The sequence below is a fragment of the Derxia gummosa DSM 723 genome (genome assembly GCF_000482785.1).
Taxonomy (GTDB): Bacteria; Pseudomonadota; Gammaproteobacteria; order Burkholderiales; family Burkholderiaceae_E; genus Derxia; species Derxia gummosa.
The window spans coordinates 288,358-518,268 of sequence record NZ_KI519499.1; the positions used below are offsets into that span (position 1 = coordinate 288,358).

The window sequence follows — 229,911 nt, forward strand, 5'->3', positions numbered from 1 at the left end:
CGAGTCGGCCACCTCGCGCGCCAGCGACTTGCAATAGCTGATGACCGCCGCCTTGGCCGCGCCGTAGGCCACGCGCATCGGCTGGCCGACCAGCCCCGTCACCGAGGACACGACCACGATCGCGCCGCCGCCGGCCTCGCCGCGCAGCGCGCGGAAGGCTTCGGCCGCGTTCACCACCGGCGCGAGGTTGTCGCGCATGCATTCGGCCATGTCGTCGTCATCGACGAGGGCGAGCGGGCCGTCCTTGGCGCTGCCCACGGCGAGCACCAGCACGTCGAGCCCGCCGAGCGCGGCGGCGGCCTCGCTCAGGCAGCGCCCGGCGGCCTCGGCGTCGCGCAGATCGGCGCCGACCAGCGCCGGCGCCGCGCAACCCTCGGCCACGAGGCCGGCCGCGAGCCGCTCGGCGGCCGAGCGCGAGCGGTTGAAATGCAGCGCCACCTTCGCGCCGTCACGCGCGAAGCGCTCGGCGATCGCCTGGCCGAGTCCGCCGCTCGCGCCGCACACCAGCACGCGCGCATTCGCGGGCGTGAGGCTCGCGGTCGGCTCCTGCGACCGCGCGCGGCGGCGCGTCAGCGGGCCCCAGTCGCCGAGGCGGGCCAGAAGGCTGCCGACGCCGCTCATTTCGTGTCCTCGACGATCTTCTGCGCGCGCTTCGCCTTCTCGCGCGCGTCGTCCACCAATTCCTTCGGGCAGGTTTGCGCGGCGCAGAGCGCGACATAGCGGTTGAAGTCCTCGACCGCGAACCGGGTGCGCTTGAGGAAAGGCGGCAGCTCGAGGCTGTTGTTGCCCCGGATGAGCCGCAGGATCGGCAGCTCGGGCGCCTGGTCGATCGCCTTGTCCATCTGGCGCGTGCCGAGCTTGACCCAGAAGGTCTGCTTGCCCGGATCGGTCTCGAACAGCGCCTTCATCGTGGTGACGCTGCCGAGCCAGCCGGCGATCTCGCGGTCGTCGGGCGCGAGGCCGGCGGCCTGCTTGAGATAGCGCTCGGCCTGCTCGACGCGCTCGCGCTCGGGTTCGGTGCGGCTGATCTGGTGCAGCAGGATGCCGGCCGAGCGCAGCGCGTCGAGATCGTCGGGCGACTTGCGCAGCGTGGCCAGATAGCCTTCGAGCGCGGCCTTGGACTGGGCCTGGCCGAGGTTGGCGATGTCGCGGGCGGCGGTGGTGGCGGCCGCGCCGACGGGGGCGGCGGGCGCGGCCAGCGCGGCGAGCGGCAGGCCGCAGCTCAGCGCGAACAGCGCAACGCGGCCGTGGCGGCGGAGGGCGAGGGAAAGATTCATGGTCGGTTCCGGTTAAGGCGGGTGTGCGGTCAGGCCAGCAGCGCGGCGGTCTCGGCCTCGGCTTCCATGCCGGTCCAGACCGCCGAGTACAGGCCGGTCAGGCCGAAGGAATCGCTGTGGGCGAAGACGACGCGGCCGAAGCTCTCCTTGGCCGCGTCGAGGGTCGAATCCATGCCGGGGCCGAGGGTGAGCATCGGATGGCCCCAGCGGTGCAGCGTCATGTCGGCGATGCGGCCGCGCGTTTCGGGCAGCACGGCGGCAAGGTCAGCGGCGATGCGCTCGGCCAGGTCGCGCGCCGCGGCGACATAGAGCGCCGAGCGGCCGGCCACGCGCGGGAACGGGCTGTACACGGTGAGCACGCCGCCGCCGTCATGGCGCGCATTGCCGGGCAGGTTGTCGGGCGCGACGATGTAGCGCGCGAGCCGGCCCGGCGCGGTGGTCTCGAAGGGCGCGTCGATGCGCCGGGTCAGGCTCACCTGGGTCACGAGATAGGCGTTGTAGGCGAAGCCGCCGTACACGCCGGGGCGCGCCGCATCCAGGCCATCGACGATGCGGCGCGCGTACAGCTTGGGCACGCCGAGCACGACGGCGTCGGCGGCGATGCTGCGGCGCCGGCCGTCGGCGCCGATGCCGGTCACCCACACCGCCTCGCCACGCTGCGCGACGCGGGTGACGGTAAAGCCGCAGCGCAGGCTGGCGCCGGGCTGGCGGCCGAGCCGGTCGAGCAGCGCCTCGGTCACGGCGGCGTGGCCACCGGCCATCGTGTATGCGGGTGCAAGCGTTTGCGAGAGCAGGTAGTTGCCGATCCAGGCCGAGAGCTTCTCGCCGCTGTCGGCGACGCGCGCGGCCACCACGTCATCGAGCAGGGCGCGCGTGGCGGGCGCATAGCCCTGGGTGGCGTAGTCGTCCCAGAGCGTGACGCGGTCGAGCGCGAGCATCGCCGGGCCGTTCTCGGCACGCACGATGCGCAGGCCGCGCTCGGGGTCGAGCATGCCGCGCAGCCGGTCGGTGGCGCGGGCGAGGTCGCGCGCGGCGTCGGCGGGCAGACCGAGCCGGCCGAGCCCGGCGCCGAACGGGTCGCGCACCAGCCGGCCGGCCGCATGCGTCGCATGGTCGGCCGGCGCGAGCGCATGGAAGCGCACGCCCAGATCGGCGAAGAACTCGCCGAAGGGCGCGACCGGCCCCTGGTTGAGGAAGGCGCCGAGCGCGACGCGGCAGCCCGCGATCTCGCCGGCGCGCGAATTGCCGCCGGCCACCGGCTCCTTCTCCAGCACCAGCACGTCGCGCGGCGCGAGCCGCGTGGCGGCGGTGAGCGCCGAGATGCCGCCGCCCACCACCACGACCTCATGCTTCTCGTCGGGTTCGGGCTGCTCGCCGGGGCCTTCGTCGCGCACGCGGTGCGTGACGTCGAAACGGTCAGTCGCGGCAAACCGGGCCGGGGGCAGCACGCCGAGCGCGCGGCCGCTGGCCGACATCGGCAGCCAGCAACCGGCGGCGCCCGCCATGAGGCCCGCGACGAAGCGGCGGCGGTCCATCAGCGCGCCTCCGCCACGATCAGGTCGCCGCGCGCCAGCGCCGCGCCGTCGGCGCCGAACCACTTGCAGCGCAGGCGCAGGCGGTCGTCGCCGTCGGGCTTCGCATCGAACTCGACGCGCACTTCGGCCGGCGGCAGCACCGGTGCGCTGAAGCGCAGGCGGCGGATTGCTACCAGCACGAGCGGACGGCCGGCGGCCCCGGCGGCGGCATCGACCGCGAAGCGCAGCAGCAGCACGCCGGGCAGGATGGGCTGGCCCGGAAAATGGCCGGCGAACACCGGCTCGTCGGCCGCGACGGCGCGCAGAGCAGGCGCGACCGGCGGGTGGATTGCAAGCGTTGTCATCGCCTCACCCGTTGAAGACCTGGAGCTGGCCGCGGGCAACCTGCGCCCCGCCCTGCTCGGCGCTGAAGCGCGCCACATGCACCGGACCGGAGGTCTGCTCCAGCGCCACTTCCAGCTCGAAGGGCGCGCCGCCGTCGAGCGCGGCCGGGCCGAACTCGACCTCGTCGAAGCCGAGCAGCAGATGGCGCCCTTCGGCGCCGGCCGCCGCGCCGCCCTCGGGTGGGCAGGCGCCGATCACAATGCCGAAGGTCTGGGCGGCGGCTTCGAGCAGCAGTTCATGCGCGAGCGCCGGCTGGGCCAGCGCGCCGAAGATGCGCGCGTTGGCGTCGAGCCGGATCAGCGCGCGACCCGAGCGCGTGGCCGGATCGGCCTCGACCTCGGTCGGCAGCAGGATGGGCGCGCGATGCGGCAGCAGCGCCTCGATCGCGGTGCGGTCGAGCTTCATGCCGGCGCTCCGACCACGATCGACACCGCGCTCGCGCCGATGCCCGCGCCCTGATGCAGCACGCGGCGCGCCGGACGGCTGCCGGCGCGCGCCAGCAGCGGCGCGACTTCGGGCAGCGCGTCGGCGGCATCGCGCGCCGGCAGGCGGCCGCGTTCCATGCAGCGCAGCGCGAGACCCAGGCGCAGCACGCCCGACGAGGCGAATTCGCCGAGATGGCCCTTGAGCGCCACGAGTTCATGACGCTCGGCGTCGAGCAGGCCGGCCCAGGCCGAGGCTTCGCCCTGGTCGAGCGAAGGCGTGCCACTCGCGGCGCTCGACACCCAGTCGATGTCGCCGATGGCGATGCCGGCGCGGTCGAGCGCGGCCGACACGCTGCGGCGCACCGCCGGGCCAAGCTCGCCGTGGCCGAACACGCTGTCGGCACCGGCGTACTGGCCGATGCCTTCGATGCGGCCGAGCACGCGGGCGCCGCGCGCGGCGGCGGCAGCGGCGGTTTCGAGTACCAGCGCGCCCGCGCCTTCCGACGGCAGGCAGCCGGCGGCGCCGCGCGAGAACGGCAGCGCGCCGTCATCGTCGCGGCGGCCAAGGCCCATCTCGGCAAAGCCGCGCAGCAGCGGCGCCGGCAGGTCGTCGGCGCCGATCACCACCACGCGCTCGCACATGCCCTGGCGCAGCAGCATCCAGCCGTACATCAGCGCGTATTCGCCCGACTGGTCCACGCCCACGAGCGTGGAATTGGGGCCGTCGAGCGCCAGCTCGATCGCCACCATGCCGGCGGTCGCGTTGTAGACGGTGTTGGGAAAGTGGATCGGCGTGAGGCCGGTGATGCCCTCGGCCAGATAGGCCTTGTGATGCTCGACCACGCTCGCGAAGCCCGAGAAGCCCGTGCCCACGATGACGCCGCAGTTGCGCTTGTGGGCCTCGTCGGCCACGCCGGCATCGGCCAGCGCCATCTGCGCGGCGGCGATCGCATAGGTGTTGACCGCGTCCATGCGGCGCACCTTCTTGCGGTTGATGTAGTCGGTGGCTGCAAACCCTTGCACGGCGGCGGCCGGCACGTTGCTGCCTTCGCGCGGCACGGCCGTGGCGGCCTGGCCGGCGTCCATCGCGGCGAGCGCGGCGGCGCTGTCGCTGCCGAGCGCGCCCACCATGCCGAAGCCGGTGATGACGATGCTGTCATCCATGGAGAAGTCCTTCCGTTGTCTCGATGAGTCGGGCCGAGCGCGGCTCGAACCAGGGGCCGTGACCGGGCACGACGCAGTCATGGCCGGCGAGCGATTCGCGCGCGGCCAGCAGCAGGTCGTGGCGCCAGTACACGAGGTGATGGGCGACGTCGGCGGCGAGCGCGTCGTCGAGCGACAGCAGCGCATCGCCGGCGATGGCGGTGCGGCCGTGGGCGGTGAGGCAGTCGAGGCCGATCTGGCCCGGCGCATGGCCTTCGAGGTCGATGACGCGCAGGTTCGGCGTCAGCGCCTCGCCGGGCACGACGGTGCGCAGCCGGCCGGCGAAGCTGGCGTTGGCGAAGTCGTAGCGGCGGTCATGCGCGAGCCGCACGAACTGGCGCCGGAACACCGGCGCCAGATGCTCGTACTCGCGCGCCAGGAAGGCCTCGACGCCCTCGCCGTCATCGCGCGCGGCGATGAAGCGGGCAAAGAACTCCAGCTCGCGCGCCGACACCGCCACCGTGGTGCGCGGGCCGTAGCCCAGATCGTCGTAATGATCGAAATGCAGGTGGGTGAAGAAGACGATGTCGATGTCGTCCAGCCCGATCCCGGCCGTGGCACGCAGGGCGGCGTCGAGCGCCGCGCGGTGGCCGCTGAAATGGCCCGGATCGACGAGCACCGTGGTGCCCGCGTCGTCGAGCAGCACGCAGCCGCAGCGCAGCGTGAGCCGCGTGCCGATGCCGACCGGCCGGATGCGGACCTCAGACACCGAGGCCCCCGTCGATCGCGAGCGTCTGGCCGGTCATGTAGCCGTTGTCGGCCGAGGCGAGAAAGCGCACCAGCGCCGCCACCTCGTCCACCTTGCCGACGCGGCCGAGCGGGATGGCCTTGGTCATCTCGGCCAGCTGCTTCGGGTTCATCTCGGTCAGCATCTCGGTCTCGATGAAGCCCGGCGCGACCGCGTTGACCTGCACCTTGTAGCGGCCCAGTTCCTTGGCCAGCGCGCGGGTCATCGCGATCACGCCGCCCTTCGAGGCCGCGTAGTTGGCCTGGCCCGGCGTGCCGATGAGGCCGCTGATCGAGACCATGTTGATGACCTTGCCGCGACGGCCGCGGATCATGCCCTTCACGAAGGCGCGGGTGGTCAGGAACACGCCGCGCAGGTTGGTGTCGAGCACCTCGTCCCATTGCGCGTCGGACATCATCGCCAGCAGGCCGTCGCGCAGCACGCCGGCGTTGTTGACGAGCACGTCCACCTGCTCGAAGCGCGCCTCGACTTCCTGCGCCATGCGATCGACATCGGCGCCGCTGGCCACGTCGCCCTGGAGCAGCTCGGCGCTGCCGCCGGCGGCGCGGATTTCGGCCACGACCTCCTCGGCCTTGCCCATGCTGGACTTGAAGTTGACCAGCACGTGATGGCCCGCCGCGCCGAGCGCGAGAGCCACGCCGCGGCCGATGCCGCGCGACGCGCCGGTGACGAGGGCGACGGAATCAGGCCGCGACATCGAAAGCCTCCGGACGGGCAAGGATGAGAGAGGTGTTGTTGCCGCCGAAGGCGAGCGAGTTCTTCATGGCGACATCGAGCCGCGCGTTGCGCGCGACGTTGGGCACCACGTCGAGGTCGCAGTCGGGATCGGCTTCCTCGAAGTTGAGCGTGGGCGGCAGGAACTGGCCCATGAGGCCGAGCACCGTGGCGACCGCCTCGATCGCGCCGGCCGCCGACAGCGTGTGGCCGATCATCGGCTTGATGGAGCTGACCGCGAGCCGGTCGGCCGCCGCGCCGAACACGCGGCGGATGGCGGCGGTTTCCGACTTGTCATTCAGCGAGGTGCCGGTGCCGTGGGCATTGATGTAGCCGATGCGCTCGGCGGCGAGGCCGCTCTTGCGCAGCGCGAGCTGCATCGCGCGGGCCATGCCGTCGCCTTCGGGATGGGGCGCGGTGATGTGGCTCGCGTCGGAGGTGATGCCGTAGCCGGCGAGCACCGCCAGCGGCTTGACGCCGCGCGCCAGCGCATGGCCGGCGCGTTCGAGGATGAGCACGCCCGCGCCCTCGCCCAGCACGATGCCGTCGCGACGGCGGTCGAAGGGGCGGTTGCGGCCGGTGGCCAGCGCGCCGAGCGCGTTGAAGCCGGTGAAGGTCACATGCGACAGCGACTCGGTGCCGCCCGCGACCATCACGTCGGCGAAGCCGCATTCGATGAAGTCGGCGGCCAGGCCCACGGCGGTCGCGCCCGAGGAGCAGGCGGTCATGATGCTGGTGCGCGGGCCGTGCAGGCCCCAGTGCCGGGCGACGGCGGTGCCGGCGCTGTCCGGGTTCATCGGCAGCAGCGACGACGGGCGACCGACGCGGCCCTGCATCGCGGCATCGACATAGCACTCGGTCACGTTCACGCCGCCGCCGCTGCCGAACACCACGCCGACGCGGTCGCGGTCGATGCCGTCGAGCGCGGCCTGCTGCCAGGCCTCGACGGTGGCCGTGAGCGCGTACTGGTCGGCCCGCGACAGCCGGCGGCGCTCGAAGTCGGTCAGCTCTGCCGCGGGCTCGAAGGGATCGACGATGCCCACGAGCTGCGAGCGCGCGCCCTCGGTGTGATGCCAGGTGTTGTGGCGGATGCCCGAGCTGCCCGACCGCAGCGACAGCTCGAAGCGGGTGATGTCCTGCCCGGCCGGGCTGACCACGCCCAGACCGGTGATGACGACGGCGTTGCGATTCACTGCCCGCTCCCGCCTCAGGCCGCGACCGGCTTGGCGACGGTCAGCAGATAGGCCGCCAGCGTCTCGATCGACTTGAAGTGGCGCTTGACCTCCTCGTCCTGGTTCAGGCGCACGCCGAAGGCCTTTTCGAGGCCGAGCACGAGGTCGAGCACGTCGACCGAGTCGATGCCCCAGCCGTCCTCGGCGAACAGGTCGGCGGTGTCGGGATCGGCGATGTCGGCCGGGTCGATCTCCAGGCGGTCCTGGATGATTTCCTTGATCTTGGTCTTGATGGTGTCGAGGTCCATGGTGGCTCCGTGGTGGTGGTGATGAAGGACTTGCGGGGATGAGCGGGCGCGGTTCAGCGCTGCTCGCGTTCGAGGCGGTCGGCGAGGCGTGCGAGCCCCGGCCGCGCCCGGATGAAGCGGATGACGCGCGACCATTCGACGCGCGCCAGGACGGCATCGAGCCAGTCCCAGCCGGTGCGCGTGGTCATGGGCGCGATCGCCCGTTCGGGACAGGTCTGGCTGCACATGCCGCAGCCGACGCATTCGTTGCTGATGCTCATGACCGGGCGACCGTCGGCCGCGCTGGCGCGCACGAGGCTCGGGCAGTCGGTGCGGGCGACGCACTGGTTGCAGCCGGTGCAAGCGCTTTCAATGACCGTGTAGCGGAAGTTGGTCGGCCCCTTGCGCGGGCGGGCCTGCACGCATTCGCCCTTGAGCACGAGCACGTGGAAGCCGTCGCTGGCGAAGGCGTGGTCGAGCGCGGCGTCGATCGCCTCGGGATCGAGCGCGGGCACGACCACGGCATTGGCCACGCCGAGCGCATGCAGCAGGTCGAGCCAGGCTTCGCCGGTCAGGCGCGGGCTGGTCTGCTGGAAGCCGGTCATGGCCGTGCCCGAGTTGTCGAGCACCATCAGCACGCCGCGATGGCCGTTCTGCACCGCCGTGATGACACCCGGGATGCCCGAGTGGAAGAAGGTCGAGTCGCCGATGACGGCCACCACCTCGCGCCCCTTGTCGGGCTGGGCCAGCAGATAGCCCTGGAGGATGCCGACGCTCGCGCCCATGCAGAGGTTGCTGTGCAGCGCGCGGAAGGGCTCGGTGGCGCCGAGGGTGTAGCAGCCGATGTCGCCCACCACATGCACGCCGCGACGGTGCAGCACGTCGAAGGGACCGACATGCGAGCAGCCGGCGCAGAAGCCGGGCGGACGCGCCGGCGCGGTGACGACGGGCACGTTGATCGGCACGAGATGACGCGGCCGGTCGCGCTCGACGACGGCGCGCGCCGGGCCGAGGCCGGGCAGGCCGAGGCCGCGCAGCCGCTCGATGCGGAACTCGCCCACCAGCGCCTCGGGGCCGAGGTCGATCACGTCGAGGCCGAGCGCGCGCACCGCGTCCGCCAGCATCGACGAGCCTTCCTCCGTCACCACGAGCCGGTCGCAGCGGCGCGCGAACGCGCGCACGCGGTCGGCATTGAGCGGATGCGGGCAGCCGACCGCCAGCAGCGGCACCGAGCCGTCGAGGTTTTCCTGCACGGCGGCGAAGGTGGTGCCGGCGCAGATGATGCCGAGCGGATGCCGGCCGGTATCGGGCTCGGGCCAGAACTCCTCCATCAGCCCGCCGGTATCGGCCGAGGTCGCGAGCTTGCTCAGTTTGGCCACGAGCGCGCGGCGCCGCGCCGGCACATGGCTCGGCAGCAGCAGGAACTTGCTGACCGGGCCGGCGAATCCGCCCGTCATGGGCACGTCGCGCCGCGCCGAGGTCACGACCAGCTGGCTGCCGTAGCAGAGCTGGGTCGTCAGGCGCACCAGCACCGGCGTGTCGTGGCGCTGGCTGATCTCGAAGGCCAGCCGCGTGAAGGCGAGCACCTGCTGGGTATCGGCCGGCTCGAGGATGGGCAGGCTGGCGGCGCGGGCGACGAGGCGCGTGTCCTGCTCGTTCTGCGAGCAGGACGAGCCGGGGTCATCGCCCACCACCACGACCAGCCCGCCGCGCACGCCGGTGTAGGCCAGGTTGTAGAGCGCGTCGGCCGCGACATTGAGGCCGACATGCTTCATCACCACGAGGGCGCGCGCGCCGGAGTAGGCGACGCCGGCCGCGACTTCGAGCGCGACCTTCTCGTTGGTGGCCCAGCGGCAATCGACTTCGCCGAGGCGCTTCATCTCGTCCATGACCGAGGTGACGGGCGAGCCGGGATAGGAGGTGGCGACATGCACGCCGGCTTCCCAGGCGCCGCGCGCGGCGGCCTCGCAACCGGACATGAGGCGGGTGGTGCTCATGCGCGCTCCTTGCGGCGAAGGTGGTCGGTGAACTCGATGTCGAGCTGGGGGCAGATCCAGCGCGTGAGCTGGGTCAGCACGCGGTTGGGGCCGACCTCGACCAGCTCGTAGCCGCCGGCCTGGATGAGCCGCTCGACCATGTCGAGCCAGCGCACCTGCTGCCAGGGCTGGGTCTCGACCAGGGCGAGCGCGGCGGCGCCATTCGCCACCGGCCGCGCGTCGATGTGCGACCAGAGCTGGCGCCGCATCGGCGCGGGACGGATGCCCAGACGCGCGGCCAGACCGTCGAGCTGCGGGCGCAGCACGTCGAGCCGGCGCGAATGGAAGGGGATGTGCGTCGGCAGCTTCATGAGGCCGAGCAGCGCGGCGCCGAGTTCGCACTCCACCGCCGCGAGCTGCTCGGGGCTGCCGTGCAGCACATGCTGGACCGCGTTGTTGGCGCAGAGGATCTCGACGCCGGTGGCCGCCGCGACGCGGGCGAAGTCGGCCGGCTCGCGCAGCGTGACGATCGCGACCTCGCCGTCGTCCTGCGCGAAGGCGGCATGGCCGATGAGGAAGACATGGGCGATCAGGTCGAGCGAGGCGGCTTCGTCGATGACGCCGGCCGCGACCAGCGCCGCGTACCAGCCGAGGCTGTGGCCGCAGCAGGCGGCGGGGTCGAGCGCCGCGCCGGCCACCCGCCACCAGGCGAGGTTGAGCGCGTGGATATCGACCTGGAGGTCGAGTTCGGCGCGCGCCTCGGCGGGCAGCGCGGCCACGCCGGGGATGGCGGCGACGCGCGCCTGCGCGGCGGCGAGGGCGGCGGCCTGATCGGGATGGGCGGCGACGAAGCGCTCGACCATCCGGCCGTACTGGGCACCGAGGCCCGGGAACATGACGACGACAGCGGCTTGCACGGATGACCTCAGGCGGCGGCGAGGTGGGCGAAATCGGGCGCCTCGGCAGGGCGGGCGCGGCAGAAGGCGGGCAGCGCGGCGCCGTCGATGGCGGCATAGCCGTGCTCGAAGGCGGCGTGGTTCATCGCGCGGCTCGCGGCGGGCACCTGGCTGTCGAGCAGCGCGAGGCAGTCGGCGCGGCCGAAGCCGAGGCGGCGGACGAAGGCGCCGAAGGCCACGGTGGCCGAGGCGTGGGCCGGATGGCCGTGCTCGGCCAGCCAGTCGGCCATGCGCAGCTCGGTCACCTCGGCGCCGGCCTCGCGCAGCACGCGGGCCACTTCATCGGGCGAGACGAGGGGTGCCTGCTCGGCTTGGCCCGAGGGGCGGATGACGAGGTCGGACACGACGCAGCGCGTGCCCGGGCCGATGTCCTGGCGCCAGCGCAGCGCCTCGCCCGATTCGAGCACCAGCATCAGGTCGAGCGGCGCGCCACCGAGCAGCGGCGAGCGCACGCGGTGGCCGGCGCGCAGCGTGGCGCGCACCGGCGCGCGGCGCTGGGCGATGCCGCGCGTCTCGGTGCTGACCACGCGGGGGTAGCGACGCTGGAGCGTGGTGGCGATCAGCCGGGTGAGGCCGACCACTCCGAGGCCACCCAGCCCGGCGACGCCCAGGCTGAGCGGAATTGCTGAAGACGACTGCGCGACGGCGGAATTGACTGACATGGGAACACCCGATTCGATTTGCGCCAGTGCCGGATCGAATTCGTTTCCGTATTCGTATCCAGCGAATGAGCAAATTGAACCACGGTGTTAAAGCCGTTTCCAATACGGCTAAAAGCGTCAGATTATTTTTGTGCAACCTTGGAATTGGTGAGTCATCCGTTGGATGCCCCGAGGCTGGAAATGAAGCACCGAATCCATTCGCATCGCCCCATGCAGAAACCGGCTAACCGATAGGTCACCGTTTGCAATTTCCGATCATTTCGCCGTCGATCGACGCAGGTGATCTTGATACCAGATACCGGCGATCCAATTCATGCGACCAATGCGGGATTGACGAAGTTTTGTGTGTCGAAATTCGATCCGCCGACAAATGGCGGGATTTGGCGGCCGAATAACCCGATCGATGACCGGACACCCGAAATCGCGGCAACAGCGAATAGGACCGTCTTTTTCGTAGCCTTGAGGCCATTGCCCGCATTTCCACCGTGCGAATCGTCACGAAGCGGCACCGCCGCCGTTCTTCACGACGTGCGCCGAATTGGGCCAATGCGCACGCGAGCTTCCCGGTCCTGCCGGCCACGACTGCCGGCGGCGAATGCGGCGCGCCATGACGAAAAAAAGCCCGGCCGTCTCTCGACGGGCCGGGCCTCGCGGGCGCGGTGCGCCGGGCTCAGTCGCCCTTGGCGCCCGCGAGATACCAGCGGCCGAGCAGCGCCCGCTCCTCGTCGGTGATGCCGGTGGCGTTGTTCATCGGCATGAGCTTCTGCACCACGGCCATCTGATAGACCTGCTGGGCGTGCGCGAGCAGGTTGTCGCGGGTGTTGAGCATCACGCCCTTGCTCGCGAGCTGGGGGTTGTGACAGAGCACGCAGCGCTCGCCGACGATCTTCGTCACCTCGGCGAACGTGGGTGGCGGCAGCTCGGCGACGACCTGGGCCCGGGGCGCGGGCGCGAGCCAGACGATCACGCCCGCGATCAGCGCGCAGCCCGCCGCTGCCCACCGCCACGCGCCCGGCTGCGCCGTGTGCCGCTTCACGAAGTAGATGCGGATGAGCGCGCCCGCCGCCATCAGCACGTCGAGCACCAGCCAGTTGAGCGGATGCGCCCAGACCATCGAGTAATGGTTGGACAGCATCGCGAACAGCACCGGCAGCGTGAAGAAGGTGTTGTGCACGCTGCGCTGCTTGCCGCGCTTGCCGAACTTGGGGTCGGGCTTCTGCCCGGCCTGGAGCGCCGCGACCGACTTGCGCTGGCCCGGGATGATCACGTGCGCGACGTTGGCGCTCATGATCGTCGCGAGCATCGCGCCCGTGAGCACGAAGGCCGCGCGCCCGGCAAACCAGTGCGCCGCGAGCCAGGACGCGGCCACGACGTAGAGCGCGACCAGCGCACCGACGATCGCGTCGCCATGCTTCATCTCGCCGAAGAGCTTGCAGATGAGGTCGTACACGACCCAGCCCGCGACCAGATAGCCGAGCGCCATGCCCACGGCCTGCGCGGGCGTCCAGTCGGCCACCGACTTGTCGACGAGGAAGCTCGTCGCGTTCAACAGGTAGAGCACCGTCAGCAGGCCGAAACCGGTCAGCCAGGTGCTGTAGCTCTCCCAGTAGAACCAGTGCAGCGGGCCGGGAATGTGGGCCGGCGGCGTGAGGAACTTGCGCGCCTGGTAGAAGCCGCCGCCGTGCACCGACCACAGCTCGCCATCGACGTTGTCGGGCAGGTCGTTGCGGGCGGGGCGGCGTTCGAGGCTGTCGTCGAGCCAGACGAAGTAGAACGACGAGCCGATCCAGGCGATGGCGGTGATGACATGGGCCCAGCGCAGCAGCAGGTTGGCCCAGTCGAGCAGGTAGGAGGTGTCCATGGAGATCGCTTCAGGAGCCGCGGTAGGTGGAGTAGCTCCACGGCGTGACGAGCAGCGGCACGTGGTAGTGCGCGTTGACATTGGCAATGCCGAAGTCGAGCGGGATCTTGTCGAGGAAGGGCGGTTCGGGCAGATCGAGGCCCAGGGCGCGGAAGTAGTCGCCGGCCGCGAACACCAGCCGGTAGCGGCCCGCGACCAGCTCGGCGCCGGTCAGCAACGGTGCATCGACGCGGCCATCCGAATTTGTATGCACCTTTTTGATGATCGACCAGCCGGATGGCCCAAAAAAGTGCAGCTCGATCGCCAGATCGGGCGCAGGCTTGCCGTGCATGGTGTCGAGAACATGGGTCGTGAGGCGGCCATGCCCTTGGGAAACTGACTTTTCTGCGGGATCGGAAGGCATCTTGGCGACTGGGTTGGAGTGGACGGCGAATGGCGCGGAAATTGCGTTCGATTGTATACACTTTGATCGTAACAACCCGCCGACCGGAAGCGGCTGAACCGCCGCCGAGACGCGAATTCCGTACCACCGAAAACCGCTCCCACCTCGCCCATGACCACATCGTCGCCCCTCGTCCGCAACGTCAGCACGCTGGCTGGCGAACCCGACTATCCGCGCGACCTGATCGGCTACGGACGCAATCCGCCCCACGCCAACTGGCCCGGCAAGGCGCGCATCGCCGTGCAGTTCGTCCTCAACTACGAGGAGGGCGGCGAGAACTGCGTGCTGCACGGCGACCCGGGCAGCGAGCAGTTCCTGTCCGACATCATCGGCGCGGCCGCCTATCCCGACCGCCATCTGAGCATGGAGTCGATCTATGAATACGGCTCGCGCGTGGGCGTGTGGCGGCTGCTGAAGGAATTCGAGAAGCGCGGCCTGCCGCTCACGGTGTTCGGCGTGGGCATGGCGCTGGCGCGCCATCCCGAGCTGACGCAGGCCTTCTGCGAGGCCGGCCACGAGATCGCCTCGCACGGCTGGCGCTGGATCCACTACCAGAACATGGCGCCCGAGATCGAGTTCGAGCACATGAAGCTCGCGACCGAGAGCATCCGCGCGATGTGCGCCCCGCACGCGAAGGAAGCCTGGCCGCTCGGCTGGTACACCGGCCGCGACTCGCCCAACACCCGCCGCCTGCTGTGCGACCTCGGCGGCTACGAGTACGACAGCGACTACTACGGCGACGACCTGCCGTTCTGGACCACCGTCACCCGCAGCGACGGCACGGCCGTCAAGCACCTCGTCGTGCCCTACACGCTCGAAGCCAACGACATGCGCTTCGCCACGCCCCAGGGCTTCAACACGTCGGAGCACTTCTTCCAGTACCTGAAGGACAGCTTCGACGTGCTCTACGCCGAGGGCGACGAGAGCCCGAAGATGCTGTCGGTCGGCATGCACTGCCGGCTGCTCGGGCGACCGGGCCGCATCCGCGCGCTGCAACGCTTTCTCGACCACATCGAGGCGCATGACCGCGTGTGGGTCTGCCGGCGCATCGACATCGCTCGCCACTGGCGCGAGCATCACCCGGCGGCCTGAGCGGTGCGCGCCTCCCTGCCTCGCCGCGTCCGGCCGTCGCGCGACCGCGCCGCCGCGTCGCGCCCGACCGCCTCGACCTCGCGCCACCGCGCCCCGACCGGAGACCGCCCATGGACGGCCTGACCCTCGCCACGCTCAACACCCTGCCGGCCGACGAGGCCATCGCGCGCCTGACCGGCCTCTACGAGCATTCACCCTGGGTGGTCGAGCGCGCGCTGAAGGACCGGCCCTTCCAGTCGGTCGCCCAGTTCAAGGCGGCGCTCGCGCGCGCGGTGCGCAGCGCGCCGCGCGCCGACCAGGTCGCGCTGGTGCGCGCGCATCCGGAGCTGGCCGGCCGCGCCGCCATCGACGGCAAGCTCACCGCCGAGTCCACCGGCGAGCAGCACCGCGCCGGCCTCACGCGCTGCACGCCGGAGGAATTCGCGCGGCTGCATGAGCTGAATGCCGCCTACAACGCGCGCTTCGGCTGGCCCTTCATCCTCGCGGTGCGCGGCGCCCACGGTCGCGGCCTGACGCCGCCGCAGATCATCGGCGAGTTCGAATCGCGGCTCGACCAGCCGGCCGACATCGAGCTGGGCGAATGCCTGCGCCAGATCGACCGCATCGCCGAACTGCGCCTGAACGACCTGCTCGACAGCCATCCCGCGCGCGGCCTCGCCGTGCTCGACCTCGCCGACGAACTCGCGCGGCACAGCGATTCGCCCGACGACCTCACCGTCATGTGGCTGACCGAGGCCCACCGCGCCGCCGGCCGCCTCGTCGCGCAATGGATGCGCGACTTCGGCTTCGACGAGGTGCGCGAGGACGCGGTCGGCAACATCATCGGCCGCTACCGGGCGAGCCTCGACGGCGCGCCGGTGCTGCTGACGGGTTCGCATTTCGACACCGTGCGCAACGCGGGCCGCTATGACGGCCGGCTCGGCTTTCTCGCGCCGATGGTCGCGGTGCGCGAGCTGGCAGCCGCCGGCAAGCGCCTGCCCTTCGACCTCGACGTGATCGCCTTCGCCGACGAGGAAGGCGTGCGCTTCGGCTCGACCTTTCTCGGCTCGTCGGCGGTGGCCGGGCAGTTCGATGCGCGGGTGCTCGATGCACGCGACGCCCAGGGCATGACGGGCCGCGAGGCGATGCTCGGCGCCGGCCTCGATCCCGAGCGCATCGCCGAGGCGGCCTACTCGGCCCACAGCGCCGGCAAGCCGATCAAGGGCTTCGTCGAGATCCACATCGAGCAGGGGCCGGTGCTGCTCGACCACGACTTGCCCGTCGGCGTGGTCACGTCCATCAACGGCAGCGTGCGCTACCGGCTGTCGTTCAAGGGCCTCGCGAGCCACGCCGGCACCACGCCAATGGGCACGCGCCGCGACGCCGCGCTCGCCGCCGCCGAATTCGCGCTCGCGGTGGAAAAGCGCTGCGCGCGCGAGCTGCATCTGGTCGGCACCGTCGGCATCCTCGAAGTGCCGGGCGGATCGATCAACGTGGTGCCCGGCAATTGCGACTGCACGCTCGACGTGCGCGCGCCCGGCGACGCCCAGCGCGACGCCGCCGTCGCCGACCTGCTCGCCATCGCCGACGAGATCGCCGCGCGCCGCAACGTCACGCTCTGCAAGCAACTGCTGCTGCGCGCCGCCGCAGCCCCCTGCGACCAGGCCTGGCAGGACCGCTGGGCCGCCGGCATCGATCGGCTCGGCCTGCCCGTGTTCCGCCTGCCGAGCGGCGCCGGCCATGACGCGATGCGCATGGCCGACCTCTGCCCGCAGGCGATGCTGTTCGTGCGCTGCGGCCACAACGGCATCAGCCACCACCCGCTCGAAATGCTCACCGCCGACGACGCCGAACTCGCGGTCACGCTCTTCCTCGACCTGCTCGATCACTGCTGAACCGCAGCACCCCACACGCCATGCAAGACACCCTCAAGCAATTCATCGACGCCGAATTCGAAGCCTCGGTCGCCTTTCTCGCAGAACTGGTCAAGCAGCCGTCCGACAACCCGCCCGGCGACTGCCAGCCGCATGCCGCGCGCGCCAAAGCGCTGCTCGAAGCGCTCGGCTTCACGGTCGAGGCGCATGTCGTGCCCGACGCCGACGTGAAGGCCGTCGGCATGATCAGCGCCACCAACCTCATCGTGCGCGAGCGCTTCGGCGACGGCGGCCCGACCATCGCGCTCAACGCCCACGGCGACGTGGTGCCGCCCGGCCTCGGCTGGAGCCACGGCCCCTACGACGCCGACATCGTCGACGACCCGGTGCACGGCCGCGTGATGATCGGCCGCGGCGTCGCGGTGTCGAAGAGCGATTTCGCCACCTACACCTGGGCGCTGCTCGCGCTGCGCGCCGCCGCCAAGGCCGGCCTGCCGCTCAAGGGCAGCGTCGAGCTGCACTTCACCTACGACGAGGAAACCGGCGGCGAGATCGGCCCCGGCTGGCTGCTCGCCCAAGGCCTGAGCAAGCCCGACTTCGCGATGTCGGCCGGCTTCACCTACAACATCGTCCAGGCCCACAACGGCTGCCTGCACACCGAGGTGACGGTGACGGGCAAGCAGGCCCACGCCGCGATGCCGCATACCGGCGTCGATGCGCTCGAAGCCGCGACGCATGTGCTGCAGGCGCTCTACGCCCACCGCGCGACGCTCGCGCAACGGCCGTCGAGCGTCGCCGGCATCGCCCATCCGACGCTCAACATCGGCCTCATCTCGGGCGGCATCAACACCAACGTGGTGCCCGATCAGGTGAGCTTCCGCATCGACCGCCGCATCACGCCCGACGAGAACCCGGCCGAAGCCGAGGCCGAACTCGGCGCCGTCATCGACGCGGCCGCGCGCTCGCTGCCCGTGCCCGCCAGCGTGAGCCACCGCCGCATCCTGCTCGCGCGTCCGCTCGCGCCCCAGCCCGGCATCGAGAAGCTCACCGGCGCGATCCGCAGGCACGCCGCCGAAGTGCTCGGCTGCGAGGTGACCGTGGGCGGCGTGCCCATCTACACCGACGCGCGCCACTACGCCGAGCGCGGCATCCCGACCGTGCTCTACGGCGCCGGCCCGCGCACGCTGCTGGAGGCCAACGGCCACAACGCCGACGAGAACCTGCGCCTGTCCGACCTGCGCAAGGCCACCGAGATCGTCGCGCGCGCCTGCGCCGACCTGCTCGGCTGACCGAGCGCGGCCCTGACGTGCAAGCGCTTTCAGGGCCGACCGATCCCGCTGCCTGCCTGATTCCCGGCGCCGCCACGCGCGACCGGGCACGACCTGTGCAACCCCACGAAACGCTTTCGTCCCGCCGGCCGCCGCACGCCGGCCCTTCCTCATCCACAGAGACATCATGACCACGCCCCGCCGCAGCTTCCTCAGCCGTCTCACCCATCTCGCCGCCGCCTGCGCGCTCGCCGCCGGCCTCGCGCCCGCCGCGCATGCCGAGACGCCGGTCAAGTTCCAGCTCGACTGGCGCTTCGAGGGGCCGAGCGCCCTCTTCCTCGTGCCGGCCGCCAAGGGCTACTTCAAGGCCGAGGGCCTGGACGTTACGGTGGACGCCGGCAACGGCTCGGGCAATGCCGTGAACCGCGTGGCCTCGGGCGCCTACGACATGGGCTTTGCCGACCTCGCGGCGCTGATGGAATTCGTCGCCAACAACCCGACCGCGCCGAGCAAGCCGGTCGCGGTGATGATGGTCTACAACAACACGCCGGCCGCCGTGCTCGCGCTGAAGAAGTCGGGCATCAAGACGCCCGCCGACCTCACCGGCAAGAAGCTCGGCGCGCCGGTGTTCGACGCCGGCCGCCGCGCCTTCCCGATCTTCAGCAAGGCCAACAAGGTCGGCGCGGTCGAGTGGGTGGGCGTCGATCCGGCGCTGCGCGAGACCATGCTCGCCAAGGGCGATCTCGACGCGATCACCGGCTTCAGCTTCACCTCGCTGCTCAATCTCAACCAGCGCGGCATCAAGGACGAGGACATCGTCGTGATGCCCTATCCGCAGTACGGCGTGAAGCTCTACGGCAACGCGATCATCGTGTCGGACAAGTTCCTCAAGGAGCATCCGGAGGCGGTCAAGGGCTTCCTCAAGGCCTTCACCAAGGGCATCAAGGACGTCATCGCCAACCCCGAGGCGGCGATCGCCACCGTCAAGCAGCGCGACGGAATCATCGACAGCAAGCTCGAAACCAAGCGCCTGCAACTCGCGCTGAACGCCACGGTACTCACGCCCGACGCGAAGGCCGAAGGCTTCGGCGACGTGAACCCGGCCCGGCTCTCGCTCATGGGCAGCCAGGTGTCGGACGCCTTCTCGACCAAGTCGCGCGTCGAGGCCGCGAGCGTGTGGAACGGCAGCTTCCTGCCGCCCGCCGCCGAGCGAAACATCTTCCCCGCCAAGTGAGGCCCGCATGAGCGCCGTCACCTCCCCCGCCGCGCCCGTGGCCGCCGCCGGCAGGCCCTTCGTCGAGTTCGACCATGTCTGGCTCGCCTACAACGACGAGCTGCTGGCCCAGAACCAGTTCGCCGTGGAAGACATCGACCTGAAGATCGGCGAGGGCGAGTTCGTCGCCATCGTCGGTCCGTCGGGCTGCGGCAAGTCCACCTTCATGAAGCTCGCGACGGGGCTGCGCATGCCGTCGAAGGGCAACATCGTGATCGCGGACCGGGAGGTGAGCGGGCCGCTCAAGTTCGTCGGCATGGCCTTCCAGGCGCCGACGCTGCTGCCCTGGCGAACCACGCTCGAAAACGTGCTGCTGCCGCTGGAGATCGTCGAGCCGCACCGCTCGCAATTCCGCGCCAGGCGCAAGGAATACGAGGCCAAGGCGATCGACCTGCTGAAGCGCGTCGGCCTCGGCGGCTACGAGCACAAGATGCCGTGGCAGCTCTCGGGCGGCATGCAGCAGCGCGCGTCGATCTGCCGCGCGCTCATCCACGATCCGAAGATGCTGCTGCTCGACGAGCCCTTCGGCGCCCTCGACGCCTTCACGCGCGAGGAGCTGTGGTGCCTGCTGCGCGACCTGTGGACCGAGCGCAAGTTCAACGTGCTGCTGGTGACGCACGACCTGACCGAAGCCGCCTTCCTCGCCGACACGGTGTACGTGATGAGCAAGAGCCCGGGCCGCATCGTCGTGCGCCGCGAGATCGACCTGCCCCGCCCGCGCGACCTCGAAATCACCTACACGCCCGAGTTCATCGGCATCGTCCACGAACTGCGCAGCCACATCGGCGCGATCCGCAAAAGCTGAATCGGGAGCACCTCTTCATGCTGAAACAGAAAACCCTCGAAAAGCTCGCGCCCTGGGCGCTGCTGGTCGCCACCATCCTGCTGTGGCAGATCCTCTGCGTCGCCTTCGACGTGTCGGAGTTCGTATTCCCGAGCCCGCTGCAGATCTGGGATTCGCTGGTCGAGTTCGGTGGCGAGATCGCGCGCCATGCCTGGCGCACCTTCTGGGTGACGATGGCCGGCTTCGCGCTCGCCATCGTGGTGGGCGTGGTGCTCGGCTTTCTCATCGGCACCTGGCGCGTGGCCTATGCGGCGCTCTATCCGCTCATGACCGCGTTCAACGCGCTGCCCAAGGCGGCCTTCGTGCCGATCCTCGTGGTGTGGTTCGGCATCGGCATCGGGCCGGCCATCCTCACGGCCTTCCTGATCTCGTTCTTCCCGATCATGGTCAACATCGCGACCGGCCTCGCCACGCTCGAACCCGAGATGCAGGACGTGCTGCGCGTGCTCGGCGCGCGGCGCAGCGACATCCTGTTCAAGGTGGGGCTGCCGCGCGCGCTGCCCTATTTCTTCGCCTCGCTCAAGGTGGCGATCACGCTGGCCTTCGTCGGCACCACGGTGTCGGAAATGAACGCCGCCAACGAGGGCATCGGCTATCTGCTGGTGTCGGCCGGCTCGGCCATGCGCATGCCGCTCGCGTTCGCGGGGCTGGTGGTGGTGGGCGCGATGGCGATGGTGATGTACGAGCTGTTCGCGGTGGTGGAGCGCAGCACGACGGGCTGGGCGCATCGGGGCGGCTGACATGCGACGGGCGAGCAGCCTCTGTGCGGCGTGCAAGACAGCGGCGACTGCAGGGCTTGTTGCCGTTCCACTTCTTTCCGGCCGCTGGAAATGACAAGGCCCGCTCCGGCGGGCCTTGTCATGCGAAGAGGCTGGGACGGCTCAGTGCCGCTCGGTCACGGCCGGCAGCGGCTTGGGCCGCGCGAAGGCCGTGGGCGTCATCGCCATCACGAAGCACACCGCGAACGAGACCAGCGAGGCAAAGCACAGCAACCGTGCCGGCGTCGCGGCCTCGGCAGCCACGGTGCCAAAGCCGAAGACGCCACTTGCCAGCGCCAGCGCCGCGAACATCACCGCCAGTTTCAGCATGGGTTTCTCCTTGTGTTCGACCGGGAGGCCCGGTCCGGGAAACTGAACCCTAACCGGCCAGCCCGCCGCGCCCTGTAGGAGATCGGCGCCCCGTCTTGTGGGACAGGCCGGGAGCGCTTCACCGGCGGCCCGACGACGCCGTGAACCGCGCGGGCCGGTTGCGGACCGCGCGCCGTCCGCTCAGACGTAGGCCCGCTCGCGGATCCACTTGGTCGCGATCCACTTCTCGCCCTTGCCCACCGGCGCGCCGCCGTGCAGCGTGCGCGGATCGACGTTCTCGGCGTCGTCCAGGCTTTCGAAGTACAGCGCACAGCCCTTGCGCGGCTTCACTTCCAGCCCGATCGACGGGAACACGGTCGCGCCGCCGGCCTCGACTTCGTTGAGATACATGATCAGCGTCGCGACGCGCTGGCCGCCGCGCTCCAGCTGGCGCCGGCCGCCGGCCTCGTTGACGTTGAAGTAGTCGAAATGCGGCGAGTACTCGGCGCCGACGCCGTAGCGCAGGATCTGCATCGGCTCCTGCTGTCGGGGCTCGAAGCCGAACATCTGCTCGATGCGCGCCTCGATGCTCGATACCAGCGGGTTCTCGGCGTGGTTGAAGTAGGTGCCTTCGGAAGTGCGTGCCGCGTCGGGCACGAAGTCGCCGGTGCCCGGATCGACCACCAGCGAGGGCTTGATCTTGCTGCGCGACAGCTCGACCAGCCGGTCGCATTCGTCGGCGGTGAGGAAGTCTCCGAACATGACCGTGCGCGGCGCGGCGAGGGCGAACATCACCTGCACCTCGCGCTCCCCGACGACGAGCGTGTTGGGCGCCTGGGCCGCGCCCTCGCCCATCATCGAGAAGGCGCCGTCGTCGGCGGTGCTGCCTTCATCGACGACGGCCTCACCGCCGGCCGCGCCGCGCACGACGCGCTCGGCATAGGGGCGCGGATGGCCCGACTTGACCATCGCGTCGATCAGCGACGCGGCGGTGCAGCCGCGCGCGATCTGGCTGTCGAGCCAGCTCTTGAGTTCATGGGATACGGCGAGTGTCTGGGCCGACATTCAGGGTCTCCTCTGGTCGGTGGATTCGGGTGGCGCCTCAGTCCGTCATGCCACGGGCGAGGTCACGGCAAAGGTCTTCCGGGCTCTCCAGGCCCACCGCGAGGCGGATCATGCCTTCGGTGATGCCGGCGGCCGCGCGCACTTCGGGCGCGACGCGGCCATGCGTGGTGGTGGCCGGATGGGTGATCGTGGTGCGCGTGTCGCCGAGGTTGGCGGTGATCGACACGAGCCGCGTGTTGTCGATGACGCGCCAGGCGTTGGTGCGCTGCTGCTCGGGCGTCTCGCCGCGCAGCTCGAAGCTCAGCACCGCGCCGCCGGTCTTCTGCTGGCGCTTGGCGAGCTCGTGTTGCGGATGCGATTCGAGGCCGGGATAGATCACGCGCTTGACCTGCGGCTGGGCTTCGAGCCAGCGCGCGACGGCCAGCGCGTTCTCGCTCTGGCGCTCCATGCGGATGGCGAGCGTCTCCAGTCCCTTGAGCAGCACCCAGGCGTTGAACGGCGACAGCGTCGGGCCGGCCGTGCGCAGGAAGGGCAGCATCTGATCCTTGATGAAAGCCTTGCTGCCGACGATCGCGCCGCCGAGCACGCGGCCCTGGCCGTCGATGTACTTGGTGGCCGAATGGATGACGACGTCGGCGCCCAGCTTGAGCGGCTGTTGCAGCGCCGGCGTGCAGAAGCAGTTGTCCACCACGAGCAGCGCGCCGGCGTCCTTCGCCACCGAGGCGAGCGCGGGGATGTCGGCCAGTTCCATCATCGGGTTGGACGGCGTCTCGACGTAGAACAGCTTGGTCTCGGGCCTGACGGCGGCGCGCCAGGCGGCCGGATCGGCGGGCGACACGTAGCTGGTCGTGATGCCGAACTTCGACAGGATGTTGTTGAACAACTGGACCGTGGAGCCGAACAGGCCCGTGGACGCGACCACATGGTCGCCCGCCTTCAGCACGCCCATGCAGCAGGTGAGGATGGCGCTCATGCCCGAGGCGGTGGCGAGCGCGGCCTCGGCGCCTTCGAGCGCGGCGAGGCGCTGCTCGAACATCGTCACCGTGGGGTTGGTGAAGCGCGAATAGACGTTGCCCTCGACCTTGTTGGAGAAGCGGTCGGCGGCCTCGGCGGCGCTGCCGAACACATAGGACGAGGTGAGGAACATGGCCTCGGCATGCTCGCCGAAGCCGCTGCGGGCGGTGCCGGCACGCACCGCGAGGGTTTCGATGGCCCAGTCGTCCTGCGACGGGAAATCCTGGTCTTGCATTGTCGTTGTCCTGAAAAAACGAAACCCCGCCGGGGCTTCGCGCCAGAGCGGGGTCGGACCGGATTCGGTGTCGCCGCGCTTTAGCTGGATTTGTTGGTGGGCCGATCGGCCCGCCCGCGCCCGCAAGCTGACAGTTCAAATCGGCGCTCGGGCCGGATTAGACCCGCCGCGTTCCGGCAGCGTCAAGTCGCGCGGGAATGGCAAGCGGGGCTTGCCCTCGAAGCGGCGGCGGCGGCCCGGCGCTCCGCCTGCGGCGCACTGCGGAGGGTCGGTGGGCTGCCCGCCGCCCGGTCGGGCAAGGCCGATCGGCAGGCCCGCCGGCATGAGCGGGAGCCGAGCATTCAGCCGCCCGCGCGCCCCGGCTCGGCGACCGGCGCCGACGGCGCGCCATAGCCCCGGCTCGCAATCCACGCCAGCAGCGCGAAACCCGCCATCGCGCCGCCCATCGAGCCCGGATGCTCGGGCAGCAGCCCGACCAGCGCGCCGGCGACCACCGCGCCGAGCGATTGCGTCACGCCCAGCACCGATGACGCCGCGCCAGCCTGGGCGCCGAAGGGCGCCATCGCGATCACCGTGATGTTGGGCATGACCATGCCGACCACCGCGATCACGCAGAACAGCGGGATGGCCGTCGCCAGCAGATGCTGCCGGAGCAGCGTCGTGCCCGCGAACAGCGCCAGCCCGGCCAGCGCCTGGACGCTCACGGCCGCGCGCATCACGCGCATCGGGCCGTGGCGCCCGACGAGCCGCGCGTTCAGCCGCGCGCCCGCGACGAAGCCGATCGAGTTGAGCGCGAACATCCACGAGTAGTGCTGCGGACTCAGCCCGAAATGGTCGATGAACACGAAGGGCGACGAGGACAGATAGCTGAACACCGAGCCGAACTCGACCGCGACCGCGAAGGCCGACAGGGCCAGCACCGGATGCGGCAGCACGCGCACGAGGCCGAGCAGCGAATGCCCGATCGACTCGGCGCGACGGTTCTCGGCATGCGTCTCGGCGAGGCCGAGGTGCACCGCGATCGCGGCCGCGAGTCCGAAGGCCGCCATCAGCCCGAACATCGCGCGCCAGCTCGCGAGCGCCAGCAGTCCGCCGCCGACGATGGGTCCGAGGATGGGCGCGAGGCCGGTGGTGAGCATCATCAGCGCCATGAAATGCGCCGCCTCGGCGCCGGTATAACGGTCGCGCACGACGGCGCGCGCCACCACCATGCCGGCCGCGCCGCCCGCCGCCTGGAGCGCGCGCAGCACGATCAGCGCATCGACCGCGCCCGCAAGCGCGCAGCCGAGCGAGGCGAGCGCATAGAGCAGCAGGCCGAACATCAGCGGCCGACGCCGGCCGTAGCGGTCGGACAGCGGCCCGTAGATGAGCTGACCCGCCGCCATCCCCGCGAAGAAGGCGACCAGCGTGTGCTGCACGGCCGCATTGCTCGCGCCCAGTTCGGTCGCGATGCCCGGCAGCGCGGGCAGGTACATGTCGGTGGACAGCGGCGCGACGGCCGAGATGCCGCCGAGCAACATGGCCAGCTTGGCGCGGGCCTTGGGGGTGAGTGCGGCAGACATGCCGATGCGTCCTCTCGCGCGGACCTCGACGGCCGGCGCTGCAAAAAAGCCTCGATCATCGCACCGCCGCAAACCTCGGCCGCAGGCACGACAACAGCGGTCACAATGCGGCGCAGATCCACTCCTCTTTCCGGGAAGACAGACATGGCAGTCGCATCCGATGCCTACAAGGCAGGCATGCGCCGGCTCGCAGCCGGCGTCACCCTCATCACCACGCCCGGCGCGGCCGGCCCGTCGGGACTCACGGCAACGGCCGTGTGCTCGGTCTCGGCCGATCCGCCGATCCTGCTGTGCTGCATCAACCGCGCGAACGCGAGCTATGCGGCCGTGCTCGAAGCCGGTGTGTTCGCGGTCAACGTGCTGAGCACGGCCGACCGGGCGCTGTCCGACCGCTTCGCCGGCCGGCTCACGCCCGAGGAAAAGTTCGCCGAGGGCCGCTGGGCCGCGCTGGAAACCGGCGCTCCGGTGCTCGCGAGCGCCCTCGCCGCCTTCGACTGCCGCGTGGTGCAAGCGGTGGACGCCGGCACGCATGCGGTCATCTTCGGCGAGGTGCAGGCGGTGACGGTCGCCGACAACCCCGAGATCCACGGCCTGCTGTACGCGGATGGCGGCTACGGCCGTTTCGCGACGCCAGCGGACGACATCGATCAGGGGTTCTGATCGATCACGGCGCGCCGTGACCGGCGCTGCTGGCTGATCCGCGCGTGACAGGGCGCGGGATCGGTGCGGTGGGGCAACGAAAAACGGCGCGGGCCGGTGGCACCGCGCCGTTTTCGCTTTTGCCGGGCTTGCGCCGGGCCGGTGCCTCGCGGGACCGGCACGGCCGCCGCGGGCGGCAACCTTCTTGCGGGTCGCCCCGCGTCAGTCCGGCGACGCCAGGCTCAGGTTGAGCTGCGACTTGCCCGGGATGTCGTGCGTGGCCGACTTGCCGGCGACGCGCGCGGCTTCGAGCGCGTCGAGGTAGGCGGGCGAAACGTCGCCGGTGATGTAGTGGCCGTCGAAGCAGCTCGCCTCGAAGTTCTGGATGTGGGAACCCAGGTCGCGCACCGACTGCTTCATCGCCGCGATGTCCTGATAGACGAGGCCGTCGGCCTCGATCATGCGCATGATTTCCTCGTCCGAACGGCCGTGGGCGATCAGCTCGCCGCGCGTGGGCATGTCGATGCCGTACACGTTCGGGAAGCGCACCGGCGGTGCGGCCGAGGCGAAGATCACCTTCTTCGCGCCAGCATCGCGGGCCATGTTGACGATCTCGCGGCTGGTCGTGCCGCGCACGATCGAGTCATCGACCAGCAGCACGTTCTTGCCCTTGAACTCGGTCGGCAGCGCCGAAAGCTTCTGACGCACGCTCTTCTTGCGCACCGCCTGACCCGGCATGATGAAGGTGCGTCCGACATACCGGTTCTTGAAGAACCCCTCGCGGAAATCGATGCCGAGCTTCATCGCGAGCTGCATCGCGGCCGGGCGCGAAGTGTCGGGGATGGGCATCACCACATCGATGTCGCCGGTCGAGAACTCGCGCTTCACCTTCTCGGCGAGGTATTCGCCCATGCGCAGGCGCGCGCCGTACACGCTCACGCCGTCGATGATCGAGTCGGGGCGCGCGAAGTACACGTACTCGAAGATGCAGGGATTGAGCGACGGCTTGTCGGCGCACTGGTAGCTGTGGAAGCTCCCGTCGGCGCCGATGAAGATCGCCTCACCCGGCGCCACGTCCCGCACGAACCTGAAGCCCATGCCCTCCAGCACCACCGACTCGCTCGCGACGAGGAATTCGGGGCCATCGGGCGTTTCGTTCACGCCATAGCACAGCGGACGGATGCCGTAGGGATCGCGGAACGCGAGGATGCCGGTGTTCGCGATGTGCGCCACGCAGGCATAGGCGCCGCGCACCCGGCGATGCAGGCCGGCCACCGCCTTGAAGATCGTGGCCGGATCAAGCGTGAAGGAGCTAGTCGCTTCCTGCAGCTCGTGCGCCAGCACGTTGAGCAGCACTTCGCTGTCGCTGCTCGTGTTGATGTGGCGCCGGTCGCGCTTGAACATGTCCTCCATCAGCTCGGCGGCATTCGTGAGATTGCCGTTGTGGCCGAGCGTGATGCCGAAGGGCGCGTTCACGTAGAACGGCTGAGCCTCCTCTGGATCGGCGGACGAACCCGCCGTCGGATAGCGCACATGGCCGATGCCGATGTTGCCGACGAGGTTGCGCATGTTGCGCGTGCGGAAGATCTCGCGGACAAGTCCGTTGCCCTTCCACATGTTGAAGCTGTTGGTCGAGCCCGTCGCGATGCCGGCGGCATCCTGACCGCGATGCTGGAGCAGCATCAGCGAGTCATAGAGCATCTGGTTGACAGGCGTGCGGGCAACGAGGCCGACGATTCCACACATGGCTATTCCCCGGAAAACTAGACCTGCCAGATCGGCGCCGCATCGTCGGGAACGACGTCGCGGAACCAGCCCAGCACGGTCATCACATATGGCAGAAGCACTGACCCGGTCCACGCCGCCGACCCGGAGACAGGCGTGTGACCGAGCACGAAAATCATGACTGCAACCACGAGCAGGCCGCGCAGAAGGCCGAACCCGAAGCCGAGCAGGCGATCGACCGGCCCCAGCCCGGCCGCCTTGAGCGCGCCGGCGAGCAGACGGCCGAGCAGTGAGGTCGCGATCATCACGCCGACGAAGATCACCAGTCCGCCGATCAGCAGGCGAACTCCGGGATTCCAGTCGGCGGGCAGCCAGCCGGCGATGCTGGTCCCGGCGATCAGCACGGCCACGATGGCGGCGATCCAGCCGAGCAGCGCGAACAGCTCGCGCACCAGTCCACGCCACACACCGATCACCGCCGACAGGCAGAGCGCGCCGGCGATGAGCCAGTCGATCGAGGTCATGCCGGCAGCCGGCGCGGGCCGATCATCACTGCGAGAGGACGGCCGCTTCGCCGATGCCGGCGCCGGCTGCCTTCTGACGCACGGAATCGGCGGCATCGCGCGAGGTGAACGGGCCTGCGCGCAGGCGGATGCGCGGCCCGCTCGCGGTATTGATAGTCTCGGTATAGGTGCTGACGCCGGCTGCGCGCAGGCGCGCCTGGAGTTCCTGCACCTTGCCCTCGGTGGCAAAGGCACCCATCTGCACGAGGAAGCGACCCGGTGTCTCATGAGCGGCGGCCGGCGCGGCGGCGACCGGCTTGCCTTCGAGCAGCGCGAGCGCGCGGGCACCGTCGGTCTTGGTGTCGGCGGGCTTCGTATCGGCGGGCTTGGAGTCCGGCTTGGGCTCGGGGCGGGGTTCGGACTTGATCTCCGGCTTTGGCTCGGGCTTGACCTCGGGCTTTGGTTCCGGCTTGACCTCGGGCTTGGGCGCCGGCTTCGGCGGCTCGGCGCTACGCACGGGTTCAATGGTGCGGACCGACTCGGCCGCCGGACGGACCGGATCGACGCGCGGCGCGACCGGTTTGGATGATTCGACGGGATGGGCTTCCGGCGGATGCTGCGCGGTCTGGGTCGAGATCACCGCCTCACGACTCGCGGGCGGCACGACGACCGTCGGCGCGGGCGTGACGGCAACGGACGGCGTCGTACTGACGGGCGCGGGCTGGGTTGCGTTGGCCGGAGTCTCGACCGTTGGCTGGGACGTGCCGGCGACGCCGGGTTCGGGCTGCGCCGCAGGCGTTGCGGCGGTCAGCGTCGGCATGGCCTGGGGATCGCGTACGACCTCGATCGGCATGTCCGGCGCGACCGGACGCTTGCCCGACTGCACGAGCATCGGCAGCCCGATGAAGGCGATCACGACGAGGACGATCGCGCCGATGAGCCTGCGCCGCGCCTTGCGCCGCAGGTCGAGCAAGGCATCGGCACTGCTGGCGCGGCCCGAGGCGCGACGAGGTGCAGGCCGTGAAGGGCGGGAATCGGAACGACCGAAGCTGAACAATCCCATGCGGTGGAGCGCGGAGGAGACGGGGAGAAGGCGACGCCAGCGCGCCGATCCGGCCAACCGCTGTCGATCTGGAAGAACCCGAGGCTGCGTGCGGTACCGGGAAGGTCAGCGCGAACGCGACGCCAGATCCATCACGCCGCCGACAGTCAGGAAGGAACCAAAGACCAAAATTCTATCACCCTCACCTGCGCCACCCCGGGCGGCGACCCAGGCGGCGGCCGGCGTGGCATGGACGGTGATCGAATGCTCCTTGTCTTCCGGGAAGCCCTCGGCGCGCAGCAAGGCCGCAATGTCCTCCGCCGCGGCGCTGCGCTCGGACGGCAGTGTCGCCAGATGCCAGTGATCGACGCGGTCCTTCAGCCGGCGCAACACGCCCGGGATGTCCTTGTCGCGCATGCAGCCGAACACCGCGTGGGTGTAGGGATGAAAGGCCATGTGGTCGAGGTTGTCGGCCAGCGCGGCGGCGGCGTGCGGGTTGTGCGCGACATCAAGCACAACCGTCGGCTTGCCCGGCAGTACCTGGAAGCGCCCGGGCAGCTCGACCGTCGCAAAGCCGGTACGGATGTCCTGGTTGCTGACCGGCAGCACGGGACGCAAGGCTTCGAGCGCCGCAAGCGCGCCCGAAGCATTGAGCAGCTGGTTGGCGCCGCGCAGCGCCGGATAGGCCAGCCCCGCCACCTTGCCCGAGCGTCCGCCCCAAGACCATTGCTGCCAGTCGGTCGCGCCGCGCTGGCCCGCATAGTTGAAGTCGCGCGCGAACAGGCGCAGGTCGGCGTCGATCTCGCGCGCGTAGTCGATGAGGCTTTCCGGCGGCACCGGGTCGGAGCAGATCGCCGGTCGGCCGGTGCGGAAGATGTGGGCCTTCTCCAGGCCGATCTTCTCGCGCGTGTCGCCGAGCCAGTCGGCGTGGTCGATGTCGATGCTCGTGACGATCGAGCAGTCGGCGTCGAGCACGTTCATCGCATCAAGACGGCCGCCGAGGCCGATCTCGAAAATCGCCGCGTCCAGCTTCGCGTGCTGGAACAGACGCATGATGGCCAGCCCCGTGAACTCGAAATAGGTGAGCGCCGCTGCCGCCTCGCCGTCGCGCGCCGCGACCCGCTCGCGCGCCGCCTCCACCGCCTCGAAATGCTCCACCAGCGCCTCGTCGGCTGCCTGCTCGCCGTTCACGCGCGCGCGCTCGTTGAAGCGCACTAGATGCGGCGAGGTGTGCAGGCCGACGCGGTAGCCGGCCTGCAGCAGGATGCTTTCGAGGAAGGCGCAGGTGCTGCCCTTGCCGTTGGTGCCGCCGACGAGAATGACCGGGCATGCGAAGGCAATGCCCAGTTCATCCTTCACGCGGCGGATGCGGTCGAGGCCGAGTTCGATCTGCTGTTGCGGACGCTGGGCTTCGAGCCAGTCCAGCCAGTCGGCCAGGAGGCGGGAGGTGGGTGCTGCGGACATCGGGACTTCTTTACGCGACGGCTTCGATCGGCTGGTTCTGCAGCAGCGCCAGCAGCTTGGCGATTTCCTCTCGCATTTCGCGACGGTCGACGATCATGTCGATCGCTCCCTTCTCGAGCAGGAACTCGGCGCGCTGGAAGCCTTCGGGCAGCTTCTCGCGCACGGTCTGCTCGATCACGCGCGGGCCGGCAAAGCCGATCAGCGCCTTGGGCTCGGCGATGACCACATCCCCCATGAACGCGAAGCTCGCCGAGACGCCACCCATGGTCGGGTCGGTCAGCACGCTGATGAAGGGCAGCTTCTTGTGCGCGAGCATGTTGATGCCGGTGGTCGTCTTGGCCATCTGCATGAGCGACAGCAGGCCTTCCTGCATGCGCGCGCCGCCGGTGGCGGTGATGCAGATGAAGGGCAGCTTCTGTTCCAGCGCGGTCTGCACGCCACGCGCGAAACGCTCGCCCACGACCGAACCCATCGAACCGCCCATGAACTCGAACTCAAAGGCGGCCACGACGACCGGGATGGTCATGATCGCGCCGCCCATCACCACCAGCGCGTCGGTCTCGCCGGTATCTGTCATCGCCTCCTGCAGTCGCTGCGGATACTTCTTGCTGTCGACGAACTTGAGGCTGTCGACCGGCAGCACTTCCTGGCCAATCTCGTAGCGGCCCTCGGCGTCGAGCAGCGCGTCGAGGCGCGCGCGCGAGCGGATGCGCATGTGGTGGTCGCACTTCGGACAGACCTGGAGGTTCTGGTCGAGGTCGGTGCGGTACAGCACAGCCTCGCAGCTCGGACACTTCAGCCAGAGCCCTTCCGGCATCCGCGTGCGGATCGTGGTGTCGGTGGAGCGCTGAATGCGCGGCGGGAGAAGCTTGTCGATCCAGCTCATGCGGCAGCCTTCGTGAAAGGTTGGTCGATGGCGACGCGAATCTCGGTCAGGAGGCGTTCGACCGCCTCCACCGCCTGCTCCGCCGGGGTGTTTTCGAGTTCCTGGATGATGCGGCTGCCGATGACGACCGCATCCGCCACTTCAGCCACGGCGCGCGCGGTGGCGGCGTTGCTGATGCCGAAGCCCACGCCGACCGGAATGTCGGCATGCGCCTTGATCTGCGGCAGCCGCGCCGCGACGCTCGACACGTCGAGATGGCCGGCGCCCGTGATGCCCTTGAGGCTCACGTAGTAGATGTAGCCCGAGGCATGGCTCGCGACCGTCGCGATGCGCGCGTCGGTGGACGTGGGCGCGAGCAGGAAGATCGGATCGATACCGGCCTCGCGCATCACGAGCGCGAAGTCCTCGCATTCCTCGGGCGGGTAGTCGACGACGAGCACGCCGTCCACGCCCGCGTCCTTCGCGGCGGCGGCGAACTCGGCCTTGCCCATGCATTCGATCGGGTTCGCGTAGCCCATGAGCACCACGGGCGTGACCTGGTCCTGCACGCGGAAGGCCTTGGCCATGTGCAGCACCTGACGCAGGCCGACGCCGTTGGCGATCGCGCGCTCGGTCGCGCGCTGGATCGTCGGGCCGTCGGCCATCGGATCGCTGAAGGGCACGCCCAACTCGATCACGTCGGCGCCGGCGCGCGCAAGCGCGTGCATGAGCGGCACCGTGATGCCCGGCGTCGGATCACCGGCGCAGATGTAGGGGATGAGGCCCTTGCGGCCCTGCTCCGCGAGTTGCGCGAAGCGTTGCTTGATGCGCGACATCAGTCAGGCGTCCTTGTTGAAAGCGGCTGTCGCCTCGCGGCAGCTCGCGCGGCAGAAGAATTCCATGCCGCTGCGTTCGGCGACGGTGTGAATGTCCTTGTCGCCGCGGCCCGAGAGATTAACGAGGAGCACCTTGTCCTTGGACAGCGTCGGCGCGAGCTTGGCCGCGTAGGCGATCGCATGGCTCGATTCGAGCGCCGGGATGATGCCCTCGATGCGGCACAGGTCATGGAAAGCCTTGAGCGCTTCGTCATCGGTGGCGCCCACGTACTCGGCGCGGCCGCTGTCCTTGAGCCAGGCGTGTTCCGGGCCGACGCCCGGATAGTCGAGGCCGGCGCTGACCGAATGCGTCTCGGTGATCTGACCGTTCTCGTCCTGAAGCAGATAGGTGCGGTTGCCATGCAGCACGCCCGGCTTGCCGAGTTGCAGCGACGCTGCATGGCGCATCGTCGTGAGGCCGTCGCCGGCCGCTTCCACGCCCACGAGCTTCACGTTCTCGCGCGGGATGTAGTCGTAGAAGATGCCCATGGCGTTGCTGCCGCCGCCGACGCAGGCGATCACGTAGTCCGGATCGCGACCGATCATCTCGGGCATCTGCACCAGGCATTCCTTGCCGACGACCGAGTTGAAGTCGCGGACCATCATCGGGTACGGGTGCGGGCCGGCCACCGTGCCGATGATGTAGAAGGTGTTCTCGATGTTCGTGACCCAGTCGCGCATCGCCTCGTTGAGCGCGTCCTTCAGCGTCTTGCTGCCGCTTTCCACCGGCACGACCTTCGCGCCGAGCAGCTTCATGCGGTACACGTTGGCCGACTGGCGACCGACGTCCTCGCTGCCCATGTACACCACGCATTCCATGCCGTAGCGCGCCGCGACCGTCGCGCTCGCCACGCCATGCTGGCCGGCGCCGGTCTCGGCGATGACGCGCGGCTTGCCCATGCGCTTGGCCAGCAGCGCCTGGCCGATGGTGTTGTTGACCTTGTGCGCGCCGGTGTGGTTGAGGTCTTCGCGCTTGAGATAGATCTGCGCGCCGCCGAGCAGCTCACTCAGGCGCTTCGCGTGATAGATCGGACTCGGCCGGCCGACGAAATGCTTCAGTTCGTTCTTGAACTCGGCGATGAACTCGGGATCGTTCTGGTAGCGCGCGTACGCCTGCTTGAGCTCGTCGAGCGCATGCATGAGCGTCTCGGCGACGAAGGTGCCGCCGTAGGGGCCGAAGTGGCCGCGCTCGTCGGGATAGTTGTAGGCCATCGTGGGAAGACTCGGTTGGGGTGACTGCAAATGCCGGCGCACGGGTGGCCGGTGTCGGCTTCGACCATCGTTGGGCCGGCGAGTGCCGGTTCGCGTCAGGCTGCCGCCGGGCTGATCGGTGACCGCGATCGCGCCGCCGCGCCGGTGATGGTGCCCGCCGGCGCGGCGCCGGTCGCGCGTTCAGGCGCGGTGCCGGGCATCGTCGGCCGCGCGGACCGCCGCAGCGAAACTGCGCATTTTATCCGCGTCCTTGATGCCCCGACTGCGCTCGATGCCGGACGACACGTCAACCGCCAGCGGCGTGACCGCCGCCATGCCCGCGCCCACGTTGGACGCGTCAAGTCCGCCCGACAGCACGACCGGCAGCGCGAGCGGTCCGGAAGCGAGGCGCCAGTCGAAGGTCTTGCCGGCGCCGCCGAAGCCGTCACTGTGCGCGTCGAGCAGGATCGCGCGGGCACCGACGTAGCGCGCGGCGTAGCTCGCAAGGTCGCAATCGGCGCCAGCTACTCGCCCGTCGGCGGCGACGCGCGCGGCCTTGATCCAGGGATTGCCGAACTGCCCGCACTCGGCCGGCGTCTCGTCGCCGTGAAACTGGAGTGTCGCGCCCGGGATAAGGTCGAGATAGGCGGCCACCTCGTCGCGCGTCGGGTTCACGAACAGCACGACCGGCGTCACGAAAGGGGGTAGCAGCTCGGCCAGCTCGGCCGCGCGAGCGGCGCCGACGAAGCGCGGGCTCCTCGCATAGGCCACGAAGCCGATCGCGTCGACGCCGCAATCGATGGCGACGGCGAGGTCGTCCTCGCGGGTCAGGCCGCAATACTTGATGCGGGTTCGAATCATGTGGACTCCATCGGTGTCGGGCGGCGACCGGCTCAGGCGAGCGGCGCGCGCGAGGCGCGATCGGCGGCCATGATGCCGGCCAGCCCGGCCTCGGGCGGGTAATCGACCGACTCGAAATACAGCCCTTGCGCAGCGTAAGTGGGGGCGGCGAGCCGGCGATCCCGACCGGCAAGAAGTTCGGCGATCCAGTCGCCGGGCATCCGCCCGGTTCCGACATAGACAAGGCTGCCGACGACATTGCGCACCATGTGGTGCAGGAAGGCATTCGCGGCGATGTGCAATTCGACGATCGGGCCACGCCGCTTCACCTCGATCTCGTACAGCGTCTTGACCGGCGACTTCGCCTGGCATTCCGACGATCGGAAGCATGAAAAATCGTGCTCACCGACGAGAGGCCGGGCTGCTGCGTGCATGGCGTCTGCATCCAGTGGACGAAAGCACCAGGCCGCCCGGTTGCGCAGCAGCGGCGCGCGCTGCGGCTGGTTCCAGATGAGATAGCGGTAGTCGCGCCGCATCGCGTCGAAGCGGGCATGAAAGCCTTCGGCGACCGGCGCCATCCAGCGCACGGCGACGTCGGCTGGCAAGAGGGCGTTGAGACCGCGCACCCAGGAGGCCGGGCTGCGTTCGGCCATCACGTCGAGATGGACGACCTGACCGCGCGCATGCACGCCAGTATCGGTGCGCCCCGCGACGACCACCTCGACCCGCTCGCGCGCGCCGAGGAAACGACCGATCGCATTCTCGAGCGTTGCCTGTACCGAGGGCAGATCGCGCTGGATCTGCCAGCCGTGATAACCGCTGCCGTCGTACTCGATGCCGAGCGCGATGCGCGTCATCAGATCCGCCCCGCGCCACGAGCGCTCGTGGCGCCCTCGCCGGCCGAGATCAGGCCAGCGCCTCGAGCATCTTGCGGGCGCGCGCCCTCTGGTCGTCGTCGCCAGCCTGGATCACTTCGTCGAGCAACTCCTGCGCGCCTTCGCGGTCGCCGATTTCCTGATAGGCGGCGGCGAGGTCGAGCTTGGTCGCCATTTCCTGCTGGAGCGGGGTGAGCGACTCATCCGGCGTGCCGCTCGCGGCGGGCGCGGCACCGAAATCGAGCAGCGAGGGGAAGTCCTCCTGCGCAGCCACGACCGAACCACCGGTCGAAGTCGGCGGCAGATCGAGCTGGAGGTCGAGGCCGCCGAGGTCGAGGTTGCGGTCGAGCGGCATCGTCGGCGACGAATCAGCGAAGTCGCCGACCGGACCGGTGTCGGGCAACGTCAGTTCGAAGTCGATCGGGCCGGTCGAACTGCTCGCCACCGGCTCGGGCCGCGCGGCCGCGACATCGAAGGCCGGCGACGGCGCGTCGAGATCGAAGTCGATCGTCGGAGAAAGCTGCGGCGGCGCGGCGGCCTCCACAACCTCGGGAGTGTTCACCGCCGGGCTGAAGTCGAGATCGGTCGAGGTCTTGCCGAAATCGGAGTCGTCGGTCGCGCCGAGATCGAAATCGATCGGGGGAATGTCAGCCGAACCGGCTGCCGCCATCTCCTCCGGACTCGGCAGCAACGGCTCGGTCGGCTGGTCGAGATCGAGATCGAAATCGACGGCAACCGGCGCGGGACGCGAGATTTCGTCGTGATCCGGCATGGTCGCGGCCGGAATCGTGACCGGCGGCACGACTGGCTCGGGCACCGCCGCCACGATCGGCGCGGCATCGGCGGCACCGCCGTAAAGCGGATTGTTCGGGTCGAGCGACCGGCCGAGGGCGGCCACCTTGTCCCAGTCCTCGCCGCGCCCGCCGGTAAGCGAATAGAGCTCTCCGGCCGCCGCCTCGAAGGTCGGCAGGTCGCGGCGCGAGGCGTAGATCTCGAGCAGCTTGCCGCGGATCGCATGGCGATCCGGAGCGCTGCGCAGCGCCTCCTTGAGGATTTCCTCAGCCTGGGCGTCACGCCCGTAAGCAATGTAGACGTCGGCCTCCGCGATCGGATCGACCTCGTTGGAATCGATCTGGCCGACCGGGGGAACGAAATTGGAATTGAAGGTCGAGTCGGTGGTATCGATGGACTGGCCACCGGTCACGCCGAAGATCGAGTTGGTCTTGAGGTCGCCACCGGTGAGGATGCTGTCCTGGAACTCGGCGAACTTCTTCTTGCGGCTGCGCTGGAACCAGGCATAGCCGCCAAGCGCGGCGAGGATCGCGGCGATACCGGCCAGCGCGACCGGATTGCCCACGGCGTCGAGCAGCGACTCCTCGGGAACCTCGGGTTCGGCCGGCGCCACGGGTGTCGGCTTGGGCTTGGGCGCGTCCTCGGGCTTCGGCGCGGGCTTGGCCACCTCGGCAGTGCTGCGCGCCTCGGCGGCCTTCTGTTCTTCCGCCGCCTTGCGAGCTTCGGCAGCCTTCTGTTCGTCGGCGGCAGCGGCCTTGGCGGCGGCGTCGGCGTCGGCCTTGGCCTCGTCGGCGGCTTTCTGTGCGGCAACGGCCCTCGCTGCTTCCGCGGCCTTGGCGGCTTCTGCGGCCTTGGCTTCGTCAGCTGCCTTCTGTGCGGCCGCAGCCTTGGCGGCTTCGGCGGCCTTGGTTTCCTCGGCCGCCTTCTGGGCGGCAGCGGTCTTCGCGGCGTCAGCGGCCTTCTGCGCTTCGGCGGCCTTTTGAGCTTCCGCCGCCTTCTGAGCCTCGGCAGCCTTCTGGGCCTCGGCTGCCTTGGCCGACTTGGCCTGTTCGGCAGCCTTCGCCTGCTCCGCTGCCCTGGCTGCTTCAGCCTCACGCACCGCGCGGTTCGCGTCGGCAAGCTTCTGCGTGTCGGCCAGCGTCTTGTCCTTGCGGTCGAGCAGCCCCTTCAGGTCGGCGACGTTGCGCTCGAGTTCCTTGACGCGCTGCTCGGCATCGCGCAGCGCCTTGTCACGCGCCGCGATTTCGTCGGCCTTGGCCGCGGCGGCTTCCTTGCCCGTCTGGCCGCCACTGCCGCCCCCGGCCTTGTCGCCCTTGGCAACCTTGACCTTGTCGCCCGCGTCGGCCGCCGGCGCCGACTTGTCCTGCACCAGCGGCGCGACTGCGCCGCTGACCGCACGTCCTGCGTCCTGCGCGGGCGCCGCCGCTACCGCGCCAGACGCGAGCCGGGAGCGATAGCCCGCGAAATCGGAGGTCTGTGCCAGCACTTCGCGACGGGCATCGGTCGGACTCAACGCGCCGGCCTCCGCACCCGACGGCAGCTTGAGCACCGCACCGGTCCGCAGGCGATTCATGTTCGCGCGGAACGCATCGGGGTTGGTGCGATAGAGCGCCACGAGCATCTGGTCGAGCGTGACCCCACTTGGCAGATTGCCGCGCGCGATTTGTCCGAGCGTCTCGCCCGGGCGCACGGTATGCGAGCCGCCGGAGGCATCGCCGGCGGGCTCCGCTGCCGCCGGGACGCGGGCAGGCGCCTTGGCCGGGGCTTGGGCACGCGGCGCTGCCTCGGGCGCGGGCGCAACCGGCGCGGGGGCGGCCTGGACTGGCGCCGGCGCGGAATCCGGCACGCCTCCCACCACGGCGGGCGGCACGGCATCAGGCGCTCGGCCGGCACGCAGCTCAGGCGGATCGAGCAGGAAGGTGTACTCGCGGGTGATGCGGCCGGTCGGCCACGCCATTTCGAGCAGCAGGTCGACGAAGGGCTCGTTGATCGGTCGCGCCGAGCTAACGCGCACGAGCGCGCGGTTGCCGCCTCGCCGCTCGATCGTGAACCGGATCGACGCCAGTGCCGGCGTCATCTCGATGCCGGCCTGACGGAACTGCTCGTTCGACGCCATCTTGACCGTGAGGCCCTGGATGTCCTCCGGCGACAGCGAGGTGACCTCGATCTCCGCGCGCAACGGCTGACCAAGCGCGGACTGCACCGTCAAGCGTCCCAGCGAGGTGGCCTCGGCATCGAGCGCAATCCCGCCGCCGACCCCGAGGGCGAGCGCCAGGACGACGAGTCTTGCGATGCGACGGGGCTTGCTGGGCAACGATCCTGCGACCGACCGACGCTGGATCAAGGTCGCTCCCGAGCTGTCATCCGATTGACTGCCGGGAAACGAAGATGCACGGATCGAACCCACGACCACCCCTATGCTTGTTACGAATTTTTTGACGTTAGCACCTGGCCCCGGACCGGGCAACTGCGGTGGTCAAGCCGCCGCGTTGCCGGTCTACAGGTACCAGACAGCGTTTTCATGTCCGGGCTGGTGGCCTCGGACCCGGACACGACACCCCATCAGCCTTCGATCAGGATGCGCAGCATGCGGCGCAGCGGTTCGGCAGCGCCCCAGAGCAGCTGGTCACCCACGGTGAATGCCCCGAGATACTGAGGGCCAAGCGCCATCTTGCGCAGACGGCCGACCGGAATCGTCAGAGTGCCCGTGGTCGCGGCCGGCGTCAGGTCGCGGATGCTCGCTTCCTTCGTGTTCGGCACCACCTTCACCCAGGCATTGTCGTTACGAATCATGTCCTCGATTTCGGCAAGGGGGACGTCCTTCTTGAGCTTGATCGTCAGCGCCTGCGAATGGCAGCGCATTGCGCCGATGCGCACGCAGATGCTGTCGATCGGCGTGGCTTCGGAGCCGAAGCCCGCGCCACGACCGAGAATCTTGTTGGTTTCGGCGCCGCCCTTCCACTCTTCGCGGCTGGTGCCGTCGCCAAGATCGCTGTCGATCCAGGGAATCAGGTTGCCGGCCAGCGGCACGAGGAAGTTCTTGGTTTCCTCGGCCGTGAGCGCGTGCTGCTTCGCGAGGATCTTGCGGTCGATTTCGAGGATCGCGCCGGCCGGGTCGTCGAGCAGGCTCTTCACCTCGGCGTTGAGCGTGCCGAACTGCGTCAGCAGCTCGCGCATGTGCTGGGCGCCGCCGCCCGAGGCCGCCTGGTAGGTCGTGCTCGTCATCCATTCGACGAGGTCGGCCTTGAACAGCGCGCCCACACCCATGAGCATGCAGCTCACCGTGCAGTTGCCGCCGATCCAGTTCTTGATGCCGCGCGCCATCGCATCCTTGATGACCGGCTTGTTGACCGGGTCGAGCACGATGATCGCGTCGTCGGCCATGCGCAGCGACGAAGCGGCGTCGATCCAGTCGCCCTTCCAGCCGGCTTCGCGCAGCTTGGGGAAGACTTCCTTCGTGTAGTCGCCGCCCTGGGCCGTCAGGATGATGTCGCAGCGCTTGAGCGCCTCGATGTCGAAGGCGTTCTGGAGCGTCGTCTCGTTCTTCGCCTGCGCCGGCGCCTTGCCGCCCGCGTTGCTCGTGCTGAAGAACAGTGGCTCGATGTGGTCGAAATCCTTTTCTTCGGTCATGCGCTGCATCAGCACCGAACCGACCATCCCACGCCAACCGACCAGCCCAACCAGCTTCGTCGCCATCTCTTTTCCCCTCGGATTCGTGTTGATTACTGCGCCAGCGCCGCGACCACCGCGTCGCCCATGGCTTCGGTCCCGACCTTGGTCGTGCCTTCGCTCCAGATGTCGGGCGTGCGCAGGCCGCTCGCGAGCACCTTCTTGACCGCCGCCTCGATGCGGTCGGCCTGCTCGGCCTTGTCGAGCGAGAAGCGCAGCATCATCGCGGCCGACAGGATCGTGGCCAGCGGATTGGCGACGCCCTTGCCCGCGATGTCGGGCGCCGAGCCGTGGCTCGGCTCGTACAGGCCCTGCTTGCGGTCGTTGAGCGAGGCCGACGGCAGCATGCCGATCGAGCCGGTCAGCATCGAGGCCTCGTCGCTCAGGATGTCGCCGAACATGTTGCCGGTGACCACCACGTCGAAGTTCTTGGGCGCCTTGACGAGCTGCATCGCGGCGTTGTCCACGTACATGTGTTCGAGCTTCACGTCGACGTAGTGCGCCTCGTGCACCTCGGTCACGACGTCCTTCCAGAACTGGAAGGTCTCCAGCACGTTGGCCTTGTCGACGCTCGCGACCTTGTTGCCGCGCTTGCGCGCGGCCTGGAAGGCGACGTGGGCGATGCGCTCGATCTCGGGACGCGAGTAGCGCATCGTGTCGAAGGCCTCGTCGGCGCCGGCGAAGGCGCCGTCCGGACTCGCGCGACGGCCGCGCGGCTGACCGAAATAGATGTCGCCCGTCAGCTCGCGGACGATGAGGATGTCGAGGCCCGCGATGATCTCGGGCTTGAGGCTCGACGCGCCCACCAGCTCCTCGTAGCAGATGGCGGGGCGGAAGTTGGCGAACAGGCCCATGTTCTTGCGCAGGCCGAGGATGGCCTGCTCCGGGCGCAGCGCGCGTTCGAGCTTGTCGTACTTCCAGTCGCCGACCGCGCCGAACAGCACCGCGTCGGATTCCATCGCGAGCTTGAGCGTGGCTTCGGGCAGCGGATGGCCGGCCGATTCATAGGCCGCGCCGCCGACATCGGCCCATTCGTATTCGAAGCTCTCGCCGAGGGCCTGGAGCACTCGCACTGCCTGGGCGACGATTTCCTTGCCGATGCCGTCGCCGGGCAAGACTGCGATCTTCATTGCGTTTTTCCTGTGAGATGCGCGGGCGTTGCTTTCGGCCCGCGCTGTCCTCCCGCCAGGAAGCTTGGGCGCCCGGTGTCAGGCCTTGATGATCGTGGTGGCGGCCGCCGATTTGGCGAGCCACGGGAATTGCGCGAGGCGACGCTGCTCGAACTCGGCGATCTTGTCCTTGTGGCGCAGCGTGAGGCCGATGTCGTCCCAGCCGTTGATGAGGCACTGCTTGCGGAACGGATCGATCGCGAACTCGTGGCCCGTGCCGTTCGGCTCGATCACGAGCTGGCGCGGCAGGTCGACCGTGAGCTGATAGCCCCCGAAGGCCGCGACCTCGTTGAACAGCCGGTCGATGACGATCTCGGGCAGCACGATCGGCAGCAGACCGTTCTTGAAGCAGTTGCCGAAGAAGATGTCGGCATAGCTCGGCGCGATGATGGCCTTGAAGCCGTACTGCTGGAGCGCCCACGGCGCATGCTCGCGCGACGAGCCGCAGCCGAAGTTCTTGCGCGTGAGCAGCACGCTCGCACCCGCATAGCGCGGCTGGTTCAGCACGAAGTCCGGATTGAGCGGACGGTTGCTGCAATCCTGGCCGGGCTCGCCGCGGTCGAGATAGCGCCATTCGTCGAACAGGTTCGGGCCGAAGCCCGTGCGCTTGATCGACTTGAGGAACTGCTTGGGGATGATCGCGTCGGTATCGACATTCGAGCGGTCGAGCGGCACGACCAGGCCGGTGTGAACTTCGAACTTGTCCATGGCGATTACATCTTTTCCTTGGTCTTCTCGGCGGCCTTCTCGACCGCCTTGCCGCCTGCCTGCACATCCTTGCCGATGCCGGAGATGGTGTTGCAAGCCGACAGCGCGGCCATCACGGCCAGCAGCAGCGCAATCCGGCCGATGCGTTGGGTGGTCTTCATCGCCCGCTCCTCAGCCCAGCCGACGCACGTCGGCGAAATGGCCTTCGATCGCCGCCGCCGCAGCCATCGCGGGCGACACGAGATGGGTGCGGCCACCCGCGCCCTGACGGCCTTCGAAGTTGCGGTTGCTCGTGCTCGCGCAGCGCTCGCCCGGCTCCAGCTTGTCGGCGTTCATCGCGAGGCACATCGAGCAGCCCGGTTCGCGCCATTCGAAGCCGGCGGCCTTGAAAATGCGGTCGAGCCCTTCGGCCTCGGCCTGGGCCTTGACCAGCCCCGAACCTGGCACCACGAGCGCGGCCTTGACGCTGCCGGCCACCTTCTTGCCGAGCTTCTGCACCACCCAGGCGGCGGCGCGCAGATCCTCGATGCGCGAGTTGGTGCACGAACCGATGAACACCTTGTCGACCTTGATGTCGGCGATCGGCGTGTTGGGCGTGAGCGCCATGTACTTGAGCGCGCGCTCATAGCCTTCACGCTTGACCGGGTCCTTCTCGGCGTCCGGATCGGGCACGCGGCCATCGACCGTCGTGACCATCTCGGGCGAGGTGCCCCAGGTGACCTGCGGAATGATCTCTTCGGCGCGGAGCTCGACCACGGTGTCGAAGTGCGCGCCCGGATCGGTGCGCAGCGTCTTCCAGGCGGCGACGGCGGCGTCCCATTGCTCTTCGGTCGGCGCGAAGGGGCGGCCCTTGACGTAGTCGATCGTGCGCTGGTCGACGGCAACCATGCCGGCGCGGGCGCCCGCCTCGATCGCCATGTTGCACAGCGACATGCGGCCCTCGACCGACAACCCCTCGATGGCGCTGCCCGCGAACTCGATCGCATGGCCCGTGCCGCCGGCGGTGCCGATGCGGCCGATGACCGCGAGCGCCACATCCTTGCCCGACACGCCGAAAGGCAGCTTGCCCTCGACCTTGACGAGCATGTTCTTCGCCTTCTTGAGCACGAGCGTCTGCGTGGCCATGACGTGCTCGACCTCGCTGGTGCCGATGCCGAAGGCCAGCGCGCCGAGCGCGCCGTGGGTGCTGGTGTGCGAGTCACCGCAGACCACCGTCATGCCCGGCAGCACCGCGCCCTCTTCGGGGCCCATCACGTGGACGATGCCCTGGCGCGGATTGAGGAAGGGGAAGTAGGCCGCCGAACCGAACTCCTTGATGTTGGAGTCGAGCGTGGTGATCTGTTCCTTCGAGACCGGGTCGGCGATGCCGTCGTAGCCCTGTTCCCAGCCGGTGGTGGGCGTGTTGTGGTCGGCCGTGGCGACCACGCTGCTCACGCGCCAGAGCTTGCGCCCCGCGATGCGCAGGCCCTCGAAGGCCTGCGGCGACGTCACTTCATGAACCAGATGGCGGTCGATGTAGAGCACCGCCGTGCCGTCGTCCTCGGTGTGGACAACGTGGGAATCCCAGAGCTTGTCGTAAAGGGTCTGCGCCATCGAAGGTCTGCCGGGCCGGAAAGCCTTGAAAATCAGAGCCTTCCATTATGCCACGCGATACAGGGCTTTCCCGGTCGCGCCGATACCGTCGCGCACGGTCAGCGGCGCGCCTGTTCGTACAGCGGCTCGACCTGCTTGGCGACCACCGTCAGGTCGGCGATGCGGCTGCTGCTCGACGGGTGGGTGGACAGGATTTCGGCCGGCTCCTTGCCCTCGTTGGCGCGCTGCATCTTGTGCCAGACGTTGACCGCCGCCTGCGGGTCGTAGCCCGCGCGCGCCATGAGTTCGGTGCCGATGCGGTCGGCCTCGGTCTCCATTTCACGGCTGTTGGGCAGGCCGACGAGCAGCTGGAAGGCCTGACCGCCGAGCTGCTGCACACCGCCGCCGTACACCGCGCCCACCACCTGGAGCAGCACCTGGGCCGGCATCTGGCGGCTCATGTTCTCGCGCGAATGCTCGCGCAGCGCGTGCGCGATCTCGTGGCCCATCACGGCGGCCAGCTCGTCGTCGGTGAGCTGGAGCTTGTTGATGAGGCCGGTGTACACGGCGATCTTCCCGCCCGGCATGCACCAGGCGTTCACCTCGTTCGAGGTGATGACGTTGATCTCCCACTTCCAGCCCACCGCGTCGGGCCGGAAGGCGCGCGTCTCGGGAATCAGGCGCTGGGCGATCGCGCGCACGCGCTGGGTCTGGGCCGGGTTTTCGTTGAGATCATTCTTCTGCTGCGCGGCCTTGAGCGTCTGGGCGTACTGCTGCTGCGCCATCTTGTTGACGTCGGCAGGGCTGACGAAATCGCTCATCGTCTGGCTGCGGTTGACACCGACCACGCCAGGCGCCGTGGTGTTGACGGTCGCGCAGGCCGCGACCAGCGCGCAGGCCGCCGCGATCAGGGGCTTGCGCAGGCGAGCGAGCAGGCCGGTGGTTCGCATGCCGGCCTCCTCAGCGCCCGACGTTCACGTCGCCGCACTGGGCGCGATGGCGCAGCGCATGGTCGATCAGCACCAGCGCCAGCATCGCCTCGGCGATCGGCGTCGCGCGGATGCCGACGCAGGGGTCGTGGCGACCATGCGTCTCGACCACCGTCGGCTCGCCGTGGATGTCGATGGACTTGCGCGGCACGCGGATCGAGCTGGTCGGCTTGATCGCGAGGCTCACGCGGAGGTCCTGGCCCGTGCTGATGCCGCCGAGCACGCCGCCCGCGTGATTGCTCAGGAAGCCCTCCGGCGTGATCTCGTCGCCGTGCTCGCTGCCCTTTTGGCTCACGCAGGCGAAGCCGTCGCCGATCTCGACGCCCTTGACGGCGTTGATGCCCATCATCGCGAAGGCGATGTCAGCATCGAGCTTGTCGAACAGCGGCTCGCCCCAGCCGGCCGGCAGGCCGCGCGCGACCACCTCGATACGCGCGCCGCAGGAATCGCCTGCCTTGCGCAGCGCGTCCATGTAAGCCTCAAGCTCGGGCACGACCGCCGCGTTCGGCGCGAAGAAGGCGTTGTTGGGAATCTCGGTCGCGTCCACGAAGGGAATCGCGATCTCGCCGAGCTGGCTCATCCAGCCCGAAAAGCTCACGCCGTGGCGCTCGGCCAGCCACTTCTTGGCCACCGCGCCAGCCGCCACGACGGGCGCCGTGAGCCGCGCCGACGAGCGACCGCCGCCACGCGGATCGCGGATGCCGTACTTGTTCCAGTAGGCGAAGTCGGCATGACCGGGGCGGAAGGTGGCGGCGATGTTGCCGTAGTCCTTGCTGCGCTGGTCTTCATTGCGGATCAGCAGCGCGATCGGGGTGCCGGTCGTCTTGCCCTCGTACACGCCGGACAGGATCTCGACGCGGTCGGGTTCCTGGCGCTGGGTGACGTGGCGCGAGGTGCCGGGGCGGCGGCGGTCGAGTTCGGGCTGGATGTCGGCCTCGCTCAGCGCCATTCCGGGCGGGCAGCCGTCGATCACGCAGCCGATCGCGGGGCCGTGGCTTTCGCCGAAGGTGGTGACGCTGAAGGTATGGCCGAAGGTATTGCCCGACATGGCGATCCGGCCGCGCTGACGGCCGCAGGAGTGTTACGGGCCGGCGATTCTAGCGAAGCGACCCGTGACCGGATGCCTGCGCGGACATCCCGTCACGGGTCGCGGATGGGAGGCGGCCCGGGCCTCCCGGCGGCGGCGACCCTCGCGGATCGCCGCCGGAAGCATCACAGCGTCGGCTGCGACGATTCGGCCTCGTCCTCGACCGGCCAGTCGCGGATATAGGCCTTGAGCATCTTGTTCTCGAAGCTCTGGGCGTCGAGCACGGCCTTGGCGACGTCGTAGAACGAGATCACGCCGATTAGCGTCTTGCCGTCGAGCACCGGCAGGTAGCGCGTGTGCTTCTCCAGCATCATGCGGCGCACTTCATTCACCTCGGTATTGGGCGTGCAAGTAAGCGGATGGTCGTCCATCACGCTGCGCACGCGGGCCGGGCCGAGCGCGCCCTCGTTGCCGCTGATGCGCTTGATGACTTCACGGAAGGTGAGCATGCCCACCAGGTCGCCGTGTTCCATCACCACCAGCGAGCCGATGTCGTGATCGGCCATCGTCTGCACCGCGGCCGCGATCGCGGATTCGGGGTGCACGGTGAAAAGCGCCGTCCCTTTGACGCGCAAGATGTCGCTGACCTTCATGGCTGATTCCTTCCTCGATGGACTTCACGGGTTGCCCGGACGCGAAAGCTTGAACGCGCCCCCTGCCGACGGCAAGTCGTAATCATGCGAAGCATTGATCTGTCGGCATCCATGAACGAGCAGCAACCATGCCCGCCCGAGGGGCATCGGACCTGTGTCAGGGCGCGACGGTATGACGCCAGCCCAGCCCCGCGGTCGTGCCGCCGTGCACGTCGCGCAGCGGCCGGTATTCGCAGCCGATGTAATCGTCATAGCCCGACACCGCGACGGCGCTGAGCACGTAGCGATAGTTGACCTCGCCGGTATCGGGCTCGTGACGCTCGGGCACGCTGGCGATCTGCACATGCCCGATGCGCTCGCGGAAGCGCTCGAAGCGGCGCACCAGATCGCCCTGCATGATCTGCACGTGATAGCAGTCGAACAGGATCTTCAGGTTGGCCTGCCCGACCGCGTCCTGGATGTCGGCCGCCTGCTCGATGGTGTTGAGGAAGTAGCCGGGCATGTCGCGCGTGTTGATCGGTTCGATCAGGATCGTGAGACCGCGCTTTGCGGCTTCGGTCGCGGCCAGCGCGAGATTGCGCAGATAGGTCGCACGCGCAGCGCTGCTGCCGTTGTCGGCCACGCCAGCGAGCACGTGGATGAGCCTGTTGCCGAGCTGACTCGAATACACGAAGGCCTCGTGCAGATGCTTCTCGAAATCGGCCTCGCGGCCCGGCACGGCGGCCAGCCCGCGCTCGCCAGCGGCGAAGTCGCCGAAGGCCGTGTTGTGAAGCACGGTCTGCACATGGGCCTGGAGTGCGGCATTGCGCAGTTCGGCGGCCAAACGCGAATAGGGCTCGTGCAACTCGACGTAGCGGAAGCCGTCGGCGGCGGCGGCCGCGAAACGATCGACCAGCGGCAGCTCGGTATAGAGATAGGACAGGTTGGCGGCGTACTTGAGCATCGGCGTGAGGGGCACGGAGGGCGGACGCCCGCTGAGGAAGCCGGCCGCCGCGATGGCGACCGCGCAATGAAGACAAGGGAAACTAGCAAGGATTCCGCCGATGACCGGCGAAATGGCGCAACGCCGCCCGCCGGTCGCGCAGCTGCGGCGGCCGGGCGGACGCCGAACTCACCCGCCGCGAATCGACCGCCGGGCCGCTCAACCGCTCAACCCGTCACGAGCTTGCGCTTCATCCGCTCGCAGGCGGCAACCAGCTCGGCGCAGGTGCCCGGCTCCCAGGCCGAATGGCCGGCGTCGGGCACGACGATGTATTCGGCGCCGGGCCAGCGGCGTTGCAGGTCGTCGGCACTGACGATCGGGCAGACCATGTCGTAGCGGCCCTGGATGATCGTGCAGGGCAGATGGCCGATGCGCGGCACGCCCGCGAGCAGGGCGCCCTCGGGCATGAAGATGCCGTTGAGCATGTAGTGGCACTCCAGCCGCGCGAGGCCAAGCGCGACCGCATCGGTTTCCATCTGCGCGGCGGTGCCCGCCGCGAGCGCCGGCATCAGGTTGGAGCAGCTGCCCTCGTAATGGCCCCAGGCGCGCGCAAACGGCAGGTGCATGGCCGGATCGGGATCGAACAGCCGGCGCGCGTAGGCATGCAGCAGATCGCCGCGCTCGCGCTCCGGCACCATGCCCGCGAACTGCCGCCACGCCTCGGGAAACACATAGCCCATCCCGTTGACGAACCACTCCACCTCGCGCTTGCGGCCGAGAAAGATGCCGCGCAGCACGAAGCCGAGCGCCCGTTCCGGATGCGCCTGCCCGTAGGCCAGCGCCAGCGTGCTGCCCCAGGAACCGCCGAACACAAGCCAGCGGTCGATGCCGAGGTGCTCGCGCAGCTTCTCGATGTCGCGCACGAGGATGGGCGTGGTGTTCTCGCGCACCTCGCCGAGCGGCGTCGAGCGCCCTGCCCCGCGCTGGTCGAACAGCACGATCCGGTAGAAGGCCGGATCGAAGAACTGCCGGTGCCTCGGGCTGCAACCGCCGCCCGGCCCGCCGTGCAGGAAGAGCACCGGGATGCCGCGCGGATTGCCCGACTGCTCCCAGTACAGCGTGTGCAGGTCCGACACGATCAGCGCACCGCGCTCATAGGGTTCGATCGGCGGATAGAGCTCGGTTCTCGGTTTCATGGTCGTTGGATGTGCGGCAGCGGTCCGTCCGGTTGTACCGGAATCGCGACGGCTGTCGCAGAAGGTTGCGGCCCGTATTGCGCCGCGCCGCTGCCTGCGCGTGCAAACCAGGTGTCGAGATCGGTGGCAAGCGCCGTGTCGATCGCCTCGGCCGCGTGGCGGATGGCGGCGGGCGCGCCGGCACGGCCGGCGGCCATGAGCGTGAAGGCGCGGAACACGTCGGCGACGCGGATGTCGCGCGCATCCACCACGAGCGCCCAGCGCTCCTCCTCGCGCGGGCGACGGCGCAGGCCGAGCAGCACGCCCACCGGCGCGCGCGCGGCCGGCGCGTCGAGCCGCGCGACCCAGCCCGTCGCGACGAGACGGCAGAGCACCTCCTCCAGTTCGTCGAGCGCGAGGCGGGTGCCGAGGCGCAGTTCGTCGAGACTGGCGCCGGCCGGCTGGCCGACCGGCGGACGGCCGGCGCGCCAGAAATGTTCGAGCACCGCCATCGCGTCGAGGAAGGCGTCGCCCGATTCCGGCACTCGGCGCCATTGCCCGTGGCGCAGCGACGGCAGCGTCGCGGTGATGGCCGCGCCCGCGAGCGTGATGACCCAGCACAGATAGACCCACAGCAGGAACAGCGGCACCGCCGCGAAGGTGCCGTACACCGCCGTGTAGGTGTTGAACTTGCCGATGAACAGCGCGAACAGCTTCTTCGCCACCTCGAAGGCCACGCCCGCCAGCGCGCCACCCGCCACCGCGTCGGGCAGCCTCACCTTCTTGTTGGGCAGCACACGGTAGGCAAAGGTGAAGGCCGCCACCGAGAAGGCCATCGGCAGCAGCTCGATCAGATCGGCCAGCAGGCCGTCATCGCCGCGATGCGGCTTGCCCACCAGCAGCGAGGTGAGCGTGAGCGAGGCGCCGAGCAGCAGCGGCCCGATCGTGATGACGGCCCAGAACATCAGCAGCCGTTGCAGCAGCGGACGCGGTTCGCGCACCCGCCAGATCTTGTTGAACGCGCCCTCGATGGTGGACAGCAGCGCCATCGACGTCAGCACGAGAAAGAAGCCGCCCACCGCCGAGATCCGCGCCGCCTTGGCCGCGAACTGGTTGAGGTTGGTCATCACGCCCTTGGAGATCGCCTCGGGCAGCAGGTTATGCACGAGCCAGTCCTGCAAGGCGACGCGGAACTGCTCGAACAGCGGGAAGGCGGTGAACAGCGCGAGCGCGACGGTGAACATCGGCACCAGCGACAGCACCGTCGTGTAGGTGAGGCTGCCGGCAACGTCGGCGATGCGTTCCTCGCGCAGACGGCGGCCCGCAAAGCGCAGCGCGGCGCCGAGCGTGGCGGCATCGAGCCGTCGCAGGCGTGCCAGCAGGCGAAGCGGCGCAGACGGGGCGGGGGAAGAGGTCATCCGGCCGATCATAAATAATGGCCGGTTCCGATCCGACCGCCGCGCCAAGCGCGTCCGCCCCATGAACCGTCCGTCCGCCCCCTCCGCCGCCGATCCGTCCGCCTCCGTGCCGGACGCCACACCGGCGGCCGCCAGCCTCGCCACGCCCGCCGACGCGCCCACGCCCGGCGATCCGGTCATCGCGCGCCGTGCCTGGCTTGTCGCCTGCGCGAGCCTGAGCCTGCTGATCCTGCTGCTCACCGCCTGGGAGCTGAAGCTCGCGCCGCTGCGTCCGGGCGGCTCGTGGATGGTGCTGAAGGTGCTGCCGCTGCTCGCGGCGCTGCCGGGCGTGCTCAAGCGCCGGCTCTACACCTTCCAGTGGGCGTCGCTGCTGCTGGTCGTGTATCTCGGCGAAGGCGCGCTGCGGGTGGCGAGCGATCCGGGCGCGATGTCGCGCGCGATGGCGGGGGCGGAGCTGGTGCTGAGCCTTGTGCTGTTCGTGGCGCTGCTGGTGTATGCGCGGCCGTACAAGAAGGCCTACAAGGCGCGCAAGAAGGCGCTCGAAGCGGCGGAACGCGCGGCGCGCTGAGGCTGGTCATGACCTTGCCGCCACCGCCCGCCATGCCGGCCTCGCCGGCTTCGGCCGCCATGCCCGCGGCCGAAGCCGATGCCGACGCCCGCGCGACCGCCGACGCCCTGCTCGCCCGCCTGCGCGACATCGTCGGCGCCAGCCACGTCATCACCGACGCCGCCGACCAGGCGCCCTTCCTCACCGACTGGCGCCGTCGCTACACCGGCCGCGCGCTCGCCGTCGTGCGCCCCGGCAGCACGCAGGAAGTCGCCGCCGTGGTGCGCGCCTGCGCCGACACGCGCACCGCCGTCGTGCCCCAGGGCGGCAATACCGGCCTCGTCGGCGGCGCGACGCCCGACGCGTCGGGCCGCGCCATTGTGCTGAGCTTGCGCCGCATGAACGCGATCCGCGAGGTCGATGCGGCCAACGCGACGCTCGTGGCCGAGGCCGGCTGCACGCTCGCCGAGGCACAGGCGGCGGCCGAGTCGGCCGGGCTCATGCTCGCGCTCACGCTTGCCTCGCAGGGCAGTTGCACCGTCGGCGGCAATCTCTCGACCAACGCCGGCGGCGTGCAGGTGCTGCGCTACGGCAACGCGCGCGAGCAATGCCTCGGCCTCGAAGTCGTGACCGCCAGCGGCGACGTGTGGAACGGCCTGAGCGGCCTGCGCAAGGACAACACCGGCTACGACCTGCGCGACCTGTTCATCGGCGCCGAGGGCACGCTCGGCGTCATCACCGCCGCCTGCCTCAGGCTGCATCCGAAGCCGCGCGCCCGCGTCATCTGCCTGTTCGCGCTCGACGACCTGCATGCCGCCACGCGACTGCTCATGCGCGCCCAGGCCATGGCCGGCCCGGCGCTCACCGCCTTCGAGGTGTTCAACGCGCTCTGCCTCGATCTCGTGCTGAAGCATGTGGACGGCGCCCGCGCGCCCTTCGCCGAACGCGCGCCGCAATACGCGCTGCTCGAACTGAGCGATCACGAATCCGAAGTCCACGGCATCGCGCTGGCCGAGGCCATCGCCGCCGCCGCGATCGACGCGGGTGAGGCGCGCGACGCCGTCATCGCGCAGAACGGCGCCCAGGCGAAGGCGCTGTGGGCGCTGCGCGAGAACCTGTCCGAAGCCCAGGCGCGCGAGGGCAAGAACCTCAAGCTCGACATCTCGGTGCCGGTGTCGCGCGTCGCGGCCTTCGTCGATGCGGCGCGCGAAGCGCTCGGAAGCGAGCAGCCAGGCATCCGTCTGGTGACTTTCGGTCACCTCGGTGACGGGAATCTGCACTTCAACCTCAGCCCGCCGCTCGATACCGACGGCCGCCCGGAGCCCGAAGCGAGCTTCCTCGCGCGCCAGAACGCCGTGTACCGGCTGGTGCACGACCTCGTGCTCGAACACGCCGGGTCGATCTCGGCCGAGCATGGAATCGGGCAACTGCGCCGTGATGAACTGTTGCGGACCAAGCCTGAGCCGGCGCTAGCCTTGATGCGCGCCATCAAGCAGGCGCTCGACCCGGACGACCTCATGAATCCGGGCAAGCTGATTCCGCGGAGACCTTCATGAACACCCCCGTCAGCCATCCGTCCGCCAGCCCGACCTCGCGCGCGGCGCGCGTCGGCCTCGCCCTCCTGGCGCGCGGCATGGCCGCCGCCGCGCTCTGCCTCGCGGCAGGCTTGCCGGCCGCCGCCCAGCAGCTCTACCGCTGCGACGTGGACGGCCGCACCACCTATACCGACAAGCCCTGCGCCGCCGGCAGCCGGCAGACCGCGGTGGCGCCCGCGCCCGACATCGACCCCGCCGACCAGGCCGCCGCCCAGGCGCGCAGCGAACGCCTCGTGCGCCAGGCCGAAGCCGCCGACGCCCGCCGTGCCGCCGAGGCCCGCGCCGAAGCCGCTGCCAACACCGCACGCGCCCAGCAGCTACGCACCGACGAAGCCCGCAGCCTCGCCGCCGATACCGCACCCGACCTCGAAGCGCCGATCGTGCGGCGCCGGGTGATCGTGATCGACCCGCACAACCGCTATCGCGTGCCCGCCGTGCCGCAGCAACCCGCGCAGCCGCCGAGCCAGCCGACGCATCGGCGCATCCAGCTCGGACCGGTCAGGAGTTCGTCCGCGCAGTAGCGCGACGACTCAATCGTCGGTGAGCGCCCAGCCCGGCCGGCCGATGCCGCTGTCGGCCAGGCCCTCGGCCACTTCCATCGCGCGCAGCAACAGTTCGGGGCCGGCGCCGCGCAGTTCGTTCGCATCGCTCAGCAGCTGGCGGAAGCGCCGCGCGCGCCGCATGCCGTTGTAGAGCCCGAGCACATGGCGCGCGACATTGCGCAGCGGCGTGCCGTGCTCGCGCGCCTCGCGGCCGGCGTAATCGGCCAGGGCGCGCATCACGTCGGCGCGCGTGGGCGGGCGCCAGTCCTCGGCCGTGTCGCGCAAGAACTCGCCTTCCCAGAGCGCGAGCGCATAAGGGTTGTGATAGGCCTCGCGGCCGATCATCACGCCGTCGAGCGCGATGCCGTCCGCGCCCGGCGCGAGCCGCGCGCCAATCGCGCCGGCATCGGCGATGCCGCCGTTCACGATGATTTCCACCGCCGGAAAGTCGCGCTTGAGCCGCTCGGCGAAGTCGTAGCGCAGCGGCGGTACCTCGCGGTTTTCCTTCGGGCTCAGGCCCTTGAGCCAGGCATTGCGCGCATGGACGATGAACAGCCCGCAGCCCGCCTCGGCCACCGTGCCGACGAAGTCGCGCACGAAGTCGTAGCTCTCGACGCGGTCGAGGCCGATGCGGTGCTTGACCGTCACCGGCAGCGGCGTGGCGTCGGCCATGGCCTTGACGCAATCGGCCACGAGCTGCGGCTCGGCCATCAGGCAGGCACCGAAGCTGCCGCGCTGCACGCGCTCGCTCGGGCAGCCGCAGTTGAGGTTGATTTCGTCGTAACCGTATTTCTCGGCCAGACGGGCGCATTGGGCGAGATCGGCCGGCTCGCTGCCGCCGAGTTGCAGCGCCACCGGATGCTCAGCCGCGTCGAAACGCAGATGGCGATCGACGTCGCCGTGCAGCAGCGCGCCCGACGTCACCATCTCGGTGTAGAGGAAAGCCCGCGGCGACAGCAGGCGATGCAGCTGGCGGCAATGGCGATCCGACCAGTCGAGCATCGGCGCGACGCAGATGCGATGCGCGCCAAGCGACGGAACGGCCCTGCCGGTTGAACTTGATTCAATTGTCATGGTCGGCGGGATTGTAGGATGCACCTCGTCTGCAGCTCCCCGCCTCGCCGCCCTTCATGGCCCAGTCCCACGCTACTGCCCAGCTCGGTCGCTATCTCCTGTCGAAGGCGCGCTGGCCCGCCCTGGACGCGGGGTCGCTTTCCATCGTCATCGACGAACTCGAAACCCTCGCGGCCGCCGCCGTGCCCGGTGCCGCGAGCATGCGGCTGTGGCGCCTGCGCAATGCGGCCGTGGGCTGCTACCTCGCCGCCGGCGGCGAACCCTTCGACTCGCTGCTCGACGCTCGGCTGCATCGCTTTGCTCCGCTCGGCCCGCGCGCGCGCAGCCGCGCCGCCGAACGTCGCCGTCCGCTGCCGCATGCCGCCGCGCATGACGACTGCGGCCATCCCGATCACGCCTGCCACTGCCATTGAGCGCCCGGGATGCGCCACGTGCACCGCGACACCCCTGACCGCTGGATCCGCGTCGGCCTGCGCGTGGCGATCGCCGCCGCGCTCGCGCTGCTGCTGTTCTTCCTTGCGACCGACCGCCGCGACGACGCGTCGCGCGATGCCGACGGCAATCCCGTCGCCGCCGCGCTGCCGGCCGCGCCCGCCCAGCCCGCGAGCGGCCCCGGCGGCGCGGCGCTGCCGCACGCGGCCGTGCTGCGCAACCGCTACGGCCAGGGTGACGGCGAGGTATGGGTGTACGAACCAAGCCAGCCGCGACCGGGCAGCGCGCCGGTCGTGGTCTTCCTGCACGGCTGGGGCGGCACCAACCCGCGCGTGTACGGCGCCTGGATCGATCACATCGCGCGGCGCGGCGCGATCGTCGTGTTCCCGCGCTATCAGGCCGACCTCGGCACCGAGCCGGTGCGCTTCGCGCCGCTCGCGGCAGCGGCGGTGCGCACCGCGCTGGCCCAGCTCGTGAACGAGCCAGGCCATGTCCAGCCCCGGCTCGATCGCGTCGCCTACGTCGGTCATTCGGTCGGCGCGCTGATCGCGGCAACGCTCGCCGCACGCGCCGACGCCGAAAACCTGCCCGCGCCGCGCGCCGTCATGGCCGTCGCGCCCGGCCTGAGCGACAAGGCCCGCGCCGATGCCGGCTACGCCCTGCCCGACCTCGGCGCCATCCCGCCCGGCACCCTCCTGCTCGCCGTGGCGGGCGACGCCGACCGCTTCGCCGGCGAGGCCGACGCGCGCCGCCTCGTGGCCGAAAGCACGCGCGTCGCCGCCGCCGACAAGAACCTCGTCGTGCTGCGTTCCGACGACCACGGCCGCCCCGGCCTGCGCGCCGACCATTTCATGGCCCTCGCGCCCGATGACGGCTACGACAACGGCGAGCCGCGCGGCGCCGGTCTGCCGAGCGTGCGCGAGCGCATGCGCGACCGCGTGCGAGAACGCCTCGCCGACGGTGTCGAGGCCGACATCGCCGCGAGCGTCGAGCATGCCGCCGCCCCGCGCGCCGCCGTCGATGCGCTCGACTGGTTCGGGCTGTGGAAGCTGTTCGACGCCCTCACCGACGCCGCCTTCTACGGCACCGGCCGCGACACCGCCCTCGGCGACACCGCGCGCCAGCGCTTCATGGGCCAGTGGAGCGACGGCGTCGCCGTGCGCGAGGCCGAGATCAGGCCGGTCGCCACTCGCTGAACCGGCGGCGCGCGCCGCCGGCCGCGCCCTCAGCCCGAGACGATCCCTCGCTCGCCCAGCCAGCCGCCGAGGTCGCGGCGGTCGATCGCGGCCGCCATCAGCTCCGGAAACAGATCGGGCGTGCAGGCGAAGGCCGGCGAGCCGAGCGCGGCGAAGTTGGCCGCCGTCTCGTGGTCATAGGCCGGCTTGCCCTCGTCGGACAGCGCCAGCAGCGTGATCACCTGCACCCCGGCCGACACCAGCTCGTGCATCACGCGCAGCAGCGGCCCGCGGTTGCCGCCCTCGATCAGGTCGCTGATGAGCACGAGGATGGTGTCGGTCGGGTCCTCGATGCCGTCGCGGCAGTAGCGCAGCGCCTGGGCGATGTCGGTGCCACCGCCGAGCTGGATGCCGAACAGCACGTCCACCGGATCGGCCAGCTTGTGCGTCAGATCGACTACCGCCGTGTCGAACACGACCATGCGCGTGTCCACCGCCGGCAGCGAGGCCATCACCGCCGCGAACACGCTCGAATACACGACCGACGCCGCCATCGAGCCGCTCTGGTCGATGCACAGCACGATGCGCCGCAACGCGCGCCTGCGCCGGCCGTGACCGATGCGCTCGGCCGGAATGACGGTGCGGTACTCGGGCTGCCAGTGGCGCAGGTTGGCGCGAATGGTGCGCGGCCAGTCGATCTCGGCCGGGCGCGGCCGGCGCGTTCGTGTCGAACGGTCGAGGCTGCCGGCGATGGCCTGGCGCAGCGGCTGGGCCAGGCGGCGCTCCAGCTCATCGACGATGCGGCGCACCACCAACCGCGCCGTCTCCTTGGTGCGCTCCGGAATCACGCCCGCGAGCGAAACCAGGGTGGCGGCCAGATGCACGTCGGGCTCGACGCTGTCGAGCATCTCGGGTTCGAGCAGCAGGCGGCGCAGGTCGAGCCGCTCGATCGCGTCCTGCTGCATCAGCCGCACGACCGAGGCCGGGAAGTAGTTGCGGATGTCGCCGAGCCAGCGCGCGACGCCCGGTGCCGAGGCGCCGAGGCCGCCGCGCCGGCCGCGGTCGGACGGCGGTTCGTAGAGGGCGCCGAGCGCGCGGTCGATCGCCGCGTCGTCGCCGGCGAGCGGACGACCGCCCAAGCAGGCGTCGGCCTCGCTGCCGAGGATGAGGCGCCAGCGCAGCGCGGCGTCGGTGGGCGGAGCGTCGTTCATGGCAGCGTGACCGGAGCGTCGGGGGAAAGGGAGGCGTCGGCGGGCGACGCCGACGGCGCGGTGCTGGCGGGCATGGCACCGGTACTCGCGGCCACACCGGCCGGCGTGGCACCGGGGCTGGCGGCCACGCCGGCGGACATGGCGCCCGCGCCCGTCCCAGCCGGCGCGGCGATGCCCGCCAGCGCGGCCGGCAGCGGCGCGCCGAGCAGCAGCGCCAGCACCGGCGCTGCGACGGCGGCGCGCGCCGGGTCGAGCCCGGCCTCGGGCGCGCCGGCCGCGATGGCCGTGCCGCCGCGCGCGGCGCGCTGGCCGAGCTGGCGCCGCTCGCCCGGCTCGATGGCCGAGAAGGCGCGCCGCAGCAGCGGCAGCACGGCGGTGAAATGCTCGGCGCTCAGGCCGCGCACCCAGCCGTCGAGCACGTCGAACAGCCGGTCGTCATGCACCAGCAGCAGACCGCTGCCGCCGAGGAAGCCCTCGACCCAGGCGGCAGCGTCGGCGGGCGCGGCGGCGCGCGACAGCGCCCGGCCCATGTGCAGCGCCGTGTCGTCGGCGCTCCAGTCGTGGCGGTCGTAGGCGATGCGGGCGCAGCCGCCGCGCAGCCGGCCGTGCACCTGCTCGCCCTCGGCCAGCTTGCGCAGCGCGCCGAACCACAGCGCGTCGAGCCCGGCGTCGCCGAGCAGCGGCACGGCCTCGCTCGCGGGCGCGAGCCGCTGCCAGCGCGCGAGCGCGGCCTCGTCCGACAGCGACTGGCAGGCCGGCACCAGCCCGGCCGCCGCGCGCAGCGCGAGACCGACCGCCGCCGGCCGCGACAGCGCGCTGTCGGTGTTGCGCACGTCGCCGTAGCGCACCAGCCGCGCGAGGCCGGGCAGCGCCGCGAGCAGCAGATCAACGTCATGCGTGGCGGCGCCGGCATCGGCCACGGCGGCGACCAGACGCGGCAGCAGCTCGCGCAGATCGGCCAGCAGCGCGAGATGCAGCGTCTCGACCAGCGCGGCGAGATCGGGCGGCTGGCTCGCGGCGGCCGCGCGGGCGCGGTCGGCGAGCCGGGCGGCGGCGGCGCTCTCGACAGTCGCGCCCCAGATCGCGGCCTCGACCACGTCCACCGCGAGTTCGGGCTTCCAGGTGAGCGTCCAGCGCTCGCGGAAGGAGCCGCGTCCGTCGTCGCGGCCGAGCCGCGCCCAGCGGATGTCGAGCGCGCCAAGCCGGTGCAGCAGCCGGCTGCGGTCGAGGTCGCCGGGCTTGCGCAGGTCGAGTTCGAGCGGCTTGGGCTCGGTGGTGATCGGCAGGCGCAGCCGCTTCTGGCGCTGTTGCAGGTCGAGCAGCAGCGGCACGGTGGAGGCGTCGTCGGGCACCTCGCCGATGAGGTCGCCGACGAACAGGTCGCGCTCCAGCAGCGCGAGCCGGGCCGATTCGCCCTCGCCGAGCACGGTGGTGATGGCGTCGCGCAGGTCGGCGAGATCGGGCAGCTCGCGGCCGCGCAGACCGGCGAGGCCCTCGGCGAGCCGCACCGCCTCGATCACATGGCCCGACGAGATGCCGATGTCGCGCTCGCGCAGCGTGGCGGCGCAGCGCGCGAGCCAGCCGGTGGTGACACGGCGCGCGGGCTGGCCGTGGCTGCCCCAGAGGTGGGCGTACCAGCCGGGCGCCTCGACGCCCGCGCCGTAGCCGCTGCGCCGCGCGAGGCGGGCATGGGTCCAGGGAATCCAGCAGGCCGCGATCTTGGCCTTGGGCAGGCCCTTGAGCAGCGCGGCGTCGGGCGCGGCGGGGCCGGGATTGGCGAGCGCGGGCGCATGCCAAGCGCCGCAGACGACGGCGAGGTTGGTGAACTTCTCGCGCCGCGCGGCGCGGATGGACTGGCGCATGAAGGCTTCGCGCAGCGCCTCGCGGCCGACGGGCGGCGGCTCGTGCTCGCGCAGGCTGGCCATGGCGCCGGCCACGGCGTCGAAGATGTCGAAGCCGGCCGGATGGGTCTCGACGAGGTGGTCCCACCAGCGCTCGGCGTCGTCGTAGCCGGCAAGGCGCGCGAGGGCGTCGAGGCGGTCGGGCTCGGGCGGAACCGGGTCGGCGCCGGCGGGCGCGTCGGCCGGCGCCGGAGCGACGGCCGAAGGCACGGCGGGGACGGAGGCGGGCGGCGCGGCGCTGGCGTCGGCCTCGCCCGCGACGGCGTCCGGCGCGACGGCGGCCGGGTCGCCGGCGGCGGTCGCGCCATCGCCGTCAACCGGCGCCGCGCCCTCCTCCTCCGGCGCATCGGCGAGCTGGAGCGCCATCGGCAGGTCCATCAGCCGCACCGGCACGCCGTTGGCGGCGGCCCAGCGCAGCGCCTGCCATTCGGGCGAGAAGTTCGCAAACGGCAGATAGACGCAGCGCTGGGGCGCGTCGGCGCGGTAGAGCAGCAGCGCGACCGGCGGCGCGAAGCCCTCGCGCGCCAGCGTGGCGAGCGCGGCCTGGGCTTCGGCGTCGGCCGGCATCTCCAGCAGCAGCACGTCGGGCCGCTGGCGGTCGAGGGCGCCGAGCAGGCTGCGCGCGCTGCCCGGGCCGTGGTGGCGGATGCCGTAGATCTGGCAGGCGGTCATGCGCGCGTCAGGCCAGTTCGCGGCAGGCGCGGTAGAGGTCGCGCCAGTCCTCGCGCTCGCGCACCACGGTGTCGAGGTATTCGCGCCAGATGGCCGGGTCCTGGGCCGGGTCCTTGATGACCGCGCCGAGCACGCCGGCCGCGAGGTCGTGGGCGCCCGGCAGGCCGTCGCCGAAATGCGCCGCGAGCGACCAGCCATGGCTCAGCACCGAGATGGCCTCGGCCGGGCTGAGCGTGCCCGACGGCGACTTCACCTTGGTCTTGCCGTCCTCGGTGATGCCGTTGCGCAGCTCGCGGAACAGCGTGACCACGCGCGCGATCTGCTCGGCCGCCGGCGGCGTGCCCGGCAGGCGCAGCGCGCGGCCCTGGGCGGCGACGCGCTGCTCGACGATGGCCACCTCCTCGGCCAGCGTCGCGGGCGTGGGCAGCACCACGGTGTTGAAGCGCCGCTTGAGCGCCGACGACAGCTCGTTCACGCCGCGGTCGCGGTTGTTGGCGGTGGCGATGAGGTTGAAGCCCTCGGCCGCCTGGCGCTCGATGCCGAGTTCGGGCACGGGCAGCGTCTTTTCGGACAGCGGGCTGATGAGCGTGTCCTGCACGTCGGACGGGATGCGCGTGAGTTCCTCGATGCGCACGAGGCTGCCGGCTTCCATCGCGCGCATGACCGGGCTCGGCACGATGGCCTCGGGCGTCGGCCCGCGCGACAGCAGCAGCGCGTAGTTCCAGCCGTAGCGCAGCGACTCCTCGCTGGTGCCGGCCGTGCCCTGCACGGTGAGCGTCGAGTCGCCCGAGATGGCGGCCGCCAGATGCTCGCTGACCCAGCTCTTGGCCGTGCCGGGCACGCCGATGAGCAGCAGCGCGCGATCGGTGGCGAGCGTGGCCACGGCGATCTCCATCAGCCGGCGGCTGCCGATGTACTTGGGCGAGATGACCGTGCCGTCGGCCAGCGTGCCGCCGACGAGATAGGTGACGACGGCCCACGGCGAGAGGCGCCAGCGCGGCGGGCGCGGACGGTCGTCGGCGGCGGCGAGCGCGGCGAGTTCGGCGGCGTACTGCTGTTCGGCGTGCTGGCGCAGGACGGTGGCGGTCATGAGTTGGCTTTCGTGGACGGGGTCAGGCTGTCGTGCAGCGCGATGCGCTCGGCGACGAGGGCGGGAAGGATGACGAAGTCGGTGGTGGGCGGCGGCGCCGGCATCGCGGCGACGATCTCCTCGGGCGGCTTGAGTTCGATGACCGCGTCGGGATCGGTGAGGGCCGCGATGGCGCGTGCCTCGGCGAGGCGCTTTTCGAGTGCCTCGGCCTCGATGAGCGCGTCATGCCGGCGCAGCCAGTCGCGCAGGCCGGCGGCCGAGCCGCGCGCGGCGAGCAGGCGTTCGAGGTCGATGCGGGCATGGAGGCGCGGGTCGTCCAGCTCGATGCGGCGGGTGGCGAGCAGGTGCTCGGTCAGTGCCGCGCAGGTCGCGTCGTCCCAGGGGCGCGGCAGGCTGGTCAGCAGCGTCAGCGCCCAGTCGAGGTTGCCGGCAGCGAGCGCCGCGCGCGCCACCGCGAGGCGCAGGCCGACGGGCAGCAAGGCCAGCGCGTCGGCCGGGCAGTCGTTGCGCCAGGCCGCCACCACGCGCCGCTTGCCGGCCGGGAACAGCGCCGCGAGCGCCTCGGCATCGGCATGCGCGAGCGCGGCGGCGCGCCAGGCCGACGGCAGCCAGTCGGCATGGTCGGCATCGGCGGCGGCGAGCCACTGGTCGGACGGCAGCCCGAGCCGTTCGCGCCACAGCTTCGGCGGCACGCGCGCGACGAGCTGGCGTGCCCACCAGGCCCGCTCGCCGATCGCCATGCCCTTGGGCGGCTTGACCTCGATGGCGAGCGCCGCCGCGACGGGCGCGGGCAGCTCGGCCGGCAGCGCGACGCGGATGACCGCGCGCTCGACCGACAGCAGCGGCAGCGCATGCGCTTGCACCCGCGCCAGCCAGGCCGCGCCGCCGCCGAGCGCGACGAGCCGGCCGAGCAGGCCGACGGCGGTCTGGCGCACCTCGGCGGAACGGTCGGCCAGCGCGTCGAGCAGGAAGGGCTCGTCGGCATCGGACAGCGCGTCTAGCAGCCCGCCGAGCAGGCGCGCGCGTTGCTCGGCCGCGTCGCCCTTCCAGGTCGAGCGCAGGCAGGCGAGCGCGCCAGCCGGATCGCGGGCGCGCAAGGCGCCGAAGCCGGCCGCGCGCTCGTCGAAGGGCGTGACCGACCAGCGCGCCGCGAGCGCGTCGGGATCGGGGAAGAAGGCTTCGCGCGCCGCGCCCGGCTGCTCGCGCAGCCACCAGCGCAGCCGCCCCGGCGCGAGCCGGGCCAGCGGCGCGCGCCAGCGGGGCTGGTCGCGCAGGCGGTCGAGCAGCGGCGCGAGCGCGGCCGGCGGCAGGCCCCAGCCGTGGTCGAGCGCGATGTCGAGCCATTCATCCGCCAGCGCCCAGGCGCCACGGTCGATCAGCGCGGCGAGCACCAGCCCGGCCTGCGCCGGGCAGGCCGGCTCGGCGGAAAGATCGGCCGGCGCGTCGGGCACGTCGAGCCGGCGGGGCGGCAGCGCGGCGCGGCGCAGGGCGGCGGCGGCGCTCAGTTCGCGCAGCAGCGCGGCCTCGGGCGCGAGGCCGTCGGGCGCGGGCCAGGGCTGGCGCGCGGTACCGAGCAGCGCGGCGGCGAGCAGGGGTTCCCAGCTTGGGGTCATGCGGGCTTCCGGTCAGACGTGATGGCGCTCGCCGGCCACCCAGGCCGACAGCGGAGTGAAGGTGGCGCCGTTCCATTCGCCGGCGACCTGCATGCGGCTGCCGGCGGCAACCAGCGCGAGCCGGTCGCGCCGCGCCGCGCCGAGCGCGACCGGCAGCGCGTCGCCGGCCGCATCGACCATCCAGGACTGGCCGTCGGCCTCGGCCAGCAGCACGTCGGCGAGACGCATCGGCGCCTGCTCGATCCACGGGCTGGCGCCGAGCCGCGCGGCAAAGCGCGCGAGCGCCGCCGCCACCGGCTCGGCCGGCAGCGCGGCCAGCGGCGCGGGCGCCGCCGCTGCCTGCGAACGTGGCACCGCGCGCAGGCCCGCCGTGCCCGGATAGAAGGCCAGCTCGCCCTCGAAGCACTGGCCGGCCACGAAGTCCTGCCCCTCGCGCGGCGCGCGCGGCACGATGAAGCTCAGCAGCAGCGCCTCGCGGCCGGTGGCGCGGCCGAGCAGCCAGGCGCGGCAGACGGTCAGTTCCTCATCCGGCTCCTGAGTGCTCGCGATCACGTCCCAGACGTCGGCCACGATCTCGCCCTGGGCCCTCACCTCGTCCTGCGCGAGCGCGAGGCCGAGCGTGGCGCGCACCTCGTGGGCGAGCGCCTCGGGCAGCTCGTCGAGCCGGGCGGTGGCGCGCGCGAGCAGATGCAGCCGCGCGAGCCGGTCGGCCACGCGCGCCTGCCAGTCGGGCGCGTCGAAGGCATCGCGCAGCCGGCGCAGCAGCGTGGCCGCGCCGCCGGCCTGGGCGTCGATCAGGCGCTTGATCGCTTCCTGCCAGTGGCGCGCGGGCTGGCCGCGCAGCCCCGCCAGACCTTCGCGCAGGCGGTCGTGCAGCCAGAGGTCGGTCAGCGCCATGCCGTCGCGCATGCGGTCGATGCGCTGGCGCGCGCGGGCCTGGCTCGCGGCCGAGGGCGGCGCGGCGGCGGTCTCGGCCTTCTGGGCCTCGCGTTCGCGCTGGCGGTCGGCGCGCGCGGCGCGGGCGTCGGTCCAGGCCACCACCCACTCGGGCGGCGCGGCCGGCGTGAAATGCCCGGCCTGCTCGGCCGCGCACAACAGCAGGCCGATCACGTGCTTGCAGGGCTGCTTGCGGCTCGGGCAGGTGCAGCGCCAGGTGCCGGCGGCCGGATCGGCCACGGTCTGGTAGGGCTTGCTGCCGCTGCCCTGCATCTCGCCCCAGAGGGCGCCGCCCTCGACGCGGCCGGGCGCGAGCCACAGCCGGGGCGCGGCCAGACCGCGTCCGGCCTTGAACGAGGCCTCGTCGGGCGCGAGCGCCCGGATCTGTTCCGGAGTCATGCGCGCCGCCGGCTCAGACGCGGGCGCGCCGGTCGGGCAGCAGGCCCTTCTCGATGATGAAACCGATCACCTCGTCCAGCCCCTCGCCGGTCTTGAGGTTGGTCATCACGTAAGGACGCGCGCCGCGCATGCGCTCGGTGTCGCCGCGCATCACTGGCAGCGAGGCGCCCACATGCGGCGCGAGGTCGATCTTGTTGATGACGAGCAGGTCGCTCTTGGTGATGCCGGGGCCGCCCTTGCGCGGGATCTTCTCGCCGCCGGCCACGTCGATCACGTAGATCGTGAGGTCGCTCAGCTCGGGGCTGAAGGTGGCCGCGAGGTTGTCGCCGCCCGATTCGATGAACACCAGTTCCAGCGACGGAAAGCGCTTGCTCATGCGGTCGACCGCTTCGAGGTTGATGGAGGCGTCCTCGCGGATGGCGGTGTGCGGGCAGCCGCCCGTCTCCACGCCCATGATGCGTTCGGCCGGCAGCGCCTCGGCCGCGACCAGCAGGCGCTCGTCTTCCTTGGTGTAGATGTCGTTGGTCACCACCGCGAGGTCGTACAGCTCGCGCATGCGCTTGCAAAGCACCTCGACGAGCGTCGTCTTGCCGGAGCCGACCGGGCCGCCGACGCCGACACGCAGCGGGTTGGACTGAGGAGTGGGAGGGGTGATCGCAGTCATGGGCTTCCATCGGTAAAAGGCGCGCCATTCTCGCCGCGCAACGTGGCTCGTGCGCAAGGATCGAGCACGGCTGGCAAGGGCAAGCGCTCGCGGTCGGGAAATACGCCCCCGACCGGGCGTGGCCCGATGCCCGCCCCGGAAACCCGAACCTATACTGGCCCGAACCTGCTGGCGCCTGCCGGTCGCGCCCGCGCCAACAAGACAACCGTCCGCGCCCATGCCCCGACCCTCCCATCCGTCGGCCGACCGTGTCGCCACCGCGCCGCCTGCCGCTTCCGGGACAGGCGAATGAACGCAGGTCGCCCCCTCGCCCTGCCCGAAAGTGCCGCTGCCGCCGAGGCCGTGCCGCCCGACGCCGATCCGGCGCCCCGGCGCGCCCGGGGCCTGATCTGGGCCGTGATCGTGCTGTCGGCGCTCATCTGCGTGCTGTTCGTCAGCCTGCACTTCGGGCAGCGCCGCGCCATCGACCGCCTCGCCCACGCGATCGACGACATCCACCGCGCGCGCATCGAACTGGCGCATGCGCTCGATACCGTCGAGCACGACAGCAGCACCGGCCTCGAGCGCGAACTCGTGCTCGGCGAGGCGCGGCGCGCGGCAACCGCGCTGGCCGGCGCGCTCGCCCATGTGCCCGACGCCGACACCGGCCCCGAGCGCGAGCTGCCCGCCGCGCTCGACCGCCTGGCCATCCAGCTCGACGCCTTCCAGTCGGCGCCCGATCCGGCCAGCGCCAACCGGCTGCGCCAGCGCTTCCTGTCGGTCGAGCAGCATGCCGAGCGCGTCGATGCCGAACTGCGCGCCCAGGTCAACCGGCTCGACGACGAACAGGCCGGCCAGTTCCGCGCCGCCGCCTGTCTTTCGGTGCTGCTGCTCGCGGGCATCGGCGCGGTCGCCTTCGCCACCGCGCGCGCCCAGCGCGAATCGGAGCGCGCGCTGGTCAGCAGCCGGCGCCTGTTCGAGACGCTGGCGCGCATCTCGCCGGTCGGCATCTACCGCACCGACGCCTTCGGCAACGAGGTCTATTCCAACGCGCGCTGCCGCGACATCCGCGGCCTCGTGGCCGGCGAATCGGGCCGCGATCTCGATGAGCATGTGCATCCGGCCGACCGCGACCGCGTGCGCGCGCGCTGGTGCAACGCGGTCGAGGACATGCGCGCCTTCCATGACGAGTACCGGCTGCTGCATGCCGACGGCCGCGAGGTCTGGGTGCTCAACCAGGCCGTGCCCGAGGTCAGTCCCGAAGGGTTCGCGCTCGGCTATGTCGGCACCCTCACCGACATCACCGGCCGCAAGCGCGCCGAGCTGCTCGCCCACGGCCAGCGTGCGGTGCTCGAACTCATCGCCAGCGGCCGGCCGGTCGAGGTCGCGCTCGATGCGCTCATCGCCAGCGTCGAGGAGCTGGACCCGGAACTGGTCTGCCTCGTCACGCGTGCCGGCCCCGAACGCGACGCGCCGCCCATCGCGCATGCGCGCGGCCCGGTCGACCGCCTGCTCGTGCTGCAGGACGCGGCGCTGTCCTGCCACCCCCAGCTCGCCGAGCTGCGCGAGGCGCGCGGGCGCTGCGCGCCGGCCTTCGTGCGGCTGGCCGGCCTGCCCTGCCTGCCGGCGTCGGCGGCCGGGCCCTGCGGCTTCGGCGCCGGCTCGATGTGGTTCCTGCCGCTCACGCATGACGAGCGCCGGCTCGGCAATTTCGCGGTGTTCCGACGCAGCCCCGCCGCGCCCGACGCCGAGCAGCTCAACGTGATCGAGACCGCCGCCCACACGGCCGCCATCTGCCTGCAACGCCATCGCGACGAGGCCGCGCTGCGCAGCAGCGAGCAGCGCTTCCGCCAGCTCGCGCAGACGCTGCCGCAGCTCGTGTGGGCCGGCCGCGCCGACGGCCGCTGCGAGTTCGCCGGTCCGCAATGGACCGAATTCACCGGCTGCCCCGCCGACGAGCTGCTCGGCTTCGCCTGGCTCGACCATGTGCATCCCGACGATCGCGCCGCGCTGCAATCGGCCTGGGACGAGGCCCGGTCCACCGGTGGCCTGCGCACCGAGCTGCGCCTGCGTCGCCGCGACGGCAGCTATCGCTGGCTCGACGTGCGCGCGGTGCCGCTGCTGGGCGACGACGGCCGCGTGCTGCGCTGGTTCGGCACCGGCACCGACGTCACCGAATCGCGCGCGCTGCGCGACGCCCTGCACCGCGCCAACACCGAACTCGAACTCAAGGTGGCCGAGCGCACCGCCGAACTCAGCCTCGCCAAGGACGCGGCCGAAGCCAGCAACCGGCTCAAGTCCGAATTCCTGGCCAGCATGAGCCACGAACTGCGCACGCCGCTGCACGCCATCCTCGGCTTCACCGACATGCTGCTGCGCGGCCTGCCCGGCCCGCTCAACCCGGCCCAGACGCGCCAGCTCGGCAATGTGCACACGAGCGCGCGCCACCTGCTTTCGCTCATCAACGACCTGCTCGACGTGGCGCGGGTCGAGTCCGGCAAGACCCGGCTCAACATCGCGCCGCTCGATGCCGGCGTCGTCGTGAGCGACGCGGTCGAGGTGCTGCGCTCGACCGCCGCCGGCAAGCATCTCGACCTGGAACTGAAGCTGCCCGCCGAGCCGGCCATGGCGCTGGCCGACCAGCGCGCGCTCACGCAGATCGTCATCAACCTGGTCGGCAACGCGATCAAGTTCACCGATGCCGGCTGGGTGCGCGTGGAAGTCGGGGGCGACGGCAAGCACGTGCGCCTGAGCGTGACCGACAGCGGCTGCGGCATCTCGCACGACGACCAGAGCCGGCTGTTCCAGGCCTTCATCCAGGCCGACAAGGGGCGCCATCACCTCCGGGGCGGCACCGGCCTAGGGCTCTACCTCTGCCGCCGGCTGTCCGACGAACAGGGCGGCCACATCACGCTCGAAAGCGAACCCGGCCGTGGCAGCCGCTTCACGCTGCTGCTGCCCGCGGCGACGGCTGAGCTACAGGACTGAGGGAGATCGTGCCGGCACCGGCAGCATCGGGCGGGCCGGCGCCACCGGCGGCACCGGGGTGCAGCAGCGCCTCGCCCCGGACGTCCGCCGCGCATCAAGAGACCGGAACAGCCGCGAGCATTGCGATCTCAGGACCGGAACAGCCGCGAGTACTGCGACTCGTGGCGCGCCGACTCGATCGCGAGGCCGAGCGCCGCGCTGCCGAGGTCGTCATCGCCGAGCGCGGCGGCCGTCGCCACCGCAGCCTCCACCTCCGGATGCAGCGCGACCAGCATGCGCTGGCCCGCCATCTGCCCGAGCGGCACCAGCTTGACCGCCGCGAGCACCTGGTTCTCGGCCCAGGCCCAGAGATAGGCCGCCAGCCCCTCGCGCGCCGGCAGGCCGAGCCGGGCACAGGTCCAGGCGAAGCCGGCGCAGAACGCGAGCGGATCGCAGGCCGGCGCCGCGACGCCCAGCGCCGGCAGCGCCCGTGCCAGCGAGGCGCCGGTCTGCACCGCCTCGGCGCGCAGCTCGGCTGTCTCGCGCAGCGCGATGAAGCGCGCGTTCAGCTCCGCGAAGCCGGCGTCATCGCCCGCGAGCGCCGCCGCATGCAGCCGCAGCCACAGCGGCGCCTCGACTCGCGCCACCACGAGACGAAGGTGATCGCGGATCCATGCAAGCGCTTGCGGCTCGCCGGCCGCAATGCCGTGCTCGACCGCCGCCTCCAGCGCCTGCGAATAGGCGAAGGCACCGACCGGCAGCGCCGGGCTGGCCAGATGCAGCAGCCCGAGCAGCGGACGCAGCGAGCCGGACGGCGCGGCGGCGGCCCCCGGCGCGACGGCCGGTGCCCCGGCAGCCTCGGCGGCCGGCAGTGGCGCGCCGGGAGCGGCGGGCGCCGCGCTCACGCCTCGCCCCGCGCGCGACGCGCATGCGCCTCGATCGACAGCTGCTCGCCCACCGAGGCCGAGACCGGATCGAACTCGTCGGCGTGATGGTGATGGCCATGGGCATCGGCGCCGTGCGAATGCGCATAGGCGCCGGTCTCGGGATCGAAGGGCGCCTCGTCGGCCACCACCTCCGCGCCGAGACCGGCGAGCATGCGCGCGAGCACCGGGTCGCGCTCGATGAGCAGATGGTCCTCGGCGATCTGCACCGCCACATGACGGTTGGCGAGGTGGTAGAGCGCGCGCATCAGCAGATAGGGCGACAGCGCGGTCACGCGCATGACCGGCTCGGCCTCGGCCTCGACCAGCAGATGCTCGCCGGTACTGGCGACGAGCTGGTCGCCATCGTGCAGCACGGTGCCGCGCGGCAGGGCCAGCGCCACCGCCGTGCCGTCGGCCAGCGTGGCGGCGAGCCGGCTGCGCTGGCGCGCGTCGAAGGGCAGGCGCAGCCGGCGCAGGCCATCGGCAGGCGCAGGCGAGGAAGAAACGGTACGAACCTGGAGCATGAACACGGAACCTGCTGGAAAACCCTGGGAAATCCGGGAGTTACCCCGAGAGTGAGCCGGATAAGGCGGGCTGTTACGCCGGTATTCCGAACGAAGCCCGGCGGAGCGGACATGAATACTGGGGCGTCTCGCCTACAGGCCCTCCACCATGAAGAACATCAGTCTGCGAACCCGGCTATGGCTGCCGATTATCGCCAGCCTCGCCTGTCTTGCCGTCGCGGGTCTCCTCAGCGCGCTCCAGGCGCGCTCGGACCGCATGGCCGACCGCAAGGCCGCCCTGTCCCAGCTCGGCGACATGGCCTACAGCATCGCGGCCGAGCACGCGGCGCTCGCCGCGGCCGGCAAGCTGTCGCTCGACGAGGCCAAGAAGCAGGCGACCGACCGCATCGCCGCGCTGCGCTACGGCAGCGACGGCTACTTCACGATCTCCGACTCGAACGAGAACGTGGTGCGCCACGCGATCAAGACCGAGCTGACCGGCACCAACCAGAGCAACTTCCGCGATCCGGCCGGCACCTACGTGTACCGCGAGGTGAGCCGGGTGGCGCGCGAGTCGGGCAACGGCTTCATCGAGTACCTGTGGCCCAAGCCGGGCGGCAAGGAGCCGCTGCGCAAGATCAGCGTGGTGCGCAGCTTCAAGCCCTGGGACTGGAACCTGATCGCCGGGATGTACGTGGACGACCTGGAGGCCGACTTCCGCGCCACCACGATCCGCATGTTCAGCGTGGTCGCGCTGATCGGCGCGGCGCTGTTCGGGCTCGTGGTGTGGATCAACCGCTCGGTGCTCGCGAGCCTGGGCGGCGAGCCGGCCATGGCGGCGCGGCTGGCGCGCAGCATCGCCGACGGCGATCTGACCGTCGACGTGCCGATCGCGCCCGGCGACCACGGCAGCCTGATGGTGGCCCTGCGCGACATGCGCGACGGCCTGCGCAAGACCATCGCCCGGCTGGCGGAGGCGGCGGCCTCGGTGGCGCATGCGACCGGCGAGATCGCCTCGGGCAATGCCGACCTGTCGCATCGCACCGAGGCCCAGGCGTCATCGCTGCAGCAGACCGCCGCGAGCATGGAGGAGCTGACCTCGACCGTCGGCCTCAACGCGATCAACGCCCAGCAGGCCGAGCAGCTCACGCGCGAGGCCAGCAACATCGCCGTGCGCGGCGGCGACGCCGTGGGCCGCGTGGTCGAGACCATGAACGGCATCCAGGAATCGTCGCGTCGCGTGGTGGACATCATCGCGGTCATCGAGGGCATCGCCTTCCAGACCAACATCCTCGCGCTCAACGCGGCCGTCGAGGCGGCGCGCGCCGGTGATCACGGCCGCGGCTTCGCGGTGGTGGCGAGCGAGGTGCGCGCGCTGGCGCACCGGGCGGCCGACTCGGCCAAGCAGATCCAGTCGCTCATCAACGATTCGGTCAGCCGCGTCGAGACCGGCAACACGCTCGTGAACGAGGCCGGCGACACCATCCGCATCGCGGTCGAGGCGGTGCAGCAGGTGACGGAACTGATGGCCGAGATGGCCACCGCCGCCAACCAGCAGAGCGCCGGCATCGCCCAGGTGAACCAGGCCATCGGTCACATGGACTCGACCACGCAGCAGAACTCGGCCCTGGTCGAGCAGGCGGCGGCGGCGGCCCAGTCGCTCCAGGATCAGGCGCACAGCCTCAACGCGGTGGTGGCGCAGTTCAGGGTCTGACGATCTCTCCGACAGGGCCGGCCCGCGTGGCCAGCCGAGCCGCCAGGGGCCCGTTCGCGGGCCCCTGGCGCTGGTACGACCGCAGCCCGGCGTGAACCGCCTGCCGAGAGGTGCGCGCTCAGCCCCAGGCCGGCGCCAGCCCGCGCCGCAGCCGCTGGCTCGCCGCATCGACCGCGAGCACCAGCACGAACATGGCCAGCAGCACGCTCGCCGCCTGCCGCTGGTGGAACAGCGACAGGTGGAAGTACAGCAGCTGGCCCAGCCCGCCCGCGCCGACGAAGCCGAGCACGGCGGCCATGCGGATGTTCATCTCCCAGCGATACAGCGAGTAGGCCAGGCATTGCGCCGCCACCAGCGGCAGCCGGCCCCAGGCGAAGGCCACCACACGGCCCGCGCCCGCCTCCACCAGCGCCCGCTCGGGCGTGGCCGGTGAGTTCTCCAGCGCCTCGGCGAACAGCCGGCCAAGCACGCCGCTGGTGTGCAGCGCCAGCGCGAGCGCGCCCGCGAAGGGCCCGAGCCCGGCCGCCAGCACCATCAGTGCCGCCCACACCAGCTCCGGCACGCTGCGCAGCAGATTGAGCGCGAGCCGCGCCGCCAGCCGCGCACCGAGGCCGAAGCGCCCCGCCGCCGGCAGCGCCAGCAGCGCCCCGCCCGCCACCGCCAGCAGGCTGCCCGCCGCAGACACCGCAAGCGTTTGCAAGGCCGCCTCGCCGAGCTTGCGCAGGAAACCGGGCCGCAGATCGGGCGGGAAGAATTCGGCCACGAAGCCGGCCATCGAGCGCAGCGCCTCGGCGCCGAGCAGCGCGCCGAAGTCGATGCCGAGCGTCGCGAAGCTCGCGGCCACCGCGCCCAGCAGGCCGAGCGCGACCGCGAGCATCAGCAGGCGCTGGCCCAGCATGTCGCGCCGGGCGCGGGTGGTGTCGGCGCCGGACGACGGGGTCATGCCAGCCCCCGGCGCAGCAGCGCGCTCAGCCCGTCGGCGAGCCAGACCAGCGCGACGAAGGTGAGCACGATGCTGCTCGCCTCGCCGCCGGCGAGCATCTTCATCGACTGGTCCATGAGCTGGCCGAGGCCGCCCGCGCCGACGAAGCCCATCACCACCGAGGCGCGCACCGCGCACTCCCAGCGATAGACGGTGTACGACGCCAGCTCCGACGCGGCCGAGGGCAGCAGCCCCCAGCCGAGCGCGGCGACGCGGCCGGCGCCCGCCTCCAGCAGCGCGCGCGCCGGGCGGGCGTCCACCGATTCGAGAATCTCGGCATGCACCTTGGCGAGCATGCCGCCGTAGGTGATCGCCAACGCCAGCACGCCGGCCGCCGGCCCGAGGCCGAACACGCGCACGAACACCAGGGCCCAGACCACCTCCGGAATCGCGCGCAGCCCGAGCGTGGCGGCGCGGGCGACTGCGCGCAGCCAGCGCGAGCGCGCCGCATGCGGCCCCGGCCCGATGCGCGACACCGACAGCGCGCCCGTCATCGCGAAGGCGAGCGGCAGCGCGATGAGCAGCGCGAGCGCGATGCCGGCGGTCGCCATCGCGAGCGTCTCGGCGGTGGCCTGCCAGAGCAGCGCGCGGAAGTCGGCGCCGGTCTCGGGCGGGAAGAAGGCGGCGAGAAAATTGCCGATGACCGCGAAGCTGCCCGGCGTCATCAGCGCCGCCGGGTCGAAGCCGGCGAGCGTGAACAGCGGCCAGAGCGCCGCGACCGCGATGACGAGCAGCGTCGCGCGGCGGCGGGCGAGCGGATCGCGCGGGGGCGGGTCGCCGATGCTGCCTGCGCTGCTTCTACCGCTCGCGCTGCCCGCGCTGCCGGTTGCGGCCACGCGCCCCGTGTCGCCGCCGTTCATGCCGCCCTCGCCCCGGCCTCGCCGCCGTACAGCGCCGCGAGCCGCGCGGGCGTGACCTCGGCGGCGGGCAGGTCGAAGGCGATGCGGCCGTCGCGCAGGCCGATCACGCGCGGAAAGTGCCGCAGCGCCAGCTCAACCGCATGCAGCGAGGCCACAAGCGTCGCGCCCGTCGCCTCGGCCTGGGCCGCGAGCACGCGCAGCGTCGCGTCGGCGAGCGCCGGATCGAGCGCGGAAACCGGCTCGTCCGCGAGCAGCAGCGCCGGCCGCTGGTAAAGCACGCGCGCGACACCGACGCGCTGGAGCTGGCCGCCGGAAAGCCGGTCACAGCGGTCGAACAGCCGGTCGGCGAGATCGAGCCGCGCGAGGGCTTCGCGCGGGCCGGCGGTGTCGAGCGGCCAGGCCAGTGACAGCAGCGCGCGCCAGCGCGGCCATTGCCCGAGCCGGCCCGCGAGCACCGCCGTCACCACGCGCTGGCGCGGCGGGATCGGCGCGGCCTGGTGCACCGTGCCGATGCGCGCGCGCAGCCGGCGCAGCTCGCGCGCGCCGAGCCGCCACGGATCGGCGCCGAGCAGCATCGCCCCGCCCTCGCCCGGCCGCAGCGCCGCGCCCAGCACGCGCAGCAGCGTGGTCTTGCCCGCGCCCGACGGCCCGATCAGCGCGATGCGCTCGCCCGCGCGCGCCGCGAGCGTGATGCCCGCGAGCGCGCGCTGGCCGTTCGCATGCACGACGCCCGCGCCGTCGAGTGCAAAGGCTTGCAAGACCTCGTCCGCCGATACCGCACCCGTCGACACCGCGCCCGCTGATGCCCCGCCGGCCGCCGGCCCGGCCTCCGAAGGCCGGAGCCCCGCCTGACTGCCCGGCACGTCTTACTTCGCCGGTTCGAGCAGGCCGGCCGCCTTGGCCGCCGCCTCGATGCCGTCGTAGTTGGACGACTTCGTCGGCACGAAGCGGCTCGCGCGCTGGAGCGCCATCAGCTCCTTGTGCTCGGGATTGGCCGGGTCGAGCTTGAGGAAGGCGTCGGTCAGCTTCTTCACGAGCACGGCGTCGAGACCGGGACGCACGGTCCAGTTGTAGTCGAAGAAGGTCGGCGTGGTCGCCAGCACGCGCACCTTGGCGACGTTGGCGTTGCCGGCCTCGACCAGCTTTTCGTACACCGAGGCGTTGAGCACGCCGGCCTCGACCCGGCCCGAGGCGACGAAGGCGACCGTCGCGTCATGCGCGCCCGAGAAGGCCACCGTCCTGAAATCGCGGTCGGCGTCGATGCCGTCCTTCATGAGGAAGTAGCGCGGCATCAGATGGCCCGAGGTGGACGACGGCGCGCCGAACGCGAAGGTCTTACCCTTGAGGTCGGCCAGCGTCTTCGCCGGGCTGTCCGCCGGCACGATGAACTTGCTGGTGAACTTCTCGTCCTCGGCGCGCTGGACGATCGGCGTCGCGCCGCCCTTCGTGCGGATGCGCGCCTGCACGAAGGTGAAGCCGCCGAGCCAGGCGAGGTCGATCTTGTTGCTCGCGAGCCCCTCGACCACCGCCGCGTAATCGCTCACGGGCGTGAACTGCACGTCGATGCCGGTTTCCTTCTTCAGGTAGTCGCCGAGCGGGCGGAACTTGCGCTGCAGCTCGGTCGGCGCCTCGTCGGGGATGGCCGACACGCGCAGCACGGTGGTCTGGGCGCCGGCGGGCAGCGCGAGGGCGAAGGCGGAGCCGGCGAGCGCGGCGGCGGCGAGGCCGCGCAGCGCATTGCGGCGGGCGCGACGGCGGGAAACGGCGGTGATGGCGTTCATGGCGGCAGGGGCGTGGATGCGGAAAAGGCGCGCATTGTCCGACAATCGCCGCCCCGGTCCGCGACCGCGAGCCGCCCGCCGAAACGCTGGCCGCCGCCCGCCATCGCGCCGCCCCGTCTTCCGCCCGCCGCCGCGCGGGCCACCTCCACACCGCCGCGCCGCCATGACCCAATCCCCGCCCCAAGCCGAGCCGATCCGCCTCACTGCCTTCTCCCACGGGGGCGGCTGCGGCTGCAAGATCGCGCCCGGCGTGCTGTCCGAAATCCTGCGCAACACCGGCACGGGGCTGATCCCGCCCGAGCTGATGGTCGGCATAGAAACCGCCGACGATGCCGCCGTGTACCGCCTCAACGACGAGCAGGCGCTGGTGGCGACGACGGACTTCTTCATGCCGATCGTCGATGACCCCTACGACTTCGGCTGCATCGCCGCGACCAACGCGATCAGCGATGTGTACGCGATGGGCGGCCGGCCGATCCTCGCGCTCGCCATAGTGGCGATGCCGGTCGGCAAGCTGCCGCCCGAGACCATCGGCCGCATCCTCGCGGGCGGCCAGGACGTGTGCCGCGCCGCCGGCATCCCGATCGCGGGCGGCCACACGATCGACTCGGTCGAGCCGATCTACGGGTTGGTCGCGCTCGGCCTCGTGCATCCGGACCGGGTGCGGCGCAATGCGGCGGCGCGCGCCGGCGATGTGCTCGTGCTCGGCAAGCCGATCGGCGTGGGCGTGCTGTCTGCCGCGCTCAAGAAGGGAAAGCTCGACGCCGACGGCTACGCCCGCATGCTCGACACGACCACGCGGCTCAACACGCCGGGGCCGGCGCTCGCGGCGCTCGACGGCGTGCATGCGATGACGGATGTGACCGGCTTCGGCCTGGCTGGCCATGCGCTGGAGATCGCGCGCGGCTCGGGGCTGGGCGTGACGATCGACTGGGCGAAGGTGCCGCTCATCGAGGGCGCCGAGGCGCTGGCGGCCGAGGGCTGCATCACCGGCGCTTCGGGGCGCAACTGGGCGAGCTATGGGGCGGAGGTCGTGCTCAGCGAGGGGCTGCCGGCGGTGGCGCGCGATCTGCTGACCGATCCGCAAACCTCGGGCGGGCTGCTGGTGAGCTGCGCGCCGGAGGCGGTGGAGGAAGTGCTCGGCGTGTTCCGCGCGGAAGGCTTCGCGCGGGCGGCGGTGGTGGGGCGGGTCGAGGCCGGCGCGGCGGGGCTGGCGATCAGCCGGGGTTGACGGCGTTCGGCAGGCGGCCGGCGCGCGCCTGGATGTCCCGCGCCAGCCGCGCGATCCCGTCCTCGCCCAGATCGTCCGCCGCCACCCGCTCGGCCGTCGCGAAGCCGGCCAGATGCGCCGACTGCGAGCGCGTGTAATGCGGGTCGTAGTGCATCACCATCAGCTCGGCGAACAGCGACGGCAGGTCGCGGTCGCGCGCCCAGCCGGTCCAGCGCGCGATCGTCTCGCCGCTTTGCAGCCCGCGCAGCCGCTCCAGCTTTGCCGCGAGCGCCTCGGGCTCGTCGCCGAGATAGGCGTAGTCGCGCAGCAGATAGGACAGCCGCGCCTCCAGCGTCGCGTCGATCTCGATGCAGGGCGCGGCGCGCAGCCGCGCGAGCAGCGCCGTCGGCAGCGCGAGCCGGCCGATCCTGCGGCTCTCGGCCTCGATGAACACCGGCCGCCCGAGATCCAGCCCGTCGAGCGCGGTGGCAATGCGGGTCTCGAACTGCTTCTGCGACGGCTGCTCGACGCCCGGCAGATCGCCGAGCACCGAGCCCTTGTGCGCGGCGCAGGCTTCGAGGTCGATCACCTGCTCGCCGAGTGCCGCAAGCGCTTGCAGCACCCGCGTCTTGGCGCTGCCGGTCGGGCCGCTCAGCACGCGCAGCGGCAGTGTGGGCGCCACGGCATCCAGCCGCTCGATCACATGCTTGCGGAAGTTCTTGTAGCCGCCCGCGAGCTGCTGGGCGTCCCAGCCCACGAGCCGCAGCCAGGTGACCATCGAGCCGCTGCGCATGCCGCCGCGCCAGCAGTACACGAGCGGCTTCCAGCCCGCCGGCCGGTCGGCGAAGCGTTCGCGCAGATGGCGCGCGAGATTGGCCGCAACCATCGCGCCGCCCACGCGCCGGGCCTCGAAGGCGCCCTGCTGCTTGTAGATCGTGCCGACGATGCGGCGCTCCTCGTCGTCGAGGACCGGGCAGTTGATGGCTCCGGGGATGTGGTCGAGCGCGTACTCGGCGGGCGAGCGGGCGTCGACGAGCGTGTCGAAGGCGGGGATGTCGGCGACGGTGGTGGGGCGCGGGCGGGACATGGGCGGCGGGCGGTGCGGGACGGCGACGGAAGCCCGCGATGGTATCGGGCCGACGGGCGGGGCTCGGCTGCAGGGGCCAGGCGCCCATGAGCCATCGGCCGGTGGTCCCGGCCTGCCGCCCGTCGCCCATCACGAATCCGCCGCCGGAACGTCACCGCCGCATCACGGCGCGGGCGCTGACTCGCGGGCTTTGCCAACCAGCAATCGCCCAGAGGACACGCCCCCATGGATCGCCGCGCCTTCCTGCGCCTGACCGGCTTCTTCACCGTCTCGTCGGCCGCCGCCGGCCTCGCCGCCTGTTCCGACGACGACAACGCCACGCCGGCCGAACCCGCCGGCCGCTACGTCTTCAGCGAAGGCGTCGCGAGCGGCGACCCGCGCGCCACCAGCCTCGTGTTCTGGACCCGCGCCTCGCGCGCCACTGGCACCGACGACGTCGCCCTGCGCCTCGAAGTCGCCGGCGACGACAAGTTCGGCAGCATCGTGGCGCGCGCCAGCCTCACCGCGCAGTCGAAGTACGACTTCACCGTGCGCCACAAGGTCACGGGCCTCGTCGCCGGCACGCGCTACTGGTACCGCTTCGTCGCCGGCAGCGACACGAGCGCGGTCGGCCGCGCCAGGACCGCTCCCGCCGCCGACAGCAGCCCGGCGCAACTGCGCTTCGGCTGGTTCACCTGCCAGGACTGGACCGTCAACCACTGGCAGGCGATGGCGCTCATGGCCGCCGAGGATTTCGACTTCGTCGTCCACCTCGGCGACTACATCTACGAAACCATCGGCCAGGACTTCCAGGCCGGCGCCGCCGAGCCGGCGCACACCGCCCTCGCCTTCCCCGACGGCACCACGCTTGGCAGCGGCAAGTACGCCACCACCGTCGCCGACTACCGCTCGCTCTACCGCCGCTACCGCGGCGATGCGCGCCTCCAGACCGTGCACGCAAGCTTCCCGGCCATCGTCATCTGGGACGACCACGAGTTCACCGACGACGCCTGGCAGGACCACCAGACCTACACCAACGCCAATGTCGAGCAGCTCGCGCGCCGCCGCGCCGCGACCCAGGCCTGGGCCGAGTACATGCCGGTGGACTGGAGCGACGTGGCCTTCGACCTCGACGCGGCCGGCTTCCAGAACATCCGCATCTACCGCAGCTTCGAGTTCGGCAAGCTCATGACGCTGGTCATGACCGACGAGCGCCTCTACCGCGACGACCATCCCGTGAATGAAGCGCAGTACGCCGCGCTGACGGGCGCCGATCCGGTCGACGGCAACAGCTCGATCGGCGCGCGCTACTTCGTGCCGCGCACGACGCTCGCCGCCTTCGAGGCCAATGCCACGACCGCCCTCGGCCGCGCGCCGCAGATCCTCGGCCCGACGCAAACGCAATGGTGGAAGGACACGATGAAGTCATCCGCCGCGACCTGGAAGGTCTGGGGCAACGAGGTGACGCTCAACCGCATGTGGCTCGACCTGACCGCCTCGGCGCCCGCGCCCTACAACCAGGTGTTCGTCGTCAATGGCGACGTCTGGGACGGCTATCCGACGCACAAGGCCGAGCTGCTCGGCTTCCTGCGCGACAACGCGGTGAAGAACGTCGTCGCCATCACCGGCGACCTGCACGCCTTCCAGGCCGGCGTCGTGCGCGACGACAACACGCCGGCCGGCACCGCCGTGCTCTGCGACTTCGTGAGCGCGGGCATCAGCAGCGGCTCGATGTACAGCTACTTCGCGGCCGGCGGCAGCAGCGGCCCGCTCGCGCCGCTGGTGGCCACGCCCGCGACCTTCGACGGCGTGATCCGCGCCAACAACCCCGACTTCGCCTACGTCGATCACGACGCCCAGGGCTATGCGAGCGCGACCGTGACGGCCGACAGCTTCAAGGTGACCTTCACGAAGGTGGCGAAGCTCAACGCCGACGGCACGGCGCCGGCGCTGGCCTCGGCGGTGGCGAAGACGACGAGCTTCACCGTCACGGCGGGCACGACGGCAATCTCGGTGGACGGCACGGACTGAGCCGGGCCGCTGGTCGCGTCTCGCGCCGCGCGAGCGCCGTCGGCCGGCGCTCGCCGCAACGCAACAGCGATGCCCACGCCCATGGGCTGCAAAGGCTTGCAACCTCCACGCACAGCTCGAAGCAAAGCCTGACCGCGCGCAACATCGCGGCGTTCCACGCTCCGGCGGTCATCCACGCCGGAGCCCTTCCATGGACCGCCGCCAGTTTCTGCGCCTGACCGGCTTCTTCACCGTCTCGACCGCGCTCGCCGGCTGCAACGACGAAGGGGACGACAACGAAGGCGCCACCCTCCCGCCCGGCAACCACCGCTTCGCCGAGGGCGTGGCGAGCGGCGATCCGCGCCCGGCGAGCCTCGTGTTCTGGACCCGCGCCGCGCCCGTCAACGGCAGCGCCGACGTGGCCGTGACGCTGGAGGTGGCGACCGACACCGCCTTCGCCAGCCTCGTCGCGAGCGTGCCGCTCACCGCCGAGGCGCGCTACGACTTCACCGTGCGCCACAAGCTCGAAGGACTGTCGCCCGCGACCGCCTACCACTACCGCTTCCGCGCCGGCGGCGACGTCAGCGCCACCGGTCATGCGCGCACCGCGCCGGCCGCCACCGCCAGCGTCGAGCGGCTGCGCATCGGCGTGTTCACCTGCCAGGACTGGTCGGTCAACCACTGGCAGGCCATGGGCCTGATGGCCGCCGAGGACTACGACTTCATCCTCCACCTCGGCGATTTCATCTACGAAGCCTTCCGCACCGGCTTCCAGCCCACCGCCGCCGAGCCGGCCCACCCCAAGCTCTCGCTGCCCGACGGCAAGACCGACGACGAGAACGACCTCACCCACGCCGTCAGCCTCGCCGACTACCGCACGCTGCACCGCACCTATCGCGGCGACACGCGGCTTCAGGCGCTCATGGCCGCCTTCACCGCCATCGTCACCTGGGACGACCACGAGTTCAGCGACGACTGCTGGCAGGACCACGAGACCTATACCAACGCCAATCCGCAGGTGACGGACCGCCGCCGCGCCGCCACCCAGGCCTGGGCCGAATACACGCCGGTGGACTGGGGCGACGTCGCCTTCGACCTCAGCAACGCGAGCTTCGAGAACATCCGGCTCTACCGCAGCTTCGCCTTCGGCACGCTCGCCACGCTGGTCATGACCGACGAGCGCCTGTACCGCGACGACCATCTCGTGCGCGAGGCCGACGTGGCGCGCGCCGACGGCGATGATCCGGTCAACGGCGACGACGCCGTCGGATCGCGCTTCCTGGTCGAGCGCGATGTGCTCGCCGCCGCCGACGCCGCGCGCACCACCGCCCTCGGCCGCCCGCCGCAGATCCTCGGCTCCACGCAGACGCAATGGTGGAAGGACCAGATGGTGCAGAGCCGCGCGACCTGGCGGCTCTGGGGCAACCAGGTCGCGCTCAACCGGCTGTGGCTCGACCTGCCCGCGCCCTACAACCGCACCTATGTCGTCAACTGCGACCAGTGGGACGGCTATCCGACGCACAAGGCCGAGCTGCTCGGCTACCTGGCCGACCAGCAGATCGGCAATGTCGTCGCGCTCACCGGCGACCTGCACTGCTTCCAGGCCGGCGTCGTGCGCGACAGCAACGAGACCGACGGCCGCGCCGTGCTGGTGGACTTCGTGACGGCGGGCATCAGCAGCAGCTCGCTGTTCGACCAGCTCGGCGAGCAGGACCGCGCGGCGGAATTCATCGCGCCGCTGCTCGCGTCATCGGAGCTGCTGGAGAGCGCGGTGACCGACAGCAATCCCGACTTCGCGCATGTGGACTTCGATGCCCAGGGCTATTCGAGCGTGACCGTCACGCCGGGCAGCGTGCAGGTCGTGTTCACGCGCGTGACGAAGGTGGGCGACGACGGCGTCGCGCCGGCGCTCGATCAGGCGGTGAGCCGTCGCACGCGCTGCACCGTCAGCTCGGGCAGCGTGGCGGTGACGGTGGACGACGGGATCTGAAGATGACTGGTGTGTGCAGGCTTGTTGGCCTGCTCGTCAGGCGACATCCGGCGGAGCGATCGTGAATCACCGCACACTCTGATGTTTCAGTCGGTTGATCGTCAGAAAGCAAGCAGAAAGGTGGCGCATTACGGATCCCGGACCTTTACCGGAGACCCGAAATGAAATCCCTGTCATTTGCCATTTCCATCGGAATACTGCTGGCAGCGCCAGCCACAGTCAGCGCCGCCCAACCCGGCGCCAGAGTTGCAATCAACGATATCAGCGCAACATTCATTCACGCCGATCAATCGCGAAGCGCTGCGGTGGGAACCGATGAATGGAGCATCTGGAATTCGATCCAGCGATATTTCGGCGATGGCGAGATTTGGGTACATCTTTCAACCCCGACTTATGGCTTCATGACCCGGGACGTCATTCTCGGATATCCGCCCCGAGTGGCTGACGTCACAAGCCTGGGTTATGTGCTCAACGACCCGATGGCTGGCTACCTGGGGGTCATTTCCGCCAACGCCATGACCGACTCCTATACGGGGACTATCGTCACGACGACGGCGTTCAATGAATTCATTCTTCAACCGGGCGCCACGCTCAATATCCAGGGCCGAATCATCTTCGACAACTGGATCGTCGGCGCGGTAGGAGACAGTTGGCGAAATGTAAGCGGCGGCATCGATACCGTAGATGACAAATCCGGCTCGAGCCCGGATTACGCCGGCCTTGTCTTCAATGATTTCGGCCATTACGAGCAATGGCTGGATTACCGGCATACCAATACCGGAACGACTGCCGAAAACGTCGCTGTCGCGATGGGCGTATCGCTCTGGATAAGTGGCGGAAGGGAAATATCGCCAGTGCCCGAGGCCGGCGCGGGTTATTTGTCGGCGGCTGGCCTGTCGGCACTGGCCTTCATGCGTCGATTGCGGCGCCGTGCCAGTGCGGGTGCCGGCACGGGGCGCCTCTCCTAAACTTCATCGCCGCTCGCACTCCACCATCAATGCGGGCGACGCGGCAGCGACGGTGAAGCTGCCGCGTGAAGCGCCTCATCCCCGCCCGGCAAGAATCGTCTCGACCCACTTCGCATACGCGCCGATGAACTTGCCGAGAAAGTCCTTCGTTCCCGGCACCGCGATGCCGCCCTGCTCATCGAACAGGCTGCCGCCGTTGCCGAGATAGGCCTCCGGCCCCGCCATCACCGGCACGTCCAGGCACATGAGCGACTGCCGCAGATGGTGGTTGGCGCCGAAGCCGCCGATCGCGCCCGGCGACAGGCTGATGACCGCCGCCGGCTTGCCCGTGAGGCAGCTCTTGCCGTAGGGCCGCGAGCCCACGTCCACCGCGTTCTTGAGCAGCGCCGGCACCGAGCGGTTGTATTCGGGCGTCACGAACAGCACGCCGTCCGACGCCGCGACCTGCTCGCGGAAGGCGGTCCACGGCGCGGGCGCCTCGGCCTCGATTTCCTCGTTGTAGAACGGCAGGCCGGTGATCTCGACGATGCCGAGCTTGAGCGATTCGGGCGCGAGACCGGCGAGCGCCAGCGCGAGCTTGCGGTTGAGCGAGGCCTTGCGCGGGCTGCCGACGAGGACGGCGATGTGGCGGGTGGGCATGGGCTTTTCTCCGGTGACTGGGCACCGCGCCATCTTCCCGACGGCGCGCGTCTCCCGCCGGGGAATGCGCCATTGGTTACCGATCGCCTACCCGGAAATGTCCGACGGGCCGGCGCCGCGCCGCCTCCTGGCCATCATCCGCGCGCCCCGCCGGTCGGGCGGCCTGATCCGGCGCGGGCAATACCTCAACCAGCAAGAACTCGCGGAGATATCCAAGATGCGCCGACGCGCCTTCCTCATGACCGGCATGGCCCTCGGCGGCAGCCAGCTCGGCGGCTGCCTCACCCGGCGAATGCAACAGAACCGCGAGCGGTACATCGAGTTCATCGACGCGGTGCTCATCAGCCAGGATCAGTCGAAGCTCGTGGTCATCGGCAAGAACCATCACTACATCTTCGACGCGCCGCCGTCCCTCGTGCACTTGCTCGGCAGCGATCTGCACACCCGGGTCCAGGCCTCGTTCCGGACCTTCAGGGTCGAATCCGATAACACCATCACGGGCTCGCTGGAACTCCTGCTGCCGTACGCCGGCCCGAGCGCCAGACAAGAGGCGCTGACCATCGGCTTCGAGCCGGACGGACCCAATGCCCTGCTTCTGCGGCTGAAACTGAAGGGCGAGCGCTTCGCCGCGCGTGGCGCGCTGCCCGCGAACAACAGCTACAAGCTGTCGAAGGGGTACTCGGTGTTTGTGGAAGAAGCCGACGGCATCGGGAGCACCGCGATGAAGGTGGCGCTGACGCCGGTGACCGTCGTCGCCGACGGACTGCTCTACCTCGGCATTGCCCTGGTGGTAATTCCGATCCTCATCCTTTCGCAATGAGCGCGCCGACCGGCCCGGCCGCGCCGCTCACCAATGCGGCGGAATCTCGTCGGCCGGCGTGCCCCGGTCGCCGGGCGCGATCGAACCGACCTGACGGCGCAGCTCGATCAGCTCCTTGCGCAGCGCGTCGATCTCGCGCTGCTGGCGCCAGACGGTCTTGCTCAGCGTGTCGAGCAGGTCGTCGGCGAAACCGGCCTTGATCTCCAGCTCGGTGAGGCGGGCATCGGTATCGGCCATCACTGCGCCTCCACAACGCGGATGCGCGCGCCCAGGCATTCCACTACCTGACCGACGCGGATCTTCGCCGTCTTGCGGCTCTCGGGCGCGCCATCGACAAGCACCTCGCCGTCGGCCACCAGCTGCTTGCCCTGGCCGCCGCTGCCCGCCACGCCGGCCAGCTTGAGCAGGTTGCACAGCTCGACGTACTCGCCCGTCAGCTCGAATCGGATGGTCTGCAAGGAAATTCCCGTTTGGTAAGCGGCAACGACTGCCGCGAGGCCGGCCGATGATAGCCAGCGTCCCCGGCGCCGCTCCCCGGCCAGCCGGTCCCGACGAGACGCAAGCCCGACGCCGGCCGCGAGCACATCCTCGGCGACGCCGCCCGCGACACGCCCGGCTCCCCCGAGAATCCTCGCCTTGAGCGTTTGTAGAAAAACTACTACATTCGCATCCACCGATTTTGCCGAGAGGCCGAAGCCATGCCGCACCCCACCCTCGCCGCCGTCACGGCGCGCATCCAGGCCCGCAGCGAGGAATCGCGCGGCCGCTATCTCGACCACATCGCCAAGGCGCGCAAGGCCGGCCCGACGCGCAACGGCATGTCCTGCACCAACCTCGCGCACGCCTTCGCCGGCATGCCCGGCAACGAGAAGCTGGTGCTGCGCGAACAGCGCAAGCCCAACATCGCGATCGTCTCGGCCTACAACGACATGCTCTCGGCCCACAAGCCTTACGAGAGCTTCCCGGCCATCCTCAAGCAGGCGGCGGCTGAAGCCGGCGGCGTGGCCCAGTTCGCGGGCGGCGTGCCGGCGATGTGCGACGGCGTGACGCAGGGCATGGCGGGCATGGAGCTGTCGCTGTTCTCGCGCGACGTGATCGCGATGGCGACCGCCGTGGCGCTGTCGCATGACGTGTTCGACGCGACGCTGTGCCTCGGCATCTGCGACAAGATCGTGCCCGGCCTCGTGATGGGCGCGCTCCAGTTCGGCCATCTGCCCACCATCTTCGTGCCCGGCGGCCCGATGACCTCGGGCCTCGCCAACGACGAGAAGGCCAAGATCCGCCAGCTCTACGCCAAGGGCGAGGTCGGCCGCGACGCGCTGCTGGAGGCCGAGAGCAAGGCCTACCACGGCGAAGGCACCTGCACCTTCTACGGCACGGCCAACAGCAACCAGATGCTCATGGAAGTCATGGGCCTGCACCTGCCCAGCGCCGCCTTCGTCAACCCGCACACCGAGCTGCGCGACGCCCTCACCGCCGAGGCAGCGCGCCGCGTGCTGCAACTCGTGAGCACCGGCGAGCACTACACGCCGATCGGCGAGGTCGTGAGCGAGAAGAGCATCGTCAACGCCATCGTCGGCCTGCTCGCCACGGGCGGCTCGACCAACCACACGATGCACATCGTCGCGATGGCGCGGGCGGCCGGCGTGCTCATCGACTGGAGCGACTTCAGCGAACTGTCGGGCGTCGTGCCGCTGCTGGCCAAGGTCTATCCCAACGGCAAGGCCGACGTGAACCATTTCCATGCCGCCGGCGGCATCGGCTTCCTGGTGCGCGAACTGCTCGACGCCGGCCTGCTGCATGAGGACGTGAAGACCGTCGCCGGCGAGGGCCTGCGCCATTACGCCGCCGAGCCCTCGCTCGCGGGCGGCAAGCTGCACTGGATTCCGGCACCCGAGAAGTCGGCCGACGAGAACGTGCTGCGCCCGGTTGCAAGCGCTTTCAGCGCCGATGGCGGCCTCAAGCTGCTGGAGGGCAACCTCGGCCGCTCGGTCATCAAGATTTCCGCCGTCAAGCCCGAGCACCGCAAGGTGGTCGCGCCCGCGATCGTGTTCGACCATCAGGACGACGTGATCGCCGCCTTCAAGCGCGACGAACTGCGCCGCGACTTCGTGGCCGTGGTGCGCTTCCAGGGGCCGCACGCCAACGGCATGCCCGAGCTGCACAAGCTCACGCCCATCCTCGGCGTGCTCCAGGACGAGGGCTACAAGGTGGCGCTCGTGACCGACGGCCGCATGTCGGGTGCGTCGGGCAAGGTGCCGGCGGCCATCCATGTGAGCCCCGAGGCGCTCGCGGGCGGACCGATCGGCAAGCTGCGCGACGGCGATCTGGTGGAGCTGGACGCCGAGGCCGGCACGCTCAAGGCGCTGGTGGCCGACGAGGAATTCGCGGCGCGCACCGTGCCCGCGACCGATCTGTCGGGCAATGAATACGGCACCGGCCGCGAGCTGTTCGGGCTGTTCCGCCGCAACGCGCGCACCGCCGAGGAAGGGGCGTCGCCGCTGCTGTGAGCGGACCGCCTCTGGCACGCCGTTCGCAAGCGTGATGTAAGCGCCCCAGGAAGGCGCAGCCTGTCACGCACCGGCGCGGCATCACCGTCGCCGCCCTCCACCGAACGAAAAAGAAGCCAACACCATGCGCCATCCCTGCCGTCACCGCGTCGGCCGCCGCCGCGAACTCGCCCGTGCCAAGAAGCTCGCCACCGATTCGCTCCAGGCGAGCGCGGCCGTCCCCGTCATCACCCGCCCGTCCGACAGCGCCGCCCCCGGCGGCGCCCGTACCGGCACCACCACCGACAAACCGGAGAGCACCACATGAACGCCCTGCCCGCCTTCAAGACCAAGGTCATGCCCGTCGTCGTGATCGACGACGCCGAAGCCGCCGTGCCGCTCGCCGAAGCCCTGCTCGCCGGCGGCATCGACGCGATCGAGATCACGCTGCGCACGCCCGCGGGCATCATCGCGATCGAGCGCGTGGCCAAGGCGGTGCCGGGCATGGTCGTGGGGGCGGGCACGCTCACGCGGCCGGAACATTTCCGCCACGTGCGGGATGCGGGCGGCGTGTTCGCCGTGTCGCCGGGCCTCACGCCCGCGCTCGCGCAGGCGGCGCGCTTCACCGGTCTGCCGCTGATCCCGGGCACGCAGACGGCCTCGGAAATCATCGCGGCGATGGAGGAAGGCTTCGGCTTCGTCAAGCTCTTCCCGGCCAATCTCGCGGGCGGCATCACGGCGCTCAAGGCCTATGGCTCGGTGTTCGGCGAGATGAAGTTCTGCCCGACCGGCGGCGTCACCGCCGAGACGCTGGCCGACTATCTCGCGCTGCCCAACGTGCCGATCGTGGGCGGCACCTGGCTCACGCCGCCGGCGCTGGTCAAGGCCGGCGACTGGGCGGCGATCACGGCGCTGGCGGCTGCGGCGACGAAGGCGGCGGGCTGAAACCGCGATGCCGGCCGCACATGGCCGGCACGCGGCAAGCCCGGCGCTGACTCCGGAGGCGCCGCTCCCCCAAACGGCGCGCCGGCGGCCCGCTCAGCGCCGCGACTGACGCCGCCCGGCGTCCGGGCAATCGATCGGCTTCCAGGCAGTCGAGTAACAGACCTGCAACTCCCCCGATCCGCCCGACCAGCCCATGCGCACGCCGCGCAGCGCCGGGTTCGTCTCGCGCATCCAGCGAAAGATCTCCGGCGGCCGCAGCGGCGCGTCGGGCAGCACCAGCGCGTTGTAGAGCGCCTTCGTCTTCGTGAAATACGCGGTCGCGTCGGCGAAGCCGCAGGCGCCGTGCTTTTCCCATTCGCCCTGGAGCAGGTCGGCGCCGGGCTGAGTGCACATGAAGCCCGCGAACGTGGTCGGCGGCAGCGGCGGCAGGTCGCCGCCGCACCAGCGCGGATGCAGCGGCTGGCGGTCGCCGCGCTCGGTCGTGCAGTCGTCGGGCGCGAGCGACTGACCCCACAGGCCGTGCACGATCCAGCCGAAGCGGTTGCGCCCGCCGCACTGGAAGTCGAGCCCGGCCGGCAGGCTCCCGCCGTTGCGACGCCGGATGCCGTCGCAGAAGCCGGGCGACCACGACAGCACGAGCATGTAGTAGTCGGGCCGGCGATCGACGATGCGGCGCAGGCAGCGGTTGGCGTCGGTGTCGGGCGCGATGTCCTTGCCCGGACGCAGGTCGGCGGCGGCGGGCAGCGCGCAGTTCGGCGCCGCCTGGGCGAGGCCCGCGCCGAACAGCCAGGCCGCCAGCGCGAGCGCATGGCGCAGGTTCATGGCGCGCGCCCTTCGTTTGTGCCGGTCGCGGCGACTTCCTTCGCGCCGATCTCGGCTCCGTGGCCGGTCGCGGCACTTCCGTCGGCGCCGCCCGGCACGCCGACGGCCGCCGGCCGCGCATGCCAGCCCCCGCCGCGCCGGCCCAGCTCGAAGCAGCCGGCGGCCTCGACCAGCTCGGTGAGCTTTGCGTAGCCGTGTCGGCGCGGGTCGAAGTCGGGTTCCAGCTTGCGCAGACGCTGGCTCACCGCGCCGAGCCAGGCCCAGCCGTCCTCGACGGCGCAGGCGGCCATCGCCTCGCGCAGCATCGGCAGCAGCCGGGCATCGGCCGCGAGTTCGGCGGCCGATTGCGGGGCCGACGGAAAGGGCGGCGGCGCGAGCCGGGGCGCGGGGCGGACCGGAGGAAGCCCGGGGGGTGGGTCGGAGCGGGAGATCGGCGCGACGTTGGCCGGGGCGCAGGCGGCGATGCCGGTGCCGGTGCCGGCATCGGCCGCATCCGACCCGGCGGCAAGCACTCCGGCGGCGACACAGGACGGCGGCAGCGGCAGCCGCTCGTCGCATGCCGGCGCGAAGGCCGCGTCGGCGCCGGCGCCGATCACCGTCAGCCCGGCGGCGCGCAGGCGTTGCGCAAGCGGGAGCAGCGCCGCGTCACCGGGCAGGAAGCAGACGCCGTCAAGCGCTCCCGCATGCAGCAGGTCCATCGCCGCGACGGCCAGCGCGGCGATCCGGCCGGCGGCGCCGACCTGCGCCGCCTGGACCGCGCCGGCCTGCAATGCCGCGTCCCAGCCAGCCGGCATGGGTTGGCGCCAGTCGGCGAAGGCAAGGCGCACCGTCACGCGGCCATGGGCCGCGAGCGCGGCGAGCGTGCCGCCGACGGCATCCGGCACGGCCAGACGCGTGGCGTCGATCAACAGGGCTAGGCGGGGCTGGGCAGGCAAGCGGCGACTCCGACGGAACAGGACGCCCGGACGCTAACCGATCGGCTGCGTCGGCGTCAGCCCGCCGGCCCCGCCTCGAACGACCGGCGCCGACATAGCCAGGCATCGGCAGGGCATGAGGCGGTATCTCCGGGCATCGCGCGCGCCGCCGATCCCGCACCGAGACCCGGTCACGACGGACCTTTTCATCCACCCAGGCCAGTTTGCGCCGGTCAGTGTGAGCATCCGCCGACTCACAACTCCTCATCTCCGACGTGGAATCACTGCGCGTGGAACGCTCCGGCCCGCTGCACGAACACTGGCTCTGGCTGCGGCTGCGCGACGCCAGCGGCAAGCGCGTGACCTACCTCATCGAGCGCGAGACGCTCATCGCGCTCGAAGGGGCGGAGTTCTCCGATCTCGACCAGGCCTACGAGCGCCATACCGACCGCATCGAGACCGCCGCGCGCCAGCGCTTCGACGCCGCCGGCCACGGCGACGCCATCGTGCTCACGCTCGACGATCTCGACGGCATCGGCTGATGCCGGCACCGCGCGCGGCGGGCCGGCCGGGCCTCACCACCAAGTCTCGGCTTGCACGCCGAAGGTGGAGCCGCTGCGCGCCATGCCGAAGGCGCCGGTGGCCGACAGCGTGTCGCCCGCGACGGCAGCCTTCTGCGCCGCCTCGTTCCACTTCGCATACGTGTAGAACAGCCGCAGCGAGGGCCGCGAGTTGAAGTAGCGGCCGGCCGAGATCTGCGGCGCGATCGTCAGCTTGTCGAGCCGGCGCGTCTCGCCGCCCTCGGGCGTGACCTGGTCATGGCCCGCTTCCACCGCGAGGCTCCAGTACTGGTTGAAGTGATACACCGGCCGCGCGCCGAGCGAGAACCACTTCTGCCTGTTCTCGCGGTTCTCGTACACGGCGGTCGCCATGCCGTTCCACGGGCCGCTTTCCGGCTCGATCAGCACCTGCTCGACCACGCGCCAGCTCTTGTCGCCGCTGCTCGCGCTCAGGTCGGGCGCGAGCGCCGACAGGTTCGACACCACGCCCCGGCCGTATTGCAGCACCAGCCGGTTGTAGCTCTTCGGCTCGCCGAACAGCCCGTTCTGCTGGTGCGAGATGTTGAAGAACTGGCCGTTCGCGCCCTTCACGCCGGCGGCCTTGGCGGCTTCGGTCGTGTTGCTGGTGCGCAGGTCGATGCCGAGCGTGAGCTTGCCGTCCGGATTCACGTCGATGCCCGACAGGCGGAAGTCGTGGCCGAGCACCGAGCTGCGCGCCGTGGTCGGCACCGCCGTCGGCACGATCGCGCCGGTGTTCGGGTCGAGCACGAACTGCGTCGAGCTGCCGGTCACCACATCGCCCGAGCTGCGGCGGATCGCATAGCTGAGCTGGCCGAAGCCCAGGTCGATGCCCTCGATGCCGCCGCCGTTGCCCGAGTTGTTCCAGTAGAAGAAGTCGTTGATGTGCACGTCCTGGCGCTGGTAGTAGCGCCGTCCTGCCCACAGGCTCGCCTTGCTGAACGCGCCGGTGCCGATGTTGAGCGCCTGCACCCAGGCCTGCGGCAGGGCGGTGGTGGTGTTGCCGCTGTCGAACTCGCTGTTGGCGACCTTCAGCGAGGTCATGGTGTTGAGCTTGAAGGTCAGGTCGCTGTCGGGCGCCTTGTAGAGCTGGGCGTTGAACACGAGCTCGCCGTAGGTCTCGCATTCGTTGCCGAGACGGTACTTGGCCGCCGCGCCCGGCAGCTGGAAGCAGACCTGCTCGCCGCCCTTGCTGGCGGTGCCGGCGCCCGAGCGGATGTAGCCGCCGAATTCGAGCGGCACGGGCGAGGTCTGGGCCGCCGCGACGAGCGGCAGGCCGGCGAGGGCGAGGGCCGCTGCGAGCGGCTTGAGGCGGTGGATGGTGGTCATGGTTTGTCTCCTGCGGCGTTGTCCCGTCCCTTGCGGGCAGACGTGCTGGTCTGCCCGGTGGTCCGGATGGATGGCCCGCGCGCCCGCCCCTGACGGCCGGCGACACGGTCGATTGACGGGTTTCCCGATCGGCGGGCGCGAGCGCCCCCGCATGCCCCGTCGGGCATGTTGAAAAAGTGCTTCGGGTTCGCGCCCGGGCCGGAACCGCTCCGGCATCGGGCGTCAGGGGGCCGGCGTGAATGCCGGCCGGCCCGCATCACGCCGACGGCCGCCGGGCCGGTGTGGCCGGGGCCGCCCGCGCGGCGCGCGTCAGTACGCCAGTTCGCTCGCGCGGGCCAGGTCGGCGCCGCGCCGCGAGCAGGTGATGGCGGCCGCGCGCGCGGCGTGACCGAGCAGCGCCGCCAGCGCCGGCGCATCGAGCCGGCCGATCGCCTCGGGCGTCAGTCGGCCCTGGCGCGCGAGCCAGTCGAGCGTCGCGGCCTGGAAGGTGTCGCCGGCCCCGACGGTGTCGATCACATCCACCTTCACGCCCGGTACCTCGGCATGCACGCCCTCGGTCCAGGCCGCCGCGCCCTCGGCGCCGCGCGTGACGATCACCAGCTTCACGCCGCGTGCAAGCCATTGCAGGGCGAGCGCAGCGGGCTCAATGTCGCCGTAGAGCAGGCCGATGTCCTCGTCGCTGATCTTCACCACATGCGCGATCGCCGTGAGCTCGTCCACCTTTGCGCGCCACGCCTCCTTCGACGGCTCGACGTTGAGCCGCACGTTCGGGTCGTAGCTGATGACGCAGCGTCCGCGCTCCCGCGCCGCCAGCGCCGCGTAGGCGTCGGCGACCGGGCGCACCACCGAGGCATAGGAGCCGAGGTGGATCGCGCGCACCGCCGGGTCGAGCGGCGGCAGGCGGTCGGGCGTGAGCAGGCGGTCGGCCGCGCCATTGCCGTAGAAGGCATAGACGGGCTGGCCGTCGGCCGCGGTCTGGATGAAGGCCAGCGTGCTCGGCGCGTCCAGCGGCACCAGGCTCGCCGTGCTCACGCCCTCCTCTTCCAGCACCTGCGCGAGGCGCCGGCCGAGGAAGTCGTCGGCGATGCCCGCCAGCAGGCCGACCGGCTGGCCGAGCCGCGCGAGGCCGATCGCGACGTTGAAGGGCGAGCCGCCCGGATGCGCTTCGAGGTGCATCACGCGCTTGGCGCCCGGCTGCACGAACACGTCGAAAAGGGCTTCACCGCAGACGAGGAACATGGATCGCTTCTTGTGGTTCGAGTGAGGGAGATTCGCGCCGCGCCGGTCAGCGCGAGGCCCAGCCCTTGTAGCCGGCGACGTTGTCGCGCGTGATGAGCTGGGGCGCGAGCTGGATGACGGTCTCGGGCGGCTTCTTGCCGTTGAGCAGGTCGGCGCCGATCTCGACCGCGCGCTGGGCCTGGGCCCACGGGTCCTGGCTGGCCGAGGCTTCCACCTGGGTGTTGCCCTTGAGCGCGACCTCGATGTCGGGCGCGCCGTCCACCGAGGTGATGACGATGCCCTTGCGGCCGAGCTGCTTCGCGGCCAGGTCGGTGCCGATGGCCTGCGGATCGTTGATCGTGAAGATCGCATCCACCTTCGGGAAGCGCGTGAGATGGCCCTGCGCCACGTTCATGCCGCCTTCGCGCGAGCCCTTGCCGTCCTGGTCGTCGGACAGCACCTTGAGCGACGGCGCCTTGGCCAGCTCGGCCTTGCAGCCGTTGACGCGGTCGATTACCGCCGACACCTGCGGGCCGTTCTGGATGATGACGTTGCCGCCCTTGGCGCCAAGCTTGTCGACGATGTACTTGCACGCGAGCTTGCCGGCCGCGACGTTGTCCGTCTGCACGGTCGCGTCGGCGCCGGCGGCCACCACGTCCACCGCCACCACGGCGATGCCGGCCTTCTGCGCCTTCTTGACGGCCGGCTCGATCGCCTTCGGGTCGGCGGCGTTCAGCAGGATCAGGTCCACGCCGGCCGAGATGAAGTTGTCGATCTGGGTGAACTGCTTGTTCAGGTCGTAGTCGGCCGACACGGCCGTGACCTTGACGCCCGGATTGATCGCCTTGGCGCGCGCCTCGGCGCCCTTGGCCATCGTCACGAAATAGGGGTTGCCGAGCGAGCCGACGGTGATGCCGATCGACTTGAGTTCACGGGCCTGGACAGAGCCGGCGGCCGCCGTGGCGAGGGCCAGCGCGAGCGCGGCGACGATGCGGGTGGACTTCATTGTGTTGTCTCCGATGCTGGTCTTGGGCTTGGGGCGTGCCGCGCGGCCGACCAGTGTCCGCGCGGCGATCAGGGCCGGTTGTCTTGTTGGAGGAGAGACGGCTTTTGCTGCCCTGAGAGAGAAACGGTGGCCGCGAGGGCCGCGCGGCGCAGGGGCCGCTCAGGCCTGCCGGCGACTTGCGCGGCAGGCGGACGCAACTCGGGCGTCCTCCGCCGATGCGCGGCTTGCAAGCCTTTGCATCGCGGTGGTACCGGCCGGCGCGAAGGCCGGCGGAGTCGGTGGTGGAACGCGCTGGCGAGGAGGCCGGCGCCTGCGGCGGTCAGCGCCGCTGCGCGCCCGCCCGGCCGGGCCTCAGGTACGCGCCCCCGACTGGCGATAGCGGTCGAGCAGCACGGCGCCGATGATGACGACGCCCTTGATGATGTACTGCCAGATGTCCGACACGCCGAGCAGGATCAGGCCGTTGCCGAGCACCGCGATGATGAGCGCGCCGATCAGCGTGCCGAGGATCGAGCCCACGCCGCCGACGAAGCTCGTGCCGCCCAGGATCACCGCCGCGATCGCGTCCAGCTCATACGACTGGCCGAGCTGCAGCCCGTTGGCCGCGAACAGCCGCGCCGAGGTCATCACCGCGCCCAAGCCCGACAGCGCGCCCGACACCGCGTACACGAACAGCAGCACCTTCCACACCTTGATGCCCGACAGCCGCGCCGCCTCGGGGTTGCCGCCGACCGCGTAGATCTGCACGCCCAGCACCGTGCGGCGCAGGATGAACCAGCTCAGCGCCACCACCGCCAGCGCGATCACCACCAGCCAGGGCACGCCCAGCAGCGACTCGTTGCCGATGAAGGCGAACGGCAGGTCGGCGTTGAAGATGGTCTTGTCGTCGCCGAGCAGGCGCGCGAGGCCGCGCATCGCGGTGAGCGCGCCCAGCGTCACGATGAAGGGCGGCAGCTTGACGAAGGCGATCAGCGAGCCGTTGACGAGGCCGAGCGCGAGGCCCGACGCCAGGCCCGCGAGCACCGCCACGAAGCCCATGCCCGGCACCTGCGACACCAGCATCGCGATGACGGCCGCCGCCGCGAGGATGGAGCCGACCGACAGGTCGATGCCGCCCGTCAGGATCACGAAGGTCATGCCCGCGGCGAGCACGATGTTGATCGACGCCTGCTGCGCGACGATCGAGATGTTCTGCATCGTCATGAAGCCGTCGGCCAGCGCGCCGAAGGCGAGGCAGAGCAGCACGAGCACCGGCAGCATGCCGGCCGCGCGCATGAACTGGCGCGCCCGCGCGCGGGCCTGGATGGGATTGCCCGGCGGCAGCGGGGCGGTGGGGTTGGCGGCTTGGTTCATGGTCCTGTCTTCCCGTGTCTTCATGGCTTGCTCAGGCCGCCACCGCGTCCGCCTGGGCGGCGCCGGTCGCGAATTCGATGATGGCTTCCTGGGTCATGGGCCGGCCGGTATGGCCGCCCAGTTCTCCGACGATCTCGCCCTCGCGCATCACCAGCACGCGGTCGGCCGTGCCGAGGATTTCCGGCAGCTCGGAACTGATGACGACGATGCCCACGCCGGTCTTCGCCAGGTCGTTGATAAGGCGGTAGATCTCGCTCTTGGCGCCGATGTCCACGCCGCGCGTGGGCTCGTCGAGCACCAGCACGCGCGGCTTCATCTGGAGCAGTCGCGCGAGCAGCACCTTCTGCTGGTTGCCGCCCGACAGCGCGCCGACATTCACCTGCGGCGACGCGACGCGGATCTTGAGTTCGCGGATGGCCTCGGCCGCGCGCCGCATGCCGCTGCGCCGGTCGAGCACGCCGCCGGCGCGCGCGTCGATGCGCGCCGCGCAGACGTTGATGTTGTCGCGCACGCTCATGTCGAGGAACAGGCCCTGATGCTTGCGGTCCTCGGTGAGGTAGACGATGCCGGCGTCGAGCGCGTCGAGCGGCGTGCGCAGCCTCACCGTCTTGCCTTCCACTTCCACCGTGCCGCCGGTGCGGCCGTCGGCGCCGAAGATGAGGCGCGCGAGTTCGGTGCGGCCCGCGCCCACCAGCCCGGCGATGCCGAGCACCTCGCCCGCATGCAGGTCGAAGCCGCAGCCGCGCACGCGCCGGCCGTCGGCCATGTCGCGCACCTTCATCACCACGCGGCCCGGGTCGTAGGCCGCGTGCTCCTTCTTGTAGAAGCCCGAGATGTCGCGGCCGACCATGAGCGCCACCAGCGTCTCGGCCGACAGGCCTTGGCGGTCGAGCACGCCCACATGCTGGCCATCGCGCAGTACCGACACCTGGTCGGACAGCTCGTAGATCTCGGCCATGCGATGGCTGATGTAGACGATGGCGAGGCCCTCGGCCTTGAGCTGGCGGATCAGCGCGAACAGCGCATCGGTCTCGCGCGACGACAGCGGCGTGGTCGGCTCGTCCATCACGAGGATGCGGGCGTTTGCATGAACCGCCCGCGCGATCTCGACCAGCTGCCGCTCAGCGATCGACAGCGTGCTCACGATGGTGCGCGCGGTGAAGCCGGCGCCCAGGCGCTTCAGCACGTCGGCGCAGCCCGCTTCCATCGTCTTGCGATCGACCTGGCCGAAGCTGCGCGGCTCGCGGCCGAGATAGATGTTCTCGGCCACGCTCAGGTTCGGGCAGAGGCTCAGCTCCTGATAGATCACGGCCACGCCGAGCGCCTTGCTCGCCTGCGGACCGTCGATGGCCACCGGCTTGCCGTCGATGCGGATCTCGCCGCCCGCGTCGGCGATGTAGGCGCCCGACAGGATCTTCATGAGCGTGCTCTTGCCGGCGCCGTTCTCGCCCATGAGCGAATGGATCTCGCCCGGGTAGATGGCGAAGCTCACGTCCTTGAGCACGCGCTGGCCGTTGAACGACTTGCTGATGCCGCGCATCTCAAGAATCGGCTTGCGGCGCGGATCGTGATGGCCGACGGGCGCATCCGCATGCGTGAAGCCGCCGTGGGGAAGGTTCTGGCTCATGCGGCCTCCGAGCCCTGACCCAGCAAGACCTGGGCGCGCGGCGAGAAGTTGAAGAACAGCGGCAGGCTCGCGGCGCCGATCGCGCCGGCGTCGGGGCCGAAGCTGCCGCGCACGATGTCGGGCGTGTCGCGCGCCTCGGGCGCGTCGTGGCGCAGCGCGTGGTCCAGCTCGCGCATCAGACGCTCGACCAGGCCGGCATCGACGTCGCAGTCGAAGACGATGACCGGCAGGTCGAGCAGGCAGATCGCGCCGCGCAGCGCCGGCGCGAGCGCATCGACGCAATCGGCGATCCATTCGTCCACGGCCGGATGGCCGTCGCGGATGTGGCGCTCGATCTCGGCATGCGTGTCGGCCACGAGGCCGTGGAAGCGCAGATGCCGCACCAGCGCGTTGAGCGAGGCGCGCGCCATCAGGATCGACCAGCGCCCGCGCGCCTCGGGCGCCGACGCGAGCGTGCTCGGCGGCACGGGCATGACGGCGATGTCGGCCGCGTTGCCGGTGCTGCCGCGCATGCAGTCGCCGCCCACCGCCACGCCGCCGCCGATCGCCGGGCCGAGGAAGACGTAGAGGAAGTCGTCGAGCCGCGCGCCGAGGCCGTAGAACAGCTCGGCGATCGCGGCGGCATTGCCGTCGTTCTCGCTGAACACCGGCAGCGCCAGCCGCTCCGACAGCAGCGCGCCGAAATCGACCGTGTCCCATTCCTTGAAGTGGGCGCTGCCGAGATCGAGTTCGCGCAGCCATGCACCGAGGTTGTAGGGCTGGGCCAGGCCGATGCCCGTCAGGCGCTCGCGCGCGTCGGCGCTCATGTCGGCGAGGATGGCGCGCACGTCGGCCTCGATGATGTCGAGCGCCTCGGCCGGCGCCGGCAGCAGCAGGTTGTGCATGCGGCGGTCGAGCACGGTGCCGCTGAAGTCGATGAGCACGGTTTGCAGGCTGTCGCGGTCGAGGCGCACGCCGATGGCGTAGGCGCCCGAGGGCTTGAGCCGGATGAGCGCGGCGGGCTGGCCCCGGCCGCCCTCGGCGCGCCGGCCGGCCGACTCGATGAGGCCATCGATGTCGAGCGCATCGATGATGCCGCCGACCGCCGTGTTGGTGAGGTCGGCGCGGCGCGCGAGGTCGGCCTTCGAGGCCTCGCCCATGCGGCGCAGCAGTTGCAGCAGCAGTCGTTCGTTGAAGCGGCGCAGATGGACCGAATTGCGTCCCTGGCCGACGCGGTCGCGTGGCATTCGTCTCCTCCCGGTGGGAGTGTCGATTTATTAAATCAAGTTGATTCATTAAATCGGCGATACTTGGCCTCGTCAATCGAACCCACCCCCGGGTTTGCACGGATGACGCGGTTTTGTGCCTCTGTTGGCGACAAATGACCGGCATTTGCCGGAATCCGGGGCTGGCTTTCATCAAGTGAATCGGCAGGCGCCGACTCACCCGCAAGCGCTTTCATCCCGCCAGACGACATGCACGACTCCGTACCGCCCTTCTCCGCCGCCACCGGCAACGCCGATTTCGACGCCGCGCTCGACCTGTGCGTCAACCTCGCCGCCGGCGAGCTGCGGCTCGCGGTCACGCCCGAGGTGGGCGGCTGCATCGCGGCCTTCTTCAGCCAGACCGCCGCCGGCCTGCTGCACTGGATGCGCCCGGCCACGCGCGACGCGCTGGTCGCCGCCGACCCGCTCGGCATGGGCAGCTTTCCGCTCGTGCCCTTCTGCAACCGCATCCGCGACGGCCGCAGCGACGCCGCCGCCCGCCCGGTGCGCCTGCGGCAGATGCTGGCCGACGTGCCGCATGCGCTGCACGGCCTCGGCTGGCGCCGGCCCTGGCGCGTGACCGCGCGCGCCGCCGCGAGCCTGACGATCACCTTCACGCATGACGGCGACGGCGGCTGGCCCTGGCGCTTCGAGGCCTGGCAGCGCTTCGATCTCGCGCCCGACGCGCTCACCGTGACGCTCGGCCTGCGCAACCTCGACGGCGAGGTGATGCCCGCCGGTCTCGGCCACCATCCCTACTACCCGCGCGACGCCGCCACGCGCCTGACGACCAGCGTCGCGACGATGTGGGAGGCCGACGACACCCAGCTGCCCACGCGGCAGACGGTGCCGAACTGGCTCGCGCGCCTGCCCCGGGGCATCGAGGTCGAGGCCATCTACCCGGGCATCACCTTCGACAACAACTTCACCGGCTGGTCGCGCGAGGCGCGCATCGACTGGCCCGGGCGGGCGCAGGCTTTGTGCATCGAGGCCGGGGCGCCGCTCGACTACGCGCTCGCCTATGTGCCGGCCGGCAAGGACTTCTTCTGCTTCGAGCCGGTGAGCAATGTGACCGACTGGATGAACCTCGCCGCCACCGGCGAGCGCGATGTCGGCGGCCACTGGCTGGCGCCGGGCGAGATGCTGGAGACGGTGACGCGCTTCGTGCTGAAGGCGGTCTGAGCGTCTGATACCTACGGTGAAGGCCGCGCCGGGCGCGGCGCGGTAACTCGATTACAGCCGCCGCGCCGCCGGACAGGCCCAGAACGGTTCGCCACCCGTCATTTCCGAGCCGGAAGCGTTTGTAGTCGGTAGTAAAGTATCCACTTTTCTGCCGTCACCTTCGCCGCCATGAGCCTGAATGCCGAATTTCCGGTTGCCCTGCCTCCCGGCGCCACCGATGTCATGGCCACGATCGAGGCGGCGCGCGAGCGATTCAGCAAGGCCGAGATCCGCGTGGCCGACTACATCGTCGAGCACCGCGACGCGGTCGTGAGCATGTCGATCGGCGCGCTCGCGCATGCGATTGGCGTGAGCCAGCCGACCATCGTCCGCTTCTGCCTTGCCTCGGGCTTCAAGGGCTACAAGGAATTCAAGCTCGAACTGGCGCGCAGCCAGGTGCGCGGCATGCGCTTCGTGCACGCCGACGTGGCGCCCGACGACAGCACCGACACGATGGTTCAGAAGGTGACGCAGAAGAACATCGCGGCGCTGATGCGGCTGTCGGCCCTGCTCGACATCGCCGCGCTCGACCAGGCGGCCGACATCCTCGCCAGGGCGCATCGCATCGAGTTCTACGGCCTCGGCAACTCGGGCATCGTGGCCCAGGACGCGCAGCACAAGTTCTTCCGCCTCGGCGTGCCCACGGTGGCCTACAGCGATCCGCATGTGCACGGCATGGCGGCGGCGCTGCTCAAGCCGGGCGACGCGGTGGTGGCCATTTCCACCAGCGGCCGCACGGCCGACCTCATGCACAGCATCGAGACCGCGCGCAACGCCGGCGCCGACGTGGTGGTGATCGCGCCGCCCGGCTCGCCGGTGGCCGAGCATGCGACGGTCGCCATCGCCGCCGAGGCCGAGGAAGACCCCGATGTGTACACGCCGATGTCGTCGCGCATCGTCCAGCTCACGGTCATCGACATCCTGTCGGTCGCGGTCAGCCAGCGGCGCGGGCCGCAGGTCGCGGCCGATCTGGAGCGCGCGAAGAGCACGCTGAAGGACCGGCGGCTGTAAGCCAGGCCGTGCGGCTGCGCCCGGATGACCGCGCCCGCGCGACGGCACCCGGCGGCTCGCGGCCGGACCGCTCCGCTGCCTAGAATCTGCCCTTACCCACGCCCGCCGCAGGCCGCCCGATGCCTTCGCTCCAGACCACCCTCGCCTTCCTCGGCGTCGCCCTCGTGCTCGGCTTCACGCCCGGACCGGACAACCTGTTCGTGCTGATGCAATCGATTGCACGCGGCCGGCGCGCCGGGCTGCTCGTGGTGGCGGGGCTGTGCTGCGGGCTGTGCGCGCACACGGCGGCAGTGGCCTGCGGGCTGGCGGCGGTGTTCGCGGCGTCGGCCACGGCGTTCACGGTGCTGAAGTTCGCGGGCGCGGCCTATCTGGGCTGGCTTGCGTGGCAGGCGCTGCGCGCGCCGGCCGGCGACCTCGACGATGCCGCGCCGCCCGCGCTCGCCGCGCGCGCCCTGGTGCTGCGCGGCTTCACGATGAACCTCACCAACCCGAAGGTGCTGCTGTTCTTCCTCGCCTTCCTGCCGCAGTTCGTCGAGCCGGCGGCGGGGCCGGTGGCGGCGCAGGTCGCGTGGTTCGGCCTCTGCTTCATCGCGGCGACGCTGCTGAGCTTCGGCTGCATCGCGCTGCTGGCGGGCGCGATCGGCGGCTGGCTGCGGCGCTCGGCGCGGGCGCGCGTCGCGCTCAACCGGCTGTGCGGCGTGGTGTTCGCCGGACTGGCGCTGCGGCTGCTGGCCGCGAGCCGCTGAGACACGGGACCGGCTGGCGCCTGCGCCGACGGCGCGGGCCAGCCGCGCCGCTCACATCTCCTCGTGCCAGTGCGCGCCCTCGCGCGCGATCAGGGCGGAGGCGGCGGCCGGCCCCCAGCTACCGGCCGCATAAGGGCGCGGGCGTTCGCCCAGCTTCTTCCAGCCCTCGATGATCGGCTCGGCCCAGGCCCACGCGGCTTCGAGTTCGTCGTCGCGCACGAACAGCGTCTGCCGGCCGCGGATCACGTCGAGCAGCAGGCGCTCGTAGGCGTCGGCGCGGCGCGAGTTGAAGCTGGTCTTGAAGTCGAAGGCCAGACTCACCGGGCGCACGTTCATGCCGTCGCCCGGCTCCTTCGCCATGAGGTGCAGCCGCACCGAGTCGTCGCGCTGGAGGCTGATGACGAGCCGGTTGTGGCGCAGCACCGAGCCGCCGAACATCGAATGCGGCACGTCGGCGAAGTCGATGACGACCTCCGACACACGCTCCTGCATCGACTTGCCGGTGCGCAGGAAGAAGGGCACGTTGGCCCAGCGCCAGGTGTTCACCTCGGTGCGCAGCGCGACGAAGGTCTCGGTGGTCGAGTCGGCCGGGATGCCCTTCTCGTCGTGATAGCCCTTGACCGGATCGCACTTGACCTGGCCCGGCACGTACACGCCGCGCACGGTGTCGCGCGCGATGTCGGCCAGCGTCATCGGCTTGAGCGAGCGCAGCACCTTCATCTTCTCGTCGCGCACCGCGTCGGGGTCGAGCGAGGCCGGCGGTTCCATCGCGACGATGCACAGCACCTGGAGCAGATGGTTCTGGATCATGTCGCGCATCGCGCCGGTGGCGTCGTAGAACTCGCCGCGCGAGCCCACGCCCACGGTTTCGGCCACGGTGATCTGCACGCTCTTGACCGTCGGCGCGCGCCACAGCGGCTCGAAGATCGCGTTGCCGAAGCGCAGCGCGATCAGGTTCTGCACCGTCTCCTTCCCGAGGTAGTGGTCGATCCGGTAGATCTGCTTTTCGGTGAAAACGCTTGCAACCGTCGTGTTGATGGCCTTGGCCGAGGCGAGGTCGGTGCCGAGCGGCTTTTCGAGAACGATGCGCGTGAGCGGCGTGTTGAGGCCGGCGCTGTCGATGTTGCGGATGACATGCTCGAACAGCGTCGAGGCCATCGCGAGGAAGAACACGCGCACCGAGCCGGCGTCGAGCAGCGGCTTGAGTTCGTCGTAGTCCTCGGGCTTCGTGGCGTCGAGCGTGCGCCAGATGACGGTGCTCGTGAACGCGGACCAGGCCTCGTCGCTGTAATGCTGCTTCTCGATGAAGGGGCGCGCCTGGTTGTCGAGAAAGTCGCGGAAGTCGCTGTCGTCCCAGCGGTGGCGGCCCACGCAGATGACGCGGAACTTCGGCGGCAGCGCGCCGTCGCGGTGGGCGAGGTAGAGCGAAGGGAGCAGCTTGCGCGCCGTGAGGTCGCCGCTGCCTCCGAAGATGACGATGTCGACCGCGCTGACTTGGGTACCCGGCATGTTGTGTCTCGCATGTTCGGACCGCCGGCGCCGGCTGCCGGCGGCAGCCTGGCCCCTGCGGGCGTGCCGGCGATTATAAAGAATCGTGTAGTAAAGTTACACCACGAATTTTGTTCCGCGGGTTGAAACGGCGCGGCGCTTCGGGCCGGGTCCGGCCCGTCGGCCTCAGACCGGCGCCGGTGCCGCCACCACGGCCTCGCGCAGGGCGACACCCACGCTCGCCACCGCGCCTGTCCAGTCGCCCGGATGGAACTGCCGGTGCAGCGCCGCGCCCGGATACCAGCTCGTCTGCTCGCCGCGTTGCCATTGCCAGTTGGCCGCATGCGGCAGCAGCAGATGCAGGGGCCGGCCGAGCGCGCCCGCGAGATGCGCGACCGCCGTGTCCACCGACACCACCGCGTCGAGCTGCGCCACGACCGCCGCCGTCGCGTCGAAGCTGCCGAGCCTCGGGCTCAGGTCGGTGATGCGCGACTGCCAGTCGGCCGTCTCGATCTCGCGCGCGGCCGGCCCGATCTGGAGGCTGAACCAGTCGATGTCGGCGCGGTCGAGCAGCGGCGCGAGGTCGCGCAGCAGGCAGGAGCGGCGCGTGTAGGGCGTGGCCTCGGTCGGATGCGCGGGCGAAGTCGCCCACACCAGTCCGACGCGGCGCCGGCCCTCGTTGCGCGGCAGCGCGAGGCTGGCGGGCAGGCTCGCCGGCGCATGCAGATACGGGCCGCTCCAGCTCACGCAGGAAGCGCCGAGCGCGAGCGCATGCGGCAGGCTCATGAGGCTGATGTGGCTGTCGTGGCGCGGCAGGCCGGCGCCGGCGGCGATCACCGTCACGCCCAGGCTGCGCGCGAACAGGTCGACCAGCGGCGCCGGCGCGACCAGGGTCAGTCGCTTCACGCGCGCCGCCGCCATCGGCACGAAGCGCGCGAACTGGATCGCGTCGCCGAAGCCCTGTTCCGCGAACACCACCAGATGACCCGAATCCTGGCCATCCCATTGCGGCGCCTGCGACGGCGCACGCGGCACGAAGCCCGCGTCGAAACGCGCCTCGTAGTCACGCCAGCCGGCAGCGAAGTCGCCCGCGCGCAGGCGCAGGAAGGCGCGGTGATAGCGCGCCGCCGGCGAGCGCGGCGCCACTTCCAGCGCCGCCTCGTAGGCCTCGGCCGCGCCCTCGTCGCGGCGCAGCTGCTCCTGGACGATGCCGGCCGTCAGCCAGGCCAGCTCGGAATGCGGATTGAGTTCGATCAGCCCGCCCACCAGCCGCAACGCCTCCTCGGCCCGGCCCTGGGCGGCGAACGCATGCGCGAGCGCGGCGCGCCCGGCCTCGCTGTCGGGCTGGGCATGCAGCAGGCGCTGGAAATGCTGGACGGCAAGCGCCGGTTCGCGCAGCCGCAGCGCGAGCTTGCCGAACAGGAGGTTGGCGCGCGGCTCCTCGGGCGCGCGGGCGAGCGCGGCTTCGAGACTGCCCATGGCCTCGGCGAGCTTGCCGAGCTGGAGACAGACCCGCGCATGACCGACGAGCGCCTCGACATCCGACGGCGCGCGCACCAGCGCGCGGGCATACAGGCGCTCGGCCTCGGCCGGTCGGCTGTCGGCGCAGGCGTTCGCGGCGCTGACGAGCCGGGCGGGATCGTCGCTGGCGGGCGTGGCGGGAGAACGGGGCATGGCACCGGCTTTCGTGTGGGGACGAAGCGATGCTAGGCGCCGGTCGGCCGGCGAAAAGGCGTCAAAACACGGTGTTTCCGCTGGCAGAAGGCCGGTTCGGAGCGTGACTTCCCGCACACCGCCCGATGCTGCCGGAAGGCCTCATCGCGCGGCGGGCAGCGCGCGACTCGCGGCTCGCCAGCCACGCACGCGGCGCCCTTCAGAGAATGCAGACCTCCCGAGGCGCCGGCTTCGGGCGACGCTCCAGTTCGATGCTCACGAAGCGGTCGCGGCCCTGGGCCTTGGCCGCGTACAGCGCCTCGTCGGCGGCGGCGATCAGGCGCGAGGCGTTGACCGTCTCGTCCGGGATGCAGCTCACCATCCCGCCCGACAGCGTGACCGTGTTCGCCACCACCGAGCGCGGATGCGGCAGCCCGGCGAGCTGCACCATCTGCTCCAACTTGAGCGCGAAGGCGGCCGCGCCGTCGCGCGGCGTGCCGGGCAGGATCAGCGCGAATTCCTCGCCGCCGTAGCGCGCCGCCACATCGCGCGGTCGGCGGCAGGCCAGGTTGAGCATCGCGCCGATCGCCTTCAGGCAGCGATCGCCGGCCTGGTGGCCGAGCGCGTCGTTGTAGTTCTTGAAGCAGTCGACATCGCACAGCACCAGCGTGATCGGACTGCGCTCGCGGCGCGCGGAGGCGATCTCCTGCGCGAGGCGCAGATCGAAGGCGCGCCGGTTGCGCAGACTGGTGAGCGGATCGGTCTCCGACATCTCGACCAGGCGGCGACGCATGAGCGTGAGCCGCTCCATCACGCGCAGCTTGGCGGCCAGCACCATCGGCGAGGCGGGCTTGACGAGATAGTCGTCGCCACCGGCCGCGATGCCCTGCCAGAGATCGATGTCGTGCCGGCGCGCCGACAGGAAGATGATCGGCGTCCAGCCGTCGGGTTCGAGCGAACGCATCTCGCGCGCGATCCACAGCCCGTCATGCCCGGGCATCTCGACGTCGAGCAGCACGAGATCGGGGCGGCGTCGGTGGAACTGGCGCAGGGCATCGTCGGCGCCCTCGGCTTCGAGCACGCGATGGCCCATCTGCATGAGCTGGGCGCGCAAGGCGGCGCGGGTGGCGGTCTGGTCATCGACGACCAGGACGGTCATCGGAATGCTGCAGGCAAGCGTCATGTCGGGACCGGTCGGAAGCGCCCGTCTGGCGGGCTACCAGCCTCTTAACGGTCGGCGGGTCCACTGGCTGAAATCGGCAACCGCCTGAATTGGCACCGGATCAGGCCGCGTCCAGTGATTTCGGCCTGTGCGTTATTTCACGCTCAATTGCCATTGACCGTATTTGCCCGAAACCAGAAAGAAAGCCCCGCGAAAAGAATCCAGCCCGACAGCGCGGAGATGCTGCGAATAGCTCCTATTCCCCCGGCGGTAATTGGCAATTCATCCGGCGACTTTCCTGGCTTTCACCGCGCGAGGCGACATATAGCCCGCGCGCATGATTGGCATCGAGGTGCCGGGCGCGCTTGGCGCACTGCGTCAATCCCGACCGTGGACAGAAAGCGGCATTCAATTGGGCGAATTCTCGATATGTGCGGCATTCGACCCCGATTCCGGCTGGCGAAACAAAAGCGTGAACTCCCACATCCGGCTCATTGCGCAGTGCGGCAGAAGATTCGGGCGAATTCCGTTCCCGCGGAAGTCCGGTCCGTGCAATTCGGCTGGCGGCGCGGGTCGACCTTCTATGCCAGCCAATCAGGAGCTTTCATGAAATCCAAACTGCTGCTCGCAGCACTGCTCGGCCTCGCCTTCACGGCGAGCGCCAGTGCCGCCACGCGCACCTATTTCGAACGCGAGTCCTTCGACGAAGGCTACGCCGGCAGCAACGACACCCGGGCGACCGCCGAATACGTCGGCACGCTCTGGGGTGGCAACACCATCCTCATCAATGGTTCGCACACCACGCTGTCGCGCGGCACCACGTCGGCCGACTACTACCGCATCGTCCTCGGCATCGACACGCTGCTGACGGCCTCGATCCAGGGCTACAAGCCGAACAACTCGACGACCGTGGCCACGACCTTCTCGCTGCTCAGCTCGACGGGCAGCCTGATCAGGTCGGGAGCGTCGCTGTCGGAAGATGTGTCCAAGGGCACCTACTACGTGCGCGTGGCCAACTCGACTAAGTCGTTCAACTACGTCATTTCCGCTGCCGCGGCCGCCACGGCCGTGCCGGAAGCCGACATGGCCAGCCTGGCGGTCCTGGGCTTCGGCGCCGCCGGCTTCATGGCCCGCCGCCGCAAGCGCGCGTAATCATCCGGTCTCCTCACCGGCATGAAAAAAGCCCGGCCTCGGCCGGGCTTTTTGCTGGGCGCTCGCCGGGAGTACCGGCCATGTTGCGGCGGATGCCAATCGAACACCCCGCTCGCGGCGGCGCCCCGCCAGCGGTGCCGGCGCGATGCGACCGCCTCGGCGCGCCGCCGTCAGCGCGCGATCAGCAGTTCGTTCACGCGCCGCACGAAGGCGGCCGGCTCCTCAAGCTGACCGCCCTCGGCCAGCACCGCCATGTCGAACAGCGTCTGCGACCAGTCGCCGAAGCGCAGTTCCTCGTCCTTGAGCTTCTTCACGAGCGGATGCTCGGGATTGATCTCGAGAATCGGCTTGCTGTCGGGCGCCGGCTGGCCGGCCTGCTTGAGCAGGCGTTGCAGCGTGGCCGACATCTCGCCCTCGTCCGCCACCAGGCAGCTCGGCGAATCGGTCAGGCGGAAGGTCACGCGCACGTCCTTCGCGCGCTCCTTGAGCACGCCCTTCATCTTTTCGAGCACGAGCTTGTAATCGGTCTCGACCGCCTCGGCCTGCTTCTTCTCTTCCTCGTCCTGCATCGCGCCGAGGTCGAGGCCGCCCTTGGCGACGCTCACGAGTTCCTTGCCGTCAAACTCGCTCAGGAAGCTCAGCATCCATTCATCGACGCGGTCGGTCAGCAGCAGCACCTCGACGCCCTTCTTGCGGAAGACCTCAAGATGCGGGCTCGACTTGGCCTGGGCCCAGGTCTCGCCGGTCGCGTAATAGATCTTGTCCTGGCCTTCCTTCATCGCCTCGACATAGGCGGCGAGCGAGACGTTCTGCGTCGCGTCGGCATTGCGGGTGGACGCGAAGCGCAGCAGCTTGGTCAGGCGCTCCTTGTTGGCGCTGTCCTCGCCGATGCCTTCCTTGAGCACCTGCCCGAACTCGGCCCAGAACTTCGCGAAGTCATCGGCGCGGTTGTCGGCCAGGTCCTCGATCATGCCGAGCACCTTCTTCGTGCAGCCCTCGCGGATCGCCTTGACGTCGCGGCTCTCCTGGAGGATTTCGCGGCTCACGTTGAGCGGCAGGTCGGCCGAATCGACGATGCCCTTCACGAAGCGCAGGTAGGTGGGCATGAGCTGCTCGGCGTCGTCCATGATGAACACGCGCTTCACGTACAGCTTGATGCCGGCCTTCTTGTTGCGGTCCCACAGGTCGAACGGCGCCTTGGCGGGCAGGAAGAGCAGCTGGGTGTATTCGCTGCGGCCCTCGACGCGCGCATGGCTCCAGGCGAGCGGGTCGTCGTACTCGTGGGCGATGTGCTTGAAGAATTCCTTGTACTGCTCGTCGGTGATATCGCCCTTCGAGCGCGTCCAGAGCGCCGAGGCCTGGTTGACGGTCTCTTCCTCGTCGCGCGTCACGTACTCGTTCTTCTCCGAATCCCATTCCTCCTTCTTCATGCGGATGGGCAGGGAGATGTGGTCGGAGTACTTGCTGATGATCGACTTGAGGCGCCAGCGGCTGAGGAAGTCGTCCTCGCCCTCGCGCAGATGCAGGATCACGTCGGTGCCGCGCGTGGGCTTGTCGATCGCCTCGATCGTGTATTCGCCGCCGGCGTCGCTTTCCCAGCGCACGCCCTCGGCCGAGCCGGCGTGGCGCGTCTCGACCGTGACCTTGTCGGCGACGATGAAGCTCGAATAGAAGCCGACGCCGAACTGGCCGATCAGCGCCGCGTCCTTCTGCTGGTCGCCCGACAGCTTGCCGAAGAACTCCTTGGTACCCGACTTGGCGATCGTGCCGAGGTGCGCGATGGCGTCCTCGCGCGTCATGCCGATGCCGTTGTCGCTGATGGTGATGGTGCGCGCGGCCTTGTCGAAGGCGACCGTGATGCCCAGCGTCGGGTCGTTGCCGTACAGCTCGGGCTTGTGCAGGCCCTCGAACTTGAGCTTGTCGCAGGCGTCGCTCGCATTGCTCACCAGCTCGCGCAGGAAGATCTCCTTGTTCGAGTAGAGCGAGTGGATCATCAGGTGAAGCAGCTGCTTCACCTCGGTCTGGAAGCCGAGGGTTTCCTTGGCGGAGCGGTCTTGCACTTCGGACATGGGCGGTTCTCCTGAGCTTGCGGGCCGGCGGCGGCGAGGGCCGCGCGGGCGTGAACGGGGCAGGCGACGCGCGCCGGTGCGGCGCGTCGCGGCGCTGGCCTACATCGGGCCCGGCGCCTGCGTTTCAAGAGGTGTCCGGTTACCTGCGCTCACCGCCTGAATGCGCCGGCCGGCCAAGCATGGCCGACGGGGCGCGCGCATCCCGCCACGCGCCCGCAGCCGAGGAGAAACCGACCATGGGAGCCACGCCCTTCGATCCGCGCGCCGATGCCGCCGCCGCGAGCCAGCTCATCCGCGCCAAGGCCGCGCTGGGCCGCGCCACCGGCATCGATCCCGACCGCGCCGGTCTGCGCTTCACCACCGAGCACGGCCATGCCGTCGCGCATGGCGAACTGCCCGATCTGGCGCGGCGCAGGCGGGCCGCGATCGCCCTTGCCGACATCGGCGCCATCGACCAGTTGCGCGTGGTCGTGCCCGACTGGCCCGGCGACGGCCCGACCGCCAACCGCGTCGCGCGCGCCTTCGAGGAAAACATCGACTTCCGCAACTGCGCGCTCACGCTCGTGAACGGCGGCACCCGCACGCCCTTGCGCGAGACGCCCGCCATCGCCGCCGAGGCCGACTATCCGAGCGGCGAGATCGACATCGGCTCGGCAGACGGCGTGGTGACGCTGCGCGGGCGCGTGATCAGCCTGTCGCACAAACGGCTGGCCACGGCACTCGCCTGGTGGAGCGGACTCGCGCGCGACGTGGTGAACGAACTGGCCGTCGATCCGCCCGAGGTCGACAACGATGCCGAGCTGGCCGAGGCGCTCAAGCTCGTGCTCGAAACCGACCCGCTGCTGCCGGCCGACACGATCGCCGTCAGCGCGCATGACGGCGCGGTGCGCCTCGCCGGCCAGGTACCGACCGAAGCCGACGCGCGCCGCGCCGAATGCGACGCCTGGATGGTGGACGGCGTACGCGAGGTGGACTGCCGGCTGGTGGCGATTGGCTGAGCCGGCTCGACGACGCGCGGCCGGCAGGCACCGGCCGCCGGCCCTCGCGGTGACGAATGCCGGCTCAGAGCGCCGGCGGCGGCGTCAGCGCCCGCTTGAAGCCGTGGGTCATCTGCTGCGCCGGGTCGATCACCAGTTCGGCATGCTCGCCGAGCACGGCCACGGCCGACTGCTCCAACACCGCGAGCCAGCGGTCGAAATGCTCGGGCGCGAAGCGCCCGCCCATGTGCGGGCTCACCACGCAGCGGTGGTAGCGGTCGGTGCCGAGCACGAGGCGCGACCAGAAATCGGTCATGTGCACCACATGCGCCTCGAAGTCGTGGATGAGGTCGGCAAAGATCGGCCCGAGCACCGGCTCGGTGCGCGCACGGTCGTAGAAGTCGCGCACGAGGGCTTCGAGCTGGGCCTCGGTCACGCGGGCGGCGCGCGCCGCCTCCACCAGCGAAAGCTGTTCGGTCATGGCGCGCTCCTCAATGCCGCGAGAACAGGTCGCGCAGCTTGCAGAGCGTGGTCGTGATGTCGAAGCGGGTGTCGGGCAGCGCATCGCCCGACAGCACCTTTTCGAGCGCGGCGGCCGGCGAGGTCTCGCCGGTCTGCAGCACCTGGGCGCCGCGCTTGTTCAGATGGCGGACGAAGCCGTCGCCCGCGCTGCCGACGATGGCCACCTCGATGCCGTCAAGCGGATGCGGGCCTTCGTCCTTGAAGTGGTGGAACACCTGCTCCTTCTGGAGCGTGACCCGGGACGGGTCGGGAAGGGCTTGCCCCGGAGTGCAGTCATAAAGCAGCCACTCACGGGCTTGGCCGGCATGGCCGGAAACGGTTTCGAAATCCCGGGTCGCGATCGCGATGAGCATGAGAAGGACTAATGGGTCGTCACGGCCTCGGGGACGGGAAACGAGCCGTTGCGATAGAAGGATGCGATGCGTTCAGCCTGTTTCACCGTCCGGCGCGCCGCATCGCCACGAAGGACGTCAAGGGTGGCCTGACAGAACAGATTGCACCAGTGGTCGAACTGGCTTGCATCAAACGGAAGGTCCTTCTGGTCCAGCCCGCAGGCCTGCTGCGTGCCGTTGCACAGCGCGCAGGACCAGAACTGCTGGACCGCGCGAAAGCGTGCCTCCCAGTCATCAACCATATGGTCGTACGCAAAGCCGACCTTGGCATCGGTGCGGGCGCGGGCGTAGAAGCTGCGCACGACGGTAGCGATCTGGGCGTCGCTGAGCATCGGTTCGTCGAGTGGCATCGGTCGATCCTCCGTTCAGTTGGGCGAGCGCGAGTTATACGGCAGGCCGCGTGTCAGACGACACCCGGTCCGACCCTTGAAAGCGCCGCGTCATTTGCGCAGGCGCAAGCGCTTGCAAAAAGATGGCTCCCACCGCTGGCGCGCCGGCCGCCGGCCGCCGGCCGCGCGACGCCGCCGTGCCGCAGCCGCAGGACGCGGCGGTACCGCAGCCGGTTCAGGCGCCCGACTCAGACGGCATGCGGCATGCCCGGCAGCGTCTCCAGCGGGAACAGCCCGACCTTGAAGCTCTTGCTCATGTGCTCGGCGCGGCTGATGGCCATCTTCGCGGCGTCGGGCGGCAGGGTTTCGGCGGCGGCAGCGCGGAACAGCTCCAGCCAGCGCGCGAAATGCTCGATCTTGATGCCGAGGTTGAGATGCACGCTGTACGGGCTGCCCTTGTAGCGGCCGGTACCGAGCAGGCCTTGCGACCAGAAGTTCTGCACGATCTGGAAGTGATGCTCCCAGTCGTCCACATGGGCGGCGAAAACCGGACCCAGCTCGGCGTCCTCGCGGGCGCGACTGTAGAAGAGCCGGACCATGCGATCGATCTGTTCCTCGGTCACGTCGGGGCGCTGGATGTCCATGGCTGGCCTTTCGTTTGGCGGGTTTGTCGGAGGAAGCGGGCAAGCCCCCGGCGGCAGCAAGGTTTGCGCCACGCCATCCGGCGGCGCTCGCGCCAGCGCGTACCGCCCGGTCCGCTAGCCATCCGCCGCGTCATGTCGCCGCGTCGCGTCCGCCGTCCGCCCCGCCGTGAACGCCGGCCGCAAGGTCGGGAAGAAGTCCCGGGCAGCTCAGGAAGAACTCCCGAGTCTTTCGCGCCGCTTGTCCCTAACTTGCGCGCCGACAACACGCCGGCAACGCAGCGGACACCGCCGCGCAATGCCGGCCGCGCGGCGCCCGCCCACCGGGGCGCCATCGGCGCGCCACATCGGGCTGGGGAGACCAATGACGAAGGACATGCCGACGCCGCATGCGCCGGTGCTCGTGCTCGCGCTGCTGGCCGGCTTCGGCCCCGGCACGGCGACGGGCGCCGAAGCCCCGCCCGACCGGGCCGCCGCGCCCGCATCCGGGACCGCCGCGCCGGCCGACACCGACGACAGCCCGGCCAGCCTCGGCCGCGTGACCGTGCGCGGCAAGCGCCTGCAGGACATCGGCCCCATGCCCGGCCTCGCGCTCGACCGCGACCGCATCCCCGGCAACGTGCAGGGCGCGACGCGCGCCGACCTCGCCGAGTCGCATGCGACCGACCTCGCGAGCTACATGCAGCGCAACTTCCAGTCGGTCAGCGTCAACGACTACGCGGGCAACCCCTTCCAGCTCGATCTCAACTACCGGGGCTTCACCGCCAGTCCGCAGGTCGGCACGGCCCAGGGGCTGTCGGTGTTCTTCGACGGCGTGCGCGTGAACGAGCCCTTCGGCGACGTGGTGAACTGGGATCTGATCCCGATGAACGCGCTGGAGCGCTTCGACCTGTTTCCGGGCTCGAACCCGCTGTTCGGTCTCAACACCCTGGGCGGCGCGCTGTCGATGCGCAGCCGCAACGGCTTCAGCTCCACCGGCGGCGAGGTGGAAGTGCTGGGCGGGTCGTGGGGGCGGCGCCAGCTCAAGGGCAGCATCGGCGGCAATGACGGCCGGTTCGCCGGCTTCGCGGCGGCCAACGTGTTCGACGAGGACGGCTGGCGCAGCAACTCGCCGTCGCGCGTGCGCCAGGTGTTCGGGCGCGGCGACTGGCGCGGCGACGAGGCCAGCCTGACCGCGAGCCTGCTGCACGCGAGCAACCGGCTTGTCGGCAACGGCCTGGTGCCGATGGAAATGGCGCGCGAGGACTGGTCGGCCGTGTTCACCTCGCCCGACGAGGCGCGCAACCAGGCGACCCAGCTCTCGCTCGCCGGCCAGCTCGACCTCGACGACAGCCGCAGCATCACCGCGCAGATCTACCGCCGCGACAGCCGCCGCACCGGCGTGACCGGCGACATCTACGAAGGCTTCAGCGACATGAGCGCCGACCGCGACGTGGTGCCCGACCGAGTCGTGCCCAACACCAGCGGGCTGCCGGTGTGCCAGTACGTCGATGCCAACGGCGACGGCGCGGCCGACGGCCAGGCGCCGCTCAACGGGCCGCGCGGCTCGGGCTGCGTCGATCTCGGGCTCGCGCCGGGGCCGGATTCGGGCAAGCCGCGCAACGGCGGCTCGGCGACCGGCTATGGCGGCGCGGTCGTGGGCGGCTCGGGCGTCGCGGCGGGCACGCCGATCGGCCTGCTCACGCGCACCGCGCTGCGGCAGATGAGCGACGGCGCCGCCGTGCAGGGCAACTGGAACCTCGACCGCCACCGCTTCATGATCGGCGCCGCACTCGACCGCAGCCGCGCCGACTACCGCATGAGCCAGCAGCTCGGCCTCATCGACGCCAACCACAACGTGTACGCCGCGCCCGACCAGATCGACCCGATGTACCGCGCGGCCCAGAGCGAGGTGGTCGGCAACGACTTCGACGGCCATTCGCGCACCGCGAGCCTGTACTTCAGCGAGACCTGGTCGGCGCGCGACAACCTGCACTTCACCTTCGCGGCGCGCGCCAACCACAGCCGGGTGCAGACCACGGTGCGCACGCCCACCAATGCCAACGGCCTCGCGCTGCACGAGCTGCGCAACCGCAACACGCCGCCCACCCGCATCCTCTGCCCCACGAGCGACCCGGCCTCCTGCCCGAGCGAGCCGCAAGTCAGCCAGCTCGACCTGAGCGATCGCGCCCAGACCGTCACCACCGACGACCTAACCTACCGCTCGATCAACCCGGCCATCGGCTTCAACTGGCTGCCGCGCCCGGACATGAACGTGTTCGGCAACCTGAGCCAGGGCGCGCGCGTGCCGTCGGTCATCGAGCTCGGCTGCGCCTTCGATTCGACGCCGGTGCCGGTCAACCCCGACGTGCCGGCCTGGGGCACGACCGCGCGCAGCCTTCGCGGCCCGACCTGCTCGCTGCCCACCACGCTGTCGGGCGACCCCTGGCTGCCGCAGATCCGCTCGCTCTCGGGCGAGCTGGGCCTGCGCGGCGCGCTCGACGAGCACTGGGAATGGAACGCGAGCGTCTATCGCACCGACCTGCGCAACGACATCTACTTCGTCGGCGTGGCCGACGGCCGCAGCTATTTCGACACCATCGGCAAGACGCGCCGCCAGGGGCTGGAGCTAGGCCTCAAGGGCCGCTACGGCGCCTTCGACATCAAGCTCGGCTACGCCTTCGTGGACGCGACCTTCCAGTCGGGCTTCTACATGGCCAGCCCGCACAACAGCAGCGCCGACTTCGACCAGAACTCGCGCGGCGGCAGCGACGTGCCGGGCCAGGACACCCTGCCCGGCACCAACGCCGGCGCCAACCGCGGCTACGGCACCTACCGCATGACGCGGGTCGATCCGGGCGCGCGGCTGCCCGGCATCCCGGCGCACAACCTCACGCTCAACCTCGGCTGGCAGGCCACCAACGAACTGCGCCTCGGCCTCGGGATGATCGCCCGCTCGCTGGCCTACCTGCGCGGCAACGAGAACAACCAGCACGCCACCGGCGGCAGCGACCAGGAAACCGGCATCTACCTGTGCAGCACCGGCAACTGCGATCCCGACACCGGCCTGCAGCAGGTGGCCGTGGCCCAGGGCCGGCCCTTCAACAATCCTGGCCATGTGGGCGGCTACGCGGTGTTCAACGCCGACGCGAGCTGGCGCCTGACGCGCGCCACCACGCTGTTCATGCAGATCGGCAACCTCTTCGACACGCGCTACTACAGCGCGGGCCGGCTCGGCATCAATCCGTTCACGAGCGGCGCCACGGGCGCGCGCGGCGCGAGCGGCTGGAACTACAACTCGAGCGAATGGGCCAACGCGAGCATGGTCGCGCCCGGCGCGCCGAGATCGATCTTCGTCGGCCTGAGCCATCGCTTCGATGCCGACTGAGCCCGGGCGAGGCACCCGGCGGAACGGGCCCTACCGGCTGCGTTCCGGCAGCAGCGCGGCAACCGACCGCGCGCCATCCATCCAGACGCGAACCCTACCTCGGAGGAGACATCCGATGACCTTCCACCCCGTCCGCCTCGCGGCGGCGACGGCGCTCGCGCTCGGCCTGCACGGCATGGCCGTGGCCGATCCGGTGCCGCTCAGCGCCAGCGGCGAGCGCGTGCTCGCGCGCTGCAATCCCGACAACCTCGCGCACGAGGACCGCTGCCGGCTCGACGCCACGCCCGAGCAGCTCGGCTTCACGCTCGTGGCCAGCCGCAGCACGCCGATCATCAAGAACGAGGTCACGATCGGCACGCTGCACGACCGCGTGTGGCGGCTCGGGCCGGCTTACGTGTTCGGCACGCGCGTGCAGCTCAACGCCGAGCCCTGGGACCTGAGCGGTCTCGCCTTCAACCTCAACGATCTCGCGCGCCAGGTGCTGCCCGACGAGCCGGTCGTCATCGCCTACCGCCAGGACCGGCCCGCCGCGCGCAAGGCGCTGATCGCCGCCGGCCGCACCTTCCTCGGCCTCAACGAGTACGAGGGCCGCCAACCCGGGCGCGACAACGGCTGGGTCGATTTCCGCATCGACGTGAACGCCGCCGAACCCGAGGGCACGAGCAGCCCGTCATCGCCCTGGCTCTACGTGCTGACGCGCGCGCCGGCCGGCCATGCGGTCAAGCCCTTCGCCTTCCGCCTGCTCAGCTCGGACGTGGAAGACCCCGAGACCGAACGCACCGAGCTCTACCTGCCCGGCTACCAGCCCAACTGAACCCGCATCGAGGAGGCATCAAATGAACATCATCCGCATCACGCTCGCGGCGCTGGCCGCCTTCGGCATCCACGGCGCGGCCCAGGCCGACTGGGTCACGACCAGCAGCAGCGGCTCGCCGGTGCTGAGCACCTGCAATCCCAAGACCGGCAGCCCGGCCACGCAATCGGCCACCCTCACCACCTGCAAGGTCGATGGCCTGCCCGGCTCGGCGGCCGTGCCGGGCTACATCCTCAAGGCCAGCCGCTCGGCGCCCATCATCGTCAACAGCGTGACCGTCGGCACGCTGTACGACCGCGTGTACTGCAAGGGCACGGGCACGACCTGCGACGCGACCAACACCTACATCCTCGCGACGCGCGCCAACCTCAACACCGCCGTGTGGAGCCCGCTCACGACCGAGAGCTTCGAGATCAACGACTACTTCCGCGCCATCCGCAGCACGGTGGGCGCCGACATCGCCTACTTCATGGGCACGGTGGACGGCGGCACGTCGGCCGACACCGCGCTGGCCAGGAAGTACCTCGAATACTCGGGCCGCACGCTCAAGGGCCTGGGCGAATACACCGGCTCGCCCTCGGGCCTGAACCCGACGCGCAGCAACGGCTGGATCGACTTCCGCGTCGATACCAATGCCAACGATCCGGACGCCGTGCCGCCCTATTCCTACAGCAGCCCGTGGTCGCCCTGGCTGTTCGTGCGCCAGACCTGCAGCAACGGCTACACGACGACGGCGCAGTCGCAATCGGTGCGGCTGTGGCAGGGCGGCGAGGAGGAGCAGCCGCCGCAGGCCATCCTGACCTCCGGCTATCGCTGCAACGCCTGACGGGGGAGCGGCGATGACGCTCCGGCGCAATCTCACCTGGGCGGCCGTCGCCGCGCTCGCGGCCGGCTGGTGGCTCTGGCGTCCCGCGCCACCGCCGGCCGCGCCCGAAGCCGTGCTGCCGCAGGCGACGACGCGCGGCGCCGGCTTCGATTTCGCGCTGCCGGGCAACGCGCCCGCACCGGCCGCGACCGCGCGCTGCGAGCAGGTGGCGCTCGACTGGCGCGAGGGCAAGGCGACGCAGCGCCAATGCCTTACGGCCGCGACCGCGCGCCAGAACGGCAGCCTGCGCAGCCATGTGCTCGGCCCCGTCGGCGAGGGCGCGCACTGGACGCTGCGCGTGGATGTGCTCGGCGACGCGGTGCATGCGGTGAGCCTGCTCGACGGCAGTCGCGCCGCCTGGGCCTGTCGCGCCGAGGGCTGCGCCGGCATCACGCTGGGTGCGCATGACGGCAAGGGCCGGCGCGAGATCGTGCTGGTCGGCACGCAGCTGGCCGCGCTGCTGCCCGACGGCAAGCCGGCGCAGCCGCAGCGCGCCATCACGATCGACACGCGCTTTCGCACCGTGGCCGATAGCGCCATCCCCGGCCTCGCCTGCGCGCCCGACGACAGCCTGTCGGTCAACACCAGCCGGGGCGGACTGATCGACTTCTGCGCGCGCGGCGGCGCCGGTATCGAGCTGGGCGACCACGGCGAGCGCAGCTTCAGCTTCGCGAGCCTGGACGGCGGCACCCTCGTCGCCACGCTCGACGCGGGCGGCCGGCTCGCCGCCATCGACTACCGCAGCGGCGCGACGCATTACGGCTGCCGCGCCGGCCTGTGCGGCGGCGCCAGCCTCGCCGCGCCCGACGCCGGCCGGCCCGGCGCGCTGCGCTTTCTCGGCACCCAACTGGTCGAGCAGCGCGACGACGGCATGACCGGCACCACCACCGTCGCGCTCAACGGCGCGCTCAAGCTTCCGGAGTTCGAATGAAGGCAAGCACGGTTTTCGGCCGGGGCCGACGCGCGCCAGCCGCCCAAGCTTCGCCGCGCGGCGCGGCGGCGCGCTTGCTGTCGGGCCTGCTCGGCTGCGTGCTCGTGCTGCTGGCCGGCTGCGGCGGCTCGGGCGGCGACGCGCCCGCGCAGACGAGCACGCCGCGCCCGGCGCTCGCGGGCACGGCCAGCGACGGCAGCGCCGCGCCGGTCGCCGATGTGAGCGTCAAGGGCGCGAGCGGCACGCCGCGCACCTCGCGCAACAGCTTCGGCGGCCATGCCTACACGGTCGATCTGTCGGGCCTCTCGGCGCCCTATGCGCTGCGCACCCAGCTCGACGACGGCCAGCCCGTGGTCTCGGTCGCCTTCGCGGCCGGGCGCGCCAACCTCACGCCCTTCACCCATCTGATCGTCGCGCGGCTCGCCGCCACCGATCCGTCGGACTGGTACAGCGCCCTCGGCGGCACCGGCGGCCCCGACCTCGCCACCCTGAGCGCCACCGACGCCGCGAGCGCCAGCGCCTGGCTGCGCCGCGAACTCGCGCGCAAGTGGAGCCTGACCCTGCCCGCCGCCGATCCGCTCACCGCCCCCTTCGAGGCGCGCGCCGGTGATGCGATGCAGGACGCCATCCTCGCCTTCGACAGCGCCCTCGCCGCGCGCGGCAGGACGCTCGCGGGCCTCACGGCCGATGTCGTGCTCGAAGCCCGCCGCTGCCGCGCCGAGCGCATCAGCCTTACCGCCGCCGACGGCGCCGACGATTTCTGCATCGCCAGCAAGACCACCGCGCGCGACCCCGCCAACGCCACGCTGCAACGCCTGAGCTTCACCAACGGCAACGGCGACAGCCTGGTGCTGCGCCTGCGCGGCGACGCCGTGGCCGACCTCGCCTACACGCCCGCCGGCGGCACGGCGCTGCGCTGCACCGGCGCCAACTGCGCCGGCATCACCGTGGGCGCGCCGGCCGGCGACCTGAGCCGCCGCATCGGCTTTGCCGGCACCGTGCTGCGCGGCGCCGACGGCGCCCGCCTCACGCTCGACGGCAGCCTCGCCGCCGCCGCGCCGGGCATCGACCTGCCCGCCCTGCCCTGCGACGACAACCGCTGGTACCTGATCGCCGCCGACAACAGCGTGACCGCCGACTGCACCGACTCCGCCAACCCGCAGACGCGCGGCCGCAAGCGCCAGCTCTACACCTTCCTCAACAGCGCGGCGGCCGACTTCACCTGGATCGAGATCGGCGTGAACGACGACGCCAGCGTCGCCTCGGTGCTGGTGTACGGCGTCGATCCGGCCACCTTCCAGTACGTGGCGCGCTGGCGCTGTCTTGCAAGCGATTGCAACGGCGTGAGCGTGAGCGCGCCCGACGCCGGCGGCAACCGCGCGATCGCGCTCGACGACACCCGGCTCGCGCGCGTGCTCGCCGACGGCGGCCTCGACGGCGCCAGCAGCGTGAGGTTGCGCGCGAGCTTCACCGTGGCCGACGCCTTCACCGACTGGACGCCCGCCACCTGCCCGACCGGCGCCGACCGCATCACCGCGCGCTACAGCGACGAGACCGACGCCGCCGCCTTCTGCCCGATCGACGATCTCGACGGCATGCCGCTCAAGGGCGGCTATCTCGATGCCGACGGCAATCCGGGCTATTTCGCAACCGGCTATGTGAGCGATCCGATGCTCGGCAACTTCAGCGTCGAGTCGGTGACGGTCGAGACCGGCGCGGGCGGCGCGATCCGGCGCGTGAGCTTCACGCGGCGCGACGGCGAGAGCTTTGCCTGCGACGGCGATTGCACGGGCGTGAGCGTGAGCGCGCCCGACGGCGCGGGCCGGCAGCGCGTGAGCTTCACGGCCGCGCGGCTCGGCGAGCACGCCTCGCTCGGGCTCGCGGGCGACCGCAGCCTGCTGCTCGACGGCGGCTTCGAGGTAGCGGCGCCGGGCGCGGGCAAGCGCGCGAGCGCGGCGCGGCTGCCCGCGACCGGCGCGGCGAAGCGGACGGCGGCGCGCTGAACGGCGGCTGTGCCCCGCCAGCGCGCCGGGCGCCGGGCACGTGACGTGACCGACCGGGCGCGGCCTCGCCCCGCCGCCCGGGCTACAGCTCCACCGCCAGCTTCGCCACCGCGCTGCGCGACGGTGCCGGGTAGTAGTTCAACCCGCCGCTGCCGTTCTGGTCGCCCGATGTGATGAGGCCGACATAGCGGCGGTCGAACAGGTTGCCGACCGTGACCGAAGCCGTGAGGCGCCGGCCGTCCACGCGCCAGGCTTTGGCCAACTGCAGGTCGGCGGTCCAGTAGCCGCCGACCGGCTCGGCGTGGGTCGAGTCGCCGTAGCGCATGCCGGCCGCCTGCACGAGCGGCGCGACCGACCAGCCCTCGCGCGCCCAGCGTCCGCCCAGGCTCGCGAGCCAGCGCGGCGTGTCCGGAAACTGCCTGCCCTTCACCGGCAGCACGCCGCCGGTGGCGGTCGTCAGGTCCTGGTCGAACACCGCGCGGTTGAACGAGGCCGACGCAAAGCCCGAGAACTCGCCGCCCGCCAGCGCCCAGGCCGCCGCGAGCTGCACGCCGTCGGCATGGCCTTCGCCCACGTTCTGGCTGTAGGCGAGGTTGACGCGCGGATCGCGGAAGGCCACCGCCTTGTGGCTGAAGTTGGTGCGATAGACCGTCGGCTCGACACTCCAGGCGCCGGCCTGCCAGCGCAGGCCGAGGTCGAAGGCGTTGGCGGTCTCGGGCCGGCTCGCGTCCCACAGGCTTTGCGCGCTCACACCGGCGGCGGCGAAGGCGGCGGCGTTGTTCTGATAGACCTGCCAGGCGTCGAAGGACGGCGCGCCGACCAGCTTGCCGGCGCTCGCGCGCAGCTGCGTCGCGCGGTCGAGGTCGAGCGCGAGCGCGACGAAGGGCAGCGATTGCGAATGGCTGCGACCGCGCACGCTGCGCGCCGCGACCGGGCTGCCGGCGGCGGCGATGGCGCTGGCCGTGTCGCCATCGCCGAGGCCGGTGGTGGCGTAGGCGTCCATGCCCGGAAGGCGCTCGCGCCACTGGCGCAGGCCGAGCGTGAGGTCGGCCGGGCCGAAGCGGCGTTCGGCCATCGCGTACACCGCGTCGAAGCGGTGGTTGGCGGTGGGCTTGTTGAGCAGCGACCAGCTTGCAAACGAGAGCGAGCCGTCGGCGTTCGGGCGGTACATCTTCCAGGCGGTGGGCGGGCCGGGCGGCTCGAGCGAGGCGAGCCAGGCGCCGGCCTTGAGCGTCGTGCCCGCGAGGCGCGTCGTGTAGTCGAGCGCGCCGCCGGCGCTGCGGTGGTCCATCAGCCATTCGCGCACCATGCCGTTGGCCTGGCCGTCGAAGGACGACCCCTTTTCATGAAAGCCGTAAGCCCTGGCCGAGAGCAGCGAGTCGGCGCCGAGCTTCCAGTCGGCCTCGGCGATGAACAGGCTGGAGTCGTAGTTCTGGCGGTTGAAGCCGTACCAGTACTGGCGCGCGGCGCCGGGCAGCGCGTCGAAGTCGAAGCCGCGACTGGCCGACAGGTTCTGCGTCTGCGCCCACGACAGCGCGCGGTACTGGTTCTGCGACAGCGAGCCGGCCAGCACGGTGAAGCGCAGGTCCACCGGCCCGAGCCGCTGGCCGAGCGCGAATTGCAGGTTGGTACGGTCGCCGGGCGCGCCGCCCTCGCCGCGCCACTTGTCGGCCGTGACGTTCGAGCCCGACGCGAACAGCCGCGTACCGGTGGACAGCTCGCCGCTGTCGAGCCGCGCCGCGACGCGGCGGAACTCGTGACTGCCCGCCGCCACCGACGCACGCAGGCCGGCGTCGGCCGTGGGCCAGAGCAGCTGGCTGTCGAGCGCGCCTGTGGTCGTGAAGATGGCGCCGCGATCGGGCGCGACCGGCCCCTGTGCGAGCGACACGCCGGCGAGGTTCTCGGCATCGAACAGCCAGAGATAGCCGGGGCCGGGATTGATCGCGCTGATGACCAGGCCATCGACGCTGCCGTTGCCGCCGTGGCTCGCGTTCAGGCCGCGCACGCGCAGGCCCTTGTTGCCGCCGGTGATGTTGGCCGCGCCCCAGGGGTCGATCTCGCCCGCGAGCACCGACGGCAGCGTCGAGACCATGCGATAGGGGTTGGCGCCGCCCGGCGGCCCGAAGGCGTCGACGGCCGCCGGCGTCACGACATAGACGGTGCCGGCCGAATCGGCCTCGGCCGATTGCAGCGGCCTGGCGCCGCCCTCGACCACGACGGGCGGCAGCCCGACGGTCTGGGCGCCGGCGGCGAATGCGATGGCCCCGAGGCCGATCGCGGCGACGCGGCCGGCGAGCCGGCGCGGGGCAAAAGGGAAGGCGAGCTTGTTGTGTGTTGTCGTCATGGGTCTTGGGGAGGGTTGGCACGGCCCGTGCGGCGGACCGGCTTCGTCATATGGCTGCGGATACTTCGTATTGCAGCCAACGTGCCATCCGACACAACCACCCTGCCTTTCGCCATGGACAAGACCCGTTTCGATCCCTCCCGTCGCCGCTGGCTCGCGCGCGGCGCCGCCGGCCTCGGGCTGGCGCTCGGCGCCAATGCGCGCGCCGCCGCCGACAGCGCCACCGCGCTGCCGGCCGGCGCCGGTCCGGCGCTCGCGCCGACGGCGGCCGGCCTGCCCGGCCCTGCCCCGGTCAGCGCCTCCCCGGTCGGTCCGGCCCCGGCCGCCTTGCCCGTGGCCGTCGTCGGCGGCCTCGTGATGGCTGATCTCTGGCCGCCGCTGGCCGACGCCGCGAGCGCCGCGACCGGCATCGCCACGCGGCTCGTCGCCAGCGCGCCCAAGGAAGGCGTGATGCCCGCCTTCGTCTCGGGCGCGGCGACGCTGCTGCTCATGCACGGCGGCGACGAGGCCTTCGGCCTGGCGACGCGCGGCTTCGCGCTGCCGCCGCGCGTCTGGGCGCAGAACGAGCATGTGCTGGTCGGCCCGGCGGCCGACCCGGCCGGCATCGCCGGCGCGCGCGATGGTGCCGAGGCGATCGCGCGCATCCGTGCCGCCGATGCGCCGATGCTGCTGTTCCGCGATCCAGGCGGCTTCGGCATCGTCCAGGCGCTGTGGCGCGCGGCGGGTCTGCGGCCCGGTCCGCGCCAGCAGCTCTACGACGACAGCGAGCAGCCCCAGCAGGTGCTGCGCTCGGCCGCGCGCCAGGGCGCCTATGTGCTGGTGGGACGGCTGCCGGTGCTGTTCGGCCGCATGCCCGACGCGGGGCTGAAGATCCTGCTCCAGGGCGATCCGGCGATGCGGCGCAGCTATGTGGCGATCGAGCCGGGGCCGGCGCATCCGGCCGATGCCGGGGCGCGCGCGGCGGCGAAGGCGGTCGCGGACTGGCTGGTATCGGCGGCCGGGCAGGCGCGCATCGCGGCATTGCCGGCGCGCGACGGGCTGCCGCTGCTCTACCCGCTGCCGGTGTCGTCGACCTGAGGCGGGCCGGCCGGTGCCGGGGCGATCCGGCAAGCGCATGGCCGGCAGGCGCCGGCACGCGCCGGCGGGCAAAAAAAGAGGCCCGTGCCGCTGCCAACGACACGGGCCGCCACGATCACGCGGCCACCATGAGGCCACGCACCGGCAATGGACGGCGGCATCGGCTGCCAAAGGCACGACGGACACTGGGGGATGCCACGAGGGCGGTATCCGTCGCTCCCCACCCCATGGACCAAGCCCGGACCACGTGGCAGCCAGGGCCGCAGCCCAGGAGCGCTTACCGTCAGCGACCGCGAGTTTCGCGATTACCTTCGATATACAGCGGTTAGCAGGAAGCGGGCCACGCGGCGGCTGCGCGGCACCGGCAAGCCATCGCTCGATATACGTGAGGAAATAGCGCTTTTCTGTCGCCGAGCCGGCCCGGCGTCGTGCGCACCGCACAAGAGCGGACTGTCACGATCCCGACAGTTTGTCGGCTTCGTAATGTTTGCGACGACATAACGAAGCAAGCTGCGCCGGCGGGCGGTGCCAAGGGCGTTGCGCGCTTTGGCGCATCGCGCGGGCTCGGCTATCGTTCGGCGGAACCTTCCGTTCCGGAGGGTCTTTCTTCCAGAACACGCCATGCCTTCACGCCGTCCCTTGCGCCACAAGCCGTCCGCCCGGCTTGCCGTCGATACCGAATTCGGCGCCTTCCTCGGCGACACCCGCATCAAGCTGCTCGAAGCCATCGACCGCTACGGCTCGATCACCCAGGCGGCGCGCGCGGTGCCGCTGTCGTACAAGGCGGCCTGGGATGCGGTGGACGCGATGAACAACCTCGCCGAGCAGCCGCTGGTCGAGCGCTCGGTCGGCGGACGCCACGGCGGCGGCACCAACCTGACCGACTACGGCCGCCGCCTCGTCAACGTCTATCGCGCGATGGAGGGCGAGTACCAGACGGCACTCGACCACCTGTGGCAGCGCATCGCCGACGCCGACAGCGGCGAGGTGGCCGACTTCCAGATGATGCTCAGGCGCATGTCGCTGCGCACCAGCGCGCGCAACCAGTTCGCCGGCACGGTGAGCGGCCTGCGCGAGGGCGAGGTGAGCTTCGAGGTAAGGCTGCGGCTCGATGCCGACAACGAGCTGGCGGCCGTCATCACGCGCGAGGCGGCCGAGACGCTGGGCCTCGCGATCGGCGTCGAGATGCTGGCGCTGGTCAACGCCAACAACGTGCTCATTTCCACCGACGAGAACCTGCGCATGACGGCGCGCAACCAGCTCTGGGGCGAGGTGGCCAACATCCACAAGGGCCAGGTCGATTGCGAGGTGACGCTGGCCCTGCCCGGCGGCCGCAGCGTGACCGCCGTGCTGACCGAGGAAAGCCTCGGCGCGCTCGGCCTCGAACTCGGCAGCCGCGCCTGCGCGGTGTTCAAGGCGCCGACGGTGATGCTGATCCGCCTGGGCTGAGCCGCCCGCTCAGAGCGAGCGCAGGAAGGCGAGCAGCTCGGCGCGCTCGGCTGGCCGCAGCCGTTCATAGCGCAAACGCGCGGCGCGGGCCTCGCCGTCGTGCCAGAGCACGGCTTCCTCCGGCGAGCGCGCGCGGCCGTCATGCAGATAGCGCGCGGGCGCGTCGATCGCGTCGGCCAGGCCGATGCCCCAGAGGGGCGCGGTGCGCCAGTCGCGGCCGCTGGCGCCAAAGTCGGGGCGATGGTCGGCCAATCCTTCGCCCATGTCGTGCAGCAGCAGGTCGGTGAAGGCGCGCGCGACCTCGGGCACGGCGAAGGACGCGCCGCCCGGCGCCAGACCGGTGCTTCCCGTTGCCATGCCCGCCGCCACGCCGTCACCCGTCGCCATCGGCGCCACGCCCAGCCTGAGCATGAAAGCCCGTGCATCCACCGGCAGCACCGCGCGATGGCAGACGGCGCAGCCCGCCGCGACGAAGCGCAGCTCGCCCCGCCGCACCTCGGGCGCGTCGGCATCGCGGCGCGCGGGCGCGGCGAGCAGCAGGTGGTAGCGCAGCATGTCGTCGAGATCGGCGGCCGGCAGCTCGGGATGGCCGGCGATGGGCGCGGCGCGGCAGGCGGACTGGGCAGGCGCGCAGTTCCGCGCCGGAAACAGCGGCGAGCTGACGCCCAGATCACCGCTCGCCGCCGCCGCGATCTGCTGGCGCAGATCGGGCGCGTTCGCCTTCCAGCCGAAGCGTCCGGCCACCATGCGCCCCCGCTCGACCGACCACACGCGGTTGAGCCGGCCGCGCACGCCATCCTCGCGCGGCTGGCTTGCAAGCCTTTGCAGCTCGACCTCGGGCACGGCGTCGAGCAGGCCGAGGCCGAACACCGGCGCGCCGATGCGCGGCGACATGAGCACCGGCCCGAACGGCCCGTAGCCCGGCTCGGTCAGCCGGACGCGCGGGCGGCGCAGCTCCGCCGTCGTGCCGTCGGCGAGGCGGTGGCGCACCGGTTGCCAGTCGATGCTCGCGCGGCCCTCGCCCGGCACGCCGGGCACGCCTTCCTCGTTGAGCTGGTCGCCGTACACCGGATGCGGACGCGGCGCGCCATGCTCGCCCGCGCCCGGCAGCGACAGCCGCACGAGCATCGCGCGCAGGCGCTGGTCGGCGCGCTCGGGCGGCCGACCCCGGCCCGCGCCCGCATGGCAGGCGACGCAGGAGATGCGGTTGTAGAGCGGGCCGAGGCCGCTCGCGCGGTCGTCCGACGGCGCGATGACCCAGTTCTGCCGGAACAGCGCGCGGCCGCGCAGGAAGCTCGCGCGCAAATCCTCGTCGATGCCGGCCGGCGCGCGCGACAGGCGCTCGACGGCGGCCAGCTCGGCGGGCGTGGGCGGCGGCATCGCGCCCACGCCCGCCGAGCCCGCCGAGCCCGCCGAGCCCGCCGAAACGCCGCGCGGCGCCGCCGACGGGCCGCTGGCCGCGCCATCGGCCGCGAACGCGGCGCCCGACGCGAACCCCGCCACGGCGCCGACCAGCAGCGCCGCGACCGCCAGTGCGCCCGCCGCCTTCCCGCGCACCGGCCCGGCCTGCCCTGCACCGCCCGCGCTACCCGCGCTACCCGCGTGCTCCGCCCTGCCCGCGCGCGCCGCGCCACGCCCGCGTTCCGCCCCACCCGCGCGCTCAACCACCGGCAGCCTCCACCAGCGCCGCCGCCCTCGCGCGCGCGGCCCGGGTCGCGTCGCGCCAGCCGTCGATGACCGCCCGCGGCCCGTGCGCATCGCCGCCCTCGATCTGTTCGAAGGCGCGGCGCAGCGCGGCATCGTCGGCCACGCCGGCGGCGGCCGGTGGCGTCTCGAGCGCCGCACGCGCGGCGGCCACATCGCGGCCCGCCGCCTCGGCCGCATGCACGCGCCTCCACAGCGCGACCAGCTCGTCATGCCCCTCGACCAGCCAGTGCTGGAACAGCGCCGCGACCAGCCCCAGACGCGGCCGGCCGAGGTCGTTGTCGTAATCCATGCCGCCCGCCTCGGCCGCCGCGAAGGGGTTGAAGCTGCCGGCCGCCGCCGTGCGGTACACCTCGGGCCGCACCGGCAGCTTGCGGATCGCCGGCCGCGCGAGGATGGCCTGGCCCTCGGCCGACAGCACGAAGCGCGCGAAGGCCTCGGCCGCCGCCGGATCGGGCGCGCCGGCGGTGATCGCGATCGCGCCCGGGTTGATGCCGTTGTGCAGCGGATAGCCGAAGCCGATGCCGGCCCCGCGCGCCACCGCCGACGCGGCAAAGAAGTCGATCGTGAGCCCGAGCGCCGCCCGACCCTCGCCCACCTCGTCGGTGATGAAGGTCGCGCCGCGATCGACCAGCCGCGCATTGCCCGCGATCTCGCTCCACAGCGCCCAGCCGCGCTCCCAGCCCCAGGCCTGGAGCACGAGATCGACCATCACCGGCGCGAAGCCGACGCGCGCCGGGATCGGCAGCGCGATGCGGCCGGCGAGCGCCGGGTCGGCCAGCTCGGGCCAGTCGCGCGGCACCGCGACGCCGAGCCGGCGCAGCGCCGCGTCGTCATAGGCCCAGCCGTAGCCGGCGACCTCGGTGGCGCGGAAATAGCCGTCGGGATCGGCGATGCGCGTGCGGCCGATGCTCGCCGGCAGCGCCGCGTCGTCGATGCCGAGCTTGCGGAAGGCGCCGCGCTGCTTGAGCGCGGCATAGGTGCGCGGCGAGGCGCTCCAGTACACGTCGACGCCGTGCTGGCCCGGCTCGCTGAGCCAGGGCAGCGCGTCGTGCGGCATGCGCCAGATCCATTGCACATGCAGGCCCGGGTTGGCCTGCTCGAAACCGGCCTCGAAGGCGGCCAGCACCTCGTCGGGATAGGCGGTGAGAACCCGCACGGTGCGCGCGGGCGCGGCCGTGGCGCGCCGCGCACCGAACGCCGCGAGCGCGGCCGGCAGCAGGCCGAGCAGGCGCCGGCGCAGCGGGCCGCGCGCGGCGGCGGCCGCGACGGCATCGGAAGTCTGGAAGGTCATGGAGTCACTCGGGAGCGGGTTCTGATCGGGCTCGGCCAGCGTACGAGATATACAAATACATATTTCCACAGGTTGTTCGCACTGGCATTCCGACAGTCGATGCAGGAAGCCGGCCATGCGCTGGAACCCCGGAGAATCGTGCGTTTTGTATTGTTTGTTATACAGCGAGGTCCGGTCTCCTCCGGCACCACCACAAGGACAACACCATGGCCATCAGCGCCCGCAACGCCTTCGAAGGCAGCATCACCTCGGTCACGCCCGGGGCGGTCAATTCGGAACTCGTCATCACCACGCCGTCGGGCGTGGACATCGTCGCCACCGTCACCGTCGCGAGCGTCGAGGCGCTCGGGCTGGCGGTGGGCCGCAAGGCGGTGGCGATCGTCAAGGCGCCGTCGGTGATCGTGGTCGCGGGCAGGCCCGGCTACCGCTTCAGCGCGCGCAACCAGCTGCGCGGCAAGGTGGCGCGCATCTCGGCCGGCGCGGTCAATTCCGAGGTCGGCATCGACGTGGGCGGCGTGCTGGTGCAGGCGGTCATCACCAACCAGGCGGTGGTCGATCTGGGTCTCGGCATCGGCGCCGACGCGACGGCGATCTTCAAGGCCGGCAGCGTGATCGTGGGCGTGGCCGACTGAACGCGGCGGGCGCGCGGTGGCGCCCTGCCTCGCGCGCCGGGCCGGGCACCACCGTGCCGCGACCGTCAGGCGCGGGGCGGCGCGGGGCGCGATGCGAACATGCGGGCTGGCGCGGCCCTGTCGCCGCGCGTCGCACGGAATCCGCACATGACCATCAGCGCACGCAACGTCTTCGACGCCAGCATCACCGCCCTCGTCCCGGGCAAGGTCAACATCGAGCTCGAACTCACCACGGCCACCGGCCTGAAGCTCGTTTCCACCGTCACCGCCGACAGCGCGCGCGCGCTCGGGCTGGCGGTGGGCAAGGCGGTGGTGGCGATCGTCAAGGCGCCGTCGGTACTGGTGGCGACCGGCACGCCGGGCAAGGGCTTCAGCGCCCGCAACCAGCTTGCCGGCAGCGTCGCGCATGTGACGCCGGGGCCGGTCAACGCCGAGGTGGCGATCGACGTGGGCGGCGCGCTCGTGCACGCGGTCGTCACCAATGACGCGGTGAAGGAACTGGGCCTCGCCGCCGGCGTGCCGGCCATGGCCGTGTTCAAGGCCGGCAGCGTGATGGTGGGCGTGACGGGCTGAACGGCGCCGCGCCGGACCGCGCGCCTCGGCCGGAGCCGCGCCGAATGCCTCGGCCGGACCGGTACCCGTCTCACTGCGCCGCGAGCGGAAAGAACGCCGCGCGGCGCCGGTCGGGCGCCTCCACCGCCTCGACGCGGATGCCGTACAGCCGCTCGATCGCCTCGGGCGTGACCACCGCGCGCGGCGCGCCGTCGGCCACGATGCGCCCGCCCGCGAGCAGCGCGACGCGCGTCGCCGCGTGCAGCGCGTGCTCGGGCGTGTGCGTGCTCATCACGAAGCTGTGGCCCTCGGCGGCGAATTCGCGCACGAGATCGAGCATCCGCCACTGGTGGCCGTAGTCGAGCGCGGTGGCCGGCTCGTCCATGACGATGGCGCCGGCCTGCTGGGCGATGGCGCGCGCGATCAGCGCCAGCTGCCGCTCGCCGCCGCTGATCTCGGTGTAGCGGCGCGCCGCCAGATGGCCGATGCCGAGCCGCTCGATCGCCGCCGCGACGATGCGCCGGTCGTCCACGCCCGCCGCGCCGAAGCGCCCGCGCCAGGGCAGCCGGCCGAGCGCGACGATGTCGGCCACGGTGTACGGAAACGGCGGCACATGGCTTTGCGGCACATAGGCGAGGCGGCGCGCGATCTCGCCCTGGCTCCAGTCGTGGATGCGCCGCCCGAGCAGCAGCACCGAGCCGGTCTCGGCCCGGCGCGCGCCGAGCATCAGCCGCAGCAGCGTGCTCTTGCCGCTGCCGTTGGCGCCGAGCAGCGCCAGCACCTCGCCGCGCCTCAGCTCCAGGTCGATGCCGTCGAGCACGCGCCGCCCGCCGTAGCCGAAGCCCACGCCGCGCAGCGAGACCAGCGCGGGGCCGACCGGCCTGGCATCCGGCGCAAAGGCCTGCAGCCCGGCGCCGACCGGCGCCGCCGCGATCGCGTCGATGCCCGCGCGCGCCGCCATCACGACACCCAGGCCCGGCGCACGCGGCCGAGCACCATCAGAAAGATCGGCAGCCCGGCCAGCTCGGTCACGACGCCGATCGGCAGCTCGGCCGTGCCCACGCCGCGCGCGACCGCGTCGGCGCCGAGCAGGAAGATCGCGCCGATCAGCGCGCTCGCGGGCAGCAGCCGCGCGTTCACCGGCCCGACCAGCAGCCGCGCCACGTGCGGCACCAGCAGGCCGAGCCAGCCGATCATCCCGGCCATCGCGACGGTGAGCGCCGAGGCCACCGTGGCCGCGACGATCACCGCGCCGCGCACCGCGCGCACCGGCACGCCGAGCGAGGCCGCCTCGACCTCGCCCATCGCCAGCGCGTCGAGCTGGCGGCCGAGCAGCAGCAGCACCGCGATGGCGCCGACCATGCCCGGCGCGAGCCGCGCGATCGTGGTCATGTCGGCCTGGCCGAGCGTGCCCATGAGCCAGTACACGATCGCGGGCAGCTGGTTGAGCGGATCGGCCAGGTACTTGACCAGCGACAGCAGCGCCGAGAACAGCGCGCCCGCGAGGATGCCGCCGAGCACCAGCATCACGATGCTGTCGATGCCGAACAGCCGCGCGATGCCCGCGCCCACCGCCACCGCCGCGAAACCGCCCGCGATCGCCGTGAGCTGGGTGATGCGCCAGTCGTTGAACACCACGATGCCGAGCGCCGCGCCGAAGGCCGCGCCCGCGAGCACGCCAAGGATGTTGGGAGACACCAGAGGATTGGCGAACACCGCCTGATAGGCCGCGCCCGAGGTGGCGAGCGCCGCGCCCACCAGCACCGCCGCCAGCACGCGCGGCAGCCGGATGTCCCACACGAGGTTGCGCAGGAAGGCGAGCCGGTCGGCCGGCAGGTCGAGCAGGCCGAGGTCGGCCAGTACCAGCCGGAACACGTCGGATGCCGGCAGCGGATAGCGGCCATGGGCCAGCGCGAGCGCCATCGCCAGCAGCAGCGCGACGGCCAGCGGCGGCAGCAGGCCGAGCGCGCGCAGACCGGCCGGCCGCGCGGGCGCGGCGGCGGTTGGGGACGAGGGAGCGGGAAGAGCCGACATGACCGGCATGAAGCAAGTCACGCTCCACATCAGCGCAATGTCATTTTGTAGATAGCGATGTCGGATTTGTGCGGATTGCGACGCTTCCGGGCCGCCAATCTTCATCGCCGCCAGGCAGAACCCATCGTCGGCCCGCGACCGGCCATCGACAGCCACTGGAAATGTTGGTTCGCATATTGCGTGACCCGGCGCGCGGCCCGGCCGCGCCCCGCCAATCCACCGCCGCCCCGGGCGGCCACGCCAGTGCAATGACCACTCCCCTCCCCCTCCGCCTGATCGCCGGCCTGTGCGCGGCGCTGCTTTCCGGCGCGCTCGCCGCGCGCGAAGTCACCGACCAGCTCGGCCGCAAGGTCGAGGTGCCCGACCGCGTCGCCAGCGTCTACGGCTCGGCGCCGCCGCTCACTGTGCTGACCTATGCGCTCGAACCCGGCCTGCTCGCGGGCGTGAACTTCCCCTTCACCGAGGCCGACAAGCGCTGGCTGCCGGCACGCGTCGCCGGCCTGCCGGTGATGGGCGGCCTCGTCGGCATGGGCCGCACGCTCGACGTGGAAACGCTCATGAACGTCAGGCCCGACCTCGGTCTGGCCTGGAACACGAAGTTCAACGACCGCGCGAAGACCGAGGAGGTGTTCGCGCGGGCCGGCGTGCCGCTGCTGTTCATCACGCTCGACAGCCTGGCCGACTGGCCCGCCGCGCTCGAACTCGTGGGCCGCGCCACCGGCCGCGAGGCGCGCGGCAAGGCGCTGGCCGCCGAGGTGCGCGCCGGCCTCGACCGCGTGAGCAAGGCGCTCGCCGGCCTGCCGCCCTCGGCCCTGCCGCGCGTGTACTACGCCGAGAGCGCCGACGGCCTCGCCACCGAATGCGACCAGTCCTTCCATGTCGAGCCGATCGCGCTCGCGGGCGGCTACAACGTCCATCGCTGCGCGCCGTCCAGCCACATGGGCATGGAGCGCGTGAGCCTCGAACAGGTGCTGGCCTGGGACCCGGAATTCATCGTCACCCAGGAAGCGGCCTTCTACTCGGCGGTGAAGACCGATCCGCGCTGGGCCGGCATCCGCGCGGTGCGCGAGGGCAAGGTGTACTGGGTGCCGCATTCGCCGTTCAACTGGGGCGACCGGCCGCCGTCGGTGATGCGCGTGCTCGGCGTGCAATGGCTTGCAAGCCTGTTCCATCCGCAGCGCGTCAGGCTCGACATCCGGGCCGAGACGAAGCGCTTCTACAGAACGGTGCTCGGCATCGAGCTGAGCGACGCCGACGTAAGCGCGGTGCTCGAACCGCCGGGCGCGGCCGGCACGGACGGCCACATGCACGCGCACTGAGCGGCGCGACAGGCCATAAGCAGGCGGCGCGCCAACCGCCTCGACCGCCCGTGGCTCGCCGCACGTGGGACTGGTCCGACGGCGCGCGGCGAGCGCGCTGCCTACACTGGGCCGGTGCCCAACGACCTCGCCCTCCTGCCCAGCGCCGAATGGCCCTACGTCCAGATCCTCGTGCGACTGGCGCTGAGCCTTGCGCTCGGCCTGCTGATCGGACTGGAGCGCGAGCGGCGCGGCAAGGAGGCCGGGCTGCGCACCTTCGGCTTCGTGAGCCTGCTCGGCGCGCTCGGCGGGTCGCTCGGCCATGACTTCGCGCTGCTGGTGCTGGCGCTGGTCGGCCTGCTCGCGGTGCTGCTCAACGTGCAGACGCTGCGCGCCAACCAGGGCACCGAACTCACCACCTCGGCCGCGATGCTCGTGACCTGCCTGGCCGGCATCCTCTGCGGACTCGGGCACACGGTGTCGCCGGCGGCGGTCATGGTCATCGCGACGGCGCTGCTCGCGTGGAAGGAGCGACTCGCGGGCTTTTCCACCGGCCTCACCGAGGGCGAGCTGCGCTCGGCGCTGCTGCTCGCCATCCTCGCGCTCGTGATCTATCCGGCGCTGCCGACGGGCGCGGTCGGGCCCTGGGGGCTGATCGAGCCGAGGGCTGCGTGGATCGCGGTCATCCTCATCGCCACGATCGGCTCGGTGAACTACATCCTCTGGAAGCTCTACGGCTCGCGCGGCACCGAGCTGTCGGGCTTTCTCGGCGGGCTGGTCAACAGCAACTTCACGGTCATCGAGCTGTCGACGCGGCTGCGCGCGGGCAGCGAGGCGGGCCTGGAGACCGCCTATCGCGGCATCGTGCTGGCCACCGGCGCGATGCTGCTGCGCAACGCCGGCGTGCTGATGATCCTCGCGCCGATCGCGCTGGTCGGCTCGCTGCCGGCCTTCGCGCTCATGACGGCGGTCGCCGCCGCGCTGGTGCTGTGGAGCCTGCGCCGGCGCCAGCCGCAGGCGCGCGAGCCGGGGCCGCCGGCGCTCGAATTCGACCTGCCCTTCTCGCTGCCGGTGGCGCTGCGCTACGGCGCGATCTTCCTGCTGCTGCACATCGCGGGCGGGCTGACCGGGCGCCAGCTCGGCAATGCCGGCTTCTACGCGGTGAGCGTGGCGGGCGGCTTCATGTCGAGCGCGAGCGCGGTGGCCGCCGCCGCCACGCTCGCGGCCCAGGGCAGCCTGCCGCCGACGGTGGCCGGCAAGGGCGCGATCCTCGCGTCGTTCACGAGCATCGCGTTCAGCCTGTCCTTCGTGCTGCGCGCGCGCCAGCGGGCGCTGATGCGGCGGCTCGTGGTGGCCGCCGTGTGCATCGCGGTCGCGGGCCTCGCGGGCATGCTGGTGGCGGACAGCGCGGCGCCCGTGGTCGAGCACTGGCTGTCGCGCCTCGGCGGTACCCCGGTCAGCGAATGATGTCGTAGCTGTAGTCGGTGCGGCCCGCGACGATGGTGTTCGCGTCCAGTGTCTCGAAGAACTCGTCGAGCAGGGCAACCAGTACCCGCAATCCACCTTCATAGCCCCAGATCGGATAGCGGTGGTAGTGGTGGCGGTCGAAGATCGGGAAGGCCAGGCGGATCAGCGGCGTGCCGGTATCGCGTTCGAGGTACTTGCCGTAGGTGTTGCCGATCAGGAAGTCGACCGGCTCGGTGTACAGCAGCGAGCGCATGTGCCAGAGGTCGCACTTGGGGTAGGTCTTGCAGCCGGCGCCGTAAGGGCTGGCGTCGAACAGCTTCTGCATGTCGGCGGCCCAGTCGTTGTCGCCGTTGGTGGCGAGCACGTGCACGGGCTCGGCGCCGATCTCGAGCAGGAACTGCGACAGGCCGTACAGCAGGTCGGGATCGCCGTACATGGCGTAGCGCTTGCCGTGCAGATGCGCATGCGAATCGGCCATCGCGTCCACCAAGTTGCCGCGCTCGGCTTCGAGGCTCGCGGGCACGGGCTTGCCGGTGAGGCGAGCGATTTCCATGATGAAGGCATCGGTCGCGGCCACGCCGATCGGGCAGTGCAGCACCACGGCTTCCTGGCCCTTCTCGCGCACGTACTTGGCGGTCTTTTCGCAGCACCAGCCCTGCATGAAGATCGTCGCCCTGGCATTCAGCGCGCGCTCGATCTCGGCCTTGGTGGTGCCGCCGTGGTACATGCGGTACTCGCCGTCGGTGGGCGTGTTCCAGGCCAGCGACGGGTCGCAGATGATGGTGTAGTCGATGCCGAAGGCCTCGAAGATGCGGCGCACCACCGGCATGTTGCCGACCACGAAGCCGTCGAAGCCGCCGACGAAGTTGATGCTTCCGTTCGGCTCGCGCACCAGCGGCTCGCCCTGCTGGGCCTTGCCGTCCCAGAAGTACTGGAGCACGCCCTTGAGCGCGTTGTCGTAGCCGGTGATGTGGCTGCCGACGAAGGCCGGCGTGTGCGCGAAGGGCACGTCGAAGTCCTTGGGCACGCTGCCCTTGGTCTTGGCGTTCTTGATGAAGGCATCAAGGTCGTCGCCGATCACCTCGGCCATGCAGGTGGTCGACACCGAAATCATGTCCGGCTGATACAGGTTATAGGCGTTGGCGAGGCCGTCGATCATGTTGTTGAGGCCGCCGAACACCGCGGCGTCCTCCGTCATCGACGACGACACGCAGCTCGTCGGCTCCTTGAAGTGACGGCTGAAGTGCGAGCGGTAGTAGGCCACGCAGCCCTGCGAGCCATGCACGAAGGACAGCGTCTTGTGGAAGCCGTTGGCCACGTACACCGCGCCGAGCGGCTGGCAGGCCTTGGCCGGGTTCACGACCAACCCTTCGCGCGCGAAGTTCTTCTCGCGGTATTCGGGCGTCTTGGTCCATTGCACGATCTCGGCGATGGCTTCGTCGCTGTGGTTGAACTCGAACTGCTTCTTGTCGGCGAAGAGCTTCTGGTACTCGGGTTCGCGGAACAGCAGTTCGTGGTCGATGACCTTGGCGGCACTCTGGGGCACGGGGGACTCCGGTGAGGAAAGGGAAGTGAGGCGCTGTCTTGCGCGGCGGCCGGCATCCCCCCGAACCCCGGAGACCTCCGGCGCAATGTTTTTTAATGTATTTCGTCATGACGCCGATTCCGCTTGCGCTGGATCAAGCGGGCGCGGCACCTGCGTCGCCATTTCCAGGCGAACGATGAGCATTTCTCTTCGTACCGAGCTGCGAAAAGGCGACGGCCAGCACTCGCATCCGGCATGCTCATTGCCTTCGGACAGTTTTCGTAATGTTTACGACAATATTCCGAAAAATGGGCAACAGAAGCAGCAGATCCGGCAACGCGGGCCGTCCACCGCGTCTCCTGCGCAGGCTCGCTGCAAGCGCTTTCACGCTGCTGGTCGCGGCCTGCGGCGGCGGCGGTGGCGGCGCACCGGGCCAGCCGGCCGGCGCTGGCGCCGACACCGCCGGCGCCGATCTCGACACCGCGCTGCGCGCCGCGCTCGCGGCCAATGCCGTCGTGCTGCCCGCGCGACCCGAGGTGGCCGACGCCCGGTACAACCTCGGCGCCAACCTGTTCCAGAGCACGCTGCTGTCGGGCAACCGCAAGGTCTCGTGCGCGAGCTGCCATCCGATCGGCAACGCGGGCGTCGACAACCTCGTGCTGTCGATCGGCATCAACGGCAGCGGCAGTCCGCCGACGCGTACCGGCTCGCCGGTCATCCATCGCAACGCGCCCGGTCTCGTCAACCTCGGACTCGGCATCGCCACGCGGCTCTTTCACGACGGCCGCGTCGCCCTCGTCGATGGCCGCTACGTCACGCCAGCCGGCAGCCAGCTGCCCGACGGCCTTGCCAGCGTGGTCGCGGCCCAGGCGCTGTTTCCGCTGCTGTCGCGTGACGAGATGCTCGGCTGGCCCGCCGCCGACGACGACAACGAGCTGGCCGACCTCGTCGCGGCCGACACCGCGCCCGAGTCCGACCCGAAGCCGGTGTGGGCCGGCATCGTCGCGCGACTCGTGGCCGATGCCGGCTTCGCGAGCCAGTTGCGCGTCGCCTATCCCGACCTGCCGCCCGGCGCCATCGGCATCGAGCACATCGCAAACGCGCTGGCCGCCTTCGAGCAGCGGCGCTGGTATTCGCTGGGCGGTAACCGCTACCTGCCCGGCTATCTCGCCGGCAGCGCCGAGCTGCCCGACGACGCCAAGCGCGGCGGCATCCTGTTCCACGGCCGTGCCGGCTGCGCGCGCTGCCACTCGGGGCCGCTGTTCACCGACCAGAAGTTCCACAACCTCGCGGTGCCGCAGATCGGCCCGGGCTTCGGCGCCGGCGCACGCGCCACGCCGGCCCATGACGCCGGCCGCGAAGGCGTCACGGGCGACGCCGCCGACCGCTACGCCTTCCTCACGCCCTCGCTCTGGGAGGTGCGCCACACCTTCCCCTATCTGCACAACGGCGTGTACGCCACGCTCGACGAAGTCATCCGCCACCACCTCGCGCCGGCCGAACGCGCCCTCGCCTTCCGCTGCACCGGCGAGCTGCGCAGCGGGGGCAACGTCGTCGCCTGCCGCGACAGCACGACCGCCGCCGCGCTCTACGCCGACATGGTCGCCCGCCTCGACCCGCTGCTCGCCGCCCCGCCGTCGCTGAGCGACGCCGACATCGCCGATCTCATCGCCTTCCTCAACCAGCTCACCGACGGCAACAACGTCTCGGTGCGCTGACCCACGCCAACTACAGGAGAACTTCATGTCAACCCGCAAGACGGGGCGCCTGCGCGCGCTCCTCGCGGGCGCGTTCGCGCTCGCCCTCGCCGCGTGCGGCAGCGGCAGCGACGGGCCGGCCAGCGCGCCGGTCACGCCCTCGGCCTCGTTCATGGTTAAGGCCGGCGGCACGGTCGCGCTGATGCCCGCCGACGCCACCACCGCCGTCGACCCGACCGACGCGGCCAGCAGCCCGAGCGGCTCGACGCCCTACTTCGTCCCGTCGGGCGCGATCGGCGTGACCGCGCTCAAGACGCTCATGAACGACGCCACCACCTTCCCGGCGGCCGAGCAGCCGCTGACCGTCACGGTCGGCACCGACAGCTACAAGGGCTACCGCCTCGCCGACGTGGTCGTGCGCGCCACGAAGTTCCGCCCGGCCGACTACAACACCGGCGCCTTCGGCGCGACCACCGCGATCGTCGCGGTCGGCATCGACGGGCGCATGTCGGTGTTCTCGTTCACCGAGCTGATCCGCACCGCCAACGGCGAGAAGACCATCGTCGCCTACGAGAAGAACGGCGCCGCCCTGCCCGACGCCGAAGGCGCGATGGAACTGATCGCCGGCGCCGACACCGATCCCGCGCTGCGTCGCACGCCGCGCCTGGCCGAGCTGCATGTGCGCAATGACTACGTGGCCACGAGCGGCACGCTCGCCTCGGCCGCGACGGCCGCCGCCGTGGCGCCGGGCGATGTCGCGTTCACGATCTCGGGCGCGGTCAACAGCAGCATCACCGTGACGGCGGCGACGCTGTCGGCCACGTCGTCGCAGGGGCTGTACGCGGTGGACCGCATCGGCAGCCGCGCTGCAAGCGCTTTCACCACCTACCACTTCCAGGAATACGGCCCGCGCCACATGAACTACTGGTACGGCCAGGGCGTGCGCCTGACCGACGTGCTCGACACCGCCGGCCTGCAATTCCCGGCCGAGAAGAACCGCTGCTTCGTCGTGATCACGAGCCTCAACAACCAGCCGGCGCTGTTCTCCTGCGGCGAGCTGTACAACAGCGCGGTGGGCATCGGCGACGGCCTCGCGGGCGCCGGCAACCGCAGCCGCTCGAAGGGCGTGCTGCTCGTGACCGACGACTTCCGCATGGGCACGGGCAACAACATGATGATGACCTGCTGGAACGACTACTCCACCTGCACCAAGACCGACGCCGGCAATCCCGAGGCCTACACCTCGGCCATGGACGCCAACGGCGACCACGTGAACTACCAGTCGATCGCCCTCGTCTCGACCGAGGACAAGCTGCCCTTCATCCCCTTCGGCCGCTGGTATCCGATGCCGGCCAACTGCGCCAGCTTCGTCTGGAAGTGCAACGCCTGGATCGACGTGGGCGAGCGGCTGCAGCAGGGCATCCGCGGCATGACCGTGTACTACGCGGGCGCCAGCGGCGGCATGCACTGACCGCCGGCACCGGCGGCCGGCGCTGGCGGCGCCCCCGCCAGCGGCCGCGTCCGGCACCCATGCCGGCGCGCCGGTCATGCGGCGCGCCGGGCGCGGACGACACCCGCGCCCGGCGCCGTCTGCTCAGAACTTCACCCGCCCCTGCACGAAGCCCGTGCGGCCCAGCTCCGGAAAGCCCTCGGCGTAGGCGTAGTAGCGGTCGAACAGGTTGCGCACGCCGGCCTCGATCAGCACGCCGGGCGCGACGGTCCAGCCGGCCTTGAGGTTGGCGATGGCAAAGCCGTTGGCCACCTGGGCGCCGGTGCTGTCGCTGTAGGCATAGCCCTGGGCATCGACCGAGGCGGTGAGGTCGAGCAAGGGCGTCGCATGCAGCCGCGCGAAGCCGTAGAAGCGATGGCGCGGCACGTCGGTGAGCCTGACCGTGGGCGTGCTGCGGTTCTTGCGCGCGATGCCGGTGTAGTTGCCGCCGACATCCAGCAGCTCGCCGCGCCGGTCGGCCGACAGCTCGATGCCATCGACGCGCACGCGGCCGACGTTCTGCGCCTGCTGGCAGTTGCCGGCCGGCGTGTAGTTGGGGCAGAGCGCGCTCGGGAACACGACGTTCTGGATCAGGTTGCTGATGTCGCTGTGGAAGACGGCGACGGCGAGGTCGGTGTCGGCGGCGCGGCCGTCCCAGCCGATCTCGTAATGGTTGGCGCGCTCGGGTTCGAGTCCGGCGTTGGGAATGGCGCGGCCGAGGCGGTAGCTGTAGCGGTCCTTGATGGTCGGGAAGCGGCTCTTGCGCGCGACGGTGGCATGCAGCCGGCCATCGTCGCCGAGCCGGTAGAAGACGCCGACCTGGCCGTTGAGCGCCGAGTCGTCCACGCGCGGGAAGTCGCTTACCACCTTGGTGGTCGAGTTGTAGTCCTCGGCCTGGACGGCGCGGCGCGCGTCGCGGCCGAGGCCGGCCACGAGCGTGAGCCGGGGCGTGACCGCGTGGCTGTCCTCGATGCTGAGGCTGGTGGTGCGGTCCTTGAACCAGCGCCAGGGCTCGCCGGCGTTGTGCTCGCGGTGGACGTCGATCTTGAGCTGGGCGGCGACGCTCAGCCGGTTGCCGGGCGCGACGGCGATGTCGTCCTGCAGCGCGAGGCCGTTGCTGTAGTCGTCGTACCAGCTCTGGAAGGACGAGGGCCGGTTCTGCGTGGTGTAGGTCGCGTCGTCGTAGGCGAACAGCGAGTTGCGGAACCTGTCGTTGAAGGCGCGGACCTTGACCGTGTGGATGCCGAGCGCGGTGCTGGTGCTGAGGTACACGCTGTCCTTGTTCCAGTACGGCCAGCGCCAGTAGGCGGGGCTCGCGACGCGGCCGGCATAGGGCGGATCGCCCTTGCTGCCGTTCTGCTGGATGAAGCTGAGCGCGTATTCGTCGCCGGCCCTGGGCGTGAGGCCGAGCTTGACGCTGGTGCGCGTGTCGGCGGCCTGGCTGTTGTCGCGCCAGCCGCCGTCGTCGCCCTTGGGCGGCCGGTAGCCGGTGGGCAGCGGCGTGCGGTCCTGGTCGAGCGTCGCGGCGCCGAGTTGCAGGTACCACAGGCCCTGATTGGTGCCGACGTTGGCGAAGGCGCGGCTGCGGAAGGGTTCGCCCCGGCCCACGAAGTCGATGCCGCCGCCCGCGTCGCCCTCGAACTCGCGCACCGGGCGCCGGCTCACGAGGTTGATCGCGCCGCCGAGGGTGTTGGAGCCGTAGGCCATCGCGCTGAAGCCCTTGCTGATGTCGATGCGCGCGAGGTCGAAGGTGGTGAAGCGGCCGAGGTCCACGTTGCCGTCATAGGGCACGTACACCGGGATGCCGTCGATGAAGAGCTGCACCTGGCGCGTGTCGAAGCCGCGCACGTACACGACCTGCTCGTTGCGCTGGCCGTGCTTGCCGATGTTGATGCCGGGCGTGAGCGTGAGCGCGTCGCCGACGGTGAAGCGGTCGGCGGCCTGGATCGTGGCGGCGTCGATCACGTCGGCGGTGCCGATCGGCGGGCCGCCGACGGGCGCGGCGACCTCGACCTTGCCGAGACTGAAGGCGGATGTGGCGTCATCGGCGATGGCGGCGGTGGCGAAACCGCCGCCGATCGCGGCGATGAGCAGGGCGAGGCGCTGGCGGCGCGAGGGGATTTGCATGCGCATGTCCGCAAACTTTCGTTATGTTTGAAGATGAACAACGAAAGCCGGACAGCAAGAGCTGCGCCAAGTGGCAGCCTCGAACCCGCTGTCAATCACAGGCGATTTCACCCGTGGCAGCGGGCACGATTGGCCAAGACGGCGGCGCCCTCACCCGCCCTTTGTACGAAATGTAATTTTCACTACAGCGCAATTTTTCAAGGGAGCAGGCGAAGCGTCATGCAAGCGATTGCAGACGACTCAGAGCGCGCCGGCCGACGGCCCGAGCCGCACCGCCACGTCGGCCGGCGGAGCGCTGTAGGGCGCCGAGGTGACGAGGAAGTCGGCGCCGGCGGCCACATAGGCGGCGGCGTTGTCGGCCTTGACGCCGCCCGCCGCAGCGATGCTCGCGGGCAGGCCGTCGGCGTCGATGAGCCGGCGCGTCTCGGCCACGGCGGCGGGCGTGAACTTCTCGAGTTGCAGCACGTCGGCGCCGGCCCGGGCCCAGAGCAGCGCCTCGGCCGGGTCGGCCACCTCGACCACGAGCTTCTTTTCCGGCTCCTGGGCGCGCAGGCGGGCGATGGTCTCGGCCGGCGCCTCGGCGAGGAAGGCACGGTGCTCGGCGAACACGAGGATGCTTTCGGACAGCCCGAGCCGATGCAGCCGCGCGCCGGCGCAACGCACCGCCTTGACCGACATCGCCTTGGCGCCGGGCGCGGTCTTGCGCGTGCAGGCCACGGGCAGACGCCGGCCTTCGTGCACCGCGGCCGCGACGATGGCCGCCGCCGAGGTGGCGATGCCGCTGGCCCATTCGACGAGGATCTGCGACGCCTTCCAGGCACGGTGCAGCTGGGCCGCCGTGCCGTGGGCGACGAGGATGGGATCGCCGGCCGCGAGCGCGCTGCCGCTCGGCGCAAGCAGCTCGGCGCGCGCGCCGGCCAGCTCGAACATGCGCGCGGCCTCTTCCGTGCCGCAGACGGTCATGGCGCGGCGCGCGTTGAAATGCGCATGCGCCGCGCCCGCGCCGATGCCCAGGCTGAGCGTGGTGAGGTCGCCGGCGGGCACGTCGTCGGCGAGCAGTTGCCAGAGCGCGGAATCGGAAAGCGCGCGTTCCTGCATGGGAGGTCTCCGTGGGGTTGGGCAGGCGCGCGGTGGCGCCGGTGGCGCGCATTGTCCGCGCACGGGCGGAGCCGGCGGATCGGGCCTCGCCGCGCCGCGCGGCGCGGGCGCGTTCAAGGCCGGCCGCGCGGCCTCAGCCCAGCACCGCCACGCCCTTGACCTGGGCATGCACCGCCAGCCCCGGGCGCAGGCCAAGCTGCTCGGCCGAGCGCCGCGTGACGCGCGACAGCAGCCGCACTCCGCCGGCGTCGAGCTGGATCAGGCTGCGGCCGCGCTCGTCGTCGCTGCGCGCGACGATGAGCGCCGGCAGCACGTTCTGGATGCTCGAGCGCGACGGCGGATCGAGCGCGATGCTCACGTCGCGCGCGGCGATCTGCACCCGCACCGCAGCGCCCGGCTCGCGCTCGACGCGGCTGACCCAGATCGCGCCACCGCCGAAGTCGAGCCGCGACAGCCCGTAGCCGTCGTCGCGCAGGCCGAGCCGCGTCGCGACGACCACGCCGCCCTCCTCGCTGCGGGCGAGCGCGAGATCGGCGCGCGCCGTCACCTCGCCGATCGGGCCGCTCGCGAGCACCTTGCCGCGTTCGAGCAGCACGAGATGGTCGGCGAGCCGGGCGACCTCGCTCATCGCGTGGCTGACGAAGATCATCGGCAGCGCGAGTTCGTCGCGCAGCTTCACGAGCCAGGGCAGCAGCTCGGCCTTGCGTGCTTCGTCCAGGGCCGACAGCGGTTCGTCGAGCAGCAGCACGCGCGGGCTGGTCATGAGCGCGCGCGCGATGCCAACGCGCTGCTGCTCGCCGCCCGACAGCCGTGCCGGCTTGCGGTCGAGCAGATGCGCGATGCCGAGCAGCTCGACGATCTCGTCGAAGTCCATGCGCCGCGCACCGGTCTGCAAACGCTTGCAGCCATAGTCGATGTTGCGCCGCACGTTCATGTGCGGGAACAGCCGCGCGTCCTGGAACACGAAGCCGAGCGGCCGGCGATGCACCGGCACGAACACGCCGGCGTCGCTGTCCTGCCAGACCTCGTCGCCGATGGCGACGCGGCCGCGGCAATGCGATTCGAGGCCGGCGATCGCGCGCAGGCAGGTGGTCTTGCCCGAACCCGAGGGGCCGAACAATGCGGTCACGCCGGCACCGGGCAGTGTCAGTTCGGCCGCGAGGCCGAAGCCCGGCCAGTCGAGCGCGAGCCGGGCGGTGATGCGGTTGCCGGCCGCGTAGGGCGCGATGGCGGCGTCGGGCTGCGCGGGCGCGAAGCCGGCGGCGAAGCCCGGCCGGGCATGCCCGGCGGCCAGCGTGCCGCCGCCCTCGGGCACGACCGACTTGCGCAGGAAGCGGCTGAAGAAGGGCATGGGGTTCTCCTCAGCCGCGCGCCGCGCCGTTGGGCGCGAGCCAGTTGCCGCCGCGCCCGAGCAGGCTCATCGCCAGCAGCACGATGAAGGAGAAGGCGACCATGCCGCCCGCCAGCACATGGGCCTTGGCGTAGTCGAGCGCCTCGACCTCGCTGTAGATGAGCACCGACAGCACGCGCGTCTTGTCGGGGATGTTGCCGCCCACCATGAGCACGATGCCGAACTCGCCCACCGTGTGCGCGAAGCCCAGCACCGTCGCCGCCGCGAAGCCCGGCCCGGCGAGCGGGATCACCACCGAGAAGAAGCGGTCGAGCGGCCCGGCGCGCAGCGTGGCGGCGGCCTCGATCGGGCCGTCGCCCACGCCCTGGAAGGCGGCCTGGAGCGGCTGCACGACGAAGGGCAGCGAGTACACGACCGATGCCATCACCAGCCCGTGGAAGGTGAAGGGCAGCGTGCCGAGGCCGAGCGATTTCATCGCCTGCCCGAGCGGCCCGTTCGGCCCCATGAACACCAGCAGGTAGAAGCCCAGCACCGTGGGCGGCAGCACGATCGGCAGCGACACCGCCGCGCCGACCGGCGCCTTGAGCCAGGACCGCGTGCGCGCCAGCCACCACGCGATCGGCGTGCCGATCACGAGCAGCAGCAGCGTCGTGAGCGACGCGAGTTCGAGCGTGAGCCGGATCGCCGCCCATTCGGCGGCGCCGAACAGCGGCGGCGCGACATCGTCGGTCATGGTCGGGCGTCAGGGCAGGTCGTAGCCGAAGCTCTTGATGACCGCGCGCGCCGGCTCGCTCTTGAGATAGGCCAGCAGCGCCTCGGCGGCGGGCTTGCCCTTGCCGTTGACGAGCAGCACCGCGTCCTGGCGGATCGGGTTGTAGAGCGTCGTCGGCACGATCCAGGCCGAGCCCTCGGCCACCTTGCCGTCCTTCATCACCTGCGACAGCGCGACGAAGCCCAGTTCGGCATTGCCGGTGGCGACGAACTGGTAGGCCTGGGTGATGTTCTCGCCCAGCACCAGCTTGGGCTGCACCGCCTCGTACACGCCCAGCTTCCTGAGCGCCTCGGTCGCGGCGAGGCCGTAGGGCGCGAGCTTGGGATCGGCCAGCGACAGATGGGCGAAGCCGCTGCCCTTGAGCACCTCGCCCTTGTCGTCGACGAAGCCGGGCTTGGCGCTCCAGAGCACCAGCTTGCCGAAGGCGTAGGGACGCGCGCTGCCGGCGACCGCGAGGCCTTCCTTCTCCATCTTGGCCGGCGTCTCGTCATCGGCCGAGAGCAGCACCTCGAAGGGCGCGCCGGCCTTGATCTGCGCGTAGAACTTGCCCGTCGCGCCGGTGGACAGCGTGACCTTGTGGCCGGTCGCGGCCTCGAAGGCCGGGATGATCTTCTGGATCGGGGCGGTGAAGTTGGCGGCGACCGCGAGGCTCAGCTCGTCGGCGCGGGCGGCGGCCACCGACAGGATGGCGGCGGCGCCGAGCAGCAGACGGGACAGGAGGCGGGAAGGCTTCATCGGAACTCCGGACAGGCGGGGTGAGAGGAGAGGTCTGCGGCTGTAGTGGTGGTTGTGCGGGTCATGCGCCGGCTCAGAACACGCGCTGCACGACGATGCGCGTGAGGTCGCGCACATGGCGCGGGCCGGTGACTTCGTCCATCAGGCTCACGAGCACGAAATGGCCCTCGCGCGCGATGAGCGGCGCCTCGTCGTCGTCGAAGCAGATGAACACGCCGTCGCCGAGCGGGCTGTGGAACAGCTCGGCCCAGCTGAACAGGGCGCGGTAGCCGTCGTCGGCCTCGGCCACGATCACGAGCCGGCGGCAGTCGTCCTGGCGGTCGATGCTCGGGCGCGCGGCCTCGACCAGGGTCTTGAGCGCGACGCCGCGATAGCGGCGCGCCGCGCCGATGCCGCCGTTCATGCAGGTGGCGCGGAAATCGATGAAGCGCGTGGGCAGCGCGCGCAGCGTGTCGTCGCAGAGCACGAGCGGCCGATCGACATTGCCATTGACGATCAGCCCCTGCCGTGGCGCGACGGGCTGGACAAGGCTGGCGATGAATTGTTCGGGCTTCATGCGGGCTCCGTGGCGGGCAGTGTCGGGTTTGTACGCTATGTTGTCAGACGTATAGCGCTCAGCAAGACACAGGCCAGCGACCGGCGACTGATTGCATATCGAAACCCGGCTCAATGTGAAGCCGCGAGCAGGACGACCGACGGATCGAACACCGCGATGAGCGAGGTGCCGGGCAGCGGCAGCGCCGCTTCGTCCACCGCCTCCTGCAGGCAGAACACGCTCAGGCCGCCCGGCAGCGCGAGCGTCATCTCGACCCGGCCGGCGTCGTGCTCGGTCTCGGCCAAATGGCCTTCGAGCCGGTTGGCGCGCGCCGGCACCAGCGCGTCGGGGCCGACGGCCGAGGCGGCGCTCGACTTGAACACCGCGATGGCGGGCGCGCCCACGTCGAGCCCGAGATGGTCGAGGCTGAGCCGTGACACCAGCGCGCGCAGGCTTTGCGCATTGGCGAGGCGCAGCTGCACCGAAGCCTGCGGGCCGACCAGATCGATGCGCTCGACCACGCCCGCGAGCTGGTTGCGCGCGCTCATGCGCATCGACAGCCGGCTCAGCATGCCGAGCCAGTGCTGCATGTCATTGCCGCCGCTGGCGACCCAGTCGAGGAATTCCTGCTGCTTCGCCTGGAGCGCGGCATAGGTGTCGAGCAGGGTGCGGCCGGCGGCGGTGAGCGTGGCGCCGCCACCGCCGACACCGCCCTTGCTGCGCTCGACGATGGGTTCGCCCGCGAGGTTGTTGAGCGCGTCGATCGCGCCCCAGGCCGAGCGGTAGCTGATGCCGACGGCCTGGGCGGCCGCGCTGATCGAGCCGCCCTCGGCGATCTGGCGCAGCAGCTCGAAACGGCGCGGCCCCACGAGTTCCTGACCGTCGCGCTCGACGAAGAGCTGGGTGGCGAACAGCAGCGGCTTGGCGTCCGGATTGGTCGGTGATGGCATCGGGAAGAACTCCGGAGGACGCGGATCGCGCTTCGATGTGTTGTAGTTGTCGCGATTATGTCATCGGATATGTCTGTCCTTGCCTATCGACCGTCAGCCCGGTGTCAACCCGATAGCTGGGCAGCGATAGCGAAGTCTGGTCGGGACCGGCGTTGCGCGGGCCCCAGGCGCCCGCCCGCCGGGCCTCAGCCCGCCCGGTCGAGCGCGCGCGCGAGCCAGCGGTGCAGCTCGGACGACTGGCTGGTCGCGGCGTTGAAGCGCAGCCAGGTCGAAGGCGCCTGGGTCGGGTTGAACAGCGCGCCCGGCGCCAGCAGGATGCCGTCGCGCCGGGCCTCGGCCGCGAGCGGGCGGGTCTCGGTGCCGGCGTCGGCCCAGATGAAATGCCCGGCCTCGGGCACGCCCGGCACGCGCAGGCCGGCCTTCTCCAGCGCGCGCACCGCCGTCTCGCGCGCGGCGTCGACGCGTCCGCGCAGCCGCTCGACATGCTTGCGGTAGCGGCCCTCGGTGAGCACCTTGTAGAGCACGCGCTCGGGCAGTTCGGGATTGGCGATGGCGCACAGCGTCTTGCGCTCGGCCAGCGCGGCGATGGTGTCGGCATCGGCCGCGACATAGCCGACACGCAGGTTGGGCGCGAGCGTCTTCGAGAAACCGCCGCAATAAATGACGCTGCGCAGCTGGTCGAGGCTGGCGAGCCGCACCGCGCGCCCGCCCGAGGGCGAGGCGAAATCGCCGTAGATGTCGTCCTCGATGATGCGCAGGCCGTGCCGGCCCGCGAGCACCAGCAGTTCGTGGGCGCGCGCGAGCGACAGCGTCGAGCCGGTCGGGTTGTGGCAGACGGCGGTCATCACGAACAGCCTCGGCTTGTGCTCGACGCACAGGCGGTCGAGCGCGGCGAGGTCGGGGCCGTCGGCAAGGCGCGGCACCGGCACGATGCGCGCGCCCGCATAGGCGAGCCGCGCGAACAGCACGAACCAGGCGGGGTCCTCCACCAGCACCGCGTCGCCGGGCGCGACGAAGGTCTGGATCGCGAGGTCGAGCCCCTGGGTCACGCCGGCGGTGGTGAGGATGCGGTCGGGCTCGGCGCCGATGCCCTGCCCCGCCAGATGCAGCGCGAGCTGTTCGCGCAGCGGCGCATAGCCCTCGGCCGTGCCCTGGCCGAGCAGCATCGACGCCGGCTGGCGCGCGACGCTGCGCAGCGCCGTGGCGATCGATTCGCCGTCGAGCAGTTCGGCCGGCAGGAAGCCGCTGCCCGCCGCGATGCGCACATTGCTCGGGCTGAGCATGTTGCGCAGCAGCCAGCTCGTATCGACGCGCACCGGCGCGGGCGCGGCACCGGCGCGGCTGGCCTGGGCCGCCGGCTCGCCCGGCGCGCTCACGTAGAAGCCCGAGCCGCGCCGCGACTCGACCAGCCCGGCCGCGACCAGCCGGTCGTAGGCCTCGACCACGGTGGCGCGCGCCACGCCCTGCTCGTCAGCGCAGGCGCGGATGCTCGGCAGCCGCATGCCCGAGCGCAGCACGCGCGCCTCGATCTGCTCGGTCAGGCGGCCGACCAGCTGGTCGCTCAGGCGCTCGCGGCTGTCGCGGTCGATGAGGCCGGCGACGGCGGCCGGGGCGGGTCGGGCGACTGTATCGGTCATTTGACTGGGCCAGTTTGGAGTTCTGTCTGGCAAAGTGTACTGCCAGCGTATCGGCGGGCGATGCTAGCTTGCGGCACATGGACACGCTCAGCATCGATCTCCGCCATCTCGCGCCCGGCGACGCCGCCGGGCTCGACGCGCTGCTCGCGGGCGGCGCCCATCGCCTGGCCTGGCTCTGCGTCGCCCCGGGCGATGCCGGTGGCGCCGGCGCTTGGCTGCTGCGCGCGGGCGGCGGATCGCAGGCGCTGCAAACGCTTGCGGCCGGCTTCGCGCGCGATGTGGCGGCCGGCTGCTGGTGCCTGCGCATTCCGCTCGACGCGGCCCGCGACGGCTGGCGTCCGGCCGAGCTGCACGCCGCCGATGCGCGCCTGCTGCCGGCCCGCGCCGAACTCGACGCCACCCTGGCGGCCGCCGGGCTGGCCGGCGTCATCGAACTGAGATCGCTCGCCGACGGCGGCTGGGCCGCCCGCCGCGCGCCGACCGAGGGGCGCGATGTCCTGCCGCGCGCGCTGCCGGCGCTGGCCGCGCGCCAGCCGAGGCCGCGCCGGGAACGATCAAGCCGCGCGCGCCTGACCTGAGCCGCGAGCCACGCGGGCCGGCGCGCCTTCGGCCCGGCACATCCTTGGCCGGACGCATCCTCGGTCGGCACCCACCTGACCGCGTCCCGCCGGGGCGGCGCCGGACGACGGTCCGTTTCCCGGCGGGACGCCAACAGGCCACGCAACGAAGCCGTCTTCCGCCAGGCGGAACAGCGCCCTCCCCACCCGCCTTCTCCGCACATCGCGCCGGGCCGCCGCGTCACACACTCGGCGGCGTATCCCTGGCGTGAAGGCTGCGGTCCGCCCGCGCCCGCCGTCGCTTGACCTCTCCATCCACGCCCCGACGGCCGACAACCTCCATGCGCCTGAAATCCGCCACTTCGGCCTTTTTCGGCTTCGTGATGGCAGCCCTGGTCGCCAACCTGCTGATGCTCGCGCTCATCGACCAGGCCCGGCTCGCCACCCGCGTCGCCACCGAGCGGCGCGACGCCGCGCATGCCCAGGTCGACGTGATCATCCGCGCCAACGACCTCTTCGCCCACCTGGTGCAGAGCTACACCACCACCGGCCGCACCCGCTATCTCGACGTCTATTACGAGCTGCTCGCGGTCTCGGCCGGCGAGAAGCCCGGCCCCGGCGGCGACGATCCGATCGCCGCCTGGCGCGCGATGGCCTCGGGCCAGCTGCCGCTCGACGCGCCGCGCACCGGCCCCACGGTCGACCTGGTCGAGCACATGCGCGCGCTCGACTTCAGCCCGGCCGAGCTGGAGGCCGCCCAGGGCCTGTTCGCCATCGGCGCCTCGCTGCGCGAACTCGATTCGATCGCCTTCGCCGCCACCCAGGGCCTGTACGACCGCGAGCACGGCGACTTCGTGTCCGACGGCAAGCCCGATCTCGCCTACGCCGCCGAACTCGTCCACTCCGCCGAGTACGAGGCGCGGCGGGCCCGGCTCGACGCCGCCATCGGCGAACTGGCCCGGCTGGTGCACGACCGCACCGCGCGCGACATCGAGCTGGCCAACGCCCGGCTCGACCGCGCCATCTGGAGCGCCATCGCCATCGACGCGGTGCTGCTGCCGCTGTTCGCCGGCGCGCTGCTGCTGATGCGCCGCCGCGTGCTCGCGCCGATCGGCCGGCTCGTGCTCGTGGCCGGCAGCTATGCGCGCGGGCGCTACGCGATGCGCGCCAGCACCGCCGCGAGCGACGTGGACGAGCTCGACACCCTCGCCCAGTCGCTCGACACAATGGCCGGCGCCATCGCCGGCGAGCTGCGCCGGCGCGACCACAGCGAGCGCGAATTGCAGGCCGCGCGTGACGACGCCGAGGCCGCCGCGCGCGCCAAGTCGGCCTTCCTCGCCAACATGAGCCACGAGATCCGCACGCCCATGAACGCGATCATGGGCATGACCCAGCTCGCGCTCGGCACCGAACTCGACCCGCGCCAGCGCGACTACCTGCGCAAGAGCTACGCCGCGTCCGAGCACCTGCTCGGCCTCATCAACGACGTGCTCGACTGGTCGAAGATCGAGGCCGGCGGCATGACGCTCGAAGAAGCGCCGCTCCAGATCGAGCAGGTGGTCGGCACGGCCGTCGGCCTCGTGCGCCAGCGCGCCCAGGAAAAGGACCTCGAACTGCTGTGCGACTTCGCCGATCCGGCGCTGCTCGGCCACCAGGGCGCGATCCTCGGCGACAGCCTGCGGCTCGGCCAGGTGCTCACCAACCTGCTCACCAACGCCGTCAAGTTCACCCAGGCCGGCCAGGTGAGGCTCACGCTCGACACCGAGCCGCTCGCCCCGCCCGACAGTGCCCGCGTCGGCCTCGTGCTCACGGTGAGCGACACCGGCATCGGCATGAGCGCCGAGCAGGTCGACAGCCTGTTCAACGAGTTCTCGCAGGCCGACGTGTCGACCACGCGGCGCTTCGGCGGCACCGGACTCGGCCTCGCCATCACGCGCCGTCTGGTCGAGCTGATGGGTGGGCGCATCGAAGTGCGCAGCGCGCCCGGCGCGGGCAGCCGCTTCATCGTCCATCTGCCGGCGCGGCTCGCGCTGCCGGCCGACGGCACCGGCGCCGAACTGCCCGCGCGCCACGTGCTCGTGGTGGACGACCAGCGCGAGACGCGCGCCCTCGTCGCCAGCCTCGTGCAGCGGCTCGTGGCCGGTCGGCCCGACGCCATCGTCACCGCCGGCGACGGCACCGAGGCGCTCGCCCGGCTCGACGACGCGGCCCAGGCCGGCACGCCCTTCGACCTGCTGCTGCTCGACTGGGTGCTGCCCGACATCGAGGCGGCCGAGGTCATCGACCAGGCACGCCGCCACTTCCCCGGCATCGACATCGTGGTCATGACCGCCTACGGCACGCCGCATGTACATGCCGCCGTGCGCGCGACGGGCGTGGACTACATCGACAAGCCGGTGCTGCCCGAGGACCTGCGCCGCGCGCTCGCGCCGCCGCTCGACCTGGCCGAGCCGCCCGCGCCGGCCGACACCCGCATCGACGGCATGCGCGTGCTGCTGGTGGAGGACAACGCGCTCAACCGCGAACTGGCCATGATCCTGCTCAGCCGCCAGGGCGCGATCGTCACCAGCGCCGAGCACGGCCTCGAAGCGGTCGAGCGCCTGCGCGCCGACGGCCCCGACGCCTACGATGTCGTGCTGATGGACATGCAGATGCCCGTCATGGACGGCTACGAGGCCACGCGCCAGATCCGCGCCGACCGCCATTTCGACCGCCTGCCCATCCTCGCGCTCACCGCCAACGCGATGGCCGGCGAACTCGAGCGCTGCCTCGCCACCGGCATGCAGGGCCACATGGCCAAGCCGCTCGACGCCAACGCGCTGTGCGCGCTGCTGCAACGCTGGCGCCGGCGTGCCCCGGCCGACACCGCGCGCGGCGCGCAGCCGGCGGGCGCGACCGGCGCGGCGGCGGCCACCGGCCCCGGCCAGCGGCCGGACGAGTTCCGCGCCGGCGCGATCGGCACCTCGGCCGTCGCCGACGACGACCCGCGCGCCACCCGGCCGCTGCCGCCGCGCAACACCCGCCCCGACGCCGCGCTGCCCGCCGTCGCCGGCATCGACGGCGCCAGCCTGCTGCTCAACTGCGACGGCAATGTCTCGCTCGCGCGCCGGCTGCTCATCAACTTCGCCCACGGTCATGCGGACGGCCTGACCGGCTGGAACGACTGGATCGAACGCGGCGCCTGGCCCGACCTGGAACGCGCCGCCCACACCCTGCAAGGGCTTGCAGGCACGCTCGGCGCCACCGGGCTGCGACGCGAGGCAGTCGCGCTCGAACAGGCCGTCGCGCTGCGCGATCCGGCCAGCCTGCGTGCCCTGCTCGGCAGGCTCGAATCGGCGCTCGCCGCGCTGCTGCTCGCGCTCGACCCGCTGCTCGCCGCCGAGCGTCGCCAGCGCGCGCCGCCGGCCACCCCGGCGCCCCCGCCCACGCCGGCCGGCATCCTCGAACTCACCGCCCTGCTGCGCGACAGCGACAGCCGCGCCATCGACTGGTGGCAGACCCACGAGAACGGCATGCGCCGCTATCTCACGCCGCTCGCGCTGCGCCGCATCGGCAACGCCCTCGCCGCCTTCGATTTCGACGCCGCGCTCGACGCGCTCGAAACCGGCCGCCTGCCCGACGCCGCGCCGGGCGCCGGTCCCGCGCCCGATCCTGCCCCCGCGCCCACCGCCCCGCCGAGGACCGACCGATGACCCCCAGCCCCGCCCCCACCGACAGCGCGCCGGCACAGGAAACCATCCTCGCGGTCGACGACACGCCGGCCAACCTCAGCCTGCTCGCCGCGCTGCTCGGCAAGCGCTACCGCGTCCAGCTCGCGCCCTCGGGCGCCAAGGCACTGGAACTGGCGCGGCGCGCGCCGCCGGACCTGGTGGTACTCGACGTGATGATGCCGGAGATGGACGGCTACGAAGTCTGCCGCCGGCTCAAGGCCGATCCCGTCACCGCCGACGTGCCGGTGCTCTTCCTCACCGCGCTGTCGCGGCCCGAGGACGAGACGCGCGGCTTCGAGGTGGGCGGCGCCGACTTCGTGCACAAGCCCTTCAACGCGATGACCGTCCTCGCGCGCGTGCGCACCCAGCTCGACCTCAAGGCCTGGCGCGACGCGATGCGCGACCGCCACGCCTGGCTCCAGCGCGAACTCGACGCGCGTCTGGCCGAGGTCGAGCGGCTGCGCGAATCGGCGCTGTTCACGATGATTTCCTTCTCGGAGTTCCGCGATCACGAGACCGGCAACCATGTGCGGCGCACGCGCGAATACGTGCGCGTGCTGGCCCAATGGCTCGCCGTCCACGCGGCCGACGCGGCCTACCGGCTCGAGCCCGACGAGATCGAGCAGATCGCGCGTTCGGCGCCGCTGCACGACGTCGGCAAGGTCGCCATCCCCGACAGCATCCTGCTGCACACCGGCCCGCTCGGCCCGCCCGCCTTCGAGGTCATGAAGACCCATGCGATGAAGGGCTGGGAGATGCTCGGCCGCATCGAGACCGAGCTCGGCCCCGACGGCACGCGGCTGCTGCGCCATGCGCGCGACATCGCGCGCTGGCACCACGAGCGCTGGGACGGCACGGGCTATCCCGACGGGCTGGCCGGCAACGCCATCCCGCTGTCGGCCCGGCTCATGGCCGTGGCCGACGTGTACGACGCGCTCATCAGCCGCCGTCCCTACAAGGAACCCTTCCCGCACGCCCGGGCCCTCGACATGATCCGCGCCGGCAGTGGCGGGCATTTCGATCCGGTGATCGTCGAGGCCCTGCTGGCCTGCCACGCACGGCTCGACGCCATCGCCCTCCAGTGGCAGGACTGACAGGGATGAACAGGCATCTGCGCCACATCTTCTCGGCGGGGCTGCTCGCGCTCGGCCTCGCGCCGGCACTGGCCGGCGCGGTCGATCTGGCCTGGTCGGGCTTCGGCACGCTCGGCTACGCGATCTCGAACCGCGACTACACCTACCAGCGCTTCATCGACGACCGCGGCACCCTCAGCCGCGACAGCCTGCTCGGTGCCCAGCTCGACGCGCGCTTCAGTCCGCAATGGTCGATCACGGCCCAGGCCACCTACGCCGCCGCGCCGGAGAGCGACAGCCATCACGACCTGCGCCTGACCTGGGGCTTCCTGGCCTGGCGCCCGAGCAACGACTGGCTGCTGCGCGCCGGCCGCCTGCGCGTGCCGCTCTACCTCTATTCGCAGACCATGGACGTGGGCGAGACCCACGACATGGCGCGGCTGCCGACCGAGATGTATTCCATCTCGCCCGCCAACGACTTCGACGGCCTGAGCGTCACGCGCAACTGGCCGACCGAGCACGGCGAGCTGTCGCTGGAGGCCTATCACGGCCTCGCGGTGACGACGGCGCGCTTCTGGACCCGTGACGGCGCGCCGCCCGCGATCGCGCCCGGCGCGCGCTACATCGACGTGCATGTGCGCGCCACCGGCCTCGTGCTCACGCTGCGCGAGGCCGACAGCTTCGCGCGCCTGGGCGTGCACGCGGTGCGCACGCGCCAGAGCAACGGCCAGGGCGTGCCGGTGCGCTTCCAGTGGCAGCCGCTCGGCCCCGAGCTCGGCTACTGGCAGGTCAACGCCGGGCTGCCCGGCCCGGGCGTGGACGAGAAGCAGACCATCCGCAACACCATCGTCTCCGCCGGCATCGAGCAGTCCTTCGGCTCGGGCTGGCGCGCGACGGCCGAACTTGCGCGCAACTTCCAGCGCGATACCGAGGTCGCCGCCGACACGCGCGGCGGCTACGTGGCGCTGTTCCGCCAGATCGACCGCTTCACGCCCTACGCAAGCTATTCCTTCCTCAAGGCCGGCTCGAAGCAGCTCGACTGGTACCGCCGCCTCACCACCAGCCAACTGCCCGGCTACCTGCCCGGCGCCGAGCAGGTCAATCAGGCCCAGCGCCTCGCGGCCGAGGGCATCTGGGCCGCCGACCAGCGCAGCGTCGCGCTCGGCACGTCCTACGCGCTCACGCCCGACAGCAAGCTCAAGGCCGAATGGGCGCACACGCATGTGGGCGAGGTCTCGCGGCTCGTCGACACGCCGGCCGGCACCGTCACGCCCAGAGGCACGGGCATCGACGTGTTCTCGCTCAACTACAGCTTCGCGTTCTGAGGAGGCCGGCGATGAAAACGCTTGCATGGCTCTTCACCGCGCTGCTGATGCTGGGCACGCCGCTGCTTGCGGCCGAGAACGATCCGGTGCTGCTCATCGGCCATCCCGGCCTGCCACCGATCGACGCCGACACGGTCGAGCGGCTCTACACCGGACGCTCGATCGAGGTCGCGGGCACGCCGGTCACGGTCGTGAACGCGGCCGGCGGCAGCGCGTTGCGACGCCGCTTTCTCGCCACCTGGCTGCGCACCACCGACGAGCGCTACGGCGCCTACTGGACCGTGCGCCGCCATGTTGGCAAGGGCGCGCCACCGCGCGAACTGGGCGGCGGCAGTGCCGAGATGATCGACTTCGTGCGCGCGACTCCGGGCGCGATCGGCTACATCGACGCGGCCGAGCTGAGGCCGGGGCTGAACGTGATCGCGCGGCCCTGACGCCGGCGGCCACGCCGGGCGCGGCCCGCCGGTCACCGGCGCGACGCCCCGGCCGGCGCTGTCGCCCGCGGCATGGCGCGGGTCGCGCGCGGACCGGGCGGCGCGGGGGCCTTGGGCTATGCTCGACCGCCCCGCCGGCCGAGCCGGCCAGCTCCATTCCCTCCGCACGAAAGGCCACCCATGAGCGTGTACGACAAGCTTGCCGCCCTCGGCATCGAACTCCCCTCGGCCGGCGCGCCCGCCGCCGCCTACGTGATGGCCGCGCAGACCGGCAACCTCGTCTTCCTGTCGGGCCACATCGCCAAGAAGGACGGCAAGGTCGTCGTCGGCCAGCTCGGCGCCGAGCTGGGCACCGAACAGGGCAAGGAAGCCGCGCGCGGCGTCGCCATCGACCTGCTCGCCACGCTGCACGCGCATCTGGGCGACCTCAATCGCGTCAGGCGCATCGTCAAGGTGATGTCGCTGGTCAACTCGACGCCCGCCTTCACCGAGCAGCACCTCGTCACCAACGGCTGCTCGGAGCTGCTGGCCGAGGTGTTCGGCGAATCGGGCCGGCATGCGCGCAGCGCCTTCGGCGTGGCGCAGATCCCGCTCGGCGCCTGCGTCGAGATCGAGCTGATCGCCGAAGTGGCCTGAGACGCCCTGTTGCCTGACGGCGTCGGCGCCTGGCCGATGAGGCGTCAGGCGCCGCGCCGCAAGGCCCGACCGGCAACGGCGGGCGCGGGCGTCAGCGCGGCTCGCCCTTCGCCCATTGCCGCTTGGGATAGCGCGGCGACTTGCCACGCAGATCGATGCTCACCGGCGCGCGCGGGCGCAGCGTCTCGCCGGGCCGGGTGAGCGCGATCGCGTTCTCGGGCAGACCGGCCGCGAGCAGCGCCGCCGGCAGCACCCGGCGCGGCGCGTCCGGCGCCTCGTCCGAGAGATCGAAGGTGGCCCAGTGGATGCCCAGTCCGCGCCGCGCGCCGAGGGCCTGGAACACCTTCACCGCCTCGGCCGGATTGATGTGCTGGTTGCGCATGAAATCGCGCGGCTCGTAGGCGCCGACCGGCAGCAGCGCCATGTCCACCGGCGCGAAGCGCTCGCCGAGCGCGTTGAACAGCGACTCGTCCCAGCCGGTGTCGCCCGCGAAGTAGACGCGGAAATCCGGTCCGCTCATCATCCAGCCCGCCCACAGCGCGCGGTCGCGGTCGAACAGGCCGCGACGGCTCCAGTGCCGCGCCGGCACGCAATCGAACTTCACGACGCCGTGACGGCCGGTGACGGCGGTCTGCTCGTTCCAGTCGAGCGCCTGCACGCGGTGAGCGCCCCATTCGCGCAGCAGCGGCTCCAGCCCGAGCGGCACGAGAAAGAGCGGATCGCCCTTTGCCGCGAGCGCGCGGATGCTGCCCTCGTCCAGATGGTCGAAGTGCGAGTGCGAGATCAGCACCACGTCGATGTCGGGCAGCTCGGCCACCGACATCGCGGGCGGCACGAGGCGCTTCGGCCCCATCCATTGCACCGGCGAGGCGCGCTGCGAGAACTGCGGATCCGTCAGCACGTTGAGGCCGGCGATCTGCACCAGCACCGTCGCATGGCCGATCCAGGTGGCCGAGGGCTCGGCGCGATTGCCCTGGAGCCAGCCGAGATCGGGCACCAGCGGCGTGATGTCGGTGGTGGGCGCCGGCATGTGGCGCGTGAGGCGGCTCCACTGGAAGGCGAGCACGTCCGAGGTGTCGGGCAGGGCGAAATCGCGGTCCAGGTTGTGGAAGCGGCCGTCGGCGTAATGGTCGGTACCGGCACGCTGGCGCAGGTCTTCATGGCCGCTGCCGCAGGCGGCCAGCAGGCCGGCCACGAGCGCTGAACAGAGCGCGGCGCGCCATGCGGCGCGCACCTGGGAGGGGGGCGTCTTCGTCATGCGCGGCGAGCTTATCGGAGAGTGACCGCCCCGGGATGCGTCCCGATTGACGGTATTCCCGAGCAAATCTAGGGTGCTTTGGCGGATCGACTCCGCGGTCCGCTCACCGATGGGAGGGACACCATGCTGACGACCCACGACAGCCACGCGCCGATCGGCGCAGGCCACCACTCAGCCGCCAACGACGAACCGGCGCGCGTCACGCTCGACGCGCCGCTGCGATGGCTGCGACAGGGAGCGGCCGACATGGCGCACACGCGCTACTTCGGCATGGCCTATGGCGTCGTGTTCGCCTTCATGGGGCTGGCGCTCAACGACATCTATGCCCATCACTGGCAGCTGACCATGGGGCTGACGGCGGGCTTCTTCCTGATGGGGCCGTTCGTGTGCGCGGGCATCTACGAGCTGAGCCGCCAGGTCGAGCACGGCGAGGAGCCGTCGCTGGCCGCGTCGGCCGTGTGCTGGAAGCGCAATCCGGGTTCGATCGGCTTCTTCGCGGCGATGCTCACCTTCCTGATGATCATCTGGGCGCGGGTGTCGATCGTGATCTTCGCGCTGTTCTCCACCACCGACTTCCCGACGCTCGCGGGCGTGCTGATGCAGGTGTTCAGCTTCCAGAACCTCGAGTTCGTGGGCGTGTGGATGGCGGTCGGCTTCGTGTTCGCGTCGCTCGCGTTCGCGATCTCGGTGGTGTCGGTGCCGATGATGCTCGACCGCGACATCGACACCCTCACTGCCGCCTTCACGAGCGCGCGCGCGCTGTTCGCCAATCCGCTGCCGATGTATCTGTGGGCGGCGCTGATCGTGCTGCTGATCGGCAGCAGCCTGGTGTTCGGCTTCCTCGGGCTCATCGTCACCGCGCCGCTGGTCGGCCATGCCTCCTGGCATGCCTACCGCGAACTGGTGCCGCAGCGCTGAACCGGCGGCACGCATGAAAAGGGCGTCGATGCCCGTCGGCACCGACGCCCTCGCCGGGCGCGCCGGCGGCGCGGTCAGTCGGGCAGCCTGAGCCCGTCCACCGTCTTGAGCCGCGCGTCCACCGCGCGGCCCTTGCGACCGCGCTTGGCGATGTAGAGGTCGATGCTCGCCTTCACGTCCACCACGCGCTCCTTGCCGCCGAGCGTGCCCACCACGCTCACGCCGCCCGCGCGGGCGAAGGCGATCACGTCGAGCAGCTTCTCCTTCGGTTCCAGATCGATGAGCGTCACGCCGCGGCCACCGCCGGGCTGATGCTTGAGTTCGTCGGCGCCGAAGGCGAGCAGCCGGCCATTGGCCGACAACGCCGCCACATGGTCGATGCGCTGGCCCGGCAGGATCAGATGCGGGCGCAGCAGCTCGGCGCCCTCGTCGATCGTCACGTAGCTCTTGCCCGCGCGCTGGCGCGTGGTCATGTCGCCGAGCTTGGCCGCGAAGCCGTAGCCCGCCGTCGTAGCCAGCACCACGCCCGATTCCGCCGGCCCGACCAGCATGTGCGCGACGCGCGAGCCGCTTTCGAGATCGATGAAGCTCGTCACGGGCTGGCCGTCGCCGCGCGCGCCCGGCAGCGCCGACACCGCCACGTTGTAGACCCGGCCGTTGCTGCCGAGCACCACGAGCGTATCGACCGTGCGGCACTCGAAGGTCGCGTACAGCGAATCGCCGGCCTTGAAAGTGAACTGCGCCTTGTCATGACCTTGGCCCTGGCGCGCGCGCAGCCAGCCCTTGTCGGAGATGACGACCGTGACCGGCTCGTCCACCACCTTCACCTCGACGCTCGCGCGCTTGTCGGCCTGGATGAGGGTGCGGCGATCGTCGCCGCAGGCCTTGGCGTCGGCCTCGATCTCCTTCACCAGCGCGCGCTTCATCGCGCCCGGATTGGCGAGCAGGTCGGCGAGGCCCGCGCGCTCCTTGCGCTTCTCGTCCAGCTCGCCCTCGATCTTGATGCGCTCCAGCCGCGCCAGCTGGCGCAGGCGGATTTCGAGGATGTCCTCGGCCTGGATCTCACTCAGCTTGAAGCGCTCCATCAGCGAGACCTTCGGGTCGTCCGCCTCGCGGATGACCTTGATGACCTCGTCGATGTTGAGGAAGGCGATCAGCCGGCCTTCGAGGATGTGGATGCGCGCATCGACGCGGCGCAGCCGGAAGTGGGTGCGCCGCGTCACCACCTCGACGCGGAAGGCGACCCATTCGGACAGGATCTCGACCAGGTTCTTCTGCCGCGGCCGGCCGTCGCGGCCGACCATCACCAGATTGACCGGCGCGCTGCTCTCCAGCGAGGTGTGGGCGAGCAGCGTGTTGGCGAACTCGGCCTGGTCGATGTTGCGGCTCTTGGGCTCGAACACGAGGCGCACCGGCGCCGCCTTGCCCGACTCGTCGCGCACGGCATCCAGCAGGCCGAGCATCTGTGCCTTGAGCTGCTGCTGCTCGGGGCTGAGCGCCTTCTTGCCGGCCTTGATCTTGGGATTCGTCAGCTCCTCGATCTCCTCCAGCACCTTCTGGCCCGAGGTGCCCGGCGGCAGTTCGGTCACGACCAGCTGCCACTGGCCGCGCGCGAGGTCTTCGATCTTCCAGCGCGCGCGCAGCTTGAGGCTGCCGCGACCGCTCGCGTAGGTGTCGCGGATGTCGGCCGGCGAGGAGATGAGCTGGGCGCCGCCCGGGAAGTCGGGCCCGGGGATGTGCTCCATCACCGCGTCGAGGCCGATCTCGGCGGCGGCCCTGGCGAGCGCGGCGCCGGCAAGCATCAGGCGCGAGTCGTCGCCCGAAATGCGCGGCAGGCCGTCGGTGCCGAGCGGCACCGAGCGGGCGTCGTCGGCCGAGCCGGCGCCGTCGCGGCCGGCCGCCTTCGCCGCGAGCTGCACCGCCTCGCCGGTGCCGAACAGCTGGCTCACGCCGCCGACCACGCTCGGCGGCAGCTTCTGGATCATCGCGACCGCCGCCTGGGCAACCTCGCGCAGGTTGTGCGACGGGATCTCGGTGGCGAGGCCGACGGCGATGCCCGAGGCGCCGTTGAGCAGCACCATCGGCAGCCGCGCGGGCAGCAGGCGCGGCTCGTCGAAGGTGCCGTCGTAGTTGGGCGCGAAATCGACCGTGCCTTCGTCCAGCTCGTCGAGCAGCAGATTGCTGATGCGCGACAGCCGCGCCTCGGTGTAGCGCATGGCCGCCGCGCCGTCGCCGTCGCGCGAGCCGAAGTTGCCCTGGCCGTCGATGAGCGGATAGCGCAGCGAGAAGTCCTGGGCCATGCGCACGAGGGCGTCGTACACGCTCGTGTCGCCGTGCGGATGGAGCTTGCCGAGCACGTCGCCGACGACGGCCGCGCTCTTGCGCGGCTTGGCGCCGGTGTTGCCGGCAAAGCCGAGGCCCATCTCGCGCATCGCGTAGAGGATGCGGCGCTGCACGGGCTTCTGGCCGTCGGCCACGTCGGGCAGCGCGCGGCCCTTGACCACGCTGATCGCGTAGTCGAGATAGGCGCGCTCGGCGAAGCGCGCGAGCGTCAGCGCATCGGAATCGGACGCGGGCTGAGAGGTGAACAGATCGGTCATGGAATCGTGAAGGCGACCCGGCCACGCAAGCGCGGCCGGCAGATGGATGCGAAGCGGCGGATTCTAGTGAAGCGGGCGGTCGCGGCGGTGACGCGGCTGGCCGGCTGACACGCGGCAGGGAGGCGCGCGACGGTCGGAAGCCGGGCGCCCGTGGCGGCGCTCGGCGCGCCGCACGCCGAGCTGTCGGCGGCGCAGCCTAGGCGGCGGAACGATCATCGGCGGCCGTCGCGGGCAGCGGCATGTGCGCGGGCAGGCGCAGTTCCGTCTCGCCACGCACCGGCGCGGCCACCGCGCCCTCGCCGAACACGATGCGCTCCAGCTCGGCCGGGTCGAGCACCGTGCGCGTCGCGAGATAGAGCGCCTCGGCCTCGGGATGACGGCGGCGCAGGAAGTTGAGCCATTGCTTGAGCCGCCCCGCGCGCTGGTCGCGGCCGGTGAGCTTCGCTGCGTCGAGCCAGAAGCCGGCGAGCAGCGGTTGCAGCGCCGCCCAGTCGAGCCCGCGATGGCCGGGCAGCGCGATGCTCAGCGCGAGCCCCGGGTCGGACACGATGCCGCGCCCGAGCATGAGGTCGGCGCAGCCCGAGATGTCGCGGCAGCGGCGCGCGTCGTCGGCCGTGAAGATGTCGCCGTTGGCGATCACGCGCAGCTTCACGGCGGCGCGCACGTCGGCGACGCGGTCCCAGTGCGCGGGCGGGCGGTAGTGCTCGACCTTGGTCCGCGCGTGGACGACGAGTTCTTCCGCGCCGCCGGCCTCGATCGCCTGGGCGCAGCGCTCGGCGAGCGTGTCGTCGCAGAAGCCGAGGCGCATCTTGGCCGACAGCGGCACCCCGGGCGGCAGCGCGGCGCGCACCGCCTCGACGATGCGCTGGAGCAGGTCGGGCTCGGTCAGCAGCGAGGCGCCGCCGCCGTGGCGGTTCACGACCTTGGCCGGGCAGCCGAAATTGAGATCGACGCCGTGCGCGCCGAGCGCCGCGACGGCGGCGGCGTTGTCGGCGAGACAGGCGGCGTCGGAGCCCATGAGCTGGGCGCGCACCGGCACGCCGGCCGGCGTGAGGCCGCCGTGGTCGAGTTCGGGAATCACGCGGCGGAAGGCGCGGTCGGGCAGCAGCGTGCCGGTCACGCGGATGAATTCGGACACGCAGCGGTCGAGCCCGCCGGCGCGCGTGAGGATGTCGCGGAGGACCCAGTCGAGCAGGCCCTCCATGGGAGCGAGGAGAAGCATGGGGCGGGAGGGTAGCAGCGGCGGGCGGGCGCCCCGCCGCCCCGTCAGGCCACGCGGAACCGCGCGATCGCCTCGCTGAGCTGGCGCGCCTGCGCCTTGAGCGCGTCGGCCGCGGCGCTGCTCTGCTCGACGAGCGCCGCGTTCTGCTGCGTGACCGCGTCGAGCTGGTTCACCGCCAGCGTCACCTGCTCGATGCCCGCCGTCTGCTCGCGCGTGGCCGAGCCGATCTCGCGGATCAGTCCGCCGACCTGCTGCACGCGATCGACCACGTCGTCGATCGTGCGACCCGCCACGCTCACGCGCTCGCCGCCGGCATTCACCTTGTCGGCGGCCGCGCCGATGAGCGCCTTGATCTCCTTGGCCGCCTGCGCGCTGCGCTGGGCCAGCGTGCGGACTTCGGCCGCGACGACGGCAAAGCCGCGCCCCTGCTCGCCCGCCCGCGCCGCTTCCACGGCCGCGTTCAGCGCCAGGATGTTGGTCTGGAAGCTGATGCTGTCGATCACGCCGACGATCGCCTCCACCTGCCGCGACGAGGCTTCGATGTCCTGCATCACCGCCACCACGTCGCGCACCGCCGCGCCACCGCGCTCGGCCACTTCCGACGCCTCGCCCGCCAGCCCGGTCACCTGACTCGCATGCTCGGCGTTCTGCCGCACCGTGCCCGACAGCTCCTCGAGCGAGGCCGACGACTGTTCGAGGCTCGCCGCTTGCTCCTCGGTGCGCGACGACAGGTCGAGGCTGCCGGCCGCGACCTCGACCGCGCCGGTCTCGATCTGCGTCGCCGCCTGCTTGAGCGAGCCGACGAGCGTCGAGAGCGAATCCACCATCGCCTGCTGCTCGCGCGCGAGGTCGGCGAGTTCATCGCCGCCGCTCGTGTCGATGCGCACCGTGAGATCGCCGTGCGCGACCCGCCGCGCCACCTCGACGGCCGCGCCGAGCGGCCGCGTGATCGAGCGCGTGATGACGACCGTCGCCGCAATGCCCGCGAGCAGCGCGAACACCGATGCCCCGACCATCATCCGCGTGGCCGCCGTCATCGCCTCGGCGCCGCGCGCGACCGCCTCGTCCTTGAGCTTGAGGTTGTACTGCCAGTCCTCCTCGACCGAGTCGAGCACCGTGGCGGCCACCTTGCGCAGATCACCCTCGGCGATGCGCGTGCGCACGGCCTGGAGCTTGTCGGTATCGCCGGTGGCGGCGGCCAGTTCCGCGCGCAACATCAGCCAGTGGCGCTGGTAGGCCTCGGCCGCGGTGCCGATCGCCGCCCAGCGCCGACGGTCCTCGTCGTCGCTGACGTAGGCGCGGCCGTATTCGGCATGGGCATCGACGAAGCTCTTCCAGCGCTTGTCGCGGTCGGCATCGGCGGTGGCGCGGCCCTTCTCGTCGCCGGCCAGCGCGATGCGCAGATCGGTGCGGCGCACGCCGCTCACGCCGTCGCGCATCTGAGCGAGCGCGGTCAGCGACGGAACGGTATTGCCGGACACATCGCGCGCCGCCGCGTCGATGTTGCCCATCTGCAGCAAGGCGACGCCGACGATGGCGGCGAGCAGCAGCAGCACGAGCCCGAAGCCGAGCGCGAGCCGTTGCGAAAGACGTATGCGGTTGAACGAGTTCATCGCGTTTCCAGGTCATGAGTCCTGCGGCTGGCACAGAGACGAATCCGGAAGCATGTCCGGAATCGGCAGCCGCCCATCAGCGGAGAAGGCTCGGCGCCAGACGGCAGTTCCACGATTCACGAAGAAGCCCGCCAACGACGCAGCAAGGCGACCAGGAGATGGCTCCAGCCCCAAGCCCAAGCCCGAGGCCGCGCAGCGGCCAATGGGCGCCACCGCATTCACGAGGGGACGGGAGCGGGTGGGGTTGGCGCGCTCGCCGTTGGGAGCGCCGAGTCATGCCGACGGGCGCCGGCGAGCGCCGCAGGCGCTCAGGTCCGCATGTCTGAGCCTTGCGCCCCTGGGCGCAAGGCGAGTTGGCGGACCGGGCCGGCGCCCGTCGGCATGGCGAGGGCAGCCGGCAACGCCGGCCGCTCTCTTCGGCGAGCGCGCCAACCCCACCCGCTCCCGCCCCCGTTCTCGAAAAGAAGCCCCCGCGCGTCAAGCCACGCGGAATTGCGCCACCGCCGCCGCCAGTTCCTTCGCCTGCGACTTCAGGCTGTCCGCCGCCGCCGTGCTCTGCTCCACCAGCGCCGCGTTCTGCTGCGTCACCGCGTCGAGCTGCGACACCGCCTGGCTCACCTGCTCGATGCCGGCCGTCTGCTCGCGCGTCGCCGCGCCGATCTCGCGCACCAGACCGCCCACCTTCTCGACGCGACTCACCACATCGTCGATGGTCTGGCCGGCCACCGTCACCCGCTGACCGCCCTGGTTCACCTTGTCCGCGGCGGTGCCGATCAGGTCCTTGATCTCCTTGGCCGCCTGCGCGCTGCGCTGGGCCAGCGTGCGGACCTCGGCCGCGACGACGGCAAAGCCGCGCCCCTGCTCGCCCGCCCGTGCCGCTTCCACGGCCGCGTTCAGCGCCAGGATGTTGGTCTGGAAGCTGATGCCGTCGATCACGCCGACGATCGCCTCCACCTGCCGCGACGAAGCCTCGATCTCCTGCATCACCGACACCACCTCGCGCACCGCCGCGCCGCCGCGCGCCGCGACATTGCTCGCGTCATCGGCCAGCTGCGTCACCTGCACCGCGTGCTCGGCGTTCTGCTTGACCGTCCCGGTCAGTTCCTCGAGCGAGGCCGACGATTGCTCCAGGCTCGCGGCCTGCTCCTCGGTGCGCGACGAGAGGTCGATGCTGCCCGCCGCCACCTCGCCCGCGCCGGTCTCGATCTGCAGCGACGCCTGCTTGAGGCGGCCGATCAGCGTGCTCAGGTTCTGGATCATGGTTTGCTGGGCGCGGGCCAGATCGGCCAGTTCATCGCTGCCCGAGGCATGCAGGCGCACCGTCAGGTCGCCGTCGGCGACGCGGTTGGCGGCGTCCACCGCCTCGCGCAGCGGCACGACGATCGAACGCGTGATGGCAAGCGTCGCGCCGATGCCGATGAGCAGCGCCAGCGCGGCGGCCACCACCATCGCGGTACGCGCCATCGCGTCGGCGCGCTTGGCCTGGGCCACGGCCTCGTCCGCCAGCTTGAGGTTGTATTCCCAGTCGGTCTCGATCGCCTGTAGCGCCTCGTTCACCGCCTTGAGCACGGGGCCGGAATTGACCTGGTTGCGCAGCGCCTCGGCGCGCGCGGGGTCGGCATCGGCGGCGACGAGTTCATCGCGCAGCGAGGTCGACAGGCGGCGGTAGTCGGCGGCGAGCTTGCCGACCGACTGCCAGAGCTCCCGGTCCTTGTCGTCGCTGATCGCGGTGCGGCCGTACTTCTCGTAGTTCTCGTCGAACGTCTTCCAGGCCTTGGCGCGCTGCTCGTCGGTGCTGGCGCGGACGGTCTGGTCATCGGCCAGTGCGAAGCGCAGCTCGGCGCGTCGCGCCGTGCTCAAACCATCGCGCATGTTGGCCATCAGCGTGAGCGACGGCACGGTGTTGCCGCCGAGATTGGTGGCCGCCGCGCCGATGGCCGCGATCTGCACCCAGGCCACCGCGACGATGGCCATGCAGAGCGCCAGCACGAGGCCGAAGCCCAGCGCCAGACGCCGTGAAAGCTTGAATTGATTGAGCCATCCCACGAGTGCCGTCTCCTGTCGTTTGTTATGGGCACGGTCGACAGGCGCTCCCCCGAGCACTCGACGCCGACCTGTACGTTAGTTTCCACTCACACTACAGGCCGGCATTCACGCGAGCAGGGCCATCGCGGCCCGCCAGTTCGCGGCTTATCCCATGACGCCAAGGGCGACGGTTCGGCTCAGATGTCGGCCTCGGCCTCGTTGCCGTGCTCTTCGAGCCAGGCGCGGCGCGCGCTCGCCTCGCCCTTGCCCATGAGCATGTTCATCACGCCGTCGGTGGCGCCGGCGTCGAGGTCGCCGAGCGCGACGGCTTGCAGGCGGCGCGTGTCGGGATTCATGGTCGTGTCCCAGAGCTGCTCGGCGTTCATCTCGCCCAGGCCCTTGAAGCGGCTGATCTGCCAGGCGGTGTCCTTAACGCCGTCCTTGCGCAGCTTGTCGAGGATGGATTCCAGTTCGCTCTCGTCGAGCGCGTAGAGCTTCTGCGCCGGCTTCTTGCCGCGCGCCGGCGCATCGACGCGGAACAGCGGCGGACGCGCCACATGCACATGGCCGCGCTCGATCAGCTTGGGGAAGTGGCGATAGAACAGCGTGAGCAGCAACACCTGAATGTGGGCGCCGTCCACGTCGGCGTCGCTCAGGATGCAGACCTTGCCGTAGCGCAGGCCGCCCAGGTCGGGCGAATCGTTGGGGCCGTGCGGATCGACGCCGAGCGCCACCGCGATGTCGTGGATTTCATTGTTGGCGTAGAGGCGGTCGCGCTCGGTTTCCCAGCTGTTCAGCACCTTGCCGCGCAGCGGCAGGATCGCCTGGTACTCCTTGTCGCGGCCCATCTTGGCGCTGCCGCCGGCCGAGTCGCCTTCCACCAGGAAGAGCTCGTTGCGCGCGATGTCGGTGGTCTCGCAATCGGTCAGCTTGCCGGGCAGCACCGCAACGCCCGAGGTCTTGCGCTTCTCGATCTTCTGGCCGGCGCGCATGCGCGACTGCGCCTGGCGGATGACCAGCTCGGCCAGCTTGCGGCCGTAGTCCACATGCTCGTTGAGCCACAGCTCCAGCGCCGGCCGCGCGAAGCTGCCCACCAGCCGCACCGCGTCGCGCGAATTGAGCCGCTCCTTGGTCTGGCCCTGGAACTGCGGGTCGAGCACCTTGGCGCTCAGCACGAAGCTCGCCCGCGCGAACACGTCTTCCGGCATGAGCTTGACGCCCTTGGGCAGCAGCGCATGCATCTCGATGAAGCTCTTGACCGCGCCGAACAGCCCTTCGCGCAGCCCGCTTTCATGCGTGCCACCGGCCGGCGTCGGGATGAGGTTGACGAAGCTCTCGCGCACGATCGGCCCTTCCTCGCAGAAGGCCACCACGTATTGCGCGCCCTCGCCCTGGGCGAAGCTGTCGTCGTTCGGCCCGGCGAAGCCCTCGGCGCCGAACACCGGGATCAGCGGCTCGCTCGCGCCCGAACCCGCGAGCGTCTGGTCGAGATAGCCCTTGAGGCCCTCCTTGTAGAACCACTCCTTCAGCTCGCCGCTCGCGCGGCGCAGCGTGGTCTTCACGCCCGCGAGCAGCACGGCCTTGGAGCGCAGCAGCCGTTCCAGCTCGCCGAGCGGGATGACGGGCGAGTCGAAATACTTGGGGTCGGGCCAGACCGTGACGCGCGTGCCCTGCCGGCGGTCGCCGGCGCCGGCCGGACGCGAGCCGAGCGGCACGATCACGTCGCCGCCCGAGAACACGAGGCTGTGCACCTTGCCGTCGCGGAACACCGTCACTTCCAGCCGCGTCGAGAGCGCATTGGTCACGCTCACGCCCACGCCGTGCAGGCCACCCGAAAAGCTGTAGGCACCGCCCGAACCCTTGTCGAACTTGCCGCCCGCATGCAGCCGCGTGAAGACGATCTCGACCGTCGAGACGCCCTCCTCCGGATGGATGCCGACCGGAATGCCCCGGCCCTCGTCGTCGATGGTGATGCTGCCGTCGGCGTTGAGCGTGACATCGATGCGCTTGCCGAAGCCGCCGAGGCATTCGTCGGCCGCGTTGTCGATCACCTCCTGGACGATGTGCAGCGGGTTTTCGGTGCGGGTGTACATGCCCGGCCGCTGCTTGACCGGTTCGAGGCCCTTGAGGACCTTGATCGAGGCTTCGCTGTAGTCGCTGGTCTGCGGATTTCGGGGGGAACGGTCAGCCATTCAATTCACATCATGAGAAATCGGGAGCCTCAAGTTATTCACAATTCTTGTGAACAAAGAGGGACTTGACTCGCCCGCAAGCCGCGCCGTTGCTGGCTTGCGCTGGTTTGCCCAGTTTTTCGGCATGCGGCGCGCGGCGGTTGCTGCGGCACCGAATCCGGGCTTCGCGGGCGTTTGCCCCCCTTGACACAGTCATCTGGCAAGCGGGGCGAGCATTTCACGTGCCAGGCCGGGTCGGCCGGGGCGGTTTCATTCTAGTCAGCCGCCGGCGCGCTCTTCCAGTTCCGCCCAGCGGGTGATGGCGGCCTCGAGCTTCTCGCCGAGCGCGCTGAGTTCGGCCGTGAGCGCGGGGATTTCCGCCGCGCGGCTTGCATAGGTGGCCGGATCGGCCAGCATCGCCTGGAGGCGGGTCTGCTCGGCCTCCATCGCCTCGATGCCGGCGGGCAGGGTGTCGAGTTCGCGCTGCTCCTTGTACGAGAGCTTGACGCGCGGACGTGCCGCGTTGCCCGCCGCGCCGCCGCTGGCCGTGGCATTGCCCGCGGCGCCGCCCGCGCTGCCACCGTTGCCCGCGCCCGCCTCCGCGCCCTTGCCGCCCTGGGCCGCGCCGGCCTTGGTCGCGGCCTCGGCCTTGCCGGGCGCGAGGGTCTTGTCGGCGCGCGGATCGGCCGTCACCACCATGCCGCCGCGCGCGCGCTCCACATCGGCCCAGCCGCCCACGTATTCGCTCCAGCGGCCGTCACCCTCGGCCAGCACGCATTGCGTGACCACCTCGTCGATGAAGGCGCGGTCGTGCGACACGATCAGCACGGTGCCGTCGTAGTCGAGCAGCAGTTCCTCCAGCAGTTCCAGCGTCTCGATGTCGAGGTCGTTGGTCGGCTCGTCCAGCACCAGCAGATTGGCCGGCTGGGCGAACAGCCGCGCCAGCAGTAGCCGGTTGCGCTCGCCGCCCGACAGACTCTTGACCGGCGAATTGGCGCGCGCCGGCGCGAACAGGAAGTCGCCGAGATAGCTCATGACGTGCTTGCGCTCGGTGCCGATCTCGACGTAGTCGCTGCCCGGCGCGATCGTGTCGCGCAGCGACTTCTCGAGATCGAGCGCGGCGCGCATCTGGTCGAAGTAGGCGACGCGCAGGCCGGTGCCGAGCTTGACCTTGCCCTCATCGGGCGCCAGCTCGCCGAGGATGAGCCGCAGCAGCGTCGTCTTGCCCGCGCCGTTGTCGCCGAGGATGCCGAGCTTGTCGCCGCGCATCAGCGCGAGGTCGAGGTTGCGCACGATCGTCCGCTCGCCGAAGCGCTTGGTCACGCCCGTCAGCTCGGCCACGCGCTTGCCCGAACGCTCGCCCGACTCGATCGACAGCTTCACGTTGCCCTGGGCATTGCGGCGGTCGGCGCGCTCCTTGCGCATTTCCACCAGCCGCGCCACGCGGCCGACGCTGCGGGTGCGGCGCGCCTCCACGCCCTTGCGGATCCACACCTCTTCCTGCGCCAGCAGCTTGTCGAAGCGCGCGTTGGCCAGCGCCTCGGCCTCGCGCATGTCGGCCTTGCGGCGGCGATAGGCGTCGAAGTTGCCCGGGAAGGACGCGAGCTTGCCCCGGTCCAGCTCGACGATGCGCGTCGCCACCTTGTCGAGAAAGCGCCGGTCGTGGGTCACGAACACCAGCGAGAAGCCCGGCGGAAAACCCGGCTGCTCGACCAGCAGCTGCTCCAGCCAGGCGATTGCCGCGAAGTCGAGATGGTTGGTCGGCTCGTCGAGCATGAGCACGTCGGGCTCGGCCACCAGCGCCTGCGCCAGCGCCACGCGCTTGCGCTGCCCGCCCGACATCGAGCCCACCTTCGTGCCCGCCGCGATGCCGAGCCGGCCGAGCCAGGCCTCGACGCGGTGCGCCGCGCCCCAGGCGCCGGCCGCCTCCAGCGCCGCCTGGGCGTGGCTCAGGCGGTCGAGCGCGGCCGGATCGTCATGCGCGGTGTCGAGCGCGGCGAGCGCCGATTCATACGCGGTGATGAGCGCCGCGCCCGGCAGGCCGGCGGCGACCGCCTCGGCCGCCGTGTGCTCGGGATCGAGCTCCGGCTCCTGCGCCACGAGCGCGATGCGCGCGCCCGATTGCACGACGCGCTGGCCGTCGTCGAGCGCCGAGTCGCCGACCAGCACGCGCAGCAGGCTCGACTTGCCGGTGCCGTTGCGGCCGATGAGGCCGACGCGCTCGCCCGCTTCCAGCGAAAAATCGGTGTGATCGAGCAGCGGCCAGTGCCCGAAGGCCAGCGATGCGTCGTTGAGTGTCAGTAGTGCCATGTATGAGAAGCCCTTTTGCAGCCGCCTATGATCGCTCGCTTTCCGCTGCTGCCCCGCGCCGCACGGCGGGGCCGCCGTCGATGCATCAGGGGTTCGCGCGTCCTCTCCCGCCGCCGGACGGGCGCCACGAGGGCGCAAAACCATGACTCGATCGGTCAGGGCCGAAGCAGCCGTTCGGCCGACGGCCAGGACGCGCCGGCCGCGACGGGCGCCAACTGGCGTGTGAAACAGGCAAGGGAAACATCCGTGCAGAGAGAAGAGCGATGGGTTCAACCAGACTGAAGCGCCTGCTGCCGGCGCTGCTGCTGGCGGCGGGCCCCGCGCTCGCGCTGGCGGCGCCTGCCCGCATCCGCGTCGCGCTCGACGACAACACTCCGCCCTATGCGTTTCGCGGCAGCGACGGCGAATTGCAGGGGCTGGTCATCGACGACTGGCACCTCTGGGAGGAACGCACCGGCGTCGCGGTCGAGTTCGTGCCGATGCCGCTCGGCCGCTCCCAGCCGCTGCTCGCGGCCGGCAAGGTGGACGTGATCGACGAGGTGTTCCGCACGCCGGCGCGCGAGGACATCTTCGATTTCTCGCCGCCCTACATGGACGTGCCGCTCAGCATCTACACCCACAACAGCATCGGCGGCATCACCGACACCCGCGGGCTGCACGGCTTTCTGGTCGCCGCCAGGGCCGGCGCCGCCTGCGCCAGCGACCTGATCGACGCCGGCGTCGAAACCGTCGCCACCTACCCGACCTACGACGCGATGATCGCCGCCGCCGCCTCGGGCGAGGTGAAGGTGTTCTGCATGGACGAGTCGTCGGCCAACTTCCTGCTGTACCGCGAGCGGCTCGATCAGGACTACCGGCTCGCGTTCATGATGCGGCTCGGCCGTTTCCACCGCGTGGTGGCGAAGGGCAACGAGGCGATGCTCGAACTCGTCAACGACGGCTTCGCGCGCATCCCGTCCGAAGCCAGCCACGCGGTGCGCGAACGCTGGCTCGGCCGGCGCCTGACGCCGGTGTACTGGCTCAAGGCGGCGGTCTACGGACTGGCCGGGCTGGCGTTGGCGGGCATCGTGCTGGCGGTGTGGACCACGACGCTGCGCCGCCGCGTGCGCGAGCGCACCGCCGAACTCGCACGTGAGAAAGCCCAGCTCGGGACGCTCATCGCCACCATTCCGGATCTGGTCTGGCTCAAGGATCTCGACGGCCGCTTTCTCGCCTGCAATCCCGAATTCGGCCGGCGCTGCGGCGTGGCGCCCGAGCAGATCGTCGGCCGCACCGATTTCGACCTCGTCCCGACCGCCGAGGCCCGGAGCTACCGCGAGCGCGATCTCGAAGTGATCGCCGCCGGCCGGCCGCTCACGAGCGAGGAATCGGTCCTCCATGTCGCCGACGGCGACCAGCGCCTGCTCCAGACCATCAAGACGCCGATGCGCGACGCCGACGGCCAGCTCATCGGCGTGCTCGGCGTGTCGCGCGACATCACCGCGCTGCGCCGCGCCGAGCAGGACATGCGGCGCAGCCGGCGCGCGCTCGAAGTGCTCAATGCCTGCAACCGCGCGCTGGTGGACGAGCCCGACGAGGCCGGCCTGCTCGCCGGCCTGTGCCGCATCGTCGTCGAGCTGGGTGGCTACGGCATGGCCTGGGTCGGCATGGCCGGCCCGGCACCCGAGCGGCGCATCCGGCTGCTGGCGCGCGCCGGCGCCGGCAGCGACTACCTCGACGGCACCGAGCTGAGTTGGGACGCCGGCCACGACTCGGGACGCGGTCCGGTCGGCGAGGCGCTGCGCGGCGACCGGCCGCACATCGACGAGAACCTCGCGCGCGAACCCGTCACCGAGGTCTGGCGCGCCCGCATCGTCGCGGCCGGCATGCGCTCGTCGGTCGCGCTGCCGCTCGCCTTCGAAGGCGAGCGCGGCGTGCTGTCGATCCATTCGCGCGAACCCGAGGCCTTCGGCGTCGAGGAGATGGCGCTGCTCACGCGGCTTGCGGCCGACGTGGCCCACGGCGTGAGTGTGCTGCGCGCCCGCGCCGCGCGACTCGCCGCCGAGGCCGAACTCGCGCGCCACCGCGAGCATCTGGCCGACCTCGTGCGCGTACGCACCGCCGCGCTCGACCAGGCGCGCGCCGACGCCGAGCACGCCCGCGCCGAAGCCGAGCGCGCGCGCGAGGAAGCCGAGCAGGCCAGCCGCGCCAAGACGCGCTTCCTCGCCAACATGAGCCACGAGATCCGCACGCCCATGAGCGCGATCCTCGGCCTCACCCACCTGCTGCGGGCCCAGATCGGCAATGGCCCGCCGCGCCAGCGGCTCGACCAGATCGCCGAGGCGGCCAACCGGCTGCTCGCGCTCATCAACGACATCCTCGACATCTCGAAGATCGAGGCCGGCAAGCTCGCGCTCTCCTGCGCCGATTTCGCGCCGCGCGTGGTCGCCGGCCAGATCCTGCGGCTCATGCAGGCCCAGACCGAGGCGCGCGGTCTCGCGCTTCAGGTCGAGATCGACCCCGCCCTGCCCGACTGGCTGCACGGCGACGCGCTGCGGCTCGGGCAGATCCTGCTCAACTTCGTGTCCAACGCGGTCAAGTTCACCGAGCACGGTGGCGTGACGGTGAAGCTGCTGCGCATCGCGCCGGACGCCGCCGACGACCGCCTCTGGCTGCGGCTCGAAGTGAGCGACACCGGCATCGGCATCGCGCCCGAGCAGCTCGCGCGGCTGTTCCGCATGTTCGAGCAGGCCGACGCCTCCACCACCCGCCGCTACGGCGGCACCGGCCTCGGCCTTGCGATCAGCAAGCGCCTAGCCGAACTGATGGGCGGACGTATCGGCGCCGACAGCCAGCCGGACCGGGGCAGCCGCTTCTGGGTCGAGCTGCCCTTTGCGCCGGCGTTCGGCGCGGCCACGATCGCGGGCGCCGCCGGCGGCGACCTCGACCTCGCCGCGATCGCCGGGCGGCGCGACCGGGATGCGGAGGCCGACAACGGCGCGTCCCACGACTGCGCCGGCAACGCGCCGCATCCGCCCGCCGACGGCGCCTGCCACGCCACTCGTCCACCCGATGCAGGCGCGGCGCCGCTCCCGGCCCCCACGCCGCCCCTGGCCGGCCTCGACCTGCTGCTCGCCGAGGACAACGAACTCAACCGCCTGGTTGCGACCGAACTGTTGCGCCAGGCCGGCGCCCGCGTGACCGTCGCCGAGGACGGCATCGTCGCCGTCGCCCTCGCACGCGAGCACGGCTTCGACGCCGTGCTCATGGACGTGCAGATGCCGCGACTCGACGGTCTCGGCGCCACGCGCCAGATCCGCCGGCTGCCCGGCCGCGAACGGCTGCCGATCATCGCGATGACCGCCAACGCCTATGCCGAGGACCGCGCCAGCTGCCTCGACGCCGGCATGAACGACCATGTCGCCAAGCCCTTCCGGCCCGACGAACTGGTGGCGACCCTGTTGCGCTGGACCTCGCGCGACGCCTGAACCGGACCGCCCGCAATTTGGCGGTGCCAGACGGAATCCACCCGAACGCGCCGGCCAATCCGCCACGACGGGCGATCACTAGCGACTCGGGGCGCTGTTACCGATTCCGCCGAATTACGCCAGCGCGACGGAATTCAACGATCTCTTGGCTATACTCTGCGGCCCTGCGGATCGCGGCTTGCTCCGCCGGGTGCTCTCTCCGTAGTTCAATGGATAGAACGGGCGCCTCCTAAGCGCCAGATACAGGTTCGATTCCTGTCGGAGGGACCAGCAAATGCAAAGGGGCGGTCACGTTGTCACGTGACCGCCCCTTTTTCTTGCTGCCCGACCTTCGATCGGCTGCCGCCCATCGATTTCAGCCAATGCCTCGGCGAATCAACGACGGATATCGGGCAATTTCATGACCGGGCGGAAACAATCGATTTTCCTGACGGGAAGCCCGGAATCGCGCCGCGATTGCTGCGCGACTGCAAGGAAGCCGCCGATTGACCGCCGCCGTGAAATCAGATTGCGAATTCTTCGATCGACTTGCCGGCCGCGAGCGCGTCCTTGAGCCAGTTGGGCTTGCGACCATGACCGCTCCAGGTCTGGCCTTCCGGACCCTTGTACTTGGCAACCGAGCCGGAACCGGCTTCACGCTTGGCCACCGGGGCGGGCGTGCCACCGACGAGACCGAGATCCTTTGCGCTCAGGCCGTATTCCTTGATCTTGGCCTTGACTTCGCTAATGACGTTTTGCAGTTCAGTCTTGCGAACGGCATCAGCTTCTTCTTGGAGCCTGGCGATTTGGGCCTGGAGTTCGGCGTAGGTGGGCATGTGGTACTCCTCTTTCCCGTGGCAAAAAAGTTTGACGGGCGGAAAATAGCACAACAGCCTCGCAATTGTGCAAGCCGGACTCCTATTCATTTGTTGCAAATCCCGATTCACGGCTAATTGAGTCGTTTCACATCGGGCAAGCCGTTTGCCCGACGCGAACGACAATCGGGGCGACTACCGAGCAGTCGTTGGAGAAAGCCGGTTTTCGCCCAGTACATGACAGGCCGAGATCGCGCGGTCATCGCCAAGCATCACAAGGGCAAACAGCTTTTCCTCGATGGTTTGCGCGATGCCGCTGCGACGCAGCAGTACCGGCGTGGCGGCCCAATCGATCACGATGAAATCAGCTTCGGCACCCGGAACGAATCGGCCGATGCGATCGGCGACGCCAAGTGCCTTCGCGCCGGCCAGCGTGCCCAAATGCAGCAAATCGAAGGCGCTGAGCGAAGTGCCTTTCAATTGGCCGATCTTGTAGGACTCAGAAAGCGTGCGAAGCATGCTGTAGGAGGTGCCGCCCCCCACGTCGCTGCCCACGCACACGGCCATGCCGTCGGCCGCGGCGGCGTCGAAATCGAACAATCCGCTGCCGAGAAAGAGATTCGACGTCGGGCAATGCACGGCGACCGCGCCGGTTTGCGCCATGCGGCGCCGATCGGCAGCGTCGAGATGCACGCAATGGCCGTACAACGCGCGTTCGCGCAGCAGGCCGACACGGTCATACACGTCCACATAACTGCGCGAATCGGGGAATAGATCGCGCACGGCGGCAATCTCGGCGTGGTTTTCAGCCACATGGGTCTGAATGTAAACGTCCGGAAATTCACGTGCGAGCCGGCCCGCACTTTCGAGCTGGGCCGGCGTCGATGTGATTGCGAAGCGCGGAGTGATCGCGATGGAAAGCCGGTCGCGGCCATGCCAGCGCTCGATGAGGGCGCGCGTTTCGGCTTCGCCGCTGGCGGCCGTATCGGTTAGCGCGGCCGGCGCATTGCGATCCATCAGTACCTTGCCGGCAATCAGGCGCATTTGCCGCGCCTGTGCGAGCTCGAACAGCGCATCGACCGAATGCTCATGAACGGTGGCGAATACGACTGCTGTCGTGGTGCCGTTGCGCAACAGTTCATCGAGAAAGAAGCGGCTGGTTTCTCGCGCGTGCTCGAGTCGCGCAAACGATTGCTCGGACGGAAATGTGTAACGTTCAAGCCAGTCGAGCAGTTGTGTGCCGTATGAGGCGATCACATCGACCTGGGGCGAATGGATATGCCCGTCGACGAATCCCGGAAGAATCAGCTTGCCGCGCTGATCGACAACTTCGATGTCACCCAGACGTGCAAGCAATGCATGGGCGGGACCGACTTCGACCACATGGCCGTTTTCGACGACGAGCACGCCGTCCTCAAAGTATTCGACGCCATCGGGCAATCCGTCGGCGCCGCGCGCGCCGGGTGCCTTCAGGCAATGCAGGATGGACGAACGAAAAGCGCGGGGCTTGCCCGCGCTTTCTGACCTTGAAGTCATGTTTGCAGCCCCTTCAAGCATCGGGATGAAAGCGTTTGCCGAGCGACACCGGCTGATTGAGAAGAATGATCTTCGGGTCGCGGCAAATGATGACGAGCACGACGATGGTGGCGAGGTAAGGCAGCATCGAGAGGAATTCGGAAGGAATCGAAAGTCCGAATCCCTGGGCATGGAATTGCAGCACCGTCACGCCGCCGAACAAATAGGCGCCGAGCAGTACCCGCCAGGGCTTCCAGGTGGCGAATACGACCAGCGCGAGCGCAATCCAGCCGCGCCCGGCCGTCATGCCCTCGATCCACATCGGCGTGAGCGCGCAGGACAGATAGGCGCCCGCCAGCCCGCTCATCGCGCCGCCGAACAGCACGCACAGATAGCGGATGGAAATCACCTTGAAGCCGATCGCATGCGCGGTGGACGGCGATTCGCCCGCCGCGCGCACGATCAGCCCGGCGCGCGTGCGGTTGAGGAACCAGTGCGTCGCGCCGGCGAGCGCGATCGAGCCGTACACCAGCAGGTCGAAGCGGAACAGCAGCGGCCCGAGTACCGGGATGTCGCTCAGCACCGGAATCGAGATGCCGCCCATGCCCTCGACCACCTTGCCGACGTAATCGCGCCCGGCAAACGCCGACAGCCCGACGCCGAACAGCGTGAGTGCGAGGCCGGTCGCCACCTGGTTGGTCTGGAGCGAGAGCGTGAGCACGCCGAACAGCAGCGCGAGCGCCATGCCGCAGGCCATGCCCGCCAGCAGGCCGAGCGCGAGGCTGCCGGTCGTGACCGTGGCCGCGAAGGCGCCGATCGCGCCGGCCAGCATCATTCCTTCCACGCCCAGATTGAGCACGCCGCTGCGCTCGACCACGAGTTCGCCGGTGGCGGCATAGATGAGCGGCGTCGCGGCGCCGACGCTGCTGACGACGATGGGGATGAGGGTGTCGGCGCTCATGCGGCGTCCTTCGGGGTGACTGCGACGGGCGCGGTGACAGGCGCGGCGACGGCCTTTGACGCCGCCTTGCGCACGAGGCGGAAATTGATGAACAGATCGGCCGCGAGCAGATAGAAAAGCAATACGCCCTGGAACAGGCCGGTAATTGCATTGGGCAATTGCAATTCCATCTGCGCCGATTCGCCGCCGAGATAAAGCAGCGACATCAGCACGCTCGCCAGCACGATGCCCACCGGATGCAGCCGCCCGACGAAGGCGACGATGATCGCGGCGAAGCCATAGCCCGGAGAAATCTGCGGCTGGAGCTGGCCGATCGGGCCGGCCACCTCGGCGATGCCGGCGAGACCCGCTGTCGCGCCGCTGAGCAGCAGCGCGAGCCAGACGTTCTTCTTCTCGCTGAAGCCGGCGTAGCGCGCGGCGGCGGGCGCCAGGCCGGCGACGCTCATGCGATAGCCCGCGAGCGTCTTGGCGACGAAGAACCACACCGCCAGCACGATGACCAGCGCGAGCACCAGCGCGCCGTTGACGCGCGTGCCCTCGACCAGCGGTTGCAGCGTGGCCGAATCGCCGAGCATGGCCGACTGCGGAAAGTTGAAGCCGTCCGGATCGCGCCACGGCCCGTGCACGAGGAAGAGCAGCAGCAGCCGCGCGACGTACACGAGCATCAGGCTCACGAGGATTTCGCTCGTGTTGAAGCGCGTGCGCAGGAAGGCCGGGATCGCGGCCCATGCCATGCCGCCGAGCGCGCCCGCCAGCAGCATGAGCGGCATCGTCAGCGGCCCGTCGATGCCCGAAAACAGCCCGACCCAGGCGCCCGCGAGCGCGCCGATCGTGAGCTGGCCCTCGGCACCGATGTTCCACACATTGGCGCGGAAGCCGACCGCGAGGCCGATCGCGCACAGGATCAGCGGCGTGGACTTGAGCGCGAGTTCGCCCAGCCCGTACTCGCTCGTGAACGCCTTGACGAAGAAGACGTAGAAGGCCTCGCCCGGCGAGGTGCCGAGTGCGGTGAACAGCAGATAGCCCGACACGAGCGTGAGCGCGGCCGCGATCAGCGGCGAGCCCAGGCCCATGAGCCGTGACGGCTCGGGGCGCAATTCAAGCTTGAACAAGGTCGGCCTCCGTGGCGGTGCGCGGGTCGAAATCGAATTTGCCGCCCATCCACGCGCCGAGCTGCTCGGTGGTGGTTTCGGCGGTGGGCAGGCTGCGCGACAGGCGGCCGGCGCAGATGACGGCGATGCGGTCGCAGATGGCGCGCAGCTCGTCCAGCTCCTCGCTCACGACGAGGATGGCGCAGCCCTCGGCGCGCAGGTCGATGAGCGCCTGATGGATGAGCTGGGCCGCGCCCACGTCCACACCCCAGGTCGGCTGGGCCACGACCAGCACCGGCGGGCGATGCGAGGTCTCGCGGCCGACGATGAACTTCTGCAGGTTGCCGCCGGACAACGACGACGCCACCGAGGCCTCGCCGCCGCACTTGACCTTGAACTTCTGGATCACGCGGTTGGAGAAGTCGCGCGCGGTCCAGACGTCGAGCAGGCCGCGCCTGGCCATGCCGCGCGAGAAGCCGGTGAGGATGGCGTTCATCGTCAGGCTCAGGCTCGGCACGGCGCCGCGCCCGAGGCGTTCTTCCGGCACGAAGCCGAGGCCGGCGTTGCGGCGCTGCGCGGGGCCGAGCAGGCCGACCGGCTTGCCCAGCAGCACGATCTCGTCGGCGCGCGAGCCGCGCCGCTCGCCGCTGATGGCGGCCATGAGCTCCTTCTGGCCGTTGCCCGAGACGCCGGCGATGCCGACGATCTCGCCGCTGCGCAGTTCGAGGCTGATGTCGGACAGCGCGGTGGAAAAAGGGTCGGGCGCGGGAATGCTCAGCTTGCTGAGCGCGAGCCGCACCTCGTCGGGTTCGCGCGGCGCGAGGCCGGGTGGCGAGAGGTCGCCGCCGATCATCATCCGCGCGAGGCTGGCGGCGGTTTCCTGCCTGGGGATCGCGTGGCCGCTGACCTTGCCGTTGCGCAGCACCGTGGCCGAGTCGCAGAGCGAGCGGATTTCCTCGAGTTTGTGGCTGATGTAGAGGATGGAGCAGCCCTCGGCCGCGAGCTGGCGCAGCGTGCCGAACAGCCGCTGCACCGCCTGCGGCGTGAGCACCGAGGTCGGCTCGTCGAGGATGAGCAGGCGCGGCTTCTGGAGCAGGCAGCGCACGATCTCGACGCGCTGGCGCTCGCCGACCGACATGCTGTGCACGAGGCGCTGCGGGTCGAGCGGCAGGCCGTAGTGCTCCGACACCTCGCGCACGCGCTGGTCGAGCGTGGGCGACTGCGCCGACTCGCCGAGGAAGAGCGCGATGTTCTCGGCCACCGTCAGCGTCTCGAACAGGCTGAAGTGCTGGAACACCATGCCGATGCCGCAGGCGCGCGCGGCGCCCGGCGAGTCGAGATGCACCGGCCGGCCTTCCCACAGCACCTCGCCGGCGTCGGGCCGGGTGACGCCGTAGATGATCTTCATGAGCGTGCTCTTGCCGGCGCCGTTCTCGCCGAGCACGGCATGGATCTCGCCCGGCGCGACGCTGAGCGACACGCCATCGTTGGCGACCACCGACGGGTAGCGCTTGGTGATGCCGCGCAGCGCGAGGCGCGGCGGGGCTTGCTTGTCTGTCATGGGGCGGCTCCTGCGAGGGAAAGCGGTATCCGGTCTGAGGGTTCTGGGTTGTCAGCGCGCGGTGCGGCGGCGGTCCGGGTCGGCCGGCGCGTGGTTGCCGGCGGCGCCGGCTGGCGTGCCGGCCTGCGGGCGGCGGCCGCTCGCCTCGATCACCTGCAAGAGCTGGGCGGCGACGGCTATGGCGATGGCGGCCGGCAGCTTGCTGGTGATGCCGGGCACGCCGATCGGCGCGACGAGCCGCGCGATCGCCTCGGGCGCGAGGCCGCGCGCCGCGAGCCGGCCGCGGAAGCGGGCGATCTTGGTCTTCGACGCGATCATGCCGAGCCAGCCGAAGCGGCCGTCGGCGAGCAGCGCGCGCACGATGTCGAAGTCGATCTCGTGGTTGTGGGTGAGCACGACATGCAGCGCGCCCGGCGGCGCGGCGAGCGCCTCGGCGGCCGGGTCGTCGGTGGCGATGCATTCGATGCCGGGCGGGAGATCGGGCGCGAACACCGCGTCGCGCACGTCGATCCAGCGGATGCGGATCGGCAGCGGCGCGAGCACGCCCACGAGCGCCGCGCCGACGTGGCCGGCGCCGTGCAGGCAGAGCAGCGGGCGCGGCGGCACGAGGCGTTCGACGAGGACGCGGCGGCCGGCGTCGCGCGCGACGGTGGCGGATTCGGCGCTGGCGTCGAGGGCGACGGACCAGCGCGGGTCGAGGGGCGCGAGCGTGGGCGCCGGGTCGGCGCCGCTTGCGCCGACCGCTTCGCCGGGCGCCGCGCCGCCGGACGCCGGCAGCGGCGTGAGCGCGCAGAGCGATTCGTCCGCCGCGCGGCGCGCGCGCCAGTCGGCGAGGCGGGCCGCGTCGGCGGCGGTCACGCGTTCGAACATCAGCTCGACCGCGCCGCCGCAGCATTGTCCGAGCGTCGCGCCGAGCACGAAGTTGCGGGTGAAGCGCGGGGCGGCGGCCTCGGCGCCCGCCGCGGTCGCCGTCGCCGCAAGCATCCCGCGCGCAATGCCCGTCGCCTGCCATTCCAGATGCCCGCCGCCGATGCTGCCCGCCAGCCCGTCGCGGGTGACGACCATCCACGCGCCCTCGCCTCTCGGCGCCGAGCCGCGCACCGCGATCACCACCACGCGCACGGCCGGCTCGCCGGCGGCGGCGAGGTCGACGCATTCGTCGAGCCAGTCTCTCATCGCCGGGCCTCCAGCTCGCAAGGGCTTGCAGCCCCCGCGCGGCAGACCGGCGCGGATCGGGCAGGCAGGCTAACCATCACGCAGCCTTCCCGGCCGCCTTCGCCAGCGCCCTCGCCTCGCCCACCGCGCGCAGCACGGCCTCGGGCGTCGCGGGCGCGTCGAGCGGCACCGTCACGCCGGCCGGCAGCAGGCTCCCGACGGCATCGCGGATCGCATGGAACACCGACATGCCGAGCATGAACGGCGGCTCGCCCACCGCCTTGCTGCGGTAGATCGTGTCCTCGTGGTTCGGCCGGTCGAACAGCTTCACGCTCGACTGCTCGGGCCAGTCGCCCACGCCCGGAATCTTGTAGGTGGATGGCGCATGCGTGCGCAACCGCCCCTTCGCGTCCCACCACAGTTCCTCGCAGGTGAGCCAGCCCGCGCCCTGCAGGAAGGCGCCCTCGATCTGGCCGATGTCGAGCGCCGGGTTCAGCGAGCTGCCCACGTCATGGAGGATGTCGGTGCGCAGCAGCCGCGTCTCGCCGGTGAGCGTGTCGATCGCCACCTCGCTCACCGCCGCGCCCCAGGCGAAGTAGTAGAACGGCCGGCCCGTCCAGGTCTTGCGGTCGAAATGGATCTTCGGCGTCCTGTAGAAGCCCGTGGCCGACAGCTGCACGCGCGCCAGATAGGCCTCCTTCGCGAACTGCCCGAAGCCGATCACCCGCTCGCCCAGATGCACCTGCCCGTTGGCAAAGTGGATGGCCGTGGGCGCGACGCCGTACTTCTCGGCGCCGAAGGCCACGAGCCGCTCGCGCAGCGTGACAGCCGCCGCCTGCGCCGCCTTGCCGTTGAGGTCGCTGCCGCTCGACGCGGCGGTGGCCGAGGTGTTGGGCACCTTGCTCGTGTCGGTCGCGCTCGCCTTCACCGCGTCGAGCGGCAGGCCGAGTTCCTGCGCCACGATCTGCCTCACCTTGGTGAACAGGCCCTGGCCCATCTCGGTGCCGCCGTGGTTGAGCAGCACCGTGCCGTCGTTGTAGATGTGCACCAGCGCGCCGGCCTGGTTGTAGTGCAAAGCCGTAAACGAAATGCCGAATTTGACCGGCGTGAACGCGATGCCGCGCTTGACGATGGCGCTGCGCGCATTGAACTCGGCAATCGCCGCGCGGCGGTCGGCGTACTCGGCGCTCTCGGTCAGTTGCGCGAGCATCTCGGGCATGAGGTTGTCTTCGACCTGCATGCCGTAGTGCGTGGTGTCGCGGCCTTCGCCGCCGTAGAGGTTGGCGCGCCGCACGTCGAGCGGATCGCGGCCGAGCGTGCGCGCGATGTCGTCGAGCACCGCCTCGATCGCCACCATGCCCTGCGGCCCGCCGAAGCCGCGATAGGCCGTGTTGCTCACGGTGTGCGTGCGGGCGCGGTGCGACACGATCTCGACCGCCGGCAGGTAGTAGGCGTTGTCGGCGTGGAAGATCGCGCGGTCGTTCACCGGCCCCGACAGGTCGGCCGAATAGCCGCAGCGCGAGGCGAACATGAACTTCACGCCGAGCAGCCGGCCCGCGTCGTCGAAGCCGGCCTCGTAGTCGTACACGAAGTCGTGGCGCTTGCCGGTCATGGTCATGTCGGCATCGCGGTCGAGCCGCAGCTTGCAGGCGCGGCCGGTCTTGCGCGCGGCGAGCGCCGCGACCGCCGCCATCAGCGCCGGCTGGCTTTCCTTGCCGCCGAAGCCGCCGCCCATGCGCCGGCATTGCACCGTGACGGCGTTGACCGGCAGCGCCATCACCTCGGCCACCATGTGCTGCACCTCGCTCGGATGCTGGGTCGAGCAATGGATGACGAGGCTGCCGTCCTCCTGCGGCAGCGCCGCCGCGATCTGGCCTTCGAGATAGAAATGCTCCTGCCCGCCGCAGGCATGGCTGCCGCTCAGACGATGCGGCGCGGCGGCGATGGCCGCGTCGGCGTCGCCCCGGCGCACGGTCTCGGTCGGCAGCACGAAGCTCTGCGCCGCGACGGCCGCGCGGATGTCGAGCAGCGCGGGCAGCTCGTCGATCTCGATGCGCGCCAGCAGCGCGGCGCGACGCGCGGCGTCATGGCTCGTCGCCACCACGGCGAAGAGCTGATGGCCGACGAACATCACCTCGTCGGTCACGAACACGGGGTCGTCGTGCAGCACCGCGCCGTAGTTGTTGTGGCCGGGAATGTCGGCGGCGGTCAGCACGGTGACGACGCCGGGCGCCTTCTCGACCGCGCTCAGGTCCAGGCCGATGAGCCGGCCGTGCGCTACCGGGCTGCAACCGAAGGCGATGTGCAGCGCGCCGGCCGGCAGCAGGATGTCGTCGGTGTAGCGCGCCGCGCCCGTCACGTGCAGGGGCGCGCTCTCGTGCTTCTGGGCGGTGCCGACGGGCGGCTCGGCGAGGCGGTCGTTCATGGCTGGCTCCGGGGTGATGCGGGGAGGGAGGCGTTCATTTGTTGGAGGCGGCGCCGCTCACGGCATCAACGCCAGATCGATCTGGCCCACGCGCGTCAGCCCGCCTTCATGCTCGGCCAGCAGCCGCAGCAGCAGATTGCCCGCGACCTCGCGCCGGTAGCCGGCCGAGGCGCGCATGTCGGACAGCGGCGCGAAATCGGTGGCCAGCTCGTCGATCGCATCGCCCACGCTCGTGCGGTCGAAGGGCTTGCCGCACAGCGCGGCCTCGGCATGCGCGGCGCGCTTCGGCGTCGCGGCCATGCCGCCGTAGGCGAGGCGCACCTGGGTCGCCACGCCGGCGTCGTCGAGCCGCAGCGCGAAGGCGCCGCACACGGCCGAGATGTCCTGCTCGACGCGCTTGCTGACCTTGTAGGCACCGAACACCAGCCGCCCCGCGCCGCCCAGCGCCGCCGTCGCACGCGGAATGCGCACCGCCTCGACGAACTCGCCCGGCTCCATCGCCTTCTTCTGGTAGCCGAGATAGAGCAGCTCCATCGGCAGCCAGCGCACCTGCTCGCCGCGCCTCAGCTTGACCTCGGCGCCGAGCGCGATCAGCGGCGGCATCGAATCGCCGATCGGCGAGCCGTTGGCCACGTTGCCGCACAGCGTTCCGGAATGCCGGATCGGCGGCGACGCGAAGCGCGAGGCCAGCTCGCCGAGCGCCGGGTAGTCGCCGACGATCGCGGTCCACGCCGCCTCCAGCGTGACCGCCGCACCGACGTGGATGTGGGCGTCGTCCACCGCGATGCGCGCCAGCTCGGCCACCTCGCCGACGTAGATGAGCTTCGGCAGCGATTTGAGCTGCTTGGTCACCCACAGGCCCACGTCGGTGCCGCCCGCGAGCAGCAGCGCGTCGGGCTCGGCCAGATAGGCCGCCGCGAGTTCGGCCGTCGTGCGCGGCGCGACGAAGCCATTGCCCGTCGAAAGCTCCAGCGCCGACTCCCGCGCGATCGAAGCGATGCGCGCCAGCCGCTCGGGCGAGCGTCCGTGCGCGCGGTTGAAATGCGCCGGCTCCGGGTAGCCGAACATCGCGATGCCAGCGTCGATGATCGGCCGGTAGCCAGTGCAGCGGCACAGATTGCCCGCGAGGCATTCGACGACCTCGGCCCGGCCGGCGGCCGGCACGCGCAGATAGAGATCGGCCAGCGACATCACGAAGCCCGGCGTGCAGAAGCCGCATTGCGAGCCGTGGCAATCGACCATGGCCTGCTGGACTGGATGCAATCCGCCGCTCGGTTGTACCAGCGATTCGGCGGTCACCACCTCGCAGCCATCGACCGTCGGCAGCAGCCGGATGCAGCTGTTGACGGCCGAGTACTCGATGCGCTCGCCGCCTTCGTCGGCCACGCGCCGGCCGACCAGCACGGTGCAGGCGCCGCAATCGCCTTCGGCGCAGCCTTCCTTGGTGCCACAGCGGCCCAGATCGTCGCGCAGGTACTGGAGCAGCGTGGTGGTCGGGCCGGCATCGGCGGCTTCGACCAGCCTGTCATCGAGGAGGAACCGGACCGTTGCCGGGTTTTCACGCATCATCTCGCCCCTTGTCGTCGCCATCACGGCATGTTCGATGCTTCGGTTCGCACCGGCGCCAGGCATTGCCGGCTGTCATGCGCGATCCGGATTGTGTACAACCTGCAAGCCTGCCGGACCCCTGCGGGAATGCCTGCCGCAAGGGTCGGATTTAGCAAGCGATATGCCATTTGCGCCGCGTCCGCGCGGCCCCAAGTCCCGATGACCACCAGAACCCCGTCGCGCCGCAAGACCGACGAAGCCCTCGCCCCGGCACCGCGCAAGCGCGCGAGCCGCGCCCGGACGGCCAGCGCCGGCACCGCCGACGAGGCCGCGCTGCCCGCGACCGGCGCGGCCATCGCAACGGCCGCCGGCACCGGCGTCCGCGCGCGCAAGACCGCTCTCTCCGGCATCGCCGCCAACCAGGCCGCGGCCGGCGCCACGACCGCCGCCGCGTCCGACGGTGACGGCGCCGACACCGGCGCCGGCGCCGCGCCCGCGCGCCGCCGCGCCGCCGGCATCGACCAGCGCATCTACGAGGCCGTGCTCAACGCGGTCATGACGCACCGCCTGCCGCCCGGCACCAAGCTGACGGAAGCCAGCTTCTGCGAGCTGTACAAGGTCAGCCGCACCATCGTGCGCAAGGCGCTGCTGCGGCTCGCCCATGACCACATCGTCGAGCTGCGACCCAATCGCGGCGCGGTCATCGCGAGCCCCACGCCGCGCGAGAAGCGCGACGTGTTCCACGCCCGCCGCATCGTCGAGGCCGCCGTCGTGCCGCTCGCGATCCGCAACGCCTCGCGCGGCCAGATCGCGAAGCTGCGCCAGATGGTGAAGGACGAGCGTGCCGCCCTCGACCGCGGCGATCGCGGCCGCTGGATCCGCCTCGGCGCCGAATTCCATCTGGCGCTCGCCGAGGTCGCGGGCAACCAGGTGCTGACGCACTTCCTGAGCGAACTGTCGTCGCGCTGCTCGCTCATCATCGCGCTGTACGACAGCCCCACTTCCGTGCCCTGCGCGCACGACGAGCACGAGCACCTGATCGACGCGATCGCCAACGGCGAGGTCGAGCGCGCCACCGCCATGATGGAAGAGCATCTCCAGGCCATCGAGGACCGCCTGCTGCCCGAGCGGCGCGGCGAAGCCATCGACCTGGCGCAGATCCTCGGCGAATCCTGATCCATTCAACGTATCCAATGACATTGACGGATTGGATACAAGATTAGGGGGAATGTCCGGCACAACTCGTGGCCGGATGAAGGACAAGACTGTCCGATCCCGCTTCGGGTGCCTGTTGCACCACGACAAATTCCGGCCATTCCCCTGGGTGCACCAGCGTAAGGCATCGCTTCGCTGAAACTGCTTGTCACAGTTGGCACGCCGCTTGCGCGTATGCAATCCGCCGAAGAAATCGGATGCAATCGCTTGCCGCCGCTCCGACCCTTGTTCGGCACTCCGACCGGATGGGCCAGCAGTGCCCCCGGCACTCATCGAACAGACAGGGGAATTCAGAAGATGAACGTGATCTCGACTCGCGGGGCCGCGCATGCCGGCATGAAGGCGATCCGCATTGCCGCCGCCGTCGCGCTGGCCTGCGCCGCCGGGGCCGCCTCCGCCGCCGACTGGAGCGATACCTTTATCGGCTACACCTACGGCCCGCAGTTCCGTCAGCCGGGCAGCGACGCCTTCGTGACGAAGAACATCTTCACGCTCCAGCACGTCAGCGGCTACAAGTACGGCACGAACTTCTTCAACGTCGACATGCTCAAGTCGGACACGAACAATCGTGCGAAGGGCCCGACCATCGGCAGCCCGAGCGAACGCGGCGCGCAGGAGGTCTATGTCACCTACAACACGCTGCTGAGCTTCAACAAGCTCACCAACAGCACCAGCTTCAGCGCCGGCCCGATCGCCGACGTCGGCCTGCAGCTCGGCTTCGACTTCAACTCGATGAACGACACCTTCGGTGCCGGCCTGTTCAAGAAGATCGCCGGTCCCAAGGTCACCTTCGCCGTGCCCGGCCTGCTCCAGCTCGGCCTGCTGTACTACAAAGAAGACAACAACAACGGCTTCTCGGGCAAGAACATCGACTTCGATCCGGCGCTGCGCCTGAATGCCGTGTGGTCGTTCAACTTCGACGCCGGCCTGCCGACCGTGTTCAAGGGCTGGGCCACCTACACCGGCGAGAAGGGCCAGAACACCCTGCCGGAAACCTGGTTCGAGACCTTCTACATGGTCGATGTGGGCACCCTGGCCAGCCAGCCCAAGACCTTCTACGCGGGCGTGGGCTACCAGTACATCAACCACAAGTTCGGCGCGAACGTCGACAGCAGCGGCAATCCGATGCCGGGCCGCAAGGTCTCGTCGCCGATGTTCCGCGTCGAAGCGCACTTCTGATCGCGCACGGCCGGCGGGCGCCTTCGCGGCGCTATCGTCGGCGGCGGCCGGATGCGATGCGCCGGCCGCGACAGCCAGGGGCGCCGGGTTCCGCGAGGGACCGGCGCCCGGATCACGTCAGGCCCCACAGAATCTTTCGCACGGGCATCGCGCCCACAGGAGCACACCCATGAGCAAGCGTTTGACGATCAAGCGCCTCGCGGCCGCCGCCGTGACGGCCGCCGGCGTACTCGCCCTGCCGGCCGCCCAGGCCGCCGAGCCGCTGAAGATCGGCTTCGTGTACGTCGGCCCGGTCGGCGATGCCGGCTGGACCTATGCCCACGACCAGGGCCGCCTCATGCTCGAAAAGGAGCTGGCGGGCAAGGTCAAGACCACCTACGTCGAGAACGTGCCCGAGGGCGCCGACGCCGAGCGCGTGATCCGCGAGCTGGCGCAGAAGAACGACCTCATCTTCACCACGTCCTTCGGCTACATGAACCCGACGCTGAAGGTCGCCAAGGCCTTCCCGAAGGTGAAGTTCGAGCACGCCACCGGCTACAAGACCGACAAGAACCTCGGCGTGTACGAGGCCCGCTTCTATGAAGGCGCCTATCTGCTCGGCGTGATCGCCGGCAAGCAGAGCAAGACCGGCACGCTGGGCTTCATCGGCTCGGTGGCCATCCCCGAGGTCATCCGCAACATCAACGCCTTCACGCTCGGCGCGCAGAGCGTGAACCCGGCCATCAAGACCAAGGTGCTGTGGGTGAACGCCTGGTACGACCCGGCCAAGGAGCGTCAGGCGGCCGAGACGCTGATCGCCCAGGGCGCCGACGTGCTGTGCCAGAACACCGACTCGCCCGCGACGGTGCAGGTCGCCCAGGAAAAGGGCGTGTACGCCTTCGGCTGGGACTCGGACATGACCAAGTTCGCGCCCAAGGCCCACCTGACGGCCAACATGAACAACTGGGGCCCCTACTACATCGCCGAGGCCAAGAAGGCGATCGACGGCACCTGGACGCCGGGCGACGCCAAGCTCGGCATCAAGGAAGGCATCGTCAAGTTCGCGCCGCTCAACCCGGTGGTGTCGGCCGATACCGCCAAGCTGTTCGAGGAGAAGAAGCAGGCCATCGTCGACGGCAAGCTCTATCCGTTCGCGGGTCCGATCAAGGACCAGTCGGGCGCCGAGAAGGTGAAGGCCGGCGCGTCGATGGCCCTGCCCGAGATCATGAGCTTCAACTGGTTCGTGGCGGGCGTCGAAGGCTCGATTCCGAAGTGAAGGTGGCGGCATGAGCGATCCCGCGCTCGACGGCGACTGGCATCCGGTCGCCCTGTCCGCCGCGCTGCCGGCGGGCGCGCGTCTGGCCACGCGGCTGCTCGGCCGCGAGGTCGTGGTGTGGCGCGGCGCCGATGGCGCGGTGCATGCGGGCGAGGACCGCTGCCCGCATCGCGGCACGCGGCTGTCGGTGGGCGAGGTGAAGGGCGACGAGATCGTCTGCGCCTACCACGGCTGGCGCTTCGACGGTGCCGGCCGCTGCACGAAGGTGCCGGCGCATCCGGCGCTCGACACGGCGTCGCAGGCGCGGCTGTGCGCCCGCATGCATCACGCGGAGGAGCGCTACGGCCTCGTGTGGGTGTGCGTCGGCACGCCCGCGAAGCCGGTGCTGCCCTTTCCGGAGCATGACGATCCGCATCTGCGCATCGTGCATTGCGGGCCGTATGACGTGGATGCGGCCGGGCCGCGCATCGTCGAGAACTTTCTCGACATGGCGCACTTCGGCTGGGTGCACGGCGGCATCCTCGGCGACCTCGATCACACCGAGGTGCGCGACTACCAGGTCGACCCGTTCGACGACGGCCAGGGCGGCAGCGGCGTGATCGCCACGCAATGCCGCTTCTGGCAGCCGCGCACCAACAGCCTTGCCCACGGCGGCAGCGAGGTCGAATACACCTACCGCGTGGTGCGGCCGCTGACGGCCATCCTCACCAAGCTGCCCGAGGCGCAGGCGGGTTTCCGCGAGGCGATCAGCCTGCATGTGCAGCCGCTGGAGGAGGAGCGCAGCCGCGTGTTCATCATTCTCGCGATGACGAACGACGCCGATTCCGACGAGGCGCTGCGCGCCTTCCAGGACACGATCTTCGGCCAGGACCTGCCGATTCTCGAAAACCAGCGGCCGAAGAAGCTGCCGCTGGCGCCGGGCGCCGAGCAGTCGATGGCCTGCGACCGGCTGTCGCTGGCCTATCGCCGGCTGCTGAAGGAATCGGGCATGCGCTGGGGCGTGATTGCGGAGTGAGGGCGGCGCGCCGCCACTCGCTGGAATGACGAAGGGCGGCCTTGAGCCGCCCTTGTCGCTTGTGGAGCACGTCTGCCGCCGCGCCCAACGGCCGGTGCCGCGCTACCCGCCGCCCTCAGATCACCTCGGCCGGCGCGTAGCGGCAGGCGCGCTCATGGTCGCCGCGCTCGACCTGCACCGTCACATGGCCGATGCCGAAGCGTGCCTTGAGGCCGTCGGCGATCGCATGCAGCTCGCCGTCGTCGCAGCCGCCGTCGGGCTTGACGAGGTGGGCGGTGAGCGCGATGTCGCTCGCGCTGATCGGCCAGATGTGCAGGTCGTGCACCTCGGTCACGCCGGGGCGCGCGGCGAGCCAGCGCTCGACGGCGGCGCGGTCGATGCTGGCCGGTACCGCGTCGAGCGCCATGTCCACCGACTCGCGCAGCAGGCCCCAGGTGCCCCACACGAGCACGGCGCAGATCACGAGGCTCAGCGCCGGGTCGAGCCAGAGCCAGCCGGTCGCGCGCATCGCCAGCGCCGCGAGCACCACGCCGAGGGACACCGCCGCGTCGGCCACCATGTGCAGATAGGCGCCGCGCAGGTTGATGTCGCTGTCCTTGCCATGCATGAAGAACCAGGCCGTCGCCGAGTTGATGACGATGCCGATGGCCGCCACCACCGCCACCGTCATCTCGGCCACCGGCTGCGGATCGGCCAGCCGCCCGACCGATTCCCAGGCGATCGCGCCCACGGCCACGAGCAGCGCGATGGCGTTGACGAGCGAGGCAAGGATGGAGCTGCGACCGTAACCCCAGGTGCGCGACGGCGTCGGCGCCCGGCCCGACAGCCAGGACGCCGCCCAGGCCAGCGCGAGCGCGGCGACATCGCTCAGGTTGTGGCCGGCGTCGGCCAGCAGCGCCAGCGAATCGCTCGCGAAGCCGAAGCCCGCCTCGACCAGCACGAAACCGAGATTGAGCGCGATGCCCACCGCGAAGGCCTTGCCGACCGGCAGCGGACCGTGATGGTGATGGCCGTGGCCGTGATGGTGGCCGTGCGCGTGGGCGTGGCCCGCGTGATCGTGGCCGTGGTCGTGACCATGATCGCTGTCGTGGTCGCAGCCGTCGTGGGCGTGGTGCGCCGCCGTGGCCGCGTCGGCGGCAGCGGCGTGATCGTGATGCGCGCACGGCGCGCCGTGGAAATGCTCGTGGCCGTGTTCACGGCCGGCCGGCGGGTGTTGCCCGGTCATGCGTTCGGTCCTCCAGGAAAGCGGCGCCGGCCCCCGGAGGACCGGCGCGATCAGAGCAGCGGATCGATGTTGAAGACCTCGTATTCCGTCCGCAAGTCGGCGTACTGGCCGCGCATGGCCTGCATGTACTGCGCATAGGCCTCGGGATCGAAACCGCCCGGCTCGGTATAGACCGTGAGCTGCGGCCCCGGCGGGTGGTAGAGGAAGACCTCGCGCGCGCGCACGCCGAAGGTCTGGCCGGTCACGCGGGCCGCATAGCTCGTGCACAGGTAGGCGACGAGATTGGCCACGTAGCTCGCCGGCACCTTGAGCGCATGGGCCTGGTACTGGCGCTGGGCCTCGGTGCGCGGCTCGAACTGCTGCGTGACCCGCGTGGTCGCGAAGGGCGCGACCGCGTTGCAGTTGATGCCCGTCGCGCTCAGGTCCATCGCCACCGCGCGCGTCAGGCCGAGCAGCCCGGCCTTGGACGCGACGAAGGCGCTCTGGTGCGTGTTGCCGATGAAGGCCGAGGCCGCGACGAGATTGACGATCGAGCCCGGGATGCGGCCGCGCTTGACCTGCTCGCGCATGTGCGGCGTGGCGGCGGCCAACAGCGCGTAGGGCGCGATCAGGTTGTTGGCGAAGACGTTCTCGTACTGCTCGCGGCGGGTGTCGGTGATGGGCGCCTCGATCTGGATCGCGGCGTTGTTGACCACGATGTCGATCGCGCCCCAGTTGGCGCGCGCCAGCGCGACGCAGGCCTCGGCCGCGTCAGGCTTGGCGAGGTTTTCCTTGAAGGCGATCGCGCTGCCGGGCGCCTTGGCATTGAGCCGCTCGACCACCGCGTCGGCCACGACGCTGTCCTGCGGGCCTCCGTCGATGTCGCAGCCGGTATCGGCGATGACGACGCGCGCGCCTTCCATCACGAGGGTCTGGGCGATGGCGAGGCCGATGCCGCGGGCCCCTCCGGTAACGATGGCGACTCGCTTGTCGAGAATGTCGGTCATGCTGGGATCGATTGCCTGCGTGGAATTGGACGGGACTGCCGGAAGCACGAACCGGGCCGCGCCGGAAGACGCGGCGCCACGAAAACAGCAGGTGCGTGACAGGGCCGCGAAGCGTAGCGCGCGCTCATGGCAGCGCCAACCGCGCCGCGGGCCGGCGGTGCTTCTGCCCGCCGGCTGTCGGCACATAACCAACCGCCATAAGCCCGGCTGACCGGGGTCATTCACGAAACCGGCGCTAAGCGGCGACAATTCAGGGTTTCGCCGGATGCCGGGTGGCGTGATGTCTGCCCGTTCCGCCCGCCATCACCCCATTCCGCCAAGCCCATGAGCGCCTTCAACGAAGAAACTGTCCTGACCGTGCATCACTGGACGGATCGCCTGTTCAGCTTCACGACCACTCGCGATCAGTCGCTGCGCTTCAGCAACGGTCACTTCACGATGATCGGGCTGAAGGTCAACAACAAGCCGCTGCTGCGCGCCTATTCGATCGCAAGCGCGAACTACGAGGAACACCTCGAATTCCTGAGCATCAAGGTGCCGGACGGTCCGCTCACCTCGCGCCTGCAGCACATCCAGCCGGGCGACAAGCTCATCGTCGGCCGCAAGCCCACGGGCACCCTGCTCATCGACTATCTCAAGCCGGGCAAGAACCTCTACCTCATGTCCACCGGCACCGGCCTCGCGCCCTTCATGAGCGTGATCCGCGATCCCGAGACCTACGAGCGCTTCGAGAAGGTCATCCTCGTGCATGGCGTGCGTCAGGTGGCCGAGCTGGCCTATCACGACTTCATCAGCCAGGAACTGCCCAAGCACGAATTCCTCGGCGAACTGATCAGCGAGCAGCTCATCTACTACCCGACCGTCACGCGCGAACCCTTCCGCAACCAGGGTCGCCTGACCGACCTGATCGAGAACGGCAAGCTCGCCGCCGACATCGGCCTGCCGGCGCTCGATCCCGAGGTCGACCGCGTGATGATCTGCGGCAGCCCCGAGATGCTGAAGCAGCTCAAGCACATGCTGGAAGCGCGCAAGTTCGTCGAGGGCAACACCAGCATCCCGGGCGATTTCGTGATCGAACGGGCGTTCGCCGAGCAGTAAGCGTCGGCGTGTCCGGCGCGGGGCGCGGCCACGGGGCCGCCGTCGCCCGCCAGGAGCCAGCGCAAGGAACGGGACGGGTCGACTTAGGTCGGCCCGTTCTGCTTCCCGCCCGCGCTCGAGCCGTCCTCAGCCCGCCTTCGCCACCACCCGCCGCAGCCAGCCGCCGAGCACGGCGCCGCGCAGCAGCAGGAAGAGGTCGAGCACCAGCCACAGCCCGTGGTTGCCGAGCACCGCCATCGCCGGCCCGACCGCCACGAAGAACAGCACCGCCGCGCCCAGCACCGCCCACATCAGCTCGCGCAGCAGCACGGCGCCGATGTAGATGCCGTCGAACATGAAGGCGCCGACCGCCGCGACCGGCCACAGCGCGAGCCAGAGCAGATGCCGACGCGCGGCGGCGCGCACCTCGGGCAGGTCGGTCATGGCATCGATGAGCGGCGGCCCGGCCAGCCACAGCGCCACAACGCAGGGCAAGGCGAGCAGCCCGGCCCAGAGCAGCGGCCGCAGCACGGCGCGGCGCGCCTGCGCCGGATCGCGCGCGCCGATCGCCGTGCCGACGAGCGTCTGGGCCGCGTTGGCGAAACCGTCGATGCCGTAGGTGACGAAGGTCGCCACGCTCATGAGCACGCCGTTCGCCGCGAGGATCACCTCGCCCTGCCCGGCGCCGTGGCGCGTGAAGGCGGAGAACACCGCGAGCAGCGCCGCCGTGCGCACGAGCAGCGTGCCGTTCATCGCGACGAGCGCGCGCCAGGCGGCCGCGTCACGCAGCGCGGCTCCCGGCAGCCGCAGCAGGCCGGCGCGCGCCAGCAGCACCAGCCCGGCGATGCAGCCCGTGGCATCGGCGACGGCGGTGGCGGCGCCGAGCCCGGCCACGCCCGCGTCGAAACCGAGCACCAGCGCGAGCGCCACGGCCAGATTCACCGCGTTGACGAGCAGCTGGAGCGCCAGCCCGGTCATGGCGCGTCGGGCGCCGAGCAGCCAGCCGAGGATCACGTAGTTGGCGAGTCCGAAGGGCAGCGACCAGATGCGCGCGCCGCAGTAGTCGAAGGCGCGGGCGCGCAGCGCGCCTTGCGCGTCGAACAGATCGGCGAGCAGCCCGAGCAGCGGCGCGCGCAGCAGCACGAGCAGCGCGCCGGCGCCGACCGCCAGGCCGAGGGCGCGCATCAGAAGGTCGGATTCGGCGCGCGAGTCGCGCGCGCCGCGAGCCTGGGCGGTGAGCGCCGCCGTGCCCATGCGCAGGAAGACGAAGCCCCAGAACACGAGGTTGAAGGCCTGGGCGCCCAGCGTGACCGCGCCGAGGCTGGTCGCATCGCGCATGTGGCCGGCGAGCGCGGTATCGACCGCCGACAGCAGCGGCTGGGTCAGGCTGGACAGGATGAGCGGGACCGCGAGCGCGACGATCTCGCGGTGGGTGGGCGTGTCGGCGCGCGGCGCGGCCGTGTCGGAGGTAGCACTGGAAGTCGTCATCGCGCCCAAGGCTAGCCGAGGCCGTACGGCGCGACCGGTACCGGCGTGGGGCACGGCCGACGGACCAATCCCGGTGCGCCCCGACGCCCGTCGCCCGGATCGCGCCGCCGACCGGCGCCGCGCCGGCCTCGGTCGGCACGCGGGCGCAACACGGTCGTGCATCGCTTGCACCGCCCCGCCGCGCCGCCGACCATCGCGGCTTTTCCACTCCGCCATCTGCCTCGCCATGACCGAGCCGACCTCCCCCGCCCAGCCCGACATCCATCCCGGCGAAGCCCGCCGCCGCCAGGTGATGGGCGATGTCTTCGTCGATCGCGCGCTCGGCTCGGCCGACGCCTTCACCCGCCCGCTCCAGCAGTACGTCAACGAGCACGCCTGGGGCTCGACTTGGCTGCGCGACGGCATCGAGCTCAAGCAGCGCAGCCTGTGCACGGTGGCCATGCTCGCGGCGCTCGGCCGCAGCAACGAGCTGAAGGGCCATCTGCGCGGCGCGCTCAACAACGGCGCGACGCTGGCCGAGATCCGCGAGGTGCTGCTGCACGTGGCGCCCTATGCCGGCGCGCCGGCCGCGATCGAGGCCTTCCGCGCGGCGAAGGAGTTCATGGCCGACAACGGCCTCGCCTTCGACGAGCCGGCGGCGGGCTGAAACGCCACGCCGGCCGCGCGCCACGCCACGCCACGCCACGCCACGCCACGCCACGCCACGCCACGCCACGCCACGCCACGCCAGACCGACCCGCCCGCCGCCACGCGGGCCGGCCCCCTTCCCCGGAGTCCGCCATGTCCAGCGCCATCCTCATCCAGCGCCCCGAGGCGCCCGAGCATCTGATCCTGCTGTTCCACGGCTACGGCGCCGCGCCCGACGATCTCGTGCCGCTGGGGGAGCGGCTGGCGCGCGAGTTCCCGCGCGCGCTGGTGGCGAGCATCGCCGGCACCGAGCCCTGCGAGATCAGCAGCGGCCGGCAATGGTTCTCGCTCAAGGGCATCAGCGACGAGAACCGCGCGGCCCGCATCGCGCTCGCGCTGCGCGACTTCAACGGCGCCATCACGCTGTGGCAGCAGCAAACCGGGCTCGGCGCGACGGCGACGACGCTGGTCGGCTTCTCGCAGGGCGCGATGATGGCGCTCGGCTCGCTGTGCCAGCCGGTGCCGGTCGCGCATCGGGTCGCGGCGATCGCCGGGCGCTTCGCCACGCTGCCCGAACGGCTCGCGGCCGGGCTGACGGTGCATCTGCTGCACGGCGCCGACGACAGCGTGGTGGCGGCGGCGAACTCGTCGCAGGCCTTCGAGCGGCTGCATGCGCTCGGCGTGCCGGCCACGCTCGACCTGTTCCCGGATGTCGGCCACGGCATCACGCCCGAGATGGCCGACACCCTCGTCGCCCGGCTGCGCGGCGCCGGCTGAACGGCCCCGTACCCGCCGCCGCCCGGCCGCCCCGCTGGCACACTCGCGCCCTCGCAAATCCGGGGGGCGGTTCAGATGTGGGCAGGCGTGGCGTTCGCGCTCGTGGCGGGGATGACCTGGGGGCTGGTGTTCGTGGGGCCGCTGCTGCTGCCCGACTATCCGCCGGCGCAGCAGGCCTTCGGCCGCTATCTGGCCTTCGGGCTGATCGCGCTGCCGCTGGGCTGGATCGACCGCGCCGGGCTCGCTCGGCTGGCGCGGGCCGACTGGATCGAGGCGCTCCGCCTCGCGGCCGTCGGCAATGTCGCCTACTACCTGCTGCTCGCGAGCGCGATCCGTCAGGCCGGCGCGCCGCTGCCGACCATGATCATCGGCAGCCTGCCCGTGGTGCTGGCGATCGCCGGCAACCTGCGCGACCACGCGCGCGACGGCCATCTGCCGTGGAAGAAGCTGGCGCCGCCGCTCGCGGCCATCGCGGCCGGCATCGGCTGCGTGAATCAGGCCGAGCTGGCCGACGCCGCCAGCCCGCTGGCGGGCGATCCGGCCGGCCATGCGCTCGGCGTGCTGCTCGCGCTCGGCGCGATGGCCTGCTGGACCTGGTATCCGCTGCGCAACACCGACTGGCTGAGGCGCAATCCGCGCCACGGCGCGCGCGTATGGGCGACGGCCCAGGGCCTGGCGACGCTGCCGCTCGCGCTCGTGGGCTATGCGGCGCTGTGGGGCTGGCAGGCGCTGACCGACGCCGCGCCCGCGACGCTGCCGCTTGGGCCGCGCCCGGCAGTGTTCGCGGGACTGATGGTGGCGATCGGGCTGCTCGCGTCCTGGGTCGGCACGCTGTGCTGGAACCAGGCCAGCGCGCGGCTGCCGTCGGCGCTGGCCGGGCAGCTCATCGTGTTCGAGACGCTTTCGGCACTGGCCTACAACCAGGCGCTGCGCGGCGGCTGGCCTGCGCCACTCGCGCTCGCGGGCGTGGCGCTGCTGGTGACGGGCGTGATGGGGGCGACACGGGTGAAGGCGCTGCCCCCGACCGCCTGACGCCGACCGGGGGCCGGCTCAGGCGCGACGGCGCCGCGCCACCAGCGCGCCGACCGCCGTCATGCCGATGGCGAACATCGCCGCCGGATCGGCCTCGGGCACCGGCGAGGTCGAGCCACCGTCGAACAGCTGGCTCGTCGGCGTGAGCGTGAGGCTGCCGCGAAGGATCTGCGAGTAGTCGTAATGGCTGCCACCGGCGAAGAAGCCGATCGTGTCGCCGGCGTTCACGTTGTAGAAGGTGTAGCCGCCCGAGTAGTCGAAACCGTTGGACGGCGACTCGCAGCAGCCCCAGGCGTAGGCATCGACCAGCGTGGCGCCGGTGGTGGTGGTCAGGCGCGCGGTCACGCTGAACCACGAGTGCAGGCCGCTGTAGTCCCACAGGAATGAGTAGGTACCGGCCTCCGGCGCGACGCCGGTGATCGACCATTCGCGGTAGCCGTAGCCGGACTCCGTGAGGTCGTAGGAAAGCGTGGTCGAACCGTCGGCCCCGGTGCTGGAGCCGAGGTTGCCGGCGCCGCTGATGTGCCAGTCGATGGCGGTAGCGGAGGCGGTTCCGGAGCAGGCGGCGACGACGAGGGCCGCCAGGACGAGTTTCGAGGCTTGCATGGTGGGTTTCCTGAGAAATGTTCGGGATACGGACGTGAAGCAGGCAGGAAACTAAGACCTCGACACACCGGAAAACCCCGGGCCCGAACGGGTTTAACAGTGTCATGCGGCCATGCAACATCCTCTGCCGCCCGCCCCTCAGCCCCCCAGCATCGCCGCCGGCCCGTCCGGCTCGGCCACGATGTCCACCTCCACATCCCCGCCTTCCACGCTGCCGCCCGCCAGCACCCAGGCATCCAGCCCGCCGAGCAGCGGTCGCACCCGCGTGAAGCCCTTGGCCGCGAGCAGCCGCGCCGCCTGCGCCGCCGATACCTCGTTCGGGCAGTTGCAGTAGAGGACGATCTCGCGGTCGCGCGGCAGGCGCGGCGCGTGGTCGGCGATCTCGTGCAGGCCGACCGCGAGCGCGCCCGGAATGCGACGCGGATCGATCTCGACGCCGGTGCGGCTGCGCACGTCGATCACCACCGGCTCGTGGCCGCCGTCGAGCAGCGCGCGCAATTCATCGACGCTGATGCGCGCGCGCTCGACCGCACGGAGGAATTCGCGGCGGCGGCGCCAGCGCCAGGCGAGGTAGCCGGCCACCGCCACGCCGGCCGCGAGCGCCGCCGCGAGACCGAGGCCCGACAGCGCGGCGAGTACATCCTGGATCTGGTCGCTGAACACCAGCCCGAGCGCGAGGAAGGGCGTGGCCCAGACGAAACCCGCCGCCGCCGCATAGGCCGCGAAGCGCGCCAGCGTCATGCCGAGCGCGCCCGCCATCGGCGCCGCCACCACCGACACGCCCGGCAGGAACTTGGCCGCGATGAGCGAGCCGCCGCCCCAGCGGCCGATGAAGCCTTCGCTCTGGCGCACGCAGCCGTCGGGCGACAGGCTGATGCGGCACAGCAGCCTCAGGATGCGGTAGCCGAAATGCCGTCCGGCCCAAAACCAGGCCGCATCGCCGAGCAGGTTTGCCAGCACCGCCAGCCCCAGCACCGGCGCCAGCGCGAGCTGCCCGCCCGCGACCAGCCCGCCCGCGACCACGAGCACCGGCGCCGCCGGCAAGGGCGCGCCGAGACGTACCGCGAGCGTGACGAGGAAGACGACGAGATAGCCGTGGGCGGCCAGGCTGGAAAGAAGGTCGGGCAAGGGACGGACTCCGGCGGGTCGGGCGTCGCGGAGGGCGACGGCCGCGCAAGCCGCAAGACTGCACCGGCGCGGCGCCGCACGCCCGGATTTCACGCCGGGCGGTGAGGGATCGGCGGCGCCGGGCAACACTCGCCGGCCCGCGCGGCGGCGAGAGCGGGCGTCATGGGACGCACGGGAGGAAGCCGCGAAGGAAAAGTGGAACCGGAAGCAAGGCCGGCGACATGCCGGTTCCGTGGGCGGCCGGTGGTCGCGCATCCTTGTCCGGGATGCGGGTGACATCCCGCGCTCGGGAGCGGCGGCTGCGCTTCCCTCTTGGCACGCTTGTTGAATGCCTGACTGGTATACCAGTTTCGTGCACCAATAAGCGGCACCGGCCATGACCGACACCTCCCTCAGCGACGCCCAGCAGCAGGCCGCCATCGACCGCTCCATCGTCGATGCCGTGCTCGCCGGCCGGCTCAAGCCCGGCGCCCGCCTCGTCGAGCAGCAGATCGCCGATCTGTTCGGCGTGTCGCGCACCCTCGTGCGCGAGGCGCTGCTCAAGCTCGAAGCCATGGGCATCGTCGAGGCGAGCGCGCGGCGCGGCTGGTTCGTGGTCGAGCCGTCGGTGGCCGAGGCGCGCGAAGCCTTCGAGGCGCGCCGCGCGGTCGAGGTGGGCCTGCTCGGCTGCGCCGGCAAGGTCGGGCCGGTGGCGCTGGCCCAGTTGCGCGAGCACCTGCGCGCCGAGCGCGCCGCGATCGCCGCCGACGACGTGGGCGAGCGCAGCTTCCTGCTCGGCGACTTCCATGTCTGCCTGGCGCAGGCGCTCGGCAACCGCGTGCTCGCCGACATCCTGCGCGGCCTGACGGCGCGCACCGTGCTGATCGCCGCGCTCTACCAGAGCGACCACGACGCCACCGCCTCCTGCGACGACCACGAAGCCATCGTCGCGGCGCTCGCGGCCGGCGACCACGAGCTGGCCGCCCGCCTCATGCGCGCCCACATCGGCGACGTCGAGGCCGCGCTCAAGCCCGTCGCGCCGGCCGGTCCGCTGGCCGAGCTGCGCGCCGCGCTCGCGCCGGTGGGGCGGCCGGCGCCCGCCGCATCCGCCGCATCCGCCGCATCCGCCGCATCCGCCGCATCGGCCACCCGCGCCCAACCCGTCTCTCCGGCGCCGCGTCCGCGCGCGGCGCCTTCCCACCCGCGCACGGCCCCGGCGCCGACCGCGCCCGCCCGCCCCCGCCGCAAGTCACAGGAGCCCTGACCATGAACCGCCGCCACCTGCTTTCCTTCCTCGCCGCCGCCGCGCTCGGCCTCGGCATCGCCGCGCCCGCCTCGGCCGACGCGCTCGACGACATCGCCAGGAGCGGCACGCTGCGCGTCGCCGTGCCGCAGGACTTCCCGCCTTTCGGCTCGGTCGGCCTCGACATGAAGCCGCTCGGCTACGACATCGACGTCGCCACGCTCATCGCGAAGAAGCTCGGCGCCAGGGTCGAGCTGGTGCCCGTCACCAGCACCAACCGCATCCCCTATCTCCAGACGAAGAAGGTCGATCTCGTCATCTCCAGCCTCGGCCGGAATCCCGACCGCGAGAAGGTCATCGACTTCAGCGATGCCTACGCGCCCTTCTTCAACGGCGTGTTCGGCCCGGCCGATCTCAAGGTGAGCAAGGTCGAAGACCTCGCCGGCATGACCGTGGGCGTGACGCGCGGCGCGGTCGAAGACCTCGAACTCACCAAGATCGCGCCCGCCAGCACCGCCATCAAGCGCTACGACGACAACAACGGCACCATCAGCGCCTTCCTCTCGGGCCAGGTGCAGGCGGTTGCCACCGGCAACGTCGTCGCCGCCGCCATCTCGGCCAGGAACCCGCCCAAGAAGCCCGAGACCAAGTTCTTCATCAAAAACTCGCCCTGCTACATCGGCCTGAACAAGGACGAGCCGAAGCTGCTCGCCAAGGTCAACGCCGCCATCGCCGAAGCCAAGAAGGACGGCAGCCTGAACGCGATCGCGCTCAAGTGGCTGCACGCGCCGCTGCCGGCCGACCTCTGATCGCCGCGCGCATCGACGGACCGCGATCGTGGCCTATCAATTCGAGTTCGGCGTCATCGCCGACTACCTGCCGGTGCTCGGCAAGGGGCTGGCGCTGACGGGGCTGCTCACCCTCGTGGGCGCGACGCTCGGCGTGGCGCTCGGCATCGGCTGTGCCTGGGTGCGCACGCAAGGCCCGCGCTGGCTGCGGCCGGTGGCGGCGGGCTATGTGGAGCTGTTCCGCAACACGCCCTTCCTGGTGCAGCTGTTCTTCATCTTCTTCGGCCTGCCGGCGGCGGGCGTGCAGCTGGGCGAGTTCAGCGCCGCCGCGCTGGCGATGGTGGTGAACCTCGGCGCCTACAGCGGCGAGATCATCCGCGCCGGCATCGAGGCGACGCCGCGCGGCCAGTGGGAGGCCGGCGCCAGCCTCGCGATGACGCGCCTGCAGATCTTCCGCCACGTGGTGCTGGTGCCGGCGCTGCAACGCATCTGGCCGGCGCTGTCGAGCCAGATCGTGATCGTGATGCTCGGCTCGGCCGTGTGCTCGCAGATCGCGGCCGAGGAGCTGACCTTCGCCGCCAACTTCATCCAGTCGCGCAGCTTCCGTGCCTTCGAGGTGTACATCGTCGTGACGGGCATCTACCTCGCGCTGTCGGTGCTGCTGCGCCAGCTGCTGCGCGGCGTGGGCGGGCTGATGTTTCCGCGCCGGAGGGCCGCGCGATGATGGAGTTTTCCAACTGGGACATCCTGCGCAACCTGCTGCTCGCGGCGCGCTGGACGGTGCTGCTGTCGCTCGCGGCCTTCGCGCTCGGCGGCCTCGCCGGGCTGGTGCTGCTGTTCATGCGCACCGCGCGCCAGCCGTTGCTGCAATGGCTTGCACGCGGCTGGATCGAGGTCTTCCAGGGCACGCCGCTGCTGATGCAGCTCTTCCTCGCCTTCTTCGGCATCGCGCTGTTCGGCGTGGATGTGCCGCCCTGGCTCGCGGCCGGCCTCGCCCTCACCTGCTGGACCAGCGCCTTCCTGGCCGAGATCTGGCGCGGCTGCGTCGAGGCGATCCCGCGCGGGCAATGGGAAGCCTCGGCCAGCCTCGCGATGAACCGCATGCAGCAGATGCGTCATGTGGTGCTGCCGCAGGCGGCGCGCATCGCGGTCGCGCCTACCGTGGGCTTCTCGGTGCAGGTCATCAAGGGCACGGCGGTCACGTCCATCATCGGCTTCGTCGAGCTGAGCAAGGCCGGAACCATGATCACGAATGCCACTTTCGCGCCGTTCACGGTGTACGGCTTCGTGGCGCTTCTCTACTTCGTTCTTTGCTGGCCGCTGTCGAAGGCGAGCCAGGGGCTGGAAAGGAAATTCAATGCCGCTCATCGCCATCACTGACGTGCGCAAGCGCTTCGGCGACAACGAGGTGCTCAAGGGCATCGATCTCGACATCGCGCCGGGCGAGGTCATCGCCATCATCGGCAAGAGCGGCTCGGGCAAGAGCACGCTGCTCCGCTGCATCAACGGGCTGGAGACGATCGACTCGGGTTCGATCGTCGTGGGCGACGCCCAGCTCGGCGAGGACGAAGCCCACCTGCGCGCACTGCGGCTCAAGGTCGGGATGATCTTCCAGGGCTTCAACCTCTTCCCGCACCTGACGGCGGGCCGCAACGTGATGCTCTCGCCGATGGTGGTGAAGGGCATGAAGGAGGACGAGGCGCGCGAGATCGCCCGCAGGCAGCTCGACCGCGTGGGCCTCGGCCACAAGTTCGACGCCTGGCCCGACCAGCTCTCGGGCGGCCAGCAGCAGCGCGTGGCGATCGCCCGGGCGCTTGCGATGCAGCCGATGGCGCTGCTCTGCGACGAGATCACCTCGGCGCTCGACCCCGAGCTGGTCAACGAGGTGCTGGCGGTGGTCGGCGAGCTGGCGCGCGAGGGCATGACGCTGCTGATGGTCACGCACGAGATGCGCTTCGCGCGCCAGGTGTGCGACCGGGTGGTGTTCATGCACCAGGGCCGGGTGCACGAGACGGGCGCGCCGGAAGTGGTGTTTGCCGATCCGCGCACGCCGGAGTTGAAGCAGTTCCTGGGGCAGTCGGCGCACTGAGGCAGGCGGCGGGTTTGGCGGGCCGCGCGGCGTGGCGTGCGCCGGCCGGCCGCGCGGATCGACCGCTCGCGCGCAAGCCCCTCCGCTCGCCAGGGTTGGCCGCGCCGCGCGGCGGCGCTCGGTTGCAAGCGCCATCGGCGCTCGGCAGATTGCCCCGGCCGAGTCCAGAGCGCCGCAGGCGTCGAGGGCCGCGAACCCGGCTCGGCGCCTCCCACCGACTGCCGCCGCTCATGCTCCGTCAAATCCTTCGCCGCGCCGCCCTCTTCGCCTGCCTGCTTTGCTTGTCCGCCGCGCCCGCCTCGGCCCACATCAAGTGGTTCAACGACAAGATCAACCTCATGATCCCGCCGCGCAGCCTCGATGAAGTGCTGACGCTCACGCCCTTCGGCTGGATCTTCGGCGCCGCCGTCGCGGTGCTGTTCGCCGCCTCGCTGCTCGACTCCTGGCTCGTCAACCGGCACACCTGGATCGCCCGCCGGCTCGCCTGCGCCGACCGCGGCTTCGAAGGCCACACCTACCTGTTCCTGCGGGTACTGGTGGCGGTGTTCTTCGCCATCCTCGGCAGCGAGCACAGCGTGCTGCTCACGCCCGAATCGACCACCTCGGCCTGGTGGGTCGCCAACCTGCAATACGGCATCGCGCTGACGGCGCTGCTGCCCGCCACGGGCTGGATCGCCGCGACCGGCATCGTGCTGCTCTACGGCATGGGCATCGAAGGGCTGGGGCTGTTCCACATGCTCGACTACCCGGCCTTCCTCGGCGCGGCGGCCTATCTGGCGCTGATGTCGCTCAAGCCCGAGCGGCATGTGCGGGCGCTCGCGATCCTGCGCATCAGCACCGCGCTCACGCTCATGGTCGGCGCGGCCGAGAAGTTCGGCTACCCCGACTGGAGCTTCCAGATGCTGCGCGACTACCCGGTACTGCGCTTCGGCGTGGACGACCTGGAGTTCTACATGGCCGGCGCCGGCATCGTCGAATTCGCGCTCGCCTATCTGGTGCTGGTCGGCCGGCTGTCGGGCAAGGCCGGCTCGGCGCTGCTGTTCTGCCTGATGGCGGCGGCGATCCTGCTGTTCGGCTGGATGGATTTCGTGGGTCATGCGCTGTTCCTGGCGGCGCTGTTCGCGCTGACCTGGAACCGCAATCCAATCGCCGAGCGCATGCAGGTGCGCGGCCGCCACGGCGTGCTGGCGACGGCGGCGCTCAGCAGCCTGCTGTTCGCCGCGCTGGTGCCGGCGGCGGTGGCCGGCTACCGCTATGCCGACCTGCATCTGGTGACGATGTGCAGCACCCAGCCGAACGGGGTGCACATCCACCGCTGACGCGTGTGTCGGTCCGGGCAAGCGGCCGACTGCGTCAACCGATGACGGCCAGGCCCGCAGCCCGGTCGAGGGCTCGCGCCGGCGGTGCCTAGCGGCGCGCCCGCTCGCGCAGAAGGCGCTCGGCGCGTTGCAGATCGGCCAGCTCGTCGATGTCGAGCGCGATGCCCGGATCGTCGAGCGCGAGTTCCAGGCAGCGTCCGCGCGCGCGGCAGGCGCGCAGCACCGGCGCCGCGCCCTGCTCGCCCGCGAGCGCCATGAGCGCGTCGCGCTGGCTCGCGGCGAAGCCGACCGGATGACCGCGCTGGCCGGCGTGGAGGGGCAACACGGCGTCGGGCGGAGCGGCGTCAGGCACGGTGGCGCCCCCGCCATCCGCCGCCGGCCGCGTCACGGCCGCGTCGCCGCGCGACACGGCGCCGCGCCCGGCCAGCGCCTCTGCCACCGCGCGCAGGCTGTCGGGCCGCAGCAGCGGCAGATCGCCCGGCAGGATCAGCCAGCCGCCCGCGCCGGCCGTCGCGCGCACGGCGGCGCCGATCGAATCGCCCATGCCCGCGTGCGCGCCGCGCTCCACATGGAAAGGCAGCCCGCTGGCCGCGACGGCCGCGAGCGTCATCCCGAGCACGGTCGAACCGCCGAGCGGCGCGTCGAGCTTGGAGCCGGCTCCGCCCGACGCGACGAAGCGCCGGCCACGCCCGGAGGCCAGCACGATCACGACCGGCGCACCGGCCGGCAAAGCGGGCAAAAGCGAGGAATTCATCCCGCCGATGCTAAGCGCTTGCCCGTCTCACGATCGGCGGCGGGCAGCCGAAATAACGGTTGCCATCCCATCGCGTCACGAGCCATGCACCGCCCCGTCAGCACCTCACTTGTCACCCGGCTCACCCTTGCCTTCATCGCGGTGGCGACGATGGCCTGCGCCGGGACGCTGGTCCTCGCTGGCCGGCTGCTGCCCGCGAGCGGCGCGGCCATGGCCGACCTCGCCATCACCTGCGCGGCGCTGCTGCTCGGCTTCGCGCCCGCGGCAGGCGCCACCGCGCGCCTGTTCGCGCGGCCGCTGCTGCGGCTGATCGACACCCTCGACGCGCGCGCCGACGCCGCCGCGCTGCGCGCCGTGCCCGGCTGGGCCGAAGCCGAGGATCTCGGCGCGTGCATCGCCGCCCTGCTCTCCGAACTCGGCAGCCACCACCAGGAACTCCGCGAGATCAACGCCACGCTCGAACGCCGCATCGACCGGCGCACCGCCGAACTGAGCAAGGCCAACGCCCGCCTCGTCGATACCCAGCGCCGCCTGACCGACATCACCGAGAACGTCCCGGCCCTCATCACCTATTTCGACCGCGACTACCGCACCGGCTACGCCAACCGCATGGTCGGCGAATGGACCGGCCTCGACCCGGCGCAGATCGTCGGCCGGCGCCTCGACGAATTCATGCCCGCCGCCGCCTTCGCCGCGCGCAAGCCGTGGATGGACCGCGCCCTGACCGGCGAGCGGGTGCAGTTCACCGAAAGCTGGACCGGCCCTGACGGCGAGACCCGCTTCGTGGACGTGGTGTACGTGCCGCACCGCGACACCGACGGCGCGGTGGTCGGCCTCTACGGGCTGAGCACCGACTCGACCGCCGTGCGCCGCGCCGAGCAGGCGTTGTGCCGGCTCGCGCGCCACGACTCGCTCACGGGCCTGCCCAACCGGCTGGCGCTCGGCGAGCTGCTGCCGGCCGCGATCGACCGGGGCGCCGGCAACCGGCGCGGCATCGCGCTGCTCTTTCTCGACATCGACCGCTTCAAGCAGATCAACGACACGCTCGGCCATGCCGCCGGCGACGAGGTGCTACGCGAATTCGGCCGCCGGCTGCGCGCCTGCGTGCGCGCGGGCGACACCGTGGCGCGGCTGGCCGGCGATGAATTCGTGGTCGCGCTCGAAGGTCTGGGCTCGGCCGAGGGCGCCGAGCGGGTGGCGCAGGCGATCGTGCTGGCGATGCGCGAGCCGATGCGCGTCGATGGCAACGAGCTGGTCGTGGGCACGAGCATCGGCATCGCGCTCGCCGCCGGCGCCATCACGCCCGAGGTGCTGCTGGCCGACGCCGACCGGGCGCTGTACGAGGTCAAGCGCGCCGGGCGCGGGAGCTGGCGGGTGGCGGAGCCGCTGGCCCATGTGGTGGGGCAGCGCGAGCGCGGGATGGCGGCGCTGACGCACTGAGGCTTGCGCGGCGCGGGGCGGGATAGCGGCCGCCACGGGGCACGGGGGCGCTCGCAGGCGGCGCGCCTCGCATTCGCGGCGTGCAGTTGGCGTCGGACGTTTCAGTGATCGTGGTCGTGATCGTCGGCCGGCGCGTCCGGCCCGGGTCGCGTGAGCGCGGTCTTGAGAAAGCCCGCGATCGCCGCGAGCCCGTCCTCGTCGAGGCCGTGCCAGTCGCCGTCGCAGGTCTGGCGCGCGACCGGCCAGCCGGCCGCGGCGAGCGCGTCGGCCGTGGCGGGCGGATCGCGCAGCTCGGCGGGCGCGGCCTCGCCGCTACGCACGCAGAGGATGGCGGGCAGGTCGTCGGCGCCGGCAGCGGCGGGCGCGACCGGCGCCTCGCCCGCGAGCCCGCCGGCGACGGCGACGATCGCGCCGACGCCGGGGCGCAGGCTGCCAGCTTCGGCGCCGGCGGCGCGCATCAGCCCCGCGTGCAGCGCGACCGCCGCGCCCGCGCCGAAGCCGACGAGCGCGAGCCGTTCCGCGCCGAGCTTGCGTTCGGCGAGCTTCGCGTCGGCGGTGGCGAGCACGGCCGACGCGGCGGCGTCGAGCGTGGCGGGATCGGGCCGGCCGTCGGCGCCGGGGGCGAACCAGGCGCGGCCACCATCGGCGGCGGACGGCGCGTTGGGCGCGAGGAATTCGGCCTTGAGCAGCGTGGGCGCCCATTCGACGGCTGGCTCCAGCACGTAGTCGCCGTCGCGGCCGTGCTCATGCAGCAGCACGACGAGCCAAGCGGGCTTGCCGCAGGACAGGGGTTGCTGGTCGGGGCCGGCGAGCGGGGTGGTGATGGTGGGCAGGGTCATGGCGGGCGGGTGTCGGGTTTGTGGGGCGGCGCTGGCCGGCCCGTGGGCGAAGCCAGCGGCGTGCCCGTCGGCGTCGCGCCGCCATCGCCGGCTTGCCTGCCACGCCGATCGCCGGGCGCCCGCCTTGCAACCCCTCGGTAAGCCTTACACGCCCGGCGCCTCCGCCCGCGTCCATCCCAGGCAGCCCGCGAGCGCCCCGGCACGGCTCGTCACAAGCGCGCCGCGCGCGACCAGATCGAGCGTGCCGACGGCCGTCGGCAGCTCCACCGCCCACACCGCGCCGCTCGCATCCGCCCAGCGCACCCGCCCGCCGAGCGCCGCGAGCGCATCCAGCCAGCGCCCCGGCGTGATGCCCGGGCGCAGCACGACGAGCAGCGCCTGCGTGGGCGCGGCGGCCGGCGCCATCGGTCCGCGAGCGGACCGCAGGCCCGCGTCCGCATCGGGCACGCGGTCGTCCGGCGCCGCCTCCTCCTCCTCCTCGGCGTCGAGCACCTCGTCCGCGCCGCGCAGCACGCGATGCGGCGCGGCGAGCAGGCGCTCGGTCATGGTCGCGGCGGAAGCCGCTTCGAACAGGTCGTTCGGCGTCTCGCCGAAGGCGCCGTCGCCCGGGCCGCGCGCCGCCGCCAGCCCCGCGAGCGTCACCGCCAGCACCAGCCAGCGCGCGCCGCTGCCGTTGCCACGCCGCGCCCGCAGCGTCTGCCAGCCCGGGTAAGGCGGCCGGCTGCCCGGCTCGGCGGCGCGCAGCAGCGCCATGCCCGCGAACAGCGGCGCGAGACCGAAGGCCACGAGCCACAGCACATCCCAGAACAGCGGATCGGGCACATCCATGCGCACCCGGTGCAGCCCGAGCACCCAGTGCGACAGCACGCCGTCCACCACATGCCAGAGCCCGAACCCCGCGAGCGCCGCGCCAGCCGTGCGCTCACGCGCGCCCGGCGCGATCGTGACCGTGCGCAGCCGCCACAGCTTCCACAGCCCCGCCAGCGCGATCGCGTACATGGCCGCATGAAACAGCCCGTCGGCCGCCACCTGCACCCGCAGATCGGCCCAGGGCGCGCCGCGCAGGCCGCTCAGCAGGTGATGCCATTGCAGCACCTGGTGCAGCAGGATGCCGTCGAAGAAGCCGCCCAGCGCAAAGCCGAGCATGGCCACGGCACGCGCGAGACGACGGTCGCGGCGCGCGGCGGCGGCGAAGTCGAAAGGCTGGGAAACATCCACGGCGTCTCTCCTCCCGGTCAGGCGGACGAAGGCCAGATGCAAGGAATCCGCCGTCCGCATGCCCGGGAAAAACCGGGCTGGCGCCGGCCGGGAACGATGCTTGCGGACCGCCGCACATCTCGATCTCGCGGAGCCACCGATGCCCACCACGCGACGCGCATTCCTCAAGTCGACGGCCCTCGCGGCGGTCGCAGGCGCCGCCACCGAGGCTCCGGCCCGGGATCACGCCCCAGCCGGTGCCGCCAACGCGCATGACAGCACGACCGGCACGACGCATGAACACGGAAACATGCATGCGCCGGCCTACTCGGGCGGTCTCGAGCGCGCCGGCTACCTGTTCTTCGAGCCCGCCGAGGCCGCCTTCATCGAGGCCGCCGTCGAGCGCCTGATCCCGAGCGACGCCAGCGGCCCCGGCGCGCGCGAAGCCGGTGTCGCCGCCTATCTCGACCGCCAGCTCGGCGGCGCCTGGGGCGCGGGCGAGCGGCTCTACCGCAGCGGCCCCTGGCAGGCCGGCACGCCGAGCCAGGGCTATCAGCTGCCGTTCACGCCGGCCGAGCTGTTCCGCAACGCGCTGCGCGCGATCGACGCCGAACTCAAGCCGCGCGGCGGCTTCGCCAGGCTCGGCGCCGAGCGCCAGGACGCCTGGCTCGACGCGCTGCACGGCAGCGACCGCGATCTCGGCGGCGTGCCGGCCAACGTCTTCTTCGAATCGCTGCTCGCGATGACGATCGAGGGCTTCTTCAGCGACCCGGTGTACGGCGGCAACCGCGACATGGTGAGCTGGAAGGCGATCGGCTTTCCGGGCGGCACGGCGAGCTACTACGACCTCGTGGACCGCCACGGCTACCGCTACGACCGCCCGCCGCTGAGCATCGGCGACGACGGGCGCGGCCATGTGGCGATGCCCGCCGACATCCCCGCCAGCATCAACCACGGAGGCCGCTGATGGCGACCCGTCTCGACTCCGCCGACGTGGTGCTGCTGGGCGTGGGCCTGGTGGGCAGCATCCTCGGGCGCGAACTCACGCGCGCCGGCCTCAAGGTGGTGGGGCTGGAGCGCGGCGAGCCGCGCTTTACCGTGCCCGACTTCCAGGGCCAGAAGATGCATGACGAACTCCGCTTCTCGACGCGCAAGGCGCTCACGCAGGACAACGCGCGCGAGACGCTCACCTTCCGCAACCACGCCGGCCAGACCGCGCTGCCGATCCGCCGCTGGGAGAGCTTCCTGCCCGGCACCGGCCTCGGCGGCGCTGCGGTGCACTGGAACGGCCAGACCTACCGCTTCCAGGACACGGACCTGCGCATGAAGACGCTGACCGAGCAGCGCTACGGCAAGGGCTTTGCCGGCGGCGATCTGCTGATCCAGGACTGGGGCGTGAGCGCGGCCGAGCTGGAACCCTACTTCGACCGCTTCGAGTACCTGCTGGGCACGAGCGGCAAGGCCGGGCACCTGAACGGCCGCAAGCTCGCGGGCGGCAATCCCTTCGAGGATTCGCGCTCGCGCGACTACCCCACGCCGCCGCAGAAGGAGCCCTATGGCTCGGCCATCTTCCGGCGCGCGGCGGCCGAACAGGGCTACCACCCCTACACCCAGCCGTCGTCCAACCTGAGCCAGCCCTATACCAACCCCGAGGGCGTGAAGCTCTCGACCTGCATGTTCTGCGGCTTCTGCGAGCGCTACGGCTGCGAGCACTACGCGAAGTCGTCGCCGCAGACGACGCTGCTGCCGGTGCTGCTGGCCGACCGCAACTTCACGCTGCGCACGCAATGCCAGGTGCTGCGCATCAACCACGCGGGCGGCAAGGCGGCGAGCGTGACCTATGTGGACGCCGCCGGCCGCGAGTTCGAGCAGGCGGGCGATCTGTTCATCGTCGGCATGTTCGCGCTCAACAACGTGCGGATGCTGCTGCTGTCGGGCATCGGCGTGCCCTACGACCCGGCGACGGGCAAGGGCACGGTCGGCCGCAGCTATGCCTACCAGACGATGGGCTCGGTGCAGGTGTTCTTCGACCAGAGCGTCAACATCAATCCGTTCATGCGCTCGGGCGCGAGCGGCACGGTCATCTCGGATTTCGTCAGCGACAACTTCGACCACGGGCCGCTCGGCTTCGTGGGTGGCGCCTACATCGGCGAGGTGATGAGCCACGGGCGGCCGATCGAATTCCATCCGGTACCGCCGGGCACGCCGGCCTGGGGCGCGAAGTGGAAGCAGGCGGTGTTCGCGCACTACAACCACACGAGCGTGCTCGGCATCCACGGCAGCTCGGTGGCGACGCGCGCCAACTACCTCGACCTCGACCCGACCTACAAGGACGCCTGGGGCCTGCCGCTGCTGCGCATGACCTTCGACTTCCCGGACAACGACCTGAAGATGAGCGCCTACATCACCGGCAAGGCGGCCGAGATCGGCCGCGCGATGGGCGGCCGGCAGGTGGCGGCCACGCCGCGCAAGGGGCCGTACACGGTCACGCAGTACCAGACCACGCACAACACCGGCGGCACGGTCATGGGCGAGGACCGGAGCACCAGCGTCGTCAACCGCTATCTGCAGAGCTGGGACGTGAGCAACGTGTTCGTGATCGGCGCGTCCAACTTTCCGCAGAACGCGAGCTACAACCCGACGGGCACCGTGGGCGCCCTCGCCTACTGGGCGGCGGAGGCGATCGTGAAGCGCTACCTCAAGCGGCCCGGGCCGATGGTGCAGGCATGAGCGCGCGCGGGGATGGCGAGCGTGACGACCCCTGGTGCGACGGGCGGGCGGGCGTGCGTCCGGCTCTGCGCGGAGGGGTTGTCGAGACTCCGCCGCGCGACGCCTCTCGCATCCGGCAACTCGCCTGGATCGCGCGGCGTGGCGCGGGCCTCGCGGCCGGCGCGGTGATGCTCGCGGCGGGCGGCGCGCTGCTGTGCATGAGCGCCGCCCTGCCTGCGCGGGCGCAGGACACGAAGCCGGCCGGCGCGCAGACCGGCAACATGGGCGCGAAGGCGGCTCCCGACGGTGCCCGCATCGCCAGCGCGGGCGCGGGCGGCGCGGCCGCCTGCGCCAGCTGTCACGGCGCGGCCGGCGAAGGCAATCCGCAGGCGGCCTTTCCGCGCATCGCCGGTCTGCCGCGGGACTACCTGTGGCGCCAGCTCTCGGCCTATGCCGACGGCAGCCGGCAGAACCCGGTCATGCAGCCGATCGCGTCGGCGCTGTCGGCGGCCGAGCGGGTGGCGGTGGCGGGCTTCTATTCGATGCAGCAGCCGAAGGCGGCGGCGGTCACGCCGGGCCAGCAACGCAATGCCGGCAGCGGCGGCGCTAGCGCGAGCGAGGAACGCGGCCGGCTGCTCGCCGAGGTGGGCGACGAATCGCGTCAGGTGCAGGCCTGCGCGAATTGCCACGGCCCGGGCGGACGCGGGCGCGGGCCGATCTATCCGGCGCTCGCGGGCCAGAACGAGGCCTACCTCGCCGCCGCCCTCGCCGAATGGAAGAGCGGCGCGCGCCGCACCGATCCGAGCGGCCAGATGCCCGGCATCGCGCAAAGGCTTGCAGCGGAAGACATGACGGCGGTCGCGCGCTACTACGCGGGGCTGCCGGCGCCGATGGCGGACGGGCTGAGGCGCAGCTCGCCGGCCGACGTGGCGGCGCCCGCCATCAAGCCGGCGGCGGGGGCGAAGGGCAGCCGCAAGCCGGCGGGCGTGGGCGTCGAGCAAGGCTCGCCGACCACGGGCGGCGGCCAGAGCCAAGGCTCGGGCGGCGGAACCCAGCCGGGTACGCCGGGCCAGCGCTGACCGGCGGGCCCCGGCGAGCGCCGGCGCCGGCGCGGAACGCCACGCGCCCACGCCCGTCCCGTGCCGCCGCCGGTCCCTGCCCTTGCCGCGCGCCGGCCGCGCGCTCAGAACCGCGCCGCCGCCAGCGTCGGCGCCTTCGCTGCGCGGTCGCGCGTCGTCATCGAACGCGCCATCACCAGGCCCGCGCCGACCGCCGCGATCACGCCGGCGCCCACGGCCATGCGGCGCGCGCGCGTCGAGCCGACGATGGCGCCGGTCGGCATCACCGTGCCGGGCTGGCCGGGCTGGTGCTCGTCAAGCTTGCTGCCCGAGCGGTAGAGCGTGCCGTCATGCGTCTCGCGCAGCGGCCGGTCCTCGCGCCGCTGCATGCGCGGCATGAAGGTGCGGAGGAGCTTCTCGGTGAAGCCTGGCGCCATGCGCGCCGACATCGACGCGAGCTTGGACGCGGCCCCCACATGCACCTCGCGCTGCGGATCAACGGCGGCATCGAGGATGGCCTCGGCCACGAGTTCCGGCGGGTACAGCGGGTCGGGCAGCCGTGCCTCGACGTCCATGACGTTCTTCGCATGCTCAAGGAAGGGCGTGTCGACGCCGGCCGGCTTGATGACGCTCACCGCCACCGGCAGGCCGTCGTCGGCCAGTTCCATGCGCAGCGCGGCGCTGAAGGCCGCGACCGCGTGCTTCGACGCCGAGTAGGCGCCCTGCAAGGGCAGCGGCACGTCGCTCACCTCGCTGCCGAGGTTGATGATGACGCCGCCGCGCTGGCGCGCGCGCAGATGGTCAGCGGCGATCAGGCTGCCGTACACCACGCCCCAGTAGTTGGTCTCGAACAGGCGGCGCTGGTCGCGGATGTCGGTCTCGCAGAGCTTGCCGAAGATCGACACGCCGGCGTCGTTGACCCAGGTGTCGAAGCCGCCGAAGGCCTCGACCGCGACGCCGACCACCTCGCGCAGCTGGGCCGGGTCGGCCACGTCGGCGGCGGCCCAGACGGCGCAGCGCCGCCGGCCGGGCGCGGCATTGAGTTCGTCGGCGAGCTTCGCGAGGGCTTCCTGGTTGCGCGCGACGAGCACGAGGCGCGCGCCGCGTTTCGCGGCCATGCGAGCGGTCGCGAGACCGATGCCGCTGGTGGCGCCGGTGATGACGATGATCTGTCGTTCGACGGGCTTGTAGCTGGCCATGGTTCCTCCTCGGTTCGGACAGTGAACCGCCGATTGTTCGCGCCGCTTCCCGACGCTGCCGTCGGGCGACGCGCCGCCCGCTTGTGCGACTGGCGGCAACGCGGAAATCCCGGCTGGAGAAATTGCATGCGCAATGCAGCTTATGAGGCACCCGGGCCACCCTCCCCGCGCCGTCGCCCAAGGCTCGCGGGGGCCGCACGCGTCTTGCCCCGTGCAGGCACGGACCTGCCGTCCGCATTCAAAGGAGAGACCATGCCTGCCACTTCCAGCACCCATCCCGCCGGCACCGGCATCGACGGCGCCCGCCGCGCCGACGGACGCGGCGATCACGCCGCCCGCGCCGCTCGGGCCGACGGCCCGCGCCTCACCCTCGCCGGCCTCGCGCTCATGGTCGCGATCGGCGTCACGCTGCCCGGCACCGCCCGCCCCCAGGGCATGGGCGGCGAGACCCGTCCCGGCAACGCGCCCACCACGCAGCAGACGCCGGCCACGCCCACCGCGCCCACGGCCCAACCCTCGGCGACGAGCACCCGCGAATCGACCGCGAAGCTCTCGCGCGCCGACCGCAAGTTCATCGAGGAAGCGGCCGCCGGTGGACTGGCGGAGGTGCAGCTCGGCGGCATCGCCGTCAAGAACGCCGGCCATGATTCGGTGCGCCAGTTCGGCCAGCGCATGGTCGACGACCACGGCAAGGCCAACACCGAGCTGAAGACGCTGGCCAGCGCCAAGGGTGTGCAGCTGCCCACCGAAACCAGCGGCAAGATGCAGCGCGAAGCGAAGAAGCTCCAGGGACTGAGCGGCAACAAGTTCGACCGCGAGTACATGGACTCGATGACCGATGATCACGAGAAGGACATCAAGCTCTTCCGCAAGGCCGCCGACGGTGCCGACGACGCCGACGTGAAAGCGTTTGCAGCCAAGACCCTGCCGATCCTGGAGGAGCACCACCGCATGGCCGAGGAGACCGAGCGGATGGTGAAGAAGTGACGCGCCTCGGGCGCCATCACCGCATTGCCGGCGGGACTGGCGTCATCTGAACGCAGGCCGGATCGCGCGACGATCCGGCCTGCTCGCCCGTACTTCATGAACAGCACGTCGAGGCCCGATCTGCCCTCGTGTTCGTCGATGTGGCCCACGGCGGCCGGCATGCGCTGGTCGACCGGACGATCTCGGAGGTGCTGTTCATGAAGTACGGGCGAGTGTCGCCACCGACGGGCCGGTCATGTGCGATGCACTGAAACTCGACGCGCTGGAGGAGCTGCCGCGCAAGCGGCCCGACCTGCACGCAAAGCTGCTGCTCGCGGTGGGACACGACCTGCGGGAACTGCTGGCCCGGGCGACGGCAGAGAGCCAGACGCTGGAAACCTGTAGCCGGTGGATCACCGCGCCTCTCATGCCGGTGCATTGATGGAAACCGGCGCCGCAGAAAACAAAAAAGCCCCTGGAGTCAGGGGCTTGTCTGTAGTGACTGGCGGAGAGAGCGGGATTCGAACCCGCGGTGGGCTATTAACCCACACACGCTTTCCAGGCGTGCGACTTAAACCACTCATCCATCTCTCCGCAGCCAGCCGGTAAGTATAGCAGCGCTAGACCCACCTTCCGTCATGCAGAGCGACCGCCGCGTTGCGCGGCAGTCGCATCGCCTTCCTTAACGGCTCGTCTTGAGTTGGTCGAGGATGGCCGGGTTTTCCAGCGTCGAGGTGTCCTGCGTGATTTCCTCGCCCTTGGCGATCGAGCGCAGCAGGCGGCGCATGATCTTGCCCGAGCGGGTCTTGGGCAGGTTGTCGCCGAAGCGGATGTCCTTCGGCTTGGCGATCGGGCCGATCTCGCGGCCGACCCAGTCACGCAGTTCCTTGGCGATCGCCTGGGCTTCGGCGCCTTGCGGCGCGGCCTGCTTCAGCACCACGAATGCGCAGATGGCTTCGCCCGTCAGATCGTCGGGGCGGCCCACGACGGCGGCTTCGGCCACCAGCGGGTTCGCGACGAGCGCCGATTCGATTTCCATCGTGCCCATGCGGTGGCCCGAGACGTTCAGCACGTCGTCGATGCGACCCATGATCCAGAAGTAGCCGTCGAGGTCGACGTTGGCGCCGTCACCGGCGAGGTAGTACTTGCCGCCGAAATCGGCCGGGTAGTAGCTCTTCTTGAAGCGTTCCGGGTCGTTCCAGATCGTGCGGATCATCGACGGCCAGGGCTTCTTGATGACGAGAAAGCCGCCGTTGCCCTTGGCGACATCGGTGCCGGTTTCATCGACGATCGCGGCGGCGATGCCGGGCAGCGGCTGGGTGCATGAACCCGGCTTGAGTCCGTGGACGCCCGGCAGCGGCGTGATCATGTGGCCGCCGGTCTCGGTCTGCCACCAGGTATCGACGATCGGGCAGCGCGCGCCGCCGACGACGTTGTAGTACCAGACCCAGGCTTCGGGGTTGATCGGCTCGCCGACCGAGCCGAGCAGACGCAGCGACGACAGGTCGTACTTGGTCGGCAGATCGCCGCCGGCCTTGATGAGCGAACGGATCGCGGTCGGCGCCGTGTAGAAGATCGAGACCTTGTGGTCCTGGATCATCTTCCAGAAGCGGCCGGCGTCCGGATAGGTCGGCACGCCTTCGAACACGACTTCAGTCGCGCCGCAGGCGAGCGGGCCGTAGGCGATGTAGGTGTGGCCCGTAACCCAGCCCACGTCGGCCGTGCACCAGAACACGTCGTTCGGCTTCAGGTCGAAGGTCCAGAGCAGCGAGAGCTTGGCCCACAGCAGGTAGCCGCCGGTGCTGTGCTGCACGCCCTTCGGCTTGCCGGTGGAGCCCGACGTGAAAAGGATGAACAGCGGGTGTTCGGCGCTGAGCCATTCCGGTTCGCACTCGGTCGGCTGGTTCGCGATGACGTCCTTCAGCCAGAGGTCGCGGCCCTCGACGAACGGGATGTTGCCGCCCGTGCGCTGATAGATGATGACGTTGCGCACCGACTCGCAGCCGCCGATCGCGAAGGCTTCGTCGATCGCGGGCTTGAGCGGGATGTTCTTGCCGCCACGCACCTGCTCGTCGGCGGTGATGACCACCGAGGCGCCGGCGTCGGCGATGCGCTCCTGCACGCTCTTGGCCGAGAAGCCGCCGAACACGACCGAGTGGATGATGCCCAGGCGTGCACACGCTTGCATCGCCACGACGGCCTCGATCGACATCGGCAGGTAGATCAGGGCGCGCTCGCCCTTGGCGTAGCCAAGCGACTTGAGGCCGTTGGCGAACTGGCAAACGCGCGCATGCAGCTCGCGGTAGGTGACCTTGGTGACTTCGCCACCGTCGGCCTCGAAGATGATCGCGACCTTGTCGGCGTTGCCGTTCTGCAGGTTCACGTCGAGGCAGTTGTACGAGACGTTCATGACGCCGTCTTCGAACCACTTGTAGAACGGCGCGTTGGACTCGTCGAGCACCTTGGTGAACGGCGTCTTCCAGCTCAGGTTTTCCTTGGCCAGACGCCCCCAGAAGCCTTCGAAGTCGGCTTCGGCTTCGGCACGCAGCGCTTCGTAGCCGGCGATGCCGGACACGCGCGCCTGCTTCACGAAGTCTTCGGCGGGCTCGAACACGCGGTTTTCTTGCAGGGAAGTTTCGATCGATCCCATGTCATGTCTCCGTTGACGGGCGGTTGGTCGAGTGCGGATTGGGTTGAACGAGGTCGCTCGGCATTGGCGGCGACCTTCTTTGAGTGCTGGCCTGCGCTTGCGGGTGACGCATATGCATTGCCAGAAGGAGTGTGGCGATGGCCCGCAGCCAAGCTAGGGTCGGTCACTTACCCTCCACTTACATAGGAAAGCACCCTGCCCGGACCCGCCGCTAGAATCGCCCGCGCCTTTCAATCAACTTTAATTCGGGCCTCATGAGCAACTCCCTCCACGCCACTTCGCTGTCCCCCCGACTCAAGACGCTGCCGCGCATCATCTTCGCGAGCCGGTGGTTGCAGATGCCGCTTTACGTCGGGCTGATCCTTGCCCAGGCGGTGTACGTGTTCCATTTCTGGGTCGAGCTGCTGCATCTGATCAAGGCCGCGATGGGCAGCGGCGCCGACGCAGTGGCGCTCATCTGCTCGGTCACGCCGGGCTCGGAGGAATGCCGTGCCGGACTCGCCGCGCTGGCTGACGCCGCGCAGGCAAACGGCGGTCATGAAGGGCCGCGGCTGACCGAGACGCTCATCATGCTGGTGGTGCTCGGGCTGATCGACGTGGTGATGATCTCGAACCTCCTGATCATGGTGATCGTGGGCGGCTACGAAACCTTTGTGTCACGGCTCGAACTCGAAGGACATCCCGATCAGCCCGAATGGCTGTCGCATGTGAACGCCTCGGTACTCAAGGTCAAGCTGGCCACCGCGATCATCGGCATCTCGTCGATCCATCTGCTCAAGACCTTCATCAACGCAGCCAACTACGACACCAAGATGCTGATGTGGCAGACGATCATCCACGTCGTCTTCCTGCTGTCGGCGATCGCGATCGCGCTGGTCGATCGCATCCTCGGCGGGGCATCCCATACCGAGGCGCATTGACCCGCATTCCGCATGCATCTTCGGGCGGTCAGCGCCGGCCGCCCGTCAGCATGAGCACGCTGCAGCCGATCAGCGCGGCCACCACCGAGCCCGCGAGCACGCCGAGCTTGAGCTGCTGCTCGTAGTCGCCACCCGCGCCGCCGAAGGCGAGCGAGCCGATGAACAGGCTCATTGTGAAGCCGATGCCGCAGAGCACGGCGGCGCCGGTCTGCTGGGTCCAGGTCATGCCGTCGGGCAGGCGCGCCATGCCGGTTGCGACGGCCAGCCCGCTCGCGGCGAGCACGCCGATAGTCTTGCCGGCGACCAGCCCGGCCGCGATGCCGAGCGCGACCGGCTCGGCCAGCGACCCAAGACTCACACCTTGCAGCGACACGCCTGCGTTCATGAACGCGAACACCGGCAGCACGAGGAACGCAATCCACGGCGCGAGCGCGTGCTCCAGCACTTCGAGCGGCGGTTCGCCGGCGTGCATGCCTCCCGCATCCCGGCCGGTTGCCTCACGCAGCGGAACCGCGAGCGCCGTTGCCACGCCCGCAAGCGTCGCGTGCACGCCCGACTTCAGCACGCACACCCACATCACGGCACCGACTACCAGATAGGGCGACAGCGCACGCACGCCAAGCCGATTCATGAGCGCCAGCAGCGCGATGCACACGCCCGCCGCCGCCAGCATCGGCATCGACAGCTGAGCCGTGTAGAAAAGCGCGATGACGATGATCGCGCCCAGGTCGTCGATGATCGCCACCGCCGTCAGGAACACCCGCAGCGACGCCGGCACGCGCGAGCCGAGCAGCGCGACCACGCCGAGCGCGAAGGCGATGTCGGTCGCCGACGGAATCGCCCAGCCCTGGAGCGCGACCGGATCGGCGCGGTTGACGAAGGCATAGATACCCGCCGGCACCGCCATCCCACCGATCGCCGCGAGCGTCGGCAGCGCCAGCCGCGACGGCGACGACAGCTGGCCGACCAGCACCTCGCGCTTGATCTCGCAGCCCACCAGCAGGAAGAAGGCCGCCATCCACAGGTCGTTGACCCACACGAGCGCCGGCTTGGCGAGCGCGAAGCTGCCCACCCTTACCTCGCCCGGCAGCGCGAGCATCGACTCGTAAACCTCGCGCCACGGCGAATTGGCGACGATGAGTCCGGCGACGGCGGCGAGCATGAGCAGCGTGCCGCCGGCGAGTTCGTGGGCAAAGAGCTTGCGGATCGTCGTGAGCATGGCGATGGCGGACGAGAGAGTTGTTGGTGTTGGAGACGGCGCGACGGCCGCCGTGGCCAGCGACCATCCGTCAAGGGATGGTCAGTGCCAGCCGATTAGAATGCCGCGCTTTACCGCGCGCACCCCGCATCTTGCGGCTGGCCATGGGCCTCCGCGCGCTGTTACGAGCGGTCCGGGAAGCCCGGCGCCGCGTTCTCTGCTCCCACTTTCGAGGCGCCAGGCCATGAGCACGATCAAGCAGGAAGACCTGATTCAAAGCATCGCGGATGCCTTCCAGTTCATCAGCTATTACCACCCGCTGGACTACATCCAGGCCCTCGGCGCCGCCTATGAACGCGAGCAGAGCCCCGCGGCGCGCGACGCGATCGCCCAGATCCTGACCAACAGCCGCATGGCCGCCGAAGGCCATCGCCCGATCTGCCAGGACACCGGCATCGCGACCGTGTTCCTCAAGGTCGGCATGGACGTGAAGTGGGAGGCCAGCATAAGCCTCGCCGACATGGTCAACGAGGGCGTGCGCCGCGCCTACAACGGCTACTCCGAGAACGTCCTGCGCGCCTCGGTGCTCAACGATCCGGCCTTCGGCCGCAAGAACACCAAGGACAACACGCCCGCCGTCATCCACTACGAGATCGTCCCGGGCGATCACGTGGAAGTGATCTGCGCGGCCAAGGGCGGCGGCTCGGAAGCCAAGACCAAGATGGTCATGCTCAACCCGAGCGACAGCATCGTCGACTGGGTCGTGAAGACCGTGCCGACCATGGGCGCCGGCTGGTGCCCGCCGGGCCTGCTCGGCATCGGCATCGGCGGCACGCCCGAGAAGGCGATGCTGCTGGCCAAGGAATCGCTGATGGCGCCGGTGGACATGGCCGAACTGCTCGCGCGCGGCCCGGCCAACAAGCTCGAAGAACTGCGCATCGAGCTGTACACGAAGGTGAACGCGCTCGGCATCGGCGCCCAGGGCCTCGGCGGCCTGACCACGGTGCTCGACGTCAAGATCCTCGACTACCCGACCCACGCGGCGAACCTGCCGGTCGCGATGATCCCGAACTGCGCGGCGACGCGGCACTGCCACTTCCACCTCGACGGTTCGGGCCCGGCCGTGCTCACGCCCCCGTCGGTCGAAGACTGGCCGAAGGTGACCTGGACCGCGAACACCGAGCAGAGCAAGCGCGTTGACCTCAACACGCTCACGCCGGAGGAAGTCGCCTCGTGGAAGCCGGGCCAGACCCTGCTGCTCAACGGCAAGATGCTCACCGGCCGCGACGCCGCCCACAAGCGCATCTCCGACATGCTCGCCAAGGGCGAGAAGCTGCCCGTCGACTTCACCAACCGCGTCATCTACTACGTCGGCCCGGTCGATCCGGTGGGCGATGAAGTGGTCGGCCCGGCCGGCCCCACGACCGCGACGCGCATGGACAAGTTCACCGACACGATGCTCGGCCAGACCGGCCTGATCGCGATGATCGGCAAGAGCGAGCGCGGCCCCGGCGCGATCGAGTCGATCAAGAAGCACAAGCGCGCCTACCTCATGGCCGTGGGCGGCGCCGCCTACCTCGTGAGCAAGGCGATCAAGTCGGCCAAGGTCGTCGGCTTCGAAGACCTGGGCATGGAAGCGATCTACGAGTTCGACGTGAAGGACATGCCCGTCACGGTCGCCGTCGATGCGACCGGCGAATCCGTGCACAACACCGGCCCGGTGAAGTGGAAGGAAATCATCGCCAACCTGGGCAAGGCGGCCTGATGGTAGATGCGGTGAACGGCGGCAGCCTCGGGGCCGACGCCGACGCCGCCAGGGCGAACCACGCCGACGGTCGGGCGGATGCGCGGGCGGCAACAACCGCCCGCGCGCCGCTCACCGTCGGCGTTTTCGATTCCGGGCTGGGCGGCCTGTCGGTGCTGCGTGAAATCCGCGCGGTGCTGCCGGGCGCCCGGCTCGTCTACTTCGCGGATTCCGGCAATGCGCCCTACGGGGGCCGCAGTGATGCCTTCGTGCGCGAGCGCAGCCAGGCGATCGCGCGCTGGCTAATCGGGCGCGGCGCGCAGGCGATCGTGGTCGCCTGCAACACCGCGACGGCGGCGGCGATCGACGGTCTGCGCGATGTGCACGGCCTGCCGATCGTCGGCGTCGAGCCGGGGCTGAAGCCGGCAGCAGCGCACACGCGCAGCGGCACGGTCGGCGTGCTGGCGACGCGCGGCACGCTCGCAAGCGCGCGCTATGCGGCGCTGCGCGACCGCGTGGCGCGGGCGAATCCGAAGGTGTGCTTCGTCGAGGCGGCGGGTGAAGGCTGGGTCGAGCTGGTCGAGGCCGGCGCGGCGCAGTCACCCGAAGCCTTCGAGCGCGTGCGCGAGGTGGTGCGGCCGCTGCTCGATGCCGGCGCCGACACACTCGTGCTCGGCTGCACGCACTACCCCTTTCTTGCCGACGCGGTGCGCGCGGCCGCGAACGGCGCGCGCATCATCGAGACCGGCCATGCGATCGCGCGGCAATTGCTGCGGCGCGTCGATACCGAACTTGGACTGATGCACGCGAACGGCGCGGCGACGATCGAGTTCAGCAGCAGCGGCGACGCGGCCCACGGCCTCGCGGTTGCGCGGCGGCTGCTCGGCGATGTCGGACTGGTCGCGGCCGACGCGGCCTGAGCCGCCGACCGCGCCGGGCGTTCAGTCGAGATGCAGCGTCGTGGCCATCTGGTAAGCGGCCATCGCCACCATCTCGCGCAGCAGCGCGCGCGTCGTGGCAAGACCCTCGGCCGTCGGCAACCAGTCGCGCGGATCGGTCGCGCGCAGCAGCCGTTGCGGCACTGGCGCGGCATAGACGGTGAAGCCGGCCGCCGCGAACGCCGCCCGCGCACGCGGCATGTGGACGGCATCGGTCACGAGCACGATGTTGCGGATGCCGGCCGGAATCAGCATGCGGGCGGTGCCGGCCGCGTTGCCGCGCGTGTCGCCCGACAGCTCCTCGGCATAGCGCGCCGGCAGGGCGAAGTCATCGCTCAACACGCGCGCCATGATCGCCGCCTCCGACGAGATGCCGCCGTCGGGCATGCCGCCGCTCACGGTGATCGGCAGCCGCGTCTGGCGCGCCAGATGCACCGCCTGGCGCAGCCGCTCGGCCGAGGACGGGGCCAGATCCTCGATCTGGCCACGCTCGGCGCCAGGGCGCTGCACGCGACCGCCACCGAGCACCACGATCATCGCCGGCCGGTACTCGGACTTGAAATGCGGCAGCGTCGCCGGATCGAAGCCGCGCACCGAGGCCGTGTACACCTGCTGCGCCGTGAGCGCGATGTAGCTCGTGGAGCCGAGCCAGAGCACCGTGGACGAGGCGACGATCAGCAGCCAGCCGAGATTGGGCCGCCGGTTGAGCGAGAACAGCCCGATCGCCATCACGATCAGGAGCGAGGCGGGCGGCAGCAGCAGGGTGGAGATCAGACTCCACCAGAACCAGCCCGAGGCAAGCCAATCGGGAACCATGTTGATCAGGGCCTCGACCGGCCCGCTTGTTGGGGAGCCGCATTCTAGGCGGCGCCCCGTCGGGCCGAGTACGGCCGAGATCAGGCGATGCCGACGGCCGTGCGCAATTGCTGGAGCGCGACCGGATCCTCGATGGTCGTGAGGTCACCGGGGTCACGGCCTTCGCACAGCGCCTGCATCGCGCGGCGCAGCAGCTTGCCCGAGCGGGTCTTGGGCAGCGCGGTCACGAAATGCACGCGCGACGGACGCGCGACCGCGCCGAGCTGCCCATCCACCACCTTGAAGATCTCGGCTTCGAGCTTCTTGGCACTGTCGGAGGTGGCGACAAGCGCCGCGTCCTTGACGATCGCGAAGGCCACGGCGACCTGGCCCTTGAGCTGGTCGGCCACGCCCACCACCGCCACTTCGGCGACGGCGTTGTGGCTGCTGATGCTTTCCTCGATCTCGCGGGTGCCGAGGCGGTGGCCGGCGACGTTGATGACGTCGTCGGTGCGGCCGAGCACGAAGTAGTAGCCGTCCTCGTCGCGCATGCCGTAGTCGAAGGTCGAGTAGAACTGGGCGTTCGGGAAGCTCGTGAAGTAGGTCTTCACGAAGCGCGCGTCATCGCCCCAGATCGTGCTCATGCAGCCCGGCGGCAGCGGCGGCATGACGGCGATCACGCCCTTCTCGCCAGCGGCGGCTTCCTCGCCCTGCTCGTTCAGCAGCTTGACGTTGTAGCCGTAGGTCGGACGGCCCGGCGAGCCGAACTTGATGTCCATGCCCGGCTGCACACCGCGCGCCACCGACAGGATCGGCCAGCCGGTTTCGGTCTGCCAGTAGTTGTCGAGGATGGCCTTGCCGATGCCGTCCGAAATCCATTGCGCGGTCGGCTCGTCGAGCGGCTCGCCCGCGAGGAAGAGCGCGCGCAGCGACGACAGGTCGTACTTGCTGAGCAGCGTCGGGTCCTGCTTCTTGAGCACGCGCACGGCGGTCGGCGCCGAGAACATGAGGCTGACCTTGTACTTCTCGACGATCTGCCACCAGATGCCCGCGTCGGGGCGCAGCGGCGTGCCTTCGTACACGACCGTCGCCATGCCGGCGAGCAGCGGGCCATAGACGATGTAGCTGTGGCCGACGACCCAGCCGATGTCGCTGGTCGAGAAGAAGGTCTCGCCCGGCTCGCCCTGGTAGATGTACTTGATCGAGGCCGCGAGCGCGACGGCGTAACCGCCGGTATCGCGCTGCACGCCCTTCGGCTTACCCGTCGTGCCGGAGGTGTAGAGGATGTAGCTCGGCTCGTTCGATTCGAGCCATTCCACCGGCACTTCGGCAGCGGCGTGCTTCGTGGTGATGGTCGCGTAATCGACGTCGCGGCCTTCGACCGGCGCGAACTTGGCCAAGCCGCGATCGACCATCAGCACCTTGGGCGGCTTGTGCGCGGCGAGGTCGATGGCGGCGTCGAGCAGCGGCTTGTATTCGACGACCTTGCCCGAGCGCGCGCCGGCGTCGGCGCTGACGATCAGCGCGGGCGTCGCATCGTCGATGCGGGTGGCGAGCGAATGGCTCGCGAAGCCGCCGAACACCACCGAATGCACGGCGCCGATGCGCACCGCCGCGAGCATCGCGAACAGCGCTTCCGGAATCATCGGCATGTAGATCAGCACGCGATCGCCCTTGCCGACGCCAAGCTCCTTGTAGGCGGCAGCGACCTTGTTCACCTCGCGATGAACATCGGCAAAGGTATAGACGCGCTCCTGATCGACCTCGGTCGAGATGAAGATGATCGCGGCCTGATCGGCGCGGTCCTTCAGGTGACGGTCGATCGCGTTGTGGCACAGGTTGGTCGTGCCACCGACGAACCAGCGCGCGAACGGCGGGTTCGAGAAATCGAGCACCTGCCGCGGTGCGTCCTTCCACTCGATAAGTGCGGACTGCTCGCGCCAGAATCCTTCGGCATCCTCGACGGAACGTTGGTGGAATGCCTCGTAGGCAGCCTGATTCGTCATGTGTGTCTCCCCAGACATTCCCCGGCCGGATCGGCCGGGCCGACATGCCCCGTCCATGCGGGGCTGTATGGCGGCGGAATGTGACGGGGCGGACTTACTGCCGACTGAACTGGATTCCCTGGTTTTCCAGCAGTCGCACGAGCGGAGCGATCTGGGTCGACAGCAAGGGCAGGTAGGGCAGCACCTCGCGCTCGCGGCCGCGCGCGATGAGATTGAGCGCCTCGGCGATGGTCATGGGCGGCAGCCCGAAATCGTCGGCCGCGACCGGCGCGCCCTGCTCGAGGCTTTCTTCCGCCATGCCGATCACGCGGTTGCCGCCGCTGCGCTGGGCGACGAGCGCGCGCCGCACCGCGATCTCGCGCAGGCCGTCGGGCGTCTGCACCTGCGACTGGCTCGCCGCCGCGACACCGAAGCTGGCCGTGACCGTCAGCTCATGGCCGCCATGCGTGACGCGCGCCCGCGCGATCGCCTGCGACAGCCGCTGCGCGAACTTGACGGCGCCCGTCGGCGAGATGCCCATCGTGCCGACGATGAACTCGTTGTCGCCGGCGCGCGTGACACAGTCCTCGGTGCGCACCGCCTTGTTGAGCATCTCGGCGATGAAGCCGAACACCCGTTCGGTGATCGCGCCGCGCACGCCCGCATGCTCGGGCGCGAGACCGCGGATGTCGTCGAGCCGCACGCACATGACGATGAAGTCGATGCCATGCCGGCGCGAGAAGGCCCACATCTTGTCGGCCTGGGCCTCGAAGTAGGCTCGCGACGCCAGGCCGGTCACGCCTTCGGTCATGACCGGCTGGGCCTGGGCCGACTCGATCTCGCTCCATTGCTGCGACAGCCGTACCAGCACCTGGAGCCGCGCGATCAGCTCGACCGTCAGCACGCCCTTGGTGATGAACTCGGTCGCGCCGAGCGCGGCGGCGCGGGCGGCCTCCTCCTCGTCGCCCGACAGGATCACGACCGGCGTGCGGCGGATGCGCGCCTCGGGCGAGTTGCGGATGCGGTCGAGCAGCCCGTAACCGTCGAGGCGCGGCATGGCCAGATCGGAGATGACGACGCGGATGGACGGGTCTTCGTTCAGCAGCGCCCAGGCGGCCTCGCCATCATTCGCTTCGACATGGTCGAACACACCCTTGAGGTGGTTGATGATCGAGGCGCGCACCAGCCGCGAGTCATCGACGATGAGGATGCGGACATCGCCCGGAGCCTGCGGCGGGCGCGCTTCCGCAACCGCCGGAAAGGTGTCGATGACGCTGGGGAAAGCGCTGTTGGCCATGACCGTTGGAGTGAAGATGGGCTGCGTTCGAGCTTACACGGCGCGACTTGGGCTCAAAAGCGGGAACTGGGCCGCGATCAATCGCAGGCTCGGACTTCTTTGACATGGGCCGTGGCTTTCGCCTAGAGTCCGCCGACCTTCAAACACCCGGCCACACGTCACCCTGTCGTGGCATGGCCCGCCAAGAACGAAGCCGGATGCTCCCAACGCCGACGACACCGACGCAATCCCGCCGCCGCAATCCGGTCGCGGCCCTTCTGCTCATCGGCGCTGTCGCCGTTTCCACCGCCTTCCCCATCGCCAGCCAGGCCCAGCAGGCCGCCGATCCGCTTGCGCCGGCGCCCGATCCGTCCCAGCCGCTGCCGACCACCGCCGAAGGCTGGTCGCGCTATCTCGGCAATCCCTTCGACAACGCCGGCCAGAACGGAGGCGCGTCGTCCGGCCCGACCGGCCGGCTGCCGATCGTCACGCGCGCCGGCGAGGTGATGTCGAACGCGCTGTCGCTGATCGGCGTGCGCTACCGCTTCGGCGGCACCTCGCCCGAATCGGGCTTCGACTGTTCCGGGCTCGTGCGCTGGACCTTCCAGCGCACCCTCGGTGTCGTGCTGCCGCACCGCGCGGCCGACATCGCCAGCGTCGGCAACCACGTCAGCAAGGAAGAACTCAAGCCGGGCGACCTCGTGTTCTTCGGCACGCTCAAGCGCGCCTTCACGCACGTGGGCATCTACCTCGGTGACGGCCGCTTCGTGCACGCGCCGGCCAGCGGCGGCAAGGTGCGCATCGACGAACTCTCCGACGAGTACTGGACCAAGCACTGGGACGGCGCGCGTCGCGTGCTGCACGGCGGCGGTCTCGACCCCAATGTGCTCGACCGCCTGCGCGGCGCCGCCGACGACAAGACCGTCGCCCTGCCGTCGCCCGGCGCCAAGCGCTGACGGCCGGCGGCGCGACGCCGCCCGACCAGCCGGCATCCCATCGCCGGACGCCCGACCTTCAATGCCGCGATTGCCGCTCAGCGCGCCGGCACCACCGCCGCCAGTCCGGCGCGGCGCGCCGCCAGCTTCTGGCGCAACTCGGGCAGCGCCGCCGTGGCCGCCTTCTCGCCGGCCAGGATCGCCTGGTGGCGCGCGCCGAAATCCGCCGAACCGCTCGTGATAGGCGGGCGGATCACCACATCGGCCTCACCCAGCTCGAAGCGGTTGATCGACTTGCCCATGATCGTGAAGGTCTGGAGCAGCAGGTCGGTCACGCTCGACGTCGGCTGGCCGACCGGATCGGTCGAGATGTCGACCGCGATCACGAAATCGGCGCCCATGCGGCGCACCGCGCGCACCGGCACCGGCGAAGTCAGCCCGCCATCGACGTACTCGACGCCGCCGATCGTGACGGGCGAGAACACGCCCGGCACCGCCGATGACGCGCGCACCGCCGTGCCGACGTTGCCGCGCTGGAACAGCGCGCCCTCGCCGTTCGACAGCCGGGTGGCGACGATGCCGAAGGGCCGCTTGAGCTGCTCGATGCTCTTGTTGCCGAGGGTGCGGTTGATCCAGGTGGCGATGGCCTCGCCGCGGAACATCGAGCGTCCGCCGAAGGTCCAGTCGGCGAACAGCGATTCATCCATCGTCAGCGCCATCTGCTGGAGGCCATAACCGTCGAGACCCGACGCGTACAGACTGCCGACCACGCTGCCGGCGCTGGTGCCGGCGATGTAGTCGACCGTGATGCCCTGGGCTTCGAGCACCTTGATGACGCCGATGTGCGCAAAGCCGCGCGCCGCGCCACCGCCGAGCGCCAGCCCGACGCGCACCGGCGCATGCGCGGCCGATGCGCCCGCCGGCAGCACCACGGTCCCGGCCGGGCCGCCCGGCACGCTGCCCGGGACCGCCGCGACACCGCCCGGGCCCGGCACCACCGCGCCGGCACCCGCGCCGCCGCTGCCGGCCGCGCCGGCGGTCCCGATCGGCGCGCCGCCGGTCGATCCGCCCGCCGCGCCGCCAAGGCCGGCGCAGCCCGAGGCCAGCGCCGCGAACGCGACCGTCACGGCCGCAAAGACAAAACGCCGGCCAAGGCCGGCGCATTCCGGGATGTTGAAGGAGGTGTTTTTCATGGCGGCCGCGATGATCGCACGCGGTCCGCGCGGCTCCGGCGCGGCTCTGGCCGACGCGTCATCCGCCCCGGCGTCCGGATCGGCCCCGGACCAAGCCTCAGGCCATGGCCGCCACCAGCACCCGGTTCTTGCCCGCGCGCTTGGCCGTGTACATCGCCGCATCGCAGCGCTCCAGCGCCTCGGCCAGGCCGAGCGCCGGATCGACGCCCGCCACGCCGGCCGAGAAGGTGACGAGCAGGCGCTGGTTGTCGTGCATGAAGATGCGCCGCGTCAGCTCGCGCTGGATGCGCTGCATCGTCGCCGCCGCCTCGTCCGGGCGGGTGTTGGGCATGAGGATCGCGAACTCCTCGCCGCCGTAGCGCCCGATGGCGTCCACGGGTCGCAGGCAGGCGCGCATCACGTCGGTGAGGTAACGCAGCGCCATGTCGCCGGTCTGGTGGCCGTGCTGGTCGTTGATGTTCTTGAAGTCGTCGAGGTCGAGCAGGCCGACCGAGATCGGCTCGCCACAGCGCTCCGCGCGCGCCAGTTCCACCGAGTACGCCTCCTCGAAGCCGCGCCGGTTGAGGGTCTCGGTGAGCGGGTCGGTGCGCACCAGGGCGCCGATGCGTTGCAGCTCGCGCTCCAGCGCCTCGACCCGGTTTTCATGCTCCTGCACGCGCGCCTTAGCGAAGGCGATCTCGTCGCGGGCGCGGATCATGTCGCTGCTCAGGTTGCGCGTGTCGTCGAGCAGGCGGCGCACCACGTCGGTCAGCGCCGGCAGGTCGCTCGCCTCGCGGATCGAGCCGGCGTAGCGGTCGAGCCGCTCGGAATAGCCGCCGGTGGTGTCGGCCATCGTGGCGAGGCGGGCGATCATGACCGCGACCATCTCCTTGATCGCGCCCTTTGCCTCCTCGATGCGCGAGCGGATCGCGGCCTGGCGAGCCATGAGCTGGCGCAACTGGGCCTCGACGCGCGCCAGCGCCTCGCCGGTGAGCGGACCGGCCAGCGCGTTGCGGATCTCGTCCACCTGCGTTTCGAGCAGATGGTGCTCGGGCGTGAGCCGGGCGATGTTGTCGAGCACCAGCGTGAGCAGGTCGCGCAGCTTGTCGGGCACGCCCGGCTGGTCGGCCAGACGCGCCGGCAGCAGGTCGGTGGCGACCGGGTCTTGGGCCGGCGCGGCGGCGCCCGCGGCCTGCCGGCCGGGACGCACCGGCAGCGTGGCGCCGGCCAGATGCGCGGCCGCCGCGGCTGCCTCGCCGCTCAGGCCGGCGAAGCCCGGATTGCGCCCGCCGCCGGCATGCGGCGTGGTTGCGCTCGGACCACCGGCGGGCGGCCGCACCCAGCCGTCGATGACGCCGGCGACGCGCGTGCGCAGCCGGGCCGGATCGGCGTCGGCCAGACAGAGCGCCCGCATCAGGTGCTCGCGCTTGGCGGCGCCGCTCGCGGCCGGGTGATGGCGGTCCAGCTCGCGCACGAGGCGCAGCAGCAGGGCCGACCAGGCCTGGGCTTCCTGGCGCGGGTCGGTCGCGGCTTCGCCCGCCGGCCGGGTGGCGGGCAAGGGCGTCGGCTCGACGCGCGGCCCGTCTTCATCGCCGTCGGCATCCGACGGCCCGCGTGACCTCACATCGACGCCGAAGCGGCGGTAGGCACGCATGTTTGGCTTGCGATCGATCATTGCAGCGCTTTGCTACGCGGAAGTCGCGGGAGGGAGGGGACTGCGGTGCGCGGCAGTTGCGCCCATTCGGGCAGTCCGCCGTCGCGTTGTTGCCGCGCCAGCAGCGCGGCGAATTCTTCGGCCGGCTGTGGCCGGCCGAACAGGAAGCCCTGCATCACATGGCAGCCGACGCGGTACAGCAGCCCGGCCTGCTCGGCGGTCTCCACGCCCTCGGCGATCACCTTGAGGTGCAGCGTGCGCGCCATCGCGATGATGGCCTCGATGATCGCCTCGGCATCCGAGCCGTTGCGCAGGTCATGCACGAAGGAGCGGTCGATCTTCAGCGCGTCGAGCGGGAAGCGGCGCAGGTAGGCGAGCGAGGAATAGCCGGTGCCGAAGTCGTCGCAGGCCAGCTTCACGCCCAGCTCGGTCAGCTCGATCAGCGCGTCGACGGTGCGCGACATGTCCTGCATCAGCATCGACTCGGTGATCTCAAGCTCGATCAGGTCGGGCCGGATGTCGGCCTCGTGGCAGGCCTCGCGCACGGTGCGGCAGAGATCGGCGCGCTGGAAATGCATGCTCGGCACGTTGACGGCGACGCGCATCTGGCCGAGGCCGGCGTCGCGCCAGCGGCGGATCTGCATCGCGGTCTCCCGGATCGCCCATTCGCCCATCGGGATGATCAGCCCCGAGTCCTGGGCCACCGGAATGAACTGCGCCGGCGAGATCGGCTCGCCGCGCCGGTTCCAGCGCATCAGCGCCTCGGCGCTCACCACGAGGCCCGAGCGCACGTCGATCTGCGGCTGGTAGTGCAGCATCAGCTCGTTGCGCTCGAGCGCCTTGTGCAGGTCGTTCTCGATCTCCCAGCGCCGCACGCGCTCGGCGATCAGCTCGGGCGAGAAGGCGCGCAGCGCGTCGCCGCCCGCGCCCTTGACCGCGTACATCGCCGCGTCGGCGCAGCGCAGCAGCGACTCGGCCGTCTTGCCGTCCTCGGGATAGCGCGCGAGTCCCATGCAGCCGGTCACGAAGTTCTCGACGCCGTGGATGACGAAGGGCTGGCGCAGGCTTTCCAGAATCTCCGCGCCCACCTGTTCGGCCATCGCGGCGCCGGCCTCGCCCTGGAGCAGCACGACGAATTCATCGCCGCCGAGCCGCGCGACCAGATGGTCGGCACGGTGGTCGGCGTCGTGCTGCCGCAGCACCTCCACCAGCCGGTGCGCCACTTCCACCAGCAGCGCGTCCCCGCCGGTGTGGCCCTGGGTGTCGTTGACGTTCTTGAAGCGGTCGAGGTCCATGAACAGCAGCGCCACATGTCCGCCCGGCCCCTGGCGCGCGATGCTCTCCGCGATGCGCATGTTGAACAGCCGCCGGTTGGGCAGGCCGGTGAGGGCGTCGAACTCCGCAAGCGCTCGCACGCGCTGCTCGGCCTCCTTGCGCTGGGTGATGTCGAGGCAGGTGCCGGAGATGCGCACCACCGCGTCGTCCTCCTCGGCATCGACCTCGCCCTCGCACTGCACATGCACGATGCCGCCGTCCTCGCGCAGCAGGCGCAGCTCGACCTGCTGCGGCTGGCGGGTCGCGCAGATGCGCTCGATCATCCCGCGCATCGGCACCAGGTCGTCGGAATGCAGGCGCGCCAGGAAGCGGCTCGGCTCGATGTAGCCGTCGCGCTCGGGCAGGCCGAGCATGCGAAACACCTCGCGCGAGGCCTGAAGCTTCTCGGTGCGCAGGTTCCAGTCCCAGCTGCCGAGTCGTGCAAGCGCTTGCGCCTTGGCCAGACGCGAGCGGCTGCGCTCCAGCTCGGTGTGCAGTCGCGCCGAGCGCAGCAGGTAGCGCACGCGATGCGCGAGCAGCATCCATTGCTGCGACTTGACGAAGAAATCGGTCGCGCCGGCCTCGTAGGCGTGCTCGATCGAGCGCTCGTCGTCGAGGCCGGTGAGCATCAGCACCGGCACATGCCGACCGTGCGGCAGACGGCGCAGCGCGAGGCAGGTGTCGAAGCCGTCGAGCCCGGGCATGACCGCGTCGAGCACCACGCAATCGGGCCGCACGGTCTCGAAGCAATCGAGCGCGGCCTTGCCCGACTCCACCTCGACCACGCGCAGATGCTGCGCGCCGAGCACGGCGGCCGTCAGTGCGCGGGCCACCGGGTCGTCATCGACGAGCAGCACGCATTCGTCGTTGGCACGGCTCTGTTGTGGCATTGGGATTTCCTTGCTGGGTTCCAGCGCGCCGCCACACGGCGGACGCCTCATCCGGGTGATCGGCAAGGCGCTGGAAAACTGGAGCAGGAAAAGCGGGACTCTCGCGCCGCATGGGCTTCGACCGGAGCGAGCATCAACCCGTCGTGTTGCGGCAGTGCCGCATCGCGCGACGCCTGCCATCAGCCGGACCACGCACCGGACCGCCTCGGTCAGCGGTCGATCGAATCGAGCAGCCGGGCCGCCTCCGCCAAACGCGCCGCGAGCTGCTCGACCGGCGCGCCGATCGCGGCGGCATGCGCCTCGATGCGCGCGCGCCGCCACGGGCGCGATGCCGTGGCGCTGGGCCACCAGCCCGGCGGCGAGTTCGAGATCGCCGGCATGCGACGGCAGCGCCTGCGCCGGAACGCTCGCGCCGGCCGGCCGGTCGGCCGCGCGGCCGAGCGCGGCGCGGATCGCCGGGACGATCTGCTTGATCTCCAGCGGCTTGACCAGATAGCCGAGCGCGCCGAGCGCCGTCGCCTCGCTCACGATCTCGGGATCGCCGAAGGCCGACAGGAACATGAACGGCACCCGCGTGTGCGCCTTCAGATGCCGCGCCACGTCCATGCCGCTCAGCCCGTTCATGCGCATGTCGAGCAGGGCGATGTCGGGATCGACCTCCGAGGCCAGCGCGATCGCGTCCTCGCCGTTGTCGGTCTCGGTCACGTTGAAGCCGGCATCTGTCAGGCCGTTGACGAGGGTCGCGAGCACCAGCCTGTCGTCGTCCACGACAAGGATGTGCGGCTTGCTGTCCTGGACTTCGGTCATGTGCGCCAACCCGGACCCGGCTCAGCGCGAACCTTCCTGCGCGCCACCGAGCGTGAAAAGAAACGTCGCGCCCTGTCCGGGACGCGCCTCGGCCCAGAGCCTGCCACCGTGGCGCCTGACGATGCGGTTGACCGTCGCGAGGCCGATGCCGGTTCCGGGAAACTCGTTCTCGTCATGCAGCCGCGAGAACGCCCGGAAAAGCTTATCGCTTTTGTCGAGGTCAAACCCGACGCCATTGTCACGGACGTAGTACGCAATTCCCTCACCCTGCGGGCGCGAGCCCAGCTCGATCTCGGCGAAATCGCGTCCGCGCGTGAACTTCCACGCATTGCCCAGCAGGTTTTCGAGCAGCACCTTCATGAGCGCCGGATCGGCCGGAGCGATCACGTCGCCGCGCACCGTGAAACGGCCCTCGCGCTGCGGCTCGGCGGCCGTCAGCCGGGCGCAGACCTCGCGGCCCAGACGGCCGAGGTCCACCGGCTCGCGCGCGAGCGGCACGGCCAGCCCCCGCGACAGCGCGAGCAGTCCCGAGCACATCTCCAGCGCCTGCTCGCACTGGTCATCGATCTGGCGCAGCTGCGCCTGGGCCGGCGCCGGCAGCGTTGCGCCCTCGTCAGCCACCAGCCGCGCGAGACCGCGGATGCGCCGCACCGGCGCGCGCAGGTCGTGCGAGATGGCCTGGTTGAAGCTGTCGATCTCCTCGCGCAGCAGTTCGGCCTCGGCCAGCCGCTGGCGCAGCGACTCGTCCTGCTCGTAGCCGGTGCGCAGATAGAGGGCGAGCGTGCGCAGCAGCCGCGCCGCGAAGGCATAGGCGGCCCCCGGGTCGGCGCCCGGCGCCACGTCGAAGCTGAGCAGCGTCGCGTGGCGCGCGCCGCCGGCCGCCTCGCCGCGCACCGTCAGCACCTCCTCGTGCGACAGCCAGCGTCGCAGCGCCTCGGTCACGCCGTCGAGGGCGAGCGCCACGTCGCGCAGGTGCAGACCGCTCCACAGCCCCTCGCCGTCGCCGCTGCCGGCAATGCGCGCCGGCCGCTCGCCATCGCGGAACACCACGAGCATGCAGCGCGCGCAACCGGCTTCGAGCAGCAGCGCATGCAGCCGCTCCAGCATCGCGCCGAGCGGCTCGCGTGCGAGCACGACTTCGAGCAGACGGGCGGCGGCGGCCTCTTCCGCGAGCGCGAGGCGGTCGGCGCCGAAGTCGAGGCCGGGCCGCGCGCCGACGGGCGACGCGGCGCCCGCCGGCAGCGGACCGCCCGCGCCGCCCGCGGGCGGAATCGCGGGCCGAGCATCGTCGAAGGGGCGGTGACCGGTCATCGGCTCGGGCTCAGATGTAGTTGAAGAGGTTCTGCTTCTGCACCGACGACACGACCTTGCCGAGCGCCTCGTAGCCGGTCTGGGCCTGGGACAGCTGGGTTGCGGCGGCGGCCATGTCGAGGTCGACGATATCCGACAACCGGCCGGCCACGTCATTCGAGCGCAGCGAATTGATGTCGGACTGGCGGTCGATCTCGGCCAGCTGGTTGCCGAAGCGGTTGCGCACCTGCTCCACACGGTCGAAGCCGCGATCGAGATTGGCCAGCCCAACGCGCAGCGAATCGTTGAGCACCGAATCGCTGATGCTGCCCTCGCCCCACTTGTCCACCTGGTCGGCCACGGCGCGGATGGTGGTGAAGATGTCCCTCGGCTGCGATGGCCCGACGGTGAAGCCGTCGCCATTGACAGGCGTGCCGCTCACGGCCACCGACAGCGCCGGCCCGACCGCGATCTGGCTGCCCTCGGCATAAGGGGCGCCGCTCACCAGCGAGTTGCCCGTGGTGCTGTCGATCACGTCATAGGTGGTCACGCCGCCCACGACCGAGAAGTTGATCGCGTACGAATCGCTGGTCAGCGCGGTCGGCGTCGTGATCATGCCGGCGTCGATGCGGCCCGAGCCGGTGTTGGTCTGGTTGGCCTGGGTCTCGATCACGCCGTTGCCGCCCTTGACGTCGAAGAACAGCTCCGCGCCCGAGGTGTTGGTGAGGGTGCTCACCGAGCTCGACAGGTCGAGCGACTTGCTGCCGTTGTCGCCGGTGTAGCTCGCGCTATCGCCCACGAACTGCACCGGGCGCGTGTCGTCGCGGTAGCCGGCGAAGATGTAGCGGCCCGACT

At 70.9% G+C, this 229,911-nt stretch carries 195 protein-coding genes and 2 tRNA genes (2 of these 197 cut by a window edge); 75 read left to right on the forward strand and 122 right to left on the reverse strand.

What is annotated here, in order from left to right; translation table 11 throughout:
• The 15 genes from H566_RS26305 to uraH form a co-directional block, all read right to left on the reverse strand.
• Positions 1–621 carry the 5' portion of an SDR family NAD(P)-dependent oxidoreductase gene (locus H566_RS26305; RefSeq protein WP_051378988.1) on the reverse strand. 219 nt of this gene lie to the left of the window's left edge, so only the first 621 of its 840 coding nucleotides appear in the window; its start codon is at positions 619–621; its stop codon lies beyond the left edge, outside the window.
• Entirely contained in the window at positions 618–1,277 is a 660-nt protein-coding gene (locus H566_RS0118695; protein ID WP_028312634.1) for a hypothetical protein, read from the reverse strand. Before H566_RS0118695 ends, H566_RS26305 begins: the two co-directional genes overlap by 4 nt.
• Before the next feature lie 29 nt (positions 1,278–1,306).
• Positions 1,307–2,812 carry an FAD-dependent oxidoreductase gene (locus H566_RS0118700; protein WP_028312635.1) on the reverse strand — a complete coding sequence of 502 codons (1,506 nt, stop codon included), beginning with the start codon at positions 2,810–2,812 and terminating at the stop codon, positions 1,307–1,309.
• Positions 2,812–3,156, reverse strand: a complete 345-nt coding sequence (locus H566_RS0118705) for an ApeI family dehydratase (protein WP_034412208.1) — start codon at positions 3,154–3,156, stop codon at positions 2,812–2,814. The genes H566_RS0118700 and H566_RS0118705 overlap by 1 nt, the downstream gene beginning before the upstream one ends.
• A gap of 4 nt (positions 3,157–3,160) precedes the next feature.
• Positions 3,161–3,601 carry a hypothetical protein gene (locus tag H566_RS0118710; RefSeq protein ID WP_028312637.1) on the reverse strand — a complete coding sequence of 147 codons (441 nt, stop codon included), beginning with the start codon at positions 3,599–3,601 and terminating at the stop codon, positions 3,161–3,163.
• Positions 3,598–4,785, reverse strand: coding sequence for a beta-ketoacyl synthase N-terminal-like domain-containing protein (locus tag H566_RS0118715; protein WP_028312638.1), 1,188 nt, complete (start codon positions 4,783–4,785; stop codon positions 3,598–3,600). The genes H566_RS0118710 and H566_RS0118715 overlap by 4 nt, the downstream gene beginning before the upstream one ends.
• Complete coding sequence (locus H566_RS0118720) at positions 4,778–5,533, reverse strand: MBL fold metallo-hydrolase (RefSeq protein WP_028312639.1); 756 nt, start codon at positions 5,531–5,533, stop codon at positions 4,778–4,780. The genes H566_RS0118715 and H566_RS0118720 overlap by 8 nt, the downstream gene beginning before the upstream one ends.
• On the reverse strand, positions 5,526–6,269 hold the full coding sequence (gene fabG, locus H566_RS0118725) for a 3-oxoacyl-ACP reductase FabG (RefSeq protein WP_028312640.1): 744 nt from the start codon (positions 6,267–6,269) through the stop codon (positions 5,526–5,528). Before fabG ends, H566_RS0118720 begins: the two co-directional genes overlap by 8 nt.
• On the reverse strand, positions 6,256–7,479 hold the full coding sequence (locus tag H566_RS0118730; RefSeq protein ID WP_034412231.1) for a beta-ketoacyl-[acyl-carrier-protein] synthase family protein: 1,224 nt from the start codon (positions 7,477–7,479) through the stop codon (positions 6,256–6,258). Before H566_RS0118730 ends, fabG begins: the two co-directional genes overlap by 14 nt.
• 14 nt (positions 7,480–7,493) lie before the next feature.
• The gene (locus H566_RS29205; RefSeq protein ID WP_028313002.1) at positions 7,494–7,766 is read right to left on the reverse strand and encodes an acyl carrier protein; all 273 of its coding nucleotides are present in this window, start codon (positions 7,764–7,766) and stop codon (positions 7,494–7,496) included.
• Between the two features lie 53 nt (positions 7,767–7,819).
• On the reverse strand, positions 7,820–9,742 hold the full coding sequence (locus H566_RS26310; RefSeq protein WP_051378989.1) for a thiamine pyrophosphate-dependent enzyme: 1,923 nt from the start codon (positions 9,740–9,742) through the stop codon (positions 7,820–7,822).
• Positions 9,739–10,638 (reverse strand): ACP S-malonyltransferase, encoded by a 900-nt coding sequence (locus tag H566_RS0118745; protein WP_156924497.1) that lies wholly within the window; start codon positions 10,636–10,638, stop codon positions 9,739–9,741. Before H566_RS0118745 ends, H566_RS26310 begins: the two co-directional genes overlap by 4 nt.
• 8 nt (positions 10,639–10,646) lie before the next feature.
• Positions 10,647–11,339 carry a 2-oxoacid:acceptor oxidoreductase family protein gene (locus H566_RS0118750; RefSeq protein ID WP_084545278.1) on the reverse strand — a complete coding sequence of 231 codons (693 nt, stop codon included), beginning with the start codon at positions 11,337–11,339 and terminating at the stop codon, positions 10,647–10,649.
• 670 nt (positions 11,340–12,009) lie between these two features.
• Positions 12,010–13,200, reverse strand: coding sequence for a urate hydroxylase PuuD (locus tag H566_RS0118755; protein WP_028312644.1), 1,191 nt, complete (start codon positions 13,198–13,200; stop codon positions 12,010–12,012).
• 10 nt (positions 13,201–13,210) lie between these two features.
• Positions 13,211–13,603, reverse strand: coding sequence for a hydroxyisourate hydrolase (uraH, locus tag H566_RS0118760; protein ID WP_051378990.1), 393 nt, complete (start codon positions 13,601–13,603; stop codon positions 13,211–13,213).
• A 189-nt stretch (positions 13,604–13,792) separates the two neighbouring features.
• On the opposite strand from uraH, the gene puuE reads away from it, so the two are divergent.
• The 6 genes from puuE (at position 13,793) to H566_RS0118790 (ending at position 20,712) form a co-directional block, all read left to right on the forward strand.
• Positions 13,793–14,734 (forward strand): allantoinase PuuE, encoded by a 942-nt coding sequence (gene puuE / locus H566_RS0118765; protein ID WP_028312646.1) that lies wholly within the window; start codon positions 13,793–13,795, stop codon positions 14,732–14,734.
• A 110-nt stretch (positions 14,735–14,844) separates the two neighbouring features.
• The gene (gene uraD / locus H566_RS0118770; protein WP_028312647.1) at positions 14,845–16,608 is read left to right on the forward strand and encodes a 2-oxo-4-hydroxy-4-carboxy-5-ureidoimidazoline decarboxylase; all 1,764 of its coding nucleotides are present in this window, start codon (positions 14,845–14,847) and stop codon (positions 16,606–16,608) included.
• Positions 16,609–16,628: 20 nt separating this feature from the next.
• Positions 16,629–17,876 (forward strand): M20/M25/M40 family metallo-hydrolase, encoded by a 1,248-nt coding sequence (locus tag H566_RS0118775; RefSeq protein ID WP_028312648.1) that lies wholly within the window; start codon positions 16,629–16,631, stop codon positions 17,874–17,876.
• Positions 17,877–18,042: 166 nt separating this feature from the next.
• Positions 18,043–19,089 (forward strand): ABC transporter substrate-binding protein, encoded by a 1,047-nt coding sequence (locus H566_RS0118780; protein WP_028312649.1) that lies wholly within the window; start codon positions 18,043–18,045, stop codon positions 19,087–19,089.
• A gap of 7 nt (positions 19,090–19,096) precedes the next feature.
• Positions 19,097–19,933: an ABC transporter ATP-binding protein gene (locus H566_RS0118785; protein ID WP_051378991.1), complete on the forward strand. Its 837-nt coding sequence runs from the start codon at positions 19,097–19,099 to the stop codon at positions 19,931–19,933.
• Positions 19,934–19,950: 17 nt separating this feature from the next.
• Positions 19,951–20,712, forward strand: a complete 762-nt coding sequence (locus tag H566_RS0118790) for an ABC transporter permease (RefSeq protein ID WP_034412233.1) — start codon at positions 19,951–19,953, stop codon at positions 20,710–20,712.
• A gap of 141 nt (positions 20,713–20,853) precedes the next feature.
• On the opposite strand, the gene H566_RS26315 is transcribed toward H566_RS0118790, so the two are convergent.
• The 4 genes from H566_RS26315 to H566_RS26320 all read right to left on the reverse strand — a co-directional run bounded on the left by H566_RS26315 (position 20,854) and on the right by H566_RS26320 (position 24,915).
• Positions 20,854–21,060, reverse strand: coding sequence for a DUF1328 domain-containing protein (locus tag H566_RS26315; RefSeq protein ID WP_034412236.1), 207 nt, complete (start codon positions 21,058–21,060; stop codon positions 20,854–20,856).
• A gap of 180 nt (positions 21,061–21,240) precedes the next feature.
• Entirely contained in the window at positions 21,241–22,104 is an 864-nt protein-coding gene (locus tag H566_RS0118800) for a 2OG-Fe(II) oxygenase (protein ID WP_028312652.1), read from the reverse strand.
• A gap of 37 nt (positions 22,105–22,141) precedes the next feature.
• Positions 22,142–23,353, reverse strand: coding sequence for an O-succinylhomoserine sulfhydrylase (locus H566_RS0118805; RefSeq protein WP_051378992.1), 1,212 nt, complete (start codon positions 23,351–23,353; stop codon positions 22,142–22,144).
• 341 nt (positions 23,354–23,694) lie between these two features.
• Entirely contained in the window at positions 23,695–24,915 is a 1,221-nt protein-coding gene (locus H566_RS26320) for a multidrug effflux MFS transporter (protein ID WP_051378993.1), read from the reverse strand.
• A 144-nt stretch (positions 24,916–25,059) separates the two neighbouring features.
• Here H566_RS26320 and H566_RS26325 point away from each other — a divergent pair, with 144 nt between their 5' ends.
• On the forward strand, positions 25,060–25,575 hold the full coding sequence (locus H566_RS26325) for a flavin reductase family protein (RefSeq protein WP_034412238.1): 516 nt from the start codon (positions 25,060–25,062) through the stop codon (positions 25,573–25,575).
• Positions 25,576–25,776: 201 nt separating this feature from the next.
• Here the strand turns inward: H566_RS26325 and purF are convergent, their stop codons facing one another.
• The 21 genes from purF to H566_RS26345 form a co-directional block, all read right to left on the reverse strand.
• Positions 25,777–27,300, reverse strand: coding sequence for an amidophosphoribosyltransferase (gene purF / locus H566_RS0118820; protein WP_028312654.1), 1,524 nt, complete (start codon positions 27,298–27,300; stop codon positions 25,777–25,779).
• A 17-nt stretch (positions 27,301–27,317) separates the two neighbouring features.
• The gene (locus tag H566_RS0118825; RefSeq protein WP_028312655.1) at positions 27,318–27,803 is read right to left on the reverse strand and encodes a CvpA family protein; all 486 of its coding nucleotides are present in this window, start codon (positions 27,801–27,803) and stop codon (positions 27,318–27,320) included.
• Between the two features lie 25 nt (positions 27,804–27,828).
• Positions 27,829–28,755 (reverse strand): SPOR domain-containing protein, encoded by a 927-nt coding sequence (locus H566_RS0118830; protein ID WP_051378994.1) that lies wholly within the window; start codon positions 28,753–28,755, stop codon positions 27,829–27,831.
• Positions 28,756–28,950: 195 nt separating this feature from the next.
• The gene (gene folC, locus H566_RS0118835; RefSeq protein ID WP_028312657.1) at positions 28,951–30,288 is read right to left on the reverse strand and encodes a bifunctional tetrahydrofolate synthase/dihydrofolate synthase; all 1,338 of its coding nucleotides are present in this window, start codon (positions 30,286–30,288) and stop codon (positions 28,951–28,953) included.
• A 10-nt stretch (positions 30,289–30,298) separates the two neighbouring features.
• The gene (accD, locus tag H566_RS0118840; protein WP_028312658.1) at positions 30,299–31,174 is read right to left on the reverse strand and encodes an acetyl-CoA carboxylase, carboxyltransferase subunit beta; all 876 of its coding nucleotides are present in this window, start codon (positions 31,172–31,174) and stop codon (positions 30,299–30,301) included.
• Entirely contained in the window at positions 31,171–31,989 is an 819-nt protein-coding gene (gene trpA / locus H566_RS0118845) for a tryptophan synthase subunit alpha (protein ID WP_028312659.1), read from the reverse strand. Before trpA ends, accD begins: the two co-directional genes overlap by 4 nt.
• Positions 31,990–31,992: 3 nt before the next feature.
• Positions 31,993–33,240 carry a tryptophan synthase subunit beta gene (gene trpB / locus H566_RS26330; RefSeq protein ID WP_051378995.1) on the reverse strand — a complete coding sequence of 416 codons (1,248 nt, stop codon included), beginning with the start codon at positions 33,238–33,240 and terminating at the stop codon, positions 31,993–31,995.
• Positions 33,241–33,420: 180 nt separating this feature from the next.
• Positions 33,421–34,080: a phosphoribosylanthranilate isomerase gene (locus tag H566_RS0118855; protein WP_028312660.1), complete on the reverse strand. Its 660-nt coding sequence runs from the start codon at positions 34,078–34,080 to the stop codon at positions 33,421–33,423.
• A gap of 32 nt (positions 34,081–34,112) precedes the next feature.
• Positions 34,113–34,916, reverse strand: coding sequence for a tRNA pseudouridine(38-40) synthase TruA (truA, locus tag H566_RS26335; RefSeq protein WP_051378996.1), 804 nt, complete (start codon positions 34,914–34,916; stop codon positions 34,113–34,115).
• A 49-nt stretch (positions 34,917–34,965) separates the two neighbouring features.
• Positions 34,966–38,040 (reverse strand): motility hub landmark protein FimV, encoded by a 3,075-nt coding sequence (locus H566_RS27725; RefSeq protein ID WP_051378997.1) that lies wholly within the window; start codon positions 38,038–38,040, stop codon positions 34,966–34,968.
• Between the two features lie 248 nt (positions 38,041–38,288).
• Positions 38,289–39,422, reverse strand: coding sequence for an aspartate-semialdehyde dehydrogenase (gene asd, locus H566_RS0118875; RefSeq protein WP_028312661.1), 1,134 nt, complete (start codon positions 39,420–39,422; stop codon positions 38,289–38,291).
• Positions 39,423–39,448: 26 nt separating this feature from the next.
• Positions 39,449–40,525 (reverse strand): 3-isopropylmalate dehydrogenase, encoded by a 1,077-nt coding sequence (gene leuB / locus H566_RS0118880; protein ID WP_028312662.1) that lies wholly within the window; start codon positions 40,523–40,525, stop codon positions 39,449–39,451.
• A gap of 78 nt (positions 40,526–40,603) precedes the next feature.
• Positions 40,604–41,272 (reverse strand): 3-isopropylmalate dehydratase small subunit, encoded by a 669-nt coding sequence (gene leuD, locus H566_RS0118885; protein ID WP_028312663.1) that lies wholly within the window; start codon positions 41,270–41,272, stop codon positions 40,604–40,606.
• Positions 41,273–41,277: 5 nt separating this feature from the next.
• Positions 41,278–41,433: an entericidin A/B family lipoprotein gene (locus H566_RS27730; protein WP_051378998.1), complete on the reverse strand. Its 156-nt coding sequence runs from the start codon at positions 41,431–41,433 to the stop codon at positions 41,278–41,280.
• A gap of 10 nt (positions 41,434–41,443) precedes the next feature.
• Entirely contained in the window at positions 41,444–42,865 is a 1,422-nt protein-coding gene (gene leuC / locus H566_RS0118895; RefSeq protein ID WP_028312664.1) for a 3-isopropylmalate dehydratase large subunit, read from the reverse strand.
• A 98-nt stretch (positions 42,866–42,963) separates the two neighbouring features.
• Positions 42,964–43,794 (reverse strand): M48 family metallopeptidase, encoded by an 831-nt coding sequence (locus tag H566_RS0118900; protein WP_028312665.1) that lies wholly within the window; start codon positions 43,792–43,794, stop codon positions 42,964–42,966.
• Positions 43,795–43,804: 10 nt separating this feature from the next.
• A complete protein-coding gene (gene aroC / locus H566_RS0118905; protein WP_028312666.1) occupies positions 43,805–44,881 on the reverse strand; it encodes a chorismate synthase in 1,077 nt (358 codons plus the stop codon).
• A 164-nt stretch (positions 44,882–45,045) separates the two neighbouring features.
• The gene (locus H566_RS0118910) at positions 45,046–45,513 is read right to left on the reverse strand and encodes a CBS domain-containing protein (RefSeq protein WP_028312667.1); all 468 of its coding nucleotides are present in this window, start codon (positions 45,511–45,513) and stop codon (positions 45,046–45,048) included.
• 157 nt (positions 45,514–45,670) lie between these two features.
• Entirely contained in the window at positions 45,671–46,456 is a 786-nt protein-coding gene (locus H566_RS0118915; RefSeq protein WP_028312668.1) for a hydroxypyruvate isomerase family protein, read from the reverse strand.
• A 206-nt stretch (positions 46,457–46,662) separates the two neighbouring features.
• Positions 46,663–47,631, reverse strand: coding sequence for a prolyl aminopeptidase (pip, locus tag H566_RS0118920; protein WP_028312669.1), 969 nt, complete (start codon positions 47,629–47,631; stop codon positions 46,663–46,665).
• Positions 47,628–49,028 (reverse strand): YihY family inner membrane protein, encoded by a 1,401-nt coding sequence (locus tag H566_RS26345; protein ID WP_169732558.1) that lies wholly within the window; start codon positions 49,026–49,028, stop codon positions 47,628–47,630. Before H566_RS26345 ends, pip begins: the two co-directional genes overlap by 4 nt.
• 61 nt (positions 49,029–49,089) lie before the next feature.
• Here H566_RS26345 and H566_RS0118930 point away from each other — a divergent pair, with 61 nt between their 5' ends.
• The 3 genes from H566_RS0118930 to H566_RS27735 are packed head-to-tail and all read left to right on the forward strand — an operon-like array spanning position 49,090 to position 51,691.
• Entirely contained in the window at positions 49,090–49,596 is a 507-nt protein-coding gene (locus tag H566_RS0118930; protein ID WP_084545371.1) for a DUF2069 domain-containing protein, read from the forward strand.
• Between the two features lie 59 nt (positions 49,597–49,655).
• The gene (locus tag H566_RS0118935; protein ID WP_051379104.1) at positions 49,656–51,131 is read left to right on the forward strand and encodes an FAD-binding oxidoreductase; all 1,476 of its coding nucleotides are present in this window, start codon (positions 49,656–49,658) and stop codon (positions 51,129–51,131) included.
• Positions 51,128–51,691 carry a DUF4124 domain-containing protein gene (locus tag H566_RS27735; protein ID WP_051379000.1) on the forward strand — a complete coding sequence of 188 codons (564 nt, stop codon included), beginning with the start codon at positions 51,128–51,130 and terminating at the stop codon, positions 51,689–51,691. The genes H566_RS0118935 and H566_RS27735 overlap by 4 nt, the downstream gene beginning before the upstream one ends.
• A gap of 9 nt (positions 51,692–51,700) precedes the next feature.
• Here H566_RS27735 and dusA read toward each other — a convergent pair whose 3' ends face one another.
• Positions 51,701–52,786, reverse strand: a complete 1,086-nt coding sequence (gene dusA / locus H566_RS26355) for a tRNA dihydrouridine(20/20a) synthase DusA (protein WP_084545282.1) — start codon at positions 52,784–52,786, stop codon at positions 51,701–51,703.
• Positions 52,787–52,842: 56 nt separating this feature from the next.
• On the opposite strand from dusA, the gene H566_RS0118950 reads away from it, so the two are divergent.
• Entirely contained in the window at positions 52,843–53,199 is a 357-nt protein-coding gene (locus H566_RS0118950; RefSeq protein ID WP_028312672.1) for a hypothetical protein, read from the forward strand.
• Positions 53,200–53,208: 9 nt separating this feature from the next.
• Entirely contained in the window at positions 53,209–54,414 is a 1,206-nt protein-coding gene (locus tag H566_RS30435) for an alpha/beta hydrolase fold domain-containing protein (protein WP_051379002.1), read from the forward strand.
• 29 nt (positions 54,415–54,443) lie between these two features.
• Here H566_RS30435 and H566_RS0118960 read toward each other — a convergent pair whose 3' ends face one another.
• The 6 genes from H566_RS0118960 to ureG are packed head-to-tail and all read right to left on the reverse strand — an operon-like array spanning position 54,444 to position 62,879.
• Entirely contained in the window at positions 54,444–55,604 is a 1,161-nt protein-coding gene (locus H566_RS0118960; RefSeq protein ID WP_028312674.1) for a VWA domain-containing protein, read from the reverse strand.
• Positions 55,601–58,177, reverse strand: a complete 2,577-nt coding sequence (locus H566_RS26360; RefSeq protein ID WP_051379003.1) for a DUF5682 family protein — start codon at positions 58,175–58,177, stop codon at positions 55,601–55,603. Before H566_RS26360 ends, H566_RS0118960 begins: the two co-directional genes overlap by 4 nt.
• A 7-nt stretch (positions 58,178–58,184) precedes the next feature.
• Positions 58,185–59,267: an ATP-binding protein gene (locus tag H566_RS0118970; RefSeq protein ID WP_028312675.1), complete on the reverse strand. Its 1,083-nt coding sequence runs from the start codon at positions 59,265–59,267 to the stop codon at positions 58,185–58,187.
• A complete protein-coding gene (locus H566_RS0118975) occupies positions 59,264–60,880 on the reverse strand; it encodes a DUF5691 domain-containing protein (RefSeq protein ID WP_028312676.1) in 1,617 nt (538 codons plus the stop codon). The genes H566_RS0118970 and H566_RS0118975 overlap by 4 nt, the downstream gene beginning before the upstream one ends.
• Before the next feature lie 12 nt (positions 60,881–60,892).
• Complete coding sequence (locus H566_RS0118980; protein WP_028312677.1) at positions 60,893–62,215, reverse strand: SWIM zinc finger family protein; 1,323 nt, start codon at positions 62,213–62,215, stop codon at positions 60,893–60,895.
• 13 nt (positions 62,216–62,228) lie between these two features.
• The gene (gene ureG / locus H566_RS0118985) at positions 62,229–62,879 is read right to left on the reverse strand and encodes an urease accessory protein UreG (protein ID WP_028312678.1); all 651 of its coding nucleotides are present in this window, start codon (positions 62,877–62,879) and stop codon (positions 62,229–62,231) included.
• Positions 62,880–63,167: 288 nt separating this feature from the next.
• On the opposite strand from ureG, the gene H566_RS0118990 reads away from it, so the two are divergent.
• Complete coding sequence (locus tag H566_RS0118990) at positions 63,168–65,846, forward strand: PAS domain-containing protein (RefSeq protein WP_028312679.1); 2,679 nt, start codon at positions 63,168–63,170, stop codon at positions 65,844–65,846.
• Between the two features lie 128 nt (positions 65,847–65,974).
• Here H566_RS0118990 and H566_RS0118995 read toward each other — a convergent pair whose 3' ends face one another.
• Together H566_RS0118995 and ureE are read right to left on the reverse strand one after the other, a co-directional pair.
• A complete protein-coding gene (locus tag H566_RS0118995) occupies positions 65,975–66,628 on the reverse strand; it encodes an urease accessory protein UreF (RefSeq protein ID WP_028312680.1) in 654 nt (217 codons plus the stop codon).
• A 98-nt stretch (positions 66,629–66,726) separates the two neighbouring features.
• Positions 66,727–67,275 carry an urease accessory protein UreE gene (gene ureE, locus H566_RS26365; protein ID WP_051379004.1) on the reverse strand — a complete coding sequence of 183 codons (549 nt, stop codon included), beginning with the start codon at positions 67,273–67,275 and terminating at the stop codon, positions 66,727–66,729.
• A 148-nt stretch (positions 67,276–67,423) separates the two neighbouring features.
• Here ureE and H566_RS0119005 point away from each other — a divergent pair, with 148 nt between their 5' ends.
• Positions 67,424–68,968, forward strand: a complete 1,545-nt coding sequence (locus tag H566_RS0119005) for a methyl-accepting chemotaxis protein (RefSeq protein ID WP_028312681.1) — start codon at positions 67,424–67,426, stop codon at positions 68,966–68,968.
• Positions 68,969–69,086: 118 nt separating this feature from the next.
• Here H566_RS0119005 and H566_RS29775 read toward each other — a convergent pair whose 3' ends face one another.
• The 4 genes from H566_RS29775 to H566_RS0119025 form a co-directional block, all read right to left on the reverse strand.
• Complete coding sequence (locus tag H566_RS29775; protein WP_425387961.1) at positions 69,087–69,911, reverse strand: PhnE/PtxC family ABC transporter permease; 825 nt, start codon at positions 69,909–69,911, stop codon at positions 69,087–69,089.
• Entirely contained in the window at positions 69,908–70,810 is a 903-nt protein-coding gene (locus H566_RS29780; protein ID WP_211238120.1) for a PhnE/PtxC family ABC transporter permease, read from the reverse strand. Before H566_RS29780 ends, H566_RS29775 begins: the two co-directional genes overlap by 4 nt.
• Positions 70,807–71,568, reverse strand: a complete 762-nt coding sequence (locus H566_RS26370; RefSeq protein ID WP_034412485.1) for a phosphonate ABC transporter ATP-binding protein — start codon at positions 71,566–71,568, stop codon at positions 70,807–70,809. The genes H566_RS29780 and H566_RS26370 overlap by 4 nt, the downstream gene beginning before the upstream one ends.
• A gap of 108 nt (positions 71,569–71,676) precedes the next feature.
• Positions 71,677–72,591: a putative selenate ABC transporter substrate-binding protein gene (locus H566_RS0119025; RefSeq protein WP_034412241.1), complete on the reverse strand. Its 915-nt coding sequence runs from the start codon at positions 72,589–72,591 to the stop codon at positions 71,677–71,679.
• A gap of 163 nt (positions 72,592–72,754) precedes the next feature.
• On the opposite strand from H566_RS0119025, the gene selD reads away from it, so the two are divergent.
• A complete protein-coding gene (gene selD / locus H566_RS0119030) occupies positions 72,755–73,822 on the forward strand; it encodes a selenide, water dikinase SelD (RefSeq protein WP_028312685.1) in 1,068 nt (355 codons plus the stop codon).
• Here the strand turns inward: selD and mnmH are convergent.
• Positions 73,809–74,888: a tRNA 2-selenouridine(34) synthase MnmH gene (mnmH, locus tag H566_RS26375; protein WP_051379005.1), complete on the reverse strand. Its 1,080-nt coding sequence runs from the start codon at positions 74,886–74,888 to the stop codon at positions 73,809–73,811. The genes selD and mnmH overlap by 14 nt on opposite strands.
• 225 nt (positions 74,889–75,113) lie before the next feature.
• Between mnmH and H566_RS0119040 the strand changes: the two genes are divergently transcribed.
• The 3 genes from H566_RS0119040 to H566_RS0119050 all read left to right on the forward strand — a co-directional run bounded on the left by H566_RS0119040 (position 75,114) and on the right by H566_RS0119050 (position 79,835).
• Positions 75,114–76,898, forward strand: coding sequence for an alkaline phosphatase D family protein (locus H566_RS0119040; protein ID WP_028312686.1), 1,785 nt, complete (start codon positions 75,114–75,116; stop codon positions 76,896–76,898).
• A 190-nt stretch (positions 76,899–77,088) separates the two neighbouring features.
• On the forward strand, positions 77,089–78,867 hold the full coding sequence (locus tag H566_RS0119045) for an alkaline phosphatase D family protein (RefSeq protein ID WP_028312687.1): 1,779 nt from the start codon (positions 77,089–77,091) through the stop codon (positions 78,865–78,867).
• Positions 78,868–79,028: 161 nt separating this feature from the next.
• Positions 79,029–79,835: a hypothetical protein gene (locus tag H566_RS0119050; RefSeq protein ID WP_156924499.1), complete on the forward strand. Its 807-nt coding sequence runs from the start codon at positions 79,029–79,031 to the stop codon at positions 79,833–79,835.
• Between the two features lie 75 nt (positions 79,836–79,910).
• Here the strand turns inward: H566_RS0119050 and H566_RS0119055 are convergent, their stop codons facing one another.
• Entirely contained in the window at positions 79,911–80,474 is a 564-nt protein-coding gene (locus H566_RS0119055) for an NADPH-dependent FMN reductase (RefSeq protein ID WP_028312689.1), read from the reverse strand.
• Here H566_RS0119055 and H566_RS0119060 point away from each other — a divergent pair.
• A complete protein-coding gene (locus tag H566_RS0119060; RefSeq protein WP_156924500.1) occupies positions 80,473–81,294 on the forward strand; it encodes a hypothetical protein in 822 nt (273 codons plus the stop codon). The two genes, H566_RS0119055 and H566_RS0119060, sit on opposite strands and share 2 nt — an antisense overlap.
• 27 nt (positions 81,295–81,321) lie before the next feature.
• On the opposite strand, the gene H566_RS0119065 is transcribed toward H566_RS0119060, so the two are convergent.
• Positions 81,322–81,531, reverse strand: a complete 210-nt coding sequence (locus H566_RS0119065) for a SlyX family protein (RefSeq protein ID WP_028312691.1) — start codon at positions 81,529–81,531, stop codon at positions 81,322–81,324.
• Positions 81,531–81,752, reverse strand: a complete 222-nt coding sequence (locus H566_RS0119070; protein WP_028312692.1) for an RNA-binding S4 domain-containing protein — start codon at positions 81,750–81,752, stop codon at positions 81,531–81,533. The genes H566_RS0119065 and H566_RS0119070 overlap by 1 nt, the downstream gene beginning before the upstream one ends.
• 240 nt (positions 81,753–81,992) lie before the next feature.
• Between H566_RS0119070 and edd the strand changes: the two genes are divergently transcribed.
• The 3 genes from edd (at position 81,993) to eda (ending at position 84,728) form a co-directional block, all read left to right on the forward strand.
• Positions 81,993–83,804 carry a phosphogluconate dehydratase gene (gene edd / locus H566_RS0119075; RefSeq protein ID WP_028312693.1) on the forward strand — a complete coding sequence of 604 codons (1,812 nt, stop codon included), beginning with the start codon at positions 81,993–81,995 and terminating at the stop codon, positions 83,802–83,804.
• A gap of 124 nt (positions 83,805–83,928) precedes the next feature.
• The gene (locus tag H566_RS0119080; protein WP_028312694.1) at positions 83,929–84,111 is read left to right on the forward strand and encodes a hypothetical protein; all 183 of its coding nucleotides are present in this window, start codon (positions 83,929–83,931) and stop codon (positions 84,109–84,111) included.
• Complete coding sequence (gene eda, locus H566_RS0119085) at positions 84,108–84,728, forward strand: bifunctional 4-hydroxy-2-oxoglutarate aldolase/2-dehydro-3-deoxy-phosphogluconate aldolase (RefSeq protein ID WP_028312695.1); 621 nt, start codon at positions 84,108–84,110, stop codon at positions 84,726–84,728. Before H566_RS0119080 ends, eda begins: the two co-directional genes overlap by 4 nt.
• Before the next feature lie 93 nt (positions 84,729–84,821).
• On the opposite strand, the gene H566_RS26380 is transcribed toward eda, so the two are convergent.
• Together H566_RS26380 and H566_RS0119095 are read right to left on the reverse strand one after the other, a co-directional pair.
• Positions 84,822–85,550 carry a ribonuclease T2 family protein gene (locus H566_RS26380; RefSeq protein WP_051379006.1) on the reverse strand — a complete coding sequence of 243 codons (729 nt, stop codon included), beginning with the start codon at positions 85,548–85,550 and terminating at the stop codon, positions 84,822–84,824.
• Positions 85,547–86,485 carry an NYN domain-containing protein gene (locus H566_RS0119095; RefSeq protein WP_084545286.1) on the reverse strand — a complete coding sequence of 313 codons (939 nt, stop codon included), beginning with the start codon at positions 86,483–86,485 and terminating at the stop codon, positions 85,547–85,549. The genes H566_RS26380 and H566_RS0119095 overlap by 4 nt, the downstream gene beginning before the upstream one ends.
• A 269-nt stretch (positions 86,486–86,754) precedes the next feature.
• Here H566_RS0119095 and H566_RS0119100 point away from each other — a divergent pair, with 269 nt between their 5' ends.
• On the forward strand, positions 86,755–87,006 hold the full coding sequence (locus tag H566_RS0119100; RefSeq protein ID WP_169732559.1) for a DUF1488 family protein: 252 nt from the start codon (positions 86,755–86,757) through the stop codon (positions 87,004–87,006).
• Positions 87,007–87,039: 33 nt separating this feature from the next.
• Here H566_RS0119100 and H566_RS0119105 read toward each other — a convergent pair whose 3' ends face one another.
• The 6 genes from H566_RS0119105 to H566_RS0119130 all read right to left on the reverse strand — a co-directional run bounded on the left by H566_RS0119105 (position 87,040) and on the right by H566_RS0119130 (position 94,801).
• Complete coding sequence (locus tag H566_RS0119105) at positions 87,040–88,371, reverse strand: maltoporin (protein ID WP_028312698.1); 1,332 nt, start codon at positions 88,369–88,371, stop codon at positions 87,040–87,042.
• A gap of 309 nt (positions 88,372–88,680) precedes the next feature.
• The gene (locus tag H566_RS0119110) at positions 88,681–89,610 is read right to left on the reverse strand and encodes a carbohydrate kinase family protein (RefSeq protein ID WP_028312699.1); all 930 of its coding nucleotides are present in this window, start codon (positions 89,608–89,610) and stop codon (positions 88,681–88,683) included.
• 46 nt (positions 89,611–89,656) lie between these two features.
• Positions 89,657–90,595 carry an ABC transporter substrate-binding protein gene (locus tag H566_RS0119115; RefSeq protein ID WP_028312700.1) on the reverse strand — a complete coding sequence of 313 codons (939 nt, stop codon included), beginning with the start codon at positions 90,593–90,595 and terminating at the stop codon, positions 89,657–89,659.
• 351 nt (positions 90,596–90,946) lie between these two features.
• The gene (locus tag H566_RS0119120; RefSeq protein WP_245591407.1) at positions 90,947–91,948 is read right to left on the reverse strand and encodes an ABC transporter permease subunit; all 1,002 of its coding nucleotides are present in this window, start codon (positions 91,946–91,948) and stop codon (positions 90,947–90,949) included.
• A gap of 31 nt (positions 91,949–91,979) precedes the next feature.
• Positions 91,980–93,488, reverse strand: a complete 1,509-nt coding sequence (locus H566_RS0119125) for a sugar ABC transporter ATP-binding protein (protein WP_034412493.1) — start codon at positions 93,486–93,488, stop codon at positions 91,980–91,982.
• Positions 93,489–93,571: 83 nt separating this feature from the next.
• The gene (locus H566_RS0119130; RefSeq protein ID WP_028312703.1) at positions 93,572–94,801 is read right to left on the reverse strand and encodes an ROK family protein; all 1,230 of its coding nucleotides are present in this window, start codon (positions 94,799–94,801) and stop codon (positions 93,572–93,574) included.
• Positions 94,802–95,029: 228 nt separating this feature from the next.
• Between H566_RS0119130 and H566_RS26385 the strand changes: the two genes are divergently transcribed.
• The 3 genes from H566_RS26385 to H566_RS0119145 all read left to right on the forward strand — a co-directional run bounded on the left by H566_RS26385 (position 95,030) and on the right by H566_RS0119145 (position 97,797).
• Positions 95,030–96,001 carry an aldose 1-epimerase gene (locus tag H566_RS26385; RefSeq protein ID WP_051379007.1) on the forward strand — a complete coding sequence of 324 codons (972 nt, stop codon included), beginning with the start codon at positions 95,030–95,032 and terminating at the stop codon, positions 95,999–96,001.
• Positions 96,002–96,169: 168 nt separating this feature from the next.
• Positions 96,170–97,051 (forward strand): MurR/RpiR family transcriptional regulator, encoded by an 882-nt coding sequence (locus H566_RS0119140; RefSeq protein ID WP_084545289.1) that lies wholly within the window; start codon positions 96,170–96,172, stop codon positions 97,049–97,051.
• A gap of 119 nt (positions 97,052–97,170) precedes the next feature.
• Positions 97,171–97,797 (forward strand): LysE family translocator, encoded by a 627-nt coding sequence (locus H566_RS0119145; protein ID WP_028312705.1) that lies wholly within the window; start codon positions 97,171–97,173, stop codon positions 97,795–97,797.
• Positions 97,798–97,848: 51 nt separating this feature from the next.
• Here the strand turns inward: H566_RS0119145 and zwf are convergent, their stop codons facing one another.
• The 3 genes from zwf to H566_RS26395 form a co-directional block, all read right to left on the reverse strand.
• Positions 97,849–99,306 carry a glucose-6-phosphate dehydrogenase gene (gene zwf, locus H566_RS0119150; RefSeq protein WP_028312706.1) on the reverse strand — a complete coding sequence of 486 codons (1,458 nt, stop codon included), beginning with the start codon at positions 99,304–99,306 and terminating at the stop codon, positions 97,849–97,851.
• Positions 99,307–99,471: 165 nt separating this feature from the next.
• A complete protein-coding gene (locus tag H566_RS26390) occupies positions 99,472–100,959 on the reverse strand; it encodes a tetratricopeptide repeat protein (RefSeq protein WP_051379008.1) in 1,488 nt (495 codons plus the stop codon).
• Positions 100,960–101,158: 199 nt separating this feature from the next.
• A complete protein-coding gene (locus H566_RS26395; protein WP_245591408.1) occupies positions 101,159–102,097 on the reverse strand; it encodes a diguanylate cyclase domain-containing protein in 939 nt (312 codons plus the stop codon).
• Positions 102,098–102,706: 609 nt separating this feature from the next.
• Here H566_RS26395 and H566_RS0119165 point away from each other — a divergent pair.
• Positions 102,707–103,252 (forward strand): PEP-CTERM sorting domain-containing protein, encoded by a 546-nt coding sequence (locus H566_RS0119165; RefSeq protein ID WP_028312707.1) that lies wholly within the window; start codon positions 102,707–102,709, stop codon positions 103,250–103,252.
• 170 nt (positions 103,253–103,422) lie between these two features.
• Here the strand turns inward: H566_RS0119165 and htpG are convergent, their stop codons facing one another.
• Positions 103,423–105,321: a molecular chaperone HtpG gene (htpG, locus tag H566_RS0119170; protein ID WP_028312708.1), complete on the reverse strand. Its 1,899-nt coding sequence runs from the start codon at positions 105,319–105,321 to the stop codon at positions 103,423–103,425.
• Positions 105,322–105,557: 236 nt separating this feature from the next.
• Between htpG and H566_RS0119175 the strand changes: the two genes are divergently transcribed.
• On the forward strand, positions 105,558–106,319 hold the full coding sequence (locus H566_RS0119175) for a BON domain-containing protein (protein WP_051379010.1): 762 nt from the start codon (positions 105,558–105,560) through the stop codon (positions 106,317–106,319).
• A gap of 64 nt (positions 106,320–106,383) precedes the next feature.
• Here the strand turns inward: H566_RS0119175 and H566_RS0119180 are convergent, their stop codons facing one another.
• The 4 genes from H566_RS0119180 to H566_RS0119195 all read right to left on the reverse strand — a co-directional run bounded on the left by H566_RS0119180 (position 106,384) and on the right by H566_RS0119195 (position 108,185).
• A complete protein-coding gene (locus H566_RS0119180; protein ID WP_034412244.1) occupies positions 106,384–106,779 on the reverse strand; it encodes a group III truncated hemoglobin in 396 nt (131 codons plus the stop codon).
• 10 nt (positions 106,780–106,789) lie between these two features.
• Positions 106,790–107,035, reverse strand: coding sequence for a NifB/NifX family molybdenum-iron cluster-binding protein (locus tag H566_RS30210; RefSeq protein ID WP_245591409.1), 246 nt, complete (start codon positions 107,033–107,035; stop codon positions 106,790–106,792).
• 146 nt (positions 107,036–107,181) lie between these two features.
• Entirely contained in the window at positions 107,182–107,562 is a 381-nt protein-coding gene (locus H566_RS0119190) for a globin family protein (RefSeq protein WP_028312712.1), read from the reverse strand.
• 227 nt (positions 107,563–107,789) lie between these two features.
• A complete protein-coding gene (locus H566_RS0119195) occupies positions 107,790–108,185 on the reverse strand; it encodes a group III truncated hemoglobin (RefSeq protein WP_028312713.1) in 396 nt (131 codons plus the stop codon).
• A gap of 361 nt (positions 108,186–108,546) precedes the next feature.
• Between H566_RS0119195 and H566_RS29525 the strand changes: the two genes are divergently transcribed.
• From H566_RS29525 to H566_RS0119220, 5 genes are all read left to right on the forward strand, one after another.
• On the forward strand, positions 108,547–111,549 hold the full coding sequence (locus H566_RS29525; RefSeq protein WP_028312714.1) for a TonB-dependent receptor: 3,003 nt from the start codon (positions 108,547–108,549) through the stop codon (positions 111,547–111,549).
• A 115-nt stretch (positions 111,550–111,664) separates the two neighbouring features.
• On the forward strand, positions 111,665–112,363 hold the full coding sequence (locus H566_RS0119205; protein ID WP_028312715.1) for a hypothetical protein: 699 nt from the start codon (positions 111,665–111,667) through the stop codon (positions 112,361–112,363).
• A 22-nt stretch (positions 112,364–112,385) separates the two neighbouring features.
• The gene (locus H566_RS0119210; protein WP_028312716.1) at positions 112,386–113,189 is read left to right on the forward strand and encodes a hypothetical protein; all 804 of its coding nucleotides are present in this window, start codon (positions 112,386–112,388) and stop codon (positions 113,187–113,189) included.
• 13 nt (positions 113,190–113,202) lie between these two features.
• Positions 113,203–114,159, forward strand: a complete 957-nt coding sequence (locus H566_RS0119215) for a hypothetical protein (protein WP_028312717.1) — start codon at positions 113,203–113,205, stop codon at positions 114,157–114,159.
• Positions 114,156–116,162, forward strand: coding sequence for a hypothetical protein (locus tag H566_RS0119220; RefSeq protein ID WP_028312718.1), 2,007 nt, complete (start codon positions 114,156–114,158; stop codon positions 116,160–116,162). The genes H566_RS0119215 and H566_RS0119220 overlap by 4 nt, the downstream gene beginning before the upstream one ends.
• Positions 116,163–116,244: 82 nt before the next feature.
• On the opposite strand, the gene H566_RS26400 is transcribed toward H566_RS0119220, so the two are convergent.
• Positions 116,245–118,506, reverse strand: coding sequence for a TonB-dependent receptor (locus H566_RS26400; protein WP_051379011.1), 2,262 nt, complete (start codon positions 118,504–118,506; stop codon positions 116,245–116,247).
• 114 nt (positions 118,507–118,620) lie between these two features.
• Between H566_RS26400 and H566_RS0119230 the strand changes: the two genes are divergently transcribed.
• Together H566_RS0119230 and H566_RS0119235 are read left to right on the forward strand one after the other, a co-directional pair.
• Positions 118,621–119,583 (forward strand): substrate-binding domain-containing protein, encoded by a 963-nt coding sequence (locus tag H566_RS0119230; protein ID WP_211238121.1) that lies wholly within the window; start codon positions 118,621–118,623, stop codon positions 119,581–119,583.
• A gap of 621 nt (positions 119,584–120,204) precedes the next feature.
• Positions 120,205–121,032 (forward strand): TOBE domain-containing protein, encoded by an 828-nt coding sequence (locus tag H566_RS0119235; protein WP_028312720.1) that lies wholly within the window; start codon positions 120,205–120,207, stop codon positions 121,030–121,032.
• Between the two features lie 9 nt (positions 121,033–121,041).
• On the opposite strand, the gene H566_RS26405 is transcribed toward H566_RS0119235, so the two are convergent.
• Together H566_RS26405 and H566_RS26410 are read right to left on the reverse strand one after the other, a co-directional pair.
• On the reverse strand, positions 121,042–122,589 hold the full coding sequence (locus H566_RS26405; protein ID WP_211238122.1) for a di-heme oxidoreductase family protein: 1,548 nt from the start codon (positions 122,587–122,589) through the stop codon (positions 121,042–121,044).
• Between the two features lie 103 nt (positions 122,590–122,692).
• Positions 122,693–124,030: an ABC transporter substrate-binding protein gene (locus H566_RS26410; RefSeq protein WP_028312721.1), complete on the reverse strand. Its 1,338-nt coding sequence runs from the start codon at positions 124,028–124,030 to the stop codon at positions 122,693–122,695.
• Between the two features lie 206 nt (positions 124,031–124,236).
• Between H566_RS26410 and H566_RS0119250 the strand changes: the two genes are divergently transcribed.
• On the forward strand, positions 124,237–124,662 hold the full coding sequence (locus H566_RS0119250) for a TOBE domain-containing protein (protein ID WP_028312722.1): 426 nt from the start codon (positions 124,237–124,239) through the stop codon (positions 124,660–124,662).
• A 147-nt stretch (positions 124,663–124,809) separates the two neighbouring features.
• A complete protein-coding gene (locus tag H566_RS0119255; protein WP_028312723.1) occupies positions 124,810–125,235 on the forward strand; it encodes a TOBE domain-containing protein in 426 nt (141 codons plus the stop codon).
• A 70-nt stretch (positions 125,236–125,305) separates the two neighbouring features.
• Here H566_RS0119255 and H566_RS0119260 read toward each other — a convergent pair whose 3' ends face one another.
• Together H566_RS0119260 and H566_RS0119265 are read right to left on the reverse strand one after the other, a co-directional pair.
• Positions 125,306–126,175, reverse strand: coding sequence for an ABC transporter ATP-binding protein (locus H566_RS0119260; protein ID WP_084545291.1), 870 nt, complete (start codon positions 126,173–126,175; stop codon positions 125,306–125,308).
• Positions 126,175–127,248 carry a FecCD family ABC transporter permease gene (locus tag H566_RS0119265; protein ID WP_084545373.1) on the reverse strand — a complete coding sequence of 358 codons (1,074 nt, stop codon included), beginning with the start codon at positions 127,246–127,248 and terminating at the stop codon, positions 126,175–126,177. The genes H566_RS0119260 and H566_RS0119265 overlap by 1 nt, the downstream gene beginning before the upstream one ends.
• A 248-nt stretch (positions 127,249–127,496) precedes the next feature.
• On the opposite strand from H566_RS0119265, the gene H566_RS26415 reads away from it, so the two are divergent.
• Positions 127,497–128,567 carry an ABC transporter substrate-binding protein gene (locus tag H566_RS26415; protein ID WP_051379012.1) on the forward strand — a complete coding sequence of 357 codons (1,071 nt, stop codon included), beginning with the start codon at positions 127,497–127,499 and terminating at the stop codon, positions 128,565–128,567.
• 114 nt (positions 128,568–128,681) lie between these two features.
• A complete protein-coding gene (locus H566_RS0119275; RefSeq protein ID WP_034412246.1) occupies positions 128,682–130,013 on the forward strand; it encodes an MgtC/SapB family protein in 1,332 nt (443 codons plus the stop codon).
• On the opposite strand, the gene nifK is transcribed toward H566_RS0119275, so the two are convergent.
• Positions 130,003–131,559, reverse strand: a complete 1,557-nt coding sequence (nifK, locus tag H566_RS0119280) for a nitrogenase molybdenum-iron protein subunit beta (RefSeq protein WP_028312727.1) — start codon at positions 131,557–131,559, stop codon at positions 130,003–130,005. The genes H566_RS0119275 and nifK overlap by 11 nt on opposite strands.
• A 287-nt stretch (positions 131,560–131,846) precedes the next feature.
• Between nifK and H566_RS26420 the strand changes: the two genes are divergently transcribed.
• Together H566_RS26420 and H566_RS27740 are read left to right on the forward strand one after the other, a co-directional pair.
• The gene (locus H566_RS26420) at positions 131,847–133,256 is read left to right on the forward strand and encodes a cytochrome-c peroxidase (protein ID WP_051379013.1); all 1,410 of its coding nucleotides are present in this window, start codon (positions 131,847–131,849) and stop codon (positions 133,254–133,256) included.
• 25 nt (positions 133,257–133,281) lie between these two features.
• Positions 133,282–134,706, forward strand: coding sequence for a hypothetical protein (locus H566_RS27740; protein ID WP_051379014.1), 1,425 nt, complete (start codon positions 133,282–133,284; stop codon positions 134,704–134,706).
• A gap of 123 nt (positions 134,707–134,829) precedes the next feature.
• Here the strand turns inward: H566_RS27740 and H566_RS0119295 are convergent, their stop codons facing one another.
• The 8 genes from H566_RS0119295 to H566_RS0119330 form a co-directional block, all read right to left on the reverse strand.
• Complete coding sequence (locus H566_RS0119295) at positions 134,830–136,851, reverse strand: TonB-dependent receptor plug domain-containing protein (RefSeq protein ID WP_028312728.1); 2,022 nt, start codon at positions 136,849–136,851, stop codon at positions 134,830–134,832.
• Between the two features lie 240 nt (positions 136,852–137,091).
• On the reverse strand, positions 137,092–137,949 hold the full coding sequence (gene modD / locus H566_RS0119300; RefSeq protein WP_028312729.1) for a ModD protein: 858 nt from the start codon (positions 137,947–137,949) through the stop codon (positions 137,092–137,094).
• 133 nt (positions 137,950–138,082) lie between these two features.
• Entirely contained in the window at positions 138,083–139,300 is a 1,218-nt protein-coding gene (modC, locus tag H566_RS0119305) for a molybdenum ABC transporter ATP-binding protein (RefSeq protein ID WP_084545293.1), read from the reverse strand.
• Positions 139,301–139,310: 10 nt separating this feature from the next.
• Complete coding sequence (gene modB / locus H566_RS26430; RefSeq protein ID WP_051379015.1) at positions 139,311–140,033, reverse strand: molybdate ABC transporter permease subunit; 723 nt, start codon at positions 140,031–140,033, stop codon at positions 139,311–139,313.
• 9 nt (positions 140,034–140,042) lie between these two features.
• Positions 140,043–140,807 (reverse strand): molybdate ABC transporter substrate-binding protein, encoded by a 765-nt coding sequence (gene modA / locus H566_RS0119315; RefSeq protein ID WP_034412249.1) that lies wholly within the window; start codon positions 140,805–140,807, stop codon positions 140,043–140,045.
• Positions 140,808–140,880: 73 nt separating this feature from the next.
• Positions 140,881–141,363, reverse strand: a complete 483-nt coding sequence (locus H566_RS27745; protein WP_051379016.1) for a hypothetical protein — start codon at positions 141,361–141,363, stop codon at positions 140,881–140,883.
• Positions 141,364–141,473: 110 nt separating this feature from the next.
• A complete protein-coding gene (locus H566_RS0119325) occupies positions 141,474–142,292 on the reverse strand; it encodes a TOBE domain-containing protein (RefSeq protein ID WP_028312732.1) in 819 nt (272 codons plus the stop codon).
• Positions 142,293–142,477: 185 nt separating this feature from the next.
• Positions 142,478–143,929, reverse strand: coding sequence for an aminotransferase-like domain-containing protein (locus H566_RS0119330; RefSeq protein WP_051379017.1), 1,452 nt, complete (start codon positions 143,927–143,929; stop codon positions 142,478–142,480).
• 77 nt (positions 143,930–144,006) lie between these two features.
• On the opposite strand from H566_RS0119330, the gene H566_RS0119335 reads away from it, so the two are divergent.
• The 6 genes from H566_RS0119335 (at position 144,007) to H566_RS0119360 (ending at position 151,664) form a co-directional block, all read left to right on the forward strand.
• Positions 144,007–144,507, forward strand: a complete 501-nt coding sequence (locus H566_RS0119335) for a hypothetical protein (protein ID WP_028312734.1) — start codon at positions 144,007–144,009, stop codon at positions 144,505–144,507.
• 320 nt (positions 144,508–144,827) lie between these two features.
• Positions 144,828–148,178 carry a hybrid sensor histidine kinase/response regulator gene (locus H566_RS27750; protein WP_051379018.1) on the forward strand — a complete coding sequence of 1,117 codons (3,351 nt, stop codon included), beginning with the start codon at positions 144,828–144,830 and terminating at the stop codon, positions 148,176–148,178.
• The gene (locus H566_RS0119345) at positions 148,175–149,290 is read left to right on the forward strand and encodes an HD domain-containing phosphohydrolase (RefSeq protein ID WP_051379019.1); all 1,116 of its coding nucleotides are present in this window, start codon (positions 148,175–148,177) and stop codon (positions 149,288–149,290) included. The genes H566_RS27750 and H566_RS0119345 overlap by 4 nt, the downstream gene beginning before the upstream one ends.
• Positions 149,291–149,295: 5 nt before the next feature.
• Complete coding sequence (locus H566_RS0119350) at positions 149,296–150,594, forward strand: hypothetical protein (RefSeq protein ID WP_034412253.1); 1,299 nt, start codon at positions 149,296–149,298, stop codon at positions 150,592–150,594.
• Positions 150,595–150,605: 11 nt separating this feature from the next.
• Positions 150,606–151,028, forward strand: a complete 423-nt coding sequence (locus H566_RS0119355; RefSeq protein WP_028312737.1) for a type 2 periplasmic-binding domain-containing protein — start codon at positions 150,606–150,608, stop codon at positions 151,026–151,028.
• A 180-nt stretch (positions 151,029–151,208) separates the two neighbouring features.
• Positions 151,209–151,664, forward strand: coding sequence for a RidA family protein (locus tag H566_RS0119360; protein ID WP_028312738.1), 456 nt, complete (start codon positions 151,209–151,211; stop codon positions 151,662–151,664).
• Between the two features lie 91 nt (positions 151,665–151,755).
• Here H566_RS0119360 and H566_RS26445 read toward each other — a convergent pair whose 3' ends face one another.
• Positions 151,756–152,922 carry an MBL fold metallo-hydrolase gene (locus tag H566_RS26445; protein WP_051379020.1) on the reverse strand — a complete coding sequence of 389 codons (1,167 nt, stop codon included), beginning with the start codon at positions 152,920–152,922 and terminating at the stop codon, positions 151,756–151,758.
• A gap of 123 nt (positions 152,923–153,045) precedes the next feature.
• Between H566_RS26445 and H566_RS0119370 the strand changes: the two genes are divergently transcribed.
• Positions 153,046–153,840 carry a DUF2189 domain-containing protein gene (locus H566_RS0119370; RefSeq protein WP_051379021.1) on the forward strand — a complete coding sequence of 265 codons (795 nt, stop codon included), beginning with the start codon at positions 153,046–153,048 and terminating at the stop codon, positions 153,838–153,840.
• A gap of 74 nt (positions 153,841–153,914) precedes the next feature.
• Here H566_RS0119370 and H566_RS0119375 read toward each other — a convergent pair whose 3' ends face one another.
• The 6 genes from H566_RS0119375 to H566_RS0119400 form a co-directional block, all read right to left on the reverse strand.
• Entirely contained in the window at positions 153,915–156,440 is a 2,526-nt protein-coding gene (locus tag H566_RS0119375) for a DNA topoisomerase IV subunit A (protein WP_028312740.1), read from the reverse strand.
• 196 nt (positions 156,441–156,636) lie between these two features.
• Entirely contained in the window at positions 156,637–157,662 is a 1,026-nt protein-coding gene (locus tag H566_RS0119380; RefSeq protein ID WP_028312741.1) for a tRNA dihydrouridine synthase, read from the reverse strand.
• A gap of 44 nt (positions 157,663–157,706) precedes the next feature.
• Positions 157,707–159,275, reverse strand: a complete 1,569-nt coding sequence (locus tag H566_RS26450) for a methyl-accepting chemotaxis protein (RefSeq protein ID WP_034412256.1) — start codon at positions 159,273–159,275, stop codon at positions 157,707–157,709.
• A gap of 477 nt (positions 159,276–159,752) precedes the next feature.
• Positions 159,753–161,321 (reverse strand): methyl-accepting chemotaxis protein, encoded by a 1,569-nt coding sequence (locus H566_RS0119390; protein ID WP_028312742.1) that lies wholly within the window; start codon positions 161,319–161,321, stop codon positions 159,753–159,755.
• A gap of 176 nt (positions 161,322–161,497) precedes the next feature.
• Positions 161,498–163,492: a DNA topoisomerase IV subunit B gene (locus H566_RS0119395; RefSeq protein WP_028312743.1), complete on the reverse strand. Its 1,995-nt coding sequence runs from the start codon at positions 163,490–163,492 to the stop codon at positions 161,498–161,500.
• A 258-nt stretch (positions 163,493–163,750) separates the two neighbouring features.
• Positions 163,751–165,781, reverse strand: a complete 2,031-nt coding sequence (locus H566_RS0119400; RefSeq protein ID WP_028312744.1) for an ATP-binding cassette domain-containing protein — start codon at positions 165,779–165,781, stop codon at positions 163,751–163,753.
• Positions 165,782–166,044: 263 nt separating this feature from the next.
• On the opposite strand from H566_RS0119400, the gene H566_RS27755 reads away from it, so the two are divergent.
• The 3 genes from H566_RS27755 to H566_RS29210 all read left to right on the forward strand — a co-directional run bounded on the left by H566_RS27755 (position 166,045) and on the right by H566_RS29210 (position 169,737).
• The gene (locus H566_RS27755) at positions 166,045–169,248 is read left to right on the forward strand and encodes an ATP-binding protein (RefSeq protein WP_051379022.1); all 3,204 of its coding nucleotides are present in this window, start codon (positions 166,045–166,047) and stop codon (positions 169,246–169,248) included.
• A gap of 195 nt (positions 169,249–169,443) precedes the next feature.
• Positions 169,444–169,518 (forward strand) — tRNA-Arg (locus H566_RS0119410).
• A gap of 30 nt (positions 169,519–169,548) precedes the next feature.
• Positions 169,549–169,737 carry a hypothetical protein gene (locus H566_RS29210; RefSeq protein WP_156924504.1) on the forward strand — a complete coding sequence of 63 codons (189 nt, stop codon included), beginning with the start codon at positions 169,549–169,551 and terminating at the stop codon, positions 169,735–169,737.
• A gap of 14 nt (positions 169,738–169,751) precedes the next feature.
• On the opposite strand, the gene H566_RS0119415 is transcribed toward H566_RS29210, so the two are convergent.
• The 8 genes from H566_RS0119415 to xdhA all read right to left on the reverse strand — a co-directional run bounded on the left by H566_RS0119415 (position 169,752) and on the right by xdhA (position 180,340).
• Positions 169,752–170,063, reverse strand: a complete 312-nt coding sequence (locus H566_RS0119415; RefSeq protein WP_028312745.1) for an H-NS histone family protein — start codon at positions 170,061–170,063, stop codon at positions 169,752–169,754.
• Positions 170,064–170,237: 174 nt separating this feature from the next.
• Positions 170,238–171,578 (reverse strand): guanine deaminase, encoded by a 1,341-nt coding sequence (guaD, locus tag H566_RS0119420; RefSeq protein ID WP_028312746.1) that lies wholly within the window; start codon positions 171,576–171,578, stop codon positions 170,238–170,240.
• Positions 171,579–171,591: 13 nt separating this feature from the next.
• Positions 171,592–172,518, reverse strand: coding sequence for an ABC transporter permease (locus H566_RS0119425; RefSeq protein WP_028312747.1), 927 nt, complete (start codon positions 172,516–172,518; stop codon positions 171,592–171,594).
• Entirely contained in the window at positions 172,515–173,591 is a 1,077-nt protein-coding gene (locus H566_RS26460; protein ID WP_051379023.1) for an ABC transporter permease, read from the reverse strand. The genes H566_RS0119425 and H566_RS26460 overlap by 4 nt, the downstream gene beginning before the upstream one ends.
• A gap of 25 nt (positions 173,592–173,616) precedes the next feature.
• The gene (locus tag H566_RS0119435) at positions 173,617–175,170 is read right to left on the reverse strand and encodes an ABC transporter ATP-binding protein (protein ID WP_028312748.1); all 1,554 of its coding nucleotides are present in this window, start codon (positions 175,168–175,170) and stop codon (positions 173,617–173,619) included.
• Between the two features lie 51 nt (positions 175,171–175,221).
• Positions 175,222–176,346, reverse strand: coding sequence for a xanthine dehydrogenase accessory protein XdhC (xdhC, locus tag H566_RS26465; RefSeq protein WP_051379024.1), 1,125 nt, complete (start codon positions 176,344–176,346; stop codon positions 175,222–175,224).
• Positions 176,347–176,422: 76 nt separating this feature from the next.
• Positions 176,423–178,750 (reverse strand): xanthine dehydrogenase molybdopterin binding subunit, encoded by a 2,328-nt coding sequence (gene xdhB, locus H566_RS0119445; protein WP_051379025.1) that lies wholly within the window; start codon positions 178,748–178,750, stop codon positions 176,423–176,425.
• Between the two features lie 57 nt (positions 178,751–178,807).
• A complete protein-coding gene (gene xdhA, locus H566_RS0119450) occupies positions 178,808–180,340 on the reverse strand; it encodes a xanthine dehydrogenase small subunit (RefSeq protein ID WP_211238123.1) in 1,533 nt (510 codons plus the stop codon).
• 177 nt (positions 180,341–180,517) lie between these two features.
• Between xdhA and H566_RS30215 the strand changes: the two genes are divergently transcribed.
• The 4 genes from H566_RS30215 to H566_RS0119470 all read left to right on the forward strand — a co-directional run bounded on the left by H566_RS30215 (position 180,518) and on the right by H566_RS0119470 (position 184,962).
• Positions 180,518–181,474, forward strand: a complete 957-nt coding sequence (locus tag H566_RS30215) for a GntR family transcriptional regulator (protein ID WP_156924505.1) — start codon at positions 180,518–180,520, stop codon at positions 181,472–181,474.
• Positions 181,475–181,816: 342 nt separating this feature from the next.
• Entirely contained in the window at positions 181,817–182,692 is an 876-nt protein-coding gene (locus tag H566_RS0119460; protein ID WP_156924506.1) for an outer envelope protein, read from the forward strand.
• A 169-nt stretch (positions 182,693–182,861) separates the two neighbouring features.
• Positions 182,862–183,947, forward strand: coding sequence for a BMP family ABC transporter substrate-binding protein (locus H566_RS0119465; protein ID WP_028312752.1), 1,086 nt, complete (start codon positions 182,862–182,864; stop codon positions 183,945–183,947).
• A 10-nt stretch (positions 183,948–183,957) separates the two neighbouring features.
• Positions 183,958–184,962 carry an aromatic ring-hydroxylating oxygenase subunit alpha gene (locus tag H566_RS0119470; protein WP_028312753.1) on the forward strand — a complete coding sequence of 335 codons (1,005 nt, stop codon included), beginning with the start codon at positions 183,958–183,960 and terminating at the stop codon, positions 184,960–184,962.
• Positions 184,963–185,077: 115 nt separating this feature from the next.
• On the opposite strand, the gene H566_RS26475 is transcribed toward H566_RS0119470, so the two are convergent.
• Together H566_RS26475 and H566_RS0119480 are read right to left on the reverse strand one after the other, a co-directional pair.
• Entirely contained in the window at positions 185,078–186,187 is a 1,110-nt protein-coding gene (locus tag H566_RS26475; RefSeq protein ID WP_084545297.1) for a cation diffusion facilitator family transporter, read from the reverse strand.
• Between the two features lie 50 nt (positions 186,188–186,237).
• Positions 186,238–187,173, reverse strand: a complete 936-nt coding sequence (locus H566_RS0119480) for an SDR family NAD(P)-dependent oxidoreductase (protein ID WP_028312754.1) — start codon at positions 187,171–187,173, stop codon at positions 186,238–186,240.
• Between the two features lie 324 nt (positions 187,174–187,497).
• Between H566_RS0119480 and H566_RS0119485 the strand changes: the two genes are divergently transcribed.
• Positions 187,498–188,271, forward strand: coding sequence for a ferredoxin--NADP reductase (locus tag H566_RS0119485; RefSeq protein WP_028312755.1), 774 nt, complete (start codon positions 187,498–187,500; stop codon positions 188,269–188,271).
• Positions 188,272–188,397: 126 nt separating this feature from the next.
• Here H566_RS0119485 and H566_RS0119490 read toward each other — a convergent pair whose 3' ends face one another.
• A complete protein-coding gene (locus H566_RS0119490) occupies positions 188,398–189,738 on the reverse strand; it encodes an MATE family efflux transporter (protein WP_028312756.1) in 1,341 nt (446 codons plus the stop codon).
• 226 nt (positions 189,739–189,964) lie between these two features.
• Between H566_RS0119490 and H566_RS0119495 the strand changes: the two genes are divergently transcribed.
• The 3 genes from H566_RS0119495 (at position 189,965) to H566_RS0119505 (ending at position 192,174) form a co-directional block, all read left to right on the forward strand.
• A complete protein-coding gene (locus H566_RS0119495) occupies positions 189,965–190,384 on the forward strand; it encodes a carboxymuconolactone decarboxylase family protein (protein WP_034412259.1) in 420 nt (139 codons plus the stop codon).
• Between the two features lie 134 nt (positions 190,385–190,518).
• Positions 190,519–191,142 (forward strand): esterase, encoded by a 624-nt coding sequence (gene ypfH, locus H566_RS0119500; protein WP_028312758.1) that lies wholly within the window; start codon positions 190,519–190,521, stop codon positions 191,140–191,142.
• 75 nt (positions 191,143–191,217) lie between these two features.
• On the forward strand, positions 191,218–192,174 hold the full coding sequence (locus H566_RS0119505; RefSeq protein WP_028312759.1) for a DMT family transporter: 957 nt from the start codon (positions 191,218–191,220) through the stop codon (positions 192,172–192,174).
• 18 nt (positions 192,175–192,192) lie between these two features.
• Here the strand turns inward: H566_RS0119505 and H566_RS0119510 are convergent, their stop codons facing one another.
• Both H566_RS0119510 and H566_RS26480 read right to left on the reverse strand, forming a co-directional pair.
• Positions 192,193–192,780, reverse strand: a complete 588-nt coding sequence (locus tag H566_RS0119510) for a hypothetical protein (RefSeq protein ID WP_028312760.1) — start codon at positions 192,778–192,780, stop codon at positions 192,193–192,195.
• Between the two features lie 138 nt (positions 192,781–192,918).
• On the reverse strand, positions 192,919–193,908 hold the full coding sequence (locus tag H566_RS26480; RefSeq protein ID WP_156924507.1) for a DedA family protein/thiosulfate sulfurtransferase GlpE: 990 nt from the start codon (positions 193,906–193,908) through the stop codon (positions 192,919–192,921).
• A gap of 376 nt (positions 193,909–194,284) precedes the next feature.
• Between H566_RS26480 and H566_RS26485 the strand changes: the two genes are divergently transcribed.
• The 6 genes from H566_RS26485 (at position 194,285) to H566_RS0119545 (ending at position 199,326) form a co-directional block, all read left to right on the forward strand.
• Positions 194,285–195,151, forward strand: a complete 867-nt coding sequence (locus H566_RS26485) for a GntR family transcriptional regulator (RefSeq protein WP_051379028.1) — start codon at positions 194,285–194,287, stop codon at positions 195,149–195,151.
• A 2-nt stretch (positions 195,152–195,153) separates the two neighbouring features.
• Positions 195,154–195,939 (forward strand): transporter substrate-binding domain-containing protein, encoded by a 786-nt coding sequence (locus H566_RS0119525; protein ID WP_028312761.1) that lies wholly within the window; start codon positions 195,154–195,156, stop codon positions 195,937–195,939.
• 28 nt (positions 195,940–195,967) lie between these two features.
• Positions 195,968–196,642 (forward strand): amino acid ABC transporter permease, encoded by a 675-nt coding sequence (locus tag H566_RS0119530; RefSeq protein WP_028312762.1) that lies wholly within the window; start codon positions 195,968–195,970, stop codon positions 196,640–196,642.
• Entirely contained in the window at positions 196,639–197,298 is a 660-nt protein-coding gene (locus H566_RS0119535; protein ID WP_028312763.1) for an amino acid ABC transporter permease, read from the forward strand. The genes H566_RS0119530 and H566_RS0119535 overlap by 4 nt, the downstream gene beginning before the upstream one ends.
• Positions 197,276–198,007, forward strand: coding sequence for an amino acid ABC transporter ATP-binding protein (locus tag H566_RS0119540; protein WP_028312764.1), 732 nt, complete (start codon positions 197,276–197,278; stop codon positions 198,005–198,007). Before H566_RS0119535 ends, H566_RS0119540 begins: the two co-directional genes overlap by 23 nt.
• A gap of 230 nt (positions 198,008–198,237) precedes the next feature.
• Positions 198,238–199,326: a hypothetical protein gene (locus H566_RS0119545; RefSeq protein WP_034412262.1), complete on the forward strand. Its 1,089-nt coding sequence runs from the start codon at positions 198,238–198,240 to the stop codon at positions 199,324–199,326.
• A gap of 88 nt (positions 199,327–199,414) precedes the next feature.
• Here H566_RS0119545 and H566_RS0119550 read toward each other — a convergent pair whose 3' ends face one another.
• Positions 199,415–200,080, reverse strand: a complete 666-nt coding sequence (locus H566_RS0119550) for a nucleotidyltransferase family protein (protein ID WP_028312766.1) — start codon at positions 200,078–200,080, stop codon at positions 199,415–199,417.
• Between the two features lie 84 nt (positions 200,081–200,164).
• Here H566_RS0119550 and H566_RS26490 point away from each other — a divergent pair, with 84 nt between their 5' ends.
• A complete protein-coding gene (locus tag H566_RS26490) occupies positions 200,165–201,520 on the forward strand; it encodes a GGDEF domain-containing protein (RefSeq protein ID WP_051379029.1) in 1,356 nt (451 codons plus the stop codon).
• Positions 201,521–201,621: 101 nt separating this feature from the next.
• Here H566_RS26490 and H566_RS27760 read toward each other — a convergent pair whose 3' ends face one another.
• Both H566_RS27760 and H566_RS30220 read right to left on the reverse strand, forming a co-directional pair.
• On the reverse strand, positions 201,622–202,359 hold the full coding sequence (locus H566_RS27760) for an alpha/beta hydrolase (protein WP_051379030.1): 738 nt from the start codon (positions 202,357–202,359) through the stop codon (positions 201,622–201,624).
• Positions 202,360–202,503: 144 nt separating this feature from the next.
• Entirely contained in the window at positions 202,504–203,577 is a 1,074-nt protein-coding gene (locus H566_RS30220) for a DUF2243 domain-containing protein (protein ID WP_051379031.1), read from the reverse strand.
• Positions 203,578–203,716: 139 nt separating this feature from the next.
• On the opposite strand from H566_RS30220, the gene H566_RS26505 reads away from it, so the two are divergent.
• The 3 genes from H566_RS26505 to H566_RS26510 are packed head-to-tail and all read left to right on the forward strand — an operon-like array spanning position 203,717 to position 207,344.
• Entirely contained in the window at positions 203,717–204,523 is an 807-nt protein-coding gene (locus H566_RS26505) for a gluconate 2-dehydrogenase subunit 3 family protein (RefSeq protein WP_084545303.1), read from the forward strand.
• Positions 204,523–206,286 carry a GMC family oxidoreductase gene (locus H566_RS0119575; protein WP_028312767.1) on the forward strand — a complete coding sequence of 588 codons (1,764 nt, stop codon included), beginning with the start codon at positions 204,523–204,525 and terminating at the stop codon, positions 206,284–206,286. The genes H566_RS26505 and H566_RS0119575 overlap by 1 nt, the downstream gene beginning before the upstream one ends.
• The gene (locus H566_RS26510; RefSeq protein ID WP_245591410.1) at positions 206,283–207,344 is read left to right on the forward strand and encodes a c-type cytochrome; all 1,062 of its coding nucleotides are present in this window, start codon (positions 206,283–206,285) and stop codon (positions 207,342–207,344) included. Before H566_RS0119575 ends, H566_RS26510 begins: the two co-directional genes overlap by 4 nt.
• Positions 207,345–207,448: 104 nt before the next feature.
• Here H566_RS26510 and H566_RS0119585 read toward each other — a convergent pair whose 3' ends face one another.
• Positions 207,449–208,522: an SDR family oxidoreductase gene (locus tag H566_RS0119585; protein WP_028312768.1), complete on the reverse strand. Its 1,074-nt coding sequence runs from the start codon at positions 208,520–208,522 to the stop codon at positions 207,449–207,451.
• Between the two features lie 252 nt (positions 208,523–208,774).
• Here H566_RS0119585 and H566_RS26515 point away from each other — a divergent pair, with 252 nt between their 5' ends.
• Both H566_RS26515 and H566_RS0119595 read left to right on the forward strand, forming a co-directional pair.
• Positions 208,775–209,509 carry a DUF4142 domain-containing protein gene (locus tag H566_RS26515; RefSeq protein WP_051379033.1) on the forward strand — a complete coding sequence of 245 codons (735 nt, stop codon included), beginning with the start codon at positions 208,775–208,777 and terminating at the stop codon, positions 209,507–209,509.
• Between the two features lie 235 nt (positions 209,510–209,744).
• Positions 209,745–209,930, forward strand: a complete 186-nt coding sequence (locus H566_RS0119595; RefSeq protein WP_028312769.1) for a hypothetical protein — start codon at positions 209,745–209,747, stop codon at positions 209,928–209,930.
• Between the two features lie 61 nt (positions 209,931–209,991).
• Here H566_RS0119595 and H566_RS0119600 read toward each other — a convergent pair.
• Both H566_RS0119600 and acs read right to left on the reverse strand, forming a co-directional pair.
• Positions 209,992–210,082 (reverse strand) — tRNA-Ser (locus tag H566_RS0119600).
• Between the two features lie 88 nt (positions 210,083–210,170).
• Complete coding sequence (gene acs, locus H566_RS0119605) at positions 210,171–212,138, reverse strand: acetate--CoA ligase (protein ID WP_028312770.1); 1,968 nt, start codon at positions 212,136–212,138, stop codon at positions 210,171–210,173.
• A gap of 254 nt (positions 212,139–212,392) precedes the next feature.
• Here acs and H566_RS0119610 point away from each other — a divergent pair, with 254 nt between their 5' ends.
• Positions 212,393–213,058 (forward strand): TIGR00645 family protein, encoded by a 666-nt coding sequence (locus H566_RS0119610; RefSeq protein WP_028312771.1) that lies wholly within the window; start codon positions 212,393–212,395, stop codon positions 213,056–213,058.
• Between the two features lie 28 nt (positions 213,059–213,086).
• On the opposite strand, the gene nhaA is transcribed toward H566_RS0119610, so the two are convergent.
• Positions 213,087–214,277 carry a Na+/H+ antiporter NhaA gene (gene nhaA, locus H566_RS0119615; RefSeq protein ID WP_084545305.1) on the reverse strand — a complete coding sequence of 397 codons (1,191 nt, stop codon included), beginning with the start codon at positions 214,275–214,277 and terminating at the stop codon, positions 213,087–213,089.
• A gap of 223 nt (positions 214,278–214,500) precedes the next feature.
• On the opposite strand from nhaA, the gene H566_RS0119620 reads away from it, so the two are divergent.
• Together H566_RS0119620 and murI are read left to right on the forward strand one after the other, a co-directional pair.
• Complete coding sequence (locus H566_RS0119620) at positions 214,501–216,021, forward strand: fumarate hydratase (RefSeq protein WP_028312773.1); 1,521 nt, start codon at positions 214,501–214,503, stop codon at positions 216,019–216,021.
• Positions 216,021–216,920, forward strand: a complete 900-nt coding sequence (murI, locus tag H566_RS26520) for a glutamate racemase (protein ID WP_084545306.1) — start codon at positions 216,021–216,023, stop codon at positions 216,918–216,920. The genes H566_RS0119620 and murI overlap by 1 nt, the downstream gene beginning before the upstream one ends.
• Before the next feature lie 21 nt (positions 216,921–216,941).
• On the opposite strand, the gene H566_RS0119630 is transcribed toward murI, so the two are convergent.
• The 3 genes from H566_RS0119630 to H566_RS26525 form a co-directional block, all read right to left on the reverse strand.
• Positions 216,942–217,754 (reverse strand): YdcF family protein, encoded by an 813-nt coding sequence (locus H566_RS0119630; RefSeq protein ID WP_051379034.1) that lies wholly within the window; start codon positions 217,752–217,754, stop codon positions 216,942–216,944.
• An 80-nt stretch (positions 217,755–217,834) separates the two neighbouring features.
• Entirely contained in the window at positions 217,835–219,739 is a 1,905-nt protein-coding gene (locus tag H566_RS0119635; protein ID WP_028312775.1) for a propionate--CoA ligase, read from the reverse strand.
• Between the two features lie 94 nt (positions 219,740–219,833).
• Positions 219,834–221,015, reverse strand: a complete 1,182-nt coding sequence (locus H566_RS26525; RefSeq protein WP_051379035.1) for a GGDEF domain-containing protein — start codon at positions 221,013–221,015, stop codon at positions 219,834–219,836.
• A 197-nt stretch (positions 221,016–221,212) separates the two neighbouring features.
• On the opposite strand from H566_RS26525, the gene H566_RS26530 reads away from it, so the two are divergent.
• Positions 221,213–221,950, forward strand: a complete 738-nt coding sequence (locus H566_RS26530; protein WP_051379036.1) for a C40 family peptidase — start codon at positions 221,213–221,215, stop codon at positions 221,948–221,950.
• A gap of 77 nt (positions 221,951–222,027) precedes the next feature.
• On the opposite strand, the gene H566_RS0119650 is transcribed toward H566_RS26530, so the two are convergent.
• The 5 genes from H566_RS0119650 to flgL form a co-directional block, all read right to left on the reverse strand.
• Positions 222,028–223,122 carry a patatin-like phospholipase family protein gene (locus tag H566_RS0119650; RefSeq protein ID WP_084545307.1) on the reverse strand — a complete coding sequence of 365 codons (1,095 nt, stop codon included), beginning with the start codon at positions 223,120–223,122 and terminating at the stop codon, positions 222,028–222,030.
• 97 nt (positions 223,123–223,219) lie between these two features.
• A complete protein-coding gene (locus H566_RS27765; protein ID WP_169732560.1) occupies positions 223,220–224,755 on the reverse strand; it encodes a GGDEF domain-containing protein in 1,536 nt (511 codons plus the stop codon).
• Between the two features lie 17 nt (positions 224,756–224,772).
• The gene (locus H566_RS26540; protein WP_051379038.1) at positions 224,773–227,766 is read right to left on the reverse strand and encodes an EAL domain-containing response regulator; all 2,994 of its coding nucleotides are present in this window, start codon (positions 227,764–227,766) and stop codon (positions 224,773–224,775) included.
• A gap of 21 nt (positions 227,767–227,787) precedes the next feature.
• Positions 227,788–229,077: a sensor histidine kinase gene (locus H566_RS27770; RefSeq protein ID WP_051379039.1), complete on the reverse strand. Its 1,290-nt coding sequence runs from the start codon at positions 229,075–229,077 to the stop codon at positions 227,788–227,790.
• A 10-nt stretch (positions 229,078–229,087) separates the two neighbouring features.
• A protein-coding gene (gene flgL / locus H566_RS0119670) for a flagellar hook-associated protein FlgL (RefSeq protein WP_028312777.1) crosses the window boundary here: on the reverse strand, positions 229,088–229,911 show its 3' portion. Its footprint extends 388 nt past the window's final position; 824 of the gene's 1,212 nt are visible here — the last part of the coding sequence; the start codon falls outside the window, past its right edge — the gene reads right to left on this strand; the stop codon is at positions 229,088–229,090.

Coding starts and splice junctions, on each gene's coding strand:
- H566_RS0118695 (WP_028312634.1), bottom strand. CDS start 1,277: ATGAATCTTTCCCTCGCCCTCCGCCGCCACGGCCGCGTTGCGCTGTTC.
- H566_RS0118700 (WP_028312635.1), bottom strand. CDS start 2,812: ATGGACCGCCGCCGCTTCGTCGCGGGCCTCATGGCGGGCGCCGCCGGT.
- H566_RS0118705 (WP_034412208.1), bottom strand. CDS start 3,156: ATGACAACGCTTGCAATCCACCCGCCGGTCGCGCCTGCTCTGCGCGCC.
- H566_RS0118710 (WP_028312637.1), bottom strand. CDS start 3,601: ATGAAGCTCGACCGCACCGCGATCGAGGCGCTGCTGCCGCATCGCGCG.
- H566_RS0118715 (WP_028312638.1), bottom strand. CDS start 4,785: ATGGATGACAGCATCGTCATCACCGGCTTCGGCATGGTGGGCGCGCTC.
- fabG (WP_028312640.1), bottom strand. CDS start 6,269: ATGTCGCGGCCTGATTCCGTCGCCCTCGTCACCGGCGCGTCGCGCGGC.
- H566_RS29205 (WP_028313002.1), bottom strand. CDS start 7,766: ATGGACCTCGACACCATCAAGACCAAGATCAAGGAAATCATCCAGGAC.
- H566_RS26310 (WP_051378989.1), bottom strand. CDS start 9,742: ATGAGCACCACCCGCCTCATGTCCGGTTGCGAGGCCGCCGCGCGCGGC.
- H566_RS0118750 (WP_084545278.1), bottom strand. CDS start 11,339: ATGTCAGTCAATTCCGCCGTCGCGCAGTCGTCTTCAGCAATTCCGCTC.
- H566_RS0118755 (WP_028312644.1), bottom strand. CDS start 13,200: ATGGACACCTCCTACCTGCTCGACTGGGCCAACCTGCTGCTGCGCTGG.
- uraH (WP_051378990.1), bottom strand. CDS start 13,603: ATGCCTTCCGATCCCGCAGAAAAGTCAGTTTCCCAAGGGCATGGCCGC.
- uraD (WP_028312647.1), top strand. CDS start 14,845: ATGGACGGCCTGACCCTCGCCACGCTCAACACCCTGCCGGCCGACGAG.
- H566_RS0118775 (WP_028312648.1), top strand. CDS start 16,629: ATGCAAGACACCCTCAAGCAATTCATCGACGCCGAATTCGAAGCCTCG.
- H566_RS0118780 (WP_028312649.1), top strand. CDS start 18,043: ATGACCACGCCCCGCCGCAGCTTCCTCAGCCGTCTCACCCATCTCGCC.
- H566_RS0118785 (WP_051378991.1), top strand. CDS start 19,097: ATGAGCGCCGTCACCTCCCCCGCCGCGCCCGTGGCCGCCGCCGGCAGG.
- H566_RS0118790 (WP_034412233.1), top strand. CDS start 19,951: ATGCTGAAACAGAAAACCCTCGAAAAGCTCGCGCCCTGGGCGCTGCTG.
- H566_RS26315 (WP_034412236.1), bottom strand. CDS start 21,060: ATGCTGAAACTGGCGGTGATGTTCGCGGCGCTGGCGCTGGCAAGTGGC.
- H566_RS0118800 (WP_028312652.1), bottom strand. CDS start 22,104: ATGTCGGCCCAGACACTCGCCGTATCCCATGAACTCAAGAGCTGGCTC.
- H566_RS0118805 (WP_051378992.1), bottom strand. CDS start 23,353: ATGCAAGACCAGGATTTCCCGTCGCAGGACGACTGGGCCATCGAAACC.
- H566_RS26320 (WP_051378993.1), bottom strand. CDS start 24,915: ATGTCTGCCGCACTCACCCCCAAGGCCCGCGCCAAGCTGGCCATGTTG.
- H566_RS26325 (WP_034412238.1), top strand. CDS start 25,060: ATGGCAGTCGCATCCGATGCCTACAAGGCAGGCATGCGCCGGCTCGCA.
- purF (WP_028312654.1), bottom strand. CDS start 27,300: ATGTGTGGAATCGTCGGCCTCGTTGCCCGCACGCCTGTCAACCAGATG.
- H566_RS0118825 (WP_028312655.1), bottom strand. CDS start 27,803: ATGACCTCGATCGACTGGCTCATCGCCGGCGCGCTCTGCCTGTCGGCG.
- folC (WP_028312657.1), bottom strand. CDS start 30,288: ATGTCCGCAGCACCCACCTCCCGCCTCCTGGCCGACTGGCTGGACTGG.
- accD (WP_028312658.1), bottom strand. CDS start 31,174: ATGAGCTGGATCGACAAGCTTCTCCCGCCGCGCATTCAGCGCTCCACC.
- trpA (WP_028312659.1), bottom strand. CDS start 31,989: ATGTCGCGCATCAAGCAACGCTTCGCGCAACTCGCGGAGCAGGGCCGC.
- trpB (WP_051378995.1), bottom strand. CDS start 33,240: ATGGCCTACAACTATCCCGACGAGCGCGGCCACTTCGGCCCCTACGGC.
- H566_RS0118855 (WP_028312660.1), bottom strand. CDS start 34,080: ATGATTCGAACCCGCATCAAGTATTGCGGCCTGACCCGCGAGGACGAC.
- truA (WP_051378996.1), bottom strand. CDS start 34,916: ATGACGCGCATCGCGCTCGGCATCGAGTACGACGGCAGCGGTTATCAC.
- asd (WP_028312661.1), bottom strand. CDS start 39,422: ATGGCGACGAAGCTGGTTGGGCTGGTCGGTTGGCGTGGGATGGTCGGT.
- leuB (WP_028312662.1), bottom strand. CDS start 40,525: ATGAAGATCGCAGTCTTGCCCGGCGACGGCATCGGCAAGGAAATCGTC.
- leuD (WP_028312663.1), bottom strand. CDS start 41,272: ATGGACAAGTTCGAAGTTCACACCGGCCTGGTCGTGCCGCTCGACCGC.
- H566_RS27730 (WP_051378998.1), bottom strand. CDS start 41,433: ATGAAGACCACCCAACGCATCGGCCGGATTGCGCTGCTGCTGGCCGTG.
- leuC (WP_028312664.1), bottom strand. CDS start 42,865: ATGGCGCAGACCCTTTACGACAAGCTCTGGGATTCCCACGTTGTCCAC.
- H566_RS0118900 (WP_028312665.1), bottom strand. CDS start 43,794: ATGCGAACCACCGGCCTGCTCGCTCGCCTGCGCAAGCCCCTGATCGCG.
- aroC (WP_028312666.1), bottom strand. CDS start 44,881: ATGTCGGGCAATACCTTCGGCCATACCTTCAGCGTCACCACCTTCGGC.
- H566_RS0118910 (WP_028312667.1), bottom strand. CDS start 45,513: ATGAAGGTCAGCGACATCTTGCGCGTCAAAGGGACGGCGCTTTTCACC.
- H566_RS0118915 (WP_028312668.1), bottom strand. CDS start 46,456: ATGCTCAAGTACGCCGCCAACCTGTCCTATCTCTATACCGAGCTGCCG.
- pip (WP_028312669.1), bottom strand. CDS start 47,631: ATGAAACCGAGAACCGAGCTCTATCCGCCGATCGAACCCTATGAGCGC.
- H566_RS26345 (WP_169732558.1), bottom strand. CDS start 49,028: ATGACCTCTTCCCCCGCCCCGTCTGCGCCGCTTCGCCTGCTGGCACGC.
- H566_RS0118930 (WP_084545371.1), top strand. CDS start 49,090: ATGAACCGTCCGTCCGCCCCCTCCGCCGCCGATCCGTCCGCCTCCGTG.
- H566_RS0118935 (WP_051379104.1), top strand. CDS start 49,656: ATGCCCGCGGCCGAAGCCGATGCCGACGCCCGCGCGACCGCCGACGCC.
- H566_RS27735 (WP_051379000.1), top strand. CDS start 51,128: ATGAACACCCCCGTCAGCCATCCGTCCGCCAGCCCGACCTCGCGCGCG.
- dusA (WP_084545282.1), bottom strand. CDS start 52,786: ATGACAATTGAATCAAGTTCAACCGGCAGGGCCGTTCCGTCGCTTGGC.
- H566_RS0118950 (WP_028312672.1), top strand. CDS start 52,843: ATGGCCCAGTCCCACGCTACTGCCCAGCTCGGTCGCTATCTCCTGTCG.
- H566_RS30435 (WP_051379002.1), top strand. CDS start 53,209: ATGCGCCACGTGCACCGCGACACCCCTGACCGCTGGATCCGCGTCGGC.
- H566_RS0118960 (WP_028312674.1), bottom strand. CDS start 55,604: ATGAACGACGCTCCGCCCACCGACGCCGCGCTGCGCTGGCGCCTCATC.
- H566_RS26360 (WP_051379003.1), bottom strand. CDS start 58,177: ATGACCGCCTGCCAGATCTACGGCATCCGCCACCACGGCCCGGGCAGC.
- H566_RS0118970 (WP_028312675.1), bottom strand. CDS start 59,267: ATGACCGCCACCGTCCTGCGCCAGCACGCCGAACAGCAGTACGCCGCC.
- H566_RS0118975 (WP_028312676.1), bottom strand. CDS start 60,880: ATGACCCCAAGCTGGGAACCCCTGCTCGCCGCCGCGCTGCTCGGTACC.
- H566_RS0118980 (WP_028312677.1), bottom strand. CDS start 62,215: ATGACTCCGGAACAGATCCGGGCGCTCGCGCCCGACGAGGCCTCGTTC.
- ureG (WP_028312678.1), bottom strand. CDS start 62,879: ATGACTGCGATCACCCCTCCCACTCCTCAGTCCAACCCGCTGCGTGTC.
- H566_RS0118990 (WP_028312679.1), top strand. CDS start 63,168: ATGAACGCAGGTCGCCCCCTCGCCCTGCCCGAAAGTGCCGCTGCCGCC.
- ureE (WP_051379004.1), bottom strand. CDS start 67,275: ATGCTCCAGGTTCGTACCGTTTCTTCCTCGCCTGCGCCTGCCGATGGC.
- H566_RS0119005 (WP_028312681.1), top strand. CDS start 67,424: ATGAAGAACATCAGTCTGCGAACCCGGCTATGGCTGCCGATTATCGCC.
- H566_RS29775 (WP_425387961.1), bottom strand. CDS start 69,911: ATGACCCCGTCGTCCGGCGCCGACACCACCCGCGCCCGGCGCGACATG.
- H566_RS29780 (WP_211238120.1), bottom strand. CDS start 70,810: ATGAACGGCGGCGACACGGGGCGCGTGGCCGCAACCGGCAGCGCGGGC.
- H566_RS0119025 (WP_034412241.1), bottom strand. CDS start 72,591: ATGAACGCCATCACCGCCGTTTCCCGCCGTCGCGCCCGCCGCAATGCG.
- selD (WP_028312685.1), top strand. CDS start 72,755: ATGACCCAATCCCCGCCCCAAGCCGAGCCGATCCGCCTCACTGCCTTC.
- mnmH (WP_051379005.1), bottom strand. CDS start 74,888: ATGTCCCGCCCGCGCCCCACCACCGTCGCCGACATCCCCGCCTTCGAC.
- H566_RS0119040 (WP_028312686.1), top strand. CDS start 75,114: ATGGATCGCCGCGCCTTCCTGCGCCTGACCGGCTTCTTCACCGTCTCG.
- H566_RS0119045 (WP_028312687.1), top strand. CDS start 77,089: ATGGACCGCCGCCAGTTTCTGCGCCTGACCGGCTTCTTCACCGTCTCG.
- H566_RS0119050 (WP_156924499.1), top strand. CDS start 79,029: ATGAAATCCCTGTCATTTGCCATTTCCATCGGAATACTGCTGGCAGCG.
- H566_RS0119060 (WP_156924500.1), top strand. CDS start 80,473: ATGGGCTTTTCTCCGGTGACTGGGCACCGCGCCATCTTCCCGACGGCG.
- H566_RS0119055 (WP_028312689.1), bottom strand. CDS start 80,474: ATGCCCACCCGCCACATCGCCGTCCTCGTCGGCAGCCCGCGCAAGGCC.
- H566_RS0119065 (WP_028312691.1), bottom strand. CDS start 81,531: ATGGCCGATACCGATGCCCGCCTCACCGAGCTGGAGATCAAGGCCGGT.
- edd (WP_028312693.1), top strand. CDS start 81,993: ATGCCGCACCCCACCCTCGCCGCCGTCACGGCGCGCATCCAGGCCCGC.
- H566_RS0119080 (WP_028312694.1), top strand. CDS start 83,929: ATGCGCCATCCCTGCCGTCACCGCGTCGGCCGCCGCCGCGAACTCGCC.
- eda (WP_028312695.1), top strand. CDS start 84,108: ATGAACGCCCTGCCCGCCTTCAAGACCAAGGTCATGCCCGTCGTCGTG.
- H566_RS26380 (WP_051379006.1), bottom strand. CDS start 85,550: ATGAACCTGCGCCATGCGCTCGCGCTGGCGGCCTGGCTGTTCGGCGCG.
- H566_RS0119105 (WP_028312698.1), bottom strand. CDS start 88,371: ATGACCACCATCCACCGCCTCAAGCCGCTCGCAGCGGCCCTCGCCCTC.
- H566_RS0119110 (WP_028312699.1), bottom strand. CDS start 89,610: ATGTTCCTCGTCTGCGGTGAAGCCCTTTTCGACGTGTTCGTGCAGCCG.
- H566_RS0119115 (WP_028312700.1), bottom strand. CDS start 90,595: ATGAAGTCCACCCGCATCGTCGCCGCGCTCGCGCTGGCCCTCGCCACG.
- H566_RS0119120 (WP_245591407.1), bottom strand. CDS start 91,948: ATGAACCAAGCCGCCAACCCCACCGCCCCGCTGCCGCCGGGCAATCCC.
- H566_RS0119125 (WP_034412493.1), bottom strand. CDS start 93,488: ATGCGCGGCATCAGCAAGTCGTTCAACGGCCAGCGCGTGCTCAAGGAC.
- H566_RS0119130 (WP_028312703.1), bottom strand. CDS start 94,801: ATGCCACGCGACCGCGTCGGCCAGGGACGCAATTCGGTCCATCTGCGC.
- H566_RS26385 (WP_051379007.1), top strand. CDS start 95,030: ATGCACGACTCCGTACCGCCCTTCTCCGCCGCCACCGGCAACGCCGAT.
- H566_RS0119140 (WP_084545289.1), top strand. CDS start 96,170: ATGAGCCTGAATGCCGAATTTCCGGTTGCCCTGCCTCCCGGCGCCACC.
- H566_RS0119145 (WP_028312705.1), top strand. CDS start 97,171: ATGCCTTCGCTCCAGACCACCCTCGCCTTCCTCGGCGTCGCCCTCGTG.
- zwf (WP_028312706.1), bottom strand. CDS start 99,306: ATGCCGGGTACCCAAGTCAGCGCGGTCGACATCGTCATCTTCGGAGGC.
- H566_RS26390 (WP_051379008.1), bottom strand. CDS start 100,959: ATGCCCCGTTCTCCCGCCACGCCCGCCAGCGACGATCCCGCCCGGCTC.
- H566_RS26395 (WP_245591408.1), bottom strand. CDS start 102,097: ATGACCGTCCTGGTCGTCGATGACCAGACCGCCACCCGCGCCGCCTTG.
- H566_RS0119165 (WP_028312707.1), top strand. CDS start 102,707: ATGAAATCCAAACTGCTGCTCGCAGCACTGCTCGGCCTCGCCTTCACG.
- htpG (WP_028312708.1), bottom strand. CDS start 105,321: ATGTCCGAAGTGCAAGACCGCTCCGCCAAGGAAACCCTCGGCTTCCAG.
- H566_RS0119175 (WP_051379010.1), top strand. CDS start 105,558: ATGGGAGCCACGCCCTTCGATCCGCGCGCCGATGCCGCCGCCGCGAGC.
- H566_RS0119180 (WP_034412244.1), bottom strand. CDS start 106,779: ATGACCGAACAGCTTTCGCTGGTGGAGGCGGCGCGCGCCGCCCGCGTG.
- H566_RS0119190 (WP_028312712.1), bottom strand. CDS start 107,562: ATGCCACTCGACGAACCGATGCTCAGCGACGCCCAGATCGCTACCGTC.
- H566_RS0119195 (WP_028312713.1), bottom strand. CDS start 108,185: ATGGACATCCAGCGCCCCGACGTGACCGAGGAACAGATCGATCGCATG.
- H566_RS29525 (WP_028312714.1), top strand. CDS start 108,547: ATGACGAAGGACATGCCGACGCCGCATGCGCCGGTGCTCGTGCTCGCG.
- H566_RS0119205 (WP_028312715.1), top strand. CDS start 111,665: ATGACCTTCCACCCCGTCCGCCTCGCGGCGGCGACGGCGCTCGCGCTC.
- H566_RS0119210 (WP_028312716.1), top strand. CDS start 112,386: ATGAACATCATCCGCATCACGCTCGCGGCGCTGGCCGCCTTCGGCATC.
- H566_RS0119215 (WP_028312717.1), top strand. CDS start 113,203: ATGACGCTCCGGCGCAATCTCACCTGGGCGGCCGTCGCCGCGCTCGCG.
- H566_RS0119220 (WP_028312718.1), top strand. CDS start 114,156: ATGAAGGCAAGCACGGTTTTCGGCCGGGGCCGACGCGCGCCAGCCGCC.
- H566_RS26400 (WP_051379011.1), bottom strand. CDS start 118,506: ATGACGACAACACACAACAAGCTCGCCTTCCCTTTTGCCCCGCGCCGG.
- H566_RS0119230 (WP_211238121.1), top strand. CDS start 118,621: ATGGACAAGACCCGTTTCGATCCCTCCCGTCGCCGCTGGCTCGCGCGC.
- H566_RS0119235 (WP_028312720.1), top strand. CDS start 120,205: ATGCCTTCACGCCGTCCCTTGCGCCACAAGCCGTCCGCCCGGCTTGCC.
- H566_RS26410 (WP_028312721.1), bottom strand. CDS start 124,030: ATGACCTTCCAGACTTCCGATGCCGTCGCGGCCGCCGCCGCGCGCGGC.
- H566_RS0119250 (WP_028312722.1), top strand. CDS start 124,237: ATGGCCATCAGCGCCCGCAACGCCTTCGAAGGCAGCATCACCTCGGTC.
- H566_RS0119255 (WP_028312723.1), top strand. CDS start 124,810: ATGACCATCAGCGCACGCAACGTCTTCGACGCCAGCATCACCGCCCTC.
- H566_RS0119260 (WP_084545291.1), bottom strand. CDS start 126,175: ATGGCGGCGCGCGCGGGCATCGACGCGATCGCGGCGGCGCCGGTCGGC.
- H566_RS0119265 (WP_084545373.1), bottom strand. CDS start 127,248: ATGTCGGCTCTTCCCGCTCCCTCGTCCCCAACCGCCGCCGCGCCCGCG.
- H566_RS26415 (WP_051379012.1), top strand. CDS start 127,497: ATGACCACTCCCCTCCCCCTCCGCCTGATCGCCGGCCTGTGCGCGGCG.
- H566_RS26420 (WP_051379013.1), top strand. CDS start 131,847: ATGGGCAACAGAAGCAGCAGATCCGGCAACGCGGGCCGTCCACCGCGT.
- H566_RS27740 (WP_051379014.1), top strand. CDS start 133,282: ATGTCAACCCGCAAGACGGGGCGCCTGCGCGCGCTCCTCGCGGGCGCG.
- H566_RS0119295 (WP_028312728.1), bottom strand. CDS start 136,851: ATGCAAATCCCCTCGCGCCGCCAGCGCCTCGCCCTGCTCATCGCCGCG.
- modD (WP_028312729.1), bottom strand. CDS start 137,949: ATGCAGGAACGCGCGCTTTCCGATTCCGCGCTCTGGCAACTGCTCGCC.
- modC (WP_084545293.1), bottom strand. CDS start 139,300: ATGCCCTTCTTCAGCCGCTTCCTGCGCAAGTCGGTCGTGCCCGAGGGC.
- modB (WP_051379015.1), bottom strand. CDS start 140,033: ATGACCGACGATGTCGCGCCGCCGCTGTTCGGCGCCGCCGAATGGGCG.
- modA (WP_034412249.1), bottom strand. CDS start 140,807: ATGAAGCCTTCCCGCCTCCTGTCCCGTCTGCTGCTCGGCGCCGCCGCC.
- H566_RS27745 (WP_051379016.1), bottom strand. CDS start 141,363: ATGAAGCCCGAACAATTCATCGCCAGCCTTGTCCAGCCCGTCGCGCCA.
- H566_RS0119325 (WP_028312732.1), bottom strand. CDS start 142,292: ATGCCATCACCGACCAATCCGGACGCCAAGCCGCTGCTGTTCGCCACC.
- H566_RS0119330 (WP_051379017.1), bottom strand. CDS start 143,929: ATGACCGATACAGTCGCCCGACCCGCCCCGGCCGCCGTCGCCGGCCTC.
- H566_RS0119335 (WP_028312734.1), top strand. CDS start 144,007: ATGGACACGCTCAGCATCGATCTCCGCCATCTCGCGCCCGGCGACGCC.
- H566_RS27750 (WP_051379018.1), top strand. CDS start 144,828: ATGCGCCTGAAATCCGCCACTTCGGCCTTTTTCGGCTTCGTGATGGCA.
- H566_RS0119345 (WP_051379019.1), top strand. CDS start 148,175: ATGACCCCCAGCCCCGCCCCCACCGACAGCGCGCCGGCACAGGAAACC.
- H566_RS0119350 (WP_034412253.1), top strand. CDS start 149,296: ATGAACAGGCATCTGCGCCACATCTTCTCGGCGGGGCTGCTCGCGCTC.
- H566_RS0119355 (WP_028312737.1), top strand. CDS start 150,606: ATGAAAACGCTTGCATGGCTCTTCACCGCGCTGCTGATGCTGGGCACG.
- H566_RS0119360 (WP_028312738.1), top strand. CDS start 151,209: ATGAGCGTGTACGACAAGCTTGCCGCCCTCGGCATCGAACTCCCCTCG.
- H566_RS26445 (WP_051379020.1), bottom strand. CDS start 152,922: ATGACGAAGACGCCCCCCTCCCAGGTGCGCGCCGCATGGCGCGCCGCG.
- H566_RS0119370 (WP_051379021.1), top strand. CDS start 153,046: ATGCTGACGACCCACGACAGCCACGCGCCGATCGGCGCAGGCCACCAC.
- H566_RS0119375 (WP_028312740.1), bottom strand. CDS start 156,440: ATGACCGATCTGTTCACCTCTCAGCCCGCGTCCGATTCCGATGCGCTG.
- H566_RS0119380 (WP_028312741.1), bottom strand. CDS start 157,662: ATGCTTCTCCTCGCTCCCATGGAGGGCCTGCTCGACTGGGTCCTCCGC.
- H566_RS26450 (WP_034412256.1), bottom strand. CDS start 159,275: ATGAACTCGTTCAACCGCATACGTCTTTCGCAACGGCTCGCGCTCGGC.
- H566_RS0119395 (WP_028312743.1), bottom strand. CDS start 163,492: ATGGCTGACCGTTCCCCCCGAAATCCGCAGACCAGCGACTACAGCGAA.
- H566_RS0119400 (WP_028312744.1), bottom strand. CDS start 165,781: ATGGCACTACTGACACTCAACGACGCATCGCTGGCCTTCGGGCACTGG.
- H566_RS27755 (WP_051379022.1), top strand. CDS start 166,045: ATGGGTTCAACCAGACTGAAGCGCCTGCTGCCGGCGCTGCTGCTGGCG.
- H566_RS0119415 (WP_028312745.1), bottom strand. CDS start 170,063: ATGCCCACCTACGCCGAACTCCAGGCCCAAATCGCCAGGCTCCAAGAA.
- guaD (WP_028312746.1), bottom strand. CDS start 171,578: ATGACTTCAAGGTCAGAAAGCGCGGGCAAGCCCCGCGCTTTTCGTTCG.
- H566_RS0119425 (WP_028312747.1), bottom strand. CDS start 172,518: ATGAGCGCCGACACCCTCATCCCCATCGTCGTCAGCAGCGTCGGCGCC.
- H566_RS26460 (WP_051379023.1), bottom strand. CDS start 173,591: ATGGGCCTGGGCTCGCCGCTGATCGCGGCCGCGCTCACGCTCGTGTCG.
- H566_RS0119435 (WP_028312748.1), bottom strand. CDS start 175,170: ATGACAGACAAGCAAGCCCCGCCGCGCCTCGCGCTGCGCGGCATCACC.
- xdhC (WP_051379024.1), bottom strand. CDS start 176,346: ATGAGAGACTGGCTCGACGAATGCGTCGACCTCGCCGCCGCCGGCGAG.
- xdhB (WP_051379025.1), bottom strand. CDS start 178,750: ATGAACGACCGCCTCGCCGAGCCGCCCGTCGGCACCGCCCAGAAGCAC.
- xdhA (WP_211238123.1), bottom strand. CDS start 180,340: ATGGCGACGACAAGGGGCGAGATGATGCGTGAAAACCCGGCAACGGTC.
- H566_RS30215 (WP_156924505.1), top strand. CDS start 180,518: ATGACCACCAGAACCCCGTCGCGCCGCAAGACCGACGAAGCCCTCGCC.
- H566_RS0119465 (WP_028312752.1), top strand. CDS start 182,862: ATGAGCAAGCGTTTGACGATCAAGCGCCTCGCGGCCGCCGCCGTGACG.
- H566_RS0119470 (WP_028312753.1), top strand. CDS start 183,958: ATGAGCGATCCCGCGCTCGACGGCGACTGGCATCCGGTCGCCCTGTCC.
- H566_RS26475 (WP_084545297.1), bottom strand. CDS start 186,187: ATGACCGGGCAACACCCGCCGGCCGGCCGTGAACACGGCCACGAGCAT.
- H566_RS0119480 (WP_028312754.1), bottom strand. CDS start 187,173: ATGACCGACATTCTCGACAAGCGAGTCGCCATCGTTACCGGAGGGGCC.
- H566_RS0119485 (WP_028312755.1), top strand. CDS start 187,498: ATGAGCGCCTTCAACGAAGAAACTGTCCTGACCGTGCATCACTGGACG.
- H566_RS0119490 (WP_028312756.1), bottom strand. CDS start 189,738: ATGACGACTTCCAGTGCTACCTCCGACACGGCCGCGCCGCGCGCCGAC.
- H566_RS0119495 (WP_034412259.1), top strand. CDS start 189,965: ATGACCGAGCCGACCTCCCCCGCCCAGCCCGACATCCATCCCGGCGAA.
- ypfH (WP_028312758.1), top strand. CDS start 190,519: ATGTCCAGCGCCATCCTCATCCAGCGCCCCGAGGCGCCCGAGCATCTG.
- H566_RS0119505 (WP_028312759.1), top strand. CDS start 191,218: ATGTGGGCAGGCGTGGCGTTCGCGCTCGTGGCGGGGATGACCTGGGGG.
- H566_RS0119510 (WP_028312760.1), bottom strand. CDS start 192,780: ATGCAAGCCTCGAAACTCGTCCTGGCGGCCCTCGTCGTCGCCGCCTGC.
- H566_RS26485 (WP_051379028.1), top strand. CDS start 194,285: ATGACCGACACCTCCCTCAGCGACGCCCAGCAGCAGGCCGCCATCGAC.
- H566_RS0119525 (WP_028312761.1), top strand. CDS start 195,154: ATGAACCGCCGCCACCTGCTTTCCTTCCTCGCCGCCGCCGCGCTCGGC.
- H566_RS0119535 (WP_028312763.1), top strand. CDS start 196,639: ATGATGGAGTTTTCCAACTGGGACATCCTGCGCAACCTGCTGCTCGCG.
- H566_RS0119540 (WP_028312764.1), top strand. CDS start 197,276: ATGCCGCTCATCGCCATCACTGACGTGCGCAAGCGCTTCGGCGACAAC.
- H566_RS0119545 (WP_034412262.1), top strand. CDS start 198,238: ATGCTCCGTCAAATCCTTCGCCGCGCCGCCCTCTTCGCCTGCCTGCTT.
- H566_RS0119550 (WP_028312766.1), bottom strand. CDS start 200,080: ATGAATTCCTCGCTTTTGCCCGCTTTGCCGGCCGGTGCGCCGGTCGTG.
- H566_RS26490 (WP_051379029.1), top strand. CDS start 200,165: ATGCACCGCCCCGTCAGCACCTCACTTGTCACCCGGCTCACCCTTGCC.
- H566_RS27760 (WP_051379030.1), bottom strand. CDS start 202,359: ATGACCCTGCCCACCATCACCACCCCGCTCGCCGGCCCCGACCAGCAA.
- H566_RS26505 (WP_084545303.1), top strand. CDS start 203,717: ATGCCCACCACGCGACGCGCATTCCTCAAGTCGACGGCCCTCGCGGCG.
- H566_RS0119575 (WP_028312767.1), top strand. CDS start 204,523: ATGGCGACCCGTCTCGACTCCGCCGACGTGGTGCTGCTGGGCGTGGGC.
- H566_RS26510 (WP_245591410.1), top strand. CDS start 206,283: ATGAGCGCGCGCGGGGATGGCGAGCGTGACGACCCCTGGTGCGACGGG.
- H566_RS0119585 (WP_028312768.1), bottom strand. CDS start 208,522: ATGGCCAGCTACAAGCCCGTCGAACGACAGATCATCGTCATCACCGGC.
- H566_RS26515 (WP_051379033.1), top strand. CDS start 208,775: ATGCCTGCCACTTCCAGCACCCATCCCGCCGGCACCGGCATCGACGGC.
- H566_RS0119595 (WP_028312769.1), top strand. CDS start 209,745: ATGTGCGATGCACTGAAACTCGACGCGCTGGAGGAGCTGCCGCGCAAG.
- acs (WP_028312770.1), bottom strand. CDS start 212,138: ATGGGATCGATCGAAACTTCCCTGCAAGAAAACCGCGTGTTCGAGCCC.
- H566_RS0119610 (WP_028312771.1), top strand. CDS start 212,393: ATGAGCAACTCCCTCCACGCCACTTCGCTGTCCCCCCGACTCAAGACG.
- nhaA (WP_084545305.1), bottom strand. CDS start 214,277: ATGCTCACGACGATCCGCAAGCTCTTTGCCCACGAACTCGCCGGCGGC.
- H566_RS0119620 (WP_028312773.1), top strand. CDS start 214,501: ATGAGCACGATCAAGCAGGAAGACCTGATTCAAAGCATCGCGGATGCC.
- murI (WP_084545306.1), top strand. CDS start 216,021: ATGGTAGATGCGGTGAACGGCGGCAGCCTCGGGGCCGACGCCGACGCC.
- H566_RS0119630 (WP_051379034.1), bottom strand. CDS start 217,754: ATGGTTCCCGATTGGCTTGCCTCGGGCTGGTTCTGGTGGAGTCTGATC.
- H566_RS0119635 (WP_028312775.1), bottom strand. CDS start 219,739: ATGACGAATCAGGCTGCCTACGAGGCATTCCACCAACGTTCCGTCGAG.
- H566_RS26525 (WP_051379035.1), bottom strand. CDS start 221,015: ATGGCCAACAGCGCTTTCCCCAGCGTCATCGACACCTTTCCGGCGGTT.
- H566_RS26530 (WP_051379036.1), top strand. CDS start 221,213: ATGCTCCCAACGCCGACGACACCGACGCAATCCCGCCGCCGCAATCCG.
- H566_RS0119650 (WP_084545307.1), bottom strand. CDS start 223,122: ATGAAAAACACCTCCTTCAACATCCCGGAATGCGCCGGCCTTGGCCGG.
- H566_RS27765 (WP_169732560.1), bottom strand. CDS start 224,755: ATGCGTGCCTACCGCCGCTTCGGCGTCGATGTGAGGTCACGCGGGCCG.
- H566_RS26540 (WP_051379038.1), bottom strand. CDS start 227,766: ATGACCGAAGTCCAGGACAGCAAGCCGCACATCCTTGTCGTGGACGAC.
- H566_RS27770 (WP_051379039.1), bottom strand. CDS start 229,077: ATGACCGGTCACCGCCCCTTCGACGATGCTCGGCCCGCGATTCCGCCC.